The following is a 229,959-nucleotide window of genomic DNA, read 5'->3' as shown; positions in this document are numbered from 1 at the left end:
TGTCCCCAGCTCCAGACGCCTGGTCGCGTCCTGACATCCCGCTGCACGCCCTGGCCATGCTGAAAATGGCCCGTGACGGCATCGTTCCGGACGAGCAAGGCAAGACCGGCCCGATGAAGCAGATCGAAGAAATGCGCGGCCAAGGCTTCCCGATCGCCTACGTCGGTGACGTGGTCGGTACCGGTTCCTCGCGTAAATCGGCGACCAACTCGGTGCTGTGGTTCTTCGGCGACGACATTCCTTATGTGCCGAACAAGCGTGCCGGCGGCTTCTGCTTCGGCAGCAAAATCGCTCCGATCTTCTACAACACCATGGAAGATGCCGGCGCACTGCCAATCGAGTTCGACGTTTCGAACATGAACATGGGCGACGTGATCGACCTGTACCCGCATGCCGGCAAAGTCTGCAAGCACGGTACCGACGAAGTCATCACCACCTTCGAAATGAAGACCCCTGTGCTGTTGGACGAAGTCCGTGCCGGCGGTCGTATTCCGCTGATCATTGGCCGTGGCCTGACCGAGAAGGCTCGCGCCGAGCTGGGTCTGCCGCCGTTCGACCTGTTCAAGAAGCCTGAAGCCCCAGCTGAAAGCACCAAGGGTTTCACCCTGGCGCAGAAGATGGTCGGCAAGGCTTGCGGTCTGGCAGAAGGCCAAGGTGTACGTCCTGGTACCTACTGCGAACCGAAAATGACCACCGTGGGCTCCCAGGACACCACCGGTCCAATGACCCGTGACGAACTGAAGGACCTGGCGTGCCTGGGCTTCTCGGCTGACCTGGTGATGCAGTCCTTCTGCCACACCGCGGCCTATCCAAAGCCGATCGACGTCACCACCCACCACACCCTGCCTGACTTCATCATGACCCGCGGCGGCGTTTCCCTGCGTCCGGGCGACGGCATCATCCACTCGTGGCTGAACCGCATGCTGCTGCCAGACACCGTGGGCACCGGTGGCGACTCGCACACCCGTTTCCCGATGGGCATCTCGTTCCCAGCCGGTTCCGGCCTGGTCGCGTTCGCCGCAGCCACCGGCGTCATGCCGCTGGACATGCCGGAATCGATCCTGGTGCGCTTCAAGGGCAAAATGAAGCCTGGCATCACCCTGCGTGACCTGGTTCATGCCATTCCGTACTTCGCCATCCAGAACGGTCTGCTGACCGTCGAGAAGAAAGGCAAGAAAAACGCCTTCTCCGGCCGCATCCTGGAAATCGAAGGCCTGGAAGGCTTGACCCTGGAACAGGCTTTCGAATTGTCCGACGCCTCGGCCGAACGTTCGGCTGCCGGTTGCACCATCAAGCTGTCGAAAGAGTCGATCACCGAGTACCTGCAATCGAACATCACCCTGCTGCGCTGGATGATCGGTGAAGGCTACGGTGATGCACGTACCCTGGAACGTCGCGCCCAAGCGATGGAAGCCTGGATCGCCAACCCGCAACTGATGGAAGCCGATGCCGACGCCGAATACGCCGAAGTCATCGAAATCGACCTGGCCGACATCAGCGAGCCTGTGCTCTGCGCGCCGAACGATCCGGACGACGCCCGTCTGCTGTCCAGCGTTGCTGGCGAGAAGATCGACGAAGTGTTCATCGGTTCGTGCATGACCAACATCGGTCACTTCCGCGCTGCCGGTAAGCTGCTGGAGCAGGTCAAGGGCCAGCTGCCAACCCGTCTGTGGCTGTCGCCGCCGACCAAGATGGACGCTCACCAGCTCACCGAAGAAGGCTACTACGGCATCTACGGCAAGGCCGGTGCACGGATGGAAATGCCAGGCTGCTCGCTGTGCATGGGTAACCAGGCACGCGTCGAGCCGAACTCCACCGTGGTATCGACTTCGACCCGTAACTTCCCGAACCGTCTGGGTGACGGCGCGAACGTCTACCTGGCTTCGGCCGAACTGGCGTCCGTTGCTTCGATCCTGGGTCGCCTGCCGACCGTCGAGGAGTACATGGAATACGCCGGCAAGATCGACAGCATGGCAGCGGACGTGTACCGCTACCTGAGCTTCGACCAGATCGCCGAGTTCCGTGAAGCGGCTGCAAACGCCAACATCCCGGTCGTTCAAGCCTAAAGCTTAAAACGCCCGACTGAAAACGCCGCCCTTCTTGCGAGGGGCGGCGTTTTTTTATGCCTGTCTATTTGAGGGGAAGTGCCTTTTTTTGGGGACATATCCGTTGCTGCGGTAACGGATATACACACCAACCTCGCCCTCCAATAAAGGCCTACGCCAAGAGGGAGTAAACCAACGCCGTAATCGCCACCAAACCCACCAACGTAACGAAGACATTCGAAGCCTGGCCGCGATAACGGGCCATGGCCGGAACTTTGCGAATGGCATACATCGGCATCAGAAACAGGATAGCCGCGATGACCGGCCCGCCCAAGGTTTCGATCATGCCCAGAATGCTCGGATTGAGGGTCGCGACGACCCAGCACACCATCAGCATGAACGCGGCGGTGAGGCGATCCAGGGTCTTGGGCGCCGGGCGCCGGCCGCTCTTGACGATCAGGCCCTTGAGGCCTTCGCTGGCGCCGATGTAGTGCCCCAGGAACGACTTGGAGATGGCGACAAACGCAATCAACGGCGCGGCAAAGGCGATGGTCGGGTTGCTGAAGTGGTTGGCCAGGTACGACAGGATCGACAAGTTCTGCGCCTTGGCTTCGGCCAGTTGCGCCGGGCTCAGGGTCAGCACGCAGCTGAACACGAAGAACAGCACCATCACCACCATCAGCACATGGGCACGCGACAGGATCTGCGAACTGCGTTCCTCGGCGTTGGCACCGTAGCGACGTTTCTGGTCCACCGCAAAAGCCGAGATGATCGGTGAATGGTTGAACGAGAACACCATCACCGGGATCGCCAGCCACAAGGTATGCAGCAGCGCCGAAGCCTCAGGCGGCGTGGACGCCGTGGTCAGGATACCGCCGCTCCAGTGGGGAATCAGGAACACCGCCAGGAACAGCAGCGCAACGATGAACGGGTAGACCATCAGGCTCATGGCCTTGACGATCGCCTGCTCGCCACAACGGACCACCGCCAGCAGGCCCAGGATCAGCACCAGGGACAGCACCACCCGAGGAGGCGGCTGGATATGCAACTGATGCTCCAGGAAACTGCCCACCGTGTTGGTCAACGCCACGCTGTAGATCAACAGGATCGGGAAAATGGCAAAGAAGTACAAAAGCGTGATCAGCGCACCGGCCTTGAGGCCGAAATGTTCTTCCACCACCTCGGTGATGTCCGCGCCGTCGCGACCGGATAACACGAAACGGGTCAGGCCCCGGTGGGCATAGAACGTCATGGGGAACGCCAGCACCGCCAGGATCAGCAACGGCCAGAAGCCGCCCAGGCCCGCATTGATGGGTAAAAACAGAGTACCTGCACCGATGGCGGTGCCAAACAGGCCCAGCATCCACGTGGTGTCCTGGCGACTCCATTGGCTGAGGGTGGCTGGGACTGTCGTTTCAAAGCGCTCTTCGACGCTATTGGCCTGATCATTCATCCGGGCGGATCTCCGTATTCCGGTCACATGCACCCGGCCGGGACGAGTCGGAAAAACCCGACAGGCAGCGCCCTGGCCGAAACAGGGGCGCGATTGTCCGGGATTAGTGAGCAGAAGCAAAGGCTTAGCTGAGGAGCGGTTATGCGTATCAGATCGCTGCCATAGAATTATCCCTGCATTCCCTGTGGGAGCGAGCTTGCTCGCGATAGCTGTGTGTCCGCTTGCACCAGCACTGAATGTACCGCCGCCTTCGCGAGCAAGCTCGCTCCCACAATTGGATCGGGGTACAACCGGAGAGACAGGCCGGCTGTCAGGCCGCCTCGCGAGCAAGCTTTGCTCCCACAGGTCCTGCTCAAACAGATCTGATGGGTGTACGACCGGGAGAGTCAGGTCGGCTACTAGGCGGCCTCGGCGTGGACGTTGATCTCGGCGCCCCGTTAACCACGATGGCCGAAGTGAGGGCACATCGAGCCTAGGCGAGGTGCCGAGTGGTGGGGCATGAGCGTTTTGCTTACTTTTGACTGGGCCGGCTTCCGGGCTTTTCGAAAGTGACCCGCCGTCAGGGCGGAACCCTAAGCAGCCGTGACCGCAGCAATGGATATGTACCCTGCAAACAAAATCCGAAATGCACATAAAAAGCCAAGCCCCCCTGCCCCCGGCTCCTACAATCAGGTTGAATACTTGAAATCGCCCCAGCACCCACAGGAGCCCAGCATGACCGCAACCGTTCTGGTACTGGTTGAAACCGTCAATGATTACCTGCCGATCCTCGAGAAGCAGGGTTACCACCTGGAATTGGCGCCCACGCCTGCCGAACGCAAGACGGCGATTTTCGAACACGGTGAACGCTTCAGCGCAGTGCTGACCCGCGGCCCCCTGGGCCTGACGGAGGAAGAGATCGCCGCCCTGCCCAACCTGAAAATCATCTGCGTGATCGGTGCCGGTTACGAACAAGTCGACCTGCAGGCCGCGCGCCATCGGGGCATCGTGGTCACCAACGGCGCCGGGGTCAACGCGTCGTCGGTGGCTGACCATGCCATGGCGCTGTTGCTGGCGTTGGTGCGCGACATACCCCATTCCGATGCCGCCCTGCGCCGGGGCGAATGGCCAAGGGTTGCGCGTCCTTCCCTGGCGGGTAAGCGGCTGGGCGTGTTGGGCCTTGGCGCGGTGGGCATGGCGATCGCCAAACGGGCCGCCCTGGGCTTTGACATGAGTATCAGCTATCACAATCGTCGGGTGCGCAATGACGTGCCCTACACCTTCTGCGCCACTCCCACTGAACTGGCACGGGTTTCGGACTTCCTGATCGTCGCCACGCCAGGCGGCCTGGATACCCGGCAATTGATCAACAAGCAGACCCTCGATGCGCTCGGCCCAAAAGGGTTTCTGGTGAACGTCGCCAGGGCCAGCGTGGTTGCCACCGCCGATCTGATCAGCGCCCTGGAGCACCGGCGAATCGCCGGAGCGGCCCTGGATGTGTTCGATCACGAGCCCGAGGTGCCGCAGGCGCTGAAAAACCTGCCCAACGTCGTCCTCACCCCCCACGTGGCCGGCCTGTCGCCGGAAGCGACCCGCGCAATGGTAGAGCTGGTGGGCCAGAACCTGACCGCGTTCTTTTCCGGCAAACCGGTGTTGACGCCAGTGCCGTGGCCCGACGAGGAGCTTTAGAGAACGCCCAATAACGTCCACAAGCGCCGGGACTCGGCATCGGCACTGATCAGTTCCCCCAGCAACTCACTCAACGGCTTGTTGCCCCACTCCACGCCGCGTCGGATCAGGTAGGGCACCGGGCTGTGGGGTTCGGTACGGGCCAGGTAACCGGCGATGACCAGTAGCTGTCGGTAGGCCTCTTCACGATTGGCCGGTTCCTGGAAGACCTGGGCTGGAGCCGCCTGCGGCTGGGACGTCGACGTCGTGGATGCCGGGGACGTTTGCACCGGCGCGACGGTGGGTTGCTGTGGGTGCATCGCGATGAACTCCTCTACCAGTGTCAGCAAGGCCTGCATCACGTCCTGCAGGGATTTGTAGCCCGGGGCCAGGTTGCCCAGGTAAGCGTCGCTCCAGGCTTCGAGCCGTTGCAGGTGTTGCAGGCTCAACATCAGGCTGCCTTGGCGGTGCAACCAGAACGACAAGGGTGTGTTGCGAATCAGTTCGCCGAGTTTCTTTTGATCGTTGCGCGCCGCTTCGGCCGAGGCCTTGGCGTTCTTGCTGTCGTTGACCAACACTTGCTGGCGCTGCAAGCGTTGCCAGTCGTCCAGGGAGAAAGCGGCGAAGGCCTGCTCCCGGCCGTCGAACAACGGCACCCGCGTCAGCAGCACTTCGCTGTAGCGCCGGGCCAGCCACTCCAGCGGGATCACCCGCCACGACTGGTCGCCGTCCTCGGCCTGGGGGTGCAACTGCTCCGGATAGCGCTCACACAGCCCCGCCACCAGCGCCAGGCTACCCGGCAACCCCTCCAGCCCGGCCATATGCAGCCAGGCCTCCCCCAGCCAGGCGCTGATCATCAGGTCCTTGCTGCGCTCAAGCAGCAACGTGGTCGCAAGCCGTTCCAGGTCTGGCCACAGGGCGCGCTTGATCGAAGACTGCCACACGCCGGTGGGCAGGCTGGTGTCGTCTTCCCGGCGCAATTCGCGCAACTGGTCGTATTCCGGTTCGTAGCGCAGGTCCGGGCCACAGGGCGATTCGGCGCTGATCGGCTCGAGCAACTGGCTGACCAGCTCAGGCAAAGGCGATATCGGCAAGCTCACAGGCCCTCCTCACGGGTGGCGATGGCGGGGCTTGATGCGGTCGCCATGAAAGGTGAACGGGGCGCCCGCGTCGGCAGCGGTGGGATCGACAAAGGCAGCTTGGAGCCCTGGCTCATCAACGACAGGCGCATGAACATCAACGTTTGCTGCGCCGTGCTGGCCTGGGTCTGGGCGGTCACCGGCAGTTGCAGGGCCAGGGGAAAATCGGTGTAGTCGACATTTGGCTGGCGCTGGACCGACACCAGCGAGCGCATCAGGCGCAGCAACGACCAGGGCCCCTGGTACTCCCAACCGGCCTCCAGGTCGCGCACCACCAGGTTCGGTTGCAGCGGGTCGTTGGCCGGACGCTGATAACCGTTACGGGCCCAGCGCAAGGTCAGGCGTACGGGCTGGCCGACCATCCAGCGCAGGTTCTGCTGGCCGCCGCCGGGGTAGCTGATCTGTTGGTTGCCGGCGTCCAGGCTCCAGGCGATCACCTGGTCGGCGCCGCGCTCCTCATCGCGATCGGTACGCCAGCGCACGTCCATTTCCACCCCAAGAATGCCACTCTTGTCCCGCACGAACAGCGGCCCGAGCCAAGTACCGGCCTGTTTCAAACGGTTGAGGAAATCCTCGGCCGCCAGCCGCTCCGGCGTCTGGCTCAGCGTCAGTCCGGCCTGGGCCAGGGGCAGGCGTGTGTCAATCAGTTCCAGCAAACGCTGGACCCGCGCCGGGTCGGCATCGCTGGCCCGCACATCCTGAGAAAACGGAAAGCGCCCGGCCAGGTATTGATTGAAATAGTTGGCCACGTCATTCCAGGCCGTCGCCGCCTGGCTCTGTTGCAGGTACAGGCACCGTTGCAGGGCGCCCTGCTGCAACGCGACCGTGCGCAGGGCCAGGTCACCGCGACCACCGGGCAGGCTGGAGGTCTGCAAGATCTGCGCGCAGGAGGTGGTGTCCATGGCGATAAAGTCCCGACTCACCAATTGTTCCAGCTGAGCCGCCGAGCTGGCCGGGTTCTGGTTCTTGTACTTGAGCAATTCATCGTTGAGGGCCATGAAGCGTGCCACCTGGTCGTGCTCCAGGGCCGACAGGTTGTCCTGCTGGACAATCAACCATTCCAGCGCGGGCATTCGCTGCTCGGCGATCTGCAGCATCGCGCCGAATTGCTGGGCCAGGTTCAGCTTCAGGTCTTGTGGATCGCTGGCACCGTAGAGTTGCAAGCCGAAGTTTTTCGAGCCATCCCAACGCTGGACATCGGCCCGCTGGCTGAACAGCGGCTGGGCATCGATTTCGTCCAGGCCACTCTTGAGCTGCGCCAATGCCCGGCGATTGAGCAGACGTTGGAAACGGATCGCCAGGTCGCCACGGTGCACGTCCATAAAGGCCTTTTGCAGCGCAACGGCCTGGGTCGTTTGCACATTGAAGCCCATGCCGGGCAACGCCTCGTCGCTTTCATCCAGGCTCAACCACATGGCCCGGGCCGCGGCACCTTCAGCGGCCTGCATCAGCGCGTCACGGTAATCCGGCGGAATGCGCGGCATTTCTTCATTGGCATAGCTCTTGTAGCTGGCGAAGTAGTTCAGCGCGACGCTGAAATCATCGCTGCCATCGCCCTGGCCCATCGAATCGGGGTTGTTGCCCGACGGATCCTTCTGCATGGCCAGCGCCACGAAATCACGCTTGAACAAAGCCTGCACTGCACCGTCCAGCGCCGTGACATGGTCTTGCAAGACCAGAAGGCCACTGCCCTGTTGCACCAGCAGATTGTCCCGGGAGCCGGTCTGGACGATCCACTGGTCACGAAAGCTCTGCTGCAACTTCGCCGCCTGGCTCTCCAGGTCCTGCTCGATATCCGGCCCCAGCAAAGTACTGTGGCTGACCTTGTCCAGCATCTGGCTGTAGCCGGGGACCAGGTCCTGGCCCTTGCCCCGCCCCCAGGCCGAGTTGGTCAGGCTGACCAGGGTCTGCAAATCGTCGATCAGCGCCATCAGGTCTTCGAGTTCGCTCAAGGAGTTGCCGCCGCCGGCCTCCAGCCGTTGCAGGTGCAGTTTGAGGTAGCCGGCCTGGCGCACGAAGTTGTCCGCCAGGAAGTAATGGTCCAACCAGCGCTGCATCAGGCCGGTGAAGTTATCGGAGATCACCGGGCGCGCGGCGTTCAGGTCCAGCCCTTTCAAATCGCTGTTCTGGGCATCGAACAGCACCCGGTTATAGAACCGGGGCCGGCTCAAGGTGCCGGTGTTGAGCCCCAGGGACAAGGCGGTGTTGCTCAGTTGCACCAGTTCGTCCAGCGGTGCCTTGGGATCGTTCACCACCTGGCTGAACATCTGGTTGTGCTGTTCAAGGCGTACCGCCAGGTCCACCAGCGCCTTGGCCTTCACGTAGCTCTGCCATTGCGCCGGATCTTCGTTTTCCACATTGCCCCGCCGCTCGGTGTTGCGGATGGATTTGAGCTGTTCCAGGTCTGAATTGAGCAGGTCCCGCAGAGGCAATATCCAATGGTGCCGAGCAGTCAGGCGCAACCCATTCTCCAGCTGCGTGTCCACGGAAGAGAACCACGAAGTGGGAAAGACCACCGAGACAAAGCGCCAGCGCGGGGCCTTTTCCAACATGTTCCAATAGTTCTGCACGTTGTGCCGGGTCGGTTCCAGCTGCGGTTCGTCAGGATCGACCACGAGGTGATTCTTATGGGTGCTGAGGATCAACCGCGACAGCCCTTCGGCTTCTTCCACCGAATCGTGCCAGACCCAGACCATGCCACCCAACCAGACCAGGCCCACCACCAACGCCACCGCTCCGACCAGCCGATGCCCGCGCTGGCGCAGGCGCAACAGCCGCGGCACGGGCTGGGCCAGGCCACGCTCGGCCACCAGCCGTCGTGACCACAATTGACGGGCGAACACGGTTTGCCGCTGGGCACTGTCGGCGGCGGTCAAACCATCACCGCTGACAGCCGGCGCCTGGCTGGCAGTGAAATACACCCCGCGACAACGCGGCGCTTCGCCTTGGGCATTGCCCTGGAACACCGGCTCCAACAGGATCTGCAAGGCCCGTCGCAAGCCTTCGAAGCGCTCCGGCAACCCATACAGATCGCTGCCCAATTGCCCCGACAGCGCACCGATCTCGATGATCGATTGCGACAGCGCCGCGTTGACCTGGTCCAGGGCCTGGTCACTCCACTGCGACTGCCAGGCCGCATCCGGCAAATAGGGCGAGGACCAGCCCAGCATCGATTCACGCGCCTCGGCGGGCAGCGCGCTGACCAGTTCCTGGACCCCGGGCAGCTCTTCCATCCCGGTGATCACCACGTACACCGGCAGGCTGAGGCCGAATCGTTGCAACAGGTCGATAAAGCACCGCCGGACCTTGAGGCTCAGTTCGGTGGTGTGCTCGATGTCATCGAGGGTGCTGAACGGCACCGTCCAGATCACCGCATCCAATGGTCGCTTGCTGCGCAAGCGCAACATCAGCCCCAACAGGCGCCACCAATTACCCCGTTGCCGGTTCATGCCTTCATCGGGCAGGAACAACGCCTGGGGCACCACCAGCACCGAGCCCTCGGCATCGGAAAACCAGCGCCCGAACCAGGCGGCCTTGTCGGTCGGTTGCAAGCGCCACTGGGCGCACAGTTGGGCGCCGTCGCTTTCGTTACCGAGCATCATCAGCCAAGGCATCTGATAGCGGTCCCGGGTGCCCTGCTCCTGTTCCATGCGGCGCACCGCCCCATAGAAACTGCGGATCGCCGCTCCGCCTTGGGTCCGCAGCCACCAGATCAGGGCCGCGATCAACAGCACCACGACGATGGCGAGCACCACCAGGGCAACGATACTCAGGGTGCTCATGAGTCCTGCTCCTGAACCACCGACTCGTTCAGTTGCAGCACCGGTTCGAGCTCCAAACGAATGTCACGCCAGAACACCTGCCCCAGCCCGGTCAACAACAACACCATCGCCAGGATCGCCAGCCCCAGGCGAAAGCCGTCCGGCAGTGATTGCTGCACCGGCATGCGCACTGGCGGCGTCGCCGAAGACAGCGCCAGGCGCTGGCTGACATCGACATAATCGGGTTCGTGCTGCCAGGCAAACGTGAACAACGCCAGGCGCCATTTCTCATGCTGAACCTGGCCAGGCTCGCCGCGCAACCGGCCCTGGAACCCGAGGATCAGGCATTGCAGGTAGACATTCGCCAGGTCCCGGGTGCCGGGCATCTGCTCGTCCAGCAGTTTCTTGATCGCCGCCGGCAAGCGCTCGCCGGCCTGGCGACTGGCATACATGCGTGATTCGAGGGGGTGCTGCTGCCAGGCCAGTTGTCCGGGCCAGGGGCTGAACAGCAAGGTTTCGTCCACCAGCGCCACGAAGGCATAGACCAGCGACTTGACCTGCTCGGTAGCGGCATCGCCGACGGTGGCGAAGGCCACCCGCCACAGACGCTGGGCGCTGCGCCCGGAAAACTCCACCACCCGATTGACCAATGCCGCAGGGTCGCTGTCCTTGGGCAAGTCTTGCCATTCCTGGGACCACTTCAGCCAGGCCTGGCGAAAAGCGCTGCTCAGCGGCGCCTCATGCAGACTCCGAACCGCCCCGCCACTTCCATCAGGCATACGACTCCCCTTTTGCGATCAGGCACTTTCACTGGCTTGCGCCACGAACAACACCACTTGCCACGGGCTGCTGGCCTGGGCCGAGGCCGGCGCCACGATGTGCAGCGGCAATTGCGCGTCGAACCATTGCCCGCTGGCCGCCACCACAAACAAACGGGTGTCGTCGCCCACGCTGTAGGCCACCTGTTCGTTGCGGCTCATGGCCTGGTGAGGCAGACCGCTCATGCGCTGTCGGCTCAGCAGCGGGATATGCCGCGCCGACGCGATGATCGCCCCGCGCAACCACTCGCCCGCCGCCTGCTCGCTGGCGCCGTTGGGCATGCGCAGGCCGATCACCAGGCGTTGGTCCGGTTGGTCGTCAGGCAACTGGATCGAGAAGACCTGCTCATTGCGTTCGAAGGCCAGGCTGCGATAGCCGGCACGAACCAGTTCCAGGGTGGTTTCCAGCCAGTCGAGCAACGGCTCGTAGCCGCGCTGCAATTCGAGAAAATCCAGCGGTGCGAAGGCCGGGACGCCCGCCAGTGGATCGAGGGCCGACCAGCTCCCGGCCAACCCCAGCAGCAAACCGTAGAGCGCCTGGGGCGTCGCCACCTGGGTGTTCAGCGCGCCCTCGACTTCCGGCAAGCGCGCCCACAAGGCGGTCAATTGCCGGCGGATCTCCACGGCATCGTCCTGGTTGCCGGCCGCCTGGGCCTGGCGCAAGCGACCGGCGAGAAACATGCACTTCTCCCGGGCCCGGGCGCACACTCCGGCGACCCGTCGACCGAGGGCCGACTCCGGCAACAGGATCGGTGTCGGCGGGGTGTAGGGCACGCGCCAGAAGCCACCGCCCTCCTTGCGGATGCGCAACAGCGGCAGGCAGATCGAATCGGCCTTGCTCAGTTGCGTACACAACCTCGGGTTGGGTCGCCAGACGGTGATCGACTCGGGAAATGAACCGCTGGTGAGGTCCGGCAACGCCTCGCCGACCACCGATTGCAGGCGCCCCTTGAGCGGCACCAATTGCCCGGCGCGCCACAGTGGGCTGACGGCCAGGTACACAGTCACAGTGGCGTCGTCGGTCTTGTCGATCGCCTCGCCGATGTCCAGCTCCAGGGTCGGCCCGACACCGGCCTGCAGGTTGACCGGCAAGCCGTCCGGCAAGGTGCCTTGCAGTTGCAGCAGCCGCACCTGGCCGGCGCTGAGGGCCGAAGGATCGACTTCCAACTGGCTGACACCCCAGAACCAAGGATTGCAGGCCCCGGCAAAATACGCGGCCAGCGCCTCGGCGCGCAGCCCTTGCAATTGAAAATGCTGGGGCAGCAATTGCATCCCCTCATGCCAGCACACCGCGTCAGGTAACAGACTCATACGACTCCCTTCGACATCCCAATGTCGCCGCGCATGGCGGCCCGCGGTCACTCAAGGCTGGCTGTCATCGAGCCCCGTCATTCACGAGGGTCATCTCGCGACTGTCGAACTTCAGCCAGGCCTCGCGCTGATCGTCCAGCCGAAGCCGGTGGGCTCCGGGAGTGTTATAGCTGGCGAAGACCAAAAGTCCAGCGGCGCGCCGCCCCTCCAGCGGGAAGGGTTGGCGGTCGATGAATTGCCCCGGAACCAGCTCCAGCCCCCACACCGACATGAGTTGACGATAGTCGCGCTGAAACTGTTCGCGCTCGGCGAACCACTGGCTGGCGGTGATGCCCGACAGCTGCTTGAGCAGGTCCGGGTCGTTCACCGCGATGAAGTCCACGGCGATCGGCGTGTCGTCATTGGCACGCGGCGCGACGTCCAGGGTCAGGCTGCCCAGGTCGACGCTGGGGGCAAAAAGCGAGCAACCGGTGAGTGCCAGACTCAAAAAAAATCCGAAAAAAAACCCACGCAAAATGAATCTTCCTTTTCTCAGCGGTCAAAAATCGTTTTTGCTTGCTTTTTTATAGACCTGTTCTAGCGTCTTGGGTAGTTCGACCCACACGGTCGAATGCGCCAGGTTCGTCAAGGGAATGACAGGTTTTCTGCCGTCCATTTGCAACCTGTGGATCAGCAAGGGAATGCGATGAGCGGGACTCCCGATGCATTGCGCCCACACATGCATCGGAGTCGGCCGCCATGGCAGAAAGTACCCAGCACAAGCTCGACAGAGTCCGTCCTCCCCGCGTCCAGATCACCTATGACGTGGAGATCGGCAACGCCATCGAGAAAAAAGAATTGCCACTGGTGGTCGGCATTCTGGCCGACCTCTCAGGCAAGCCACTGGACCCGCTGCCCAAGCTCAATGAGCGGCGCTTTACCGAAATCGATCGGGATAATTTCAACGAGGTACTCGCCTCCATCTCCCCCCGCGCCACGCTCCAGGTGAACAACACCCTCAGCGGCGACGACAGCAAGCTCAACATCGAACTCAACTTCCGTCACATCGACGACTTCGACCCGGTCAAGGTCGTGGAGCAGGTCACGCCGCTGCGTCGGTTGTTCGAAGCGCGCCAACGCCTGCGGGACCTGTTGACCAAACTCGATGGCAACGACGACCTGGACAAGCTGCTGCGCGACGTGATCGCCAACACCGAGGGCCTGCAGGAAATCAAGTCGGCGCGACCCCAGGACGTACCGCCGGAGCTGCCCGCCGTGGCCGCCAACGATGACCCTGCCCCGGCCGAACCACAGGCCTGATCGCGCGCATCATTCAAGGGAGATAACGCCATGCCTGCTTCATCCAGCGCTCAAACCAGCGAGAGCACGACCCAGACCCTGTCCCTGCTGGACAAGATCATCGCCGAAGGCCGCATGGCCCACGACGACAGCCAGCAAGATTACGCCCGCGACATGCTGGCCGAATTCGCCACCCAGGTCCTCGACGAAGGCATGGCCATCGACAAGGACACCGTGGCGATGATCAACGACCGCATCAGCCAGATCGACCAGTTGATCAGCGCCCAGCTAAACGAAGTGCTGCACCACCCCGACCTGCAGAAACTCGAAGCCTCCTGGCGCGGCCTGCACCTGCTGGTGCAGAACACCGAGACCAGCACCCGGCTCAAATTGCGCCTGCTCAACGTCACCCAGAAAGAACTGCAGAACGATCTGGAAAAAGCCGTCGAATTCGACCAGAGCGCGCTGTTCAAGAAAATCTACGAGGAAGAATACGGCACCTTCGGCGGGCACCCGTTCAGTCTGCTGGTGGGCGACTACACCTTTGGCCGGCATCCCCAGGACATCGGCCTGCTGGAAAAACTCTCGAACGTCGCCGCCGCCGCACATGCCCCGTTCATTGCCGCGGCCAGCCCGCGGTTGTTCGACATGACCAGCTTCACCGAACTGGCGATCCCCAGGGACCTGTCGAAGATTTTCGAAAGCCAGGAGCTGATCAAGTGGCGCGCCTTCCGTGAAAGCGAAGACTCGCGCTACGTATCCCTGGTGCTGCCGCACTTCCTGCTGCGCCTGCCATACGGCCCGGACACGCTGCCGGTGGAAGGCATCAACTACGTCGAAGACGTCAACGGCACCGACCACAGCAAATACCTGTGGGGCAACGCCGCCTGGACCCTGGCGCAACGCATCACCGAAGCCTTCGCCAAATATGGCTGGTGCGCAGCCATTCGCGGGGCCGAAGGCGGTGGCGCGGTCGAAGGCCTGCCGGCCCATACGTTCCGCACCAGTTCCGGGGATCTGTCGCTCAAATGCCCGACCGAAGTGGCAATCACCGACCGCCGTGAAAAGGAACTCAACGACCTGGGCTTCATCTCCCTGTGCCACAAGAAAAACAGTGACGTGGCGGTGTTCTTCGGCGGCCAGACCACCAACAAGGCCAAGGCCTACAACACCAACGAGGCCAACGCCAACGCGCGGATCTCGGCGATGTTGCCATACGTGCTCGCGGCCTCGCGCTTCGCCCATTACCTGAAGGTGATCATGCGTGACAAGGTCGGCAGTTTCATGACCCGCGACAACGTGCAGACCTACCTCAACAACTGGATCGCCGACTACGTGCTGATCAACGACAACGCGCCGCAAGAGATCAAGGCGCAGTACCCGTTGCGCGAAGCACGGGTGGACGTGACGGAAGTGGCCGGCAAGCCAGGGGCCTACAAGGCCACGGTGTTCCTGCGGCCGCACTTCCAGCTGGAGGAGCTGACCGCCTCGATCCGCCTGGTGGCGACCCTGCCGCCACCGGTAGCTGCCTGACCGCCCTTGGCGAGGGAGCAAGCTCCCACTGCCCACTGCAGGAGCTGACTGTAGGAGCTGACGAGTGCAACGAGGCTGCGATCTTTCCAAGGACGCTTGAGTCCCAAGCGAAAGATCAAAGGATCGCAGCCTTCGGCAGCTCCTACAGGTACCGGGCACTACCTCATTCGTCTTCTTCAGGAGTTCCACACAATGGATGCAATCATTCTCGACCTCGGCGGCGACATCAAGGGCGACAGCCTGCTGGAGGGTTTCACGGACAAGATCGAGGTCATGTCCTACAGCCACAACGTGGCGATGCAAGTCACCAACGACGTCAGCAACTCGGAGCGCACCTCCGGCCGACCCCACATCGGCGAGTTCACCCTGACCAAATTCGTCGACAGCTCCACCCCCACCCTCAATGAGTATTGCTGCGCCGGCAAGCCGATCCCGCAAGCCGTCATCACCGTTGGCCGCAATGCCGCCGAGGGCAGCGGCAAACTCATGCCGTTCATCATCTACACCCTGACCAACGTCGTGCTGTCCAACGTCAGTGTCAGCGGCGGCACCGGCGGCAAACCGGTGGAAACCCTGTCGCTGAACTTCACCAAGATCAAATGGGAGCTCACTGCGCAGAAAGACGACGGCACCAAGGAAGGCACGGCGGGCACGACCTGGGACCTGGCCGCCAACAAAATGACCAAGTAGGGAAACCGCGCCCATGGCTGGCTTCGGGCTGCGCCCGCCCCTGTTCGAACGCCTGGCCAGCCCGGCGAACGATACCGGGCGGGCGTTCGACCGGCAGGCGTTGCAAGACTCGGTGCATGCCGAACTGTCACGCCTGTTCAATACCCGACGCGGCCCACGGGCGCTGACCGAACCGCCGAGCATCCTGGACTACGGCATCGCCGACTGGACCGCGCTGCAACAGCAGCGCAGCGATGACCGGCGTCAACTGACCCGGGAAATCCGCCAGGCCATCACCCACTTCGAACCTCGCCTGCGCCTGGGCGAGGTCGAGGTCTGCCCGGTGCCGGGCCATCCGCAGCAACTGTGCATACGGCTGTTGGGTGAGCTGCGCGGCGACCTGCACGCATGGCCCGTGGCCTTTGTCATCGAGCACGCCGGCGACGGCCTTGAGGTACGACATGAGCGACTCGATTGACCCGCAACTGTTGGACTATTACCAACGCGAACTGACCTGGTTGCGGCATGCCGGGAGTCTGTTCGCCGAGCGCTACCCCAAGGTCGCCCGGCGCCTGGAGTTGTCCCCCGGAGAGTGCCCCGACCCGCATGTCGAGCGCCTGCTCGAAGGTTTCGCGCTGTTGGCCGCCCGCTTGCAACGCCGGCTGGACGACGACTACGCCGAATTCAGCGATGCCCTGCTCGAACAGCTTTACCCGTTGGCCATGCGCCCTTTGCCTTCGTGCGCCATCGTGCAGTTCGAACCCGACCCCAGCAAAGGCAACTTGAACGAGGGCTACCCGCTGCCCCGCGACACACCGTTGTTCGTCACCACGGACACAGGCCAGAGCATTCATTTTCGGACCACCGCCGCCGTGCATTTGTGGCCGGTGGAAATCAGCGAGGCATTGCTGCTGGGCAGCGACGAAGCCCAGGCGCTGACCGGAGTGGTCCGGGCCCGCTCGGCCTTGCGCCTGGAGCTGCGGTGCCTGGGCGAAAGCCAGTGGTCGACGCTGGGAATCGACTCGCTGCGGGTACACCTGGCGGCGTCACCGATCATCAACGCCGGGCTGTATGACCTGCTGGGCGCGCACGCCATTGAGGTCCTGGCCGGTGCGCCGGGCAGCGTGCCGGAGTCGCTGACAGGCTTGCCACAGATCGTCGGCTTCGCCAGTGACCAGGTCTTGCTGCCGGATGAAGACGGTGTGCATCCGGGCATGCGTCTGCTGGCCGAGTACTTTGCCTTCCCGGATAAATTCGGCTTCTTCGATCTGCCACTGGCCGGCGCCACCAGCGACGGCCCGTCCTTGTACCTGTACATCGTTTTCGACCGCCCTCCCACCAGCCGCCTGCCGCTCCAGGCCAGCGACATCGCCCTGGGCTGCACGCCGGTGATCAACCTGTTCCCCAGGACTTCCGAGCCGCTGCGCCCGGATGGCACTCGCAGCGAGTACCGGTTGGTGGCCGACAGTCATCGGGAAAACAGCGTCGAGATCCACAGCATCCGTGGCATGCGCGCCATGTCCAGCCAGGGCGTGCGCAAAGTGCCGGCCTATTACGGCAGCCAGCATGGCAGCGACCAAACCTGTTATTGGCATGCGCGTCGGGTCAGTGGCATGAGCCCGAATCGATTGGGCACCGACTTGATGGTCAGCCTGGTGGACACCCAGTTCGACCCGCTGGCCGATACCCGCGACTACAGCCTCACCGCCGAACTGCTGTGCACCAACCGCCATCTGGCCCAGAGCCTGCCGGCCGGCACCCCGTTGGGTTTCGAGCGCCCGGGGCCGGTGGCCTGGGCACGCCTGCGCAACCCACCCAGCCCGCAAAGCCTGCCGCGCCTGGACGGCGAATCGCGCTGGCGGCTGGTGTCGCAATTGACCCTCAACCATTTGTCGCTGGTCGAAGGCCCCCAGGCATTGGACGCCCTGCGCGAGATTCTCCAACTGCACAACCTGCGGGACGAGGCCAGCGCCCATCGCCAGATCGAAGGGGTATCGGGGCTGGGCTGCGACCGGGTCATCGCCCATGTCGGCGAAGACGCCTGGCGCGGCTGGCGCAACGGGCTGGAGGTGCGCCTGCAACTGGACCCGCAATACTTCGTCGGTAGCAGCGCCGTGCTGTTCTCCGGGGTGCTGGCGCAATTCTTTTCCCTTTACGCCACCGCCAATCGCTTCGTGCGCACCGTGCTGGTCCAGTCCGACAAGGAGGTGAAGACATGGCAACCCCAAGCCGGCAAACCCCTGGTGCTCTGAACCTGAGCCAGCGCCTGCGCCGCGACCCGCAACGCTTCGAATGGCTCCAGGCCTTGCTGCTGCTCGAACGTGAACATCCCCAGGCCGAGCCCTTGGGCAGCGGCACCGCGCCGCACGCCGAAGCCTTGCGTCTGCGCGGGCCCTTGACGCCGTTGTTCGCCGCCAGTGAAGTCGAGAGCCTGAGCCAGGAACCCGGCCTGCCGCCAACCCTGACCACGCCGATCTTCGGCCTCGGCGGCCCCGACGGCCCGTTGCCCTACGCCTACCAGGAATGGCTGCAACAACGGGCACGGGCGAAGGACCACGCCCCAGCGGAATTCCTCGACCTGTTCCAGCATCGCCTGCTCAGCCTGCTTTACAAGGTGATGCGCAAACATCGCATCGCCGTGGGTTTTACCGCCCCAGGCGCGTCCGCCGTAAACGCGCAACTGCGGGCGTTGACCGGCTTGCTGCCCAAGGCCTTGCAGGAACGCCAGGCCGCCCCCGACTCGGCGGTACTGGCCTGCACCGCGCTGTACGCCGATGGCCGGCGCTCCCTGGATGGGTTCGCGGCGATTGTCCGTGAACAGTTCGGGCTGCCCGTGGAGCTGACCGCCTACGAAGGTGGCTGGCGTGAAATCCCGCCAGCCAGCCGCAGCCGCTTGCAACCGGGCGGGCGCAACCTGTGCCTGGGCCGCAACGCGGTGACCGGCACCCACGTCTGGGACGAACATGCCGGCGTGCGCCTGACCCTCGGCCCGCTGACCACGGGCCAGGCCAGCGGACTGCTGCCCAACGGCGAAGCCCATGCGCTGCTCGCCAGTCTCTACGCCCTGTACTTCGGCCCCGACCTGGATTGCACCCTGGTGTTGCTGATCCGTGGCGCCGGCCCACTGCAACTGGACCGCCAGGCAGCGCCACGGCTGAACTGGAACGGCGGCCTGCAACGCCAGCCGACCCTCGCCGTGCAACGGATCGAAACCCGCCTTCGTCAGCCGGAGATAGCCTGAAATGGAACTGGCCAGCCTGATCGGACGCCTCAACCCGGACAACCGCCGCGCCCTGGAACGGGCCGCGCAACGTTGCATGCAGCGCAGCCATCATTACGTGGAAATCGAACACCTGCTGTTGGAGTTGCTCGACATCGAGGGCGGTGATTTTGCCTGCCTGCTGCCACGATTCGGTCTGGAGCGTGACGCGGTGGCGACGGAAACCAACAAGGCCCTGGACCTGTTCAAATCCGGCAGCACCCGCACACCCGCCCTGTCGGCACAAACCATCGGCCTGCTGGAAGACGCCGTGGTCCAGGCCAGCGTGCTGGGCCTGGACAGCATCCGCTCCGGGCTGTTGCTGCTGGCGCTGCTGGACCGCGATGAGCGCCGCAGCCTGCTGCTCAACAGCGCCTCGTCGTTGCTGCGCATTCCTCGCGACGCCCTGCGCGCCCACCTATTGGAATGGACCGAAAGCTCCCGCGAGCATGCCGGTGGCGTGCGCCCGGCCAAACCCGGCGAGGTGCCACAGAAACAGGACCCGGTGCTGGACCAGTACACCCAGGACCTGACCGCCGACGCCCGGGCCGGGCGCATCGACCCCATCGTCGGCCGCGACGGCGAGATCCGCCAGTGCATCGACATTCTGCTCCGGCGCCGGCAGAACAACCCGATCCTGGTGGGCGCACCAGGCGTCGGCAAGACCGCAGTGGTGGAAGGCCTGGCCCTGCGTATCGCCGCCGGGGATGTGCCGCCGTCGTTGCAGGAAGTCACCCTGCGTGTCCTCGACCTGGGCCTGTTGCAGGCCGGTGCCGGTGTCAAAGGTGAATTCGAACAACGCCTCAAAGGCGTGATCGACGCGGTACGCAGTGCCGAAAAACCGATCATCCTGTTCATCGACGAAGCCCATACGCTGATCGGTGCCGGCGGCGCGGAAGGCGGCAGCGACGCGGCCAACCTGCTCAAGCCGGCCCTGGCCCGGGGCGAACTGCGCACCCTGGCCGCCACCACCTGGCTGGAGTACAAAAAATATTTCGAGAAAGACCCGGCCCTGGCCCGCCGCTTCCAACTGGTGCAGGTCGAAGAACCGGACGAACTTACCGCGGTGGAAATGCTCCGCGGCGTGGCGAGCAAACTGGAACAGCACCACGGCGTGCAGGTGCTGGACGCGGCCATCCACGAGGCGGTGAAGCTGTCCCACCGCTACATCTCCGGGCGACAGTTGCCGGACAAAGCCATCAGCGTGCTCGACACCGCCTGCGCCCGGGTCGCCCTCGGCCAGCACGACGTGCCGCCGCCGTTGGAAAGCCTGCGCCATCGGCAGAACAGCCTCAAGGACGAGGTCGAACGCCTGCGCCGGGAACAGGCCACCGGGCTCGATCACCGCGAGCGCATCACTCTGCTCGAAGACGAATCGACCAGCAATGTGCAGGCCATCCGCGAGCTGGAAACTCGCTGGGGCGAAGAGCGCGAAGCCGTGCGCGAACTGCTCGACACCCGGCGCGAACTGCTTGCCCTGAGCGAACGCGCCGACAGTGAAAAAGCCGACACCGAGATCGATAACCGCATCGACCACCTGGCCGCCGAACTGCTGCGCCTGGAAGCTGGCCTGGATGCCATTCGCCAGGACGATCCGCTGGTGCCCGAACAGGTGGACAGCAAGACCGTCGCCGCCGTGATCGCCGGCTGGACCGGCATCCCGGTGGGCAAGATGCTCGCCGACGAAGCCCACGCCGTGCGCACCCTCGGCCAGCGCATGGGCCAGCGGGTCATGGGCCAGAGCACCGCGTTGAACACCATCGCCCAACGCCTGCAAGCCTACCGCGCCGGCCTCACCGACCCACAGAAACCGGTCGGCGTATTCCTGCTGGTGGGCCCCACCGGCGTGGGCAAGACCGAAACCGCCTACGCCCTGGCCGACGCCTTGTACGGAGGTGAACGCAACCTGATCAGCATCAACCTCTCGGAGTACCAGGAAGCCCACACCGTCAGCCAACTCAAAGGCGCCCCACCCGGCTACGTCGGCTACGGCAGCGGCGGCGTGCTCACCGAAGCGGTGCGGCGCAAACCCTATTCGGTGGTGCTGCTGGATGAAATCGAAAAAGCCCACCCGGATGTGCTCGAAGCCTTCTACAACGTCTTCGACAAAGGCCTGATGGAAGATGGCACCGGCCTGGTGGTGGACTTCAAGAACACCGTGATGCTCGCCACCAGCAACGTCGGCGCCGAGCTATTGCTGGATACGCCCGCCGCGCAACTGGGCAGCGACGCCTTCAACGAAGCCTTGCACAAGGTGCTGCTGCAAGCATTCCGCCCGGCGTTTTTGGCGCGCATGACCGTGGTGGCATACCGGCCGCTGGATGAAGCGACACTGGAGGGGATCGTGCTGGCGAAGCTGGAAAAACTGCGCGGGCGCTACAAGGCTGCGACGGGCAAGCAGTTCGAGTTCGATGCCGGAATCGTCAAGGCTGTGTTGGCCAAATGCAGCGCGGCGGGGGCACGGGACGTCGAGAATGTGTTGATGACGCAAGTGACAGGGAAGTTGGCGGAGTGGGTGTTGGAATAAGTCCTTTGCCATTTCCCACTTGGAATGACCAAAGAAAAGGAACTCGCTATGGCGCTGCCTGAAGACTGGAATGGAGTGGACTGGAGGCAGACGTTGATCTCCCTCCCCGTGGTCACGAACGGAATAAAAACAATCGTGATCAACCGAAACAGAGCCCCCCATGCCCACAAAGGTTATTACATGTTCGCGACCACCTACAATCAAGCTGACCCCATGTGCAGCAACGTGCTGGGTGCAACCCCGGGTGAGCCCATCGTCCTTTATATTGCGTCGGACGTTGGCGAAGGTGGCTCACTGGTATCCCAATTTGTTTTCATGCATGAAATCGGACATCTTCGATTGGGGCATATCGCCGGTTTGGCGCCGACCGATACCGTAAATAACCCAGGCACCGCGATACCCACTCAATATCGTAATGAAATCGATGCTGACGTGTACTCGCTCAATCACTGGATCGCTCAGAAAACCGAGCATGGCCTGAGAGTGATACTGGCGGCCATCAATTATCTTAACCGCTTGAACTCCGCAGGTGACACGACGCACCCGGCTTCCAATCAAAGAGCCCAATTCCTGGAACAGACTCTCGACTCGAAGACCTGTGCAATTGTGCTGCTCAATGACAATGCCATCAGCGAAACCTTCGCCAGGACCGCGCTTACCGACTTTGCAAAAAGGGCCAATGGCTGGACGTTGAATATCGAAACCGCACTGACCAATGCAAACAATCTGGGGCGCACCGCAGTGACGCCCGCAATCAAAATAAGCGACGCCAGACAAATGATGAATTATATCGAGGCAAATCCGACCCTCTACAAAGGACTGAAATTTGAAGTCGTGCCTACCTGAGTTCAAGACTGCAGATGCGCAAGATCATGAACCTCTTATGCAACTGAGATCTCTATGCCCCGCGCCACCGACAGCAACACCACCCTCTCCCTCACTGCCACCACGCTGGCGGCGTTGTACCCTGAATCGCTATCGGGCGAAGAAAGCCTCAACGCATTGGGCTCGCACATCCTCAACGGTATCAACGACGGCGCCTCGTTAACCCTCACCACCGCCGTTGCCAGTCACGTCACCACGACCCTGCACAAGGACGCGCTGCTGCGCCCGTTGGACTTGCTGGTCGCGGAAATCCGCCAGCTCCCCGCCGACGCCACCGCCGAGCGCTATCAACTCCTGCTCCGGCCCTGGCTCTGGTGGCTGAGCCTGGCCAGCAACAACCGCGTATTCCAGAACCTCGCCACCTCGGACATCGTCACCACGATTTTCAAGGCCCATGGTTTCACCGACTTCCAGCTCAAGCTCACCGGCAGCTACACCCCGCGCGAATACTGCGTGCAATATGGCGAGACCGACCTGGCCTTCGTCTCGCGCCTGCTGGAAGAAGACGGGATCTTCTGGTTCTTCACCCATGAGGAAGGCACCCACACGCTGGTCCTGGCCGACAGCAACGACGCTTTCGCACCGATTCCCAACGGGCCGACGGTGAACTACCTCGGGCAGATAATCGGCGAGCGGGAACTGCATGGCATCCGCTCCGGGCAAGTGTGCCTGCAAGCGGTGGCCGGGGTTTACCAGGCAACCGACTATGAGTTCACCACGCCGACGACATCGCTCTACAGCCAGGCCGAAGCCGTGGCCGGGCCAAGCTCGATGTACGAACATCCCGGCGGCTACACCGCCAAGGCCCAGGGCGATGCGTTGACCAAGCAGCGGGTGGACGGCCTGCGCAGCCAGGAGAAACGTTTTGTCGGCGAAAGCGATTGCCGCTGGCTGGTGCCAGGGTATTGGTTCACCCTCGCCGGCCACGAAGACACGACGCTGAATATCGATTGGGTCGTGACCTCGGTCAGTCACGAAGCCAGCCACGACAGCTATCGCAACCGCTTCGAAGCGATCCCCAAGGCCACGGCCTATCGACCGCCCCGCGTCACGGCAAAACCGCGCATGCACACCCAGACGGCGCTGGTGGTGGGCAAGGCCGGCGAAGAAATCTGGACCGATGAATATGGCCGGATCAAATTGCAGTTCCCCTGGGACCGCACCGGCAAGAACGACGAGACCTCATCCTGTTGGGTCCGCGTGGTCTTGCCCTGGAGCGGCAAAGGCTTTGGCATGCAGTTCGTACCGCGCATCGGCCAGGAAGTCATCGTGACCTTCATCGACGGCGACCCGGACCGTCCCCTGGTCACCGGCTGCGTCTACAACGGCGACAACGCCCTGCCCTACGCACTGCCGGCGAACCAGACCCAGTCCGGGATCAAGACCAATTCGTCCAAGGGCGGCGGCGGTTTCAACGAGTTGCGTTTCGAAGACAAGAAGGACGCCGAAGAGGTGTTTCTCCAGGCCCAGAAAGACTTCAACATCAACGTGCTCAACGACACCACCGCCACCGTCGGCCACGACGAAACCCTCACGGTGCAGAACGCCCGCACCCGCACGGTGAAGGATGGCGACGAAACCGTGACCCTGGAGAAAGGCAAGCGCAGCGTGACCATCCAGACCGGCAGCGACAGCCTTGATGTGAAGGACACCCGCACCGTCACCGTGGGCTCGGACCAGACCCACAGCACCGGCGGCAACTACGAGCACAAGGTCACCGGCAATTACAGCCTGACGGTGGACGGCAACCTGACCATCAAGGTCAGCGGCACCCTGACCCTGCAAAGCGGCGGCAGCTTCGCGATCAAGAGCGGCGCCGACCTGGCCGCCCAGGCCAGCACGTCCATCAGCCAGAAAGCCGGCACAGCCCTGAGCAACCAGGCCGGTACCTCGCTGGAAAACAAGGCCGGCACCACCCTGACCAACGACGCCGGCATCAGCTTGGTGAACAAGGCCGCGGCCGAACAGACCGTGGACGGCGGCGGCATGCTGACCATCAAGGGCGGCCTGGTGAAGGTCAACTGACAGGAACCTACCAATGGCCTCGAAAAAACTCGACCTGGAACGTGGCGACAGCCAACTGAGCGGGCAACTGGTCGATGGCCAGCTCGACGGCCCGCTGCAAATCGAAGAAGCCCAACGCCCGCAAGCAAAACTCAACTACAGCCAAGGTGAACTGCAAGGCACCAGCACCCTGTACCACCCCAATGGCAAGGTCTCGGCGGTATTGCCGTTCGTGAAGGGCAAGTTGCAGGGTGTGGCGAGTTTCTATGCGGCCGAAGGTGGGTTGCAACGCCAGGCCACGTACCGCCGCGGGTTGCTACACGGTGAGGCGAACAACTACTTCCCCAACGGGCAACTGGCCGAAGCCGAGGTCTATCGCGACGGCGTGCGCGACGGCCGCTATCGCCGCCTGCACCCCAACGGCAACCCGGCGGTCGAAGCCCGCTACCTCAACGGCCAACTGCTGGAGCCAGCCCAGGCCTACGCCGAAGACGGCCGGCCACTGGACGCCGAAGGCAAGCCAATCTCCCGGGTGCGCTGGTGGTTCAGGCGCTGGAATGATCCGGCGCAGGCCTGACTATTGTCTTCCCCCCTGTGCAATGCCTGCAAGATTGCCAATCAGGGGATGAGCATTTGCACCTGCCCCGGCACGACGATCTTGATCACCCCGGCCCAGGTGCACATCAAGGTGCTGTTGGCATCGATGGCCGGCATGTTGCCCAGCAACAGGGTCGGGGCGCCGCCGGGGATCCATGGGGCCGCAGTGGCCGGGATGCATGGCATGGGGGTCAGCACGCCGAGTGCCGCAGCGGTGGCGGCGGCCACGGTCGGGTTCGCCAGGCTCATGCACATGCCGAACGTGGTGATGTTCACCAGCGGGATGTGATCCATGATGTTCGCCGCCGGCATCCCGCCAGTCAGCAGGCGATTGACCGGCAGCACATTGAGCACCGCCGGGGCAGCGCCGAAGCTGCATTGCAAGGTCGCGGTGCCACAGACTTGCGGGCATCCCATCGCGATGACTCCCTGAAAGCGACAGACCTCACAACCATAGCTCGCCCATGGCCGTCGTGCATCAGGCCCGCTGATTATCCTGCAACACGCTAACCTATAAGACCCTGGCGTGCTTGTGACGCCTCCCGCGCGCCATTAGATTAGCCAATGATCGATGGCCTCCAAAATAAGCAGAAGGGATAAGCATGGCGTTTACTGATCAGTCCACCCGCGTGCGCGACGGTGAAGAACTCGATGCCAACCTGATCGACCCGTACCTCAAGGCCCACATTCCCGGCCTGACCGGCGTGCCGCAGATCAGCCAGTTTCCCGGTGGCGCGTCGAACCTGACCTACCTGCTGGAATACCCCGAGCAGGAATTCGTCCTGCGCCGTCCGCCGTTCGGCCACAAGGCCAAGTCCGCCCACGACATGGGCCGTGAGTTCCGCATCCTCAATCAATTGCGCGAAGGTTTCCCGTACTGCCCCAAAGCCTACGTGCACTGCACCGACGAGTCAGTGATGGGCGCCGAGTTCTATGTGATGGAACGGGTCAAGGGCATCATCCTGCGCTCCGACCTGCCGCCGGAACTGGGTTTCGACGCCGCCCGCACCGAAGCGCTGTGCAAGAGCTTCATCGACCGGCTCGTCGAGCTGCACCGTGTCGACTACAACGCTTGCGGCCTGGCCGACCTGGGCAAGCCCGAAGGCTACGTGGCCCGACAGATCCGCGGCTGGAGCGACCGCTACGAAAAAGCCCTGACGCCCGATGCGCCGAAGTGGGAAGCGGTCAAGGCCTGGCTCAACGACAAGATGCCGGCCGACCACCCCACTTCGAGCATCGTCCACAACGACTACCGCTTCGACAACGTGATCCTCGACCCGGAGAACCCGATGCAGATCATCGGCGTACTGGACTGGGAACTGACCACCATCGGCGATCCGTTGATGGATCTGGGCAACAGCCTCGCCTACTGGATCGAAGCCGCAGACCCGGCCCCCGTCCAACTGATGCGCCGTCAGCCAAGCCATGCCCCTGGCATGCTGACCCGCCGCGAGTTCGTCGATTACTACGCCGAGCGCGCCGGGATCCGCATCGACAACTTCGACTTCTATTACACCTACGGGCTGTTCCGCCTGGCCGGCATCGTCCAGCAGATCTACTACCGCTTCTTCCACGGCCAGACCCAGGACAAACGCTTCGCGCAGTTCGTTCAGATGAACAAACTGCTGGAGCAGATGAGCCTGCAGGTCATCAGCAAATCCACGCTCTGAGCGCACCTATAACAAGGAAACAGCATGTCCAAGACCCAGTTGTTCGACCTCGACGGTAAAATCGCTTTCGTTTCCGGCGCCAGCCGCGGCATCGGCGAGGCCATCGCCAAACTGCTGGCCCAGCAAGGCGCCCATGTGATCGTTTCCAGTCGCAAGCTCGACGGTTGCCAGCACGTGGCCGACGCCATCATCGCCGCTGGCGGCAAGGCCACCGCCATCGCCTGCCACATCGGTGAAATGGAGCAGATCAGCCAGGTATTCGCAGGTATCCGCGAACAGTTCGGGCGCTTGGACATCCTGGTCAACAACGCCGCCACCAACCCGCAATTCTGCAACGTCCTGGACACCGACCTGGGTGCGTTCCAGAAAACCGTGGACGTGAACATTCGCGGCTACTTCTTCATGTCGGTGGAAGCCGGCAAGCTGATGCGCGAGAACGGCGGCGGCAGCATCATCAACGTGGCGTCGATCAACGGCATCTCGCCGGGGATCTTCCAGGGCATCTACTCGGTGACCAAGGCTGCGGTGATCAACATGACCAAGGTCTTCGCCAAGGAATGCGCGCAGTTCGGCATCCGCTGCAACGCCCTGCTGCCGGGCCTGACCGACACCAAGTTCGCCTCGGCACTGGTCAAGAACGACGCCATCCTGAAGACCGCCCTGGCGCAGATTCCCCTCAAGCGCGTGGCCGACCCAAGCGAAATGGCCGGCGCGGTGTTGTACCTGGCCAGCGATGCGTCGAGCTACACCACGGGTGTGGCGTTGAATGTGGATGGTGGTTTCCTGTCCTGACAGTGAGCGCCATGGCAGACCTGTGAGAAACCCTGTGGGAGCGAGCTTGCTCGCGATAGCGGTGGGTCAGCCAGTACTTGTGCGACTGATGCGGCGCTATCGCGAGCAAGCTCGCTCCCACAGGGACTATGGTGATCACACAAAAAATGAATATTTATTCCAATATTTGCAATTAGAGAATATTTATTCCATAAATAGCCCTCCTGAAAATAACAATTCAAAGGGCTCTTCATCATGCGTGAACTCGGCATCGGTCTGATTGGCACCGGCTTCATGGGCCGTGCCCATGCCTTGGCGTTCCACAATGCCAAGGCGGTGTTCGACCTTCCCCTGAACCTGAAGCTGGCGGCCCTGGCCGACGCCGATCCGCAGCGTGCCCGGCAATGCGCCCACAGTTGGGGGTTCGAGACGGCCCACAGCGACTGGCAACAACTGATCGACGACCCGAAGGTCAACCTGATCGCCATCACCACGCCCAACCACCTGCACTTCCCCATGGCCATGGCAGCGTTGGCGGCGGGCAAGCCGGTCTATTGTGAAAAGCCCCTGGCGGTGTCCCTGGAGCAGGCCGAGCAGATGCGCCAGGCGGCCAAGGCGGCCGGGGTGGTGACGAGGGTCGGCTACAACTACCAGCACAACCCGATCATTCAACAGGCGCGGGACATGATCCAGCGCGGCGAACTGGGACAGATCATCAGTTTCCAGGGCGAATTCAGCGAAGACTTCATGGCCGACCCCGCCTCGCCGTGGTCATGGCGCTGCGAAGCGGCCCACGCCGGCGGCGCATTGGCGGACCTGGGCAGCCACTTGCTGGCCATGGCCCGGCATTTGTTGGGCGATGTCGAGGCGGTGTGCGCCGACAGCCAGACCGTTCACCACCAACGCCCTGCCAGCGCGGGCAATGCCGAACAACGCGCCATCGCGGTGGATGACCAGGTCCACGGGCTGCTGCGTTTCGCCAACGGCGCCCGGGGCACGGTGAGCAGCAGTTGGCTCAAGCACGGCTACAAGAACCACCTGGGTTTCGAGATCAGCGGCACCCTCGGCACCTTGGCGTTCGATCAGGAACGACTGAATGAACTGCGCCTGTGTCGCGTTGGCCAGCCAGGTTTCCAGCGCCTGCTGGCCGGTCCGGATTTGCCGGGTTATGCCGCGTTCAGCCCGGCGGCCGGGCACCAGTTGGGGTACAACGAATTGAAGACCCTGGAGGTGCATGAACTGGTGATGACCCTAGCAGGCGAAGGCGGCAGCGGGACGGACTTCGAAGAGGCCTGGGAAGTGGAGCGGCTGGCGGCGGCGATTCGTGTGGCGGCGCGGGAGGAGCGTTGGGTCAAGGTCAGCGAGCAATGACCTGCTGAGCAAACCGCTCATAACGATCGTTCCCACCTGTGGGAGCAAGGCTTGCCCACGATGAAGATGACGCGGTCTCCCTGGGAACCGAGGCGCCTGCACCGCGAGCAAGCTTTGCTCCCACGCAGCGGGGATAAATCCCCTCGCCACAGGGAGTGTCCAACTTCAATCTTGGGTTTGCAGTTCAACCAAACGCACGGCCAACGCCTTCGCCTGGCTCGCCACATCGGTCACGGCGGTGCTTTCCCACCACATCCCCCGCAGTGGCGGGCCCATGGCGAACAGGCGCTCGGCAGGCTCGCCTTGGACGTCCAGCACCGCGCCATCGGCACGCGCGGCGATGCCCAGGGCCAGCGGCCCGGGCTGGATCAGCCCCTGGGCCAGCAACTGTTGCGGCAACGGCCGTGCAACCCGGCGCCAGTCATATTCGATGCCGCTGGAGTTGATCAGCGCCGCGCCCTGCACCACCGTCAGCCCGGTCTCGCCCCGGCGGCGGATGGTAATACCCAGCGTGCCCTCGGCAGAGGACGCCAATCCCTTGAACGACGCCGCATGGATCCGCAATCGCCCTTCTTCGTGCAGACGCGCCACCAGTTCGGCGCTCAGCGGTGGCGAACGATGATGATGGCTCTCCCACCACGGCCGTACATGCCGGACGAACTGCCGGCGTTGTACATCGCTGGCCTGGTTCCACAAACGCCCGATGTGAGCACGCACCGTGTCCAGCGGCGCCTGCCAATCGATGCCTTGGACCTGGGCCTGACGGCATTGCTCGCGCAGGGCTCGCATCAATTGGCGTGGTGACCGCAGGCTGTGATCGTCGGCGAGGAAATCCACCCAGGCGGGTGGCTGGCGGCGCACATGGGGCAGCAGGCCATGGCGGGAAAAGACTTCGATAGGCCCACGGTGCCCGGCCTGCTCCAGGGACACGACGGCATCGACCATGGTCAACCCCGAACCGATGATCAGCACTGTGGACTGCTGATCGAGCTGGCGCATCGCAGCCACATCCCAAGGGTCCAGGGCCGCGGCATTCAAGCCGCTGGATTCGGTTTGCGGGGTGCGTGCCGCCGGGAACATGCCGGTGGCCAGCACCGCGAAACGCCCGCGCAACAACTGGCCGTCATCCAGCGTGAGCATTACGGCATCGTCGACAACCCGCAAGTCCACGGCCTCGCCGCGCACGTGCTCGGCGGTCGAACCGTTTTGCGCGCCTATCTCGCGAGCCTCGGCCAGCCGTTGTTGCACATAGAGGCCAAACATCCCCCGAGGCGGGAACAATTCGCTGATCGGCACGTGCTGTTGATCCGCCTCGGGCCAGCCGCCGGCCTCGATGAACGCGGTGAGCCATTGGGTCAGGTCATCGGCGTTGTCCGGGTCGACGCTCATGCGCGCGGCGTTGCCGTTCAAGGTATGGCCAAGTTCCACCGCACTATAGGCCTCGCCCCGGCCCAGTTCGCTGCGCGGCTCGACGATCAGCACTTCGCGACGGCCCGGCAAGCGCAGCAATTGTGCCGCCAGCATGGCACCGCTCAGGCCGCCCCCGATGATCAGGATATCGGCCTCCCGGGTGATGCCCTGCTCATGTCGCTCCAGCGCTGTGTCCATACCGCTCTCCAGGAATCAAATCACCACGTTGCGTACGAATCTCGCCGCCACCGGGCCATCGTTGCGATAGGCATGGGGCTGGTTGCTGGCAAACATGAAAAACTCACCGGCACCAATCCGGCGTTCCTCGCTGCCCAACAGCAGGGTCAGGCAGCCCTCGAATACGTAGAGTTGCTCGCTCCAACCGTCGGCGTCGGGCTCTGAAGGGTAATACTCGCCGGGCTCCAGGCGCCACTCCCAGAGTTCCACCTCGCGGCTGGCGGTGGCCTTGGCGAGCAATACGGCTTTGCTGCCGGCAATGGTCCCGGCCCAGGCCAATTCGTTGATGCGACTCGGGTCGCGGGCGTCGGGGGCCTGGATCAAGTCGCTGAAGGCCACGTCCAGGGCTTCGGCGACCCGGTCCAGGGTGGTCAGGCTAACGTTCTTTTCGCCCGCCTCGATGGCCACCAGCATTCGCCGGCTGACCCCCGACAGCTCGGCGAGCGCCGTCTGGCTGAGCTCGGCGGCATGCCGCAGACGACGGACGTTCTGGCTGACGTGTTGCAGGACGGACGCCCGCTGGCCGGATTCTTTGTGCACTATATTGCTCACATGGCTGGGTTGCGCATTATACTGCCCAACTTCGGGCGCATTGTGCGTCCGCCTCAAGTGGCGCGCAAGGTCATGGCATCGGTGAATTCCCCGCAAGCTTCCCCCCGTTTCTCAAGGTTCAGCAAGGCCGAATGCGTGCTGGTGCTGATTACCATGATCTGGGGTGGGACTTTCCTGCTGGTGCAACACGCCATGACGGTCAGTGGGCCAATGTTTTTCGTCGGCCTGCGCTTTGCCGCTGCGGCCGCGTTTGTCGCGCTGTTCTCCTGGCGGCACCTGCGGGACCTGACGCTGTTCGAACTCAAGGCCGGCTGCTTCATCGGCGTGGCGATCATGCTCGGCTACGGTTTGCAGACCGTCGGGCTGCAAAGCATCCCCAGCAGCCAGTCGGCGTTCATCACCGCGTTATACGTGCCATTCGTGCCCTTGCTGCAATGGCTGGTGCTGGGCCGTCGACCTGGCTTGATGCCCAGCCTCGGCATCATGCTGGCGTTCACCGGGCTGATGCTGGTGTCGGGCCCGGCCGGGGCCTCGCTGAATTTCAGCCCCGGTGAAATCGCCACGTTGATCAGCGCCATCGCAATCGCCGCCGAGATCATCCTGATCAGCGCCTATGCCGGCCAGGTCGATGTGCGCCGGGTGACCGTGGTGCAACTGGCAAGCACCGCCGTGCTGGCCTTCCTGATGGTGGTGCCGACCCAGGAAAAGATCCCGGATTTTTCCATGTTACTGCTGGTCAGCGCCGTGGGCCTGGGCGCCGCGAGCGCAGCGATCCAGGTGGCGATGAACTGGGCACAGAAAAGCGTGTCGCCGACCCGCGCCACGCTGATCTATGCCGGCGAGCCGGTGTGGGCCGGCATCGCCGGGCGCCTGGCGGGCGAGCGGCTGCCGGCGATTGCCTTGTTCGGCGCGGCACTGATCGTGGCGGCGGTGATTGTCAGTGAGCTGAAGACACGGAGCAAAGGTAGCGTCGAGGTGGATGAAGTGCTTGAGCGCGAACAGTGAGGCCGGGGGGCGTTTGAACCTGTGTAGGAGCTGTCGAGTGCAACGAGGCTGCGATCTTTCCCCAGACACTTGAGTCTCAAGCGAAAAATCAAAGATCAACAGATCTCAGCCTTCGACAGTTCCTACACAAGCCCAGCGGGAGCAAGCTCCCTCGCCACGGGTGATGTGTAGGGCGCAAAGTAAGAAAACTCCACCTCCCTTGTAGGATTCTGCGACACCCTCACGGTTGGTGATCGGGAATACGCCACGTATGATCCCTCACAACCTCCCGCCGAATAGAAGCCTATGTCACTGATAGTTCTATTGCTTTTGCCCTTCATCGGCAGCTGTGTCGCGGCGCTGCTGCCGCATAACGCCCGTAACGCCGAATCACTGCTGGCCGGCCTCGTCGCCCTGGCCGGCACGGTTCAGGTGGCCTTGCTGTACCCGCAGATCGCCGACGGCGGCGTGATCCGCGAGCACTACACCTGGTTGCCCAGCCTGGGCCTGGATTTCGTATTGCGCCTGGACGGGTTCGCCTGGCTGTTTTCGTTGCTGGTGCTGGGCATCGGCACGCTGGTGTCGCTGTATGCTCGCTACTACATGTCGCCGGATGATCCGGTGCCGCGCTTCTTCGCGTTTTTCCTGGCATTCATGGGCGCCATGCTCGGGCTGGTGATCTCCGGCAACCTGATCCAGATGGTGTTTTTCTGGGAACTGACCAGCCTGTTCTCGTTCCTGCTGATCGGTTACTGGCACCACCGCGCCGACGCTCGACGCGGTGCCTACATGGCGTTGATGGTGACCGGGGCTGGCGGGCTTTGCCTGTTGGCCGGGGTGATGCTGCTCGGCCATGTGGTGGGCAGCTATGAGCTGGACAAGGTCCTCGCCGCTGGCGACCTGATCCGTGCCCATGCCCTCTACCCCATCCTGTTGCCGCTGATCCTGATCGGCGCCTTGAGCAAAAGCGCTCAGTTTCCGTTCCACTTCTGGCTGCCCCATGCCATGGCAGCCCCCACGCCGGTGTCGGCGTATCTGCACTCGGCGACCATGGTCAAGGCCGGGGTGTTCCTGTTGGCGCGGTTATGGCCGTCGCTGTCGGGCAGTGAAGAATGGTTCTACATCGTCGGCGGCGCGGGGGCCTGTACGTTGCTGCTTGGCGCCTACTGCGCGATGTTCCAGAACGACCTCAAGGGCCTGCTGGCCTACTCCACCATCAGCCACCTCGGGCTGATCACCCTGCTGCTGGGCCTGAACAGTCCACTGGCGGCCGTGGCGGCGGTGTTTCATATCCTCAACCACGCCACCTTCAAGGCGTCGCTGTTCATGGCCGCCGGGATCATCGACCACGAAAGCGGCACCCGCGACATTCGCAAGCTCAGCGGCCTGGTACGGCTGATTCCGTTCACCGCGACCCTGGCCATGGTCGCCAGCGCGGCGATGGCCGGGGTGCCGTTGCTCAACGGTTTCCTGTCCAAGGAAATGTTCTTCGCCGAGACCGTGTTCATTTCCGCCACGGCCTGGGTCGAACTGGCGCTGCCGATCATCGCCACCATCGCCGGGACCTTCAGCGTCGCCTACTCCTTGCGGTTCACCGTGGATGTGTTCTTCGGCCCCACCGCCACCGACCTGCCCCATACCCCTCACGAACCACCGCGCTGGATGCGCGCGCCAGTGGAGTTGCTGGTGTTCACCTGCCTGTTGGTGGGGATTTTTCCGGCCCAGGTGGTCGGCTCGCTGCTCGCGGCCGCCGCGTTGCCGGTGGTGGGCGGCACGCTGCCCGACTACAGCCTGGCGATCTGGCACGGCCTGAATGCACCGATGATCATGAGCCTGGTGGCCATGTCCGGCGGCATCGTCCTGTACCTGCTGCTGCGCAATCAGTTCCGGCAAGGGCACATCAAGCACCCGCCGCTCATTGGCCGACTCAGCGGCAAGCGCCTGTTCGAACGTTGCCTGGTGCTGATGATGCGCCAGGGCCGGCGCCTGGAACGACGGATCAGCACCCGCCGCCTGCAGGCCCAGTTGTTCTGGCTGGTCCTCGCTGCGGTGCTCGCCGGGCTGATCCCGATGCTGCACAGCACGCTGGTCTGGGGCGACCGGCCGAAGATCCCCGGCTCCATCGTCTTCGTCACCCTGTGGCTGCTGGCGATCGCCTGTGCCCTGGGCGCGGCCTGGCAGGCCAAGTACCACCGGCTCGCGGCCCTGACCATGGTCAGCGTCTGCGGCCTGATGACCTGCGTGACCTTCGTCTGGTTCTCCGCCCCCGACCTGGCCTTGACGCAGCTGGTGGTGGAAGTGGTCACCACCGTGCTGATCCTGCTGGGCCTGCGCTGGCTGCCACGGCGGATCGAGGACGTCTCGCCGCTGCCCAACAGCGAGCGGCGCGCGCGCATCCGGCGCCTGCGGGACTTGCTGCTGTCCAGCGCCGTCGGCGGCGGCATGGCGCTGTTGTCCTATGCGATGCTCACGCGCCAGACGCCCAACGACATTTCTTCGTTCTACTTGAGCCGGGCCCTGCCCGAAGGCGGCGGCAGCAATGTGGTGAACGTGATGCTGGTGGACTTCCGCGGCTTCGACACCCTCGGGGAAATCACCGTGCTGGTGGCGGTGGCCCTGGCGGTGTTCGCCCTGCTGCGACGTTTCCGCCCGCCAAAGGAAAGCATGCAGCTGCCGGCACAACAGCGCCTGCTGGCGCCGGACGTGGTCACCGACCTGGTCAACCCGCGCCATGCCAGCGACACCGCATTGGGTTTCATGATGGTGCCGTCGGTGCTGGTGCGCCTGCTGCTGCCGATCGCCCTGGTGGTGTCGTTCTACCTGTTCATGCGTGGCCACAATCAACCCGGTGGCGGCTTCGTGGCCGGGTTGGTGATGTCGGTGGCGTTCATCCTGCAGTACATGGTTGCCGGCACCCAGTGGGTCGAGGCGCAAATGAGCCTGCGACCGCTGCGCTGGATGGGCACCGGGCTGTTGTTCGCCACCGCCACGGGCCTGGGGGCGATGGCCGTGGGTTATCCGTTCCTGACCACCCACACCTGGCATTTTGAATTACCGCTGCTGGGGGATCTCCATGTGGCCAGCGCGCTGTTTTTCGACATCGGCGTGTACGCCGTGGTGGTCGGCTCCACCCTGCTGATCCTCACCGCCCTGGCGCACCAATCGGTTCGGGCCCATAAGCCTGGCCTGCAAGCCAAACCCGTCGCCCCCGTCAAAGGAGCCACCGCCTGATGGAAGAAGTCATCGCAATCGCAATCGGTGTACTGGCCGCCTCCGGTGTCTGGCTGGTATTGCGGCCACGGACCTTCCAGGTGGTCATGGGCCTGTGCCTGCTGTCCTACGGCGTCAACCTGTTCATCTTCAGCATGGGCAGCCTGTTCATCGGCAAGGAGCCGATCATCAAGGACGGCGTGCCCCAGGACCTGCTGCACTACACCGACCCGCTGCCCCAGGCGCTGGTGCTGACCGCCATCGTGATCAGCTTCGCCATGACCGCGCTGTTCCTGGTGGTGCTGCTGGCGTCCCGGGGCCTGACCGGCACCGACCATGTGGACGGTCGGGAGCCCAAGGAATGATATTGACGCCCCATCTGATCGCCGCGCCCATCCTGCTGCCGCTGCTGACCGCTGCGTTGATGCTGATGCTGGGCGAGAAACACCGCCCGCTCAAGGCACGGATCAATCTGCTTTCCAGCCTGCTGGGCCTGGGCATCGCCGTGCTGTTGCTGTACTGGACCCAGGACCAGGCCCTGCCCGCGTCCATTGGTGTGTACCTGCCCGGCAACTGGCAGGCGCCGTTCGGCATTGTCCTGGTGGTCGATCGCCTGTCGGCGCTGATGCTGGTGCTGACCGGCATCATCGGCGTCAGCGCCCTGCTCTTCGCCATGGCCCGCTGGGACCGCGCCGGGGCGAGTTTCCATGCGCTGTTCCAGATCCAGTTGATGGGCCTCTACGGGGCCTTCCTGACGGCGGACCTGTTCAACCTGTTCGTGTTCTTCGAAGTGCTGCTGGCGGCCTCCTACGGTTTGATGCTGCACGGTTCGGGTCGGGCGCGGGTGTCGTCGGGCCTGCATTACATTTCCATCAATCTGCTGGCCTCGTCGTTGTTCCTGATCGGCGCTGCGCTGATCTATGGCGTCACCGGCACGTTGAACATGGCCGACCTGGCCCTGAAAATCCCGCTGGTGCCGGAGGCCGACCGCGGCTTGCTGCACGCCGGCGCAGGCATCCTTGCGGTGGCGTTCCTGGCCAAGGCCGGCATGTGGCCGCTGAACTTCTGGCTGGTGCCGGCCTACAGTGCCGCCAGCGCACCGGTGGCGGCGCTGTTTGCGATCATGACCAAGGTCGGCGTCTACACGATCCTGCGCCTGTGGACGTTGCTGTTCTCCGGCCAGGCCGGCGCCTCGGCGTATTTCGGCGCCGACTGGTTGGTCTACGGCGGCATGGCGACCATCGTCTGCGCCGCCATCGCCATTCTGGCGGCCCAACGCCTGGAGCGCATGGCGAGCCTGAGCATCCTGGTCTCGGCCGGGATCCTGTTGTCGGCCATCGGCTTCGCCCAACCCAACCTGGTGGGCGCGGCGCTGTTTTACCTGGTGAGTTCGACCCTGGCGCTCTGCGCGCTGTTCTTGCTGGCCGAGCTGATCGAACGTTCGCGCTCGGCCAATGAACTGGCCCTGGACGACGACTTCGACACCTTGCCGCGACCGCTGGAATCCTTGCAGCCGCCCAAGGGCATCAACCTCGATGACGAGCAGAAAGCCGTGGTCGGGCAGGTGATTCCCTGGACCATGGCCTTCCTTGGCTTGAGCTTTATCTTCTGTGCGCTGTTGATTATCGGCATGCCGCCGCTGTCGGGGTTCATCGGCAAGCTGAGCCTGCTCAGCGCCCTGCTCAATCCCCAAGGCTTCGGAGCCAGCGGCGGGGAGTCGGTATCAAACCAGGCGTGGGGCCTGTTGGCCTTGCTGATCCTCTCTGGGCTGGCCTCGCTGATTGCCTTTTCACGCCTGGGCATCCAACGTTTCTGGACGCCCCAGGAACGCCCATCGCCGTTGCTGCGGCCGTTCGAATGCCTGCCGATCATCCTTTTGCTGGGCCTGGGCATCGCCCTGACCTTCAAGGCCGAGCCGTTGCTGCGCTACACCCAATCCGCTGCCGATGCGCTGAACAACCCGGAACATTATGTGATGTCGGTACTCGCCACCCGCGCCGTGCCCAACCCAGAGACCCGCGCCGCCTTGTCAGAGGTGCAGCCATGAAGCGCCTGTTTCCCGCCCCGTGGTTGTCCCTGGCGCTGTGGTTGCTGTGGCTGGTGTTGAACGTGTCCGTCAGCGCCGGCCATCTGCTGCTCGGCGCTGCGCTAGGCTTCCTGGCCCCGTTGCTGATGCGCCCGTTGCGCCCACGGCCCATCCGTATCCGCCGACCGTGGGTGGTGTTGCGCTTGTTCCTGCTGGTGGGCCGTGATGTGCTGGTGTCCAACGTGGCGGTGGCCTGGGGTGTGCTCAACGCTGGCCGCCGCCCGCCTCGCTCGCGGTTCATCAAGGTGCCGCTGGACCTGCACGACGCCAACGGCCTGGCCGCGCTGTCGATGATCACCACGGTGATTCCGGGGACGGTCTGGTCGGAACTGGCCCTGGACCGCAGCATCCTGCTGATGCATGTATTCGATCTGCAAGACGAGGCGTCATTCATCGCGCATTTCAAGGCCACCTACGAGCGCCCGTTGATGGAGATTTTCCAATGAGCCCCTTGCTGTCCAATGCGATCCTGTTGAGCCTGTTCCTGTTCTCCCTGGCGATGGTGTTGACCCTGTGGCGGCTGTTCAAGGGCCCTTCGGCCCAGGACCGGGTATTGGCCCTGGACTACCTGTACATCGTGGCGATGCTGATGATGCTGGTGCTGGGCATCCGTTACGCCAGTGACACCTATTTCGAAGCGGCGCTGCTGATCGCCCTGTTCGGCTTTGTCGGCTCGTTTGCCCTGGCCAAGTTCCTGCTGCGTGGCGAGGTGATCGAATGACCGGCGAACTGTCGATGTGGGTGGAAATCCCGGTGGCGATCCTGCTGGTGCTCGGCAGCCTCTTCGCCCTGGCCGGGGCAATCGGCCTGGTGCGGTTGAAGGATTACTTCCAGCGCATGCACCCTCCGGCCCTGGCATCCACACTGGGCGCCTGGTGCGTGGCACTGGCTTCGATCGTGTATTTTTCGGCGCTCAAATCCGGGCCGGTGTTGCACGCCTGGCTGATACCGATCCTGTTGTCCATCACCGTCCCGGTGACCACCCTGCTGCTGGCCCGAGCGGCGTTGTTCCGCAAGCGCATGGCTGGGGATGATGTGCCGGCGGAAGTGAGCAGTCGCCGAAACGACTGACAGATACGTTGATCGTTCCCACGCTCCGCGTGGGAATGCATCCCGTGACGCTCTGCGTCACCTTCCAGAAGCGGAACGCGGAGCGTCCCTGGCGACGTTCCCACGCAGGAGCGTGGGAACGATCGATATGAAACTCAGGTCCACGCCACCGCCAGCAACCCGGCCCCAAGCACCACGCACAATGGCGAATAGACCCAGGTGTCGAGCCTGGCGAAGGTCGAGCCCTTGACCTCCTTGAAGAAACCCACCAGCTCCGACTCGCCAATGGCCCGGGCGAACATCAGCAAGGCGATCGCGCTGATCAGCCACTGCAACGCCCGATGGGTGACCGGCTGCGCCAGCAGGCCGACCCGCAGGCACACCAGCAGCGCCACCATCAGCAGTGCCAGGGCCACCAGCAAGGTCAGCCAGCCCGAAGGATCGAACGCCGGTCGCAACGCCTCCCCCTGCTTCACCGGCACCTGAGGCACCACTGCCTTGGTCGCCCACCGCCCACCCAGGGCCCAATACATATGAATCAAGCTGATGGTCGCAAACACTGCGACCAGCGACCGAGCCAATAAAAGCGTCATTCGCCAGCCTCCTGAAAAAGGTTGAACAATCATCCTAGCTTGAATTTGGCATTTCGCTGGACGGGCGTAGGTTGCCAGTTTCCAGCGAATGACTCATTGCCCAGGATCAAGAGTTCAACCTGCCGGCACGCGCGCTGCCCTACAGACCGGCGGAGACCTTGTCCGCCACCTCCTTGGGCAGCCAGGCCTGCCAGACCTGCGGATGCGCCTTGAGGAACGCCTCGGCGGCTTCGCGGGGTGGCGTGCGCTTCTCGCTCATGTCGGCCAGGGCCTTGTTCAACGGTTCGATGGGCAAATCGACCTTGCTGAAGAACTCGGCAATATCCGGGTATTGCTTCTGGAACGGCGCGGACACGCCAATCGACAGTTTCGAGGCCAGTGAACGGGTGGGCTTCGGGTTGGGGTTATCGGCGTCGGTCAGGGTTTTCCAGGCCTCGGCATCGAACGGCGGCTCTTGCAACTGCACCAGCTTGAAGCGCCCGAGCAGTGGCGTGGGCGACCAGTAATAAAACAGGATCGGCTTGCCCCGGCGGATCGTCGAACTGATTTCCGCATCCAGCGCCGCCCCCGAACCGCTGCGAAAATTCACGTAGCTGTCAGACAAGCCGTACGCCTTGAGCTTCTGTTTGTTGACCACCTCGGAGGTCCAGCCAATGGGGCTGTTGAGGAAGCGGCCCTTGTCGGGGCTCTCCGGATCCTTGAACACATGCTTGTAGCGCGCCAGGTCTTCGACGCTGCGAAGGTCCGGCGCCAGGGGCTTGATGCCCTTGGCCGGGTCGCCCTTGATGACGTACTCGGGCACCCACCAACCTTCCGTCGCGCCTTTGACCGTATCGCCCAAGGCGACCACCTTGCCCTCGGCCTCGGCCTTGACCCACACCGGGCTGCGGCCGGCCCACTCCTCGCCGATCACCTGGATGTCGTTATTGGCCAGGGCGGTTTCCAGGGTAATGGTGGTGCCCGGCAATGTGTCGGTCTGCAACCCGTAGCCTTTTTCGACGATGATCCGCAGGATATCGGTGATCAGGCTGCCACTTTCCCAGTTCAAGTCGGCAAAGTGGATCGGCGCTGTGGCGGCCGACGCCGGAAGGGGTGAAACCAACACCGCGAAGGTGGCCCAGGCAGCCAGCCACTGTCGAACTCGTTTCATGCTTTGCACCTCATGCCAGATACAGCAATAGCTGAACGGCCCTGCGTAACCGAACGCAAGCCCTGAATAGTTCAGTCAATTGACTGTAGCCGAGGTTCCAGCGAGATCTTGCGAAACTGTCAGCGGTTTGGGCGCACAACCCCCCGCAAGCCCGATGCCTACGCGCTTTTCAGCGGTCCGGAAGCGATCACTCGCTGGCCTTGAAGGTCACCAGTTCGCCCTTGCGCCACTTGGCGGCCTTGGCGGTGACCGCCTTCAGGGTCTTGGTCAAGCCTTCTTGCAGTTGTTCGTTGGCCGCAAACACGGTCACCACGCTGTGGCCTTCCTTGAACAGGATGGCCTGACCACCGGGGGTCGTGACGAAGGCGTAATCGCCAAGGCCATAGACCGTCAGCTTGATTTCGCGAAAGCGGATTTCAAACTTGCCACCTTCGCGGCTGGGCAACACCGCTGCGCGAAAATGATCACCGACCTTGAGTTCGAGCCTGGGCTTGTCATCGACCACCAGGGCCGACTCGGTGTCGATTTCGGCGACATAAATACCTTCGGCGGTCTGCTCGGTGATGTAGACGAAACGTGACTGGAAGAGTTTGACCAGTTTTGCCCGCAGGTCACCAAGTACGAATAACGCATGCATGTCGAGATTACTTACTGCCAAGGAAACATCCCCATTTTTGAAAAAGGCCCGCCCTGCACAAAGGACGGACCACGAGAACCCGTGCCGACTGTAGTGTCGTAATGGACCTGTAATTGAAATTCGAAGTGAACGGCGCGCCCTGTCCCGGGCCGAGAGCAGACTAAAGGTTGCCGCTCTCGCCGTCTTTCCCGGGGGGTCGCCAGAGGCTGAAGGAAAAAGCCACTCTGAGCATCGGAAAAGATGGGACTACTAACTTTAGGGAAATTTCTCACTTAAAAAAGCATTTTTCTGACATCAAGCCCAAAAAAAATTGCTTTAGATAGGCGCAGCCGTCCACACGACACTGCCGATTCTAGAGCAGCCGAAGGCGTGGAGACTACTCGAAGTACTCGGCAATTCGTCGGTAAACCATAGAAAAGGAATTCACATGGCCACTTTCACAACCCTGCCCCACCCCTTTCCACCTTGCATTGTCGATACAGCTGACAGCTTCGACGGGGTCGATTGCCTGCCTATTTCGTTGATACAGCCGCGTTATCGGGTGGTTTTGGCCGGTAAGTGTTTTTTTCACATTGAGGAAACATCGACCGGACGTGTAAGAGGCTTCCGAACCGATCATAACGAAGCCTGCTACTTGGCCAGGCGTCTCGAAAGCAGCGCCTGAGCTCATCTATGCCCGTCCATGACTTAACTCAGCCGTCGACGGGCAACTGCTGCCATACTGCCCGCCCAGCGAAGCCGTCGCCCATCGACGGATCGCGCACCCATAGCATGACTTCGAGGAGAAGGCGCGACGTGACGGAATTTGATATCGGCGAATTTTTTATCCGGGGCGAAGCCAGAGAAGTCGAAGGCGAGTTCCAGGCCGTCATCGTTATGCGCGCCAAGCCACCCTTGACTACCGTCAGTTGCCACCAGGTGGAGAAGGATCGCTGGTTCAAGACCGCGGAGATCGCTGCCGAGGCTGCCAGGGAAGCCGCCAAGGCGTTGAAGGCCGCCGTGGATGAAGGGGCCCTGAAAGCCTGAGCCCGATCGAACTCCTGATGACCGCTTGCCTCAGATAAAGGGAAGCACCGAGGCGCCACGACGGCGCCCCGCCAAAAGGAGACTCCCATGGAACAACCTTCCCACGAACTCAAGACCCTGTTCGACCAACTGGGCCTGCCCTCCGACGACAAGGCCATCGACGATTTCATCATCGCCCACCCGCTGGCCCCGGAGATCAAGCTGGTGGAGGCCGATTTCTGGTCGGACCAGCAAAAAGACCTGCTCCGGGAATGGCTGCTCGCCGACGGCGAAGAGGCGGTGCTGGTGGATCAGTTGAACGTGCGTCTGCACGACGGCAAGTAGCCTCAAGAGCCACCACCGCTTTTTGTGGCGAGGGGGATTTACCTGTGGGAGCAAAGCTTGCTCGCGATGCAGACGACGCGGTTTTCCAGGGAACCGAGGCGCCTGCATCGCGAGCAAGCTTTGCTCCCACAGCCTAGCGCGGCTTCTCGGGTTTGTAGCCCAGGCGCAAACCACCCCAATGACGTCCCTTGAGCATGATCGGAACCGAGAGATCGTGCATCAACTCCCCCGTATCGCGGGTGTAGGTCTGGAGCAGTACAGGTTGCTGGTGGCTGCCGCAGCGGATCCCGGTGCGGTCGGAGAACTTGCGCTTGGTGCGGTTATTCACCGTGTCCACCTGGGGATCGCCGGTCAGCGGCTGGCTGAAGACCTTGTTATGGGTCGGCACGTAGCCCTGCTGGGTGCAGGCAATCGCAAACACCAGGCCCTCATGCCGGGCAAGCAAGGGCTCCTGGATCGCTGGCAGTACCTGGTCGGTGTAGCGGTCGAAGCGGGTCTGGAATTTGGCTGGCTGGGTATTGGGGATCGGCTGATAGTTGCGGTCGAACAGGTCCTCCAGGCTGACACGGCCCTGGTCGATATCGGCTTCGAACTGCGCAGCGATCTGGCTCGCCCCTTCCCGTGCCAGGTCGTAGACCCGTTGGTGATAATCGTCGAGGCCCACCTCGGCCAGGCGTTCGCTGATGGTTTCGGCCTGACCTTCCATTTGCACGGCCGCCTCGGCCAGGCGCTGGGTCTGCTGGTCGCTGATGGACAGATCGCCGCGCATCTGCTCGATGGCGTGGAACAGGCTGTCGAGTTGTTCGCGATTGGTGTCGGTGCCTTCGGCGATGGCGCTGACCTGGGTTTCGACGCCGGCGGCGAGCCGGGCGATGTTTTCCAGATGCTGGCCGGTATGCTCGACCTGCTGCACGCCAATGTCCAGGTCAGCGGCCAGTTGACGAATCTGCTCCACCACCTGGGCGGTGCGCTGCTGGATGTCGGCCACCATCACCCCGACCTCGCCGGTCGCCGCAGCCGTGCGCCCGGCCAGGCCACGAACCTCATCGGCCACCACCGCGAACCCACGGCCATGCTCTCCGGCCCGCGCCGCCTCGATGGCCGCGTTCAGCGCCAGCAGGTTGGTCTGGCTGGCGATCGACTGGATCACCAGGCTGACCCGCTGGATTTCATCGCTGCGCACACTCAAGGCCTCGATCAACTCGCGGCTGTCGTTTGCGCGCTGGCTGAGCTGGTGCATGCGGCTGATGGACTCCACCAGCTCGCTGCGCCCGGCCAGGCTGCTGCGATGGGCCTCGCTGGCGGCGCTCAGGGCTTGCTGGCTGAGTTGCGAAGTGGCTTGCTCGGTGGCGATCATCGATTCGGCATTGCTGACGATCTGCGCCGCCGCGTCGAGTTGGGACTGGACCTTGCCGGCCAGTTGCTTGACCGAATAGGCGACACCGGCCGCTGACAGCGCGTTATGGCTGGTGGTGTAGGACAGGTCGCGGGTCAGCTCGGCCAGTGTGTCGGTCGCGAGTGCGGGCGCCGCGGCCACGCGCGAACGCAGGCGCGGCAACCAGACGATGAGCATGACCAGCGGCAGGCCCAGGTACAGCGACCAGCCGCCCAGGGCCATGCCGCACAACAGCAATGCCAGGGCGAGACTCTGCAAGGTCGGCGTCAGCCAGCGCGCCGTGCTTTTTGTCTCAGGTACCGAGGCCGGCACCGCACCCGTCAGCGTTCCGTCTGTCGCCATGTTCGTCACCCACATTCTCGTTGTTATAACCGCATTAAACGCCACTACAGAGCCATTATCCATGGTCCATTAGTCGCGTTCTTGCAGCAGATCAACGGGATTAGACGAACGAGCACGGGCGAAAGCAAAAGATCGCGGCCTTCGTCAAAAGGTCGCGATCTTTTTTTGGAAAACCCGAATCAGGCCTGACGCTGGTGCTTGTCGATCTGTTCGTGACGTTCCTGGGCTTCGATGCAGTACTTGGTGGTCGGGCTGATCAGCAGGCGCTTGAGGCCGATCGGCTCGCCGCTGTCGTCGCACCAGCCGAAGCTGTCGTCGTTGATACGGTCCAGGGCCTGCTCCAACTGTGGCAGCATCCGCTGGTCGCGATCGATGGCGTTGACCAGCCAGGTACGCTCTTCTTCTACGGAAGCAGCGTCCGCCGGGTCAGCCGGGGTATCCAGGCTCTCAATGGCGATTCGGTTCTGTTCGATGCGCTCGTGGGTTTCGACTTTCATGTTCTGCAACAGCTTGGTGAAGAAAGCCAGCTGCTCGGCATTCATGTAGTCATCCGCCGGCATGGCCAGCAACTTTTCCTTTGTCATTGATATCTCTATAAAAAAACGTGCATTAAGGCGAATTATGGAGCGTCCCGCAGCGCAGCTGCCACGCTCATCAGGAAGGCGCCGTCGATTCCAAGCGCCACCCGGCACTCAATTTACGAGGGGCGGCAGTCTAAGGCCGAGTCGAGGCCTCAGCAACTGAAAACATAGGGAAAATGTCCGACAACCCCTTCAAATGTTCTCTGACAGGCTTTTGGCAGTCATCGGAGTGCGTTTATAACAAGAAATTCGGTGCAATAGCTGTATTAAGAAGACAAATGGCAACGCCACGCGGGTCAGGCGTGGCGCTTTGTCACAACTTCCCGGGGCTCAGCGCTTGAGTTTGCGCTTGTTGCGGTACTGGTCGATGACCACCGCCACCACGATGATCAGCCCTTTGATGATGTCCTGGATGTAGGCATCGACACCGACAAAGGTGAAACCGCTGGCCATCACCCCAAGGATCAGCGCCCCGATCACGGTGCCGGTGATGCGCCCCACCCCGCCCGCCAGGCTGGTGCCGCCGATCACGGCCGCGGCAATCGCGTCCAGTTCATAGGACATGCCCATGCCCGCCTGCCCCGTCGCCGCCCGCGCCGAGGCCACCACGCCGGCCAACCCCGCCAGCAACCCGGCAATGCTGTAGACGATCACCAGGTGGCGCTTGACGTTGATGCCTGATGTGCGTGCCGCCTGCATGTTGCCGCCGATGGCGTAGGTGTACTTGCCATACTTGGTGTAGCGCAGGGCGATGTGAAAGATCACCGCCACCACCAGGAAGATGATCACCGGCATCGCCCCATGCCCGATGGCGGTATAGGAATCGGACAGCATGCTCACCGGTTGGCCTTCGGTGTAGTAGCGCGCCAGGCCACGGGCCGAGACCATCATGCCGAGGGTGGCAATGAACGGCGGAATACCGGTAACGGCGATGATGCTGCCGTTGATTGCCCCGGCCAGCAGCCCTACGCCGAGCCCCGCCACCACCGGTATCCACACCGGCAAATCCGTCAAGGAGGGAAACACCGCCCGGGCGAAGTCAGAAGTCTGGGCCAGACTGGCGGCAATCATCGCCGACAGCGCCAGCACCGAGCCGGACGACAGGTCGATACCGGTGGTGATGATCACCTGGGTCACGCCGATGGCCAGCAGGCCGATGATCGACACTTGCAGGATCATCAGCACCAGGCGCTGGGAGTTCATCAGGAAACTCTGGTCGCGCATGATCCAGCCGAACATTTCGAACACCAGGCCGATGCCGATCAGCACCAGGAAGATACTCAGTTCCGTCGGCAGTCGCCGGCGCGCCCTGGCCGGTGCGGCCGCGGGTTTGTTTTCCAGTATCGCGTTCATAACCATTCACCTTTTTTATCTGGACTGACGGGCATCAGGACAGGCCTGAAGCCAATTGCATGACTCGTTCCTGGGTCGCTTCGCTGCGGTCGAGGGTGCCCATCAGGTCGCCTTCGTGCATCACCATGACCCGGTCGCTCATGCCCAGTACTTCCGGCAGCTCCGAGGAAATCATGATCACCGCCATGCCTTCGCTGGCGAGGTAGGAAATCAGCCGGTAGATCTCGGCCTTGGCACCGACATCGATGCCACGGGTCGGCTCGTCGAGGATCAGGATGCGCGGGTTGGTCATCAGCCAGCGGGCCAGCAACGCTTTCTGCTGGTTGCCGCCAGACAAGGTATCGATGCACTGTTCCAGCGACGGGGTCTTGACCCGCAGCTTCTTGCACATGTCCTCACACAAGGCGCGCAGGGCTTTCTGCTGGATGAAGCCGTTGCCCACGTAATGGGGCAGCACGGCCATCTCCATGTTTTCCAGCACCGACAGGCACGGGAACAGGCCACTGAGCTTGCGGTCCTCGGTCAACAGCGCGAAGCCTTTCTCGATGGCCATGTGCGGGTCGCTGATGCGCACCGGTTGGCCGTCCAGCAGGATTTCGCCGCCGGTACTCGGGGTCACGCCGAAAATCGCCTCGGCCACGTTGGTCCGGCCCGAGCCCATCAACCCGGCGATGCCCAGGATCTCCCCGGCATGCAGGTCGAAGGACACGCCTTTGAAGATGCCGTCCAGGCTCAGGTCGCGCACCGACAGCACCAAATCGCCGATGGGTTGCTCCCGTACCGGGAACAACTGGCTCAGTTCGCGCCCGACCATCATCGAAATCAGGCTGTCACCGTCCATGCTGTCGGCCCGTTGCAGGCCGATGTAGGCACCGTCGCGAAACACCGCCACTTCATCGGCGATGGCAAACACCTCGTTCATTTTGTGGGTGATGTAGATGATGCCCTTACCCTGGGACTTGAGGTCGGCAATGATCGAGAACAGGTGGGCGACTTCGGTCTCGGTAATGGCCGAGGTCGGCTCGTCCATGATCAGGATGTCGGAGTCGTAGGACACGGCCTTGGCAATCTCCACCATCTGCCGCTCGGCGATGCTCAGGTTGCCGACCTGCTCCTCGGGGTCGAGCTTGATGCGCAGGCGCTCCAACAGGCGGGCGGTGCAGCGATGCATCTCGCCATGGTCGACCATGTGCAGGCCGTTGAGCTGCTCGCGACCGATCCAGATGTTTTCGGCGATGCTCATGTGGGGCATCAGGTTCAGTTCCTGATGGATCATCGCGATGCCGGCCTGCAAGGCCGCCAGCGGCGTGTCGAACGTCACCGGCTTGCCGCGCAGGCGCAGTTCGCCGGCGTCCGGCTGGTAGATACCGGCGATGATTTTCATCAAGGTGGATTTGCCCGCGCCATTCTCGCCCATCAGGGCCAGCACGGAACCGGGGCGTACCCGCAGTTGTACATCGGACAGGGCCACCACGCCGGGAAAGCCTTTGCTGACATTGACGACTTCCAGCAGATACGGTTCATCAGGTATTGCGTCCGGCCGGAAAGTCATCGCCGGGGCGCTCGAAGCAGTCGCTGAAGCGAACATGATCAGGTACTCCCTCGGCAAGGTCGGCGTTGCAACCTTGCCTGTTTATTGTTGTGGTGGGACCGGTGCGTCAAACGTCACTTGAACTGATCGACGTTTTCCGGCGTGATCAGGCGATACGGCACCCAGACGGACTGCTCGACCGGTTGTTTCTTGACCATTTTCACCGCGGTGTCGATCGAGCCGTCGGCCTGGCCCTTGGCGTCCTGGAACACCGAGACGGCCATCTCGCCTTTCTTGATCGCGTTCAAGCCGTCCGGTGTGCCATCGACCCCGGCAATCAATACGCTGCCCTTCTTGGTGCCCGCTTGCTTGAGGGCCATGGCGGCACCGATGGCCATCTCGTCGTTGTTGGACACCACGGCATTGAAATCGCGGCCCTGGGTCAGCCAGTCGTTGACCAGGGTCATGCCCTTGTCCCGGGACCAGGTGCCAGTCTGCTCCTGCTCGATCTTGATGCCCGGGTACTTGGCCAGCACTTCCTTGACGCCCTTGGTGCGGTTGGTGGTGGAGTTGTTGGCGAGGTCGCCCAGCAGGATCACGATGTCGCCTTTGCCGCCCATCTTGTCGGCCAGGTATTGCATCTGCATGCGGCCGGCTTCCAGGTCATCGGAGGCCACGGTGACCACGCCTTCTGGCAACTTCGGATCATCCGGACGGCGGTTGACATAAACCAGTGGGATACCGGCGGCCACGGCGGCCTTGGTGATGCGCTGGGTCGCGGCGGTGTCCACCGGGTTGACGATGAGCGCGTCGACTTTCTGGCTGATGAAGCTTTCCACCTGGCTCAGTTGCTTGACCACGTCACTGCGCGCGTCTTCGAACTGCAGGGTGACGCCGTCCGGCAGGGACTTGGCTTTCTTGTCCATGGATTCGCGCAGGTAAGTCAACCAGGTGTCATCGAACTGGGACATGCTGACGCCGATCTTCAGGTCCGCCAGGGCAGCGCCGCTGGTGAGCATCAACGACAGGGCCAGCGAGGCGATACGGGTCTTGGTCTTCATGAACGGTCTTTCTCCACTTTTTTGTTGGTTTTATGGATAAGGCGTGACGGATCAGGAACGGGGCAAACGCACGATGGGCGCGCCGGGCATGCAACACACGCCATGGCGCCGTTACGCTGGATACACAGGGATTCGAACAGGGGGAGAACTGCGGACAGGCGCAGCAGATGTGGCAGGTGAAACGCAGAGCGGCTGAAGGTTTTCATCGACGGTACCTAGCTGTGTTTCTTGTTTTTGTTTCGTCTGGCATCCGTTCAAGGCTGGCTTGGCGGGAGACAGACAGGATTGTCGGTAACCTGGAATTGACTTTATTGGAAAATATTTTCCATATCAACTCATTTTAGAATTTTATTCGTTTTTTATTCCATGGCGACAGGCGTCGATAAACGCACCATTTCGCCCTGCTCGGCACTCTGCCTGGCGGCATCAAGAATGCGCGTGGTCGCCAATGCATCACGGGCCTCCACCGGCAGCGGGCCAGCGCCCTGCAACGCGGTTTGCAGGTGTTGGTAGAACGCCAGCCAGCAGCCACGCTCCGAGGTCACCCGCTCGCGCTCGGTGCCGTGTTCGAACCAGCCCCAGCGCCGATGCTCTTCAGCGCCCCAGCGTTCACCCTCGGTCGCCGGGCTCAGGCCCGCCAGCGCCTGGGCTTCCTGGCCGTCCAGGCCTTCAACGGTATAGCAGCCCTGGGTGCCGTTGACCCGAAAGCGCGGGCGCGCTGCGTTTTGCACGCAATTGCCGCTCAAGTGGGAAATCACGCCGCTGGCATGGGTCAAGGACATGAAGAAGCCGTTGTCGAACACCTGGCCGGGCTGGCGGTAGTCCAGCTCGGCGTAGACCCGCTCCACCGGCCCGAACAGTTGCAGCGCCTGGTCCACCAGGTGGCTGCCCAAATCGCGCAGGAACCCGCCTCCGCTGCCTTTGCCGACCGAGGCCGGCGAATAGCGCTCGACGCTGGATTCAAAACGAATGACCTGCCCCAGGGCGCCTGACGCCAGCAGTTTGCGCAAGGTCAGGAAATCCGAATCCCAACGGCGGTTCTGGTACACGCTCAACGGCACGTTGTGTTGTTCGGCGGCCATCACCATCGCCTCGGCCTGTGCTGCATCCCAGGCAAAAGGCTTGTCGCTGACCACCGCCACGCCGAGGTCGATGGCTTGCATCACCACCTCCGGGCGACCGTCCAGCGGCGTGGACACCACCACCGCATCAACGCCCGCTGCGACCAATTCTTCGAGGGAGTCAAAGGCTTGGACGTGCGGATAATCACTCGCCAGCTGCTGGCGCCGCTCGGCAGACCGGGTCACCACGCCGACGAACGTAGCCCCGGGCAGACTGCTGATCAGCGGCGCATGAAAAAACCGCCCGCCCTTGCCGTAGCCCACTAGTCCGATTCGCATGAAAACTCCTTAGATCACGGTTTGAATGCAGTCCCTGTGGGAGCTGAGCCTGCTCGCGAAGACGGCGGCACATTCAGCATCAATGCAAGCTGATCCACCGCCATCGCGAGCAAGCTCGGCTCCCACAATTTGACCGAGTACCTTCAGGGGAAACGCGGTCGACTGTGGGAGCGGGCTTGCTCGCGAAGGCGGCGGATCCAGCAGTAATGTCGACTGACCCACCGCTATCGCGAGCAAGCTCGCTCCCACATTTTTGGACGGTGTTAGCCGTAGAAACGCGGGCGCTCGGGCAGTTCGACCTTGACGATCTGCCCACTCTGCTGCGCTTGGACACAGGCATCCGCCGCCACCGCTGCGGCAAAACCATCCCAGGCCGACGGCCCGCCCACCTGCCCGGCGCGCACGCCGTCGATGAAGGCCTGCAATTCGACGTCGTAGGCCGCGATGAAACGGTCCTTCCAGTCCATCAGGATCGCATTCGACAGTTTCGCGCCACTGCGCAATTGCACCTGGGACGGTTCAGGGAGCTTGGCGATGCCGGTCTCCCCCACCACTTCGCACTGGATGTCGTAGCCGTACTGGCAGTTGACGAACACTTCGACGTCGATGCGCGTGCCCCGGGCGGTTTCCAGCAGGACGATCTGCGGGTCGCGCAAATGGGCCAGGGCCTTGCTGGTCTTGCGCGGAAACACCACCTGCACCGACACGTAGTCATCGGCCAGCAGCCAGCGCAACACATCCAGCTCATGGATCAAGGTGTCGGTGATCGCCATGTCGGTCTTGTAGTTTTCGCCCACGCTCGGGTTGCGGTGGGCGCAATGCAGCATCAGCGGCTCGCCGATCTGGCCGCTATCGATCACCGCCTTCAGCGCGCGATAACCTTCATCGTAAGGGCGCATGAAACCGACCTGCACCAGGCGCTTGCCGTGGGCGATTTCAGCCTCGACGATCTTGCGGCAGCCTTCGGCCGTGACGGCCAGGGGCTTTTCACAGAACACCGGTTTGCCCGCCGCAATCGCCGCCAGCACGAACTCTTCGTGGCTGGGGCCCCAGGAGGTGACGAGGATCGCCTCCACGTCCGGCGCCTTGATCAATGCATGACCGTCGGGGTAGACCTCGGCGGTCAGCTTGAGATCGGCAACGATCTTGGCCGCTTGTTGCAGGTTGATGTCGGTCACCGCCACCACCTGGCTGTTGAGCAAGGTCTGGCTGCAACGACGGATATGGTCCTGGCCGATGGCCCCGGTGCCGATGACGCCCAGCTTCAAAGACATGAAAAACTCCTTTCGTAGTGTTGGGGCAATCAGTATTGACGGGCCTTGGCCAGTCGTTCGTTGAGGGTCTTGGCGACCGCATCGGTGCGGGCGCTGGTGGACACCTGCGCCACGCCGACCCGCCACCACGACAGGTATTTGTGGATCATGGTCTTGGGCAAAACCTTGATATCGATCAGCGTCGAGACGCTCTGGCGCCGCGCATCGGCCAGGGCCGTGTGCAGCTCATCGAGGGTCTTGACCTTGTAGGTCTTGCAGCCATAGGCCGCGGCACTCATGGCGAAGTCCACCGGCACAAAACCGCCGTCGAGCTTGCCCGTCTCGGGGTTGCGAAAGCGGAACTCGGTGCCGAAGCTGTCCATGCCGTGTTCCATTTGCAGGTTGTTGATGCAACCGAAGGTCATGTTGTCCAGCAGCACCACATTGACCTTGCGGCGCTCCTGGATCGAGGTCGCCAGCTCCGAGTGCAGCATCATGTAAGAGCCGTCGCCCACCAGGGCGTAGACCTCTTTGTCGGGCTCGGCGAGCTTCACCCCCAGCGCCGCATTCACCTCGTAGCCCATGCACGAATAACCGTACTCGACGTGATAGGTGTTCACGCCCTTGCTGCGCCAGCTGCGCTGCAAGTCGCCGGGCAGGCTGCCAGCGGCGGCGACAATGATCGCGTCATCCGCCAGGGTCTGGTTGAGGGTGCCGAGCACGCGGCTCTGGGTCAGGCAGGAACCGGTGAGTTCGATGAATTCGCGAAACACCGCCGGGTCCATGTGATCGTTGATTTCCGGGACAAAATCCTCGGCCTGGAAATCCGCCTGATAGATCCGGTCCACTTCCGCGTCCAGCTGGACCTTGGCATCGGCGATCTGCCCGCCCCATTCGGCGCGATAGTCGCCCATCGCAGCGGACAATGCCTCCAGTCCCGAACGGGCGTCCGCCAGCAATTGCACGCCGTCGAGCTTCAACGCATCGCACGGGCTGATGTTGAGGTTGAGGAACTGCACATCCGGGTGCTGGAACAGCCATTTCGATGCCGTGGTGAAATCGCTGTAGCGGGTGCCGATACCGATGATCAGGTCGGCTTTCTTGGCCAGCAGGTTTGCCGCCAGGCAACCGGTTTCGCCGACACCGCCGACGTTCAGTGGGTGACTGGACACCACCGCGCTCTTGCCGGCCTGAGTCTCGGCGAACGGAATGTCGAAGCGTTCGGCAAAGGCCTGCAACGCGGCGTTGGCACCGGCGTAGCGCACGCCGCCGCCACAGATGATCAACGGCTGGCGCTTGCCCTTGAGCAGCGCCAGGGCATCGCCGAGCATCGCTTCAGTGGCCGGGCGACGGTCAATGCGATGGACACGTTTTTGCAGGAAGTAATCCGGGTAATCGTAGGCTTCGGCCTGTACGTCCTGGGGCAAGGCCAAGGTCACCGCGCCGGTTTCGGCCGGGTCGGTCAGCACGCGCATCGCATGGATCGCAGCAGTCATCAGTTGCTCGGGGCGGTTGATGCGATCCCAGTATTTGCTCACGGCCTTGAAGGCATCGTTGGTGCTGATGCTCAGGTCATGGAACTGCTCGATCTGCTGCAGCACCGGGTCTGGCTGGCGACTGGCGTAGACGTCGCCGGGCAATAGCAGCAATGGGATACGGTTGGCCGTCGCGGTGGCCGCGGCGGTCAGCATGTTCGCCGCACCGGGGCCCACCGACGAGCTGCAGGCGTAGATCTTGCGCCGCAGATGCTGCTTGGCAAAACCGATGGCGGCATGGGCCATGCCTTGCTCGTTACGGCCCTGATGGACTACCAGGTCGCCGCTGTCCTGCTCCAGCGCCTGGCCCAGGCCCAGCACGTTGCCGTGGCCAAAAATGGTAAAGATCCCGGCGACAAACTTGCTCTGAACGCCATCGACCTCGATGTACTGGTTATCGAGGAATTTCACCAGGGCCTGGGCCATGGTCAGTCGTGTTGTGGTCATGCTTGCACCTTTTCAAACGCAACTCGGTCAAGTGTGGGAGCGAGCTTGCTCGCGATAGCGGTGTGTCAGGCAGCTCAGATGTTGAGTGTGCCGCCGTCATCGCGAGCAAGCTCGCTCCCACAGGGGGTTCTCCAGCGTTCAGGGAATCGGGTCAGGCCTGGGAGCTCTGCAGGTGGTTCATGCTCGCCCCCAACGCCTGGCGGATGTCGGCCAGGTCATGGACGCTCTCGGCGAACGGCTCGAAGGACAGGTAGCCCTCGTAGCCACCGGCCCGCAGCGCCTCGATCTGCACGGCATTGCCAAGGATGTCGGCCGCGCCCACCAGCACTCGGTGGCCGTCACGGATCGTCGCCAGCGGCGCCTGGGCATCCTCGACGCCGGAGATGTGCACCAGCCCGGTCAGCTCGGGGAAGAACTCCTGTTCACCGGCCAAATGATGGTGAAAGGTGTCATGCACCAGGCGGAACACATCCAGCCCGCCAATGCTCTTGATCGCTTCCACCGCCGTGCGTTTGCGGCGCAGCGAGCACTCTTCGAAACCCAGGGGCTCGATGAAACCGTAGATGCCAAAGGCGCGCAGGATCGGCGCCAGTTCACTGAGGGCCGTACGCAGCCCCGCCGCACGCTCGGCCTCGCTGCGCGGGTCGGCGCGGTCGTTGAGCGGGCACATCACCAGCCCCTCGGCGCCGCATTCGCGGGCGTAGTCGGCCAGCCGCACGGCCTGGGCGCGGCGTTCTTCGTTCCACACGTCAAAGGGGTAAAGGGCGTTGATCGACAGCACCTTGATGCCACGCTCCTCGCACAACTCGCGCACCCGGGCCGGCGGCATGCCGTCTTCGATCTCGACGCCCTTCAGATCGTTGCGGATCTCGATGGCATCGGTTTTCAATGCCAGTGCCAAGTCGATGAAAGCGGGCAGTGACAGGCGTGGCGCAACCATTCGGTTCAAGGCAAAACGCAGGGGCTTGTTCATTGTTGTTCTCCCTCCGGCAGTCATTCAAAAAAGCGTTATTGAGCAGTCGGCATGCTGAACTCAGGACCCTTGGCAATGCTGTCGGGCCAGCGTTGCATCACGCTTTTGTAGCGGCTGTAGAAACGCAGGCCTTCTTCACCGTAGGCATGGTGATCGCCGAACAGCGAACGCTTCCAACCACCAAAGGAGTGCCAGGCCATGGGCACCGGAATCGGCACATTGATGCCGACCATGCCGACCTTGATACTGCGGGCGAACGCCCGGGCAATGCCGCCGTCACGGGTGAAGCACGACACGCCGTTGCCGAATTCATGGGCATTGATCAGCGCCACCGCCGTGGCGAAGTCCGGTACACGGACGATCCCCAGCACCGGGCCGAAGATTTCCTGCTGGTAGATGCTCATCTCGGCGGTGACCTGGTCGAACAGCGTCGCCCCGACAAAGAAGCCCTGCTCGGCGCCAGGCACCTTGAAACCACGCCCATCGACGATCAAGCGAGCGCCCTCGGCCACCCCAGCGTCGATGAAACCTTCCACTTTTGCCTTGTGCTCGGCGGTGACCAGCGGCCCCATGTCGGTGCCGGGTTGCTGGCCGTTGCCGATCTTCAGCTGGTCTATGCGCGGCAACAGCTTGGCAATCAATTCATCGCCCACATCACCCACCGCCACGGCGATGGAAATCGCCATGCAGCGCTCACCCGCCGAGCCGTAGGCGGCGCCGATCAAGGCATCAGCCGCCTGGTCGAGGTCGGCGTCAGGCATGACGATCATATGGTTCTTGGCCCCGCCCAGGGCCTGCACACGTTTGCCGTGCGCCGTGCCCTGCTGGTGGATGTACTCGGCAATCGGCGTGGAGCCGACAAAGGAAATCGCTTCGATGTCCGGGTGCTGCAACAGCGCATCCACCGCCACCTTGTCGCCCTGGACCACGTTGAACACACCGTCCGGCAGGCCGGCTTCGGTCAGTAGACGGGCCATCAGCAAACTGGCGGACGGGTCGCGCTCCGAAGGCTTGAGGATGAAGCAGTTGCCGGCGACCAGCGCCAGGGGAATCATCCACAACGGCACCATCACCGGGAAGTTGAACGGCGTGACCCCGGCGCAAACGCCCAGGGGTTGGCGCAGGTTCCAATTGTCGATGCCGCCGCCGATGTTGTCGCTGAAATCGGTCTTGAGCAGGTTCGGCGCACCGCAGGCGTACTCGACGATCTCGATGCCGCGGGTGACTTCGCCGTGGGCGTCGGACAGCACCTTGCCGTGTTCACGACTGATGATCTGCGCCAGCTCGTCGTGGTGCCGGTCCAGCAGCTCCTTGAACTTGAACATCACCCGCGAACGACGCAATGACGACTGCTCGGACCAGGCCGGGAACGCCGCCAGCGCCGAGGCCACTGCCGCGTCGACAGTGCCCGGCTCGGCCAGGGCCACCCGGGCCTGCACCGCACCGGTGGCCGGGTTGAAGACATTGCTGAACCGCGTGCTGTCGTGGTCCTGCACGTGGCCGTTGAGGTAATGGCCTACTACCGGGGCGTCACTCATTGTTCTTGTTCTCCGTGCGAATGTTGGAAATCAGAGGTCCAGCAGCCAGCTGTGCTGCGGATCGTTATGGAACTGCCAGACCCGCTTCGGGCCGGCCATGACGTTCAGGTAATACGACTCGTACCCGTAGGGCACGCTGACCGGGTGGTACCCCTTGGGCACCACCACCAGGTCGCTGTTCTCCACGGCCATGGCCTGGTCGATGCTGCGGTCGTCGGTGTAGACCCGCTGGAACACGAAGCCTTGGGACGGGTTGACCTGGTGGTAATAGGTTTCTTCCAGGAAGCTCTGGTGCGGCAGGTCGTCGGTGTCGTGCTTGTGCGGCGGGTAGCTCGAGGAGTGCCCCGACGGAGTACGCACTTCCACCACCAACAGCGAATGGGCCGGCTCGCTGTCGGGCAGGATGTCGCAGACATAACGGGTGTTGGCGCCCTTGCCGCGCACACTGCGCTTCATGCTGTCCGGACGGATCAACCGTGGGCCATGACTGTTCTGCGCAGCCCCCGGCGCGGCGCACACGGCAATCTGTACATCGCTCAACGCGGTGACCTGGGCCTGGCTGCCAGGCGGCAGGTAAGCGGCATAGGGTGACTTGTCCTCGAATACCGACTGGCGATCACCGAGGTTGTCCCAATCGAAGGCCCCCTGCCCCGGCGCTTCGCCCTTGAGGCTGATGCGCCCGCTGAGCAGCACCAGGCACAATTCCTTGTCGCCGGCGGCCACCGGCAGGGTTTCGCCCAGGCTCAGGCGGTAGGCGGCGAACCCGACGTATTCCAGCTCACCTGCCGGCAACTGGACCATGGTTCGACCGCTGGAATGGCTCTTGATCAACAGGCTCATGACGGACTCCTTTCTTGCAGCAAGGCACGCAGCGTGTCGTAGCCCTTCTTGGCGTAGGCATAACTCGGTGCTACGGCAGGGTCCTGCTCGGCTTCCACCACCAGCCAGCCTTGGTAATCGGCGGCCAGCAACACGTCGAGCAACGCGGCGAAGTCGATGTCACCGTCCCCCGGCACGGTGAAGGTGCCGTTGATGATGCAATCGGGGAAGCTCCAGAGGTTATTGCGCGCCAGTTGCACCACCGGTTTGCGCACGTCCTTGAAGTGCACATGGCAGACCCGCTCGATGTGTTTGCGCAGCACCTGCAACGGTTCGCCACCGCCCATGTAGCAGTGGCCCGAGTCGAACAGCAGGCCCACTTCGTTACCGGTCAGGGCCATCAACTTGTCGATGTCCGAGGGCGACTCGACATAGGCGCCCATGTGGTGGTGATAGGCCAGGCGCACGCCTCGGGACAAGGTGAAGCGCGCCAGTTCGGTGAGTTTGTCGGCGTAGGCTTGCCAGGCTTCATCCGTATGGAAACGCGGCCGCTCGATCAGCGCAATCCGCTGGCCCTGGATGGAGTCGGCGACTTCCCCGTACACCAGCACTGTCGCGCCGTTCTGTGCCAGCAGTTCGACGTGGCTGGCAATGGCGTCGATTTCCTCGGCCGCCGAACGCCGGGCCAGGCGACTGGAATACCAGCCGGAGACCAACGCCAGGTCATAAGGGCGCAGCACATCGCCGACACCCTTGGCGTCCTTGGGGAACTTGCCGTTGAGTTCAAAACCTTCGTAGCCGATTTCCTTGCCTTCACTCAGCGCCGTGCTCAACGGCGTCTCGCCGCCCAACGATGGCAAGTCGTCGTTGCTCCAGGAAATCGGGTTGATGCCAATTCGAATAGCGGGCATGGCTGCACCTTTTATTGTTTTTCACAAATCAGTAAGAACGACGCTGAACACTTGTGGGAGCGAGCTTGCTCGCGATAACGGTGTACCAGTCAATATTGATGCTGGCTGACCGGACGCCATCGCGAGCAAGCTCGCTCCCACATTAACCCCCCCATCAAGCACGGGCACTGCGCCACGCCTCGATCAATTCCACAAACCTGCCCTGCACCTGCCGGATCAGCGTTTCATCATCGATTTCCCCGGCCAGCCAGGCCCGGCTCGGTTCCTGGAAGATCGTGCGGCCCACGGCGAACCCACGGCAGGTGGTGCTCTGGCTGGCTTGTCGGAAGCCTTCGGCCAGGGCGGCGGCCGGGGCGTTGAGGCCCAGCAGGACCACGCCGCGGCAATACGGGTCGCGTTGCTGGATCAGCTCATCGAGCTGTTTCCATTCCTCCGCGCTCTGGGTCTCGATCTTCCACCACGCCGGGAAAATACCCAGGTTGTAGAGGCGCTTGAGGGCACGATAGAGCACGTCCGGGTGCGGCGATGGATGATCCTTGGGCGGAATGACTTCCAGCAGCAATTCATGGCCGCTGACCTGGGAAGCCTTGTACAGCCCCATCAGTTGCGCTTCCTGCTCCAGGCGCAACAGTGGCTCGTCATCAGGGTGAAATTGCACCAGGCACTTGATGATCTGTTCCTGCGGCCAGGCGATCAGGTTGCTGCCAATGGAGCGCCCGTGTTCGAACGCCAGCGGTCGCGAATTCTGTACCTCCACCGGTCGCGCCACCCACCAGCCACGTCCGGTGGCAGCGTTCAGCGAGTCCTGGCCGAAACGTTGGTCGGCCAGCAGACCGACGTCGGCCTCGACGCCTTGGCGTTGCAGGTCGGCTTCGACCCGCTCCACCGCCTGGATGAACAGTTGCTTGAGGTCACCAATGCAGCTCAGGTCGCGGCCGCCCTTCTGGGCCAGCTCCACCAGTTGCCAGCGATGGTCGAACGCAAAGATGAACAGTTGTCTCCAGGTCTTGCGGGGCACGCTGACCTGATGCAGTCGTTGCAGCACGGCATCCTGGTCCGGGCGGGTAATCGGCACCGGGCTCTTGAATAAATAGTCGAGCTCGGCCCGGGTCGGCATCGCCGGGGCACAGGCATGGCGCGACACCACCAGGCCACCGCAGGCATTGGCCAACTGACAGCAGCGCTCATCGCTGGCGTCCTCCAGCCAACCGGCGAGGAACCCCGACATGAATGCATCACCGGCGCCCAGTACATTCAAGACCTCGACCCGGACACCAGGGTAAAGGGCGCCGTCTTCAAGGTGGGCCGGAATGGCGCCATGAATCACCGTGCAACCTTGTGGGCCAAGCTTGACCACCAGGGTCGCCGCCGTCAGCGAGCGCACGGTGCGCAGTGCGGTCAGCAGGTCTTCGCTGCCGCCGGCGATCAGGAATTCTTCTTCAGTGCCAACGATGAGGTCGAAACGCGGCAGGATGCCTTGCACATGCTGGCTGACCTTCTGGTCGGCCACAAAACGGGTTTCCCCATCGGCCTTGCCCGCCAGGCCCCAGAGCACCGGCCGATAATCGATGTCCAACACGCATTTGACATTGTGCTTCTCAGCGTAATCCAGCGCCTGGGTACTGGCCTTGTAGACGCCATCGGTAGAGAAATGCGTGCCGGTGATCAGCAGCGCCTTGCTGGAGGCAATGAAGGCTTCGTCGATGTCTTCGGCGCGCAACGCCATGTCGGCACAATTTTCCCGGTAGAACACCAGGGGAAAGGTCTCCCGGTCCTTGATACCCAGCAGGACCATGGCCGTCAGGCGTTCGGGATCGACCTTGATGCCACTGACATCGCAGCCTTCACGTGCCAGGGACTCCACCAGGAAGCGGCCCATGTGGTCGTCCCCTACCCGGCTCAGCATCGCCGACCGGAGCCCCAGGCGTGCCGTGCCGAAAGCGATGTTGGCCGACGAACCGCCCAGGTACTTGGCGAAGCTTGCGACATCTTCCAGGCGCGCGCCGACTTGCTGCGCGTAAAGGTCGACGCCCAGGCGTCCCAGGCAGATCACATCCAATTGACGCCCACTGGCAAAACGAGTCTGGCCCATGCTGGCTCCTGTTATTTTTATCAGCCTGCGCTTGACGCCAAAACCGACGCCAGCGCTGTTGGTGAATGCAGACTAAAACGAGCGGCGCGCAATAATCAATAATTATTCTATAAATTTTTTACGTGGAATATTTTTTCCAATACGCTATGACCAAAGCGAACCAGGCGCAGTGCATCGTTTCAGCAGATGCTGCAACATTTGTCAGCCCATGATTTTCCCTGCGCCTACGCTGTAGACTGCGACCAGCCAACCTATTGTCGAGGGCCGGCCTTTTTTTCGGGCCGCCCTATAAGAACAAGCCAGAAGGATTTTCTATGACCCGCCCCGATGATCTGCCGGCGCCGTCCGAGAGCGCGTCCGAACCCGCCCTCTCGAGCCCACCGATCAATGCCGAGCGCCTGCTGCAACTGATCACCGATGAATACGAAAGCCTGCCGCGCCAGCTCAAACGCATCGCCAGCTACATGAGCCAGCAGAGCGACCGGATCATGGTCGACCGCATCAGCGACATCGCCCGGGAATGCGAAGTGCACCCCTCGGCCATCGTCAGGTTTTCCCAGCGTTTCGGCTTCAGCGGGTTCAGCGAAATGCAGGCGTTGTTCCGCGAGGCCTACACCCACAAGACCACCCCGGTGCAGAATTACCAGCAGCGCATCCGCAGCATGATCGCCAACAAGTCGCAGAAGGCCAGCGGCGGCGACCTGGCCCGCGAATGCGTCAACGCGACCCTCTCGGGCATCGAGCGCCTGGGGTTGGAGCTGGACGACCAGGCGTTCGAAAAGGCCGTGGACCTGGTGGTCAACGCCGACAACATCTATGTGGTGGGCGTGCGCCGTTCGTTCGCGGTGGCCGATTATCTGGTCTACAACCTGCAACACACCAATAAGCGCATTCACCTGGTGTCCGGCCTGGGCGGCAGTTACCGTGAGCAGATGCGCAGCGTGCGCGCCAACGACCTGGTCATCGCCATCAGCTTCACGCCCTATGGCAAGGAAACCCAGCACTGCCTGCGCATTGCCCAGCATCACCAGGCCAAGACCCTGATCATCACCGACAGCAACCTGTCGCCCCTGGCCAAACGGGCCAACGCGGTGTTGCTGGTCAACGAAGGCAGTTCGTTCGCCTTCCGTTCGTTGAGTGCCACGTTGTGCCTGTGCCAGGCGTTGTTCATCGCCGTGGCTTACCGACTGGAACTCAAGGTCGATGAAATCCATGAACAGGTCGGGTTCGAGGATTAACGCCGCGCCCACCGATAAAACGCTGAAGGAGAAGCCATGAGATTGATCGGCATGCTGGACTCGCCCTACGTGCGACGCGTCGCCATTTCCGCCAAATGCCTGGGGGTTCCCCTGGAGCACGAGTCCGTTTCGGTGTTCAGGCATTTCGAACAGTTCCAGCACATCAACCCGGTGGTCAAGGCCCCGACCCTGGTGCTGGACGATGGCAACGTACTGATGGACTCCACATTGATCATCGATTACCTGGAGGCCTTGGCCGCGCCGGGGAAAAGCTTGATGCCGGCCGACCTTGGACAACGGGTGCGCTCACTGCGCCTGATTGGATTGGCCTTGGCGGCCTGTGAGAAGTCGGTGCAGATCTACTACGAACGCAACCTGCGGCCAACGGAGATCCAGCACGCGCCTTGGGTTGAACGCGTGGAAGGCCAACTGGCGGCGGCTTATGGAATGCTGGAGCAGGAACTGGAGAAACAGCCGCTGGGCACTGATGGCAACCTCGATCAGGCCGGCATCACCGTGGCAGTGGCCTGGAGCTTCACCAACCTGGTGGTGCCGGACCAGGTGCAAGGCAAGGCTTTCCCGTTGATCAGCGCGTTTACCGCCTATGCCGAAGGGTTGGAGGCGTTTGTCAGTACGCCGATGGAATAACCGGCTGTGAACAAAAAACCCTGGGGGTAACCAGAGTACCTGTGGGAGCAAAGCTTGCTCGCGATAGCGCTGGATCATCCGGCAACAATGTTGACTGGCATACCGCTATCGCGAGCAAGCTTTGCTCCCACAGGCTCGCACACAGTTTGTTTTCGGGTGACTGTGGGATATGTGTTCCCCACTGAATTTCTTCAGGCCAGTTCCATTTCCTGGGGCTTTACTGTCGGCGCCACCTCGAAGCGATCTTCCAGGAACGGCGTGATATCCAGCGGCAACGGTTCGTTGTTCACCAGTTTATCCAGCAGTACCCCGGTGATGGCCGAGGTCAGGATGCCGGTGCGGAAATGCCCGCAGGCATTGAGATAACCCTCCACTCCGCGCATCGGCCCCAGGATCGGCAACTCATCAGGAGACCCCGGGCGCAGGCCGGCCCAGGTTCGCTTCAGGTTGATGTCGACCAACTGCGGGATACAGCGCACCGCGCCTTGCACCAACCCTTCGATCTCCGGATAGGTCGTGGTCACGTCGAAGCCTTTGTCTTCAGTGGTGCTGCCAATAAGGATTTCACCGTTGTCTTTCTGCGCCACATAGCAGTCGCTGGTGGTCAGGCAGCCATTGAGGATCTTCGGCATGCGCTCGGTCAACAGGATCTGCCCCTTGACCGGCTTGACCGGAATCCGCACGCCAGTGGCCTGCTCACTCAGGTCCGCCGCCCAGGCACCGGCCGCGTTGATCAGGGTCCGGCAGTTGAACGTCCCCGCCTCGGCGGTTTTCACGCCTGTCACCCGCGTGCCGCTGCGCAGTACCTCGGTCACGCTGGTGTTGAAGAACAGGTCGACACCGTTCTGCCGGGCGCCTTCGGTGTAGGCGTCGGCCAGACGGAACGGACTGACCTGATGATCGCAGAGAAACTCCAGCGCCCCCAGGGCTTCATGGCTGACATTCGGTTCCGCCTCACGCAGGGCAGCCTGGTCCAGCCAGCGCACCTGGTCTGCCAGGTGGGGAATGCAGGCGACGATGTGCTCGGCGTACAAACGGTCTTCATCGTCGTAGATCACGAACTTTAGCCCGGTCTCCTCGAACTTGAAATCCATGCCGTGGTTGTCGATCAGCTCGCGGTGCAACTGCGGATACATTGCGTTGGACTGCAAGGCGAAATCAAAGAACGACTGGGGCAGGATGTGCGGCGTGCTGGCGTCCACCGCCACTGCGGCGCCCTGGGTCTGGCGCTTGCGGTTGGCCGACATCATGCGAAAGAAGATCACCCCGCAACCCAGGCCCACCGACTCGCCAATGGCCCACAGGCCACCGGCCGACGCACGGGTCGCGTTACCGGGGCGCTTGGCGTCGATCAGGGCGACTTTCAGGTGCTTGCGCTTGGACAGTTGATAGGCACAGGAGGCCCCGATCACACCGCCACCGGCGATGACCACGTCATAATTCTTAATCATGGGAAACGGCCTCCATGCCGACGTTCTGGAACGCTGAAAAGGGAATCGGATCGATGGGGAAACGCGGCCGCAGCCAGCCCACGTCGGCACGCCCGGTGGCCTCGCGCAAGCGGTCGCTGCAGTAGCCGACGCACATCCGCCCCTGGCAATCGCCCATGCTCACGCGGGTGCGCATCTTCAGGCTGGCCATGTCCTGCACGCCTTGCTCCAGCGCCCGGTCGATGTCGGCGCGGGTGGTGTGCTCGCAGCGGCAGATCACCGTATCGGCGGCCGGCAATGCGGTTTGCCCGGCGCCACGCTGGGTGTAGCGATCCACGGCGGCGCGAAAGCGAATGATCCGCTCCAGTTGCGCCTGGTAGCGTTCGCGGTGCGCCAGGGCCGTGGACGGATCCAGCACGTTGCGTTGCATCAGGATCGACAGCGCCGCGATGCGTCCACTCAGCATGGCCGCTTCACCGCCGCGAATCCCGCCCATGTCGCCGGCCAGGTGAATGTGCGCTTCGCTGCTTTGTTGCCAGGCATCGGACACGGCCCGCAAATAGCCGTCGTCGCTGAAACCGTGCTCCAGGCCCATTTGCTGGCTCAATTGAGTCCGCGGGATAAACCCGTAGCCGACCGCCAGCGTCTGCGCCGGTACCTGTTCCGCGCGCTTGAGGTCGGGGTCCCAGGTCGTGGAATAAGGCGCGACGGTAACGACGCTCAACTCACCCTCGCCGTCAGCCTGCACCACGCCCCAGCCATAGCGCACGGGAATGCGATTGAGCTTGAGGTAGGCCAGCATGCTCAGGCCGTCGAGGAACAGTTGCGGCTTGTTCAGCAACGCCAGGCTTTCCTTGGCGATCCGGCCGAACGCACAGGCCTCATACACACCCGCCACCGCCACGCCCGATGCGTGCAACTGGCAAGCCACCAGCGGCAACAACGGACCGGTGCCAGCGATCACCACCGGGCTCGGCGGCTTGACCACACCGCTCTTGATCTGCAATTGCAGGCCGCCAAGCATCATCACGCCTGGCAGGGTCCAGCCAGGAAACGGCACGCTGCGCTCGTGACAACCGGCCGCCAGGACCAGATGGGAATAGGCGACCTCGCCCAGGCGCTCGTCGGCGTCCAGCAGCATCAGCGCCCGGAAGCCTTCGGCACCGATGACCCGGCTGCTCAATCGCACGTCGATCAGGCCGGCGTGTTGCTGGAATTCACCGTGGAGTTTCTCCAGGGCTTCGCTGTAGCGCGGGCCCAGGTAATCCAGGCGCACGCCATCGCGCAACGGTCCGCGATACACCACGCCACCCAGTCGCGGTGCTTCTTCGAGCAAGGTGCAGCGCACGCCGTGGGAGGCCAGTTCAATGGCCGCGGCCATGCCCGCCGGCCCACCGCCGACAATCACCGGATCGAGGCTCATGGCGCCTCCGTTTCGGGGATGCGGTTGACCCGGGTTTCGATCTGCATGCCAGGGCGTACCAGGGTCTGGCAGGCGCGGCGCTTGTGGCGACCGTCGATCCTGACCAGGCAGCATTGGCACACGCCCATGCCGCAGTATGCGCCGCTGATCTGGTCGTGATCGTTGCGGGCCACCTGGCGCTGACCCAGGGCCTGGATGACGGTGAGGACTGTTTCACCGTGGGCAGCGCTGACAGCCTGCCCGTCCAGGCGCACCGTCATGTCGGCCTGTGCCAGCGGCTGGATATCGAATTTTCGGCGTAGAAGGTCTGAAGGTTGCATCATACGGCTCTTCCTTGAAGATTCTGTGGGGGCTCGGCTCCTTGCGGCGCACCATCACCGGTTCGCATCAGTACCCCGCAGCGGCAGCGCGCCAAAACAGGGCAACGGACGCCACATGATAGTGCGCACGAAATTTATGTTAGGGATTATTTGTGACCAAGTGTTGATCCAGGCCAGCGAAACCGCTCGCCGGCTCATGAACTTTTTTTCAGAAAGCCGACAGGTATTTTTTGGCAGAATGCTGCGCAATAGCACCAACTTCCCCACACGGTACCGCCCATGAACCGCATCCTGACCATCGAAGACGACGCCGTGACCGCCCGTGAAATCGTCGCCGAGCTGACCCGCAACGGCCTGGACGTCGATTGGGTCGACAACGGCCGCGAAGGCCTGGAACGGGCGGTGAGCGGCGACTACGACCTGATAACCCTCGACCGCATGCTGCCCGAGCTCGACGGCCTGGTGATCGTCACCACGCTGCGCACCATGGGCGTGGCCACGCCGATCCTGATGATCAGCGCCCTCTCCGACGTGGACGAGCGGGTCCGTGGCCTGCGGGCCGGCGGCGATGATTACCTGACCAAGCCGTTCGCCACCGACGAAATGGCCGCCCGGGTCGAAGTGCTGCTGCGGCGCAACAATGGCGCCCGCGAGCCGGAAACCGTGCTGCGGGTAGCCGATCTGGAGCTGAACCTGATCAGCCGCGAAGCCAGCCGCAACGGGCAACTGCTCAGCCTGCTGCCCACCGAATACAAGCTGCTCGAATTCCTGATGCGCAACAGTGGGCAGATCCTCTCGCGCATGATGATTTTCGAGGAAGTCTGGGGCTATCACTTCGACCCCGGCACCAACCTGATCGATGTCCACATCGGCCGCCTGCGCAAGAAAATCGACCCGCCGGGCCTGGAACCGCTGATTCGCACGGTACGGGGTTCCGGCTATGTCATTGCTGAACCCTGCTAAAGGCTGGCGCTCCTCCAGCAGCCGCCTGCTGGCGCTGTACAGTTCGCTGTTCGTGATCTGGAGCGCGATCCTGATGGGGGTGATGTATTACGAAGTGTTTGGCTACCTCGATAGCCTGGCCAAGCACTCCCTGATGCAGCGCCAGCACCTGTTTGCCCGGATCCATGGCGATCAACTGGAAGATGCGCTCATGGCCAGCCTGACGCTGGACGAGCGCGGCGTCGACGCCTACGGGCTGTTCGATCCGCAACTTCGCCACTTGAGCGGACCGATCATGCGGATCCCGTCGGACCTGCCGTTGGACGGCAAGATCCACATGCTCGGCGGTTGCGTCGATTCCGACGACCCGAGCGTGCCCTCCGACAGTTGTGACGCGGTGGCGACCCGGACCCAGGACGGCCGCTGGCTGGTGCTGGCGCGGGACAATGGCTCGCTGTTCGCCGTGACCCGCATCATCTTGCACGCGCTATTCTGGGGTGTATCGCTGACGGTCCTGCCGGGTATCGCCGGCTGGCATCTGCTGCGTCGGCGCCCGTTGCAGCGGATTCGCAAACTGCAGGCCAGTGCCGAAGCCATCGTTGCCGGCGACCTGACCCATCGCCTGCCGCTGTCGAGCCGGCGCGACGAACTGGACATGCTGGCGGCGATCGTCAATGCCATGCTCGACCGCATCGAACGCTTGATGAATGAGGTCAAGGGCGTGTGCGATAACATCGCCCATGACCTGCGCACCCCATTGACGCGTCTGCGTGCCCAACTTTATCGCATTCAGCAGCAAGCGCCGGACGGCTCGCCCGAGGCCTTGCAAATGGACCAGGTGATCGCCGAGACCGACACCCTGATGGCACGGTTTCGGGGGTTATTGCGGATTTCCGAGCTGGAAGATCAGCAGCGGCGCTCGGGCTTCGTGCGCCTCGACCCGTTGCAGTTATTGCAGGAGCTGCATGACTTTTACCTGCCGCTGGCCGAGGAAGGCGAACTGTCCTTCATCCTCGAGGTGCCTGATGCGCTGCCCCTGCTCAACGGCGACCGGGCATTGTTGTTCGAGGCCGTGTCGAACCTGCTGAGCAACTCCATCAAGTTCACCCCGCCGGGAGGCACGGTGATCCTGCGTGGGGTCGATCAGGGCGACAGCACCCGCATCGAAGTGCTCGATTCGGGCCCGGGCATCCCCGAGGCGGAGCGCAAGGCCGTGTTTCGCCGCTTCTACCGTGCCGAGGGCAGCAGCCAGCACGGCGGATTCGGCCTGGGCCTGTCGATCGTCGCGGCGATCGTCAATCTGCATGGGTTCACGCTGGAGGTGGGCAGCTGCGAACACGGCGGCGCGCGCTTGGTGCTCGATTGCCGGGCGACGTTGTTGTAGCAAGGCCTCTTGTCCCGATCGGCCGTGTAGGAGCTGTCGAGTGCAACGAGGCTGCGATCTTTCCCCAGACAATTGAGTCAAGAGCGAAAGACCAAGATCAAAAGATCGCAGGCTTCGCCAGCTCCTACAGAGGTTGAGGTGCCTGGTCTTTATTTATGCCGGGTCACCGCGATGCAACGGGATGTTCTCAAGCTCATAGCGCAGCTCGTCGATCAGCTTTGCGATGCTCTCTTCCGACCGGACGCTGTCGACACTCATGCCACTCACCACCAGGTCTACCTCCCCGCTTTCACGGTGATACAAACGCACGGTGAGAGTGCCGTCGCCATTGAGGCTGCATTCGCAAGCCAGCGGCGTAAAGCTTTCTTCGAGGCGGGCACGCAAAGGGGCCAGATGGGTCATGCGATGCACCTCAGCCCCGGGGGCGCAAATGAACGGTGGACAGCGCCGACCTCCTGGTCCGCATAGGCATCCTGTCGCGCTCATACTGGGTTGGTTCACTGCACATTGTGGCGTATTCCTTGACTGTTTCGTGGGGACGCGACATCACAGACGATGTCGCACACTGACAGCCTAAGGAACCGAACCCCCATGCAAAACCCGAATTTGCACCAGCATGTCCGGTGCATTTGCACTGGCTATCATGGTGCCTTCATTCGCCATTCGTTAGCGAACAAACCCCGCTCCCGTGCCCAGACAATCGCCTCGCTGCGGCTATGGACATCCAGTTTCGAATACAGCGTAGCGACGTGATTGCGCACGGTATTGGGCGCCAGCTTCAGGCGCGCGGCGATTTCCTTGTCTGCCAGGCCTTCGCAAATCAGCCCCAGCACGTCGCGCTCCCGGGCCGTCAGCTCGGTGAATGACACACTGGGCACCTGGGCGTTGATGCTCTTCACGTTAGCCAATTTTTCAATCAGGGTCCGACTGAACCAGGAAGCGTCTTTCATCACCTCCTCGATCGCCGCCACCAGCTCCAGCTCCGAGCGTTTGCGCTCGGTGATGTTCATCAGCACCAGCAGATAGCAAGGCTTGTCCTGGATGACCACCGTATCGGCAGCGACCTCACAGTCGATGAGTTCGCCGCCCTTCTTGTGCACCTTGACGTCGATACTTGAAACAGCGGCAGCCTTTTCCAACCGGGCAAACAGCGCGGCGCTGGCATCCTTGTCGAGAAAGCCGATTTCCTCCACGGTTTTGCCCAACAGTTCTTCGCTGGCGTAACCGGTGGTCTGGAGAAACGCCTCATTGATTTCCAGCAACTGCTGTTCGGCGCTGCACACCAGGGTGGGTACGGGCGACAGGCGGAACGACTTGGCAAAGCGTTCCTCGCTCTGGCGCAGCGCGGTTTCTGCCTTGCGTCGCGGCTCCATGTCCATGAAGGAAAACAGCATGCAGTCTTCGTCGTGCAGGTCCAGCGGCTGGCCGGCGACGATCACCTGCTTGGTGGTGCCGTCGGGCAATTTCAACTCGGCCTGCATTTGCGGAATGGTCGCGCCCTGCCCCAGGCGCTCAATGGCCAGGTCGCGTCTTTCGGCGGCTTCAAGCACATCAAGCTCATACACCGAACGCCCGATCACCTGCTCGCGGCTGTAGCCGGTCATCTCCAGGAACCCCGGATTGACCTTGATATAACGCAGGTCACTGAGGCGACAGATCACCGCCGGTGCCGGGTTGGCCCCGAAGGTTTTCTCGAAGCGCTGCTCGGCGCTGGCCCATTCGGTGGCATCGCTGAGGATCAGCACGAGAAGCTCCGGTTCGCCGTTGCGGTCGGCCAGCACCATGCTGCGGATCCGATGCACCCAGGTGCGATCCGGGTCGGCCTGGGGCGTGACTTCCACCAGCACATCGCTGAACTCATCGCCACGGGCAACCCGGGCGATGGGGTAGTTGTCGTCGCTCAGCGGGTGGTTGTTGCGATAACGCAGATTGAAACGCCGGGCGTATTGCCTGGCCGTGGTGCCCAGCTCACTGAGGTCCTTGACCCCATGCATCGCCAAGGCCGCCGCGTTGGCCCAGGCAATGGTCTGGTCGACCTCGATCAACATCACCCCGTCGGACAGTCCGGCAATGATCTGCAGCAATTGACGACGGTTGGTATCGGTGGTCGGGACTTGCTGATTCATTGGGTCTCCATGTGGTCGGAAGCACATGGAGATTACGACCACCCGCAGAGACGACACGTTCCCCGCAGAAGCTGCGTAGGAGCCGTGTAGGAGCTATGTAGGAGCTGTCGAGTGCAACGAGGCTGCGATCTTTCCACCGCCAATTGAATCTAGAGCGAAAGATCAAAATCAAAAGATCGCAGGCTTCGCCAGCTCCTACAGAAATCTGCGCATGCTGAAATATTGCGCAATTGCTTTTTCAAGCGTCCTTCATCGCAACGACTAATTTTCGATGATCTACATATTTTTTTGGAGATCACGCAATGCCCAACGCAGCACATGGATGTCGTTTGCGTATAGGTCGAGTAAGTGAGCCCGACCGAATCTATCTACTGACCGCCGTTGTGTACCAGCGCCAGCCTATTTTTAGCGATTGGCGACTGGGCCGGCTGCTCGTCGATCAATTGCGAAATGCCGAAGAAGTCTCAATGGCAACCTCCCTCGCCTGGGTAGTGATGCCGGATCACGTACATTGGCTGGCACAATTGCATAGTAGCAATCTGGCCGAGTTGATGAGCCGCATCAAATCCCGCAGCAGCCGAGCCGTCAATCTTGCCCGTTGCCAACAAGGCCGATTATGGCAGCGGGGCTATCATGATCGGGCGTTACGCAAAGAGGAGGACCTGAAAGACGCTGCAAGGTACATCATCAGCAATCCGTTGCGTGCCGGATTGGTGAGGCGTGTTGGTGACTATCCCCTGTGGGATGCCATTTGGGTTTGAAGATCAAAAGATCGCAGGCTTCGCCAGCTCCTACATAGGCGTTCCCCGTGGGAGCTACGATTTTTTAGCCTTCAAGCCGCCATGCGCCCCTCGGCAATCGCTTGTGAGGCGGCCAGCATCGCTCGCAGCAGCACCGCGCAACCGGCGGCGAGGTCGTCGGGAGCGGCGTTTTCGATTTCGTTGTGGCTGATGCCGCCTTCGCAGGGCACGAAGATCATCCCGGCCGGGCCCAGTTCGGCTAGGAAGATCGCGTCATGGCCAGCGCCGCTGACGATGTCCAGGTGGGACAGGCCCAGCCCTTGGGCAGCGCCGCGTACGGCGTCGACGCAGCCCTTGTCGAAATACAGCGGCGGGAAGTCGGCCGTGGGTTTCAAATCGAAGGTCAGGCCGTGTTGCCGGCAGGTGTCTTCGATCATCTGCTTGACCTCGGCGATCATCGAATCCAGCCGCGCCGGTTCCAGGTGACGAAAGTCCAGGGTCATGCGCACTTCGCCGGGGATGACATTGCGCGATCCCGGATAGGCTTGCAGGCAACCGACCGTGCCGCAGGCATGGGGTTGATGACCCAAGGCGGCGCGGTTGACGGCGCCGACGATGATCGAGGCGCCCACCAGGGCGTCCTTGCGCAGGTGCATCGGGGTCGGGCCGGCGTGGGCTTCGACGCCGCACAACGTCAGGTCGAACCACTTCTGCCCCAGCGCGCCCATTACCACGCCGATGGTCTTGCCTTCGTCTTCGAGGATCGGCCCCTGCTCGATGTGCGCCTCGAAATACGCCCCCACCGGATGCCCACTGACCGGGCGCGAACCGGCATAGCCGATGGCATTGAGCGCCTGACCAACGGTGATGCCTTCGGCGTCGACCTTGGCGAGGGTTTCTTCGAGGGTGAATTTTTCCGCGAACACACCGGAGCCCATCATGCACGGGGCGAAACGCGAGCCCTCTTCGTTGGTCCACACCACCACTTCCAGCGGTGCTTCGGTTTCGATGTTCAGGTCATTGAGGGTGCGCAGCACCTCCAGCCCGGAGAGCACGCCAAAGCAGCCGTCGAACTTGCCACCGGTGGGCTGGGTATCGATGTGGCTACCGGTCATTACCGGCGGCAGGTTCGGATTGCGCCCCGGGCGACGGGCGAAAATATTGCCCACCGCATCGATGCTGACGGTACAGCCCGCCGCCTGGGTCCATTGCACGAACAGGTCGCGGGCCTGGCGGTCGAGGTCGGTCAGGGCCAATCGGCACACCCCGCCCTTGACCGTGGCACCGAGCTGGGCCAGGTCCATGAGCGATTGCCACAGGCGATCGCGGTTGATGTGCTGATGGGTGGATTGCAGAACGTCGATGGCTGCGTTCATGGGGATCTCCATTTTTCCAGGCATGTTTTTGGTGTACTTGAGGCCGCCATCGCGAGCAAGCTCGCTCCCACAGGGGATCTGCATCCACCCAAATCCAGTGTGGGAGCGAGCTTGCTCGCGATGAGGCCCTCCTTCACACCGCTGTTTTGGCAACGGACGGGCTTGCTCGCATACTGCACAACCCGTAATAAATCACCCCGCCCAGCGCCGAGCCGGTGAACCAGCCGTAGCTGTAGAACCAGCTGAACGCATCGCTGCCCAGGGACAGCAGCGTCAGCACCACCGGCACGCCGAAGGCAATGAAGCCGTTCCAGTTCCACGCCGGGTAAACGTCGTCGCGGTACAGCCCGGCCAGGTCCAGTTGCTGTTTCTTGATCAGGAAATAATCCACCACCATGATCCCGGCAATCGGCCCCAGCAGGCTCGAATAACCCAGCAGCCAGTTGGAATAGACCGACTCGAGGCTGACCTCGGACACGATCAGGCCAAGTTTCTTCAGCAGCTCGTGGGCCATCAGCGCCAGCCCCACCAACCCGGTGAGCATCACCGCCTTGGTGCGGCCGATCAGTTTCGGCGCCAGGTTCTGGAAGTCGTTGGTGGGCGAGACAATATTGGCGGCGGTGTTGGTCGAGAGCGTGGCGACGATGATCAGCACCATGGCCAGGGCCACCCACACCGGGCTCTGGATGTGCCCGATCAAGGTCACCGGGTCGGAGACGGTCACCCCCACCAGTTTTTCCGAGGCCGCGGTCATGACCACGCCGAGGGAAGCGAACAGGAACATGGTCAACGGCAGGCCGATGATCTGCCCCACGATCTGGTCTTTCTGGCTCTTGGCGTAACGGCTGAAGTCCGGAATGTTCAACGACAGCGTGGCCCAGAAACCGACCATGGCCGTCAGCCCGGCCAGGAAATAGCTGGTCACGCCGGCGCCTTCTGGGCGTTTGGCCGGGACCGCCATCAGCTCAGTCAACGAGACATTGGGCAACGCCCACACCAACAGCCCCGCCCCCACCAGCACCAGCAGTGGCGCAGACAAGGTTTCCAGCCACTTGATCGACTCGGCACCGCGCAGCACCACCCACAGGTTGATGACCCAGAACACCATGAAGCCGATCACTTCGCCGGTGCCACCCAGACTCTTCCAGCCTTCGAACACCGAACCAAGAAACAGGTGGATCGCCAACCCGCCGAACATGGTCTGGATGCCGAACCAGCCACAGGCCACCAGGGCGCGAATCAGGCACGGCACGTTGGAGCCAATCACGCCGAAGGATGAGCGCAACAGCACTGGAAACGGAATGCCGTACTTGGTTCCGGCAAAGGCATTCAGGGTCAGGGGGATCAGCACGATGATGTTGGCAAACAGAATCGCCAGCAGCGCCTCGCCCACCGTCAAGCCGAAATAGGCGGTGAGCACGCCGCCGAGGGTGTAGGTCGGCACGCAGATCGCCATGCCCACCCACAATGCGGTGATGTGCCATTTGTTCCAGGTTCTCTCGTGCACCTTGGTCGGCGCGATGTCGTGGTTATAACGGGGGCTGTCGAGGACGTCGCTGCCGGCTTCAAGCTCGAACAACCCGTCGCGCTCAGTCACTGTTGATCTGGTCATGTCCGCTCCACTGTTTTCATTATTTTTGCTCATCGACTGGCGATGGCCGGAGTACTTGCACGCGTGCTACCGACCACCCCGCCAGACCACGACAGCACTCAATAACCGTGCCGAATAACGCGCCGAGCTGACCGGACGATCGATATAACCTTCTCAAACATTTGATATCTAAAGATTTAAAGCCATTTAACCGCCCTGCTTCACTTTGTGCTCATCGACTTGAGGCTAGATGACCTGTACGTCCTGTCGAGTTCGAGATTCAAAGTGGTGCACCCCGAATCAAGGCGAGGTGTCTGGGCCGCACTTCAAGCGCTTTCAAGCCGCTGATTTACCATGACAAATCTCGCTCAAATAACGATCCTGTCAAGTGCGTCAAAATGGTGAGCAGGCTCACCATTTTGGTGATTTTAAAATTTAATTATTTAATTTCAATTACTTAACAACTGAATAAGCTTATAAAAAATAATCTTGATCATTTCAATAACTCCAGCTAGCGTCTAATCCTGACAGTCGTGACAAGAATACAAGTCTGCACGACGTCGTCACTTAATAACCGTGATCGATAAAACATAAAGAACCGGCAACAGTCGGTCATGCCTGCGAGGAACTCGGAATGTCTCTGTTGATCCGTGGTGCCACCGTTATTACCCATGATGAAAGTTACCGCGCCGATGTGTTGTGTGCCGACGGCGTGATCAAGGCCATTGGTGAAAACCTGGATGTTCCGGCCGGCGTCGAAGTGCTCGATGGCAGCGGCCAATACCTGATGCCCGGCGGCATCGACCCCCATACGCACATGCAGTTGCCGTTCATGGGCACAGTCGCCAGTGAAGACTTCTTCAGCGGCACGGCGGCGGGCTTGGCCGGGGGCACTACATCGATCATCGATTTCGTGATTCCCAACCCCCAGCAATCGCTGATGGAAGCCTTTCATCAATGGCGTGGCTGGGCCGAGAAAAGCGCCAGCGACTACGGTTTTCACGTGGCCATCACTTGGTGGAGCGAGCAGGTCCGCGAAGAAATGGCCGAGCTGGTCAATCATCACGGCGTGAACAGCTTCAAGCACTTCATGGCCTACAAGAACGCAATCATGGCCGCCGACGACACTTTGGTGGCGAGCTTCGAGCGCTGCCTGGAACTGGGCGCGGTGCCCACCGTGCACGCGGAGAACGGCGAGCTGGTCTATCACCTGCAACGCAAGTTGCTGGCCCAGGGCATCACCGGGCCCGAAGCCCATCCGTTGTCGCGCCCTTCGCAAGTGGAAGGCGAAGCCGCGAGCCGCGCCATCCGCATCGCCGAAACCCTGGGCACGCCGCTGTACCTGGTACACGTGTCCACCAAGGAAGCACTGGATGAAATCACCTACGCCCGCAGCAAGGGCCAACCGGTCTACGGTGAAGTACTCGCCGGGCATCTGTTGCTGGACGACAGCGTCTATCGCGACCCGGACTGGCAGACCGCAGCCGGCTACGTGATGAGCCCGCCCTTCCGCCCGCGCGGGCACCAGGAGGCGCTCTGGCACGGCTTGCAGTCCGGCAACCTGCACACCACCGCCACCGACCACTGCTGTTTCTGCGCCGAACAGAAAGCCGCCGGGCGTGACGACTTCAGCAAGATCCCCAACGGCACCGCCGGTATCGAAGACCGCATGGCGGTGCTCTGGGACGAAGGGGTCAACAGCGGCAAATTGTCGATGCAGGACTTCGTCGCCCTCACCTCCACCAACACCGCGAAGATCTTCAACCTCTACCCACGCAAGGGGGCGATCCGCGTCGGCGCCGATGCCGACCTGGTGCTCTGGGACCCACAAGGCAGTCGCACGATTTCCGCCAAGACCCACCACCAGCAAGTGGACTTCAACATCTTCGAAGGCAAGACCGTGCGCGGCGTGCCCAGCCACACCATCAGCCAGGGTCGGCTGGTCTGGGCCGACGGCGACTTGCGAGCCGAGCGCGGCGCCGGGCGCTACATCGAACGGCCGGCGTATCCGGCGGTGTTCGATTTGCTGAGCAAGCGGGCGGAGTTGAATAAGCCAACCGCCGTGAAACGCTGACCCCAGGATCGTTCCCACGCTCTGCGTGGGAATGCCTCTGGGGACGCTCCGCGTTCCGCTTTGGGACGCAGAGCGTCCCGGGCTGCATTCCCACGCGGAGCGTGGGAACGATCGAGGCACCCGAAAAACCACTGCCCACCAGAGGCAGCACCTCAAACACCGTGAGGCCCACTCCATGATCCAGCCCTTGAGTCACCTCCCCCATTCCCAGGAAGACCCGGCCACCCTCGCCGCTCGCTTCAGCGACCTGGCACCGCCACTCAACGCGCGCCAGGCCCACCTGGAAGCCTCCCGGTGCCTGTACTGCTACGACGCGCCGTGTGTGAATGCTTGCCCAAGCGAAATCGACATTCCTTCGTTCATTCGCAACATCCACCAGGACAACGTCCAAGGCGCGGCGCAGAAGATTCTTTCGGCCAACATCCTCGGCGGCAGTTGCGCTCGGGTCTGTCCCACCGAGGTCCTTTGCCAGCAAGCCTGCGTGCGCAACAACGCCCAGGAATGCGCACCCGTGCTGATCGGCTCGTTGCAGCGCTATGCCGTGGACAACGCCCACTTCAGCGAACACCCCTTCCAGCGGGCCGCCGCCACCGGCAAGCGCATCGCCGTGGTCGGGGCCGGGCCGGCGGGGTTGTCGTGTGCGCATCGCAGCGCAATGCACGGCCATGAGGTGGTGATGTTCGAAGCCCGGGAGAAAGCCGGCGGCCTCAACGAATACGGGATCGCCAAGTACAAACTGGTGGACGATTACGCCCAACGTGAACTGGACTTCCTGTTGGAGATCGGCGGCATCGAAATCCGCCACGGCCAGAAACTCGGCGAGAACCTGAGCCTGAGCGACCTGCACCAGCAGTTCGACGCAGTGTTCCTCGGCCTCGGCCTGGCCGCCAGCAAACAACTGGGCCTGAGTGACGAACAAGCGCCAGGGCTGCTGGCCGCCACCGAGTACATCCGCGAACTGCGCCAGGCCGATGACCTCAGCCAGTTGCCCCTGGCCGACCGTTGCATCGTCCTCGGCGCCGGCAACACCGCCATCGACATGGCCGTGCAAATGGCTCGCCTCGGCGCCCGGGACGTCAATCTGGTCTACCGTCGCGGCCTTGAAGACATGGGGGCCACCTTGCACGAGCAGGACATCGCCAAGGCCAATCAGGTGCGCCTGCTGACCTGGGCCCAACCGCAACAGGTGTTGCTCGATGCCGCCGGGCATGTGTGCGGCATGCGCTTCTCTCGCACGCATCTGGAGAACGGTCGGCTGGTCATTGGCACCGACACCTTCGACCTGCCCGCCGACGCCATTTTCAAAGCCATCGGCCAAGCCTTCGACGACAACGCGCTGGTGGATCCGCTGGCCCGGGAACTCAAGCGCCAGGACGGGCGGATTTTGGTGGACGAAAACCTGCGCACCAGCATTCCCGGCGTCTATGCCGGCGGCGACTGCACCAGCCTGGACCAGGACCTCACTGTGCAGGCCGTGCAGCACGGCAAGCTCGCCGCCGAGGCGATCAACGCTCAACTGATGCTCAATGTGGAGGCTGCGTAAATGGCCGATCTGTCGATTGTCTTCGCCGGCATCAAAGCGCCCAACCCGTTCTGGCTGGCCTCCGCGCCGCCCACCGACAAGGCCTACAACGTGGTCCGTGCCTTCGAGGCCGGCTGGGGTGGCGTGGTCTGGAAAACCCTCGGAGAGGATCCGGCGGCGGTGAACGTGTCCTCGCGTTACTCGGCCCACTACGGTGCCAATCGCGAAGTGCTGGGCATCAATAACATCGAGCTGATCACCGACCGTTCGCTGGAGATCAACCTGCGGGAAATCACCCAGGTGAAAAAGGACTGGCCGGACCGGGCGTTGATCGTGTCGCTGATGGTGCCCTGCGTCGAAGAATCCTGGAAACGCATCCTGCCCTTGGTGGAGGCCACCGGCGCCGACGGCATCGAGCTGAACTTCGGCTGCCCCCACGGCATGCCGGAACGCGGCATGGGCGCGGCGGTCGGCCAGGTGCCGGAGTACGTCGAGCAGGTGACCCGCTGGTGCAAGACTTATTGTTCGCTGCCAGTGATCGTCAAGCTCACGCCGAACATCACCGACATCCGCGTAGCCGCCCGGGCAGCCCATCGCGGTGGGGCGGATGCGGTGTCGTTGATCAACACCATCAACTCCATCACCAGCGTCGATCTGGACCGCATGGTCGCCCTGCCCAGCGTCGGCAGCCAGAGCACCCATGGCGGTTATTGCGGCTCGGCGGTCAAGCCGATCGCGCTGAACATGGTCGCCGAAATCGCCCGTGACCCGCAGACTCAAGGCCTGCCGATCTGCGGCATCGGTGGCATCGGCAGTTGGCGCGACGCCGCCGAATTCATCGCCCTGGGCAGCGGTGCGGTGCAGGTCTGCACGGCGGCGATGCTGCATGGTTTCCGCATCGTCGAAGAGATGAAGGACGGCCTGTCGCGCTGGATGGACAGTCAGGGCCACGCCAACCTGCAAGCGTTCTCCGGTCGCGCGGTGGGCAACACCACCGACTGGAAGTACCTGGACATCAACTATCAGGTCATCGCCAAGATCGATCAGCAGGCCTGCATCGGATGCGGGCGCTGCCACATCGCCTGCGAGGACACCTCACACCAGGCCATCGCCAGCCTCAAGCAGGCTGACGGCACGCATAAATATGAAGTGATCGATGAAGAGTGCGTGGGCTGCAACCTGTGCCAGATCACCTGCCCGGTGCAGGACTGCATCGAGATGGTGACGGTGGATACCGGCAAGCCGTTCCTGGATTGGAACCATGATCCGCGTAATCCCTATCATGTCACTGTCTGAGGGTTAGGGTGCCTGGACTGGCGCCATCGCGAGCAAGCTCGCTCCCACAGGGGACCGGTTGTGAACACAAAATTTATGTTCACCACAAATCCAATGTGGGAGCGAGCTTGCTCGCGATGAGGCCATCAGCCCCACCACAAATCTCAAGGCTCCAACCCAATCCCCCGCAAAATCACACTGGTCACCGTCTGCACCGCCCGCTCGAACTGCATGTCCGACAGCGGCTGGTGGTCGTTGAGGATGTTGATCTGGTGGTCGAAGTCGGCGTAATGCTGGGTCGAGGCCCAGATCATGTAGAGCAGGCTTGAAGGCTCCACCGGGAGGATGCGTTTATCCTCCACCCACTGGCGGATTTTCGCTTCCTTCATCTTCGCCCAGTCATAGAGGCTGGCGTCCAGCGCCTGGCCCAGCGTCGGGGCGCCGTGGATGATTTCGTTGGCCCAGACCTTCGAGCCGTAGGGCCGGCTGCGGGAGTGGTTCATCTTGGCGCGGATGTAGCTGCTGAGCACCACCCGTGGGTCGTCGAACATTTCGAAGCACAAGGCGTCCTGCTTCCAGACCTCCAGCAGATCGAACAGCACGGCGCTGTACAGTTCGCTCTTGGTGCTGAAGTAGTAATGCAGGTTGGAACGAGGCAATTGCACTTCGGCGGCGATGTCGGCCATGGCGGTGCTGCCGAAGCCTTTCTCGGCAAAGACCTTCTCGGCGGCCAACAGGATTTTCTCGACGTTACTGCGACGAATCTCGATCTTGTGATTGCCCATGAGGGCTCCCTGGCAACAGCGTTGACCAAGACTAGCATTCACCCACTTCTGAAAACACTGGGGATCCCTGTGGGAGCTGGCGAAGCCTGCGATCTTTTGATCTTGATTGATCGTTCCCACGCTCCTGCGTGGGAATGCCGCCAGGGACGCTCCGCGTTCCGCTTCTGGAAGGTGACGCAGAGCGTCACGGGATGCATTACCACGCAGAGCGTGGGAACGATCAGGCTGCGGCGGCGGTGGAAGATCGTTCCTCACGCTCCGCGTGGGAACGCCGCCAGGGACGCTCCGCGTTCCGCTTCTGGAAGGTGACGCAGAGCGTCACGGGATGCATTACCACGCAGAGCGTGGGAACGATCACAAGCCTTCTGATCGGGGGATCATTCGACTAATGTCTTAGACCAGTCATCGCACAACCAATCGCCCTCATCGCTATTCTCAAGCCACGGATTCGCCCGACGCCACGGCCTGCGATCTTGACCTCGATCGGTGACGACCATTGAAGTGCCTCATTTTGAAGCACTCCCGAGTTGGATAATTCCGATAATGGCCAGTTGACAACGAGCAGCCGCTTCCAAATAATCCCCAGCACGTTGTACGACGACGTATGACAAATAAAAACAACAAAAAGTAGGGAGCGTCATAGTGAGCACACGTGTCCGTTTTTCGCCCGACAACCGTCCAAACCGCCGTACCCTTCTCAACACCAGCCCCGCCCTGATACTGCTCGGTTGCAGCAGCCTTGCGGCGTTTCTGCCCATGACCGCCAGCGCCGAAGGCTTCGTCGATGATGCCAAGGCCACGCTGAACCTGCGCAACGCTTACTTCAACCGCAACTTCACCAACCCGAACAATGCCCAAGGCAAAGCCGAGGAATGGACCCAGAGTTTCATCCTCGACGCCAAGTCCGGCTTCACCCAGGGCGTGGTCGGTTTCGGCGTGGACGTGCTGGGCCTGTACTCGGTCAAGCTCGACGGCGGTCGTGGCACGGCCGGTACGCAACTGCTGCCGGTGCATGATGACGGGCGCCCCGCCGATGACTTCGGTCGCCTGGGTGTCGCCCTCAAGGCCAAGGTGTCGAAGACCGAACTGAAAGTCGGTGAGTGGATGCCGGTACTGCCGATCCTGCGTTCCGACGATGGCCGTTCCCTGCCGCAAACCTTCCGTGGCGGCCAAGTGACCTCCACCGAAATCAACGGCCTGACTCTCTACGGCGGCCAGTTCCGCGCCAACAGCCCGCGCAACGACGCGAGCATGGAAGACATGTCGATGAACGGCCGCGGTGCGTTCACCTCCGACCGTTTCAACTTCGGCGGCGGTGAATACGCCTTCAACGAAAAACGCACCCAGGTCGGCGTCTGGTACTCGGAACTGTCCGACATCTACCAGCAACAATATTTCAACCTGACCCACAGCCAGCCTATCGGCGATTGGACCCTGGGTGCCAACCTCGGCTACTTCATCGGCAAGGAAGACGGCAGCGCCCTGGCTGGCGACCTGGACAACAAAACCGCGTTTGCCATGCTCTCGGCCAAATACGGCGGCAACACTTTCTACGTCGGCCTGCAGAAAGTCGGCGGCGATGATGCCTGGATGCGCGTCAACGGCACCAGCGGCGGCACCCTGGCCAACGACAGCTACAACTCCAGCTACGACAACGCCAAGGAAAAATCCTGGCAAGTGCGCCACGACTTCAACTTCGCCGCTGTCGGCGTGCCGGGCCTGACCCTGATGAACCGCTACATCAGCGGTGACAACGTGCACACCGCCACCGTTGATGACGGCAAGGAATGGGGCCGTGAAACCGAACTGGCCTACACCGTGCAAAGCGGCGCGCTGAAGAGCCTCAACGTGAAATGGCGTAACGCATCGATTCGTCGGGACTACAGCACCAACGAATTCGACGAGAACCGCATTTTCATCAACTATCCATTCTCGCTTCTGTAATACCAGGATCCATTTGCCATGAGCGCATCCCATGGCAACCTGCGGCAGGGACGCCGATCCAGAGCGGTTCGTCGATCAAACGTTGACAAGGTAACGGAAGGATAAGGATATTCCCTCTCGGTCGTACGACAACTTATAACAACTGTACCTCTCATAGTTTGCTCAGGTAATGCCATGACCACGACACAGATTCGCCACCCCCTCAATCGCCTCCTATTGACCGGTGCCGCCGGCGGCCTTGGCAAAGTTTTGCGCGAGCGCCTCAAGCCTTTCGCCCGCCACATTCGCCTGTCGGACATCGCCAACATGGCCCCGGCAATCGACGAAAGCGAAGAAGTGGTGCCCTGCGACCTGTCGGACAAGCAGGCCGTACATCAACTGGTCGAAGGCGTCGACGCCATCCTGCACTTCGGCGGTGTTTCGGTGGAGCGTCCGTTCGAAGAAATCCTCGGCGCCAACATCAGCGGCGTTTTCCACATTTATGAAGCTGCCCGCAAACACGGCGTCAAGCGGGTGATCTTCGCCAGCTCCAACCACGTCATCGGTTTCTACAAACAAGACCAGACCCTCGACGCCCTCTCCCCTCGCCGCCCGGATGGTTACTACGGCCTGTCCAAGTCCTACGGCGAAGACGTCGCCAGTTTCTACTTCGATCGCTACGGCATCGAGACGGTCAGCATCCGCATTGGCTCGTCGTTCGCCGAACCGCAGAACCGCCGGATGATGAGCACCTGGCTGAGCTTCGACGACCTCACTCAACTGATCGAATGCTCGCTCTACACCCCGAAAGTCGGCCACACCGTGGTCTACGGCGTGTCCGCCAACCGCGACGTCTGGTGGGACAACAGCCAGGCCGCACACCTGGGTTACCAGCCCAAGGACACCTCGGAAATTTTCCGCGCCAAGGTCGAAGCGCAGCCGATGCCGGCCGCCGATGATCCGGCCATGGTTTATCAGGGCGGCGCCTTTGTGGCGGCCGGCCCATTCGACGACTGATTCGCTGTTTTTCATGGGATACGCACGCACAAAGGAATCACCATGCAAGCCGAATTGATTGTCGATGCACGCAACGCCGTCGGGGAAAGCCCGGTTTGGGTCCCCGAGGAAAATGCCCTGTATTGGGTGGACATTCCCAGCGGTGGCCTGCAACGCTGGAATGCCAGCAGCGGAAAAATCCAGGGCTGGGAAGCCCCTGAAATGCTCGCCTGCCTCGCCCGTCACCAGGACGGTGGTTGGGTAGCGGGCATGGAAAGCGGTTTCTTTCGCCTGCACCCAAATGATGACGGCAGCCTGGACAGCGAACTGTGCGCAAGCGTCGAGCACAGCCGTACCGACATGCGCCTCAACGATGGCCGTTGCGACCGCCAGGGCCGCTTCTGGGCCGGCAGCATGGTGCTGAACATGGGCGCCAACGCGGACGCGGGCCGGATGTATCGCTTCGAGGCAGGCCAGCGCAGCCCGGTCGAGGCGCAACTGAGCGGTTTCATCGTGCCCAACGGCCTGGGCTTCAGCCCGGACGGACGCACGATGTACCTCTCCGATTCACACCCGCTGGTGCAGCAGATCTGGGCTTTCGACTACGACATCGACAGCGGCACGCCGTCCAACCGGCGGCTGCTCGTCGACATGATGCCGTTGCCCGGTCGCCCGGATGGCGCCGCGGTGGATGCCGACGGTTGCTATTGGATCTGCGCCAATGATGCCGGGCTGATTCACCGTTTCACCCCGGACGGACGTCTCGACTGTTCGCTGCAAGTGCCGGTGAAAAAACCGACCATGTGCGCCTTTGGCGGCAGTCGCCTCGACACCCTCTTCGTCACCTCGATCCGCCCCGGTGACGACAACGACCCGCAGTCCCTGGCCGGTGGCGTGTTCGCCCTCAACCCCGGCGTCAAGGGCCTGGCTGAACCTGCTTTCGGAGGACGGGAGTACTCCGCGAACTGATCTGCTTCACCGATTCACTGGATGAGCCATAAAAAAACAACAAGACTGGAGATTGACCATGAATTTCAAACGTACGCTTCTGATCGCAGCCCTCCCCTTGGCCTTTCTGGCCCAGGCGGCCCATGCCCTCGATATCAAGATCGCCGACATCCACCCCAAGGGCTACCCAACTGTAGTCGCCGAGGAATCCATGGGTAAAACCTTGGAAAAGGAGAGTAACGGCGAGCTGAAGTTCAAGTATTTCCCAGGCGGTGTACTGGGTTCTGAAAAAGAAGTCATCGAGCAGATGCAAGCCGGCGCGATCCAGATGTCCCGGGTCAGCCTGGGTATCGTCGGCCCCGTCGTGCCGGACGTGAACGTCTTCAACATGCCATTCATTTTCCGCGACCAGGCCCACATGCGCGCTGTCATCGATGGTGAAGTCGGCGATGCGATCCTCGATCGGATCACCAATTCCGAATTCGGCCTGGTGGCCCTGGCCTGGATGGACGGCGGCACGCGCAACCTCTACACCAAGAAACCGGTGCGCAAGCTCGAAGACATGAAGGGCATGAAGATTCGCGTACAGGGCAACCCTATGTTCATTGAGACCATCAACGCCATGGGCGGCAATGGTATCGCGATGGACACCGGCGAGATCTTCAGCGCCTTGCAGACCGGCGTGATCGACGGCGCGGAAAACAACCCACCGACCATGCTCGAGCACAACCACTACCAGAACGCCAAGTACTACAGCCTGACCGGTCACCTGATCCTGCCTGAGCCGATCGTGATGTCGAAAATCACCTGGAACAAACTCACCCCGGAGCAGCAGGACATGGTGAAGAAAGCCGCCAAGGCCGCCCAGGCTGAAGAGCGCGTGCTGTGGGACAAGAAGTCCACCGCCAGTGAAGAAAAACTCAAGGCCGCCGGCGTCGAGTTCATCACCGTGGACAAGAAACCTTTCTACGACGCCACCGCACCGATCCGGGCCAAATACGGCGCGCCGTATGCCGACCTGATCAAGCGTATCGAAGCCGTTCAGTAAGCCCTCTCAATCCGTACTCATGAAAAGGCTGGGCGCGCCTGCGGTTAAAAGGTGCGCCCGGTTACGGTGGAACCCGATGAAGAATTTGCTGCTGCGTATCAACGACACGATTTACATGACGTGCATCTGGGTAGCCGGCCTATCTGTCCTGGCAGTTGCCCTGATGATTCCGTGGGGGGTGTTCGCCCGCTATGTACTCGGTACCGGCTCAAGCTGGCCAGAGCCCACCGCCATCTTGCTGATGATCGTGTTTACCTTCATCGGTGCCGCCGCCAGCTATCGCTCCGGCTCGCACATGGCCGTGGATATGGTCACTAGCCGCCTGCACCCGCACTGGCAAACCGCGGCGTCGATTTTCACCCAGCTATTGATGGCGGCGGTCTGCATCTTCATGACCATTTGGGGCACCAAGCTGTGCATGACCACTTGGAATCAATTCATGAGCGCCATCCCTACCCTGCGCGTCGGCATCACCTACATGCCGATTCCGGTCGGAGGTTTCCTGACCTTGATTTTTGTCCTGGAAAAACTCTTCCTGGGTGATCAAAGCCAACGTCGGGTCGTGCAGTTCGACCTGATCGAAGAAAGCGAAGGTGCCGTTTAATGGACGCTCTGATTCTGCTGGGCAGTTTTTTACTGTTGATCCTGATCGGCATGCCGGTCGCCTACGCGTTGGGCGCCGCCGCCCTGATCGGGGCGTGGTGGATCGATATTCCGTTCCAGGCCATGATGATCCAGGTAACAGGCGGGGTGAACAAATTCTCGTTGCTGGCCATTCCGTTCTTCGTGCTGGCCGGTGCGATCATGGCCGAAGGCGGCATGTCCCGCCGACTGGTGGCATTCGCCAGTGTGCTGGTGGGGTTCGTGCGTGGTGGCCTGTCATTGGTCAACCTGGTGGCCTCGAGTTTTTTTGGCGCGATCTCCGGCTCCTCGGTGGCCGACACCGCCTCGGTCGGTTCGGTGTTGATCCCGGAAATGGAACGCCGCGGCTATCCGCGTGATTACGCCACCGCCGTCACCGTCAGTGGTTCGGTGCAAGCGTTGCTGACACCGCCCAGCCACAACGCGGTGTTGTACTCCCTCGCCGCTGGCGGCACCGTCTCCATCGGTTCGTTGTTCATGGCCGGCATCGTCCCCGGCATCATGATGAACCTGTGCCTGATGGCGCTGTGCCTGGTCTTCGCGAAAAAACGCAATTACCCCAAGGGCGAAGTAATTCCCCTCAAGCAAGCGTTGAAGATCTGCAAGGAAGCCATGTGGGGCATGATGACCCTGTTCATCATCCTTGGCGGCATTCTCTCGGGTGTTTTCACCGCCACCGAATCGGCCGCCATCGCCGTGGTGTGGGCATTCTTCGTGACCATGTGCATCTATCGCGACTACAAGTGGAGCGAGTTGCCGAAACTGATGCACCGTACGGTACGCACCATCTCCATCGTGATGATCCTGATCGGCTTCGCCGCCAGCTTCGGCTACATCATGACGCTGATGGAGATCCCGGCGAAGATCACCACCGCGTTCCTGACACTGTCGGACAACCGCTACGTGATCCTGATGTGCATCAACGTGATGCTGCTGCTGTTGGGCACCGTGATGGACATGGCGCCATTGATCCTGATCCTGACACCGATCCTGATGCCGGTGATCGTGGGCATCGGCGTGGACCCGGTGCAGTTCGGCATGATCATGCTGGTGAACCTGGGTATCGGGCTGATCACGCCACCAGTGGGCGCGGTGTTGTTCGTCGGTTCCGCCATCGGCAAGGTCAGCATCGAAAGCACCGTCAAGGCGCTGCTGCCGTTCTACGCCATGCTGTTCGTGGTGCTGCTGCTCGTGACTTATGTTCCCGCCATTTCCCTGTGGTTGCCGCACCTGGTGTTGTAACAAACGACAAAATCCCCTTGTGGGAGCAAGGCTTGCCCGCGATGAAGATGATGCAGTCTCCAAGGAAACCGAGGAGCCTGCATCGCGAGCAAGCTTTGCTCCCACAGTGCGGTGCGACGTTTCTCTATATCCCCTCGCCACATCAGGGTTCGCACACAAGAATCCGGCTTTTCCCACATCAGTTTTTTCAACCTTGCAGAACAAGGCCAACATGACGCTGCCCCTTCTCCATCTCGAAGACGAACTCACCCGCCTCACCCTCGCCCCTCACCTGGGCGCCAGCCTCGTCGACTGGACGTTGCGCAGCAGCGGCGCGCAGCTGTTACGCCCTCCCGCTCCGCAAGCGCTGGAAAACCGTTTGCCCGGCAAGCTCGGCGGCTTCCCGTTGATCCCCTGGTCGAACCGGATCGCCAACGGCGGTTTCGACTGCCCCGGCGGCTGGCTGGCCCTGGAGGCCAATAGCCCCAACGATCCGTTTCCGATCCATGGCAGTGCCTGGCAACAACCGTGGCAAGTGATAGAGCAAAGTGCCCAGGACGTGTTGCTGCAACTCGACAGCCAATACCCGTTCGCCTATTGCGCCAGCCTGCGGATTCGCTTGAGCGGCGGTCAGTTGCAGATCGCCATGCACGTCACCCACATGGCCGAACAGGCCGCCTGGCACGGGCTGGGGTTGCATCCGTATTTTCCGCGCACCGCCAGTACTCGCCTGCAAACCCGCGCCAGCGAAGTCTGGCTGTGCGACGCATCGAAACTGCCAACGGAACTGAGGGACATCCCCGCAGAGTGGGATTTCCAGCACGCCCGGTTACTGCCAGACACGCTGGTCGACAACGGCTTCGGCGGTTGGGACGGGCACTGTCTGATCCAGCAACCGGACTTGGGTTATGAGCTGGAGTGCCGCGCCAGTGGCAGCGACTATTTCCTGCTGTACTGCCCCGTGGGCCTGGACTTCTTCTGCATCGAACCGGTCAGTCATCCGGTCAACGCCCATCACCTGCCGGGGCGACCGGGGTTGCGTTTGCTGGAGCAAGGGCAGTCGGTGGCGCTGGGGTTTTCGATGCAGTGTCGGATGCTCTAAGGCCCACTTCCCTGTGGGAGCAAGGCTTGCCCGCGATGAAGTGAAGGCGGTCTCCTGGGAAACCGAGGCGCCTGCATCGCGAGCAAGCTTTGCTCCCACAGGGTTTTGGGTTGCCAATGAATCCGCAGCCAAACGCAGGTCCCATTGTGGGAGCGAGCTTGCTCGCGATAGCGGTGGGTCTGCTGGCATCAATGTTGAAGTGCCGCCGCCTTCGCGAACAGGCTCGCTCCCACAGGGGGTCAGGTGCCCAGGGTCAACCCATTGGCCGGCAACGGCAGCGCGGTCTTGTAGCGCACCTGCTTGAGGGCAAAGCTGGAGCGGATGTTCGCCACGCCCGGGACCTTGGTCAGGAAGTCCATCATGAACCGCTCCAGCGACTGGATGGTCGGCACCAGCACGCGGATCAGGTAATCCGGGTCGCCGGCCATCAGGTAGCACTCCATCACCTCCGGTCGGTCGGAGATCGCCTCTTCAAAGTGCTGCAGCGCCTCTTCCACCTGTTTCTCCAAACTCACATGGATGAACACGTTGACGTGCAGGCCCAGCAGGTCGGCGTCCAGCAGCGTGACTTGCTCGCGGATCACCCCCAGCTCCTCCATGGCCCGGACACGGTTGAAGCACGGCGTGGGCGACAGATTGACCGAACGGGCGAGATCGGCGTTGGTGATGCGGGCGTTTTCCTGAAGGCTGTTCAGAATGCCGATGTCGGTGCGATCCAATTTACGCATGAGACAAATAATCCTGTTTTTTATCGTTGTGCAGATTTTTTATCTGCAAATGATCTGAACAGCAAGCTAACAGAGAAAAATATTCTTCTGCGTCGAGCCTATGATTGTTGTAGGACAATTTCCCGTACCCGGGGAAATTCGTCAGCTAGCGCGCCCACTACAAGAAATTCACAAGATCGAGCGTAGAAAGCCATGAACCCAGCGTATGAACCGCTACGCCTGCACGTCCCCGAACCCTCGGGCCGTCCCGGCTGCCAGACCGACTTCTCCTACCTGCATCTGTCCGATGCCGGCACGGTGCGCAAACCTCCCATCGACGTCGAACCCGCCGACACCGCCGACCTGGCCCGTGGCCTGATTCGCGTGCTCGACGACCAGGGCAATGCCTTGGGCGACTGGGCCGCGGACATTCCCGTCGAGATCCTGCGCAAGGGCATGCGTGCCATGCTCAAGACTCGCATCTACGACAACCGCATGGTCGTCGCCCAGCGTCAGAAAAAGATGTCGTTCTACATGCAAAGCCTTGGCGAAGAAGCCATCGGCAGCGCCCAGGCCCTGGCGTTGAACATCGACGACATGTGCTTCCCCACCTACCGCCAGCAAAGCATCCTGATGGCCCGCGAAGTGCCGCTGGTGGACCTGATCTGCCAACTGCTGTCCAACGAGCGCGATCCGCTCAAGGGCCGCCAGTTGCCGATCATGTACTCGGTCAAGAACGCTGGTTTCTTCACCATTTCCGGCAACCTCGCCACGCAATTCGTCCAGGGCGTGGGCTGGGGCATGGCCTCGGCGATCAAGGGTGATACCAAGATCGCCTCGGCCTGGATCGGTGACGGCGCCACCGCCGAATCGGACTTCCACACTGCCCTCACCTTCGCTCACGTCTACCGGGCGCCGGTGATCCTCAACGTGGTCAACAACCAGTGGGCAATCTCCACCTTCCAGGCCATTGCCGGTGGTGAAGCCACGACCTTCGCCGGACGCGGCGTCGGTTGCGGCATCGCCTCCCTGCGCGTGGATGGCAACGATTTCATGGCGGTCTACGCCGCCTCGCGCTGGGCCGCCGAACGTGCCCGCCGCAACCTCGGCCCGGCGCTGATCGAATGGGTCACCTACCGCGCCGGCCCGCACTCCACCTCCGACGATCCGTCGAAGTACCGCCCCGCCGACGACTGGAGCCACTTCCCGCTGGGCGATCCGATTGCGCGCCTCAAGCAGCACATGGTGAAGATCGGCCAGTGGTCCGAAGAGGAACATGCGGCAGTTACCGCCGAACTCGAAGCCGAAGTGATCGCCGCGCAGAAGGAGGCCGAACAGTACGGCACCCTCGCCGGCGGGCAGATTCCAAGCGCCGCGACCATGTTCGAAGACGTCTACAAAGAGATGCCGGAGCACTTGAAGCGCCAGCGTCAGCAGTTGGGGATCTGACATGAACGATCACAACAACAATATTGCGTTGGACACCGCCATGACCACTACCACCATGACCATGATCCAGGCCCTGCGCTCGGCCATGGACGTGATGCTCGAACGCGACGACAACGTCGTGGTGTTCGGCCAGGACGTGGGTTACTTCGGCGGCGTGTTCCGCTGCACCGAAGGCCTGCAGAACAAGTACGGCACCTCGCGGGTGTTCGACGCACCGATTTCCGAAAGCGGCATCGTCGGCGTGGCGGTGGGCATGGGCGCCTACGGTCTGCGCCCAGTAGCCGAGATCCAGTTCGCCGACTATGTCTACCCAGCCTCGGACCAGATCATTTCCGAAGCGGCGCGCCTGCGCTATCGCTCGGCCGGCGAGTTCACCGCGCCAATGACCCTGCGCATGCCCTGCGGCGGCGGTATCTATGGCGGCCAGACCCACAGTCAGAGCATCGAAGCGATGTTCACCCAGGTCTGCGGCCTGCGCACCGTCATGCCATCCAACCCCTACGACGCCAAGGGCTTGCTGATCGCCTCCATCGAAAACGATGACCCGGTGATCTTCCTCGAACCCAAGCGCCTGTATAACGGCCCGTTCGACGGCCACCACGACCGCCCGGTAACACCGTGGTCGAAACACCCCTCGGCGCAAGTGCCGGACGGCTACTACACGGTGCCGCTGGACGTCGCCGCCATTACCCGTCCGGGCAAGGACGTGACCATCCTCACCTACGGCACCACGGTCTATGTGTCCCAGGTCGCCGCCGAGGAAACCGGTATCGACGCTGAAGTCATCGACCTGCGCAGCCTGTGGCCGCTGGACCTGGAAACCATCGTCAAGTCGGTGAAGAAAACCGGCCGCTGTGTGGTCGTCCACGAAGCCACCCGCACCTGCGGTTTCGGCGCCGAACTGGTGGCGTTGGTGCAAGAACACTGCTTCCACCACCTGGAAGCGCCTATCGAGCGTGTCACCGGTTGGGACACCCCCTACCCGCACGCGCAGGAGTGGGCGTATTTCCCAGGGCCGTCCCGTGTGGGCGCGGCGTTGAAACGGGTCATGGAGGTCTGAATGGGCACGCACGTTATCAAGATGCCGGACATCGGCGAAGGCATCGCGGAAGTTGAACTGTCGGTGTGGCACGTCAAGGTCGGCGACATGGTGGTCGAAGATCAGGTGCTGGCCGATGTCATGACCGACAAGGCCATGGTGGATATCCCCTCGCCAGTGCATGGCCGGGTCATCGCCCTGGGTGGCGAGCCCGGTGAAGTCATGGCGGTGGGCAGCGAATTGATCCGCATTGAAGTCGAAGGTGCGGGTAACCTGAAAGAATCGGCCCAACAGACGCCAGCGCCAGCCCCGGCTGCGCAAGCAGCGAAGCCGGCACCCGTGGCAACACCTGAACCGATGCTGGAAAAAACCACCGCGCCACGCTGCGCCCCGCAAGCACCTGTGGCCCGCGACCCCGACGAGCGTCCACTGGCGTCGCCGGCCGTGCGCAAACACGCGCTGGACCTGGGCATTCAATTGCGCCTGGTCCAGGGCAGCGGCCCCGCCGGACGGGTCCTGCACGAGGACCTGGAAGCCTATCTGGCCCAAGGTCCGTCGACCCAGGCCAAGGGCGGTTCGGGTTATGCCGAGCGCCACGACGAGCAGCAGATCCCGGTGATCGGCATGCGGCGCAAGATCGCCCAGCGCATGCAGGAAGCGACCCAGCGCGCCGCCCATTTCAGCTACGTCGAAGAAATCGACGTCACCGCCCTGGAAGAGCTGCGGGTTCACTTGAATGAAAAACACGGCGCCAGTCGCGGCAAGCTGACCTTGCTGCCGTTCCTGGTCCGCGCCTTGGTCGTGGCCCTGCGCGACTTTCCGCAGATGAACGCGCGCTACGACGATGACGCCCAGGTCATCCACCGCTCAGGCGCGGTGCATGTGGGCGTCGCCACCCAGAGCGATGTTGGCCTGATGGTGCCGGTGGTGCGTCACGCCGAAGCCCGTAGCCTGTGGGACAGCGCGACGGAAATCTCCCGCCTGGCAACGGCGGCCCGCACGGGCAAGGCCAGCCGCGATGAGCTGTCCGGTTCGACCATCACCCTGACCAGCCTCGGTGCGCTCGGCGGCATCGTCAGCACGCCGGTGCTGAACCTGCCGGAAGTGGCGATTGTCGGCGTGAACAAAATCGTCGAGCGGCCCGTGGTGATCAAGGGCCAGATCGTGATCCGCAAGATGATGAACCTCTCCAGCTCCTTCGATCATCGGGTGGTCGACGGCATGGACGCGGCGCAATTCATCCAGGCCCTGCGTGGCTTGCTCGAACAACCCGCCACCCTGTTTGTGGACTAATCATCAATGGAGCAGGCGATGCAAACTTTGAACACCACGCTGCTGATCATCGGCGGCGGTCCTGGCGGCTATGTGGCGGCGATCCGTGCCGGGCAACTGGGCATCTCGACCATCCTGGTGGAAGGCCAGGCGCTGGGCGGGACCTGCCTGAATATCGGCTGTATCCCGTCCAAGGCATTGATCCATGTGGCCGAGCAGTTCCACCAGACGCGGCACCACAGCCAGGCTTCAGCCTTGGGCATCACGGTGGCGGCGCCGAGCCTGGACATCGGCAAGAGCGTGGAATGGAAGGACGGCATCGTCGACCGCCTGACCACCGGCGTCGCGGCGCTGCTGAAGAAGCACAAGGTCCAGGTCATTCACGGCTGGGCCAAAGTGATCGATGGCAAGACGGTCGAGGTCGGTGACACGCGCATCCAGTGCGAACACCTGCTGCTGGCCACCGGCTCGAAAAGCGTCAATCTGCCGATGCTGCCGGTGGGCGGGCCGATCATTTCCTCCACCGAAGCCCTCGCCCCCACCTCGGTGCCCAAGCATCTGGTGGTGGTCGGCGGTGGCTACATCGGCCTGGAGCTGGGCATTGCCTACCGCAAGCTCGGCGCCGAGGTCAGCGTGGTCGAGGCCCAGGAACGGATCCTGCCAGCCTATGACGGCGAGCTGACCCAACCAGTGCACGAGGCGCTCAAGCAGTTGGGCGTGAAGCTGTACCTCAAGCACAGCGTCGAAGGTTTCGATGCCCAGGCCAGCACCTTGCAAGTGCGTGATCCCGATGGCGAGACGCTGAACCTGGACACCGACCGGGTGCTGGTGGCCGTTGGTCGCAAACCCAACACCCAGGGCTGGAACCTCGAAGCGCTGGACTTGGCGATGAACGGTTCGGCGCTGAAAATCGACAACCGTTGCCAGACCAGCATGCGCAACGTCTGGGCCATCGGCGACCTGAGCGGCGAACCGATGCTCGCCCACCGGGCCATGGCCCAGGGTGAAATGGTCGCCGAGCTGATCGCCGGCCAGCACAGGGAATTCAACCCAACGGCCATCGCCGCGGTGTGCTTCACCGATCCGGAACTGGTGGTGGTCGGCAAGACACCGGACGAGGCCAAGGCGGCCGGGCTCGATTGCATTGTGTCGAGCTTCCCGTTCGCCGCCAACGGTCGGGCCATGACCCTGGAATCGAAAAGCGGTTTCGTCCGGGTCGTGGCCCGCCGGGACAATCACCTGATCGTTGGCTGGCAAGCGGTCGGCGTCGGCGTGTCGGAGCTGTCCACCGCGTTCGGCCAATCCCTGGAGATGGGCGCGCGCCTGGAGGACATCGCCGGCACCATCCACGCCCACCCGACGCTGGGCGAGGCCGTGCAGGAAGCGGCGTTGCGGGCGCTGGGGCATGCGTTGCATCTGTAACAGCTGTGGGTGAGTAACTTGTGGGAGCAAGATTTGCTGTGGGAGCAAAGCTTGCTCGCGATGCAGGCGCCTCGGTTCACCAAGGACCGCGTCGGCTGTATCGCGGGCAAGCCTTGCTCCCACAATCCCTCACAACGACCGCAGGGCTGTTTTCAGCTGCAGGATTCGTGTAACAGGCTGCGAAACAGCCCCGGAATGAAGTATTGTTGTCCCCATCCAAAAAACGTCAGAAGCCTTGAACCGTTTCGACGGTTGTTAAGAAATAGAGGGTGTCATGGGTAACGAGAGCATCAATTGGGACAAACTGGGCTTTGACTACATCAAGACCGACAAGCGCTACCTGTCGCACTGGCGCGATGGTGCCTGGGACGCGGGCACCCTGACCGAAGACAACGTGCTGCACATCAGCGAGGGCTCCACCGCCCTGCACTATGGTCAGCAGTGCTTCGAAGGCCTGAAGGCCTATCGCTGCAAGGACGGTTCGATCAACCTGTTCCGCCCAGACCAGAACGCCGCCCGCATGCAGCGCAGTTGCGCCCGCCTGCTGATGCCGCACGTCGAGACCGAGCAGTTCGTCGAAGCCTGCAAGCAAGTGGTCCGCGCCAACGAGCGCTTCATCCCGCCTTACGGCACCGGCGGCGCGCTGTACCTGCGCCCGTTCGTGATCGGCGTGGGTGACAACATCGGCGTGCGCACCGCACCCGAGTTCATCTTCTCGATTTTCTGCATCCCGGTCGGCGCCTATTTCAAGGGCGGCCTGACCCCGCACAACTTCCTGATCTCCAGCTTCGACCGCGCCGCCCCACAAGGCACCGGCGCGGCCAAGGTCGGTGGCAACTACGCCGCCAGCCTGATGCCCGGCTCCCAGGCCAAGAAGGCCAGTTTCGCCGACTGCATCTACCTGGACCCGATGACCCACTCGAAAATCGAGGAAGTCGGCTCGGCCAACTTCTTCGGCATCACCCACGACAACAAATTCGTCACCCCGAAATCCCCTTCGGTCCTGCCGGGCATCACTCGCCTGTCGCTGATCGAACTGGCCAAATCGCGCCTGGGCCTGGAAGTTATCGAAGGTGACGTGTTCATCGACAAGCTGTCGGACTTCAAGGAAGCCGGCGCCTGCGGTACCGCTGCGGTGATCACCCCGATTGGCGGCATCAGCTACAAGGACAAGCTGCACGTGTTCCACAGCGAAACCGAAGTCGGCCCGATCACCCAGAAGCTCTACAAAGAGCTGACCGGCGTGCAGACCGGCGACGTGGAAGCGCCAGCGGGTTGGATCGTCAAGGTTTGATCCAAGCCTTTGCGGGCACCTGAAGGCTTTTTGGCCTCAATAAAAAGCCCACCCCGGCTTCAGCAGGGGTGGGCTTTTTTATTCCTTCGCTCAGTTACCCTCGACGCAAAACCGGCCATCGCCCCCAACGCTGGCGAAACCATCCGTAACCGCTGACCAGCAAGATCCCGCCCAGCACCAGAACCGCGCCAACGATGAAGTTCGGCTCCAGCGGCTCATCCAGCAACCAGACGCCAAAACCGATGCCAAACAGCGGCGTCATGAACGACAGCACCCCCAGTTGCGAAGCGAGGTAGTGGCGCAGCAGGGAGAACCAGATCAGGAAGCTGGCGAAGGACACCAGCAACACCTGGAACGCCATGCTGGCGATGAGTTGCGGCGTGGGGTTGATCGTCGTTTGCCCTAGCGCTATCGACAGTCCAATCAACAACACCCCGGCGCCAACCAGTTGGTAAAGCAGCGTCTGGCTGGCCGGCAGATTCGTTAAACGCGAACAGCGTACCGTCACCGTGGTTGCGCCCCACAGCGCACCGGCCAGCAAGCCCATGCCGTCACCGAGCAACGAGCTGCCGTTCGCTGCGCCCGAGCCCCCGCTGAAAGCCACCACGATCCCGCCGAAGGCAACGGCGATGCCCAGCCATTGCGCCGGCTTGAGGCGTTCGCTCGGCAGTTTCCAGTGCAAGCCGAGGGCGGCGAACATCGGTGCGGTATAGAGGAAAATCACCATATGCGAAGCCGTCGTATGCCGCAGGCCTTCGCCCACCATCACGAACTCCAAGGCAAACAACAACCCCACCAGCAGGCCCGGGCGCCAACTGCCATCGGCCAGGGACAGGCGTTCACCGCGCACCAGCACCAACAACCAGACCAGTGCCGCAGCGATGGCCGAGCGCACGCCCAGTTGCAGCATCGGCGCCATGTCGGCGGCGCCGGCCTTGATCGCGACTTGCTGGAAACCCCAAATGGCACAGAGGCCGGTCATCAGGGCGCAGACCTGGCCATCCAGGGCGCGGCGGGTGGTCATGGGAACGGTCCTTGGGCAGAAAGAGATGAAAGGATTGTCTGCCTGACACCTTTGCTGGATATAGTGATTACCCGACAAGCCATCCCGGTAATCCGCCATTGCGGTCGATATGCAGCCTCCAGCCCAACATCTGAAGATTCCTCCGTTCGAAGCCGCCCTGCCCTCGTCGATTTTCTTTCGCAGCGCCTGCATGCCGGCCCATGCCACTTACCCCCGGCACCGGCATGCCTGGGGTGAGTTCGTCTACTCCTACAGTGGCGTGATGGAAATCGAGATCGCCCAGCACCACTACCTGGCGCCACCGCAGTACGGCATCTGGCTGCCACCGGACATGGAACACGTTGGCTTCAATCGCCATGAGGCCTGCCATTGTTCGTTGTACCTCGCCGCCGAACTGTGCGACGCGTTGCCGGCCGTACCCTGTGCGCTGACCTTGAGCCCGCTGATCCGCGCCCTGCTGGAAGAGCTGCGCAGCGATCCACCGAGCCAACCGCAGACGCCCGAGCAGCAGCGCTTGCTGCAGGTATTGGTGGACAAGCTGGCGCAGGCACCCCATGTCGGCAGCTACCTGCCCTCCTCGGATGATCCACTGCTGGGCCCCGTGCTGCGTGCCTTGGAAGCGAACCCCAGCGACCCGCGCTCCTTGCCGCAACTGGCCCGCGCCGCCAACACCACCGAGCGCACGCTGATGCGCCGGGCCCAGCGGGACCTGGGCATGTCATTGGTGGAATGGCGCCAGCGTCTCAGAGTCATCGAAGCCCTGGCCCTGCTCGAACGTGGTCAGAGCGTGGAAACCATCGGCCTGGACCTGGGCTACAGCAGCGCCTCGGCGTTCATCAGCATGTTCCGCAAGATGATGGGCACCACGCCGGATGAGTATCGGCGCCGGCATATGGCTGGATGACGCGGGTGGTGCTGAAACTGCTATAGCGAGCAAGCTCGCTCCCACAGGGGGGCTTGGGTGTTCATGAGTATTGTGTTCACCGCAGGCTCACTGTGGGAGCGAGCTTGCTCGCGATGACGGCGGTGGGTTTGACATCGATTTCGGCACTGACCCCAAACCGCCCCGCCATCTCCCGGCGACCAATGGCCGTCACCCCCAGCGCCCGGCTGTCCAGGTCCTGGATCACCCACTTGCGCTTGATCGCCACTTGCAGCAACGCCGCCCCCAAGGCACCGCCCAGGTGCGGACGGCGCATGCTCCAGTCCAGGCACGGACAGGCGAATCGGCGGCGTTGCGTGGCAAGGTGCTGGACATCGATGCCCAAGCCCTCGAACACCGCCTCGCCGGACTCACTCAGCCGATAGCCATCACCTTCCACCTCTATCAGCCATCCAGCCTCGATCATCCGATCATGCAGGCGCACCGCAAGGGTGCCGGCCATGTGGTCGTAACAGGTGCGGGCAAATTGCAGGCGATCCGGTGTGCGCGGGGTGAAGGTCGGTGCGGCGCTCTGGCCGATCACCATCAGCGCCTCGAGAGCCTGGGCGACGCGCGGATCGGCCAGGCTGTAATAACGATGACGGCCCTGGACATGCAGGCGCACCAGGGCCATTTGCTTGAGTTTTGCCAGATGGGCGCTGGCGGTCGAGGCGCTGACCTCGGCGATACTCGCCAATTCGGTGCTGGTGCGGGCATGGCCGTCCATCAACGCGCACAGCATCCGGGTGCGCGCCGGTTCGGCAATGGCCGCGGCCACTTGGGACACGCCCAGGTCATGGTGCTCTGCGTTCATATTTCGCTCCCCGACGAATCAAGCCATGCATCGACTGGAGATAGTAGCAACACTTTCTCCATCACGAACAAGGCAGCGCTTCATGGACCCGATCACCGCCGCGACGCATTCCGACCCTTACCCTTTTTACGCCGCCCTGCGCGCTGCCGGCGGGCTGGCGTTCGATCCCGGGCTGAACCTGTGGATCGCCAGCAGCGCCGAGGCCGTGTGCGCGGTGCTGCACCATCCCGATTGCCATGTGCGCCCAGCCCACGAGCCGGTGCCAAAGGCCATCGCCGAAGGGCCGACCGGACGGGTGTTCGGGCACCTGATGCGCATGAACGAAGGGGAGCGGCAGCATTGCCCAAGGGCGGCGATTGCGCCGCGGTTGCAGGACATCAATCCCCGGCAGGTCGAGGCACTGGTCAGGGCGCGCTTTCTCCGAGAGGGCGCCGAAGGCCTGCACCAGGCCCAGTTCATCGGGCCGGCCAGCGTGGTCGCGGCGTTGCTGGGTTTCAACCCGACGGACTGTCAGCGGGTCAGCGAATTGACCGGGGATTTCGTCGCCGGCCTGTCGCCCTTGAGCCAAGCACCACACCTGGACGCGGCGCACCAGGCCAGCGAGCAACTGACCGGCTTATTCCAGGCGCGGATCGAGGCGCAGGACAACCCTTTGTTGCTGGGCATTGGCCAAGGCTTCGAAGGCGCTGATCCAAACAGTAAAATCGCCAACCTGATCGGTCTGCTCTCGCAAACCTATGAAGCCACCGCTGGCCTGATCGGCAACGCGTTGCTGGCGCTGATCGGCGATCCAGCGCTGCGCCGGACGCTGCGGGAGGCCCCCACACAGATCGGCTCATTGCTGGCCGAGATCCAGCGCTTCGACCCGCCGGTGCAAAACACTCGCCGCTTCATCGCCGCACCCTGCAAAATCCTCGGCACTGCGCTGAACCCTGGAGAGGTGGTCCTGGTGCTGCTGGCCTCAGCCAACCGCGACCCGCAGCTCAACCCCCGACCAGACACCCTGCTGCTCGACCGCCCGAACCGCCGCAGTTTCAGCTTCGGCAGCGGCCGCCATGAATGCCCGGGCCAAACCCTGGCCATGGACATCGCTTGCGCCACGCTGGCGGCAATTCTGGAGCGCGAACCGCCATTGGATCAGTTGACCTGGTGCTACCGCCCCTCCGTCAACGGCCGCATCCCGCTGTTCTGCGAGCGGTCACGTACCGACAGGCCATGACTCGCTCAGCCCATCAATCGTCCCGAGTCAGGACTTCCAGCAACTCGATTTCAAAGATCAGGTTGGCGTTGGGCTTGATGTGGGCACCCATGGACCGCTCACCGTAGGCCAGGTGGGCCGGCACCCACAACTTGCGCTTGCCACCGACTTGCATGCCCATCAGGCCCAGATCCCAGCCCTTGATGACGCGACCGGTGCCGATCACGCATTGGAAGGGTTTGCCGCGACTGTAGGACGAATCGAATTCGGTGCCGTCTTCAAGGGTGCCGCGGTATTGGGTGGTGATCAGCGCACCTTTGACTACGCTTTTGCCGTCGCCCTGTTCCAGGTCGATGATTTGCAGCTCTTCATTCATGGCGGTATCCCTCGTGTGATCCAGGCGCGGGGTTTTCGCAGAAATCCGCGCGCATGGCAAACGTTGTATGCCATGCGCCAGGGAACCGCGACGGTCTCTTCGGTTCACATGGGTATCGACCCTGCTTTTCAGATAAGGATTTTCTGATGATCGACTCTCGCCCGCTCCACGGCTTCATTCCGCCGTACATCCTCAATCGCATCATCGCCCACGGCTCCGAACAGCAACGCTCCAGCGCCCTCGGCACCTTGACCCACGTGCGCAGCCTGCGGCACAACCCCGGCCCGCCCGGCAACCTTCCCGCCGCCGCGAAGCTGCCCAAGCCCGGCAAGGCCGGACAGCCGCAACGCAGCGTGCATGACGCCCAGAACACCATGGAACTGCCCGGCCAGCCGGTCCGCCTGGAAGGCCAGCGGGCCAGTGGCGACCCAGCCGTGGACGAAGCCTACGATGCCCTCGGCGCCACCTACGATTTTTTCTGGAAGGTCCTGGGGCGCGACTCCATCGACAACAAAGGCTTCGCCCTGGTGGGCAGCGTGCATTATGGCCAGGGTTATGAAAACGCCTTCTGGAACGGCGCGCAGATGGTGTTCGGCGACGGCGATGGCGAAATCTTCCAGCGCTTCACTCGCTCCCTGGATGTGGTGGCCCACGAGCTGGCCCATGGCGTCACCGAAAGCGAGGCAGGCTTGGTCTACGCCAACCAATCCGGTGCGCTGAACGAGTCCATCTCCGATGTGTTCGGTGTGCTGGTCAAGCAGTTCGTACTTGAACAGACCGCCGACCAGGCCGACTGGCTGATCGGCGCCGACCTGCTCACCGACAAGATCAACGGCAACGGCCTGCGCAGCATGTCCAACCCCGGCAGCGCCTACGATGACCCGTTGCTGGGCAAGGACCCGCAACCGGCGCACATGCGCGAATTCGTCATTACCCGTGAAGACAACGGCGGCGTGCACATCAACTCCGGCATCCCCAACCGGGCCTTTTATCTGGTGGCGACCACGCTGGGCGGATTTGCCTGGGAAAAGGCCGGCCGGATCTGGTATGAAACCTTGTGCGACCGAAGATTGGCCAATGACGCGTCCTTCAGCGACTTCGCCCGCCTGACCGTCGAGCACGCCCGCCAGCGCTTCGGCACGCGGGAAGTGCAAGCGGTGCAGAACGGCTGGGCCCAGGTCGGCGTCGACCTGACACAGGAGAGCTGATGAAAACCCTTCCAGACCTAGACGACAAGGCGGTGATACGGCTGTCGCGCCAGGGCGGCGTGGCCGCCATCCATGCGCTGACCCGACCACGGGAAATCGAATTCGCCCAGTGCGACCTCGACCAGCGCACACGCATCAGTTCGGTCCTGGAGGGCTGCCTGCCACTGACCTCCTCCACGCCCGGGCGCGGCGACCAGCGTTTTTTCCAGATCGAGGTGCACTATCGCGCCAACGACCAGGACGACGAGATGGTGCTGCAGGTGCCTGAGGACCAGGCACCCGGCGAGCTGGTTCACCTGTGGGACAAAGGCGAAGTGCTCTGACCTAACGCGTGGCTGGCACGATCTTGACGATTGCGCCGGACACGGTTTCGATCAGCAAGTACTTGTCGTCGATCTGCACCCATTGCTGCTCGTTTGTCGGTTGCTCGAGTTTCTTCTGTTTCCAATCTTTCATGGCCCTGTCTGCGCGCTGATAGTCCGCCGGCACCCGGTCGTTCTCCACCAGCCTGCGGCCATTGCTCGGCGAATGCTCCAGGGCGTCTGCGGTTTTCTCGACCGCTTGCGCAACAGGCCCAAGGGCTCCGAGGCCGGCGATCAGGACCAGGCTGGCGATCAGGGATGGTTTGCGCATAGAAAAAAACTCCAGTTATTCGAGGGACTGAATCTGGGACTTCGCGGGCGGCGAATCATTCCTTAATTTCTGGAAACTGTACCCCCTGCTTGCTCCCTCGCCACGGGATGTGCCTGGCATGGCATAGTGGCAAGTCTTGGCCCAACACCCGCCGGACGGACCCATCATGAGCACCAACGCCTCTTCCCCTGCCCTCAAGGAAATCTTCAACAGCGCCCGCCTGGAGCACATCGCTGACGAAATGCGCGCGGTTTATCCAGCGTTCGATGCCCCGGCGTTTTTGCACATGGCCAACGACGGGCTGGCCGAGTTATCGGTGATGCAACGCATGGCCCGAGTCAGTGAGTGCCTGCATGCGGTGCTGCCCCTCGGTTATGAAGCGTCGCTGGAGGTGCTGCGCGCCCTGGCCCCGCGCCTGAACAGCATGTTCGTCAGCATGTTCCTGCCACACTACGTGGCGTCTTATGGCCGGCATCGCTTCGACGTGTCGTTGGACGCGCTCAAGTATTTCACCCGGTTCGGCTCGTCGGAGTTCGCCGTGCGGCACTTCCTGCGCGACGACCTGGAACGCACCCTCAAGGTCATGCACGACTGGTCGCTGGACGCCAACGAGCACGTACGCCGCCTGGCCAGCGAAGGCAGCCGGCCGCGCTTGCCGTGGTCGTTTCACCTGGAGCCGATCCAGGCCAACCCTGACCTCGCCGCGGCGATCCTCGACACGCTCAAGGCCGACGATAGCCTTTATGTGCGCAAATCCGTGGCCAACCACCTCAACGACGTCACCAAGCAACATCCCGACTGGGTGCTGGACCAGATCGAAGGTTGGCCCCTGCAGAACCGCCACACGGCGTGGATCGCCCGGCATGCGCTGCGCAGCCTGATCAAACAAGGCAACCCCAGGGCGTTGGGCGTCATCGGGGTCGGCGGCAAGGCACAGGTCCAAGTGCTGGATTTGCAGGTGACGCCTGCGGTGATTCGCCTGGGGGAACAGGTCACGCTGTCCTTCACGGTGCAATCAACCCTTGAGCAGAGCCAACGCCTGGTGATCGACTACGCGGTCGACTACGTGAAAGCCTCGGGCGGCACCTCGGCCAAAGTCTTCAAGCTCAAGACCTTCGACCTGCCCGCCCAGGGTTGCGTCAATCTCAGCCGCTCCCAGCACATTCGCGAGCTGACCACCCGCAAACATTACGCGGGCCGGCATGCCGTGCACCTGCTGGTCAACGGCGAACGGCTGGGCAGCACGGCGTTCGATATCGTGCCTTGAAGTGGTTCAGCCCACCGCCACCCGTTGTGCCTGGCGAATGTCGTGGATGAACCGCTCAGCCGGCAGTGGATGCCCCAGCAGATAGCCCTGCAGCGAGTCGCAGCCCAACTGGGTCAGGAAGTCTTGTTGCATATCGGTCTCCACGCCTTCGGCGACGATCCGCAGGCCCAGGGCCTGGCCGAGGGCGACGATGGCCGAGACGATCGCCGCGTCATCGCTGTCGTGTTCCAGGTCACGCACGAAGCCGCGATCGATCTTCAACTCGTTGGCCGGCAGGCGCTTGAGGTACATCAGGCTCGAATAGCCAGTGCCGAAGTCGTCGATGGACAGGTCCACGCCCATGTCCGAGAGCTGTTGCAGCACCGTCATGCTCGCGTCCGCATCGCTCATGGCGGTGGTTTCGGTGATTTCCAGGGTCAGGCTGTTGGCCGGCAGCTGATGCGTCTCCAGGGCCTTGGCCACGCTCTGCACCAAACCGGTATGGCAGAACTGCAAGGCCGACAGGTTCACCGCAATGCGCCAATCGGTATAACCGAGCACGTACCATTCGCGCATCTGCCGACAGGCTTCGTTCAACACCCATTCGCCGATGGGGATGATCAAGCCGGTCTTTTCCGCCAGGTCGATGAAGGTGTCGGGCATCAACAGGCCCTGGGTCGGATGGCTCCAGCGCAACAAGGCCTCGGCGCCGACCGGCCGGCCGTTGGCGGCGTCGAACTTGGGCTGGTAGTACAGGCTGAACTGCCGCTGTTCGACAGCGATGCGCAGGTCTTGCAGCAATTGCAATTGCTTGCGGGCGTTGCTGTTCATCGACGCGTCGAAAAAGCTGTAGCCGTTTTTGCCGGCGCCCTTGGCGTGGTACATCGCCGCGTCGGCATTCATCAACAGTTCTTCGGCACTCTGGCCGTTGCCAGGGTAAAGGGCGATACCGACGCTGGCGGAGATCTGCAAGTCATGGTCGGCCACCCGGAACGTGCGTGCGATCAAGCCGACCTGACGTGCCGCCAGTCGCAAGGCATCATCGGGTTCGGCCAGTTGCACCAGCAGCACGAACTCATCACCGCCGATCCGCGCCAGGGTGTCCTGGCTGCGCAGGTCTTCGCGCAGGCGCAAGGCCACGTCCCGCAGCAACAAATCGCCCATGTGGTGACCAAAGGCGTCGTTGACCGGCTTGAAACCATCCAGGTCGATGAACATCAGGGCGAAGCAGCCGCCCTGCTCTTGCACCCGGTGCATGGCCTGGTCGATACGATCAGCCAGCAATACCCGGTTGGGCAGTCCGGTGAGGGGGTCGTGCAGGGCCAACTGGGTCAGTTCCCGGTTGGCCAGGGTCAGGGACTGGGCCAGCTCGGCGGTGCGGGCTTCCAGACGCGCATCGAGAATCGACGTCAGCAAGGCAATGGCCAGCACCGCCAGGGTGGTGATCAACACCAGATTGTCCAGGCCCTTGCCGCTCAAGCCATCCAGGGAGCCACAAAAGCTGCCGTCGCTGAACCGCGCCCCCGCCATGCCGGTGTAGTGCATGCCGACGATGGCGATGCCCATGACCACCGCAGCGCCTGCACGAGCCAGACGCACGTGGGGGGTGTTCTGGCGCAGGCGAAAGGCAATCCACAGCGCCGCCGCCGAAGCGCCGACGGCAATCACCAGCGAAGCCCCGAACAGCGTCGGGTCATAGTCGATGCCTGGCTGCATTCGCAGCGCGGCCATGCCGGTGTAGTGCATGGTGCTGATCCCGGCACCCATGATCAGCGCACCGAACGCCAGTTGCCACGCCGGTAATCGTGGCTGGCTGACCAGCCATAGGGCAAAACCGCTGGAAAGAATCGCGACCAGCAGCGACAGCGCGGTGATCGATATGTCGTAGCCAAGCTCCACCGGCAAGCTGAACGCGAGCATGCCGATGAAGTGCATGGACCAGATGCCCACCCCCATCGCCAGCGCGCCCCCGGTCATCCACAAATGCGCGGCGCGCCCCTGGGCGGTCGCGATCCGCCCGGCCAGGTCCAGGGCGGTATAGGAAGCCAGCACAGCAACAAACAAGGAAATCGAAACAAGGGCGGGGGAATAACTGCCGATGAGCATGGTTTTTTCTCGTAACTGGAGACCGGACTGCTTCCATGCCCGGTTGAAGGCCGGCGATTGTACTTAATCGTGACAGGGACGCACGAACCAAATGTCAAAAAGCCATCAAAGCTGGAATATTTTCGACGAAAGACACCATCCTTCGCAGGGTGAATATTTTTGTAAACCATCAATCCTGTGTTCACCGCAGATCCATTGTGGGAGCGAGCTTGCTCGCGATGGCGGAGTGTCAGTCTACGCACCTGGCCCAAGCCGTTCAGCTACTATCGAAGAACCACTTCAAGGAGGATTCATTCATGGGCCTTGCCGCCAATCGGGCTTTGACCACCGCGCTGGTAGTCATCGATGTACAGAACGACTTCATCCCCGGCGGCCAACTGGCCGTGCCAGGCGGCGATGAGATCGTGCCGCTGATCAACCAGCTTGGCCATTCATTCAGGCACGTCGTCCTTGCCCAGGACTGGCACCCGGCCGGGCACGCCTCGTTTGCGTCCAGTCATCCGGGCAAGCAACCATTCGATATCGTCCAATTACCCTACGGCGAACAGAAACTCTGGCCCGACCACTGCATACAGGGCAGCAACGGCGCCGCGCTGCACCCGGCACTCGACCTCGCCCATGCCAAGCTGATCATTCGCAAGGGCTGCAACCCGGACATCGACAGCTATTCAGCCTTCATGGAAGCGGATCACCTGACCCCTACCGGCTTGACCGGCTATCTCAAGGAGCGCGGCATCGACACGGTTTACCTGGTGGGGCTGGCCCTGGATTTCTGCGTGATGTTCTCGGCGCTGGATGCCCGGTTGGCGGGGTTCAATGCGGTGGTGATACTGGATGCCTGCCGGGGCATCGATATCGACGGCTCGATGGAGGCGGCAATCCGACGGATGCAGGAAGCGGGCGTGCAATTGATCGAGTCCACTGCGATAGCCGATCGGCCCTTCGCTTGATGGCTCATACTAAGTCTCCTTTGCGCACAGTGAGTCTCCATGCCCTTCCTCGCCCGCACCCACCCGCGTCTGTCCAGCGCCACGGTCCTTGGCCTGGCGGTAGGTATCCTGGTTCCCGTGGACTCGATCATCAGCAAAATCCTGATCGGCTGGAATGTCGGCGTCTGGACCTACCTGGTGCTGATGTCCTGGCTGACCGTGCGAGCCAAGGCGCCCGACGTCCGGCGCATCGCCGAAATCGAAGATGAAAATGCCGGGCTGGTCCTGCTGGTGGTCTGCATCGCGGCATTGGCCAGCCTGGCCACCATCACCCTAGAACTGGCCGGCAGCCGCGACCTGAATGCCGCCGGCAAGCTGTTGCATTACGGTTTCACGGCAATGACCGTGATCGGTTCCTGGTTGCTGATCGGGGTGATCTTCAGCGTGCACTACGCGCGCTTGTATTACACCTGGGAGGGCAAGGAGCCGGCGCTGCGGTTTGCCGAAGGGCTGACCACGCCCAACTATTGGGACTTCCTGTATTTCTCTTTCACCATCGGCGTGGCGGTACAGACCGCGGACGTGGGCGTCGCCACGCGGCAACTGCGCAAGATCGTCCTGGCGCAATCGCTGATCGGTTTTGTGTTCAACACGGCGATCCTGGGGTTTTCGATCAATATTGCGGCGGGGTTGTTTGGGTGAGGCGTATGGGGGCCGCTTCGCGGCCCAGCGGGAGCAAGCTCCTCGCCACAGAGACGGTGTCAGGTATCAGGCGTTGGCAGCCACAGCCTGAAGCGCGCCCCACCCAGCGGCGAGGCTTCGACGGTCAGCGTGCCGCCCTGGGCTTCCAGGGCTCGGCGGCTTATGGCCAGGCCAAGACCGAAGCCGCCAGTGGCGCGGTCGCGGCTGCGGTCCAGGCGGTAGAACGGCTCGAACACGCGCTCGCGTTCGCTGTCGGGAATGCCGATGCCGTCGTCATCGACCCAGATCTCACAGCCTTGATCACCCACCAGCACACCGATCTGAATGCGCTTTTCGCAATAACGCATGGCATTGCGCAGCAGGTTCTGCAAGGTCCGTGCGGTCAGGCGCGGGTCCAGTACGAAACGCTCCAGTGCCCCGTGCAACAGCACGTCGATCACCACGTCCGGCGCCGCCAGGTCCTCGTCGACGCTGCCCAGGATGCTGTCGATGAACTCGTCCAGCGCCACCTCGACCCGTTCGGGCAGGCGTTGCGGGTTCTGCAAACGGCTGTAGGACAGCAGTTCCAGCACCAACTCATCAAGCTCGCGAATGTGCGCCACCAACCCTTGCAGGCGCTCACGACTGGCCGCCGGCAGGTCATCGGACAGCGCCAGGGCCAGGCCGAAGTCGAGCCGCGTCAGTGGCGTGCGCAGTTCGTGGGACACGGCGTTGAGCAGGTCCCGTTGTTGGTTGAGCAGGTTCTCGATGTCACCCGCCATCGTGTCGAACACGTGGGCCAGGCTGCCGATGTTCGAACTGGAGGCAATGTGCGTACGCTCGCCCAAATGACCTTTGCCGAAGCGTTCGGCGGTGCGCCTGAGGCGTTCCAGGTCGCGCCAGTGAGGCCGCAACCAGAGCAACAGGCACGCCAGCATCGTCGCGCCGATCAACACGTTGATGCTCCAGTACAACCAACTGACGTCAGCCGGGTCCGGCGGCACGACCATCTTCACCGCCGTGCGCCCGTCCAGCGGCGCCGCCGCCAAGGTGCGCCAGGCCCAGTCGCCAATACGCACCACGTTCTCGCCGCGCTTGAGACGCGCCTGCTCTTCGGCACTGAAGCCGCCGTCATCGAACGCAGCCAGCTCGATTCGCAGTGGCTCGAACTCCTTGTCCATCTGCGCCGCCAGCGCCGGCCACTGCTCGCTGGGCACGGCGCGGAACTGCTTGACCATCAAGGTTTGCAGGCCACGGGAATAATCGAGGTTGTAGGTCAGGAAACGGTCGTGAAACAGGCGGACCACCAGTTCCGGCATCAGGTAGATCGCCGCGCTGTAGGACACGATGGTGACCAGGTAAAGGCGAATCAGCAGCTTCCACATCGGCTCAGCATTCCCACTCGGAACGACTGAACAGATAACCCTTGCCCCACACGGTCTTGATTTTGCGGGCTTCGTCGGCGTTGTCGTCGAACTTGCGCCGCAATTTGGAAATCGCCACGTCCACCGAACGGTCGGTGCCGTTGAACTCAATGCCGCGCAGGCGCTGCAGGATCTGGTCGCGGCTCAGCACTTCGCCGGAATGCCGGGCCAGCACCACCAGCAAGTTGTACTCGCCGCTGGACAGCTCCACCGCTTGTCCGCGCCAGGTTACGGTACGCTCGGACAGGTCGATGCAGAGGTTGCCCATGACAATGCGGTCGTTGACTGTCTGCGGCTCGGTAAGGCTGCTGCGCCGCAGCAAGGTACGCACCCGCGCCAGCAACACCCGGGGCTCGCAAGGCTTGGTGACGTAGTCGTCGGCGCCCATCTCCAGGCCCAGCACCTGGTCGTGGCTGTCGTCCCGGGCGGTGAGCATCAGGATCGGCAAGGTCGCCGAGTCGGCCCGCAGCAGGCGGCAGACCTGCAAACCGTCCAGCCCCGGCAGCATCAGGTCGAGGATCACAAGGTCCGGCGGATCGACGCGCGCCCGCTCACGTACATGGTCGCCACGGCTGAGCACGCTGACCTGATAGCCGTTGCGCTCCAGGTAACTGGCGATCAGCTCGGAGAGTGCGGTGTCGTCTTCGACCAGGAGGATGTTGGGCATGGGTGTTTCCAGAAAAGTGCTGTGGCGCCTGGTGGGGCCACAATCGCGAGCAAGCTCGCTCCCACAGGGATGTTCGGTACGACACAAAACCAGTGTGGGAGCGAGCTTGCTCGCGATGGCGGCATGCCAGGCGCAGAGAATCTCAAGCTGCCAAGGATATACGCCCTCATCTACCGCCGAGCAAAACCCTTACATAATTTCACACAACCTCTACGAATTATTACCCCGAATACAAAAATGCCCCGACATTGTCGGGGCATCACAGCGCTCAAGGCAGAACTCTTCAATCAGAAGAAATAACTCAACCGCAAGCTACCACTCCAATCCTGACTGACGGTTGTCCCTTTGCTGCCTCCAACCTGACCCGAGACCTGCCAGTTACGTTGGGCCGGCGTCCACTTCAGGCCCGCACCGTACTCAAGCGCTGTGCTGGCGCGGTCGTCATCGAAGCTGTCGTCGTTGATCCTGACCTCGTTGGTCTTTATGAACTCATGATTAATGCCCGCCGACAAACTCGGCTCCAACAGGCCGCCATTTTCGAGACTGATCACGCGTCCGCCCCTGAGGCCCACGTTCCCTTGCACAGAACGCATAGTGTCGGCTTTGACTTCAAGGCCGTTGTCCAGTCGGTAGCTATCGCTCTGGGTCACGCCCGTCGAGACTCGCACCTGTGGCTCGATGAAATAGTTATCTTGCAAGCGAATATGCTTGCCCACCGCGACCGAACCGCTTGCGCCCAATGCCTTGTATTCACCCTTGGAGCGTGTACCGTCACTCATGGTGACCCTGGCTTTATTGTTGAACTGGTTGACCTTGGCCATGACGTTGACGAATACACCGCTCTGGACATCATAGGTACTGCCGTAGACACCGAGGTTTACGCTGTCGACCGTTGCGCTGGATCCGTACCGCAAATCCATGTTGGTGTGGCTGGTGCCTACGAAACCACCGAGTACCCATGGGCGATTGCCAATATCCACCAATGTATCGGCACCGCCGGTGATCCCGTTCTGGTTCTGCGAGTAACCATCGCCATAGGCGTTGTCGACGCTGTATTGATTACCGTAAGTACGTACCCAGACGCTGTTGCTCAACTTGATGTCGTTATCGCTGGCCGAACGCATTGACGCATCGGGCCGTGCGCTTAATCCCCGATCACCGATCTGATCGTTGAGCATGTTCATCTCTGCGTTCAATACGCTACGAGCACTGCCGGCCAAAGCCAATGCGGTATTGGTGGACGGGCTGACGGTGTCCCGGTCGGGATCAAGGTACAAACCCTCCCCATCCTTCTTCAAGCGGTAGACGAAGGTACCGGCATCGACCGTTTCTCGACCACCCAGCGAGAAACTCGCATCGCCAGCGGCAATGTTGCCGATTTTGACGGCGTCGGCACTGGTTGGCGTAGTCCCGGTCGCGGAGACCAGCAACTGATGTTGCCCGCTGGCAGTACCGGTAACATTCAGGAAGTCCGTATTGCCGTTACCCAGGTCGGTGCCCATTACAAAAGTACCGTTACCGGAAAGCTCACCTATGTTCAGTTGCTGGAACTGCTCATTGGTGCCCATACGGACCACACCACTGCTCAAGCCCAGACGCTGTACTGTATTGTCGCCAGTCATCACCCATTGCGCGGCATTGTCAATGTTCAGGTTGCTCGAGTCGGTAATCTGGCCCGTCAGCACGGAGCCGTTGTTGAGCAATACAGTGCCATTGGCATCCGAGAGCACATCGCCGGTCATCTGGCTGTTGTTGTCGAGCTTGAGATCAAACACGTTCTCCACGTTGCCATTAATCACTGAACCGTTATTCAGGCTGACCGCCGTCCCTGTCCCCGCAACGGCCATTACGTTACCGTTCAGGGTGCTATTGTTGTTGAGGTTGACGTTGGTAACGTTCTGCAGATTACCTTCAAGCGAGGAGCCATTCTGCATCAGCCAGGACACCGTACTGCCGGTATCGGCTATGACGTCGCCGCGTAGAGCGCTTGCATCGACGTTGACGTTGGCTGTGGAAGTATTGCTGGCTTGAAGCAGTGTCCCGTTGCCGCCGTTCAACTGCGAGCCATTGAGTACGTTGATGGTCGCGACAGCACCAGGACCACCGAAGGCGCCAACGACAATTGCCGACCCCGTGTCCCCCGTTACGACTGTATTATTCAAGGTCACCGTGCTGGCAGTCACACCGGTATTGTCCACGCCGATTCGCAGGCCATCCTGACCACCGGAGATCGTGCTTCCGGTCGCCGAAAGCGTTGCCCCTTCCAGTTGAACGCCGTAACTGGTCGCACCAGTGCCACGCAAGGTCGAATCGTTGACCGTCAGGACGCTGAAGCCCGTGGCGTTTGCGCCGCCGACGAGTCCGGTAATTGTGCTTCCACCTGTGACCGTGGCGCTGGAGGCGGTTGGGGTGTTGATGTTACGCCCCAATAGCAGACCCATGCTGTTGGTACTGGTAATAGTGCTACCTTGGATCGTGGCGGAGCTATCGCTGAGCGCAAACGCTCCTCTCCCCGTCGAGCTTTCTACAGTTGCGCCGGTCATCGCGATATCGGAGCCATCGCGAGCGTCAATCCGCGCACTCTGACCACCATTGAATATGACATTGGCATTTTGCGAGCTGATCGTGAGTGCGCTCGCATTGTTTATTGTCAATGTTCCACCTTGAGACACAGCCCACACCTCTGGTGCTGGAGGATTAGTAACGGTCTCACTTTCCCCAGGAGCAAGAATTCTGGCATGAACCGCAGGAGTGCCGAGGAACAATACGGCAAGCAGATAGCCCGTACTCTTGCGATTTATGAGCGTTGGAAATTGAGGCATGGGGACTCCGCATAATCAATTTAACAACCTCTCTTCGAGCAGAGAAGTCATCGAAAAAAACGTTCGCAAGACTAAACAGCAATCCAAACGAAAGATGTCGGAAATCTCTTCACCAAAAGTAGGAAAAATCCCTTAATCTCTGAAACATACAACTCATAGACAGCAGCCAAACAGTATCGCGAGAGGGTCAGCCCCTCTCGCGATACTTACTTCATGGTGAAGGTACAGGCAGCCTGTCGCAGTACTCGCCGCTGGAGGTGATTGTATCAAGCGGCTTAATGACCGGTATCGAGGTCTGTAAACCACCAATATCGGCAGTGTACCAATACTTACCAAATGCACGAGAACCGAGCACCGGTTGTGCTGCTTTGAACACCGCAGCACTTCCGACAGTAGCGACATCCACTGTCGTTGCGTCTTGGATAGTATAGAGCTGTGAATCTTCCGTACCGGGGATCAAATTAGCTCCAGCAGCATCCGTATAAGCCGCAAAATGTGCAGTAATGACTAAACCTTGCGGCAGAATGGTCGATTTCGGAATAGTAAGAGCCAAACGCCAGTTGGTAGTTGCGTCGTTCATTGCAAAACAGTCGATTTGATCCTTGGTGGCAGGGTTGCGAATTCTGATAGTTGGCTCTGGCAGATCAATTCTTCTGCCTCGGACAATGACCGTCTGGGATTCAGATTTGATTACGTTCTTGTCGATCCCGGTTTTTTGTCGTGTCCAGTGCGCAAGCACGCTGGGCGTCGGAAGCGCGGCTATGGCATTCGCCGCAATAGGCACCTCGAATTCAATCGCGTTACTAAAGGGTGAATAATCGCCCACCAACAGATTATTCACATAACATTTAACCGTCTCTGCCGAAGAAATCGGTGGATGCGTAAGGGGGAGCACAACTTTGAATTTACCCGCCTTATCGCGATCGCCTGGCAGCAACTCGTTAGTTGTCAGCGACTGCCCCGTTACTACAGGCAAAGCAAATGCGGGATTGGTCAGATCCGGCAACTCCGGATATAGCCCTCCTGGCGGATACAGATCCATCCAGAAAAACAATGGAGGGGAAGGAAATGGCGCTGCTGCACCGCGCTCCAGTTCAAAATAGGCTTTGACTTCCAAGGCATCTGTTGACGCGCCAAAAATACCCTTTAGCCCAACGTCATAAGGAAGCGTAAAGTTCAAATCCACATCGGCAAGAGGTTGGGGGCCAAACGCCTTGAAATTAGTTGGGTCATTTGCCTCTTCGACGTAAAACGTTATCTGGTCGCCTGGCTCAGCATTATCGATGGGCAAACGCTCGACAATGCCCAACACCCCGCCGCCGGAAAAATCATCAAGGTATAAGGTTGTCGTCCCATTCGGATCAGTGACCGGGACTAAAGGATGCTTGTTCAGGACCGGATCCAGCGCAAGCCCCAGCGTCAACAGCGCGGAGGGCAATGAGCTTGCGCTTCTATTTCCAGGAAGGTCCGTCCAAAAATAATGGATGTTGATGCGCCCATTCGGCAACCCTCGCAAGACACTGCTCGCCACCGTAAACACACCCGTTGCGGGAACTGTCGCGTTGTAGACCTCAATATCCGTACCGCCGGTGGCAAAATGCACCTCCAGCACATCGTCGAGACGACGTAGTGGATAGGTCACGTCAACCGTAAATTGCAGTTCCGTGTTGGCGGCCAGCCAGGCTTCGTCCACCGTTCTCAAGGGATCCACGGGCGCATTGGTAAAGGCCGGGGTAGGCGCAGGCGGATTTTTTTTACGTGATGGATACTTGACTTCAAACGGTGCCGTTCGGTCTATGTTGAATTCTACAATATTGGTGAAGTCATAGTTGCCTGCACCGTCCTTAAAAAAAATCAACTGGACCTGCCAACGGGTGGGCGTTGCGGGTTGGGCGTCTTCAATAAAGTCAGCCGCTGGAAGAGGAATAGGTATGACGCCAGCAGGTCGGTCAACGATCGCGCCAAGTAGTACAGTATTTTTAGCGTCGCCTAACGCTTCTCCTACCCGTGCATAATGTATGTCAACCTCGTCGTCCTCCCCCTCTTCCGTCGGTACAGGCCGCTCCATATTTGCAATAATTTCACCGGACTCCAGAACAGCAATTGAGATTGACTCGTCCGCCAACTTGTCAATATCCAAATCTAGGTCCAGCACTCCGGATTGCGTGGACGCAGGACGAGTTTTTGGGGGAACAATTTTGATAGCCATGGTTGTCTCTCCAATTACATTCATGCTGAGGGATTACTTTCACCGGGTGTCACTCTGTCTATTCTCACCAACCCTTTATTTGACTCGGCAACGAGCTTTCCCCCTTGAAATAGTTGATACACCACCACTGCAGAATCGTTATCAATCAGCGGCCTGATATTGGGCTGAAACGGAACCACCAAATCAAAACCAGCTGATATGTCTGGGGCTTGAAGTGTTCGTTCCCAGACGCCGTATGTCTCCGTCACTGGCGGTCCGCTACCATTCAAGCTCGAATAGCCTTGCCATTGAACTTTTACCCGATCCCCTGGCACGGCGATATTGGCCAAACTCGGTACAGCAATCGTAGCGCCACTCGTTAACGGCGGAACGGTATTGTTATTCAAATACCCCCAAAGAGTCGCGTGTGGAAATGTTGGCGCGGCTAATATTATGAGCGGTGTGTGATTGATGGTGAGTTGTCTGGGAGGGGATGGATCATCATTGCCACCTGCCCCCTTCCATACCTTGTAATAAACATACGCCACACCATCCTTGGCTAAATGTTGAGGCGTCAAGTCGAAATATAAAAAATTCACCGTCAGGGGCACTGGATAAAACATGGTATAAAGCCGACTTTCCAGCCCATCTTGAAGCCAGGTGATCCAGAGTTCATCATTGGGACGCGGATCAATCCAATACGGGATAACAATTCGTGTCCCCCGCTGCAATATTTCGCGAGGCACATGACCTTCCAGATCATTATCATTTATGCCTTCCACCGAGAGGGGTTTCGCCTGAACTTCGCTATTCGTACTCTGTTCCCGACTTTCTTCTTGCGAAGCCATCGCGATCACCCTATCAAAGACTTCAATCGAAATTTCCCCAGTCCGTAAGGGCATTTAGCGCGGGGTGATGATAATTTCCAACTGTCAGATCTGACAGGTAGCAACGCCGTTCATCGGATAAACGAAAAGAACCGAGGCTTGGACAAACGGATAGAGGGATCAAACAGATAACGAGGGGGGCGCCCCCCTCTCACTGCAGACGAGTGCCTTCCCCCATTACAAATGGGCTCAGAAGGGGATTTGCGCTTACTTAGTTGTCAGGTAGGCGGGTTTACTAATTGCGCGGCGCAATCTGCAATTCGTCCACAGGCGATAGCCAGCTCTCCCCGTCCCACCACCAACCCAACCCGAATATGCCCCGCCGCACTCGGCCCAAACGCCTCCCCCGCCAGCACCGACACGCCATATCCGCCCAGCAGCCGCTCGGCAAACACCTGGGCCGCCAGGCCGGTCTGGCGCACATCGATCATCACGAACATGCCGCCATCGGGCCGCACGGGTTTGAGACCCGGGCAGTCGTCAAGCAAGGCACACACCAGGTCCCGGCGTTGGCGATATTCCTCGCGCATCCGCGTCACTTCAGGCAAATCCTGCTCCAGCGCAACCTGGGCGGCGCGCTGGACGAAATCCGGCAAGCCGAACAACATGCACAGCGACAGGTTCGCCAAATGTCCAGCGAGAATTTCGGGGCCGATGGCCCAGCCGACGCGCCAACCGGTCATGGCGTGGGATTTGGACAAGCTGTTAATTGTGACCGTGCGTTCGGCCATGCCCGGCAGTCCGGCCGGGCTGATGTGTTCGCCTTCGTACAGCAAGTCACTGTAGACCTCGTCGCTGATCAGCCACAGGTCATGGTCGATGCACAGGTGCGCCAGTGCTTGCCAGGTCGGCAGTGGCAGGCTGGCGCCGGAGGGATTGTTGGGGCTGTTGAGCAGCATGGCGCGGGTGCGCGGGGTGATCAGCCGAGCGACGTCGGCCGGTTGGACCCGGAAAGCGTTTTCCGGGCTCACCGGCACCGGCACCACTTTCGCCCCGCAGGCGCCGAACACCGCTTCGTAGGTGACGTACATGGGTTCGGCGACGATCACTTCGTCGCCAGGGTCAAGCAGGCATTGCGCGACCGCGTAGACAGCACATTGCGCTCCGGGCAGCACCGTGACATGCCCGGCGCCTACCGGTTGGCCGCTACGTGCTTGATGGCGTCGGGCAATGCTGGCCCGCAGGGAGTGCAGGCCACGAGTATCCGAGTAGTGAGTGTCGCCGGCCCGCAAGCTGGTGACAGCGGCCTCGACGATGGCGCGCGGTGTGTCAAAATCCGGGTCGCCCACCGACAGCAACAACACATCCATGCCCTGTTCGCGCATGGCCAGCGCCCGGTCGTGAATCTGCCAGGCGGCGGCACCATCGCCGGTGATGCGTTGGGTCAAGACTGAGAAGCGCATGTATCTCTCCTGATTGCGCGATATCCAGCCTCAACCCTATCTCAAATCACAAACCGCGCCACCATCGCATTCAACCCCACCGCCAGGCGCGACAGTTCGTGGGTCGCGTCGCTGGTCTGTTTCGCACCGCTGGCCGATTGAGTCGCCAGGTCGCGAATGTTCACCAGGTTGCGGTCCACCTCACGGGACACCTGGGCCTGCTCCTCCGACGCACTGGCGATGACGAGGTTGCGTTCGTTGATCTGATGGATCGACTGAGTGATCTGCTCCAGGGCCACTCCGGCGGCGCGGGCCATTTCCAGAGTGCTTTGGGTACGCTGGTTGCTTTGCTGCATCGACTGCACGGCCTGGCCGGTGCCGTTCTGGATGCCGGCGACCATTTTTTCGATTTCCTGGGTCGATTGCGCAGTGCGATGGGCCAGGGCCCGGACTTCGTCGGCCACCACCGCGAAACCGCGTCCGGCCTCCCCGGCGCGGGCGGCTTCGATGGCGGCGTTGAGGGCCAGCAGGTTGGTCTGTTCGGCGATGGCGCGGATCACGTCCAGCACCTTGCCGATGTCGCGGCCCTGGACCGCCAGGCCTTCGATCATCGAGGCGGTCGCCTGCACATCGTGGGTCATGGTCTGGATCGCGTCGACGGTTTCGACCACACGCGTGCGGCCTTCCTGGGCGGCCTGGGTCGACTGGTTCGAGGCTTCGGAGGTGGACACCGCGTTACGGGCAACCTCTTCGACCGCAGCGGTCATTTCGTTGACTGCCGTGGCCGCCTGTTCGATCTCGTTGTGCTGCTGTTGCAGACCGCGGGAGGATTCCTGGGTGACTGCACTCAGTTCTTCGGCCGCGGCGCCCAATTGGGTGGCGGAACCGGCGATCTGCTCGATGGTTTTGCGCAAGCTGTCTTGCATCACGGCCAAGGCTTGAAGCAAACGCGCCGGCTCATCCTTGCCATCGTCCGCAATGACCTGGACCAGGTTGCCACCGGCGATGGTCCGGGCCGCCTCCAATGCCCGGTTGAGCGGCGCGACGATGCTGCGGGTCAGCAGCAAGGCCAGCAGGACAGTGGCCAGTGCGGCAATGATCGAGACAACGATGATGCCGGTGATGGCGCTGCTGTAGTTTTCACCGGCCTTGGCCGATGCTTCGCTGGCGCCGGCCACGTTGATCGCGATGAGCTTGTTGAGCTGCTCGCCCATCAGGTCGGTACCTTCCTTGATTCGCGTATTGATGAGGCTGCGCAACTGGTCGGCCTTGTCCTGTCGCGACAGTTCAAGCATTTCCTGCTGGGCTTGCAGGTATTTTTCCAGGGTCGCCGAAAAGGCCTTGTACAGCTCGGTCTCTTCCGGAGTGGCCGGCAGCGCGGCGTAGCTGTTATTGGCCTTGTGCAGCTTTTCCACCAGCACGTTGATGCGGGTCTCGGCCTCTTTCAGGCTGGCCGGGTCCCGGTTGACCAAGATGCGAAACGAGAGGATGCGCATGCGCAGCACGTTTTCCATCACATTGCCCAGGTAGCCGACACTGGGCAGTTGATTCTGCTCCATGTCCAGCGAGGCCTGGCGGATGATCGACATGCGACTACCGGCAAACACGCCGAGCACAACGACGAGCAAGGCAATGACGGTGAAGCCGAGAAAGGCTCGGGGGGCGATATTCAGGCTGCGTAGGGACATGGAAAGACCTCGAAATGTTGGGTCGAGCATCCATGCCGGCAAGCGCACTGATTGGAGTTATGGGGGTATACGCTTAACCCGTTATCGGCTGGGCTTTAGGGTTTGTGCAGGGTTATGTAAAAAAATATTTCCTGCAGGGGCTGGCGAAGCCTGCGATCTTTTGATCTTTCACTTTTGACTCGACTGCCTGAAACAAGATCGCAGCCTCGTTGCACTCGACAGCTCCTACAGGCCTCCTACAGGCCTCCTACATGGCTACTACAGGTCCACGCGTCCGTTGGGTCTACCGCGCCGCCACCCGCCAAAGCCGTGCAATGTCCCGGGCACGCTCGCTCAGCAGGCGCGGGGCGTCGGTGCAGGCTTGCTGCAAGGTCATCGGCCCGCTGGCCAGGGCGAAGGCGGCGTCGATGCCGTGTTCATACAGCGCTTGGTAGCCCTCCCCCAGCGTGCCGGCAATGACCACCACCGGTACGCCGTGCTGGCGGGCGATGCGGGCCACGCCGAAGGGGGTCTTGCCGCGCAGGGTCTGGGCGTCGAAACGGCCTTCGCCGGTGATCACCAGGTCGGCGCCGTTGACCGCCTCGGCAAGCCCGGTCAACTGGGCTACGACGTCCACGCCGGTACGAAACTGCGCCCCCAGGAACGCCTTGGCCGCGAACCCCAGGCCGCCGGCTGCGCCACTGCCCGGCTCGTCGCGCACATCCTTTTTCAACGCCCGCGCGCAATGTTCGGCGAAATGCCCCAGGGCCCGGTCCAGCGCCTGCACTTGAGAAGCCGAGGCGCCCTTCTGCGGACCAAAAACCACGGACGCGCCATGGGGGCCGCAAAGCGGGTTATCGACATCGGCGGCGATCTCGAAGCTGACCCGGGCCAGGCGTGGGTCCAGATCGCTCAGGTCGATACGCGCCAGGTTCGCCAAGGCCAGGCCGCCGGGAGGAAGGGGACGGCCCTGGTCATCCAGCAACACCACGCCCAGAGCCTGCATCGCACCGGCTCCGGCGTCGTTGGTGGCACTGCCACCGATCGCCAGGATCACCCGCCCGGCGCCTTCATCGAGGGCTGCGCGAATCAGCTCGCCGGTGCCGTAGGTGCTGCTGGAACAGGCATCGCGTTGCCCCGGCGGCACCAGTTGCAAACCACTGGCCTCGGCCATTTCAATGATTGCGGTGCGACTCTCGGCCAACCAGCCCCAGCGCGCCTCGACGGCAACACCCAACGGACCACGAACCCGGGTGTGGCGCCACTCACCGTTGCAGGCCGCCAACACCGACTCCACCGTCCCCTCCCCGCCGTCGGCCATCGGGCATTTGATCAACTGCGCATCCGGCCAGACCTCGGCCAGCCCCTGGGCGATGGCATCGGCGACGCCCTGGGCGCTGAGGCTGTCCTTGAACGAGTCGGGGGCGATGACTATTTTCATATTATTCTCCGGTTCCGATGCACAGCATGCTGCCAGCTGACCACAGCCGTGACGCCGGTCCGCTGCACAAAAGACACCGGGTATTATTGTTCAAATTCACAAATACCGGTTTTCCAGGAAGATTCAGGTTGAAGCTGCCGGCCTCATCGCGAGCAGGCTCGTTCCCACAGGGTTATGTGGGTGTATCGGCGGTCTGCGGCAATAGCTGCACCCCCAGGTACAACGCCAGCATCCCGTCCAGGCGCAACGGGTCCACGCCGCTGAGTTCGGCGATGCGTTCCATGCGGTAGCGCAGGCTGTTGCGGTGGATGCCCAGGGCGTCGGCGCAGGCCTGGCTCTGGCCGTCGTGCTCGCACCAACTGCGCAGGGTGGCGAGCAGTTGGCCGTTGCTGTCCTTGGCGATGACCTTGCGCAACGGGGTCAGCAGTTCGTCCAGGGCATCGTCGCTGCGATGGCGCCAGAGCAGCACCGGCAGGCGATAGCGGTTGAGGGCCAGCAGGCGCGATTGCGGCAACACATCACGCCCATAGGCCAGCAGATCAGCCACCCGCCGATAGCAACGCCGCAAGCCCGCCAACCCTTCAGCCTGCCCGCCCACTGCGATCCGCAGGATGTTCCAGCCCAGCCCATCGAGCTTGCCCAGCAACCGCTCGTTCTCCACCGAGGCGGTGACCGGCCGGCACCAGAGCAAGGAAGATTTGGACGAGGTCAGGCACCAACTGTCCGGGTAGCGCGACATCAACCACGCGCTCAACGTCTCGACGGTCTGCCCGGGCCCATGTTCCAGGCCCAGTTCGAACAGATACGGCACCCGCGACAATTGCGGCTTGAGGCCCATTTGCCGGGCTTCGTCCAACAATCGCGGCGAATCCCCCGCATCGCCCAACAGCAGCGCCAGCAAGTCATCACACCGCTGGCGGCGCCATTGCTGCTCGGCCTGCTGGTTACGCTGTCCCACCAACATCTCGGCGGTCATGCGCACCAGCTCGGCGTAAGTGCGCAGTTGCGCAGGCTCACCCGTGATGCCCAGGACGCCGATCAGCCGTTGATCGAGCATCAGCGGCAGGTTGATCCCAGGCTGCACACCCTTGAGGTGCATCGCGGTGTGCTCGTCGATTTCCACCACCCGACCGTTAGCCAGGACCAGTTGCGCGCCCTCGTGACGGGTGTTGACCCGCTCGCGCTCGCCGCTGCCGAGGATCAAGCCCTGGTTGTCCATGACATTGACGTTGTACGGCAGGATCGCCATCGCCCGGTCGACGATGTCCTGCGCCAGGTCGTGATCGAGTTCGAACATGGGCGGTGTTCCTTGCAAGCGGCGTGAGTTGTTGTTTCCAGGCATGGGTTTGGTCAGGCGCACAGGGTCTGCATTCAAACCCTGTGCTCTGGCACAAAGACACGGCCCCCTGGGCTGGCCGAGACTCAAGGGGCGGTCAACGTTACCCCTTGGCTCGCAAAAATCATAATAATGAGAGACCCGCCATGTCCCAGAGCGCAATAGCCCTCCTGGCTACCCCCGACGAAAAAAATACCGTCTACAAGCGCATCACCCTGCGCTTGATCCCCTTCATTTTCATCTGCTACCTGTTCAACTACCTCGACCGGGTCAACGTTGGCTTCGCCAAGTTGCAGATGCTCGACGCCCTGAAATTCAGCGAAACCGTGTACGGCCTCGGTGCCGGGATCTTCTTCATCGGCTACGTACTGTGCGGCGTGCCAAGCAACCTGGCCCTGACCAAGTTCGGTCCACGGCGCTGGATCGCGCTGATGATGATCACCTGGGGCACCTTGTCGACGTGCCTGCTGTTCGTCACTACCCCCACCGAGTTCTATACCTTGCGGCTGTTCACCGGCGCCGCCGAGGCCGGGTTCTTCCCTGGCGTGGTGCTGTATCTCTCGCAATGGTTCCCGACGTTCCGACGGGGCCGGATCATGGCGTTGTTCATGTCGGCCATCCCGGTGTCCGGCCTGCTGGGCAGTCCGTTTTCCGGGTGGATCCTCAACCACTTCGCCGCCGGCCAGGGCGGCCTGGCGGGTTGGCAGTGGATGTTTTTGCTGCAAGGCATTCCGACGGTGATCCTCGGGGCGCTGGCGTTCTTCCTGCTCAGCGACACCTTCGCCAACGCCAAATGGCTGACCGACCAGGAACGCGACGTGCTCACCGCCGACCACGCCGAAGACCTGGCCAACAAACCAAAGACCGCCACCGACTCGCTGTTGGCGGTGTTCAAGAACCCGGCGATCTGGGCCTTCGGCCTGGTGTACTTTTGCATCCAGAGCGGCGTGTACGCGATCAACTTCTGGCTGCCGTCGATCATCAAGAGCCTGGGTTTTGGCGATAACCTGGTGATCGGTTGGCTGAGTGCAATCCCGTACCTGTTGGCGGCCGTGTTCATGTTGCTGGTGGGCCGCTCGGCGGACCTGCACAAGGAGCGCCGCTGGCATCTTGTCGTGCCGATGCTGATGGGCGCCGTCGGGCTGCTGATCGCCGTCAACTTCGCCACCACCCCGGCCATCGCCATCATCGGCCTGTCCATCGCCACCATGGGCGCCCTCACCGGCCTGCCGATGTTCTGGCCGGTGCCCACGGCCCTGCTCAGCGCGGGCGCGGCGGCCGGTGGGTTGGCGTTGATCAACTCCATGGGGCAGATGGCGGGATTCCTGAGCCCGTACCTGGTGGGTTGGGTCAAGGACGCCACCGGCTCGACCGACGCGGCGCTGTACCTGTTGGCGGGCGTGATTGTCTGCGGCAGCCTGCTGGCGTTGCGCATGACCCGTACCCTAAGGGCCTGACACCCTTTTTTCCCACAGAGGTAGTTCCACAGTTGATTGGGGTGTTTGAGAATTCTGTTTGATCCGTGCGGTGGTTCTGGGGTTTGATTGAATCTTTCCCCATGGATAAAAGGATCTTGTCATGAGCTACCGCACGCTAGGCCATTCCGGGTTGCAAGTCTCGACGCTGACCCTGGGCACGATGATGTTCGGCGAACAGACCAGCACCGAGGATTCGCTGCGGATCATCGACAAGGCCTGGGACCAGGGCATCAATTTCATCGATACCGCGGACGTCTACACCAACGGCCGTTCCGAGGAAATCGTCGGCGAGGCAATCGCCCGTCACCGCCAGGAATGGGTGCTGGCCACCAAGGTCGGCTTCGGCCCGCCGGACGGCATGCCCAACCGCAGCGGTCTGAGCCGCAAGCACATCTTCAATGGCATCGAAGCGAGCCTGACGCGCCTGGGCACCGATTACCTGGACATCTATTACCTGCACCGCGAAGACCACAACACGCCGTTGCACGTCACCGTGTCGGCCATCGGCGACTTGATTCGCCAAGGCAAGATCCGCTACTGGGGCCTGTCGAACTACCGTGGCTGGCGCATCGCCGAGGTGATCCGCATCGCCGACAGCCTGGGCATCGACCGGCCGGTGATCAGCCAACCGCTGTACAACATCGTCAACCGCCAGGCGGAAACCGAGCAGATCACCGCGGCACAGAACTACGGCCTCGGCGTGGTGCCGTTCAGCCCCCTGGCCCGAGGCGTGCTCAGCGGCAAGTACGCGCCGGACGTGGCGCCGGACGCCAACAGCCGTGCCGGACGCCAGGACAAACGCATCCTGGAAACCGAATGGCGGGTCGAATCCCTGCGCATTGCCCAGCAGATCCTGCAATACACCCAGGGCCGCGGCGTGGGCATCGTCGAGTTCGCCATCGCCTGGGTGCTGAACAACAGCGCCGTGACCTCGGCCATCGTCGGGCCGCGCACCGAGGAGCAGTGGGATTCGTATACCAAGGCGCAATCGGTGAAGATCAGCGCAGAAGATGAAGCGTTCATCGATTCGCTCGTGACGCCGGGGCATGCTTCGACGCCGGGGTTCAATGATGTGAGCCATTTCGTGCCGGGACGAGTGCCTGTGGGAGCAAGGCTTGCCCGCGATGAACGATAACGCGGTTCACTGTTAAACCGTGGCGTGGCTATCGCGGGCAAGCCTTGCTCCCACAAGCCTTGCTCCCACAGGCCTTGCTCCCACCATCAACACCCTCGCCACAGGCAGGGTGTTGATTGATCGCCCTCAAGAGAATCACCGTGTCCAAAGGCATCGTTCTATCGGTCTCGGCCTCCGCGCTGTTCGCCGTCATGTACTACTACACCTCGCTGCTCTCACCGCTGACAGGCGTGGAAATCTTCGGCTGGCGCATGCTGCTGACGATGCCGTGCATGACCGCATTCCTGCTGGTGACGCGGGAGTGGAAACTGGTCACGGCGCTGATCCAACGCCTGATCGCCACGCCACGGCTGTTGATCGCGGCGATAGCCTCGTCGGCACTGATGGGCGCGCAACTGTGGCTGTTCATGTGGGCGCCGCTCAATGGCTACAGCCTGGACGTGTCGCTGGGGTACTTCCTGTTGCCGCTGTCGATGGTGCTGACCGGACGCATCGTCTACGGCGAACGCCTTTCCTACCTGCAGAAAGTCGCCGTGTTCTTCGCCACCCTTGGCGTGTTCAACGAGTTGTACCAGGTGGGTGGTTTTTCCTGGGCAACCTTGCTGGTGGTGATCGGCTACCCGATCTATTTCATCCTGCGCAAACGCATCAAGACCGACAACCTGGGTGGGCTCTGGCTGGACATGACCCTGATGCTGCCCGTGGCGCTGTGGTTCGTGCAAAGCGGTGAACAGGGCCTCGACGTTTTCGATCAATACCCGTGGCTGTCGCTGCTGATCCCGGTGCTCGGGGTGATCAGTGCCAGCGCGCTGGTATCCTACATCGTCGCCAGTCGGTTGCTGCCGTTCAGCCTGTTCGGGTTGTTGAGTTATGTAGAGCCGGTGTTGCTGCTGGGCGTTGCGCTGCTGTTGGGCGAAAGCATCAAGGCCGGTGAATGGCTGACCTACATCCCCATCTGGATGGCGGTGGCGGTGCTGGTGTTCGAAGGGTTCAAGCACTTGGTGCGGCAGCAGCGCAGGGCCTGAGCCTTACACCGCTCCCACATTTGGAACTGTGTCGGGCAATAAAAAGCCCGCCCGGCATCACTGCCGGGCGGGCTTTTTCATGGCTCAGGCCTTACTCGGTCGCCAGCACACCTCGACGCACCTGGTCGCGCTCGATGGATTCGAACAGCGCCTTGAAGTTGCCTTCGCCGAAACCATCGTCGCCCTTGCGCTGGATGAATTCGAAGAACACCGGCCCCATCAGGGTTTCCGAGAAGATCTGCAGCAGCAGGCGCTTGTCGCCCTGCTCGGAAGCACCGTCCAGCAGAATGCCCCGCGATTGCAGTTCATCCACCGGTTCGCCGTGGTTCGGCAGGCGGCCTTCGAGCATTTCGTAATAGGTGTCCGGCGGCGCGGTCATGAAGCGCATGCCGATGCTTTTCAGGTGATCCCAGGTCTTGACCAGGTCATCGGTGAGGAAGGCCACGTGCTGGATGCCTTCGCCGTTGAACTGCATCAGGAACTCTTCGATCTGCCCGGCGCCCTTGGACGATTCTTCGTTCAACGGGATACGGATCATGCCATCCGGGGCGGTCATGGCCTTGGAGGTCAGGCCGGTGTATTCGCCCTTGATGTCGAAGTAGCGGATCTCGCGGAAGTTGAACAGCTTCTCGTAGAAGCCGGCCCAGTAGGCCATGCGTCCGCGATAGACGTTGTGGGTCAGGTGGTCGATGATTTTCAGGCCCGCGCCCACCGGGTTGCGGTCAACGCCCTCGAGGAACACGAAGTCGATGTCATAGATCGAGCTGCCTTCGCCAAAACGGTCGATCAGGTACAGCGGCGCACCGCCGATGCCTTTGATCGCTGGCAGGTTCAGCTCCATCGGGCCGGTCTCGATGTGGATCGGCTGGGCGCCGAGTTCCAGGGCACGCTTGTAGGCCTTTTGCGAATCCTTGACCCGGAACGCCATGCCGCACACCGACGGACCGTGCTCGGCGGCAAAGTATGACGCCACGCTGTGGGGTTCGTTGTTGAGGATCAGGTTGATCGCGCCCTGGCGATACAGGTGCACGTCCTTGGAGCGGTGGGTGGCCACTTTGGTGAAACCCATGATCTCGAAGATCGGCTCCAGGGTGTTGGGGGTCGGGGATGCGAATTCGATGAATTCAAAGCCCATCAGGCCCATGGGGTTTTCGTATAGATCTGCCATGTCGGCGCCTCATCAGTCGGGTCAATTAACAAAAAACGTTAGTTGCTGGCGATGCTGAGGACACGGGGCGGCGCGCAGGAAATGCCACGAACGCTGCGGGCGAGGAAATCGCCATAGATCAGTTGAAACCCAAGTATCTTCATTGTCGACCCAAGGCTCTTGCGGGCGAGGCTTCTGCTGCCAGAAGACGTTATTCTTATATGCGTAACTCAATTCTACACAGCGTAACCAGGTTTGTCCGCCTTCTGTATCAAATCGCCTTTTCCTTCGACCGCGCAAGGGGTTTGTTGCACAGGAAAATGCCCACCAGGATCACGCCCCCGCCGACACACATCAAGGCCGTGAGCCGTTCGTCCAGCAGCAGCGCCCCCAGCAGCACCGCCGTCAACGGATTGAGCGCGATGAACACCCCGGAACGGGTCGCACCGATCCGACGAATGCCGTCATACCAGGCGATATAGGCCAGGGCCGAGCCCAGCACGCCGAGGTACAACAGGCTCAGCCATTGCTCAACGTCCAGGCCGCGCAGGGCTTCGACACGAATCTCGCCCGCCGCCGCGCAGGCCAGCCACAACATCAGCGTGCCCAGCAGAATCGACCAGGTCACGGTCTGCAAGGGGCCGAGGCTGTCATTGAGTTTTTTCGAAAACAGCGAATAGATACCCCAGCCCAGCACGCAGCCAAAAATCAGCAGATCGCCGATCCAGCCCTGCGCGGCGCCTTGCAACAAGGACGGATCACGACTGACGATCACCAATCCCGCCCCACCGATACAGAGCACGATGCCCGCCACTTTCAACCGGCTCAGCCGCTCCTTGAACAACCACCAGGACGCCAGCCCGATCACCGCCGGGTTCAAGGCCACGATCAGCGAGGCCCGCGACGCATTGATGTACTGCAAGCCATAGAAGAAGCACAGGTTGTAGAAAAAGATGCCAAAGAACCCCAGCGCGGCCAATTGCAGCCCCTGTTTCACACTGGGCCTGGCCAGCGGGATCCCGGCCAGGGCGAGAAACGACAGCAGCGCGATACTCGCCAGCAGGAAACGCAGGCTGGCGGCAAACATCGGCGCCAAGGCATCGGCAAGGATCCGGCCGGCCACGAAGGTCCCGCCCCAGATCATGGTGACCATGGCGAGCTTCAAGTAGACCGGCAGGTCCGACGAGGCTGGGAGGGTTTGTTCGAGGGTTTTCATGGTTTCACCACCGCACGCTAATGAGAACAACGCAGAACCTGTGGCGAGGGTGGTTAATTGTGGGAGCAAAGCTTGCTCCCACAGGGTGGAACCTTGCCAAAAGGTGTTGTGCTGCTTCCTGATTCAAGTCAGATACCTCATTATCTGGCTCATGCCTTGTCATCGTAAAATGAGCAATTCCTCATGACCCTCACCCAACTCGAAATCTTCTCCCTGGTCGCCGAGCTGCGGGGGTTCACGGCGGCGGCAACGCGCCTGGGCATCGGCCAGTCAGCGGTATCCCACGCCATCAAATCCCTGGAACAAGAATTGGGCGTTGAATTGCTCAGGCGTCATCAGTCCCAAGTGGAACTCAGCGACATTGGTCAGCAATTGCTTCTGCGGGCCCGGGCCATGCTCGGGCTGGCCAACACCTTGCGCCAGGAAGCCGCCGATGCCCGGGGCATGCGCCGAGGCACCTTGCGCATCGGCTCGTTCGGGCCCACGTCATCGATGAAACTGTTGCCCGGTATCCTGCAGCGCTATCGAGACTTGCACCCGGGCATCGAAGTGCACATCGACGAAGGACCCGACAGGCAGGTCCTCCAGTGGCTGGACGAACGGCGGATCGACGTCGGCTTCGTGGTGTTGCCCGAGGAGCGTTTCGATACGTTCATGCTGATGGAAGATCAGATGGTCGCCCTGCTGCCCACTAACCATCCCCTCGCCGCCCGGGCCAGCCTGAGCCTCAAGGACCTGTGCAACGACCCCTTCGTGCACACCGAGGCCGGATCATCGGAGCTGGTTTCGCGCCTGTTCAATGCCGCCCGGCTGACCCCGAATGTGCGTTTTCGGTGTTCGCAACTGCTCAGCACCCTGGATATCGTCAGGCGCGGTGAGGCGGTGAGCGTGGTGTCCGAAGGTTCGTTGCCGGAGGGCGAAAGCCTGGGCTTCGTCGTGCGCCCCTTGTCGCCGCGGGTGCCGCGCCAGATTGGCCTGGCAGTCCTGGACAGCCGCCAGGCCTCGCCCGCCACCCTGGCGTTTATCGAGCTGGCCCGGCAGTCATGAGCCCGACATCAAACCTGTGGGAGCCTGGCACTGAACCTGTGGGAGCAAAGCTTGCTCGCGATGAAGGCACCTCGGCTCTCCAGGTGGACCGCATGATCGTTCATCGCGGGCAAGCCTTGCTCCCACAGACCTCGCTCCCACAGCCACCCTGTGGTCAGCAAGCACCCGGCAAGCCATCTATCATGGTCGGCATCCGACGATTCCCCCTCATCCCTTTTCTTCTCAGGTTGTGCCGATGCCCTTGACCGCCACACGCGCGCACACCCGCCCCCGTCGCTATCTCGTCACCCTGCTTTGCGGCCTGGTACCGATGCTGTCAGGGCTGGCCATTTTGTACATGCAGGCCGAACGGACGCTGGCGCAACAGACCCGGCAGACCGCCGAGGAACTGGTCAGGCAGATCGAGCTGATGCTCGACAACACGGCCTTGGCGGCCCATGAACTATTACCCCTGGCCGGCCAGCCCTGCGAAGCGGTGAAGCTGGCATTACGCGAACAAGTGACGCGCCGGCCCTTTGTCCGTTCGACCAACCTTATCTGGGACAACAACCTGTATTGCAGCTCGCTGTTCGGTGCCTTCGAGGAACGCGTCAACCCGAGCGACTACCATCAAGGCAGCTTGTGGCTCATGGACGGCAACCCGGTCACGCCGGATACCGCGCTACTGATTTACCGGATCAACGAGGGCCATCAAGGCGCCTTGGCCACGCTTGACGGGTACCACCTGACGAACGTCTTGCGCTTGATCGGCCGCCAGACCCGGCTACGACTGCAAGTCGGGCCGAACTGGCTGGCGGCGGACGGCAAGGTCCGACCGGCGCCCATACCCGGGCTGCCGGTCGCCCAAAGCGAGCTGGGTTCATCGCGCTACGCCTTCAACGTAGAAGCCGGCTTCGATGAGGGTGAAACCTGGCGCTACATGGCCAGGGAATATCCGCCGCTGTTCAGCTTGCTGATCTTCTTCGGCGTCGTGGCCGGGACCCTCGGGCACTGGCTGCAAAAACGCGCCTCCTCGCCCAGCCGTGAACTGCAACGGGCCCTGGAAGCCCGCGAGTTCGTGCCCTATCTGCAACCGGTCGTGCACAGCGACAGCAAACGCTGGGCCGGCGTCGAAGTGCTGATGCGCTGGAATCACCCCAAGGAAGGCCTCGTTCGCCCGGACCTGTTCATCCCGTTCGCCGAACACAGCGGCCTGATCGTACCGATGACCCGGGCGCTGATGCAGCAGACCATGCACCTGCTGGCACCGCTGGCGCCTCAACTCGAAGCACCGTTTCATGTCGGCATCAACATCACCGCCCGCCACTGCCAGGATCTGGCGCTGGTGGACGATTGTCGCGAATTTCTCGCCGCCTTCGCGCCGGGTGCGACTGCCCTGGTGCTGGAGTTGACCGAGCGCGAACTGATCGAACCTACGCCCGTTACCCGGCAACTGTTCGACCAGCTGCGGGAACTGGGCGTCAAGATTGCCCTCGACGATTTCGGCACGGGTCATTCCAGCCTGGCGTACTTGCGCCAGTTCAACGTGGATTTCTTGAAGATCGACCAGAGTTTTGTCGCGATGATCGGTGCCGATACGCTGTCACGGCACCTGCTCGACAGCATCATCGAACTGTCGGGCAAGCTGGGCCTGGACATGGTGGCCGAGGGCGTCGAAACCGTCGAGCAAAGCGACTACCTGAGCGCCCATGGGGTGAACTTTCTACAGGGTTATCTATTTGGTCGACCGATTAGCGGGCAGGCGTTCATTGAGACCTTGACCGACCTTAATGGCAGTTAACCGCCGCCGATCTATTGACGACGATGCCCAACTGATAAAAGCTTTTGCTGTTGTTACATAACGAAAAAGTTACGATTTACACTTTCCGGATTAACTACTACAATTTTTCTACCTGTGCCAGATAGCAGGAGAGTCATTAACACCAAGGCGCTCGGCTTATAGCTTTGTTTGCGGTTGGTATCAGCCAAATATTTTGATTGGAGTAACGATTTTGTCCAGACTCGCTGAATTTCGTGCAGCCGAAAAGGCCCTTCAAGAACAGCTCAAGCAGTTGGAATCGCTGAAGAACGATGCCGGGCTCAAGAAGGAAATCGAATTCGAGGAAAAGCTCCAGGGACTGATGAAAACCTATGGCAAGAGCCTGCGCGACATCGTCGCGATCCTCGACCCGAACCCGTCCAAGGCGAGCCTGCAATCGAGCAAACCCATCAAGACCCGCCGTGCGCGAGTGGTAAAGGTTTACCAGAACCCGCACACCGGCGAGTTGATCGAGACCAAAGGCGGTAATCACCGCGGTCTGAAAGCCTGGAAAGAACAGTACGGTGCAGCTACCGTCGATTCCTGGTTGCGTGGTTGACAGCGTCCATGATCAAAAAAAGCCCTGAATACACTCAGGGCTTTTTTATGGGCTAAACTTTTTGGATTAAATTCCGAGCGTATTACACTGACGGCCTTATAGTTTCAAACTGTTTCGCACCGACTGTATTTCATCCTGGCTTTCAACAAACACCTGCGCCTGCCCTGCATAGGACAGCACATAAGCCTTGCCCCCATTTAGTGCCGCGACGAGTGCCTGAGACAATACATGGCGTCCGTTTTGCGTGATCGTGCAAGTGGTTTCCAATGCAGTTACGCCACCCAACATGGAAGCATGGATCTTATTGCACACACTTTGGTAACCGCCCTGGAAGAAATCCTTCTGGATCGACTTGCGCATTTCCAGCAACACGCCTTGCAAGTTGACCTGGTGATCGGGCTCGACGGTAGTCGTGGTCAATTCCATGACCATCACGGCATTGCCTGCCGAATCGCTCTTGGTTGCACGTTGTCGCAAGGGGCCCGACGCCGCCGCATCGGCGGGCAGTGGCTCGACAACCCAGCCTTGGGGCCAGGCGATCTGCGGTTCGTCCGCCTGGACGCCGCCGACACTCGCAATGCAGGCAAACAGCAGGACAAACAGCGAAAGGAACGGTCGAATCATTGCGTTGGCACTCAAGGGCGAATCGTAAAGTCTGAAGCCCGAGGCAGAAGCAGGCAATAGCCACACGCGGTTTGGCGACACCGCGTCCCTTGCGTATCATGGGCGCACCTGCAAGGAAGCCGTCTGACGCAAGCCCAGGAACCGTCGCAACCAAGCTTGCGACGCCGTTTGCCCCACTTATTTTCCGGAGGGCCCATGAGCCTGCACGAACTCAATACTTTCCCTGGCGTCACCGCACAACCTGATGCCGCCACGGCCAAGTTCGTCTTCAACCACACCATGCTGCGAGTCAAGGACATCACCCGGTCCCTGGACTTCTACACCCGCGTGCTGGGTTTCTCGCTGGTGGAGAAACGCGACTTCCCGGAAGCCGAGTTCAGCCTGTACTTCCTGGCACTGGTGGACAAGAACCAGATCCCGGCGGACGCGGCGGCGCGGACCGAATGGATGAAGTCGATCCCTGGCATCCTGGAACTGACCCACAACCATGGCACCGAAAGCGACCCGGCCTTCGCCTACCATAACGGCAACACCGACCCACGCGGCTTCGGCCACATCTGCATCTCGGTACCGGACATCGTCGCCGCCTGCGAGCGCTTCGAAGCACTGGGCTGCGATTTCCAGAAACGCCTGAACGACGGCCGCATGAAAAGCCTGGCCTTCATCAAGGACCCGGATGGCTACTGGGTTGAAATCATCCAGCCTGCGCCGCTGTAAACCTCTCCACCGTCCCCCTGTGGGAGCGAGCTTGCTCGCGATGACGGCGGCACATTCAACCTGGATCCAGGCTGACCCACCGCTATCGCGAGCAAGCTCGCTCCCACAGGGGGATGCGTGATCCAAAACAAAACCCCATGAGCCAGGCTCATGGGGTTTTGTTTTTTCCGCTATCGGTTGTTCAGGCCGGCGCAGAGGTACGGATCAGGTGGTCGAAAGCACTCAGCGAAGCCTTGGCGCCCTCGCCTACGGCAATCACGATCTGCTTGTACGGCACGGTGGTCACGTCACCGGCGGCGAACACGCCAGGGATCGAGGTTTCACCCCGGGCATCGACGATAATCTCACCCCGCGGTGACAGCTCGACAGTGCCTTTGAGCCAATCGGTGTTGGGCAACAGACCAATCTGCACGAAGATCCCCTCCAACTCCACATCCCGCACGTCACCGCTCGGACGGTCCTTGTAGCGCAAGCCATTGACCTTCTGACCGTCTCCAGTCACTTCGGTGGTCTGGGCGTTGGTAATCACCGTCACGTTCGGCAGGCTGTGCAGTTTGCGCTGCAATACCGCGTCGGCACGCAATTGCACATCGAACTCCAGCAACGTGACGTGGGCAACGATACCGGCCAGGTCGATGGCCGCCTCGACGCCGGAGTTACCACCGCCGATCACCGCCACGCGCTTGCCCTTGAACAGCGGACCGTCGCAGTGCGGGCAGTACGCCACGCCCTTGTTGCGATACTGCTGCTCGCCCGGCACGTTCATTTCGCGCCAGCGGGCACCGGTCGCCAGGATCACGGTCTTGGCCTTGAGGCTCGCACCGCTGGCGAACTTGATTTCATGCAGCCCGCCGTCTTTGCCAGGCACCAAGGCGTCGGCACGTTGCAGGTTCATGATGTCCACATCGTACTGCTTGACGTGTTCTTCCAGGGCGACGGCCAGTTTCGGCCCTTCGGTTTCCTGGACCGAGATGAAGTTCTCGATGGCCATGGTGTCGAGCACCTGGCCGCCGAAACGTTCGGCCGCCACGCCAGTGCGGATGCCTTTACGGGCCGCGTAGATCGCCGCCGAAGCACCGGCCGGGCCACCGCCGACTACCAGCACATCAAAGGCGTCCTTGGCGCTGATTTTCTCGGCCTGGCGTTCGATGCCGCTGGTGTCGATCTTGGCGAGAATCTCTTCCAGGCCCATGCGACCCTGGCCGAAGTTCACACCGTTGAGGTACACACTCGGCACGGCCATGATCTGGCGTTCATCGACTTCGGCCTGGAACAGCGCGCCGTCGATGGCAACGTGGCGAATGTCTGGATTCAGTACGGCCATCAGGTTCAGCGCCTGGACCACGTCCGGGCAGTTCTGGCACGACAGCGAGAAATAGGTCTCGAAGTTGAACTCGCCCTTGAGGGAGCGGACCTGTTCGATGACGTCGACACTGGCCTTCGAAGGGTGACCGCCAACTTGCAGCAAGGCCAACACCAGCGAAGTGAATTCGTGGCCCATGGGAATGCCAGCAAAACGCAGGCTGATATCGGCTCCCGGGCGATTCAACGAAAACGAAGGCTTGCGCGCATCGCTGCCGTTGTCGAGCAAGGTAATCTGGTGGGAAAGACTGGCAACGTCTTGGAGTAACGCGAGCATTTCCTGGGATTTCGCACCGTCGTCGAGGGAGGCGACGATCTCGATCGGCTGGGTGACCCGTTCCAGGTATGACTTCAACTGAGCTTTAAGATTGGCGTCCAACATACGGGCGATTTCCATTTTTTGAATTCAGAAAAAACAACGCCCGAGCGAATCTCGCCCGGGCGTTTTTTGGGGCGAAGCGGCTTACTTGATTAAGAGCGGATCGCCCTCGGATGACTCACAGACTTAGATCTTGCCGACCAGGTCCAGGGACGGAGCCAGGGTGGCCTCGCCTTCTTTCCACTTGGCTGGGCAGACTTCGCCCGGGTGAGCAGCAACGTATTGAGCGGCCTTGATCTTGCGCAGCAGCTCGGAAGCGTCACGGCCTACACCGCCGTCGTTGATTTCAACGATCTTGATCTGGCCTTCAGGGTTGATCACGAAAGTACCGCGGTCAGCCAGGCCGACTTCTTCGATCAGCACGTCGAAGTTGCGCGAGATGACGTGGGTCGGGTCGCCGATCATGGTGTACTGGATCTTGCCGATGGCTGGCGAAGTGTTGTGCCAGGCAGCGTGGGCAAAGTGAGTGTCGGTGGAAACGCTGTAGATCTCGACGCCCAGCTTCTGGAACTCGGCGTAGTTGTCGGCCAGGTCTTCCAGCTCGGTTGGGCAAACGAAGGTGAAGTCAGCCGGGTAGAAGAACACGACAGACCATTTGCCTTTCAGGTTGGCGTCCGATACTTCGACGAATTCGCCGTTTTTGAAAGCGGTAGCGTTGAACGGTTTAACTTGGCTGTTGATGATAGGCATCGATGTTTCTCCGTCAGGGTTGAAAGTTGATGGAGAGGATCTTAACCACTCATCCCCAGGCTGGCTCATTGGCAAACCTGATGCGAATGATTGGTTTTGGCTATCAGCAGCTAAATAGATAGAAGAAAACTTAATATGGCGAGCCGGCTCGCTCGCCATATGTTCGTCGGGTGGTCAGGAGGCGACGGGCGTACGCATCGTCACGAATTCTTCGGCAGCCGTCGGGTGCACGCCGATGGTTTCGTCGAAGTCGCGCTTGGTGGCGCCGGCCTTGAGTGCGATGGCCAGCCCTTGGACGATTTCACCGGCGTCCGGCCCGACCATGTGGCATCCCAACACCTTGTCGGTCCGGGCATCCACCACCAGTTTCATCAGGGTGCGTTCCTGGCATTCGGTCAGGCTCAGCTTCATCGGCCGGAAGCGGCTTTCGAAAATCTCTACCTCATGCCCCTCCTCCCTGGCCTGCTCTTCGGTCAGGCCAACTGTGCCGATGTTTGGCAAGCTGAACACGGCGGTGGGAATCATCCGGTAATCCACCAATCGATACTGCTCGGGCTTGAACAGACGCCGCGCCACCGCCATGCCTTCGGCCAGGGCAACGGGGGTGAGCTGGACGCGACCGATCACGTCGCCAATGGCCAGGATCGACGGTTCAGCGGTCTCGTATTTTTCGTTGACCTGGACAAAGCCCTTCTCATCCAGCGTGACACCGGTGGTTTCAAGGCCCAGGTTGTCGAGCATCGGCCGCCGGCCGGTGGCGTAGAACACGCAATCGGTGAGCAACGTCTTGCCGTCCTTGAGCTCGACCCTGAGGCTGCCATCGTCCAGCTTTTCGATGGACTTGATGTCTGCGTTGAACTGCAGGTCCAGGCCACGGCGGGTCAGCTCTTCTGCCAGGTGCTTGCGCACCGCACCGTCAAAGCCGCGCAGGAACAGCTCACCGCGATAGAGCAAGGACGTCTGCGCACCCATGCCGTGGAAGATCCCGGCGAACTCCACCGCAATGTAGCCACCGCCCACCACAATCACACGCTTGGGCAGTTCCTTGAGAAAGAACGCCTCGTTGGAGCTGATGGCGTGCTCGCGCCCCGGAATGTCCGGGATCACCGGCCAACCGCCCGTGGCGATCAGGATGTGCCTGGCGGTGTAGCGCTGGCCGTTGATCTCGACCTCATTGGGCCCGGTCAGCCTGGCGTGACCTTCGTGCAGCACGACGCCGCTGTTGACCAGCAGGTTGCGGTAGATGCCGTTGAGGCGATTGATTTCCCGGTCCTTGTTGGCGATCAACGTTGCCCAGTCGAAACTCGCCTCGCCCGCCGTCCAGCCATAGGCCGACGCCTGTTCGAAGTCCTCGGCGTAGTGCGCGCCGTAGACCAGCAGTTTTTTCGGCACGCAGCCCACGTTCACGCAGGTCCCGCCCAGGTAACGGCTCTCCGCCACGGCCACCTTGGCCCCGAAACCGGCGGCAAACCGCGCAGCCCGCACACCACCGGAACCGGCGCCAACCACATACAAGTCAAAATCGTAGGCCATTTTCTATCTCCTTCGGCAGGTCATCAGCATACCTGCTGTTTTCACCTGAGGCAGCGTTGCGATGGTTATGGGGGCGGAAAATGGAAAAGCCAGTTGGGCCGCTCAAGTTACGCCGATCCATGTGGGAGCGAGCTTGCTCGCGATGGCGGCGGCACATTCAACATGGGTGTAGGCTGGCCCACCGCTATCGCGAGCAAGCTCGCTCCCACAGTTGTTTTGGGGTGGTCTCAGGATTTTTCATATCCCACAGGGTTTTGTTTGTGTGATTGATGATTGGCGAGAGACTTTTCCCCAAGCCAAAAAAAACGCCCCGAACCAGTCGGGGCGTTTTTTTCAAGGCGTGGCGCAGGCTATCAGTAAGCCTTGCCCGTCTTGTAGAAGTTCTCGAAGCAGAAGTTGGTCGCGTCGATGTAGCCTTCGGCGCCACCGCAGTCGAAACGCTTGCCCTTGAACTTGTAGGCCATGACGCAGCCGTTCTGGGCCTGTTTCATCAGGGCGTCGGTGATCTGGATCTCGCCGCCCTTGCCTGGCTCGGTCTGTTCGATCAGGTCGAAGATATCCGGGGTCAGGATGTAGCGACCGATGATCGCCAGGTTCGACGGTGCGTCTTCAGGTTTTGGTTTTTCAACCATGCTGTGGACGCGGTAGATGTCGTCGCGGATCATTTCGCCGGCAATCACGCCGTACTTGTTGGTTTCCTGCGGATCGACTTCCTGGATCGCCACGATGGAGCAGCGGAACTGCTTGTACAGCTTGACCATCTGGGTCAATACGCCGTCGCCTTCGAGGTTGACGCACAGGTCATCCGCCAGGACCACGGCGAACGGTTCGTCACCGATCAGTGGGCGGCCGGTCAGGATCGCGTGGCCCAGGCCTTTCATTTCGGTCTGGCGAGTGTAGGAGAACGAGCACTCATCCAGCAGTTTGCGGATACCGACCAGGTATTTTTCCTTGTCGGTGCCCTTGATCTGGTTTTCCAGCTCGTAGCTGATGTCGAAATGGTCTTCCAGGGCGCGTTTGCCGCGACCGGTGACGATGGAGATTTCCGTCAGGCCCGCATCGAGGGCTTCTTCGACGCCGTACTGGATCAGTGGCTTGTTCACCACCGGCAGCATTTCTTTGGGCATGGCTTTAGTCGCTGGCAGGAAGCGAGTACCGTAACCGGCTGCTGGGAACAAGCATTTCTTGATCATATAAGTCCTTGAAAAGGCGGTGTGTACGAGTTTCGGCGCAGTCTAATCAGGCAACAGGCACCTTACAATGCCCGCGCTGGCCAACCGGTGCCATCATAGAGAAATAAAAAACGGCGGATAGTTCAATCGCCTTTCGTTTCGATGGCTCCAGCGGACCCACTGTACGCCAGTGAGCGCTGTTTGCGAGCATTTGACGTATCATGACGCCCTTGATCCCGCCAATTGAGGCAGCTAGATGTCGGCAACAAGAAACGCAAACGGTTATTCGGTCAGCCAGGGCAAGGACGGCCAGTGGTGGATTATCAACTACCACGGCGAGCAGGTCGCCGGTCCCTTGCCCAGCAAGGCCATGGCGGTGGAAGTGGCTGCGGTATTCCAGGATGAGCGCGCTGCCCCCGCAGTGAAAGAACGCGACACCGCCCCCGCCCGCAGCCCCCGTCGCAAGAAGTAACCAGACGAGCCTCGTAAAAATGCCGCGCGGGCATTGAACGAGGCTTGTTTAGCTGTACCGGAGTGGCCATTCGCTATAATCTCGCGCTTGCCCTTCCCTCCTTGATGACGACCCCATGAAGACACTTCTGGCACTGTTTGCAGTCCTGGCCCTGGCGGGCTGTGCCTCAGCCGAAAAAACCTACCTGGACAACGGCGAACAAGGCCTGGCCATCGACTGCTCGGGTGAGGCCAACTCCTGGGCGACGTGCTACGAAAAGGCCGATGCGTCCTGTGCCGGCACCGGCTACCGCATCGTCGGTACCGACGGCACGCCCCAGGCCAAGGAAAGCGAGAAGACCCTGGGCGTCGACGTCGGTAACTTCACCAGCCGCAGTGTCGTGGTGGTCTGCAAGTAATCAAATGTGAATCTCGGCAAACTTGATGCCCAGCCCGCGTAGGGTTTCGATCAGTTCGTCGAGACGGGCAAAGGACTCGACTTCGTCCTGGTCATCCACCAGGAAAAAACTGCGTCCGGCGCTTTTCTTGAAGAACACGATCCATTCGCCCGGGCTCGCCGGATTCTGAATCACGTGGGTGGCACAGATAAGACCTTCTGCATGGCGCTCGCGCACCTGCTCGCGTTTCATCGACTGACTCCATGAATGACAATGCCGCCAACGTGAACCGTGGCGGCATTTTTTGTCGAAGGCAGTAGTTTATCCGATGCCCGGTCCGCTCGTCAGGCGCGCAATGGGATCAGCCGGAAATGCAGGCGTTGGCGGCATCCTGCACGTCGCCCGGACGCACCGGGACATTGGACATGCTTTCGTGCAGCTTGATGCTGCTGCCGCTGGAGCGCTCGTCAATGTCGAACACCGCCGCCGGCAGGGTCGACAGTTTGCCCGGGACGATCAATCGAACGCCATTCTTGTGTGGCTCCACTTGCAGCGGACCACGGCTTTTGGCCAGTTTGTCGGAAACACACTTGGCATATTCGTGAGGTTTCTTTCCGGAGATGACGCTCATGGTGGGGGGCGTCTGGTTGATGTCCGATACCGATGCACATCCACTCATGGCCAATGCCAACACCCACACGCTGCGCTTCATATGATTCCTCCGATAAAGATCCTCCGACAGTGCAGACGCCGTTTTTCTCCGGTGCCGCACCGCTTTATTTTTCCCGCAACCTGCAATAAATGAACAAAGCCTGGAGCGCGGGCCGGATATTAACACTCGGGGCTGATAAACTGCGCATCATTGCCCCTTGCTATCGTTTTGATTTTGTAGAAAAAGCCCTTCTGGAGGCGCCCATGAAATTCATCCACCAGCGCGAGCACCTGAACGAAGACGACATTGTCGTCATCGAATGCTCCCAAATGTGCAACATCCGTTTGATGAACGACGCCAACTTCCGTAGCTTCAAGAACGGCGGCCGGCACACGTATCACGGCGGCGCGTTCGACACCTTCCCGGCCCGGATCACTGCCCCTAGCACCGGTTTCTGGAACATCACCATCGACACCGTCAACCGCCGTGCAATCAGCGTCACGCGCAAACCGACCCTGACCCACAAGATCAAAATCATCCGGCGTTCCAGCTCGAAACTGAGCTGAGCCTCGCCCACTTTCAAGACAGGCAAAACCGTGTCCCAGACGACCAAATACGTCATCAAGTACAAGCTCAACGACGAACGCCGCTTCGAATTCGCGCAACTGGAAACCGGGACCGAGGAAGAAGCCAGGGCCGCATTGCAAAAGCTGCATGGCCAGACCGACGACGTGATCAGCGACGTCAAGGTCAGCAAAGCGCTGTAACAACTCATCCGACTGTTTTTGTGGGAGGGTTATCCCCATTGTGGGAGCAAGGCTTGCCCGCGATGCAGGCGCCTCGTTCACCCCGACAGAACGCGTTGCCTTCATCGCGGGCAACCCTTGCTCCCACAGATAATCCTCTCGCCACAGGGTGACGGGTGTGTCAGCTCAGGGTAGGTGAGCGCTCGGCCGTTGACACACCGCAAGATCCGGAGTGTCAGCCGTCAAAGCACTCCCCAGACTGACCAGTCCTTTCTACCAAGGATTGTCATCATGTCCCTACCCTCGCTAATCCAATGCATACACGACCTGGACTGGCCAGCCCTGGAGAACAGCCTCGACCAGGACGGCTGTGCAATCATTCGCAACCTGCTACCGACAACACAATGCCGGCTGCTGAGTGGTCTGTACGCCGAACCCGGGCTTTTTCGTTCGCGGGTGATCATGGCCCGCCATGGATTCGGGCGCGGCGAGTATCAGTATTTTCGCTATCCGCTGCCCGACCTCATCCAGCAGTTGCGCCAGTCGTTGTATCCAGCGTTGGTACCGCTGGCGAACCGCTGGAATGAACACATGGGTATTGAAGTGCGCTACCCCCACGAACACCCTGACTTCATCCGGCGCTGTCACGCCGCCGGGCAATCGCGGCCTACGCCGTTGTTGCTGCAATACGGTCCGCAGGACTACAACTGTCTGCACCAGGATCTGTACGGCGAGCAGGTGTTCCCACTGCAGGTGGCGATCCTGCTGTCGGAACCGGGTCGGGATTTTACCGGCGGCGAGTTTGTCCTCACCGAACAGCGCCCGCGCATGCAATCGCGGCCCCAGGTCATCGATCTGAAACAGGGCGATGCCGTGGTGTTTGCCGTGCACCAGCGGCCCGTCAAAGGCGTTCGCGGTTATTATCGGGTGAACATGCGCCATGGCGTCAGCTGCGTGCACAGCGGCAGGCGGCACACCTTGGGAATCATTTTTCATGATGCGCAGTAATGACACACCGCTCACATTGGACCTGTTCGCCGACCAGGCGCCCACCACGCCTGGCCAGGTCGAGCAGATCGGCCAGCAAGCGTTCGTGCTGCGCGGGTTCGCCCTGCCCTGGCTCGAGCGCTTGCTGCCGGCGCTGGAAAGCGTCTTGCAGGCGGCGCCTTTCCGGCAGATGGTCACGCCCGGTGGCTTTACCATGTCGGTGGCCTTGAGCAGTTGCGGTGCGCTGGGCTGGACCACCGACCGCAGCGGCTATCGCTACACCGCCCACGATCCGCAGACCGGCCACCCCTGGCCCGACATGCCGGCGGTGTTTCGCGAACTGGCCCAGGCCGCCGCCCGGCAGGCGCACTTCGAGCATTTCGAACCCGACGCCTGCCTGATCAACCGCTACGTGCCCGGCGCGCGGATGTCGCTGCACCAGGACAAGAACGAACGCTCCCTCGCCGCCCCCATCGTCTCGATGTCCCTGGGCTTGCCGGCGGTGTTCCAGTTCGGCGGCTTCGAGCGCAGTGACAAAAGCCTGCGCATCCCGTTGTTCCATGGCGACATCGTGGTCTGGGGCGGCGTGGACCGGTTGCGCTACCACGGCGTGTTGCCGCTCAAGGAAGGCCAGCACCCGCGCCTGGGTACCCAGCGGATCAACCTGACGTTTCGCACCGCCGGGTGAAGGTGCAGAATTCAACCGCAAGACCCGGAGTGTCGCCACTGGAATGGCTCGCTACTGTAGGCAAAACGGGCCAATGGACATAACGACCATGAACAGCACTTCGAACAATCTCGCCCCTGAACTGGATCCGCGCTGGGCCGCCGTGCTCGCCCGGGATCCACGCGCCGACGGCACCTTCGTCTATGGCGTGAAAACCACCGGCATCTATTGCCACCCAAGCAGCCTGTCGCGCCTGCCCAACCCGCGCAACATCGAGTTCTTCGACACGCCGGAACAGGCCCAGGCCGCCGGTTACCGGCCCAGCAAGCGCGTGGCTCGGGACCAGACCCAGATCGCCGCCCAACAAGCGGCACGGGTTGCCGCCGCCTGCCGGCAGATCGAGGCGGCCGAGGAACTGCCTGGCCTGAATGAACTGGCAGAGAGCGCGGGCTTGAGTCCCTTTCATTTTCATCGGGTCTTCAAGGCAGTCACTGGCCTGACCCCCAAGGGTTATGCCGCCGCCCACCGCTCACGCAAGGTACGCGAACGCCTGGCCGATGGCGGCACGATCACCGAGGCGCTGTACGACGCCGGCTTCAACTCCAACAGCCGCTTTTATGAGGCAGCCGACAAGGTGTTGGGCATGAAACCCGCCGACTATCGCGCCGCCGGGCAGAACACCGACATCCGTTTCGCCGTCGGCCAATGCTCCCTCGGGGCGATCCTGGTGGCGCAAAGCGAGCGTGGCGTGTGCGCGATCCTGCTGGGGGACGACCCGGACGCGTTGGTGCGGGACCTGCAAGACAAGTTCCGCCGGGCCAACCTGATCGGCGCCGACCGCGAGTTCGAGCAGTTGATCGCCCAGGTGGTTGGCTTCATCGAAGCACCGGCCCTGGGCCTGGACCTGCCCTTGGACCTGCGCGGCACCGCCTTCCAGGAGCGGGTCTGGCAAGCCTTGCGGGATATTCCCGCCGGCAGCACCGCCAGCTACGCCGAGATCGCCCAGCGCATCGGCATGCCCAAGGCCGTGCGCGCCGTGGCCCAGGCCTGCGGCGCCAACAGCCTGGCGGTGGCGATCCCTTGCCACCGAGTGGTACGCAGCGACGGCAACCTGTCGGGCTATCGCTGGGGTGTGGAGCGCAAGCGTCAGTTGCTGGCGCTGGAGCGCTCGTCCGGGGATTGAATGCCGATGTAGATCGCCACCGAATCGGGGCCGCTGTAGACCTCGAAATCGGTGGTAAAGCGGCGCAGCGTCTGCGGATTATCCGCGAAGTACGCCCAGATCAGGCCCCAGGTCTGAATCACGCAGTCGGGCATCGGCCCCTTGGCCGCAAACATCAGGTAATCCCCGCCCTCGATGTCCACGGCGGGGTAGCCTGCGCTGGTCGCATCCACTTGCACCCCGGCCGTCACATCGAAGTGGCCGGTGGCGTCGGACTCGTAATTGGAATACACCCCGTAGACGAACGACTCCGACTGCCGGGCCGGGATCGTGTCAAACAGCCCTTCGTTGAAGAACTGCTGCCACATCGGGCCGATCCGGGCGGTGTCGGGCTGCTGCTCGTCGGTGTTGCGGGTGCGCACCTGCAAACCGGCCACGATGAAGGGTTCGACGGTCTTGAGTTTCACGTCCATGGGTCGGGCTCCTTGATGTATGAAGCCCGCATGGTAACCCTCCCGTCGTCGGGATCAAGTTGCAACGCTCGATTGAAAAACTCGACTGGCCCTCGCCGGCCCACACCTGCTAAAACCGCTGTTTCCTTCTGCCGTCGGAGACCCGCACATGAGCCAGTGGCCAGACACTCGCATTCTTGACCTGCTCGGTATCGAGCTGCCCATCATCCAGGGGCCGCTGGCCGGGGTGACCGGGCCGGCCATGGTGGTCGCGACGTGCAATGCCGGCGGGCTGGGTTCAATGCCGGCGGCGATGCTCGATGTCGAGCAACTGCGCCAGGCGCTGACGACCATCGGCGAGCAGACCGACAAACCGTTCAATGTGAATTTTTTCTGTCACCAGCCGCCGGCCTTTGACGAACAGCGAGCCGAGGCCTGGAAGCAACGGCTCAAGCCGTATTATCAGGAACTGGGCGTCGACTTCGGCGCGCCGACCCCGGTGTCCAACCGCACGCCGTTCGACGATGCCGCCTGCCGGGTGCTGGAAGAGATGCGTCCCAAAGTTGTCAGTTTCCATTTCGGCCTGCCGGAAAAATCCTTGCTGGATCGGGTGAAGGCCACTGGCGCGAAAATCCTTTCCTCGGCCACCACCGTCGAGGAAGCCATCTGGCTTGAACAGCATGGTTGCGACGCGATCATTGCCATGGGTTACGAAGCCGGTGGTCATCGCGGAATGTTCCTCAGCGACGACCTCAACACCCAAGTCGGGCTGTTTGCCTTGCTGCCGCAGGTGGTGGATGCAGTGAAGGTGCCGGTGATCGCTGCCGGCGGCATTGGCGATGCGCGGGGAATCGTCGCGGCATTCGCCCTGGGTGCCTCGGCGGTGCAACTGGGCAGCGCCTACCTGTTCACCCCCGAGGCGAAGATCAGCGCGTCGCATCACCGGGCGTTGCGCACGGCCAAGGAAAGCCAGACGGCTGTTACCAACCTGTTCACTGGTCGCCCGGCCCGAGGCATCGTCAACCGGGTGATGCGCGAAGTGGGCCCGATGAGCCCACTGGCCCCGGCTTTTCCCTTGGCGGGTGGTGCATTGATGCCGTTGCGCGCCAAGGGTGAAGCAGACTTCAGTAACCTCTGGGCCGGCCAGGCCTTCCCTCTGGGCCGCGAGCTGTCGACGGCCGAGCTGACTCGGCGGCTGGCCGAGGAGGCGTTGGCCCGGCTCCACAGGGCGGATGCCTGATCGAACGCCATCGCGAGCAAGCTTGGCTCCCACAGGGGATTGGGGGCAACCGGCACATCCGGGTACACCACCGGACCTGTGGGAGCCGAGCTTGCTCGCGATAGCAGTAGCACATTCAAAATGGATGCAAGCTGACCCACCGTCTTCGCGAGCAAGCCCGCTCCCACAGGGGATTGGGGGCAACCGGCACATCCGGGTACACCACCGGACCTGTGGGAGCCGAGCTTGCTCGCGATAGCAGTAGCACATTCAAAATGGACGCAAGCTGACCCACCGTCTTCGCGAGCAAGCTTGGCTCCCACAGGGGATTGGGGGCAACCGGCACATCCGGGTACACCACCGGACCTGTGGGAGCCGAGCTTGCTCGCGATGGCGGTAGCACATTCAAAATGGATGCTAGCTGACCCACCGTCATCGCGAGCAGGCTCGCTCCCACAGGGGGATGGGGGCAACCGGCACATCCGGGTACACCACCGGACCTGTGGGAGCCGAGCTTGCTCGCGATGGCGGTAGCACATTCAAAATGGATGCAAGCTGACCCACCGTCTTCGCGAGCAGGCTCGCTCCCACAGGGGATTGGGGGCAACCGGCACATCCAGGCACACCACCGGACCTGTGGGAGCCGAGCTTGCTCGCGATGGCGGTAGCACATTCAAAATGGATGCACGCTGATCCACCGTCTTCGCGAGCAGGCTCGCTCCCACAGGGGATTGGGGGCAACCGGCACATCCGGGTACACCACCGGACCTGTGGGAGCCGAGCTTGCTCGCGATGGCGGTAGCACATTCAAAATGGACGCAAGCTGACCCACCGTCTTCGCGAGCAAGCCCGCTCCCACAGGGGATTGGGGGACAACCGGCACATCCGGGTACACCACCGGACCTGTGGGAGCTGAGCTTGCTCGCGATGGCGGTAGCACATTCAAAATGGATGCTAGCTGACCCACCGTCTTCGCGAGCAAGCTTGGCTCCCACAGGGGATTGGGGGCAACCGGCACATCCAGGCACATCATCGGACCTGTGGGAGCTGAGCTTGCTCGCGATGGCGGTAGCACATTCAAAATGGATGCTAGCTGACCCACCGACTTCGCGAGCAAGCTTGGCTCCCACAGGGGATTGGGGGCAACCGGCACATCCGGGTACACCAACGGACCTGTGGGAGCCGAGCTTGCTCGCGATAGCAGTAGCACATTCAAAATGGATGCTAGCTGACCCACCGTCTTCGCGAGCAAGCTTGGCTCCCACACCCTTGCACCTCACTCCCCGGGCGAAATGCCGCGTTCCGTTTGTCGGTCATTCGCTATATATTCCGGTATATAGCGAACCTGACCCCACGGAGCCTCACCCATGCCTCTCACCCGCTTCGCGCCGTTGCTGCTGACCACGTTCTTTGCCATTGGCGCCGCCCAGGCCGCTGAGGTGCAGGTGGCAGTCGCTTCCAATTTCACCGCGCCGATCCAGGCCATCGCCGCCGACTTCGAAAAAGACACCGGACACAAACTGGTGGCGGCTTACGGGGCCACCGGGCAGTTCTACACCCAGATCAAGAACGGCGCGCCATTCGAAGTCTTCCTCGCCGCCGACGACACCACCCCGGCCAAGCTCGAAAGCGAAGGTGACACCGTCAAGGGCTCGCGCTTCACCTACGCGGTCGGTACCCTGGCGCTGTGGTCGGCCAAGGACGGTTATGTCGACAGCCAGGGCCAGGTGCTCAAGCACAACGATTTCCAACACCTGTCCATCGCCAACCCGAAAGCCGCGCCCTACGGCCTGGCCGCGACCCAGGTGCTGGACAAGCTCGGCTTGACCGCGCAGGTGAAAAGCAAACTCGTCGAAGGCCAGAACATCACCCAGGCCTATCAGTTCGTCTCCACCGGTAACGCCGAACTCGGTTTCGTCGCCTTGTCTCAGGTGTACAAGGACGGCAAAGTGACGGGCGGCTCGGCATGGATCGTCCCGGCCGAACTGCACGACCCGATCAAACAGGACGCGGTGATCCTCAACAAGGGCCGGGACAACCCCGCTGCCGTGGCCCTGGTGGATTACCTCAAGGGCCCGAAAGCCGCCGCCATCATCCAAACCTACGGTTACCAACGCTAAATGCCACTGACCAGCGCCGACTATGCCGCCATCTGGCTGACCCTGAAACTGGCGTCATTGACCACGGTGATCCTGCTGCTCATCGGCACGCCCATCGCATTGTGGCTGTCGCGCACCCGCTCCTGGCTGCGCGGGCCGGTGGGTGCGGTGGTCGCGTTGCCGTTGGTGCTGCCGCCCACGGTGATCGGCTTCTACCTGTTGCTGGCGTTGGGGCCGAACGGCTGGATCGGCCAGCTCACCCAAGCTCTCGGGCTAGGCACCCTCACCTTCAGTTTCACCGGGTTGGTAATCGGCTCGGTGATCTATTCCATGCCGTTTGTGGTGCAGCCGTTGCAGAACGCCTTTGCCGCCATCGGCAGTCGCCCGCTGGAAGTCGCCGCCACCCTGCGGGCCGGGCCTTGGGATACGTTTTTCAGCGTCATCCTGCCCCTGGCCCGCCCCGGCTTCATCACTGCGGCGATTCTTGGCTTTGCCCACACCGTCGGCGAATTCGGCGTGGTGCTGATGATCGGCGGCAACATCCCGGAGAAAACCCGGGTGGTGTCAGTGCAGATCTACGACCATGTCGAAGCCTTGGAATACGCCCAGGCCCACTGGCTCGCGGCGGCAATGCTGGTGTTTTCATTCCTGGTGCTGCTGGCGCTGTACTCCAGCCGCCGAACCCGTGCCGGTTGGAGCTGATCGATGATTCACGCGCGTTTGCAGCTCGACCACGGGGCTTTTTCCCTGGACCTGGATGTGCAACTGCCCGGCCGTGGCGTGACCGCTCTGTATGGGCCGTCCGGTTCCGGCAAAACCACCTGCCTGCGTTGCATCGCCGGGTTGGAGCGGCCGGCCCGGGGTTTTATCGAGGTCAACGGCCAAGTCTGGCAAAACAGTGAGCACGCTGTGTTCGTGCCGCCCCATAAACGGTCGGTGGGGTATGTGTTCCAGGAGGCGAGCCTGTTCGCCCATTTGTCGGTGCGGGCCAACCTGGCGTTCGGCCTCAAGCGCATCGCGCCGGCACAACGGCGGGTGGACATGCAACAGGCGACCGAACTGCTGGGCATCGGGCACTTGCTCGATCGGCAGCCGCACAACCTGTCCGGCGGCGAGCGCCAGCGGGTGGGCATCGCCCGCGCCTTGCTGACCAGCCCGCAACTGCTGTTGATGGATGAGCCGCTGGCGGCCCTCGATAGCCGACGCAAAAACGAAATCCTGCCGTACCTGCAACGGCTCCACGATGAGCTGGACATCCCGGTGCTGTATGTCAGCCATTCCCAGGATGAAGTGGCGCGCCTGGCCGATCACATCGTGCTGCTCGACGGCGGTCGCGCGCTGGCCAGTGGGCCGATCGGCGAAACCCTGGCCCGGCTCGACCTGCCATTGGCCCTGGGGGATGATGCAGGCGTGGTGATCGAGGGCAAGGTCAGCGGGTACGACCCGGCTTATCAATTGCTGACCCTGAATCTGCCCGACAGCCAACTGAACGTACGCGTGGCCCACACCTCACTGGCCCTCGGCCAGCCGCTGCGCTTCAAGGTCCAGGCCCGGGACGTCAGCCTCAGCCTGGCGAACGATGCCCAGACCAGCATCCTCAATCGCCTGCCAGTCACCGTGGTCAGCGAACAGGCCGCCGACAACGCCGCCCACGTGCTGATCCGCCTGGAAGCCGCCGGCACCCCGCTGCTGGCGCGTATCACCCGCTATTCGCGCGATCAGCTGAAATTGCATCCAGGGCAGGTGTTGTGGGCGCAGATCAAGGCGGTGGCGGTGTTGGCGTAGGGTCCGAAACCAGCGGATCACACTGTGGGAGCTTGTGGGAGCAAGGCTTGCCCGCGATGCAAGCACCTCGGTGTAGCTGATAGACCGAGGCGATGCTATCGCGGGCAAGCCTTGCTCCCACAGGTTTGCTCCCACAGGTTTGCTCCTGCTGGTTTGCTCCTGCTGGTTTACTCCTGCTGGTTTGCTCCCACAGGTTTTGCGGCAACCTTAGAATCTTGGCACGACGGCAACAGCCTGCGGTCAATGAATTCACAGGCCACCGGATTCGCTGCCAAGGACTCTTTTCATGCCCGATACCCTGCCGCCGGATTCACTGCCGGCCGACCTGCATTATGTCGATGACACGGCCCCGGGCATCACCCGCAAAAAGCAGCGGGGCAAATTCTGTTATTTCGACCCGCAGGGCCAGCGCATCACCGACGCAGCCGAGATTCAGCGCATCAATGCCCTGGCGGTGCCGCCGGCCTACACCGATGTCTGGATCTGCACCGACCCGCGCGGCCATCTCCAGGCCACCGGGCGCGATGCCCGCGGGCGCAAGCAGTACCGCTACCATGCGCGCTGGCGTGAGGTCCGTGATGCGGACAAGTATTCGCGGATGCTGGAATTCGGACGGGCCCTGCCGCGCTTGCGCAAACGCCTGGAGGAGATCCTCGCCACGCCCGGGTTCAGCCGCGACAAAGTCATGGCCACGGTCATCACCCTGCTGGACGTGACCCTGATCCGCGTCGGCAACAGCCAATACGCCCGGGACAATCGCTCCTACGGCCTGACGACCCTGCGCGACAAACATGTCGAGATCAACGGCAGCGCCATCGCCTTCCAGTTCCGTGGCAAGAGCGGCATCGAGCACCAGATCACCGTAAAGGATCGGCGCCTGGCGCGGATCATCAAGCGTTGCCAGGAGATCCCCGGGCAGAACCTGTTCCAGTACCTGGACGAACACGGCGAGCGCCACGCCATCAGTTCTTCGGACATCAACGCCTACCTCAAGACCCTCACTGGCGCTGACTTCACCGCCAAGGACTACCGCACCTGGGCCGGCAGCGCAGCCGCTCTGGCCGGGTTGCGGACGCTGCGCTGGGAAACCGAGAGCGAGGCCAAAAGACACGTCGCCGAGATGGTCAGGCAAGTCGCCCGACAGCTGGGCAACACGCCGACCGTCTGTCGCAAGTGCTACATTCATCCTGCGGTGGTGGAAGGTTTCCTGCTCGGTGCCCTGACCCAGTTGCCCAAACCCCGGGCACGCAAAGGCCTCAGCGAAGAAGAAGCCGGGCTGACGCTGTTTCTGCAGCGCATGACGCAAGCCGCCCAGAAATGCGAACAGCAGCAACCGGCTTGATGCGCTCACCAGCAGCCAGCCACGGATGAGGAACATCCGCAGACCGCTGGACTCCCAACTGTACGGCACAGCCGATCCGCAGGCACTTCAAAAAGGGTGAAGTCGACAGGAGTTTCAGATGTCCGAACACATTGTCCATTTTCATTGCCAGATCGATCAGGGAACCACCGAACGCTTTCGCGATAACTGCCTGGAGGCCATTGAGAAAGGCGCCGACTCGCTGATGCTCAATCTCTCCACAGTCGGTGGCAGTACCAACTTCGGTTTCACCCTCTACACCTTCATCAAGTCCCTTCCGGTACCGGTACGTGCGGTGAACGCCGGCAACATCGAGTCGATGGGCATCGTCATGTACCTGGCCGCCAGCGACCGCACCACCACCCCGCATTCGCGTTTCCTGATTCATCCGATGAACTGGTATTTCGGCCAGAAATCCGTGGACCACTCACGCTTGCGCGAGTACCTGTCCAGCCTGGACAACGACGTGGCGCGCTACGTGGAAATCTACGTCAAGGAAACCGCTGGCGCGGCGACGCAGTTGGATATCTTCAAATGCCTGTGCGCCGAAGAGCGGGTGATCCCGGCGGAAAACTCCCTGGCTTTCGGCATTGCCCATCGGGTCGAGCAAGTGATTTTCCCCACGGATGCCAAGCATTGGAAAGTCAGCGGTGGCGAGGATTAGAAGTGAAGACTGAGGGCTGACCATTCGTCGCCAGCAAGCGGTTTTTTTTAAACTTCCCTCAGCCATTTTCTTTCCCAACTAATGCGAGGCACGTTGCTCGCTCAACCAAAATGAGGATTCTCGAAATGGCCAGTAGCGGAAACAAAAACCCAGGCAACTTCGCCAATGATCGTGAAAAAGCATCGGAAGCCGGCAAGAAAGGCGGACAAGCGTCGGGCGGCAACGTTGCCAACGATCGGCAAAAAGGCACTGGAGCCGGTAACAAAGGTAGCGAACGCAACCAAGGCGGCGGCAGAAAATCGTAACCACCCAAATCGTTGGGGCGCAGACGTACTGCGCCCCGGCGCTATCCGCTCTTCCCCTCGCCACAAATACGAAATTCCATATATTCGATTGTCCGCATATACTCCGGCGCAGCCCAACCTTGCGCTTATCGGAGCCGATCGATGAAAGTCCTCTTCATGTGCACAGCCAACAGTTGCCGCAGCATTCTCAGCGAAGCGATGTTCAACCATCTGGCCCCAGCCGGGTTCGAGGCCGTCAGCGCCGGCAGTTTCCCCAAGGGCCACGTGCTCCCGCGCAGCCTGAGCACCTTGCAAGAAGCCGGTATCAGCGTCCAAGGCTTGCGCAGCAAGGGTTACGACGCGCTCGAGGGCAGCCCGCCGGACATCGTCATCACCGTGTGCGACAGCGCCGCTCGCGATGCTTGCCCGGTGTACTTCGGCCCCGCCATCAAGGCCCACTGGGGCCTGGTCGATCCATCGACCGTCAGAGGCAACGACGATCAGATCGGCCAAGCCTTCCATTCCACCCTGGATCGTATCGAAACCCGCTGCCGGGCGTTTTTCGCCCTGCCCTTCGACCAGCTCGATGCCCAGGCCCTGAAAGCCGAGCTCGACCGCATCGGCACCCTCTGACCGATCAACCTGCGCGATAGGCCTGCTTCACCGTCTCGATCCAGCTCGGGTCCAGGCGCGATTGTTCGGGGTCCAGGCCCAGCGCCTGCATCTTCGCCAGGTGCGCCTCGGCCTCTCGCGCCAGGGAGCCCTGGGCGCTGGAGTTGGCGTCCAGCTGATGCATCTGGGCCAGTCCCAGGTGATAGAAGCGCAGCAGTTTCATGGCGGTGGGGTCCTGGGCCTGCACCCCGGCGGTCACCTGGTGCATCACGTTGGTGATTTTCATCAGACTGCGCTTGAGCTGCCAACCGTACACGGCGGCGGCCATCCACGGCTGCGACCAGAAATACAGGCGCATCAGCGCAGCCATCGCCAGCACCGCGACAATCACCCCGCCGAGATTGAAACGAAAGTTATCGCCTCCGGGCGTGCCCAGCAGCATCACGGCCAGGCTGGATAGCAGCATCGCCAGGGCCAGGAACACCACCGCGATGATCAGGGTGCTGCGGCGAGTCTGCTTGCGGTACGTGTCGCCATCCCACGGTTTGATCTCGAACATCGCGGTGCAATTTCCTTGTACGGCATCAAAAGAGTCACGCATTATCGCCTGCCCGGTCGATTTAGCTATGCTGGAGCTCATTTTGTAGCGCAACCGACTCGCCGGGTCCGGACCAAAGTCCATGGCGATAGCGCAAGGATCGTGCGATCTTTCTGCGTGGACGTTTTTTTCAAGATGCCGTCGTTGTGTGCATGGCATCGTTTTCAAGGAAAGCTGAATGACTCAAAGACATGTAATCAACGCCTCGGTAAGCCCCAAGGGCAGCCTGGAGACCTTGTCCCAGCGCGAAGTCCAGCAACTGAGCGAAGCCGGTTCCGGCAGTATCTATACCCTCTTCCGCCAGTGCGCCCTGGCCATCCTCAACACCGGCGCCCATGTTGATAACGCCAAGACCATCCTGGAAGCCTACAAGGACTTCGAGATCCGTATTCACCAGCAGGACCGGGGCGTGCGCCTGGAGCTGCTGAACGCGCCGGCCGACGCCTTCGTCGACGGCGAAATGATCGCCAGCACCCGGGAAATGCTGTTCAGCGCCCTGCGCGACATCGTCTACACCGAGAACGAGCTGGACAGCCAGCGCATCGACCTCAGCTCGTCCCAGGGCATCAGCGACTACGTGTTCCATCTGCTGCGCAACGCCCGCACCTTGCGTCCAGGCGTGGAGCCGAAAATCGTCGTGTGCTGGGGCGGTCACTCGATCAACACCGAAGAATACAAATACACCAAGAAGGTCGGCCACGAACTGGGCCTGCGCAGCCTGGACATCTGCACCGGTTGCGGCCCTGGCGTGATGAAAGGCCCGATGAAAGGCGCCACCATTGCCCATGCCAAGCAGCGTATCCATGGCGGTCGCTACCTGGGCCTGACGGAACCGGGCATCATCGCCGCCGAGGCGCCGAACCCGATCGTCAATGAGCTGGTGATCCTGCCGGACATCGAGAAACGCCTCGAGGCTTTCGTGCGTGTCGGTCACGGCATCATCATCTTCCCGGGCGGCGCCGGTACGGCGGAAGAGTTCCTGTACCTGCTGGGCATCCTTATGCACCCGGCCAACCAGGACCTGCCGTTCCCGGTGGTTCTCACCGGGCCGAAAAGCGCCGCGCCGTACCTCGATCAGTTGCATGCGTTTGTCGGTGCAACCCTGGGTGAGGAGGCGCAGAAGCACTATCAGATCATCATCGACGACCCGGCCGAAGTGGCGCGGCAGATGACCCAGGGGCTCAAGGAGGTCAAGCAGTTCCGCCGCGAGCGCAACGACGCCTTCCACTTCAACTGGCTGCTGAAGATCGACGAGGGCTTCCAGCGCCCGTTCGACCCGACCCACGCCAACATGGCTAGCCTGGGCCTGAGCCGCGACCTGCCCGCCCACGAACTGGCCGCCAATCTGCGCCGGGCGTTCTCGGGGATCGTGGCCGGTAACGTCAAGGACAAGGGCATCCGCCTGATCGAAGAACACGGCCCGTACGAAATCCACGGCGACGCCGCCATCATGGAACCCCTCGACCGCCTGCTCCAGGCCTTCGTCGCCCAGCACCGCATGAAACTGCCAGGCGGCGCGGCGTATGTGCCGTGCTATCGCGTGGTGACCTGACCGGTTCAAAGACCACAGCAGATCCAATGTGGGAGCAAAGCTTGCTCGCGATAGCGGTTTAAAGGCCCAACAGAGATATTGCCTGTGATGAGGCTATCGCGAGCAAGCTTTGCTCCCACAGGCGCGCTCCCACAGGGGATTGTGTGATTACTGAATCCGCATCAGCCCGGCTTCATCCACTTCAATACCAAGCCCAAGGTAATCCTTGATCTGCGGATGAAGGGTGACCACCGGGTGCGTATGCGTCGCCGTTACCACCAGCACATCCGCCTCGGCCGCCTCGCCTGCCCGGATGCCCGCCTCGGCGTCTTCAAAGACCAGGCATTCTTGCGGTGCCACTTGCAAGCGTTCGGCCGCCAGGCGATAGCAGGCGGGGTTGGGCTTGCCATCGCTGACGTCTTCGGCCGTGACCATGACCAAAGGGCGTGGAATTCCGGCGGCTTCCATACGGCGCAAGGCCAATGCCATCGGCGCTGAGGTGACGATTGCCCAGCGCTCTGGCGGCAGGCTTTTCAGAAAGGCCTGCGCACCGGGCACCTGCACCACCCCTTCGACGTCTTCGATTTCCTCCCGGGTAATCTGCTCGGCCCCGGCCTGGGCATCCACCCCTGGCAGGTGCTGGCGGGCGATGGTGTCGATGGCGCGCACGCCATGGATCGTCGGCAGGAACGTCGCCACGTCCACGCCATGACGCACGGCCCAGCGCGTCCAGATCCGCTCGGCGGCGGCGATGGAGTTGAGCAATGTGCCGTCCATGTCGAACAGGAAGGCGCGATAGGCAATGTGGGTGGGGAGACTGGCAGACATCGGATCCTCGGTGGCGGCGTGGCGGGTGATGGCCACTGTAACATCGCCAGAACCCAATCCTCTGTGGAAGCGAGCCTGTGGGAGCAAAGCTTGCTCGCGATAGCGGTTTTAAAGCCAACAGGGGCGTTGTATGTGATGAGGTCATCGCGAGCAAGCTTTGCTCCCACAGGCTGACCCACTGCTGACCCAAAGGGGATTTGTGTTGTGTCAGAAAGCTCTGTTCTACACCAGCCGCTCGATCGGCTGATGCTGCCACACCCGTTTGTAGTACAGCGTCTGCAACAGCAGCATACTCAAGTAGGCCACCGGGAACGCCATCCACACCCCTTGCAGCCCGAAGCGAGCGTCCAGCAGATACGCCGCTGGCACTTGCACGGCGACGATGCAGAAGATCGAGATGGCGACCGGCACCAGCACCGTGCCGCTGGCGCGCATGATGCCGCCGACGATCGCCTGGAAGCCGAACACCAACAGGCTCCAGAGCATGATGTGCAGCAGGTGTTCGGCCTGGACCCGTGCCGCCGGGTCGGTGATGAACAACCCCAGCAGCCAGTGGGACAACAGATAGCCCAGGACCACCAGCCCCCCCGTAAGCCAGAGGTTGATCAACAGCCCCGTGCGCAGGATCGGCCCCAGGCGCTCCAGGCGTCCGGCACCGATGGCCTGGGCGCCGAGGATCGAGGCGGTGATGGCGATCGACAGCGCCGGAAACTGCACGTAGTTGACGATCTGCGTCACCGCGCCATAGGCCGCCGTGGCCTGGGAACCATGGCTATTGACCAGCGTCAGGATGACCAACTCCGACAACGAGATCACCACCATCTGCAACCCTGTGGGCAAGCCAATGCGCAGCACTTTGCCAAGGATCTCCGTGTCCAGGCGCATCGCCGCGAACAACGCCCGGTCCGGTGCCAGGGCATGCTCGCGACGGTTCAGGCGCCATGCCAGCATGGCCATGGCCGAGGCCGTCCCCACCAACCCCGCCAGCGCCGCGCTCTGGATGCCCATCGGCGGCAACCCCAGCCAACCACGAATCAATACGGGCGTAAGCAGCAGCCCGACACTGGTGGAGATCAGCAGCGCCAGCATCGGTGAGACCGTATCGCTCACCCCGCGCAGCAGTTGAGTGAACAGCACAAATACCAGCAACATCGGCAGGATCCACATCATGACTCGGGCATAGGAAACGGCATCCTCCAGCACATCGGCCGGCGTGCCGAGCCCCTGCAACGCCTGACGCGCAAAAACACTGCCGAGCACCGCCGCCGTCAGGCCGATGATCGCCCCCAGCAACAACGTCGAACCGGCAATCGCCTTCACCGTGCCGGTTTCTCCGGCACCGTAGGCCTGCCCGATCAACACCCCCGCCCCCGCCCCGAGGCCAATTACCAATGCGATAAAGAAAAACACGATGGGAAACATGCCCGACACCGCCGCCAAGGCCTGGGTACCGAGCATCTGGCCGATGTAGATGCTATTGAACGTGCCAGACATGGACTGCAGGAAGTTGGACAGGACCATGGGGGCCAGGAACAGAAGATAGGTTTTCCAGAGGGGCTGGGTGGGCATGGGGGCTCTGATGGCAGGTTCGAAATCCAATGCGGGGTAATTTAGCGCAATCCATTCAGTCTGTTTCAGAAGAATCAACCGGAGAGCACTCTTGAGGGTTCTATGTTGCGGCTTATACCTTCGTCGGGTGCATTCGACATTTCACAGACAGCGTCTAATCTGAAGTAGCACAGTGCCACGTACTGTGTAGGCCAATGCCTATGCAATACCGGTATCGGACAGCCGGTCTTAAAGTCCGAGTAGAGGTCGCAGATAACCAGTTATTCGCAAATAACCTGTTAGAAACTCTGTTCAAGGACCGAACCATGACGTCGTACCCACACGGTCATTCCTTCGCCCAACCACCTCGCATCCTCTGGAACACAGTGCTCGTCGCTTTTGTTGCTGCCGTTGGCGTCGTACTGCTCAACGGTCCAAGTGTTCAAAACATCATCCTGGCTGTTGCCCTCCTGGCCGTTGGCGTCGGTGCTGGCGTATGGGGTGCGCGTTCGCAACGTCAGCAGTTCGACCGCGCCATCGCCGCCGCCATGGCCCGCCACGACCTGCAAGCCAGCGAGCACCTGGCCCATAAAACCAGCGAGCAACTCAACGAAGTCATTCTCGGTGCGATGCCGATCTGGGCCAAGCAGGTCGAAAGCTCCAGGCAGCAGACCGAAACCGCAATCGTCTCGCTGACCAGCCGCTTTACCGGCATTTCTTCGCGCCTGGAAGAGACCGTGCAAGCCTCGCAACTGGCCGCCGGTGAGTTGGCCGGCAGCAGCAGTGGCGGTGCCGTACAGGTGCTGGCCCAGAGCGAAAGTGAACTGGTCAAGGTCATCGATTCCCTGAAGGCCACCCAGGCCAGCCGCGATGAAACCCTGGCCCAGGTGCGTAACCTGACCGCCTATACCGGCGAGCTGCGGACCATGGCCGCCGATGTCGCGGCGATTGCCGCACAGACCAACCTGCTGGCCCTCAACGCCGCCATCGAAGCCGCCCGTGCCGGCGAGGCCGGGCGTGGGTTTGCCGTGGTGGCCGACGCCGTGCGCAGTCTCTCGAGCAAATCCAGCGAGACCGGCCAGCAGATGTCGGCCAAGGTCGACATCATCAACAACGCCATCACCCAACTGGTGCATGCCGCGTCCAGCGGCGCGGACCAGGACAGCCATTCGGTCAGTGCCTCCGAGCAAAGCATCCAGCAGGTGCTGGAGCGCTTCAAGAGTGTCACCGGCAGCTTGGCCGACTCGGCCGACATGCTGCAGCGCGAGAGCTTCGGCATCCGCGATGAACTCACCGAGGTGCTGGTCAGCCTGCAATTCCAGGATCGGGTCAGCCAGATCCTCAGCCACGTGCGCGACAACATCGAGGACCTGCATGTGCACATGCAGCAGGCCAGCCAGTCGCCCGAACAGGCTGTTTCCATCGACGCCCGCCAATGGCTGGCGCGCATGGAAACCACTTACGCCACCGACGAGCAACGCCGTAATCACCACGGCGACTCGGGCGCGCAACAGACTTCACAGGAAATTACCTTCTTTTAGGAGCGCCGTTCATGGCTAAAAGTGTATTGGTTGTCGACGACTCCGCGAGCGTTCGACAGGTGGTCGGCATCGCGTTGAAAAGTGCCGGCTATGACGTGATCGAAGCCAGCGATGGCAAGGACGCGCTGGGCAAGCTCAATGGCCAGAAAGTGCACCTGATCATCAGTGACGTGAACATGCCCAACATGGACGGCATCACCTTCGTCAAGGAGGTCAAGAAGCTGGCCAGCTACAAGTTCACGCCGATCATCATGCTCACCACCGAATCCCAGGAATCGAAGAAGCAGGAAGGCCAGGCCGCCGGAGCCAAGGCCTGGGTGGTCAAGCCGTTCCAGCCGGCGCAGATGCTGGCGGCGGTATCCAAGCTGATTCTTCCTTGATAGCCGGAGGCTCCCATGCCGTGGCAATACGAGACACACGATGACACCGCCCAGGTGCACATCGACGGCGAGCTGACGATCTACACCGCCGCCGACCTGGCCGCGCAATGGTTGCCGCACCTGGGCGCAACACCGCGAATGGCCCTCGATCTGTCGCAGATCACCGAGATGGACGGCGCCGGCCTGCAACTGCTGCTGATGGTACAGCGCGAGGCCGCCAAGGCCGGCACCCAACTGACATTGACGGGCCAAAGCAAGGCCGTCACGGAAACACTTGCCCTGTGCAACCTGGTTGCCTAGGGCTGTTGCAATACGTCGGACACGACAAAGGATATGAGCGTGAGCATCAATCTCGATCAGGCACAACAGACCTTCATCGTCGAGGCACGGGAACAGTTGCAGGCGATGGAAGAGTCGCTGCTGCAACTGGAAACCGACCCCGGCGACGATGACGCCATTGGCGCGATCTTCCGGGCGGCGCACACGATCAAGGGCTCGGCCGGGCTGTTCGGCCTGGAACCGATCGTCAGCTTCACCCATATCGTCGAAGACGTGCTCGATCGCCTGCGCAATGGCAGCGTCGAGGTGGACGCCGGCCTGATCGCGGTGCTGCTCAAGTCCAGCGATCACATGCTGGAACTGATCAACGTGGCCGCCAACCAGGGCGGAGCGCTGCCGCCACCGGCCCTGCAGCGGGAAGTGGAGCTGTGCCAGATCCTGCAGGAGTACCAGGCGCCCTCGCCCGCTGCGGCCCCGACATCTACCCCTGAAATCAACACCAGCGAACCCGGCGAAACGCGCCTCTGGCACATCTCCCTGCGCTTCGGCCAGGACGTGTTCCGCAACGGCATGGACCCGCTGTCGTTCCTGCGCTATCTGCAAACCCTGGGTGAAATCGTCGACCTCACCACCTTGACCGACGCCCTGCCCGCCGCCGATGCCTGGGACGCCGAATCCTGCTACCTGGGCTTCGACATCGAGTTTCGCTCGGCCGCCAGCCACGGCGCGATCAACGAAGTATTCGACTTCGTCCGGGAAGACTGCGTGATCGAGATCGTTGCCCTGGATAACGACATCGCCCCCCAGGCCAACACCGGCCTGGTTGCCACGTCGCCGGAACAGGTCGAGGAAAACACCGCCCTGGTCACCACCGGCGAGTTGTTGTCCGACCAACGCAAGACGCCGCGCGTGCCTGCCCAGATCGCCAGCGACAAACAAGCGGTGACCAGCGACAGCAAGGCCAAGGACGGCACCTACGTGCGGGTCAATGCCGACAAGCTCGACGAACTGATCAACCTGGTGGGCGAACTGGTCATCGCCAGCGCCGGGGCCAGCCTGCTGGCCCGCACCTGCAACAACGATCCGTTGCAGGAGTCCACCTCGACGGTGTCGTCACTGGTGGAGGAAATCCTCGACGGCGCCCTGCGCCTGCGCATGATCCCCATCGGCGAAACCTTCAACCGCTTCCGTCGGGTGGTGCGCGATGTCAGCCAGGAACTGGGCAAGGAGATCGACCTGATCATCAGCGGTGCGGAGACCGAGCTGGACAAGACCGTGGTGGAAAAAATCGGCGACCCGCTCATGCACTTGCTGCGCAACGCCATGGACCACGGCATTGAAACCGCCGAGGCGCGCCTGGCCGCCGGTAAACCGGCCAAGGGGCACCTGCACCTCAACGCCTATCACGACTCGGGCAGCATCGTGCTGGAAATCGCCGACGACGGCGCCGGCCTGAACCGCGACCGGATCCTGGAAAAAGCCCAGGAACGTGGCCTGGTAACACCGGGCGCGAGCCCGACCGACCAGGAAATCTACAACCTGATTTTCGAACCTGGCTTCTCCACCGCCCAGGCCGTGACCAACCTTTCGGGGCGTGGCGTGGGCATGGACGTGGTCAAGCGCAACATCACCCTGCTGCGCGGCACCGTCGACCTGGACAGCCAGCCTGGCAAGGGCACCGTGGTCCGTATCCGCCTGCCGCTGACCCTGGCAATCATCAATGGTTTTCTGGTGGGCATCGGTCAATCGACCTATGTCATTCCGCTGGATATGGTCCAGGAATGCATCGAGCTGAGCGAAGACGATGGGCTCGCCAGCCGCGAACAAGGCTACCTCGACCTGCGCGGCGAGGTGCTGCCGCTGGTCTACCTGCGCGATCACTTCAGCCACGAAGGCCCGGCCGCGCGCCGGCAGAACGTGGTGGTGGTGCGCTACGCCGAACTCAAGGCCGGGCTGGTGGTGGATGACTTGCTGGGTGAATTCCAGACCGTGATCAAGCCGCTGGGCAAGCTGTTTGGTGCCCTTCGCGGCATCAGTGGCTCGACCATCCTGGGCAGTGGCGCCGTGGCGTTGATTCTCGACGTACCGGCGCTGCTCACCCAGATCGCCCAAGTGGAAAACCGCTACACACCGACTCAATTCCAACAAGCCAACGCTCGCTGATGCTTTAGCAATTCCATGGAGAGGTACTTCCCAATGAAATGGTTCTACGATCTTAGAATCGCCACCAAACTGATCACTTCATTTCTTGTGGTGCTGGCACTGACAGCCGTCATGGGTGTGTTCGCGATCATCCAACTGGGCGAAGTAAACAGCACCACGGTCGAGATCCGGGAAAACTGGATGCCGTCCATGCGTGCCGCCTCGGGCATGCGTTTCTACGGAGCGAACTATCGCCTCAAGGAAAACCGTCACATTACCGCCGACTCCGAACAGGAACGCGTGACTGTCGAGCAAGAAGCGGAAGAAGCCAGGAAGGGTTTTGAAACGCGCCTGGCGACCTATGAAAAATTGCTCTCCAATGCAGAAGACCGTCAACTGTTCGAAACCACCCGCAATGACTGGACCGCTTACCTCGCCGTGAGCAAGGACCTGTTTGCACTGTCCCGGCAAAACCTGACCGAGCAAGCCCACGCACTGCTCAAGGGCGAGTCCAAACGTCAATTCGATCTGGTGACCACTGATCTGCAAAAAATGGTGGAGCTCAATGATGTCGGAGCCGGCAAGGCCAGCGAGCGTGGCGCAGCGCTGTTTGAAAAATCGCGCCTGTCGATCATTGCCGTGCTGATTGCCGCCCTGCTGGTGGGCCTGGGCCTGGCGCTGTTCATCTCGCGCATCATCTCCCGCCCATTGAAACAGGCCGCGGCCGTCGCCGAACAATTGGCCGAAGGCAACTTGAACGCAAAAATCGAGGGCGGGTCCAAGGACGAAACCGGCATGGTGCTCAACGCCATGCAGAACATGGTGGGCAAGCTCTCGCACATCATCGGTGAAGTGCGTAACGCGGCGGACAACCTGGCCAGCGCCTCCGAAGAAGTCAGCGCCACCGCGCAATCGATGAGCCAGGCCACCAGCGAGCAAGCGGCCAGCGTCGAAGAAACCAGTGCCTCCATCGAACAGATGAGCGCCAGCATCAACCAGAACACCGAGAACGCCAAGGTCACCGATGGCATGGCCAGCAAGGCTGCCAAGGAAGCCACCGACGGCGGCGAATCGGTGCAGCAGACCGTGGTGGCGATGAAGAAAATCGCCCAGCGCATCAGCATCATCGACGACATCGCCTACCAGACCAACCTGCTGGCGCTCAACGCCGCCATCGAGGCTGCCCGCGCCGGTGAACACGGCAAAGGCTTCGCGGTGGTCGCCGCCGAAGTGCGCAAGCTGGCCGAACGCAGCCAGGTGGCCGCCCAGGAAATCGGCGAGCTGTCGTCCAGCAGCGTCGACATGGCGGAAAAGGCCGGGAACCTGCTCAACGAGATGGTCCCTTCGATCAACAAGACCTCGGACCTGGTGCAGGAAATCAGCGCCGCCTCCGAAGAACAGGCCGCCGGTGTGGCGCAGATCAACACCGCCATGACCCAGCTCAACCAGGTGACCCAGCAAAACGCCTCCAGCAGCGAAGAGCTGGCCGCCACCGCCGAGGAAATGAGCAGCCAGGCCGAGCAGCTGCAACAGGCCATGAGCTTCTTCACTTTGGACACGCCGCCCAAGTCTGCCGTGCAAGTTGCCCGGGTCGATAACACCCCAGGTTCCTCCGGCCGTAAACCGGCCCGGACTCCGGCACCGGTCATGCCCAAGGCGTTTGCCTACAACATGGCCAGCGCCCCGGACGAATCGGAATTCACCCGGTTCTGATGGCCCGGTTCCACTGGCTTGCTTAAAGGAGAAAAAGCAATGGGCGCCATCGCGACCACACGTCAAACCGCCATCGCGGTCGAGGAAGAAGCGCAATACCTGACGTTTATGCTCGGCACGGAGATGTTTGCCATCGGCATCCTGTGCATCAAGGAAATCATCGAGTACGGCAACCTGACCGTGGTGCCGATGATGCCGGCCTTCGTGCGCGGGGTGATCAACCTGCGTGGCGCGGTCGTGCCGGTGGTGGACCTGTCGGCCCGTTTCGGCCGGCCGAATTCGGCGATCAGTCGCCGCAGCTGCGTGGTGATCATCGAGGCGGCCAGCGCCGACGGCCAGGCCCAGGACATTGGCCTGTTGGTGGACACGGTATCGGCGGTGCTGGAAATCCCGGCCTCGCAGATCGAGCCGCCACCGAGCTTCGGCGCGAAGATCCGTGCCGATTTCATCAGCGGCATGGCCAAGGTCGATGGCAAGTTCGTCATCGTGCTGGAGGTGGACCGTGTGCTGTCCATCGACGAGATGTCCCTACTCGCAGAAGCCAGCCCGAGCGCGCTGGAAGTGGATGCCCCGTGAACGCCGATACCTGCAAGGAACGCACGCTGAACGCACAGGCGCTCACTGACCGAGAGTTCGGCCAGTTCCAGTCCTGGCTGTACCAGGCCGCCGGCATCAGCCTGTCCGAGGCCAAGAAAGCCCTGGTGGCCGGGCGTTTGTTCAAGCGCCTCAAGCACTATGGCTTGGACAGTTACGGCGAGTATTTCAAGCTGATCATGAACGGCCAGCGCACCGATGAGCTGCAGGTGGCGCTGGATCTGTTGACGACCAACGAGACCTACTTTTTCCGCGAGCCCAAGCATTTCGACTTCCTGCGCCAGCACGTGCTGCCCCATGCGACACCGGGCAAGACCTTCCGCCTGTGGAGCGCGGCCAGTTCATCGGGGGAAGAGCCCTACAGCCTGGCCATGACCCTGGCCGAAGGATTGGGCACCACACCCTGGGAAGTCATCGGTTCGGACATCAGCAGCCAGGTGCTGGCCAAGGCGCGCGCCGGGCATTACCCGATGGAACGTGCCCGCACCCTGCCCCATCCGCTGCTGGTGAAATATTGCCTCAAGGGCACCGGCAGCCAGCAAGGCACGTTCCTCATCGACCGGGCATTGCGCAACCGGGTCAACTTTATCCAGGTCAACCTCAACGACACCTTGCCGGATCTGGGGGAGTTCGATGTGATCTTCCTGCGCAACGTCATGATCTATTTCGACCAACCCACCAAAAGCAAAGTGGTTGCCCGCTTGTTCCCCCGGCTCAAGCCCGGCGGGTATTTCATCATCAGCCACTCGGAAAGCCTCAACGGTGTGTCCGATGCATTGAAACTGGTGGCGCCATCGATTTACCGCAAACCATGAACGCCGCCATCAGGGAAGTGGCCGAGGTGTACCTGGCGCCCGGGGAGTTTCGCTTCGCCACCTGCCCGACCCGCCTGCGCACGATCCTCGGTTCTTGCGTGGCAATCACGCTGTGGCATCCGGAACGCAGGATCGGCGCCATGTGCCACTTCATGCTGCCCAGTCGGGTGCGCTGCTCCACCGCACTGAACGGCCTCTATGCCGACGAAGCCATCGAACTGTTCATCCACCAGGCCCGGGCCCACCACACCGAACCCGAGGACTACCAACTCAAGCTGTTCGGCGGCGGCGAGATGTTCCCCGAGCTGCAACGCCACGTGCCCTACGGCGATGTGGCGCGGCTGAACGTCAACGCCGCGCTGGAAATGGCCGCCCTCTATCGCCTCGACCTGATCGCCCAGGACATGGGCAGCACTGGCCACCGCAGCATCATCTTCGACCTTTGCAGCGGCGATGTGTGGGTCAGGCACCAACCTATAAGGACCCGGCACTGACTATGTCAAAAAAGATCAATGTACTGCTGGTGGATGACTCTGCCGTGGTTCGCCAGGTGTTGCTGGCGATCCTCAGCGACACACCGGACATCCACGTCATGGGCGCGGCGTCCGACCCGATTTTCGCCATGGACAAACTGGCCAAGGAATGGCCCGACGTAATCGTGCTGGACGTGGAAATGCCGCGCATGGACGGCATCACGTTCCTGAAGAAAATCATGAGCGAGCGCCCCACTCCGGTGGTGATCTGCTCGTCCCTGACACCCCGGGGCGCGGAAACCACCTTGCAGGCGATGGCCGCTGGTGCGGTGGAAATCATCACCAAGCCCACCACCGGCCTGAAGAACTTTCTGTTGGAGTCGGCGCCGGAACTGGTGTCGGCGATCCGTGCCGCCGCCCAGGTCAACGTGCGCAACCTGGGCAAGCGTCCCGCCCCGATCGCGCTGACGCCCGCGACCAAACTCACCGCCGACGCCATGCTGCCCGCCGCCAACGGCCACGCCATGGCGCAGACCACCGAACGCATCGTCGCCCTGGGCACATCCACCGGCGGCACGCAGGCCCTGGAAGCGGTGCTCACTGCCCTGCCGCGAGTGTGCCCGGGCATCGTCATCGTCCAGCACATGCCGGAAAAATTCACCGCCTCGTTTGCCGCCCGGCTCAACAGCCTGTGCCAGATCGAAGTGCGCGAGGCCCGCAACAACGACCGTATCCACCCGGGCCTGGCGCTCATCGCACCAGGCGGCAAACACATGATGGTGACCCGCAGCGGCGCGTTCTATCACGTGCAGGTGGTGGACGGCCCGCTGGTCAACCGCCACCGCCCTTCGGTGGATGTGCTGTTCCGCTCCGTGGCCAAATTCGCCGGCCGCAACGCCACCGGCATCATCATGACCGGCATGGGCGACGACGGCGCCCGCGGCCTGAAGGAAATGCTCGACGCCGGCAGCACCACCGTGGCCCAGGACGAAGCCAGCTGCGTAGTCTTCGGCATGCCCAAGGAAGCGATCAAACTCAACGCCGCACAACGAGTGATGGGGTTGCAGGAGATTGCGCAGGTGATTCTGCATCGGTAACAACGACCGTCCCTACAGCGGAGCTTGATCTGGTGAACGATCGTTCCTCACGCTCCGCGTGGGAATGCCGCCAGGGACGCTCCGCGTTCCGCTTCTGGAAGGTGACGCAGAGCGTCACGGGATGCATGCCCACGCAGAGCGTGGGAACGATCAGGTGGCGGGGCGGTGAACGATCGTTCCTCACGCTCCGCGTGGGAATGCCGCCAGGGACGCTCCGCGTTCCGCTTCTGGAAGGTGACGCAGAGCGTCACGGGATGCATGCCCACGCAGAGCGTGGGAACGATCAGGTGGCGGGGCGGTGAACGATCGTTCCTCACGCTCCGCGTGGGAACGCCGCCAGGGACGCTCTGCGTTCCGCTTCTGGAAGGTGACGCAGAGCGTCACGGGATGCATGCCCACGCAGAGCGTGGGAACGATCAGGTGGCGGGGCGGTGAACGATCGTTCCTCACGCTCCGCGTGGGAACGCCGCCAGGGACGCTCCGCGTTCCGCTTCTGGAAGGTGACGCAGAGCGTCACGGGATGCATGCCCACGCAGAGCGTGGGAACGATCAGGTTGCGGTGGCGGTGAACGATCGTTCCTCACGCTCCGCGTGGGAACGCCGCCAGGGACGCTCTGCGTTCCGCTTCTGGAAGGTGACGCAGAGCGTCACGGGATGCATGCCCACGCAGAGCGTGGGAACGATCAGGTGGCGGTGGCGGTGAACGATCGTTCCTCACGCTCCGCGTGGGAATGCCGCCAGGGACGCTCCGCGTTCCGCTTCTGGAAGGTGACGCAGAGCGTCACGGGATACATGCCCACGCAGAGCGTGGGAACGATCAGGTGGCGGGGCGGTGAACGATCGTTCCTCACGCTCCGCGTGGGAACGCCGCCAGGGACGCTCCGCGTTCCGCTTCTGGAAGGTGACGCAGAGCGTCACGGGATGCATGCCCACGCAGAGCGTGGGAACGATCAGGTGGCGGGGCGGTGAACGATCGTTCCTCACGCTCCGCGTGGGAACGCCGCCAGGGACGCTCTGCGTTCCGCTTCTGGAAGGTGACGCAGAGCGTCACGGGATGCATGCCCACGCAGAGCGTGGGAACGATCAGGTGGCGGGGCGGTGAACGATCGTTCCTCACGCTCCGCGTGGGAACGCCGCCAGGGACGCTCCGCGTTCCGCTTCTGGCGGAGGGCAGTGAGCGCCGCGGTCAATACCATCGCTGAATCTCAATCAACCCTTCCATCCCCGCATAATTGCGTGCACTGGAGTAGCGCCAATGCTCCGGTAACTCCACGTACCCACGCTTCACTGGGTTGAAATGGATGTAATCCAGTTTCTGGCGCATGACCGCTTCGCTATGGATTTGCTCCGCATGTGAGCCTTCTTGCCAGAGCTGATAGACCCTGTCCTGCTTATGTGCTCGCTTGCTGAACCGCAGGCGTTGCAATGCCCGCGCAGCGCCCTTGCTCTGTAGGTCGTTGATGATCTGGCGCGCCGTAAAGGATTTGAACTGACGCAAGCACTTGCCCAGATTCGGCGCTTGGGCAACGAAATGCAGATGGTTTTCAAGAACGACATAACCGAACAACTGCAAGTTTTGATGGGTTTGCTGATAGCGCCAGCACCCAAGCAGGTGATCAACGAGATAGGGCCGTATGAACAGCGGCAACCACTCCATCAATGTGCAGGTGAGAAAGTGGGGTTTTTCGGGTTCGGTAATGACGTAGCGGCTCCGGCCCATGGGATGCCTTCCTTTGCGGCGTGAGGAACAACTATGTTGCCGGCTTGGAGCCATTTGCGGATAGACGAACAGGGCTCGGAGCATGTGGGAATGGTCGGAAAAAACTCGATGATCGTTCCCGCGCTCTGCGTGGGAATGCAGCCTGGGATGCTCTGCGTCCCTTCAAGAGCCGAACGCGGAGCGTCCGTGGAGGCATTCCCACGCAGAGCGTGGGAACGATCAATGAAATCGCTCTCCGCAGGCTTTCCAGCAGCCGTTGCCTACACGGGCGAAATCGTCGCCAGCACACCAATCAAAATAGTCAGCGCCAAAAACCCACCTAAAAAAATCGCCATCTTCGCCATGAGCACTCCTGGACCAAAAAATTGCAGTACACGGGCCGTCCGATAGGCAAACCGCGTGGTTATTCTGGGGTGGGGGCCGGGTTCATTACAGAGGCACCTGACGCAGGAAAATACGGATCAGACGAACGCCCTCCCGCCCCCCTCGCGCAACTTTCAATAGGCGACAAATTGGCGAAGTTCTTTCACCGAAGGGGAACGGATATACCAAAGTATATTTTCATGTCCCAAGTCAGCGTGGTCTTCAGCCCAGGCAGCCCTTAATCTTGCCGGGCATTTAACGCACCCGTTCAAGTGCGCTTCAACTTCATGACATCCAATGATCGCAAGTGTGGTCGCAGCCCTGGTTTTCAAAGAGTAATAGAGGTGATCCATGCGCCCTTCTTTCCTTGCACCTGTATTGACGCCCTTCAAAAACCGGGAGCAACTTCCTGCTAATTCCTGGCGGGCCGATATCGCGCTGCTGGGCCTCCTGGTGCTCTTGGCTGCCTTTGTCTTCCATGGCCTGGATCAAATGAACCAGCCCCTCGGCGTGCTTGACTCTTCGCCGCTGTCCCTTGATCTGGTGCATCTGCCGGAATATACCTTGCGCACCACTTTGCGCATGTTCATCGCCTTGTTCGCTTCGTTTGTATTTTCCTTGGTCGTCGCCACGTTGGCCGCCAAAAGCCGCAAGGCTGCAATCGTTATCCTGCCCGCCTTGGATATTCTCCAATCCGTGCCAGTCCTTGGCTTTCTTACGTTTACCGTTGTGTTCTTCATGGGACTGTTCCCGGGCAAGGAAACCGGCGTGGAGTGCGCGGCCATCTTCGCCATCTTCACCAGTCAAGTCTGGAACATGACCTTCAGTTTCTATCAATCGCTGAGAACCGTGCCCAACGATCTTTACGAGGTCAGCCGACAGTTCGCGTTTTCGCCATGGCAACGCTTCATCAGGCTGGAGTTGCCCTTCGCCACGCCGGGCCTGGTGTGGAACATGATGATGTCGATGTCCGGCGGCTGGTTTTTCGTGGTCGCTTCCGAGGCCATCACCGTCGGCGACACCACCGTCAGCCTGCCGGGGATCGGTTCATGGCTGGCGCTGGCAATCGAGCAGCAAAACATCGCCGCGATTGCATGGGCGGTACTGGCCATGGTCGCGGTGATCATTGCCTATGACCTGCTGTTTTTCCGGCCCATCGTCGCCTGGGCGGACAAATTCCGCTTCGAGCAGACCGCCTCCCAGAAACGCCCACGGTCCAGGGTCTACGACCTGCTGCGCTCGACTCGCCTGGTGCCCTTGGTGCTGCTGGCGCTGGGCAGCATCAAGGCCTCGTTATTCCTGGAGAAGCTCCCCCGGCTGCCGTCCATCCGCTTCAAGACCAGCGCCCGCGTCAGCCGCACAGCCGACCGGGCCTGGCTTGCCCTGGTCGCCGCTGCCTGCATCGCCGGCATCCTGCAGTTGTCGCGGTTCATCGGCAGCACGTTAGGTTGGGAGGACGTGGCCAGTACGTTTGGCCTGGGCCTGATCACCCTGGTGCGCGTCAGCGTGCTCATCGTGCTGGCCAGCGTGGTGTGGGTGCCCATCGGCGTCTGGATCGGCTTGAACCCGCGCTGGGCCGAGCGCCTGCAACCCATCGCGCAGTTACTGGCAGCCTTCCCGGCCAACGTGCTATTTCCGTTCGCGGTGATCGCCATCGTCGCCCTGAAACTCAACCCCGATGTCTGGCTTTCGCCGCTGATGATCCTGGGCACCCAGTGGTACATCCTGTTCAACGTGATTGCCGGCGCCAGCGCCCTGCCGACTGATTTGCGCGAGGCGGCGCGCAGCTTCCACATACGCGGCTGGCAGTGGTGGCGCCAAGTCGCGCTGCCGGGCGTTTTCCCTTACTACGTCACCGGCGCCCTCACGGCAGCGGGTGGCTCATGGAACGCCAGCATCGTCGCCGAGGCGGTGTCCTGGGGCGACCACCATTTGTACGCGTCCGGCTTGGGCGCCTTCATTGCCCAGGCGACCACGGCCGGGGATCTGCAACGAGTGGCGCTGGGCGTTGTGGTCATGTCGATTTTCGTGGTGGGTTTCAACCGGTTGCTGTGGCGCCCGCTGTACGGTTTCGCCGAGCGTCGGCTTCGAATTGATTGAGGGGTGATCCAATGCAAGTGATGGACAAACGCTGCCTCGTGGATGTGCAGCAAGTCGGCCACGTCTACGGCACCGCTGGCGGCGCCGAGCGCCGGGTTCTGGACAACGTCTGCATGCGCCTGGACGAGGGTGAAATCGTTGGCCTGCTCGGGCGCTCGGGCTCCGGCAAATCGACCTTGCTACGCTCCATAGCCGGCCTGATTTCGCCCACCACCGGCGTGGTGGATTTTCCAAGCAATGCCCAAGGGCTGGCGAGCTCGGTGCGCATGGTATTCCAGAGCTTCGCCCTGTTCCCCTGGCTGACGGTGCTGCAAAACGTCGAGGTCGGCCTCGAGGCCCTCGGCGTGGCGGCACCTGAGCGGCGTCGGCGAGCGCTGGCCGCCATCGACATGATCGGCCTCGACGGCTTCGAAAGCGCTTTCCCCAAAGAGCTGTCAGGCGGTATGCGCCAGCGCGTCGGCCTGGCCCGTGCGTTGGTGGTCAACCCGGACGTGTTGTTGATGGACGAGCCATTCTCCGCATTGGACGTGCTGACCGCCGAAACGCTGCGCACGGACCTGCTGGATTTGTGGCGTGAGGGGCGCATGCCGATCAGGTCGATCCTGATGGTCACCCACAACATCGAAGAAGCCGTGCTGATGTGTGACCGGATTCTGATTTTCTCCTCCAACCCGGGGCGGGTCATGAGTGAGATCAGCGTGGACCTCAGCCAGCCGCGCAATCGTGCCGACCCGGCGTTCCAAGCCCTGGTCGAACACATTTACGTGCAGATGGCCGGTGGCGCGAATGCCGGCTCCCCACGCCAGGAAACCTTTGCCGGCAGCGGCGTGGGCATGGTCCTGCCGTCGATTTCCAGCAATGCCCTGGCCGGGCTGATCGAAGCGGTGCAGGACCAGCCGTTTGCCGGCCAAGCGGATTTGCGCGAACTCGCCAGTGCATTGCGCTACACCGCCAGTGACCTTTTACCGGTCGCCGAGGTGCTGCAACTCATGCGCCTGGCCGACCTGCAGGACGGCCACATTACCCTCCTGCCGGCCGGGCAGCGCTATGCCGAGTCGGCGGTGGATGAGCGCAAGCAACTGTTTGCCCAGCACCTGCTCAAATATGTCCCGTTGGTGGGGCATGTGCGCCGGGTGCTGGACGACCGCCCTACCCGCACCGCACCGGCCAGGCGTTTCCGTGACCAACTGGAAGATTTCATGTCCGAGCACGACGCCGCCATTACGCTGGACTGTGTCACGCAATGGGGTCGCTACGCCGAGTTGTTCGCCTACGACGAAGTGGCCGATCAGTTCAGCCTGGACAATCCATCCTGAGACGCTGCGGTATAAACTGCGTGGATCAGGCCTGGTCGTTGGAGCAATGCGCGATGGACACTCAATGAGAAGAACGGCGTTGACCCTGCGTCTACTGCTCCTGCTGGGATTGGCCCTGGGCATCGCGGCGATCGATACCGTCACCGACCTGGAAATCGCGGTCGGGGTCTTCCAGATCGTGGTGGTGCTGATCGCCGTGAGAATCCTGCCGGCACGCGCCGTGGCCGGGGTCTCGGTCATCTGCATGGTCCTGACGATCCTCAGCTATCGCTTCACTCGTTTTGGCGACACAGAGGCCGGGCTGATCAACGTGCTGATCAGCCTCGCGGCCATCGCCGGCACCACGTACCTGGCGCTGCGTCTCTCGGCCGCCGTGCGCACGGTGCATCAGACCCGCGCCCACCTGGCGCACATCGCCCGCATCAACATGCTCGGCGAACTCGCCGCCTCGATTGCCCACGAAGTCAACCAGCCCCTGGCCGCCGTTGCCGCCAGCGGCAGTGCCAGCCTGCGCTGGATGGCCACCGAGCCGCCCAACCTGCCCAAGGCCCGGCAAGCGGTGGAGCGGATCATCGCCGACACCCATCGGGCCAGCGACATCATTGCCCGGCTGCGCGGCATGGCCCGGCACCAAGCGCCGACGAAGCAATGGCTGAACGTGGCCGACACGGTCCATGCCGCGCTGCGATTGTTGGCCGGCGAACTGAACGAGCAGAACATCACCTTGCGCGTACAGGTCCAGGAAGGCCTGCCGCCGATGCTGGCGGATGAAGTACAAATCCAACAAGTGCTCCTGAACCTGGCGATGAACGCGCTCGACGCCATGCGCCAGGTTGACGTCGACCAGCGGATTCTGCAGTTTCAGGTGACGCTTGAATCGCCCCAGCAACTGCTCTTTTCGGTGTCCGACCAAGGCAACGGCTTGTCGGCAAGCAACCGGGAACGGGTGTTCGACGCCTTCTACAGCACCAAGCAGGACGGCATGGGGATGGGCTTGGCCATCAGCCGCTCGATCATCGAGGCCCATGACGGGCGGATCTGGGCCGCCAGCAACCCACCGTCCGGCTCGACGTTTCACTTCACCCTGCCAGCCGTTACAAGGGAATCCGATGAGCCAAACTGACGTTCATGACCAGGTCGATTCGATGATCTACATCGTCGACGATGACCACTCGGTGCGTGCCTCACTGCAAGACCTGCTGGCCTCCGTGGGCCTGGCAAGCATGGCATTCGGCTCGGCCCGTGAGTTCATCGACGCCCAACGGCCGGACGTGCCGGCGTGCCTGATTCTGGATGTGCGCATGCCGGGCTTGAATGGGCTGGACTTCCAGCAGGAAATGGCCCGCTTGAACATCCTGGTCCCGGTGGTGTTCATCACCGCCCATGGCGACATTCCCATGTCCGTCAAAGCCATGAAGGCCGGCGCGCTGGAGTTCCTGACCAAGCCATTTCGCGAACAGGACCTGCTCGATGCCATCACCCAGGGCCTGAACCGCGATCAGGAACGGCGCAAGGCCGCAGCGAGCATGGACGCGTTGAAACGCCGGCATGACACCCTGACTGACGGCGAACGCGAGGTGATGGAACTGGTCGTGTCAGGGCTGCTGAACAAGCAGGTGGCCGGCCAACTGGGTTTGAGCGAAGTGACCGTGAAAGTGCGCCGCGGGTCGTTGATGCGCAAGATGAATGCGGACTCGTTGGCAACGCTGGTGAAGATGTCGGAAAAACTCAAGGAAGCAGATCGCTAGCGGCCCATGATCACGGCTATCATTGCCGCTCGCCCTGTTGACGGGCGATGTCGCAGCCCCTCAAGGACTCAGGTATGAACCTTCTGCCGTCACGCTCCACCCTCTTCGTCTCCAGCCTTTTGCTCAGCTCGCTGTGCTTCGCCGAAGGCGAGCCAACCGACGGCAGCCTCATCAAGGACTCAACCAAAGCAGCCGTCTCAACGTTCATTACCGCCGGCAAGAACCTGCTCGGCGGCGTCAGTGAAGGCGTGCTCGATGGCCGCGAATCGGCCCAAGGCACCGATGGCGCCGCGATCATTTCCTCCAGCGAGCAAATGAAAGACCGCGTCGCCGTTGAAGTGTTGAAGCTCGAACCCAGCGACGACAACGTCAGCATCACCCTCGGCTTCAAGAACAGCACCGACACCCAACTGCGCGTGGTCAACCTCGGCCAGACCGGCGTACTGCTGGCCATTGACCAGGCGGGCTACTCCAACCGCCTCACCGGCCTGGACAACCCGGATGAAGTCACCATTCCGCCGAAGACTGCCGTGCGGCAGAAGTTTGTTTTTGAAGGCATGAACGAGGCGGTCAGCACGGTACGGGTGTGGGGGCAGGATTATCCGGTCAAGAAATAATGCACCCGCTCGTTCGGACGATCGTTCCCACGCTCCCGCGTGGGCATGCATCCCGTGACGCTCTGCGTCACCCTCCAGAAGCGGAACGCGGAGCGTCCCTGGCGACATTCCCACGCGGAGCGTGAGGAACGATCGTTCAAAGTTGTAGGCATAACGCAACCTGTGGCGAGGGGATTTATCCCCGCTGGGCTGCGCAGCAGCCCCAAAAAACCGCGTAGCAGAACACAGGATTCATTGATAAACCCCAAGCTCAACCCGGGTCAGGTAATCCTCTACTAACTTGAAACCCTGCGCATTATCGATCAGCTCCAATGGCACCTGACCGTCCAGGTACGTACAGGGCTTCCTCAACCAGTCTTCAGCCAACCGCTGGCTGCCGAAAACATTGGCGGCGTGTTCCAAGGCCTTGGCGTATGGGGCTCCAGGCATCGATCTGTCCTCACAATATAAAACCAAGCTGAGCGCGCCAGATGCCACGCTGAGCACTGAGACAATCCAGATCGTAAGGCTGGTACTTCCGAAGGCCAACCCTAAAAAGTTGTCAGAGACTTCTGTGATTTATCCCAAAGCGATCGCCTGTCTGTAGGACGGGGGTTCCATGGCACTCCGTGTGGCGACAACATCCAACGTCATTGCCGACACCCACAACAGAATCAACCGACTTTTGCCCCACTCCCCGGCTCAAACCTCAACGCCAGCACGCTCACCAACACAATCACCGCCCCCACAATAACCATCGCTGACGGTCGCTCGGCCAACACCAAAGAAGCCATCAACATCGCCGTGGGCGGTATCAGGTAAAGCGCCATGGAAGCGCGGCTCACGTTGCTGTGCGCCAGCACGTAAGCCCAAGCCAGGTACGCCAACGCACTGGGAAAAATACCGAGAACCAACACCGCCAGATTCACCGAAGCCGAAGCCTGTCGCGCCGCACTCAACATCCCCGGCGCAAAAATGAATAACAGGACTGTGCCCGACCAAACGGTGTAGCAAACCACGGTCAAACCGTCATAACGATGGGCATGGCGCTTTTGCAAAACGAAATACAAACTCCAGGACAGCGCCGCCAACAGGATCAATAGCCCATGGGCGTCCATATCACCCAAGCCACGATCCCCCGCGACCACCACGCCTGCGCCAAGCAAGCCGCATAGCACACAACCCCACTGCCACCCGCTGAATCTGTCCTTGAAGACAAAATGCGCCAGTAGCGTGCTGAACAACGGTGTGGACTGGGCCAGCACACTGGCCGCCCCAGCGCTGACGCCCCGCTGGCCGTAATTGAGGGCGATGTGGTGCAGGCTAACGGCAAAGAAACCCAACACCGCCAGCAACGGCAAATCCCTGAGACGCGGCGAGGAAATACCCTTCACCATCGCAACGAAGCCCATGAACACTGACGCGATGAGAAACCGCACCAACGCCAACTGACCCGGCTCATAAGCCTGCAAGCCAATGCGGATACCAATCGGCGAATAGGCCCAGCAAACGATCACCAACAGCGTCGCCAGGATAACCTTCACACCGGTTTTGCCGGAGCAACCTTCAACCCGCGCAAAACGCATTTCCATCTAAAGTTCCTGCTCATTGGCCGATTTGCCTCGAAGTATCGAAACCACCCCACCTCAGCACAAGTGACTTAAACTCAGCCCATCATTCACCTTTGGTGAGCTATGGAACTGTCCCAACTGCGCATGCTCAAGACGGTCTGCGACACCGGCAGCATCGCCCGCGCCGCCGAAGTGCTGCACTGCGTGCCGTCCAACATCACCGCGCGCCTCAAGTCCCTGGAACGGGAACTCGGCACGCCGCTGTTTTTCCGCGAAGGTCGCGGGCTGCGGGTCAGCCCAGCGGGCGAAGTGTTTCTGGAGTACGCGACAAAAATACTGAGCCTGACGGAAGAAGCCCGCCGCGCAGTCGCCCCCACCCGCACCCCGAGTGGCCCACTGCGCATAGGCGCCATCGAGTCCAGCGCCACCGGGCGTCTGCCGCAGTTGCTCGCCAAATACCACGCGCAGTATCCGCAGGTGTCGCTGGAACTGAGCACCGGAACCTGGGCGCAGTTGCTGGACGATATCCAACATCACCGGCTCGATGGCGTGATCGTAGCGGTGGACATCCAACGGCCTGGACTCAAGCGAGCCGTGATGTACCGCGAAGACCTGGTGCTCATCGCCTCCGAGTCCCACGGCCCGCTGCGCAGCGCCGCCGATTTGCAAGGCAAGGCAATTTTCATGTGGCCCACGGGCTGTCCGTACCGCTTGGCGCTGGAACAGTGGCTGCTGCGTCATGACCAAGTGCAACCGATCACCAGCATCGCCAGTTATGGCGCCATTGTTGGCTGTGTCAGCGCGGGTGCCGGCGTCTCGCTGGTGCCCCGGGGGATCTATGAGCAATATCGCCAGGGCGCTGGTTGGACAGGGTATGAGTTTCCCGAGCTGACGGGGATCGATAACCTTTTTTACTGGCATGAAAACGCTGGGAAACATCCTGCCAGAGAGGCGTTTTTGGCGATGTTGCAGACGGAGTTCGAAGGCTAATTGTGGCACTCTCCCCTGTGGCGAGGGAGCTTGCTCCCGCTGGGCTGCGCAGCAGACCTGAAGCTGACACCTATGTCTTTTGATGGTTTTGAATCAGCCGAACCGTCCATGTCAGATCCCTCCCGCAAAAAACGATCGCAACTCCTACGAAGCTTTAGGAACCCATCACCTTCCCCGCCCAATCCGACAAAACCTATAGTAATGCCCATCGCTCAATGGCGATCAGGTTTGGCGACCTGAGGATCGGATCAGCCCATTAACCTGATCGGAGCAATCCCATGGAAAGATACATCCCCATCACCGGCATCGACTGCACTCCCGCTTCCCTGCTAATCGACACCCAAGCGCCGCTTGACGTCCTGCATGCAACCGCTGATCACCGAATACGTGTGGTGACCCAGGTACTGGAAAACATTGCGTTTCGCTCTGAAATCACCAGCGATACGGTGGTGCTTTCGGACTTCGCACAGCTTCTGGTGATTCCGTTGCGTGATGGCTGTGATTTGCTGGAGGTGATTGGTCGGCGGCTTCAGGCGCAGGCTGAAAGCTGATAAAACGACGGGCGCCTGAAAGCGCCCGTTTTACGTAATCAAAGATCTGCATCACGCACCAGATCTGACCATCTAGTTTAAAGATCCCGACTTGCAAAAAACGGCAAAAACTGGTCCATCGAATTTCTACAAAGCAGGGGTAGATTCATTCGATCAATCACGACTCTGCACGTCGCACAACCTACTAACACTCGACCAGAGGTCGTATAAATCGTCAGCCATGCGTTCCGCCATGCGAGCTCTCTTTTCAGGGTTGGTCAGTACCATCAAATGCTCATCGCTGGGATTTTTCATGTTGAGCTCAGTGGTGTAGCGCCATAGCAAACCGTTGCTACTCACTCCGTTGTTTTCTAACAGCGCCGTCAGTGCATCCAGGCGGCTGTAATCATGCGGATGGAACTCGGCATCACAGTAATAACCGCAGTAAAAGCGGTGATTGAGTTCGATGTAAACCGCGCCTGATACAGAGCCGAGCTCGTAAAAAAGGCCAAAATGGCGGTTATCCCGGACCGCGCTGTAGTAGCGGTCGATTATCGCCGCCGTCGGCGCTTTAAAGGGTTTTGGCAAATCGGGATATTTAACCTCTATACACTGCGCAACCGCTTGCCAGAGTTCCAGTTGCAGGTCTTTCAAGGTCTCGATGTAGGCTTTTTGCAAGTCCCGAACCACGAGCAGATTGTTGCCCTGACGTAACGTCTGCTTGATAGCGTCCATGTAAGCATGTCCTTGGTTCTGGAAGGTCAATTTTGCGATGAGATCGATGTATTGCAGCAGGCTTTCACGCACGGCAGCTTCGCGGATCACCCACGGTTGGCATTGCTCCAGCCATGGCAGGATGTCGGCGGCGTAGCTGATACGTTGGTAATCGATGCCCAGACAACTGCGGGGATCAGCATCGCGGCCATCCAAGGTAAGGTAGACCGGCGGATAGGTCTGGTAGCCCTCGCCCTGAAGCGTCTCCAGATAGCGAAATAACTGAGCCTCCTGGTCCTCGGCGTAGAGCTTGTTTTCGATGATGATCGCTTGCCGTTTGGCGTTACGGATCAGGATATCGACGTTCCGGTATTCGACCTCCACCGTGACGCCGCGGCAGTCGAAACCCTCGATATTCAATGCGTCTAGCAGCAATTGCAGCAGTTTGCCACCGGCCGCATGAGCGCCTTGGGGGTTGAGCAAGAAGGCCAAGTAGCGAGAGTGCAGGCGCACTTCATCCGAGCCACTGCGCAGTAAGGTGAACAGGTTGAAAGACGGGGGGCGATGCAGTTCGGCCCGGAGTAAAGCGGCGCGGTTGATCAAAATGTGCAAGGCTCATCTCCTTGTGCTTGCAATGCTTATGGTGATTGTATTGCGCCATTACAGAATCCGCATTCGGTATATGCAGTTCGCTCAAATTTAGGATTTTTTGAATATCAGGCTTTGGCGGGACGTAAGCCCAGCAAGCGTTCGCTTTTGGCCGATTTCAGCCGGTCGCCACAGGCAGAAAACGGCCAGAAGAGGTCACTCGCTCGCTTTCCACCACCGCCGACCATCTCTGTTGAAGTCAGGACTATGGTAATGTCCACGAGCGTTCTATCGCAATGGCTGGAGCGCGCTGTGGGTCAAGGATAACAAGCTGACTAGTCAGGCGCCCAATTGCCCTTACGGCTTATTGGCACTGCGGTTGAGTAGTCAAGGGAATTGAGCCTAGAGGTTTACAATGGAACAGCAAGTTGCGCTCCGAATGATCGCGGAAAAGGCGTATGACGTCGGGTACTCCGCCAAGCTTCATTCCTCCACTCATGACATCGTAGAGCAAGCCCCTGGGTGGATTGGCATGATCTCACTCATATTGGTGTCCTTTCGCTCTAGACTGACGTTTTGGGCGCCAAGCAATTTTCGGAACTCATACTGACATGACGCAGACGGTACTCTCCCCAAGCCAACGCCCTACGACGCAATGAGCTCGCAGAAATGTACATAAGACTTTCATTATTTCGCACAGCCCGTGCTGGTTTCTTACAGATTATTTGAGCTGCCATTCGTGCGCTTGCATGCACTAAACGGTTTATATGTAGAGTGCTCGGCTATAGATAATCATGCGGCGCACGAGCCATTAAGGAATGTTAAGAAATGACAAAAACCTTTGAGTTCGATAGTAATTATGAAGAAGATTTTAAGTTCTCCTCCGAAGAGGCTTTCTCAAAGATCTCATCATACTCCATTTCATATAGTGTAGCCACGCTCATTGACCTAATTGAGCGCCAGGAACTTGAATTAGAGCCAGAATTTCAAAGGAATTTTGTATGGGACAAGCGTACTGCGAGTCTTTTTATTGACTCGTTACTAATTGGCTTTCCGACTCCAAACTTATTTTTTGGACGAAACTCATCCAGGGATGACTTCATAGTTATTGATGGACTGCAGCGACTAAAAACAATTTATTTCTTTATAACAGAGCAATTTTCAAATAGCGATAGATTCAGGCTTGTCGGCTTAGACGGTCGCTCTTGGAATGGCTGCAGCTATAACGAACTACCTCTAAATTTACAGCGCAGACTAAAAAATTCAATCCAAAACTCGACCATCATTGATGATATAGATTTCAACCCTGAAATTGTGCATGAGTTATTCTATAGAATAAATACCGGGGGCGTGCCGCTAACAGATCAAGAAGTTAGGAATTGTGTATATACGGGTGAATTCAATCGTACCCTGCATAGACTCAACAACTATCCCGCATGGAGAGAGTTGCTCGGGACATCTGAGCCACACCTTAGGCTCGCTGACATTGAGCTGATCTTGCGAATCATGTCGCTAATCGATGAGTATGAAGACTACCGACCTCCAATGAGTAGATTCCTCAGCCATTTTCAGTCTAGTCATCGTGACGAACGAATGGAAAACCATGCCAAGTTATTTGAGAATGTATGCGACTTGCTTTGTACTGAATTAGATGTTGATACATTCAGAAATAGAGGAGTTATAAAAAGAAATCTGCTTGAAACGATTTTTGTGGCTTTGGGAATTTGCATCAAAAAAAGTTATAAACTTCCCAACATCAAATCAGGAGTGACAACGTTTTCAGAAATTATCGAGAAAAATAACGCCTTGCGCTCAGCAACAACATCTACTGCCGTCATACGCGAGAGAATCAACACAGCCGTTAATTTGCTAAGGGGGTGAGCATGAATTTTAACTCGCCTGAAATTCAAACTTTGAAAAGCAGTTTAGATGGCAGTATTCACTCCGCCATTCGGCACGAGCCAAATTCATATGCGGCAATAAAAGTACAAGCGCTGCTGGATATTACCGTATATGTAATGGCTTGTAGATTTCTTGAAGCGTCGGTAAAACATATTGTCTATAATTGCATGGTAATCAGAGGGACTAGTCAGCAGGACTTAGAGTCGCTATCAAGTCGCCTCAAAAAATTCAACAATCCCGAGTTTTCAAACATTAAAAAATTGCTTTTAGAAGAGCTTGGCTACGACATTACAAATGATATTAATTCGGGTTACCTTCCAAGGGACATCACATTTTTAAATGAACTGTGCTTAAATAGGCACAGGAACGTTCATGCAAATGAGGATCCGAGAGATTGGTATAGTGCCAATCGAAAAACAATGGATAATTTTAGGCAAGAATATGAGGGATTGCTCAACATTGTTAAGTATCTAGATGGGCTTGTTTTTGATAGGTCAATCAATAGCTACGTTCTGCGCCTGGCTATGTAACAAGAGACTACTGCCGGCTCGTAAAGTCTGGGCTTCCTTTACTCACTGTCGGTGGTAGCGCTCGCCATAAGTTGCACTCAACAGCATCTTCAGAACTTTGGTAAGGCGTTTGGCCTGATCCCCATAGCGCCGACAGAAGTCACGAACTAATACAGGAGCACTTGTCGGCTCAAAAGCGGTAGATCAACCCCGCATACTCTTGATCAACTAGCTTTGGTCTTCTGCCTTGGAGTAATCAACCTCCGCGATCTAGTTCAATAGAGGCCTCAATCGGTGCTGGCCGATGCGAGCGGTAGCTTATGACCACAGCAGCCTGTCGCGACCGTCCGCATTGGGTGGTTTTCTGCTTCTCGCGACAGGCAGAAATCGGCTGATTCTGTTGAAAAAGTCGGCCATGGTTTCCACGGTAGAAAAGTACGCACTTGAGATTGAAATCTTTACATCGAGCAGAGGAATCCGGGCTCAGATTTCGCATAGCGGCGCGCAAAAAAGGCGTTTTCAGCAATCAGTATGCGGGCAGTCTGGAAGAACCGACTTTTTCAACAGAATCGGCCATAAGCAGTACTTCGAGGAGCTGCGGCCTGTACCGGTCGGCATCAGCTACGTCCGAACCCCATTCTTCGTTCCCCTTCCGTGGTGAGCATTCGACCAGTTTTTATGCTATGAGTGATGGCACATTGACCCAGGCCGGCTCAGGGAGACGCCATGCTTACCGTCCGTTACCCCCACCTACTGCAACATGTGGTTGACCTTCACCAAGGCATTTGCACCATTGCGAACGATGCAGATGGGACATTTCTCCTAATTATCAAAGCGCCTAAGGAAAATGTTTTAGCAGCGAAGATGAGGCAACGAATTGGGTTCTATCTGGCGCCTTGTCTCCTGGATGGTGTCACTTACCACAGCCTAGTAACCACCTATGAAGATGATGAGTTTAATCCCCTCTTTATTAATACCCCTCTTCTCGATGATGAGATGGGGCACTCAATTCTCCACATGCTGTCAGTGGAGAGCTTCAATGTTCACTTCTTTGATGATAACAATCGAGAGCTACTTGGATACAAAGCTCAGAACCCTAACTACTCAAATTTTGACAAAAAAAGCTACAAGCTTGCACCATCATCTCTGGAAACAGCATATAGGATTCGCGACATCAGCCACAATTGGTTTATGCGAAGAACTCTGAAAGATGACAGCGAAGCTATTAGGGCCACCTTTACCGAATCGCTGATGTTAGATGACTTATTTATCCTTGACACCATTCCGATGAATAACCTCTATCGTAAAGGCTCGCAAGTCAGCCATAGCACATTAGATAGAGAGGAGCCAGGCAGCTACCAGGAAATGGATATTGTTCGACTTCTCCAAAAGGTTTTCGTGGACGCCTCTATCTTCTTAAATCCGTTGAGAACAGACAACGATGAAGAATTTGTAGACATCTTGGTAGCAACTGACGACTATTTGCTTTTGATTCAGGCAAAAGATAGTCCGAACACTGAAAAGTCTTTAAGCAGAACGATAGAGCGAAAGAAGGCTACTGTTTCCAAGGCACTGAACAAAGCAATAGATCAAACGCGTGGAGCCATAAAATACCTGAGACGACAAGAAGATTTGTACTTTCATTTTGGCGATGATGTTTTCGAGATTGAAACGCATGACAAAGCGATTCGAAATCTGATTGTCGTTCAGGAAACATTCGAAAGCGATTGGGAAAGCTATTCAAGTCGCGTGTTAAAACTTAGTGACGAAATGGAGAGCCCATGTTATGTGATGGGATATCCTGAGCTTGTCACTTGGACTGCCAAGCTAAGCACGCCAGAAAAAATCTTTGAGCTTTTCGATAGCATCATAGAAGATGGGCAGCAGACTGGAGTATTCCCTAGGATTACTTTCTACAACTAACACACCAGTCTACTCGCACCCTGAAATAGCGAATTCACACTCCAATAGAGCAAAACCGATCCTGGATAGTTCTGAACTCACCATATAGCTAGACTAAAGGAGTCAGTTGGAAATGAACACCGAGCAACGCAAGAGGCAGATGCTCGGCAATCTAGGTTTATGAGGCTGTAATGCTATCTGACACCACCTTCAGTTTTTGGTAGTCGTCAATGAAATTTCCTAGCTGATTGGGGACAGCCTCCTCAATCTTGAACTTGGCCTTTCTATATTGGTCAATAGCGTCAATCCTAGCAGCATCCGAAGCTTTGAATACTGTGATATTTTTCTTGATTTCTACAAGCGCCTTTGCAGCATCTTTATAGAGTGGTGCCAGCTCAATAAGCTTGTGCATTTTTCCAGGTAAAACCTTCATGCGCCTGTAGCCACCGTAGCACTCATCCTCTTGCTCTGAGTTAAAAAGGTCGTTAAATGATGTAAAGTGACGATATAGCTCAACTTGCTCTTCCAGAAGCGGAGCAAGTTGCTCAGTGCAATATTTAACAATATCCATGTAAAGGAGGTCGATTTCAGTGTTGCTTGGGTTATCCAAAAGATACCCTACCTTACTGTGAAGCTCTGAGATCTTCTCATGAATTAGCTCGGCGGCCTGTTTTCTTAAGTAAAACGTTCTAATGGGAAGGTTGAACTTCACCACCAAGGGGTTATACTTCTCCTCAAGAAACTCGAAGAAGTCCAGAGCCTTGTAGTCGATGGATTCAACAGAGGCTGCCAACTTCTCATAGGCCCGACCACAAGCCTCGATCTTAGCTTTTCGATTAGCAGATATGGGTGCAAGCTTTGCAGCTGCATCTCTAATAATATCTTTGTCAATTGTGGCTGCAAGGTAAGATATCGCATCCGAGCGCTTTGGATCTGAAGTCGAACAGGCTTGATTCTTTAACATATTGTAAACAGCTTCGATTCCATGCCTACCAATCTCTTCGGCAACGTGAAACGGAAGAAAAGAATATTCGTTTGAGTTCCAGTCCACAAACATCAACTCCACTAATTTTGCGTATTCTATCAGCAGGGGCGTTTACTGGCAAAAAAGGGAAAAGAGACGGATTTATTTGCCAAGAAGTCTTCGGCCCGACCACCGTCGAGGTCAAGGACAACGAGCAACCGCGCGCTCCCCGCGTGGCCTGCGGGACAAAAAGGGGGACGAATATATTTAACTTTCTCGTTGTGACCGTCATTACTGACATCCAAGAATAATCAATCCTGAGACGCGCGACCCGACTACCTACGCCCTTGGCCTCAAGCCTCCAGCTACGCGCCAAGTCGCGCGCTAGGCCACTTTCTCCAATACGCGTTTCACCTCAAACCCAATCACCGTCACTGATATGAATACCAAGATCGCAACGACCAGATGCAAGATGCGATTTAAGCGTCAACGCCGGAATTTCATAATCGCCATGATTCTGGCGACGAAATGGCAGAGGTTGATCACTGAAGAGCCTATCCAAGCGAGCGGCATAAGCCGTGCAAATGGATTGGAACCGGGCGGCGTCCATCTTGCTGGTCTTATAGATTGGGAAGGCCGGCATGACCGTGAAGCCAGGATAGAAAAGCACCCCATGCTGGATAGGAAATAGCAGGTCATCCAACGCGCCGTTCACCCCTCGGCCACTGTAGTGGGATTCCCAACCGCCCATCGTGACCACCAACATGGCGCGCTTGCCTGTCATGCTGCCTTCGCCGTAGCGATCGCCCCAGTGGTTTTCGCTATGTTCGCCGACCCCATAGGCAAAACCGTAAGCGTAGACGCGTTCGATCCAGCCCTTGAGAATCGCGGGCATCGAGAACCACCACAGCGGAAATTGAAAGATGACGGCATCGGCCCAGCGCAATTTGGCCTGCTCTGCCTGGATGTCCGCCGGTTGGCTGTCAGCGGCAAATACACGCTGGGATTCAAGCGCCGGGTTGAAAGGCGTTTCTGCGTCATAACCTGGGGCGTCGTCCGGATCGAGGGATGCTTTCCACCGCATGCTGTAGAGATCTGAGACTTCGACCTCGTGGCCTGCTGCTTCCAGGTGAGTGATTGCAAAATCCTTGAGCGCGCCATTGAGCGAACGAGGTTCGGGGTGGGCGTAGATCAGCAGTATTTTCATGAGGGGCTCCGCGTTGAATGTGTCCCTCAGCGTAAGCATGCATCCGCTATGATAGAAATGAATTCCCGAAACATATGGTATTTGCATGCACAATAGCTTGCGCCGTCTGGATCTTAATTTGCTGGTCACATTGGATGCCTTGCTGGCCGAGCAGAATGTGACGCGGGCAGCGCGCTTGCTCAATCTCGCGCAACCGACCGTCAGCCTGCAACTGGGCAGGCTGAGGGATCTTCTTGATGATCCGCTTTTACTGCCTGGCCCCCGAGGGATGTCGCCCACCGAGCGTGCTCGCGAATTGCAGGGGCCCCTGCGTGACGCGTTGGCCGCGCTGGAAAGCGCACTGAGTCCTGTTGCCGCTTTTGAACCCGGACGGTCCCATCAAACGTGGAAGATCGCTGCCAGTGATTATGCGACGACTGCCTTGATCTGGCCGTCGCTCTCGCGGCTCAGGCGCCTGGCCCCGTACACGCGGTTGGCGCTTATGAATAAACCGACTGGCGACTATGCCAAGGATCTGGAGAACGGCCTTATCGATCTGGCGCTGCACACCCGCGATGAAGCGCCGTCCAAGTTGCGTCAGCGTTCCTTGATTCACGAACGCTATGTGCTGGCGGCGCGGCGCGACCATCCGGCTCTGGCAACCAGGTTGTCGCTCAAAGCGTTCTGCGCGCTTGAACATGCCGTCATGTCACCTGATGGCGCCGGCTTCGTTGGCAGTACCGACCACGCGCTGGCAGCCGAAGGTCTGGAGCGGCGAGTGGTATTGTCCGTGTCCAATTTCAACTCGCTGGTCTCAGCATTGGTGCACAGCGATTTGGTTGCGGTGGTGCCGGAAAGGCTGGTGAAACATGAGCCGGCGCTTCACGTCCAGGCACCTCCGCTGGCCATTCCCGGGTTTGAAATGCTGATGTTATGGCCCGAGCGACTGCATCGCGATCCTGCCCATATGTGGCTACGCGACCTTATCGCTTCGACGTTGGAAACAACCGGCGCGCAGAAATAAATGGACCGGACCATGAAACGATGACGACGCCCCCCTGCCCCCGTGTCCCGTTAATAATGTCCAATTCACTCCAAGGAAGAAGCTAATGTCCTCCGATCCCCTATGCCTGGTTTTCGTACCCGCCCTTGCAGCTGTACTCACAGCAGCCGAGTCAAAAAAAGGCGCTCCACTCACCGAACTCGAAGTCTGCAACATCCGAGACCAGGCCACCTGCATTGCGGTAACCTTTGCCACCGCGCTGGCGATGGAACAAGAGCGGGGCTATGCGGATATCGTTGCTGAGGATTGCTGGAATGAGTGGCTACGGTTACGTCGCTCGATTCAACCAAGCCCACGTTGAGGGGCTGACACCTCAGCCATTGAACACCCCGCCTGGAGCCTTTTATGCCACCCACCTCACGTGACGACGCCCGTATTGAGCGTCGTCTCATCGCCACCCTGACCGAAGCCTGTGAAACCGCCAAAACTGAAATCCCGGGCTTCGCCTGGCTGACCCACACCGTCGACTATCGCGCCTTTCCCCAAAGCCTGCGCGTGATCTGGATTTTCGACAGCCGCGCCAGCCAGGAACACGCCCTATCAACGGGGGCCGACAACCGCATGCGTGAGCTGACCGCCGCCGCCCTGAACGACGCCGACGTACACGTCACCCACATGGCCCGCTGCGTCAGTTTCGACTCCGAAGAAGAATGCCGCCTCCGGCATGGCGGCGACTGGCGCCTGCGCCTAGCCAAGGTACACACGACCAACGCGCCTGCGAGCCATCGATGACCCACTGCTGCGGGCCCATTCTCGACGGCACGCGAGAAGACATCTGGACAGATCATCTTGCGAACTGAAAGTCAGCTGCGCCCGGAGTAACGGGTTGCTTTAGGCCAAAAGCTGACACCGCTGTAATGGTTCGTTTAGCTAAGTTAACGTGCGTATATGTTGAGCTGCTCAGGAAACAACTTCTCGGAAAGAGGATGTGGACCGCCAAGAATGTCTATCTCGATGCAATCAACCCTAGTGCCGGACAAAACCAGTTTTGGCCTCGTCGTCGACGCAGGTGCGTACCCATCCAGGATGAGCCCCGTTGTTTGAATGCCAAGGGGTGAACCGCGACAGTCGGAAACTGCCGCGGTCGGTTTACGTTTTAGCGATTAGCGTCGGCCAGGCCAACCTCAATGAAGCGCACGGAACTCTCCATTGCCTGCTGACCTTCTGGCAGCATGGTGGCGTAGAAGTGCCAGGCATGGAACATCGCAGGCCATACTTCCAGGTTGACGCGAACGCGGTTATCAGCCAAATGAGTTGCAAGATGCATCGCGTCACTCAACATCAGCTCGTTCTCGCCGATCTGCACCAGAATTGGCGGAAGTCCAGTGACGTCCGCGAACACAGGAGAGGCCAGAGGATGATTGGCCAATGTGTCGCCCAAGAACGCCCTGGCCAGAATATCCAGGACAGGCTTGGAGTTCAGAGGATCCAAACCTTCACGATTGCTCATGGAAGCACCGGTGTGTTCAAGGTTTGCCCATGGCGAAATGGAAGCGCCAACCGCAGGCAATGGAAGTCCTTTGGATTTGGCCGCCACCATCACGCTGACAACCATCGCGCCGCCAGCTGACTCGCCAGAGAATGCAATCTTGTTAGCCGGGATCTTCTGCTCAAGCAACCACTCGTAGGCGCGCAATGTGTCGTCAATAGAGGCTGGGAACTTGTGTTCAGGGGCAAGGCGGTAGTCCGGCATGTACACACGAGCACCAAGCATCTTTGCGTAGTTGCCGCCGATGCCGTGATAGCCGTCTGGACGCCCAACAATGTAAGCCCCTCCGTGGATGTACATCACTACTGCGTCGCTTTTGATCTCGTCCGGAGTGACCAGTGTGCCTGGCACTCCACCCATGTCGACTGCTTCAAATTTGACGCCAGCAGGCGCTGGATTTAGCGCGAGCATTTTTGCGTAGGAGTCGCGGATGTCGCTCATCTTTGTGGTGGTATCGATTCCCTTAAGAACGGGTACCAGATCGCTAAGGCTGTTAGCCCAGGTTTGGACGGCTGCTTGTACTTGAATGTTCATAATGACCTCAATTGATCGCTGGGCAACGGAATGGCTAATTGAGATATTATTCTCATAATTGGGGAATAGGGTTCCCCATAGCCGGGTGCTAAGCCACCCGAACGTTGACGTCCAGAGGTCCCATGGAACTCCATAACCTGAACGATATTGCAGCGTTTGTAAGCTCGGTAAACGCTGGGAGCTTCACTGCGGCGGCCAAGCAACTTGGCCTTACTCGCTCGGCAGTGGGGAAGTCCATAGTCAGGCTTGAGGCTCGATTACAAGTACGTTTGCTGAATCGCACCACTCGTAGTTTGAGCATGACGGATGACGGCCAGGTTCTTTATGAGCGCTGCGTGGGCGTTCTTCAGGATCTGGACGATGTGGAGGATGCCCTTGCGTTTCGTCGTTCGACACCCAGTGGACGACTGCGGATGAGCCTGCCAGTTGCGTTGGGCAGACTTCATGTCCTTCAGCACATTGAGTGCTGTCTGAAGGATTGGCCATCCTTGAGCGTGGATATCACCTTTTCCGACAGGCTGGTCGACCTGATTGATGAGGGATTTGACTTGGCCATGCGCATCGGGCCTCCCAAGGAAGACTCTCGGTTGCTCACGCGCACCGTGGCCTACCAACGAATGATTACCTGCGCTTCACCCAAGTATCTGGCTGAGCATGCCCCCCCAAAAACGCCCGAAGATCTCTTCGAGCATCAGTGCCTGCATTTCGTGAGCGGCGGGAGACTGCTTCCCTGGAATTTTCGAGTGAACGGTCGCTCTTTGCCAGTTACTCATGGTGGAAGGCTACAGATGGACAGTGCTGAGTCATTGCACCAGTCAGCTGTCGCAGGCCTGGGTATCGCGACTCTTCCTTCCTATGTGGTTAACGACGATTTGAGAAGCGGCAAGCTCGTTCAATTGCTCGCAGGATATGCAGAGGCCGCAGAGCCTATTCGGGTGATCTACCCTAGCAAGCGGCACCTCTCTCCAAAAATTCGACTCTTCATCGATAAACTTGTGGAGGCTTGGTCGCCTTTTCCACCATGGGAGCATAATCCGGCGAAAGGTACTCCTCTGTCTGCCCCCTGAGCGAAGCGCATGTATCTGGTCGGTCCGCGGTTTATACGCCGTAAATTCATCTCATACCGGCTTCGATTTCAGACTTTGGGCACGGCGCCCGTATTCACAATAATGTACTAACTCGAAGACTTGAGAGACCGCTTCTGGCCGATAGCCGCCTGTAGTGAGCGGCTATCGGCCGTCATCCTTCGATGGCGGGTTCCGCTACTGCAGCAGCGGCGCTGGGCTGACGGCAATTATCTGGGCAGCAGTGCATCAACTGCTTTACCGCCAATTTGCTACTAAAGATTCAATGAGATTCCTGATTTGCTTTTTTAACGCGGAAGTTGTATTGAGCTCAAGATGAGATAATTATTAAGTTATTATTTACATGAATCGCTCTGCATAACCTTCCGAAATCATAGCAGCCCCATCAAAGATACATTCTTCTTCCAAGTTAAATTTAAACCAGTCATCAATGCGCATGTCGCTAGTTGCTTTAGTGCTAGTAATTTCCAGCATATCCAAAATATTATGGTAGTCCATTAGCTCTAAATTGATTTTTCCTAACTCATTAATGCTCAGCTGCGAGATACTCTTTGCTTCCTGCTTTGCCGGTTCTGAGTACTTTTCCCTGTTCGACACAAGAATCCCTTGCGGCACGTGCCTAGCCAACAATGTTCCTGCAACCTCTCGAACAACCTTGACACTTTCAGCTTTATTGGTTGACTCATGCCATTTCACTTGAATGATAGTGCCAACCTTATTGCCTTTGAGAATGTATCCGTCGACTCCTCCATCCTTAGTGCCACCAAGAGACTTAACTTCGCAACCCAGATAATCACTCAAAAGGTCCATCACAAATGTTTCTGAACGCTTAGGAGAGATGTTGGTTAGCTCCTTGGGGTAGCGTCTAAGATGTGTTGCTAAGTAATCAGTTGACTGAGCATCAATTGGTTCGATGGCCTTGTATCTCCCTATCACGCCTCTTCGAGGGTGGGAGTGTAAGTGGCTATTCCACTCTCTAAATCCAATGCCTCCCCAATAGCCACATTTCAAGCAAAGCTGAATATCTTCATCTTCAACTAATGACTCGACCTGAAAAGTTGGGCTCCTGCAAATGGAGCATGTTTTAAATTTTGTTAATCTATGTAATTCTTTTTGAAGGCGTTCATCGTCAACTCGGCAATACCTTTCCCCTCTAGGACCTTCAAATGCGGGGGAAAAGTTCAACCCGCCCAACGATGCAGCCCAATCACTCGGTTCGTCTGCAGTCATTTCAGGTTGGTTGTAATCGTATTGTGTTGGCATGAATTGATCGAAAATAGCAACCCTAATCTCTTTCATGGTGAGTCCTCAAGTCCCAAAAATTTATATTGCTATAAGTAGCCAATGCTATTCATTTTTACGCCACCTCTGTGAGGTGGGGAGGCCGGCCAGATGATTCTCAGATTTGTTTTCTCTACTCTGTACGGCCGCTGCTGGCCGATTGTGCCCGTTGCGAATACCTGCAATAGGGCTGTTGAACCTTTTAGAAAGCCGCCGCATCATTGATAACTGCCTCATATGCATGCTTCTCAAATGTGAAGGGACCAACACCGTTTAGGATTTGAGGCTCTTCATAGCCGTTCTCGTAAGCAAAGGAGTCCCACATGTAACAGTCATCGTTTTGGCGAACAAATACTGAGTAGGCGCCACACCCGATGTCGCCGCACTCGGGGCAGATGTAAAGGAGGATACGACCACTTTCTGTTTCAGCGTGTTCGCGTAAAAGTAGGCGAGAGTTAGATAGCCTGTTTGGCTCCGGGAAACCCTTAACGAAACAGCCCATGAAATCTGAATGACCACCATCAGCTAAGACGAGAGCATTGAGCAACGAACGTCCGTTAATCAGAAAATCGATGGAGATTCGTTCGGCCACGGTGCAGCCATTTGAGGAGCTTCCCGGGCGAAACAACTGTTGAAATGTGAGGGAATTGGTGTCCATTCCTGCGAACCATTTTATGCACTGAATGTGCGTGGGATTACATACAACATTGAAGGGGGGCAAGGCAAATTTCATCAGGTGATTGACCGCTTTTGGCCGATGGTTGCCTGTCGCGGAGGGCAGAGAACGACCCAAAGCGCCCGATCAGCATTGGCTGAAATGAGCCGATTGTGGTCTGCTATGAAGCAGCTATCGGACCAAAATCAAAACGTTGTCAGCACAACAGCTTCTGGTAATAGAGCCGGGTATGTCCCGGAGGATAGTCTGCCAGGCGTCCGAATTCGGAGTAGCCAAGTTTTTGATAGAAGCCGGGGGCCTGAAAGCTGAAGGTCTCCAGCCAGATACCGGTGCAGTGCTTTTTCTGCGCGACTTCTTCGGCCATGGGCATTAGCCGTTCACCAATACCCTGACCACGCATCGACTCGGGAACACTGACAAGATCGATGAGCAGCCATCGATAAGAGACCTTGCCGTACAGTCCGCCAATGACTTAGTTACTGTCAGGGTCTCGTAGCAACAGAGCAAATGTTTCATGGGCGTCGTCTCCACCGTTGGCCAGGTTATGGGCCAGCAACGGGGTCAAAATTCCTAGTCGTTCTGCTTCAGTCGCATTTTCCGAAAGCTGGATTTCTACAGGCAACCCATTCGAGATATCCATATGAAACCCGATCCGACGATCGATAACGTATTACGCGTCGCGTTGGTTACAGGATCCACTTCCGGTATCGGCGCAGCCATTGCGCGTGTACTAAGCCGGGCAGGCTATGCGGTGGTGCTCCATTCGCGAAATTCTGCTGATACGGGACGCGCTATGGTTGCCGAAATGAAGCAGGCTATTTACGTGCAAGCCGATCTTGCTTTCGAAGCTGACAGGGTCAGGCTTATTAACGAGGCGATCGCTGCGTGGGGGCAGCTCGACGTACTGGTCAATAATGCCGGTATTAGCAGAGTCATTCCGCACAGCGACCTTGCCGCGGCCAACTCGACGGTGTGGCACGAACTTAACGAGGTTAATGTCGTGGCGCCGTTCCACCTGGTTGCATTGGCCGAGTCGGCATTGCGCGATGCCGCCCGTTACCGTCGAGCCGGTTGCGTCGTAAACATCAGTTCCCATGCCGGCATCCGTCCTAAGGGCGCATCGATTCCCTATGCGGTAAGCAAAGCTGCGCTTAATCACATGACCCGCTTGCTCGCGGTATCGCTGGGGCCAGAAATTCGCGTAAACGCTGTGGCGCCTGGCTTGGTCGACACGCCTCTGACCGCAGAATGGACAGATGCCCAAGAGTTGTGGCGAACTCGCGCACCCATGCGCAGGGCCGCTAGCCCAGACGACATCGCAAAAGCTGTTGTAATGCTGGTCGAGTCGGACTACTTGACCGGCGAGATACTCCTCTCGGACGGCGGGTTGAATCTGACCTAGGCGAGCGTGCTCCGGTGTAGCAGGTGAGAAGACGGGTCACTCTGTAATCAAGTTAGCCAATGCATCGTGATCGCTGGGAGGGAACTTGGCACCGAAAGCTATTCTGTTCGATCTGGACAACACACTCACCCATCGCGCGCTCAGCATTGACCGCTACGCTGAGCGATTTCTGCATGAGTTCAAGATTGAAATCGCTGAGGCAGACAGCCGTCAGATCTCTCATCTGATCGCGCGCATCGACAACGGTGGATATCTACAACCGGGATCGGAATATTCTTCCATCCGCGAGGCGATTGGGTACACGCTAGCCCAGGAGCTGAAGTGGACTGGGCCAGTCGATCCCAAGCGATTAATTACACACTGGATGAATCACTTCCCGAGCGCTGCGGTTGAAATGCCAGGCGCTAGCGCGATGGTTCAAGCGCTTCATCGCAAGGGTATTGGCATGGGCGTCATCTCCAACGGCGCCGAGCATTCGCGACGGCAGACCTTGGAGGCACTACCTTTCGGCGAAACAATTGAAACGATGATTTGCTCCGAGGCGTGCGGCATTGCGAAACCGACGCCTGAGATATTCCATCTGGGAGCGCAGGCGTTGGGAGTTCGTCCTGAGCATTGCTGGTTTGTCGGTGATCACCCACAGAACGATTACCTGGGTGCTACAGCAGCCGGAATGCTTGCCGTCTGGTTGAGTGGATTCCATCCATGGCCAGCGAGCATAACGCCAGCGGAGCGTTCCATTAAAACATTGGAAGGACTCCTGGACATGCTTACAACCTAGCAACGGTCCACCGCTTACATCCGATGATGCTCCACCAAGAAATCCACAAACAACCGCACCCGCGCCGGCATTGCCGAGCCCCCTACGAACACCGCATGAATCGGTTCCCGGTCGCCGGGGTTCCAGGCTTCCAGCAGCGGTATCAGGTCGCCGCGCTGCAGGTCCTCGCTCACGGTGAACTCGCCGATACGCGCAATGCCGGCACCTACTCGCGCAAGTTGTGCCAGCGCTTCACCACTGCTGCATTCGATGTTGCCGCTGACCTTCAGGGAGAACTCTCGTCCGTCGCGGATGAACGGCCAGTTGGGTTCGGCACGTCGGAAGTTGAAGCGTAGGCAGTTGTGCCGGAGCAGGTCTTCCGGTTCCTCGGGGGTGCCGTGGCGCCGCAGATAGTCGGGCGATGCCACCACTACCTGGCCGGTGTCGCCGATCCTGCGCGCGGTCAGCGGGCTGTCGGGCAGATGGCCAAAGCGTACCGCTACGTCGGCCTGGCCGCCGAGAATGTCGACCACTTCGTCGCCGAGGGTGAGGTCGACGACGATGTTCGGGTAGCGGGCGCTGAACGCTGCCACCAAGGGAACGATGGCCAGCCGCCCATGGCCAAGGGCGGCGCTGACCCGCAAACGGCCCTTGGGTACGCCCTGGTCGGCGATAGCTTCTTCGACCTCGGCCATGTCGGCCAGGATACGCCGTGCGCCGCGCAGGAACGCCTCACCCTCGGCGGTGAAGGTGATCGCTCGGGTGGTGCGCAGCAGCAGGCGGGTGCCAAGGCGTTGTTCGGTACGCGCGATGATCCGACTGACCGCCGAGGGTGTCAGTCCCAATGCACGCGCGGCGGCTGAAAGGCTGCCTTCTTGCGCCACGGTGGCGAACACGCTCATTTCACCGGACCTGCCGTTAAAGTCCATTTGTGCCTCTTACGCAAAGGTGATTGCCAAAAATGCTATCTACCGCCTGGAAAAGTTGGATCGTAGCATTGGCGGCATAGATAAGGAGCCTTCCATGCGTATCAATCCACCACTTGTCGCACTCGCCATTGGTGCCTTTGGCATCGGCGTTACCGAGTTCGCCCCCATGGGCATGTTGCCGGGCATCGCTGCGGATCTCGGCGTTTCCATTCCCGCTGCGGGTCTGTTGGTCAGTGCTTACGCCCTGGGCGTGCTGCTTGGCGCGCCGCTGATGACCCTGACCACCGGCAGGATTCCCCGGCGCTATCTGCTGATCGGGCTCATGGCGATTTTCACCCTGGGTAATCTGATGTCAGCCTTGGCTACCGATTACTACAGCCTCATGGTCGCCAGAGTGGTGACCTCACTGAACCACGGTGCGTTCTTTGGCGTTGGTTCCATCGTCGCCGCCAGCGTGGTCGCCCCGCAGAAGCGTGCCGGAGCGGTCGCGGCCATGTTCATGGGCCTGACCCTGGCGACCATCGGCGGCGTGCCGCTGGCCGCCTGGTTTGGCGAACTGTTCGGCTGGCGCACCGCTTTCTGGGGTATTACCGGCCTCGGCGTGGCGACCATGGCCGCGTTGTGGTTCGCCCTGCCCAACCTGCCAGCACCGCAAAGCGCCGGTGTACTGGCCGAAATTCGGGTACTGGGCCGTGGACCGGTGCTGGGGGCGTTGGCCCTGACCGTCGTCGGCTCGGGTGCCATGTTTACCGTCTTCACCTATATCGCGCCGATCCTCAGCAGCGAGACCCACGCGTCCACCGCCTACATCACGGCCATGCTGGTGCTGTTCGGTGTGGGGTTGACGCTGGGCAACATGTGGGGCGGCAAGGCCGCCGACCGCTCGATCGATCGCACCCTGATCGTTTCACTGAGCGTGCTGATTCTTGTCTTGCTGGCGTTCACCGTACTGATGCGTTGGCCGCTGCCGGCCGCCGTGGCCATCCTGATATGGGGTATCGCCAGCTTCGCCCTGGTGCCGCCGCTGCAGATGCGCGTCATGGAAGCAGCCAAGGACGCGCCCAACCTGGCCTCGGCGGTGAACATCGGCGCCTTCAACCTCGGTAACGCGATTGGTGCGGCGCTCGGGGGTGCGGTGATCAATGCCGGGCTGGGTTATCCGGCGATCTCCCTGGCCGGGGCGGCAATGGCGGGGTTGGGTTTGCTGATGGTGTTGGCTTTTGCCTGGCGATCCAGAGCGATTGCGGCTGCGGTGGTGTGAGGATGATGTGAGGGGGGGTGTTAGTCGCCATTGAGGCGCTCAAGCAGCCCCTTTGAAATGACAATCAAGCCCTGCGCTTGGCGCAATACTCCAGCATGAGCTGAGTGACCGCTGCCACAATCGTCTGATCCGCATCGGGCGAGGTGAACAGCCGACATTGGGCATCCGGCAAATTCGGCAACCCATGTTCTACCCCAATGACCGCCAATCCTTGCCCCAACTGACTCAGTGGCATGGGCGCTACCGCGAAGCCTGCCAAGGCCGACGCTCGCAACCCGGCCGTGCTGCTGCACAACATCACTGTGCGTTGGGCGATCCCCGCCTGCGCCAGCCTTGTCAGCGCGGCCTCGCGATAAGGGCACGGCTCGGGGAACAGGGCCAGCGGCAACGGCGTGGGTAACCGCGCAACGGGTTGCGCCGACCAGGCCCACACCAGCGGCTCTTGCCATAGCAACAGCCCTGCTTCGCTGGTTTCGCACAGCGAACCAATGACCACCTCCAGATGCCCTTGCTTCATCAGCGCCAGTAACGTCCCCGGAATGTTCACCTGCACCTCGATCTCCATCCCGGGGTACTGCGCTGCAAAATCCTGAACAGTGCGCAGTAATCGAGCCTCGACAAAATCTTCGGACACTCCGATCCGCAGCCGTCCATGAAACGGCGTGCGTGTCAGGTCTGTCCAGGCATCACGGTTCAACGCAAGGATCGTGCGCGCGTAAGAGACCAGGCGCTCGCCATCGGCCGTCAGTTGCTGGGAACGGGTGGTGCGCGTCAACAGGGGTTTACCAATCTGTTCTTCCAATCGCCGCACGTGGCCACTGACGGCAGATTGAGTCAGGTGCAGCTTCTGGGCGGCGCGGCTGAAGCCGTCTTCATCGACGACCGTGACCAATGTCTTGAGCAGCAGAGCATCGAACATAGTTTTATACGTGATCAATTGAGCTTTAATTCACGATTTATATTTCAATTACAACTATGTTGCAATGCTCCCACCTGCCCTGCCTTCCCCTCATTCAAGGTGTGTCATGACGACTCTTCTCCATATTCAGTGTTCTCCACGCAAGCACCGCTCGGCTTCCCTTGAAGTCGCGCGCAGCTTCATTGCGCGTTATCAAGCAAACACCCCGGACACCGAAATCATCACCCTCGACCTCTGGAACATGGCCCTGCCGGAATTCGATGATCTGGCCATGGAGGCTAAATACGCCGGGCTCAATGGCACGCCGTTGACCACCGCACAACAAGAGGCCTGGAACACGTTAGAAGCGTTGGCAAGTCACCTGCACCGCGCGGATGTACTCGTGATGTCCGTACCGCTGTGGAATTTCAGCATCCCGTACAAACTCAAGCACTTCATCGATCTGGTATCGCAGAAAGACATCCTGTTCAGCGTTGACCCGCAACGCGGTCTGGAAGGCATGCTGCACAATAAACTCGCCGTGGTGATGTACGCCCGCGGCCTGGATTTTTCGGCGCAGTCGATCACACCGGCGGAGCGCTTCGACTTCCAGAAACCCTACGTGGAAGCCTGGCTGAAATTTATCGGCATCACGGATGTGCATTCGGTGATTGTGGAGAAAACCATCCTGGGAGAAGACGTCGATCGGCACGCACGTGAGGCCGCGACTCAGCAAGCCAGGAACCTGGCAGACAGCTTTATCAGCACCTGATGATCGATGAGAAGAAGGCAGAAGATCCGGCGTGTGGGCGTTTGAAGGATTGGCTGGTTGCTCAGTTCAAGTAAAGTCAACGAACTTAACCTTGCCTGACAATATCGACCGATATCTCCACCGCCGCAATCGTGCCTCTGTTCTCAAGCCAGTGCGTGGTGTTCCTGTCCTCGGGCCAGCCCACTCCCGGCCCGTAATCCGTGGCGACGCCATTTCGATGGTCAGTGATCGTTCCTTGCAGAATGTAGACGGTGCCTGGTCTGTCGACATGGTTGTGAATCGGCCCGAAGACGCCTCCAGGCTCGATGGTCACCCTGCGCATCCTGAGTTGGCGCCCGGCCATACCCTCGATCTCAGGCCCCAGGTCAATCGTTGACAGTAACGTCACCGTTACCCCTTTCGTCTCAGGCGCCACCTGTTCGTTGCTCATCGCGCGCTCCCAACTTTACTTACAGGGCCTAACTGGAAGTAAAGACCCTGAAAGGTGTGATCCGTTGGAAGGCGACAAAGGGTCGATTGCCGGCCTTCGCGACAGGCCGTTGTAGACCCAGGCTGTGTAAAAACGTATCCCTGCTTTTTGACCTATGTATCAAAATCCCAATCTGACACCTCCCACTACTGCGCAACCGCAAAACCGAACGTGTGCTCTTGCAGGCTCGTTTTGATCAACGCGGCCAGTTGCCGGATGGCGGGCGTCGGGTCTTCTCCACTGCTGTGAAGCACATAGCCAAGGCTTGGTACGGCCGGCAAGCCGGAAACGACAGCGAGATGACTCGGCAGCCCAATGCGAGTTCGCAGCGTCAAGCCCAAACCGGCGGCGACGGCCGCCCAGATACTCGCGACGCTGGGGCTGGTCAGGGCGATTCGCCAGGGAATTTTCGCGGCATCCAGTGCCTGTGTGGCAGCGCTACGCAATACGCAAGGCGCGTCGAACATGATCAATGGCAGCGGTGAGTCAGCAAGGCGGGTAAGTGACGGCATGTCACGAGCCCCGATCCAGTGCATCTGCGTTTCGCCCAGCCGCGTGGCATAGGGCGACATATGCCCTGTGTCCCATGTCAGGGCCAAGTCCAGGCCAGCACTTTCGACCAACGCAAGCAGTTCGGCGTTACGCGCGATCCTGACCTCGAGAATCACCATCGGGTAAGTCTGGACGAAGCGTCGAAGGATCTCGCTCAGTAAATGTTCCCCAAAGTCTTCTTGAAGCCCGAGGCGAATTGTCCCCGCGGTTTGGCTTTCATGCAGGGTCTGGAAAATGCCGTCGTTCAGTTCCAGCAACCGACGGGCATGACTGAGCAGTGATTCACCTGCGGGCGTCAAGACTAACCCTCGACCGGATTTGGCCAGTACCGGAGTACCGATCTGCTCCTCAAGTTTCTTCAATTGAGCGCTCACGGCAGAAGTCGATCGACCGAGACGATCCGCCGCTTTGGCAAAGCTGTTGAACTCCACGCCGGTGACGAAAGTACGCAATACATCAAGATCGAAGGTCGGACGGCGCATTGAATAGTCCACTAATTTGGGATGATCTCCTCTATTAAATCTGATATTCGGAACTATCGCGACTTGATAGTTTTCCCCCCTGTCGCTTTAGCCATGGGAATAACTGTTATGCCGTTTTCACGTATTTCACTGCACCGGGGGAAGTCGGCCGAGTATCTACAAGCATTGTCCCAAGGGCTGCACGATGCCTTGGTTGATAGCTTCGAGGTGCCGAAGACCGATCGCTTCCAGGTCATCCACCAACATGAAGTGGGCGAGTTGATATTTGATCCCGACTACCTGGGTGGGCCGCGTAGCCATGACTTTGTGCTGATCACTATTACCGCTGGCCGCCCTCGAAGCGTCGAGGCGAAACAGCGTTTCTACCGCGACCTGGTCGAGAAACTGAGGCGAGCTCCAGGTCTCGACGCGGAGGATGTAATGGTGGTGATCACCACTACGGCCAGCGATGAATGGTCGTTTGGTGGTGGCCGGGGCAACTAGCCTTCAAGTTTGTGCGGGGTACGACGGCCATCGTGGATGACTGTACGGTGGCGGTGCACCCTGCGCACCGCCTACTCCAACCGCAACAAACTTTATCGCTTAGATGAATCCTGTGATACTTAATGCGAATTACTCTCACAAGCATTAGCATCTAAGGATCTATCCATGTCGACTTGTGCCACCCCGCCACGTCACTTCACCCCTGCCCGCAATCTTCTGGCCATGGCAATTTGCATGGCCACCCTCGCCCCAGCCTTTGCCGATGACAACAGCACCACCCCACCCGCCACCCTGGAACTAGACGCAACCGAGGTCTCCGGGAGCGGCCAACTGGGGAGTACCACGGAAGGCACCGAGTCCTACACCACCGGCGCGATGTCGACCGCGACCAAACTCCCGCTGACGATGCGTGAAACCCCACAAGCCGTCACCGTCATTACGCGCCAGCGCATGGATGACCAGGTGATGACCGACATCAACGACGTGGTCAAGGCGACGCCCGGTTTGTTCCTGGACTTTTCCTCTGGTCCTGGTCGGCAGATCTACAAGGCACGCGGTTTTGAAATCGACAACTTGATGTATGACGGCATCCCGAGTGGCTACAACGGCGTTAACGTTGGCGCCCAGCCTAACTTGGCCATGTTCGATCGAGTCGAGGTGGTGCGCGGTGCCACCGGCCTGGTGACAGGTGCAGGCAACCCTTCGGCCTCCATCAACCTGATCCGCAAGCGACCATTGGCCGAGCAGAAAGTCACCCTGACCGGTGCGGCCGGCAGCTGGGACGACTACCGTGGCGAAGTCGACGCCTCCAGCCCCCTCAACGACAGTGGCACGCTGCGCGGCCGGGTCGTGACCTCTTACCAGGACGCCAACAGCTTCATCGACAATGTCGAGGAGGACCACGGCCTGTTCTATGCCGTCACCGAAGCGGACCTGAGCGAAGACACCACCCTGACCCTGGGATTTTCCCATCAGAAGGACAAGACCAATTACTTCTGGGGCTCTTCGATGATCGGCCAGGACGGCCATCATCTGGACCTGCCACGTTCCTACAATCCGGGGACGGATTGGGAGAACAAGGATCAGGAGATCAACACCGTATTCGCCGAAGTCCGTCATCGCCTGGCCAATGACTGGAACCTTCAGGTCAACGCCAACTACTCCGAACAGAACGCGTTGTTCTCCGGCTCTTACCAATCGCGCTGGGTCAACAACACACTGGCCCGCACGGTCTACCAGGCCGACTTCGATGAAAACCAGGCCGGAGTAGACGCATTCGCCAGCGGGCCCTTCGAGGCGTTCGGACGCAGCCATGAACTGGTGGTGGGCGCCAGCAAGCGCATCTACGACATGACCACCCACAACTACAGCCCGTACGACACCAACTGGCCGTTCAATGCGGGTAAACCGGACTTCGTCCACACCAACAACCAGCGCGAAGTGACCACTCAGGATGGCGTCTACCTCACCACACGCCTGAGCCTGGCCGACCCGTTGAAGCTGATCCTCGGCGGGCGCCTGGACTGGTACGACTACGATAACCGGGATGGCGATGGCGACTACAAGGTCACCCGTAACCTCACCCGTTACGCCGGCTTGATCTACGACCTGGACGAGCATCACTCAGTCTACGTCAGCTACAGCGATATCTTCACGCCGCAGAGCTCCAAGGATACTTCCGGTAGCCCGGTCAAGCCGATCGTCGGCAAGAACTACGAGGTCGGCATCAAGGGCGAATATTTTGATGGCGCGCTGAATGCGAGCGTGGCGCTGTTCCGCGTCGACCAGGAAAACCGCGCCGTGCAACTGTTTACAGCAAACTGCCCACAGGCAACCTGCTATGAAGCCTCCGGCGAGATTCGCAGCCAGGGTATCGACTTCGAACTGCAAGGCGCCTTGACCGAAAACTGGCAAGTCGGCGGTGGCTACACCTACGCACGAACACACACTATCAAGGACGCCGCCAACCCACAGAACGTAAACAAGCAGTTCGACACCGACACGCCGGAGCATCTGTTCAAGCTGACCACCAGCTACCACTTCCAGGGCCCGCTGGAAAAACTGCGCGTGGGCGGCAACGTCTCCTGGCAGAGCCGCATGTACAACGACATCCTGCTGGCTGATGGCAGCAAATACCGCCTCGAACAGGGCAGCTACGCGATCACCGACCTGATGGCCGGCTACCGGGTCAGCCAGAACCTGGACTTGCAGGTCAACGCCAACAACATCTTCGACCGCAGGTACTACTCGACCATCGCCAACTCCGTGAGCTATGGCGGTGACTCCTACGGCAACCCTCGCAATATGATGCTGACCGCCAAGTACAGCTTCTAGAAAGCAGAAAAAGGGGACGTAACTTGGAGCGTCCCCTTTTCAACCCATAGCAATGCACTTGCGACCATCCTCATGGTCTACCGGAAGCCGCAAATTTCACCTCCCGCACACATCTGCGCTAGAGAGACAAGTACATGAAAATGGCTGCCATTTTTGCACTCACCTGGATTGGCTTCACCTCAGCGGGTGCATTTGCCGGTGATCGGAACCAGGACTATCGAGAGGCAAACAGGCGCCACTGGGAGCAGCAGCGGGAAATGGATCGAGCCGCAGACAGGAAACACCGCGAGCGCCATCAAGAGAGGGAGCGGGAAGAACGCAAGCATTATGAGGAAATGGAGCGGGAAGAGGCCAGGCGTAGAGCGCAGTACTATCAAGAGCGGTAGAACGTCTGCCGCGATTGGCTTCATCAGGCGCCTGATTCTGTCACTGCCTATATATCCGGAATTGAACTGGCCTGTAGCATGCAGAGACCTATGCCTCAGCAGAAAATCCGGATCAGACTATAACTTGACAGCCGTGGTCTGACCCGACTCTGCGATTTTGGCGCGATCTAGTTACCTTTACAAATATCTGGAAAAACCAAGCTTGAAAGTTCCTTGAAATTATTAGCATCAAGAAAACTCATGTCCTGCTTCGCGATCACGCGTCCAGGATAGCTTTTTTTCTTTCTGTCAAAAGTTGTGGAAACGAAGCCATGGTTACCGACCATTCTAAGCGCCTTTGAAATACGCTCAGGATAGCTCTTGCCTGCCCACTTCCGCAGGGTATCTTCTGGCGCACCACGCAAGTTCAGCTCCTCGCAAACGGCCTCTTGAACAAATCTACCAAGATCACAGGATGCGATTAGCCGAGCATCAATTGCGGCTAGATACCGCATGAGTATGGAGACGAGTGTAGAAATATCCTTAAGAGATGGCTCGCTCTTAGAACTGTATCGCTCAAGGGTTTTTTCGAAGTCTATACCGGCATGCTCGGCAGCCAGATACTCCTTATCCGCGATCAAATCCGAAACGACCTTGGGATCTAGCGGATCCGTATCCAGGTCGTGTACGAGTACATTGCGCCATGCAACCAATAGGACCACAGCCGAGTGATAGGACGGTCTTAGAGGAATGGCGGAAATGGCAGGTCCGTTCAAGGTTTGAGCGTGGGAAAAAAGCCCACCACAACGAGCATTCAACGATAGCGTTTTCTGTTTGCCACAGAACTTTTCCGAAAAATCACGCAGGACAGACTTGATCTCGGATGGGCGATCGATGACTTCATTCAGTCGCGTCTCGAGCATTGATATGCCGCTTGGCGTGAGCGCCTGGCCCCTTTGGATAATCTGAGGCTCTTTTCTCAGCACTGAACGTAAGGTCATATCAGCCAATGGGCTCGGACCAACGCCTAAGTCTTCAAGGTAATGATCCAAGGCATCACAGGCCGTTACCATCAAAGACTTTATTGCAAACCCTCTTGCCTCACGCTCAGCCTGGATGAGATCACCAGGAGCCCAGCTAACAGCAAGATCCTTGGGTTTCAACGCGATTCCTGCACCGACCCCGCATAAACCGATCACGACACTGTTCAGGTTTCGCACCGGATTGCCAAGCTTGGTACGGAACAGCTTCAAGGCTCGCGTACGTAAAATTATAGTGCTCGTCATATTGCTGCTTAACGTGAAGTAGGCCGGATTCGAACCGGCATGGAGAAAACTTCTTCTCCCCCGCGGATAATGTAAAGCCGAAGCTTAAGTAAAGGGCGGGTGAGCTTACCGATGCTCAACTACTCCGCCGCGGATAGTACCAACGCAACTGAGTGATATCAACTCAACATCACTCAGAATGAGCCCGCTTCGGCCTCCGGGAACGTTCGTTTGAGTGCCTCCATGCCGCCAAGCACAGTACTATCTGTAATCAGCCAATGAAAAAGGACCTTTCCTTGAACAAGAAACAACGTGACGACATCAGCAAGCTCCTCAGCTACGTACTACGCCATGCCCCCGAATCCATGGGGCTCGTCCTGGACCGCGACGGTTGGGCCGACATTGATAATCTGATTTCGAACGCCAACCAACATGGCCGTACCTTCGACTACCAGATGCTGCACGAGGTGGTCGAGACCAACGAAAAGAAGCGTTTCACGCTCTCTGAAGATGGTCAACGCATCCGAGCCGCACAAGGTCACAGCACCGGGCAGGTCCAGGTGCAACACGTCGAAAAAAAACCACCTGCCCAGCTCTATCACGGAACCGCCAGCCGCTTCATGGCCTCCATCGAGGTGCAGGGCTTGATCCCAGGCAGTCGGCACCATGTCCATCTGACTGAAAGTCCCGAAACAGCAATGGCCGTTGGCAAGCGCTATGGACAACCTGTACTACTCGCTGTTGATGTACAGGGTATGAGAGAGGCAGGGGTTCGGTTCTTTCAGGCGGACAATGGCGTTTGGCTTGTGGAGTCGGTACCTGCGGCCCACTTGAAGACGGTAGAGGACAAAACTCACACATGAATGGGTCCGTTTTTTACCGTGGTCTGACCCCGATGTCCCGCTATGACCCCGATTTCTCATGCCCGGACGAACGTCTTTCCAGCGGGTTATGAAAGAAGCGCTCTCAGCTGCGCGGGAACGGCTACAACTTCTTTGGTTTCCGGCGAGACACATACATGAGTGACATTCGCCACAAAAGATAAGGGCCCATTAACAATGAACCCTTCGACCAAAAACGTGAACGAATGAACGCCCAACTTCGCCACGCTGACTTTGATAGACAACTCATCATCCCACGTCAAAGGCATCAGAAACTCCATTGACATGGCGCGTACGGGCGGCAGTATCTCAAAGCCCATCAGGGTTCTAAGACCGGGCGTGCCCAGCCATTCATCGAGTGCCACATGGATAGCCTCTACTGAAAAATATGAAAATCGCGGTGTGTAAACCACTCCTGCCGGATCACAGTCGCCAAACAAAACAGTTCTACTGACGAAAACCGCCTTGGGCATTGGTCTATTTCCCTTTAGTTTTCAGATCCTTGGTACATATTTGTCACTCAAGGATGATAACCATAATGAGCGTAGAAAGCCGTATTAATACCTGGGACCGGCTTTCGCCGGTTCCGTGAGTTCATTGTCCAACCGCCCCCTCATACCGCCGCTGAATCCGCTCCAACTCCCCGGAACGCCGCAACTGCTCTAACGCACTGGCCCACGCCGCCACCACTTCATCGTCACTGTCAGGGCTGAAGGCGATGTACAGCGACGAGCGATACAGTTCGATAGGAATTCGCCGCAGCGTGCCCGGCGCGATGTTCAACTGACGGCTGTAGTAAGCCACGCCCGCATCGGTGTCGCCGATGATGATGTTGGTGCGTCCGGCAAGCAGCATGCGGTAAAGCAGCTTGCTCTCGGTGGCGCTTTTATCCAGATTGTTGAAGCCCAGCGACTGCAACATCTGCGGCACCAGGCCGGCGTGGCGGGTGGTGATCTGCGGGGCACGCAGCAGTTGTTCCAGGGAGTTCACCGGCGGCGTACTGGCCAGTTGATAGGGATGGATGGACTCTTCCACGATCGGTCCGACCCATTTGTACAATGGCTCGCGCTCCGGTGTGCGGAACAGTGAGTACATGATGGTCTTGGGTCGCGTCTTCAGTACCTGGGTGGCTCGCATACTCGGCTGCAACAGCACCTCGAAGTCATTCCCGGTGAGCGCCATGATGGCCCGGACGATCTCGGTGGTCATGCCGGTCAGCTGATTGTTTTCCTGATAGTTGTACGGTGCCCACTCTTCGGTGATGACTTGATACTCCTCGGCCCCGGCATCAACCGTGCCGAGCAACAGGCAGAGCAGCGCTGCAGCCGGTGTCGAATGTCTCACGTGTTCTCCCGCCGGATTGTTCGGTGTTTGTACATGGATGAAGCCTGATTCAAGGGGGCAAGGTAAGCATAGACCCAAACACACGCCCAACAGTTGACGCAGTCCACATTCCGCCCCTTAGCAACCCCCAGGCCTTGGTGTACGATCAGCGCGATCCGGATATCGGCCAGCGTACGCGGCGCTCCCCTTTCGCCCTTCTCCCTGTGACCCCGCCCACATGAATCCAATCGACCCACTGTCGTTTCAACGCATCATCACCGCCCATGGCAACGTCGAAGGCGCGGCGTATTTCGACGCTGAGGAAAGCCTCGTCCATGACGTGTTTGCTGACCGCATCGTTTTCCAGACCAACTACCTGGATTACCGCAGTTATGAGGTCGATCTCGCCGAGGGCAGCGTACGCGTGCGCAAGACGCGGCTGGATAACTACTCGCGCGGCCATAAGGCACAGGTGATCGATGACGACATGGACGACGAGGACTGGGCCGAGCTCGGTAGCCTGTGGCAGCGCTTGAGCCACGACCTGGACACCCAGGAGCAAGGGCCTCAGCCCGATTTGGCCGAGACCCTGGCCGATCTGTTTGATTGCCTGTTCGACGAGGCGCGCGCGCAGGCGCTCATTCAAAACATCCCGGTGCCTACCGGGCAGTGGGATTGGGCTTGGACGCAGGTTGAGTCAGCGCTCACCGAGGCCAATCAGTTGGCGGGGTTCGAATGGAAGGAGTGGTCGTCCTACGGGGTCGATGCCGTCAATGCCCTCGCCCCGCTGCGGCAACTGGGCATTGAAATCCCTGCGCCTGAGCGTAAAGCCATCGATGCTATCAACCGCGCCAACGATTGGGAGCGTGCGCTCCTGCAGTATTTCAACGCCCAGCTGGAGGCCCATGACTTGAAGTTGTTGGCCATCGGCACGCACTTCGATGAATACCAGGCCTTTGCCTGCCTGCCCATGAACGGTCTGGGCCTGATCAACGCCCTGGAGATCATGGGCAGGCTGGGCATCGTCTACAAATATTAAGCGACTGACGCCACGCGCTTTCGGTCCGTTTTAACAAGCCCATAAAGGGCTACCCCTCCTTTGAGCCTCGAAGTGACGACATGACAAACTGTGATCAATGCGGGTTCCTCCTCCCTTACGACACTGCTGCTTGCCCGCGATGCGCCGGGGAAATTCAGTACATGGTAGAGGCACACGCGCCAAGGTCCCAGCCGTCGAAAGGGCAGAAAATCCTGAAATGGGTGCTGATCGGTATTGTGGTCGCAGTGCTGGCAGCGGTGGCGGCGGTCATGTGGATCTTGCACTCGCTGGGGCCGATGCCTTCTTTTGGTTGATGGCGACAGATACTTCCCAACCCACGGATGGATGAACACATGAAAACCACCATCGATCACCTCGTCATCGTGGCAACGGACCTCGATACCGGCTGCGCGTTCGTGACTGACGCATTGGGCGTCGCCCTTCAACCTGGCGGCGTCCATTCACGCATGGGCACCCATAACAGGCTGCTGCACCTTGGCCCCGGGCTCTACCTCGAAGTGATTGCCGTGGACCCGTCCGCCATACGTCCGGACCGGGCACGCTGGTTCGGCCTTGATCAATTGGCCCCCCATTCGCCGGCACGCCTGGCGACCTGGGTGGCACGCACCGATGATATCCATACCGCTCGTGATGCTTGCCCTGGCCTTGCCGGGGATGTCGAACCCATGACGAGAGGAACATTGAATTGGCAAATAACCGTACCGGCTGATGGAAACCTCCCTATGGCCGGATCAGTCCCCACCCTCATTCAATGGGCGCCTGGGCCTCATCCGGCGGACACGCTCCAGGACAAGGGCTGCACGCTATTGGCACTGGATGTCTTTCATACGGATCCGGAAAAAATCAAAGCGATCCTGACGGCCATGAACTTTTCTGGCCCGGTCCATCTTCATGCACTGCAAGCGCCTTCGGCACCCTACCTGGTTGCGCATATTCAAACGCCAAATGGCCTGAAGACATTGCCGCTTTTACACGTGTGACCGTTTGGGGCGGCTTCGCCACCCAGCGGGAGCAAGCTCCCTCGCCACGAAGACTCACCTCGCAACCGAAGCGAAACGCAGCTATTGGAATTTTCCAATAGTTGCTATCGATACCGGCGCCGTTCTCGTCCACGGCCTCTCTCTCTAATCTGCCCACCAACGCGATCGACGACGATCGCCGCAGATCAAACCGACCTTTATGGAGAGAGAAACGATGAACACATTCAACCGCACCCTCGCTGTCGCCACCCTGGCATTGGCCACCCTCAGCGCCGAGGCCGCGTCGCCTGTCCAGGCCGCTGCCAGTGCGTCTGCTGTCGGCAGCGTGGTCCAGTCCGCCAGCTACATCACCACCAAGGATGGCGTCCAGCTGTATTACAAGGACTGGGGCCCGCGCGATGGTCAGGTCGTGACCTTCAGCCACGGCTGGCCACTGGACTCCGACAGCTGGGAAGGCCAGATGATGTTCCTCGCCTCGAAGGGTTATCGCGTGGTGGCTCACGATCGTCGCGGCCACGGTCGCTCCAGCCAGCCTTGGGAAGGCAACGACATGGATCACTACGCCGATGACCTGGCGGCGGTGATTGAAGCGCTGGACCTGAAGGACGTCACCCTGGTGGGCTTCTCGACAGGGGGCGGTGAAGTGGCTCGCTACATCGGCCGTCACGGCACCGCTCGAGTGAAGAAAGCCGTGCTGGTGTCCTCTGTCCCGCCGTTGATGCTCAAGACAGACACCAACCCTGGTGGCTTGCCTATCGAGGTGTTCGATGGCCTGCGCAAGGCGTCCCTGGAGAACCGCTCGCAGCTGTACCTGGACATCGCCTCGGGCCCGTTCTACGGCTACAACCGCAAGGGCGCCAAGCCATCCCAAGGGCTGATCCAGTCGTTCTGGGTGCAAGGCATGCAGGGTGGCAGCAAGAATACCTATGACTCGATCGCGGCATTCTCGGCGACCGACTTCCGCGGCGATCTGAAGAAGTTCGATGTGCCGACGCTGGTGATTCATGGCGATGACGACCAGATCGTGCCTATCGACGCTTCAGGCCGGGCCTCGGCGGCGCTGATCAAGGGCGCTCGACTGATCGTCTACCCTGGCGCGCCGCACGGCTTGACCGAGACGCACAAGGATCGCCTCAATCAGGATCTGCTGACCTTCCTCAAGGAATAAAAGCCCAGATCCCTTGTGGGAGAGAGCTTGCTCGCGATGGCGGTAGATCAGCTTGCCTCAATGCTGAATCTGCCTACGCCTTCGCGAGCAAGCTCGCTCCCACAGTTGCTCCAGGATGGATCTCGGGTTCAATGCCGCAACAACTTACGCAATGGAATCTCATCCTTGCGCACCGGTGACTTGATGACGATGTAGCTGAAGTACTTGGAGATGCCGATGTTTTTGTCCAGCAGGCTTTCCATCACGTCCTGGTAGTCCTGGATGCTGCGGGTCATGAAGCGCACCAGGTAGTCGTAGCCGCCGCTGATGAGGTGGCATTCGAGTACTTCATCCACCAGGCGGATGTTGGATTCGAACTTGGCGAAGTCCTCACGCTTGTGGTCGCTCAGGGTGACTTCGGTGAAGACCGTTACCGAATCGGTAATCTTGGCCAGGTTCAGATGGGCCTTGTAGCTGGAAATGTACCCCAACGACTCCAGTCGTTTGACCCGCTGCAGGCACGGGCTGGCGGACAAGCCCACGGCATCGGCCAGGCTGACGTTGGTCATGCGGCCATCTTTTTGAAGCTCTACCAAAATGCTGATGTCGATCCGGTCCAGTTTCGCTAAACCTTCCATCGCATACCTCTTGCCTGCCGTTTGTAAGACAATCTTCTAACAAAATCAGCGTCGTAAGGACAGCTGATGCTGAGCGACCAGATCAGCCATGCTGTTGATGCAGTAGTCCGCCGCACAGGGCGCGGGAGACATATCGGCGTTGCGGCAGATCAGGCAGACAGCCCCAACCGACCGTGGGTGGGCGCCGGGACGGGTCACCTGGAGAATCGTCTCGGCGCTCAGGCCATTGGCCGCCAACCAATCGTGATCCTGCAACGGGTCGCTCGCCAGCGAAATAAAATCATCAGGCTCGATGCCCAGGCGCTCGCACAACACGCCCCGGTCCTCGGCATCGCGATCCCCCTGCACCAACAACCGATAGAACTTGCGCAGGTAGAGCATCGCACCCGGCGCATCCTCGAACAGCGTCCAACCGGCAGCCGAGCGGGCGAAGCTCATGCCCTCCTCCCAACTGACCTTGAGCTTCCAGCGCTCGGCCAATTGACGGTGGGCGAAACACAGCAAGCCGCTGAAGCCCAATTCGCCGAAACGCGGGTACAAGGCTTGCAGCACCTCGTCAAAATCGGCGAGCACCTGTGCTTTGTCCAACGGCTCGCCATGGTTTTCCAGCAACGGTTGCAACGCCGTCCAGACGCCGGAGTCCCGATCCACCAGGACCTCATCGCAGTCGATCAACAACGCCCGATATTCAGTCAGCCTCATCTGTAAAGCCTCCGATGATGTCCCATCGATCAACGCTCCATTAACAACCGCCACTGACGCTCGCCCAGGCAAACGTCATGAACGCGGGCGTCAGCCCAGGACGCGTGCCAAGGCGCCGTCGAGAATCTGCAACGCTTCGTCGATCTGCGCCTCGCTGGTCACCAGCGGCGCCAGGAAGCGCAAGACGTTGCGGTACACCCCGCACTTGATCACCAGCAAACCACCGGCCCGGGCTTCGTCGATCAGGCGTTGGTTCAGGTCGGCGTCCGGGGTGCGCGCGTCGTCATGCTTGATCAGTTCGATCGCCAGCATGAAGCCGCTGCCGCGCACGTCGCCGATCTGCGGGTAACGGGTTTGCAGATGCAACAGGCCCTGGCGCAAGCGCTCACCCAGGACTTCACCACGGGCCAGCAGCTGTTCCTGCTCGTACGCCTCGATCACCGCCAGCGCCGCCGCGCACGACAGCGCATTACCGCCGTAAGTACCGCCCAGGCCACCCGGCAGTGGAGCGTCCATGATCTCGGCCTTGCCAACCACGCCCGACAGCGGCAAGCCACCGGCGAGGCTCTTGGCGACCGTGACCAGGTCCGGCTGGATGCCGGCGTGCTGGAAGCCGAACCATTTACCGGTGCGACCGAAACCGGTCTGGATTTCATCGAGAATCAACACAATGCCATGCTTTTGCGTCAATGCGCGCAGGCCCTGCAAAAACTCGACGGGGGCCGACAGGAAACCGCCATCGCCCTGCACCGGCTCGATGATGATCGCTGCGACCCGTTCAGGTGCCACTTGAGTGGCCAGCAGCTCGTCCAGTGCCTGGAGCGCCATCGCGCTGGTGACGCCGCGATAGGCATTCGGATACGGCGTGTGGAAGACCTCCGGGGCGAACGGACCGAAGTTCTGTTTATACGGCTGGCTCATGCCGGTCAGCGTAGTGCCGAGCAAGGTCCGGCCATGGAACCCGCCGCGAAAGGCAATCACGGCCGAGCGGTTGGTGTGGGCCCGGGCGATCTTCACCGCGTTTTCCACCGCTTCGGCACCCGAGGTGAAAAATGCGGCTTTATAGGCATGCTGGCCGCCGATCATTTCGCACAGGCGCTGGGCCAGGTCCAGGTAAGGCTTGTAGGCCACGACCTGGAAGCAGGCATGGGAGATCTTCTGCAGCTGGGCCTGCACGGCCGCGACGACCTTGGGGTGATTGTGGCCGATGTTCAACACACCGATGCCGCCGACGAAGTCCAGGTAGCGCTTGCCGTCCACGTCCCATAATTCCGAGCCCTGGGCCCGATCGATCACCAACGGGTGCGCGGTGACCAGGCCACGTGGCACGAATTGATCACGCTGACGGAGCAAACTTGGGGTTTCTTCGACTTTACTGTTCATTGGCATTTCCCATCGTGAGCCTCGCAGCCAGGAAGCGGCTGCGGTGTGTTCACAGGTTAAGCGTTCGACGCGATTGTCTAAGCCGAACTTGGTCGTTGAGAAATTCGGATCGACTGTTTACACCCCGGCAAACAGCAGAATCCTCCAGAGGCATTCCAGCCCCATGGAATCTGCCGCAAGAGGCACCTTGCAACGCAGCGTGATGCTGCTACACCGGCCCTTTCGACAGATCCTGCTCTGGCATTGAGGCATGCTAGGGGCTCCTTGATTTCAGGCGAGAAGTGACCCATGGCCCTGCTCTATAAAGCTGACCCGTTACGCGGCGAACACTGGCGGCGCCTGTTCGCCGAACACGCGCCGGACATCGAATGGCGTGCCTGGCCAGACATCGGCGACCCGCGGGATATCCAGTACCTGGCGGCCTGGCAGGCACCGGACGACATCGAAACGCTGTTGCCGAATCTGCGAGTGCTATTCGCCTTGTCAGCCGGCGTGGATCAACTCGACCTAAGCCGCTTGCCGATAACGCTGCCGGTGGTGCGCTTGCTCGACCCCGGCATCAGCCAAGGCATGTGCGAGTACGCCAGTTTCGCCGTGCTCAGCCTGCACCGGGACATGTTGCGCTATCGCCAGCAACAGGCCGAACGGTGCTGGCAAGCACACCGGCTGGTGCCCGCCGGGCAACGCCGGGTGGGCGTCATGGGCCTGGGTTTGCAGGCACGGCAGATACTCGCCACCTTGAAGACCTTTGGCTTTGCCTTATCCGGTTGGGCCCGCAGCGAACATCACATCGACGGGGTGGCGTGCTTTGCTGGCGACGAGCAATTGCCGGCCTTTCTCGGCCAATGCGAGATTGTGCTGTGCGTCCTGCCGTTGACCGAACAGACCCGAGGGATCCTCAACCGCCAGCTGTTCCAACACCTGCCCAAGGGCGCAGCGTTGGTCAACATGGGCCGAGGTGGGCACCTGGTGGAAGAGGACCTGCTTGAAGCCCTTGCCGACGGCCAACTCAGCGCCGCGGTGCTGGATGTCCTCGAGCAGGAGCCGGCGCCAGCGGACCATCCCTTCTGGCACCATCCCCACATACTGTTGACCCCGCACATCGCGGCGATGACTCAGCCTGAAAGTGCCTTTGGCGTGTTGCTGGAGAACATCCGCCGGCATCAACGGGGTGAATCGATGCTGGGCCTGGTTGATCGTGAGCGCAGCTATTGAGCCCTGACGGCCTCTGGTTTCGATCTGAACAGCGAAAAAACGACCCGGTATTTACTGCTGGCCAGGCGTCTGATTTGAGCAAGAAATGTGGCCGGCAGGGCCGTTGCTTACGCAAGATACCGAATCGATGTGCCGCCCTTGCCAGGCCCGGTGGCAGGTGAGATACAAAGACTTTCAGCGCACATATCCATCCGATTTCGTCCCTTATTTTATGGTGATCAGCCATGTCCATTTCGCAACGCCCTACTTATTTCTATCGTGCCATGACCACCACCGACGTGCCTTCGGCCCATGCCTTGTCCGTGCAGTTGAAATGGCCCCATCGCCTGGAAGACTGGGCGATGTTGCAGCGCGTCGCCCAGGGGTTTGTCGTGGAAGACCAGGGTCGTTTGATCGGAACGGCGTTCACCTGCGCCCAAGGGGACTACGCCACCATCGGCCTGGTGATTGTCGACGATGAGTACCAGGGCCAGGGAATCGGTCGCAAGCTGATGGAACTGGCAATCGAAGCTTGCGGCTCGCGAACCGCCATCCTCAACGCGACCCTGGCCGGTGCCCCGCTGTATGCCAGTCAGGGGTTCGTTGATTTTGGGCATATCCAGCAGCACCAAGGGCAAGCGCTGGTTCCGGCCCCACTGGAACTGGCCGCCGGCGAGCGCTGCCGCGAGCTGAGCGCAGCCGATCACGCCGAGCTGATCAAACTGGCCAATGCCGGGAGCGGGCTGGAGCGGAGCGTTGTGCTCAATGACCTGTTCGAGGTCGTTGAACATTCAGCGGGTATCGAGCGCGACGGTCACTTGTGCGCCTTCGCCCTGCTGCGCCCCTTCGGCCGTGGCCGCTGCATTGGCCCGGTCATCGCCCAGAACCTGGAACAGGCCCAACACTTGATCGCCGTGCTGCTGGCTCAGGTGCCGGACGCATTCGTTCGCATCGACATCCCTTCAAGCAGCGGCCTGGCCCCTTGGCTGGAAGAGGCCGGGCTCAAGCAGGTCGACACCGTCGCCCAAATGGCACGGGGCACGCCCCCGCAGGCGAGCGGTGCGGTTCGACAATTTGCGCCGGTGACCCAGGCCATTGGCTGAAACCCACACTCCCCTCAACGCTTCCCTGGAGAATCATCTTCATGCTCGAACCCACTGCAGTGCTGTTGGCACACGCCGATGGCAGTCTTGCCTCAACCCCGTTCACCCCGGGCTCGCTGGGCGCCAACGATCCGTTCGACCGACTCATCGCCTATGCCGGGGCGGATGGCATGGCTGCCGGCGTGGTCCGGGCGAATGGGCTGTTCAGCGTCGATGAATACCCCTTCAGTGAGACGCTCGTGGTGCATGCCGGCGCAGTGACGCTGCGCAGCCAGGGGCAGACGCTGCAGCTCAAGCCGGGTGAAAGCGCGGTGATCGGTCGGGGCACGGCACTTGAGGTCGAGGCGCAGCCCGGCTCGCTCTGGGCCTTCTGTGCCGAGACCCAACGCATCGAAGCGCACCTTGCCGGGCTGACGGCACTCCCCGCCCACACCCTGCTCTCGCCTTCTGCTGCCCCGGATGACGAGATCCTGCTCAGCCCGCCGCCGCAATGTCGCTCGCACAATCTGTTTGTCGAAGAAGCGAGCAACCTGCGCATCGGTATCTGGGACTCGACGCCCTACACCCGCAAGTCACGACCGCACAAACTGCATGAGCTGATGCACCTGCTCGAAGGCAGCGTCACCTTGCAGGCGGCCGATGGCAGCGACTTGACGGTCAAGACCGGCGACACCGTTTTCGTCCCGCTGAATGCACCGTGTGCCTGGAAAAGCAGCGTCTATGTGCGCAAGGTATACGTCGTCAAGTAATCCGGTGTATGGCAGCACTTGCTCGCGATGGCGGCGGCACAGCCAACATCACCACTAGCTGATCCACCGCTATCGCGAGCAAGCTTTGCTCCCACAACGGGTTGCGGGTGGAGGTGAAATCTGCGGCCAACCGAGAACCCAATGTGGGAGCGAGCAAGGTTTTTTGGCGGGTGGCGGCGGATCAGCAAAAAAAAGCCCGCAGTGTGAGCGGGCAAAAGGTGTCGCAGGTTAGATCGAGCCTCAGAGCACGGCGGCGATGGCCCGGCCAACATCCTGGGTCGAGCCTTGTCCACCCAGGTCGGGGGTGATGGGGCCTTCGGCGATTACTTGTTCGATGGCCTTGAGAATCCCATCATGGGCCGCGCGGTAGCGTTCATCGCCGTTACCCAGGAAATCGAGCATCAAGGCGCCGGACCAGATCATCGCGATCGGGTTGGCGATGTTCTGCCCATAGATATCGGGGGCCGAGCCATGCACCGGTTCGAACAGCGATGGGTAGCGGCGCTCCGGATCGAGGTTGGCCGACGGTGCGATGCCAATGGTGCCGGCACAGGCCGGGCCCAGGTCGGAGAGGATGTCGCCGAACAGGTTCGACGCCACCACCACATCAAACCGGTCCGGCTGCAAAACAAAGCGAGCGCACAGGATGTCGATGTGTTGCTTGTCCCACTTCACATCCGGGTACTGCTCGGCCATCAATGCCGTGCGCTCGTCCCAATACGGCATGCTGATGGAGATGCCGTTGGACTTGGTGGCCGCTGTCAGGCGTTTGCGCGGTCGGGTCTGGGCCAGGTCGAAGGCGAACTTCAGGATGCGGTCGACGCCTCGGCGGGTGAACACCGACTCCTGCAGCACGAACTCATGCTCGGTGCCTTCGAACATCTTGCCGCCGATGGAGGAGTATTCGCCCTCGGTGTTTTCACGGATCACCACGAAGTCGATGTCCCCCGCCTTGCGCCCGGCCAGGGGACACGGCACGCCCGGAAACAGCCGCACCGGGCGGATGTTCACGTACTGGTCGAAGTCGCGGCGGAACTTGAGCAACGAGCCCCACAGGGAAATATGATCCGGCACCTTGTCCGGCCAACCCACGGCGCCGAAGTAGATCGCGTCGAAGCCCTTGAGTTGTTCGAACCAGTCGGAGGGCATCATCTGCCCGTGCTCCAGGTAGTAATCGCAATGGGCCCAATCGAGCACTTCGATGTCCAGCGACAACTGCCACTTTTTCGCGGCTTGCTCCAGTACCCGCAGCCCTTCCGGCAGGACTTCCTTACCGATGCCATCGCCGGCAATCGCAGCGATTCGAAATGGTTTGCTCATCAATCGTGGCTCCCTGGTGTCTGTTCAAATGACGGTCGCATCACAACCCACCGATGTGGAAGGCTTTGACTTCAAGGTACTCGTCCAGGCCGTACTTGCTGCCTTCGCGCCCCAGGCCCGACTGCTTGATGCCGCCGAAGGGTGCGACTTCCATGGAGATAAGCCCGGTATTGAGCCCGACCATGCCGAACTCCAGCGCCTCGCCGAAACGCCATGAGCGGCGCAGGTCCTGGGTGAAGTAATAAGCGCCCAGGCCATAAGGCGTGGCATTGGCCAGGGCCAGGGCCTGCTCTTCAGTAGTAAAGCGCATCAGCGGAGCCACCGGGCCGAAGGTTTCTTCGTTGGCCAGCAACATCCCGGCGTGGGCCTCCCCCAATACCGTTGGCTGGACAAACTGACTGTCGCCCTCGGGAACACCGCCACAGAGCAGACGCGCGCCCTGGCTCAACGCATCGTCGATGTGCCGGGCGACTTTGTTCACCGCAGCGAGGTTGATCAGCGGGCCGATCATCACGTCAGCCTCCAACCCGTTTCCGACCTTGAGCTTGCCCACCTCCTCTACCAGGCGCGCGGCGAAGCGTTCGTAGATACCGTCCTGCACCAGGATGCGGTTGGCGCAGACGCAGGTCTGGCCGGCGTTGCGAAACTTGCTGAGCATGATGCCGGCCACCGCCTGCTCCAGGTCTGCATCGTCAAACACGATGAACGGCGCGTTGCCGCCCAGCTCCAGGCTCAAGCGCTTGATGTGCTCGGCGCTCTGGCGCATCAGCAAGCGCCCGACCGCCGTAGAGCCGGTAAAGGAAATCTTGCGTACCGTCGGGTTGCCGGTCAGCTCTTCGCCGATACCGGCCGGCATGCCCGTCACGACATTGAACACGCCGGCCGGAATCCCGACCCGCTCGGCCAACACCGCCAGGGCCAAGGCCGACAAGGGGGTCAGGTCCGAGGGTTTGACGATGACCGGGCAGCCGGCCGCCAAGGCCGGTGCGCACTTGCGGGTGATCATCGCATTGGGGAAATTCCATGGGGTGATCGCGGCACAGACACCCACCGGCTGCTTGAGCGTAAGCAGGCGTCGGTCGCCGCTGGGCGCCGGGATGGTCTCGCCATAGACCCGACGGGCCTCTTCGGCAAACCATTTGGCGAAACCGGCCCCGTAGCGGATTTCACCTTTGGCTTCGTTCAACGGCTTGCCCTGTTCACAGGTCATGATCAGCGCGAGGTCGTCGAGGTTGTCCATCATGGCTTGATACCAGCGCTCCAACAGCGCTGCACGCTCCGCCGCCGGACGCGCGCGCCACGCTGGCCAGGCGCGCTCGGCGGCCTCGATGGCACGCCGGGTTTCCACGCCTTGCATCGCCGGTACACGGGCGAGCACCTGACCGGTGGCCGGGTCAATGACGTCAAGGGTGGCGGCGTTGTCGGCGCCGATCCACTGACCGTCGATGTAAGCGAGTTCTGCCAACAGGCTGGGGTCTTTCAATCGATTCTTGAGCATGGTCGCGTCCTGTTCCGAGGTGATTCCAGTCTAAGGAGATGCCACGGGGCAGGATGCTGAAAGCGGGGTTTGGGCAGTGTTGGATGCTGAAGTTTCGAGGTGGGACGGCAGGCTCTACCGAGGCCCCAGGCTAAGCACCGAACACTGAACACTGAACACTGAACACTGAATACTGTGGGAGCAAAGCTTGCTCGCGATGGCGGTGGATCAGGCGACATCGATCAAGACCGTGTCATCGTTCATCGCGAGCAAGCTTTGCTCCCACAGGTGTGCTCCCACAGGTGTGCTCCCACAGGTGTGTTCCCACAGGTGTGTTCCCATAGGTGTGTTCCCACAGGTGTGTTCCCATAGGTGTGTTCCCACAGGTGTGTTCCCATAGGTGTGTTCCCACAGGTGTGCTCCCACCTTTTGTTTTGTGCAGGGCTTAGATTTTCAGCGAGCCGAGCAACCCTTCCAGAAACCGCTCCCCGGCCTCCATCTGGCTGATCTCGATGAACTCGTCGGGCTTGTGCGCCTGTTCGATCGAGCCTGGGCCACAGACCACCACGGGCACGTCCAGGCGCTGCTTGAACAGGCCGCCTTCGGTGCCGAAGGAGACCTTGGCGGTGCCGGTGTCCGGGGTGGCGAAGTTTTTCAGGAAGCGCACGGCTTCGACGCTCGGGTGGGTGTCGAGCCCCGGATAGACGTTGAGGGTTTCGATCTCGATGTCCGCGACGCTGGAGAGCTTTTTCGCCTCGCGCACGATCACCTCGGCGCGCTCGCGCAGTTGCTCCAGGAACAGGTCCAGATCGTCGTCCGGCAAATTGCGCACTTCGAAATCCAGGGTGCACAGGTTCGGCACGATGTTCAGTGCCTTGCCGCCGACAATCTGCCCGACATGCACGGTGCTGTAGGGCACATCGTAATCCGCGTCCTGGGCGCCTTGTTCCTGCAATTGCTGCTGGCTCTGGCGCAACGCCGCGATGAAATCGCAGGCCACGTGAATCGCATTGACCGAGCGCGGTGCCAGCGATGAGTGCGTTTCCAGGCCGCGACAGTAGGTGCGATAGGAGCCCTTGCCCTTGTGGCCGAGCACGAACTGCATGTTGGTCGGCTCGCCAATCACACACAGAAACGGTCGCACCGGCGCCAGGTGCAGCACATCGAGCAAGCGCCGCACCCCCACGCAACCGATCTCTTCGTCATGGGAAAGCGCCAGTTGCAATGGCCGGTTCAAGGAGTGGTCAGCGGCATCGAGCATGGCGTCGATGGCCAGCGCAATGAAACCTTTCATGTCACAACTGCCACGCCCGTACACCCGTCCATCGCGCACGGTCGCCTGGAACGCCGGAACGGTCCAGGCCTGCCCCGCCGCCGGCACCACGTCGGTGTGGCCGGACAGCAGGACCCCGGGCAACTCACGCGGACCGGTGCTGGCGAACAGGTTGGCCTTCTTGCCGCTCTCATCCTTGACGATCAGCGACTCGATACCCTTGCTCAGCAACAGCTCGCGCACGTACTCGATCAGGGCCAGGTTCGATTCTGAAGAGACCGTTTCAAACGCCAGCAGGCGTTCGAAAATGGCTAACACGCGGGGTTTCATGAGGCCTTGCTCCGTTGCTCGGCGGAAAGGGCGAACCGGCGGATGGAGAACGGCTCGATGAAGGTTCGAGTGCTGCCGGTGCTGATCAGTTCAGCCATGACATCGCCAACGCCCGGACCGAGCTGGAAGCCATGGCCGCTGAAGCCGAACGCATAGTACAAGCCATCGACGTTGCCACTGGGCCCCATCACCGGCAGGGAATCGGGCAGGTAGCCTTCGATGCCGCTCCACACGCGGATGATGTTGAGATTGCCGACACCCGGCAGCAGGCGACGCATCTGGTCCAGTTGGTTGAGGATGCTGCGCGGCTCGACATAGGCCCGGCGGTTGAGCATGTCCGGCTTGCAACGATAGCCGCCGCCGATGACGATATTGCCCCGGGGAATCTGGCGAAAATAGATCACTTCTTCAGGAATCTTGGTGTACACGCCGATCACCGTCGGCAAGGCATAAGGCACCGGTTCGGTGACGGCCATCTGCGGTCCGTTGGGCTCCAGCGGCACTGGCTCGCCGAACTGCGCCGAGAGCTTCTGGCCCCAGGCGCCCGCAGTAATCAACAGTTGCGCGGCGCTGAACTGACGACCATCGGTGGTGCTGATGCTGAACCCGTCACCGACCTTCTGCACCTCGGCCACCTCGGTGCGTTCCTCGATGCGCGCACCGAGTCGCCGCGCCGCCCGGGCAAACGCCGGGGCGGCCAGACGCGGATTGGCGTGACCGTCGTGGGGCGCATAGGAGCCGCCCTTGACGTCCTTGCCGAGAAACGGAAAACGCGCATGCAGCTCGCTGCCGCGATAGATCTGCAAGTCCAGTTGCGCCGCTTCCGGTGCCGCTGCGTAAGCCTCAAGCTCGGGTATTTCATCCTCGCGATAACACACGCGCATGTGCCCGCTGGCGACGAACTCCAGGTCGTCGTCGATCAGCTCCGGCAAGCGTTTCCACAGCGCCCAGGACCGGTTCGCCAGTTCCAGTTGCCCGAGAAAACGCCCCTGGCGCCGCACGTTGCCGAAGTTCACGCCGCTGGCGTACTGCCCGATCTGGTCACGCTCCAGCAGGATCACCGACTGCCCCCGTTGGCGCAGGAAAAACGCTGCCGCCGAACCCATCAGGCCGCCGCCGACAATCACCACATCGGCTTTATTCAGCGTCATGGCGTCACCTCCCGAGTGAGCATCGAAAGTGGTTTCACGGGGGCCTGACCACGCTGGCGCCCCACCTCCTGCACCTGGACACCCGCTGCTGCCGCAATCACTTCGGCCCCGGCCTGGGAGCAATAACGCCCCTGGCAGCGGCCCATGCCGACCCGGCTGAACGCCTTGGCCCGGTTGACTTCACAGGCGCCCTTTTCGCTGACCGTGCGGCGCAGTTCGCCGGCGCTGATCATCTCGCAGCGGCAAACGATGGCCTCGTCCGGCAAGGCCTTGGCTTGTGCCGCTGGCCAGGGAAACGCCTGGGCCAGGCCGAGGCGAAACGCATCCATTACCTTGAGCGCCTGGCGCTGTTCGGCGACGAGTGCGGCGTCCACCGGCTGCTGCAGATCGCTCAACAACGCCAAGGCGACCAGGCGCCCGGCATGCTCGGCTGCATCGGCGCCACGGATCTTCGAACCATCACCGGCGGCGTAGACACCGCTGACCGAGGTCCGCCCCTCCTCGTCCGTGTCCAGCAGCCATTGGCTGGAGGCCTCGTCAAAGCGCAGGCGGCAGCCCGCCAGGTCGGCCAGTTGGGTTTCCGGGCGCAAGTGATAACCCAGCGCCACCGCGTCGCACGCCACCGTCAAGGTTTCCCCGCTCGCGCTACGAACCCGCACGCCGCTGACACCGGTGGTCGCCTCACCCAGAATTTGCAGCGGCGAAATACCCAAGTGCACAGCAATCTTCGCCCGGTACAACTGCGCCAACAGTTTCATGCCGGTGAACAGCAAGCTCGGGCGCGCCATGAGTTTGGGCAAGGCTTTGATGCGCTGGCCCAGCGGCGATGTGTCCAGCACTGCCGCGACGTTGGCGCCGGCCTTGAGGTATTGGCTGGCGACCAGATACAGCAACGGTCCGCTGCCCATGAACACCACGCGGTGGCCGATGGAAACCGCCTGGGCCTTCAAGGCGATCTGCGCGCCGCCGAGGCTGTAGGTACCGCCCAACTGCCAGCCCTCGATGGGCATCAGGCGGTCGGTGGCGCCGGTGCAGAGGATCAGCGCGTCGTAATCCACCGTCGTGTGCTGGCCCTGGCTGACGCAGCACAATTGCCCGGGTGTCAGGTTCCACACCAGGGTGTCCGGACGGTAGTCGATCTGCGGGCGCAAGCGGTCGAAGCTTTCGTGCAGGTCACGGGCCTTGTCCGCCTCGGTGCCGTACAGCGTGGCGTAGCTGCGGGTGAACCCTTCGGGCTGGCGCCGGCAGATCTGCCCGCCATCGCGACGGTTTTCGTCGAGCAGGATCGGCTTGAAGCCCGCAGCGACCAGGGTCTGGGCGCAACGGATGCCGGCCGGTCCGGCGCCGACAATGACGACTCGATGCGTGTTCAGCCGCGCAGTGGCCATATCGCCTCCGGTTGTTGAGTAATGATGTCCAGCCCTTCGCGCACTTCATTGGAGCAAGCTCGCAGGCGCTCGCCGCCGCGGGTCCAGACCCAGCAATCCTGGCAGGCGCCCATCAGGCAGAAACCGGCCCGGCTGCCCGGATCGAATTCCGACTGGCGCAACGCCGGGCCGTGGGTCAGCAATGCGACCATCAGGGTGTCGCCCTGCAACGCCTCGACCGAGACGCCATCCACTTTCAATTTGACGACGGGCCGGCCCTTTTCGGCCAACCTCACGAAACGCGCGTTCATGCGTAGGCTCCCACGATCATGCTGTTTGAATCCTGTTGGCGCTTGAGCAACTCGGCACTGTCGTGATGACAGAGCACCTCGCTGCCGCCGTCGATAATCCGCCGGGGCGGCGCGGTGTGGTTGCACAGGCCATCGACCCGCGCCGGGCAGCGATTGAGGAAGGTGCACAGCTCCGGCACCTCCGCGCGCGCGCCCAACGCCGGCAGCGTGCCGCAGGTGGTGGCGCCACAACTTTCCAGCCAACCCTGACGCATCTCCGGTACCGAGTGGATCAGCAGGTCGGTGTAGGGATGGAACGGCGCCTGGGCGAACGATTGCCGGCTACCCTCTTGAACCTTATGGCCGCTGTACATCACCACAATGTCGTCGCACAGCGCCCGCACCGTGGAGATGTCATGGCTGATGAACAAGTAGGACACCCCCAGTTGCTGGCGCAGGTCGCGCAGCAGTTCGAGAATCGCCGCGCCGACCACGGTGTCGAGGGCCGAGGTCACTTCATCGCACAGGATCAGGTCTGGTTTGGCCGCCAGCGCCCGGGCCAGGTTGACCCGCTGTTTCTGTCCGCCGGAGAGTTCGCTCGGGCGGCGCTCGGCCATGTCCCGTGGCAGACGCACCAGGTCGAGCAATTCGCCGATACGCTCACGCAGCGCCGCGCCCTTGAGGCCGAAATACATCTTCAACGGCCGGCTCAGGATGGTGCTGATGCTGTGCATCGGGTTGAGCGCGGTGTCGGCGTTCTGGAACACCATTTGGATGCGCCGGAACTGTTCATCCGTGCGCTCGGACAGGCTGCCGCCCAGCGGCTGACCGTCAAACGTCAGCCCGCCCAGGGCCGGGGTCAACAGCCCGGCCACCACTCGCGCCAGAGTCGATTTTCCAGAGCCTGATTCACCGATCACACCGATGGCCTGGCCCCTGCGCACGGTCAGGTCGATGTCTTCGAGCACCCGGATCGCCGGCATGCCGTGCTGGTTCTTGTTGCCGTAGCCAGCGGTCAAGCCCTTGATGGTCAGCAGTGGCGTGTCTTCGGCCACACCGCATGGCGGGCGAATCGTCGTGTCCGGCCGTGCCGCCGCCAGCAGGCTGCGGGTGTAGGCGTGAGCCGGGCCCTTGAGCAGCGGCGCGGTGGCGCTCTGCTCGAAGATCTGCCCGCCGTTGAGCACCACGATCTGGTCGGCCATCTGCGCCACGACGGCCAGGTCGTGGGACACGTAGACTGCCGTCGCGCCACGTTCGCGCACCACCCGCTTGAACGCACGCAGCACGTCGATCTGGGTGGTCACATCGAGGGCCGTGGTCGGCTCATCGAGCACCACCAGCAGCGGATCGCTGATCAGCGCCATGGCCGCCATCACCCGCTGCAGTTGCCCGCCGGACACTTGATGGGGATAACGCTGGCCGATGCGTTCGGGATCCGGCAGCGCCAGGTCGCGGAACAGTTCGATGGCCTTGGCTTCGAGCACGGCACGGCTGCCCAGGCCATGGATCAACGCACCTTCCACCACTTGGTCGATGAGTTTCTTGGCCGGGTTGAACGCCGCCGCGGCGCTTTGGGCGATGTACGACACCCGATTGCCGCGCAGGCCTTGCAGCTCGCGCTCACTCAAGGCGAGCATGTCGTGCTCGCCAATCTGCACCACCCCACCCGCCAGGCGACAACCGCGCCGGGCATAACCGAGCAGCGCCAGGGCGATGGTGGTCTTGCCCGAACCGGACTCGCCGATCAGCGCCAGCACTTCACCTTTCTCCAGGGAGAAACTCACGCCCTTGACGATCTCCACCTCGCTGCGCTCGCCACAGGCGACCACGCGCAGGTTCTCGACTCGGATCAACTGGCTCATATCAATGGCCTCCCGTACGTCGGTTGCGCCGCGAAGACAAGCGGTCGATAAACAGATTGACGCCGATGGTCAGGGTGCCGATGGCCAGGGCTGGAATCACGATGGCCGGCGCGCCCTGGTTGAGGCCGCCGATGTTTTCCCGCACCAGCGAACCCAGGTCGGCATCCGGCGGTTGCACGCCCAGGCCGAGGAAGCTCATGCCGCTGAGCAGCAGGACGATGAAGCCAAAACGCAGGCCCAGGTCGGTCAGCACCGGGTTGAGCATGTTCGGCAGAATTTCCACACAGGCGATGTACAGCCGGCGTTCGCCACGGGTGCGGGCCACTTGCACGTATTCCAGGGCCTCGATGTTCACCGCCATGCTGCGGGCGATACGAAACGCCCCCGGCATGAAGCTGAGCACCGCCGTGCAGACCAGCAGGGTCACTGACGAGCCGAACGCCGAGACCATGATCAGCGCGAGCATCTTGCTCGGGATCGAAATGAAGGCATCCATCAGGCGGCTGATCAGCTCATCCAGCCACTTCGGCGAAACCACCGACAGCAACGCGCAACTGGTGCCCAGCCCACTGGCCAGCACCGCCGCCACCAACGCCAGGCCAACGGTAAACTGCGCGCCCACCAGAATGCGGCTGAGCATGTCGCGGCCCAGGTAATCGGTGCCCAGCGGATAAGCGGCACTGAGGTTGTCGAAGACATTGTCGGAGACCACTTCCCCCACCGGGTGCGGCGCCAGCCATGGCCCGAAGATAGCCACCAGCAACCAGATCACACACATCGCGGCGCCGATCAGGCCGAGCCAGGGGGTTTTGCGCGACACCTTGCCCAAGGCCAGTTCGGGCGCCGCAGGCGGGGATTTCACAATGAGATTGTTCATTGGTTTCTCAGCCTCGGATTGGACAGGATCGCGCACAGGTCAGCCACCAGCACCAACACCAGGTACGCCGTACAAAACAGCATGGTGCAGGCCTGGACCAACGCCATGTCGCGGTTGGTCACGGCATCGACCATCAAGCTGGCGATGCCGGGATAGTTGAAAATCGTCTCGACGATCACCACCCCACCCAGCAGGTAGGACAGGCTCAGGGCGATGGCATTGGCGATCGGCCCGATGGCATTGGGCAAGGCATGGCGCAGCACCACCCGCACCGGGCTCACGCCTTTGAGGCGGGCCATTTCCACGTAGGGGCTGTCGAGTTGATCGATCACCGCCGCCCGGGTCATGCGCGCCATTTGCGCGACGATGACGCAGCACAGGGTCATCACCGGCAAGGCATAGGTGCGCATGAATTGCAGCGGCGAAGTGATCTCGCTGGAATAGGACAGCGCCGAAAGCCAGCCCAGGTTCACCGCGAAAATCAGCACGGCGAGGGTGGCGACCAGGAACTCCGGCACCGCCACCATCGTCAGGGTGAAGAAGCTCAGGAAGCCGTCGATGCGCCCTCCTCGCCCCATCGCCGAGCCGATGCCCAGGATCAACGCTACCGGCACCGACACCAGCGCCGTGGCCGCCGCCAGCATCAGCGTGTTGGGCACCCGGCCAGCCATCAACTCGCTGACCGGCGTGGCGTTGGAGATCGACACGCCCATGTCGCCGCTGAGCAGGCTCATCAACCAGTGCAGGTAGCGCAACACACCCGGTTGGTCCAGGCCCATCTTCACCCGCAGCGCCGCCACTTGCTCAGGCGTGGCGAACTGTCCAAGGGACTGTTGCGCCGCGTCTCCCGGCAACACCGCCGTAATGGCGAACACCACCATCGATACGATCAACAGGGTCACGACCGCAGCGCCCAGGCGCCGGCCGATCAACCAAAGTGTGTTGCTATTCATCTCCCTACCCCTTGTGCCATGTCACGCCGCAAGACAACACGCATCAAGCGTCAAGCCAGACTTGCTCAGCGAACATATAGCCCATGAAACCGCCCAGCGGGTTGGTGCCATAACCCTTGACGCGTTGGTCGACGCCATCGATGTTGCTGATGAACACCGGGATGCCGATGCCGCTGTGGTCATGCACCAGGGTCTGCATGTCGGCATACATCTGCCCGCGCTTGGCCTCATCGGTTTCACCGCGAGCCTGGATCAGCAACTGGTCGAACTGCGGGTTTTTCCAGCCGGATTCGTTCCACGGTGCCGTGGACTGGAAGAACTGCGAGAACAACATGTCGGCGTTAGGCCGCGGGTTGATGTTGCCGAAGCTCAGCGGGTGCTTGGCCCAGTGGTTGGACCAATAGCCGTCGCTCGGCAGCCGATTGACGTTGAGCTTGAGCCCGGCCTCCTTGGCCGATTGCTGCAGCAGCACGGCAACGTCGACCGAACCGGTGGCGGCCGGCGAGCACATCACCGGCATGCTGATGTTTTCCATGCCGGCCTTCTTCAGCAGGAAACGGGCCTTCTCCGGATCGTAGGTCCGTTGCGGCAGGTCGGCGTTGTAGAAACGAGAGCCGGGCGCAATCGGATGGTCGTTACCGACCCTGGCGAACCCACGGAAGATCGCCGACTTGACCTGTTCGCGGTCCAGCAGCAGTTTCATCGCCTCGGTAAACTCCGGGCTCTGGCCGGGCATCTGGTCTTGGCGAATGATCAGGTCGGTGTAGTTACCCGACGGCGAATCCACCACGCGATGGGTGGTGCTGTCCTTGATGCGCGTGGTCGAGCGCGGGTTGACCTCATTGATGATCTGCACGTCGCCCGACAGCAACGCGTTGACCCGTGACGGTTCGTCACCGATGCCGATGAATTCGATTTCGTCGAGGTACGGCAGGCCAGGCTTCCAGTAGTTGGTGTTGCGCGCACCGATGGAACGCACCCCAGGCTTGAATTCCTTGACCTTGAACGGGCCGGTGCCGATGCCCTGGTTGAAGTCGCTGGTGCCCTCGGGGACGATCAACAGGTGGGATACGGCAAGGATCGACGGCAGCTCGGCATTCGGGCCGCTCAGGCGTATCTGCACTTCATGGGTGCCGGTAGCCTTGACCTCGGCAAACTGCTCGGCCAGCGGCAAGACCTTGGAACCGGTGATCGGGTCCTTGTGACGCATCAGGGAAAACACCACGTCGGCGGCGGTGAGGCCCTTGCCGTTGTGGAAGGTCACTTCCTTGCGCAGGGTAATCACCCAGAGCGTGGCGTCGGTGGTGTCCATGCGTTCGGCCAGTTCCAGTTGCGGCACCATGTGGCTGTCGAAACGCGTCAGGCCGTTGTAGAACATGTAATGACGCACGTAGTCCGTGGACGATGAGCCTTTGGCCGGGTCCAGGGTATCGGCGGTGGAACTGGAGATACCGGCGACGCGGATACGCCCGCCGGGCTTGCCTTTGCCGGGGCTTGCCTGCTCATCGGCAAGCAGCTTGCCGGCGGCACCGAACAGACTGCCGGCACCCGCCGCGGCCACACCGGCCAGCCCGAGCATCTGCAATGCATGGCGGCGCGACATGCCGCGGTTGAGCCCTTCGAAAACACGCAGACTTTCTGTACCGGTGATCAACTGGTCTTTGATGCCGTTTTTATTGTCACTCATGTCAGTTCTACCTTTCGGAAAATGATAGGGCTCGATTACGTGCGTTAACGCAACGTGGTTGAAACGCCAAACAACGCGGTGAAACTCAGTGCAGGTAGTCCTGCAAGCGGTAATACGCGCCGACCAGCGGCAAAAACCAAGGCTTGCCGAAGTGCCCGGGAATGGCCGGCCAATCCAGTTCGCGCCAAGGGTTGGCCTCGACCTTGCCGGCCATGACCTCGGCCATCACCTGCCCCATGTGCACCGACATCTGCACACCGTGGCCGCTGTAGCCCATGGAGTGATAAACCCCGCCATGCTGGCCGGCCCGGGGCAGGCGATCGGAGGTCATGTCCACCAGGCCGCCCCAGCAATAGTCGATCCGGGTGTTCGCCAACTGCGGGAACATCTGCACCATCGCCGCTTGCAGCACCTTGCCGCTCTTGGCGTCGGACACGCTGTCGGACATGGCAAACCGCGCACGACCGCCAAACAGCAAACGGTTGTCCGGGGTCAGGCGAAAGTAGTTACCGATCATGCGGCTGGTGACATAGGAGCGCCGGGCCGGCAGCAGGCTGTCGATCAGCGCCTGGGGCAGGACCTCGGTAGCGACGACGAAGCTGCCCACCGGCACGATTCGCCGCCGATACCAGCCCAGGCCGCCCTGCTGACTGGCGCCGGTCGCCAGCAGGATCTGCGAGGCCTGCAGCGTCCCTTTGCTGGTGTTGACTCGATAACCGCCGGCACTGGTCTTCCAGTCCTGCACCGCCACCCCCTGGAAGATCAACGCACCGTGACGGGCGGCCGCTTCCGCCAGGCCGACGCCGAAACGCCCGACATGCATCTGCACGCCATTGCGCTGCAACAGGCCGCCGTGAAACTGCGCCGAATTGACTTCCTCCCGCGTCTCCTGGGCCGACAGCAGCTCGACCTCGGCATCGACTTCCTTGCGGATCAATTCACAGGTGCGCGCCAACCCTTCGTAGTGCATCGGCTTGGCGGCCAGCTTGAGCTTGCCGTTGCGCTTGAGGTCGCAAGCAATCTGCTCTTGCTCCACCAGCGTCACGACGCTCTGCACGGCGCTTTCATAGGCTTGGTAATACGCCCGAGCCTTGTCGGCGCCGAGGCTGGCGGTGAGTGCCGCGTAATCCTGGGCCACGCCGGTACTGCAATGCCCGCCGTTGCGCCCTGACGCCTCGCCAATCACCCTGCCCGCTTCCAGCACCGCCACGCTGGCCCCCTTCAAGGCCAGGGCCCGCGCCGCCGCCAGGCCGGTGAAGCCGCCACCGACGATGGCGACATCGACCTGCCCGGGCAATCCGCCGAGTTGAGCACCGGTGAACGCCGGTGCGGTGTCGAGCCAATAGGACTCACTGCCCATGTCTAACCCCTTTCGCCTTCAAGCGTGCGTCGAGACTCAGAGCCCGACCAGCGCGGGCAACCCGCCGATGTCCGGGATCTGGTGGTAGCCAAAGGCAGCGTTGGCCGGGTGTTCATGACCGCGGGCGACGAAGGCTTTGTGCTTGATCTTCATGTCGTGGGCCGACATCAGGTCGTAACGGAAGCTCGACGACACATGCAGGACGTCTTCCGGTCCGCAGCCAAGGTTATCGAGCATGAACTCGAAGGCGGCCAGGCGCGGCTTGTAGGCCTGGGCCTGCTGGGCCGTGAAGACTTTATGGAAAGGTGCGCCGAGCTTGTCGACGTTGGACATGATCTGCTCGTCCATCGCGTTGGAAAAAATCACCAGGGGGATCTTGTCGGCGATTTTCGACAGGCCCGCCGGTACATCGGCGTGGGGGCCCCAGGTTGGCACGGCGTCGTAATAGAGCTGGCCTTCGCCACGATATTCGACGCCCCAACGCTTGCAGACCCGCATCAGGGAGGTCTTGATGATTTCATCATAGGGCCGCCAGTCACCCATCACCTGGTCCAGGCGATAAGCGGAGAAGTCCTTGACGAACTGGTCCATCTGCCCGGCGTCGACACGGTCGGCGAACAGCTCGCGGGTCATGGTGCCCATCTGGAAATTGGTCAACGTGCCGTAGCAGTCGAAGGTGATGTACTTGGGTCGAAGAAAGCTCATGAGTGCGGTCCTGGATTGTTGTTGAAGGCTCGACGAGGCGAACGATGGCGCCTTTCGTGAGGCATCGGTGCAACGCTGCATCACGTTTTCATTACAACACCATGAGACCGTGGATAAATCGTTAAAAATACCGGCCGCTTGGTACAAACCACCGTTTTGCGGGGCTCGCTCAGCAGACTTTGCGGGATGCTCCAGGCGTGGGCGTCGTGCCCGTGTTTCTGTGGGTTTGGGGGCATTTATGGTGCGCCAAACGGCTCTGCAAAGAGTTGTTTTCGGCAGAATCTACGCTTGGCGCAGCAGCTTCAGCATCCGCGGTGAATGGGCCGGCGTCATCGCGAGCAGGCTCGCTCCCACAGGGGGATGGTGGTGGACACCGGTTCAAGGAACGCCGCAGATCCATTGTGGGAGCGAGCTTGCTCGCGATGGCGGTGGTCGGTAGGAGCAGTGTCCTATTCAGACCTTCAGTTCGGCCTCCAGGAAGCTCACCAACGCCTGCACCCGCGCGCTGCGCAGTTTGCGCGAGGGCACCAGCAGGTTGATTGGGGCGCTGTCGAATTGCCAATCGGCGAGCACCCGTACCAGGCGGCCGTCGGCGATGGCTTTGCTGACGTCCCATTGCGAACGCAGCACCAGCCCCAGGCCCTGTTCGGCCCAGCGTCGGGCCACGCTGCCGTCGTTGCTCAACAAGGCAGGCTTGATCCGCAGGGTCTTGCGCCCGTGCGCATTGCGCAAGTGCCACAGGGTGACATCTTCATCGTTCTCACGAATACAGATGCAGCGATGCTCGGCGAGTTGCTCCGGCGCTAGCGGTGTGCCGTTCTGCTCCAGGTAAGCGGGACTGGCGCACAGCCATCGGTCATTTTGCGTGAGGGGTCGGGCGACCCACTGGCTGTCGCTCAGGTGACCGATGTGAATCACCGCATCGCTGTCATGACGGTCAGGCCAGGGCGTTTCCCGAAGATCCAGATGCAGGCATAGCTGCGGGTGCAACCTGGCAAAACGGGCCAGCAGCGGCGCGAGGCGTTGGCGTCCATAGCCGAACGGTGCCGCCAGCCTGAGAGTGCCGGCCAGTTGATCGTCTTGCTGCCTGAACGATTCGGGAAGCGCCTCCAGCTGTTCCAGCAATAGCGCACTCTGGCGCGAGAAACGCTCGCCGTCGGCGGTCAGGCTCAGCCGCCGGGCGTCGCGATTGGCCAGGGTCATGCCCAGGAGCGTCTCCAGTTTGCGTAGGCGCATGGACAGCGCCGGCGGCGAAACATTGAGGGCCCTGGCAGCGGCGCTCAACGATTCGCAGCGTGCCAGCGTCACGGCCATGCGCAGGTCTTCGAGGCTGATCATTCAGTTCAACTTAATGATTGATGACAGCGCATTGAACCACGGCTTTACGATGACTGAGTAGAGTCGAGCCTGTCTTTCACCCGCGAGTCTCGTTCATGCCAGTCTCAATTGCTTCCCTCGATACCCCGGTCGCGCTCATCGATGTGCCGCGAATGCAGCGCAATATCCAGCGCATGCAACAACGCATGGACGCCTTGGGCGTGCGTTTGCGCCCGCACATCAAGACCAGCAAATGCCTGCCGGTGGTTCGGGCGCAGCTTGCAGCAGGCGCCAGCGCCATCACCGTGTCGACCCTTAAAGAAGCCGAGCATTGCTTCGCCGAAGGCATCCGCGACATCTTTTATGCCGTGTCCATGGCACCCGGCAAACTGGCCCAGGCCCTGACGCTGCGGCGCAAGGGCTGTCGATTGAGCATCTTGACCGACAGCCTGGCGGCGACGCAGGCCATCGTCGAGTTCGGCAGGCAGCACGACGAACGTTTCGAGGTCTGGATCGAGATCGATTGCGACGGTCATCGGTCCGGCGTGCGCGTTGAAGACGATGCACTTGTCGACATCGCGCGGCGACTCAGCGAAGGCGGCATGCAGCTTTGCGGCGTCATGACCCACGCCGGGTCCAGCTACGAGCTCGATACGCCCCAAGCGCTGCAAGCCTTGGCCGAACAAGAACGCCACCTCTGCGTCAGCGCCGCCCAACGCATCCGCGCAGCCGGGCTGGCCTGCCCCGAGGTCAGCATCGGCTCCACACCCACGGCACTTTCGGCGCAAAGCCTGGAAGGCGTTACTGAAGTGCGCGCCGGCGTCTATGTATTCTTCGACCTGGTGATGCACAACATCGGTGTTTGCCAGGCGGATGAGCTGGCCCTGAGCGTACTGACCACAGTCATCGGTCACCAGCCGGACAAAGGCTGGATCATCACCGATGCCGGCTGGATGGCCATGAGTCGTGATCGGGGTACGCAGCGCCAGCAACGGGATTTCGGGTATGGGCAAGTGTGCAGCGAAGCTGGCGACTGGATCGAAGGCGCCCTGCTCACCAGCGCCAACCAGGAGCACGGCATCGTCACCCTTTCCAGTCCCGCGGACATCGATATCACCGAGCGGTTTCCCATCGGCAGTCGCCTGCGCATCCTGCCCAACCACGCCTGCGCCACCGGTGCGCAATTCCCTGATTACCGCGCCTGCGATGCCTCGGGCGCGGTGCACACCTGGAGTCGTCTGCATGGCTGGTGAAATCGAGTTGATTCACACAACCCAGGCGGCCGCTGCGGGCGGACATTACGCCCAAGCGGTCTTGCACCAGGGCGTCTTGTACGTGTCCGGGCAACTGCCGATACGCACCGATGGCAGCCACAGCGTCGACCAACCGTTCGAAGTGCAAGCCGCCATCGCCCTGGACAACCTGATGGCGATTCTCGGCGCAGCAGGCCGCAGCCCCAGCGACCTGCTGAAAGTGACGGTCTATGTCGCCGGCATCGAACACTGGCCGGCTTTCGACCGGATCTACGCCCGCTATCTCGGCGAACACCGGCCTGCGCGCGCGGTGGTGCCCGTCCCCGCCTTGCACCATGGGTACCTGATCGAAATCGAAGCGCTGGCTGGGAATGAGAGAACATCATGAAGCCAGAAAAAAGCGATGTACTGATTATCGGCGGCGGCATCATGGGGTCGGCGTCGGCGTTTTTCCTGCGCCAGCGTGGGCACTCGGTGACCCTGCTGGAACGCGACCTGATCGGCCAATACGCCAGTGGCGTGAATTTCGGCAACGTGCGACGCCAAGGGCGATTCCTCGGCCAGCTGGAACTGTCGAATCGCTCGTACGGGTTGTGGAAACGGCTCCCCGAGTTGATTGGCGATGACCTGGAGTTCATCCCCAGCGGCCATATGCGCGTCTGTTATCGCGAGGACGAAATCGCCGAGCTTGAAGCCTACGCCGCCGCCCCCGAAGCCCGCGAACTGGACTTGCAGATCATCACCGGCAAGGCCTTGCACGCACGTTTCCCGTTCCTCGGCGCGCAGGTCAAGGGCGGCTCGTACGCCCCTCACGACGGCCACGCCAACCCGCGCCTGGCCGCCCCGGCATTTGCCCGCGCGGCGACACGGGCCGGGGCCAGCATCCGCGAGCGAACAGAAGTCGCCACGGTGCAAAAGGTGAATGACCAATTCCACGTGACCACCACCGACGGCCAGCTATTCATCGCCGAGCAACTGCTGATCACGGCGGGCGCGTGGGGGGCGAAGCTGTCCGAACAATTCGGCGAAGCGGTGCCGTTGGAAGCCAATGGCCCACAGATGTCGGTCACCGAGCCGGTGCCCTATGCCTTGCCGACCGTGATCGGCGTGTTCACCAAGATAAAGGAGGAGGTGATTTATTTCCGGCAGATCCCCCGAGGCAACCTCATCATCGGCGGCGGTAACCGCTGCAAACCGGACATGATCAACCGTCGCGCCTACTTCAAGCCCGAGAGCCTGCTCAACCAGATGCATCAGATGAGCCGCCTGCTGCCCGGGGTGGCGAACCTCAACATTATCCGGGTGTGGAGCGGCATCGAAAGCTATACGCCAGACTCGCTGCCGATCATGGGGCCAAGCGGCAAGGTCAAGGGGTTGTTCTATGCCTTTGGGTTCTGCGGGCATGGCTTCCAGCTCGGCCCCGGCGTCGGCGACGTCATGGCCGAGCTGATCAGCACCGGCAGCACCCGCACCCTGATCAGCCCCTTTGATATTCGCCGGTTCACCGAACCGACCGCCCTGACAATGCCTCAGATGAGCACGCCTGGCACCGGCAGACTCATATGACACAAGCGACTGGGCGCCCTTTTTGCCCCGGACGGACACTGCCACTTTTTTTGCCAAGTTAGCCCGGCAGATACAGCAGATTCTTCTTTGCCAGGCTTGAGAACGGCATATCCCATCCGGGCCGCTTTGTTAGTTTATCGAGAAGAAAACGGCCTCAGGATCTGTCGCCGGCAGTGCTATCACCGCTCTATGGGAGCCCGTTGGATGACCACCCCCTTTTTGAACACCCCGCCTACGTCCCAGCAGTTCTATATCAATGGTGACTGGCAGTCTCCGGCATACCCGGCCACGCTGCCCGTGGTCAATCCCGCTACCGAGCAAGTCATTGCCGAGGTCGCCCGAGGGTCCGGCGAAGACGTTGACCGCGCCGTAGCGGCGGCTCGCGCAGCATTTCCCGACTGGTCCGCCACTTCGGTGCAAGCGCGCGTGGCGATCCTGGGAAAGATCCATGCGCTGATCCTTGAACGCAAAGAAGAACTGGCCCAGGTGCTCTCGCTGGAAATGGGCGCGGCCATCGGCTTCGCACGGGCCATGCAAGTGCCGCTGGCCGCCGAACACGTTCGGGTGGCCCGCAATGTGCTGTCCACTTACAACTTCCAGAAGATTGAGCATGGCACGGCCATTCAACGCGAACCCATCGGCGTCTGCGGCCTCATTACGCCGTGGAACTGGCCGCTGTATCAAATCACCGCCAAAGTCGCCCCGGCGATTGCCGCCGGTTGCACGGTGGTGTTGAAACCCAGCGAACTGTCGCCCCTGAGTGCCCTTCTCTTCGCACAATTGGTGCATGACGCTGGCCTGCCTGCCGGCGTCTTCAACCTGGTGAACGGTAGCGGTGCCGAGGTCGGCGCGGCCATGGCGGCGCATCCCGACATCGACCTGATCTCAATCACCGGCTCGAACCGCGCCGGCGCACTGGTGGCCCAGGCCGCCGCCCCTACAGTCAAGCGCGTTACCCAAGAGTTGGGCGGCAAGTCACCGAACGTGCTGTTGCCCGACGCCGACTTCGCCAAGGCCGTGCCGCCGGGCGTGATGTCGGCATTTCGCAACGTCGGCCAATCGTGCAGCGCACCGACCCGAATGATCGTGCCAAGGAACCGCCTGGCGGAAGTCGAGGCGTTGGCTGCTGCCACCGCCAACGCGATCATCGTGGGCGATCCACAATTGGAAGCAACCGTGCTCGGTCCCATCGCCAACGAGGCCCAGTTCAATCGCGTGCAAGCCATGATCGAAGTGGGCATGAATGAAGGTGCCAAGCTTGTCTGCGGTGGCCCAGGACGCCCGGAGGGTCTCGAACAAGGCTTCTACACCCGCCCCACGGTTTTCTCGCAGGTCGACAGCGCCATGCGCATCGCCCAGGAAGAAATCTTCGGCCCGGTGCTGTGCATCATTGCCTATGACACGTTGGATGAAGCCGTCGCCATCGCCAACGACACCGTCTATGGGCTGGGCGCGCATGTCCAGGGCCAGGACCTTGATCTTGCCCGCGCCGTTGCGTCGCGTATTCGCGCAGGGCAAGTGCTGTTGAACTACCCGGCGTGGAACCCGATGGCACCGTTCGGTGGGTACAAGCGTTCGGGCAATGGTCGTGAGTATGGGGTTCACGGGTTCGAGGAGTATTTGGAGATCAAGGCGATTGTCGGCTTCGAATGACCGCCCTACTCCTCGGCCCGCCCTGTCCACTCGCGATCATGCTCGTAGTGTCGGGTGAGCAGAAACGCCGGCAGCCAGGACTCACGGCGCACGGTCCAGCTTTCGTAGGTGGGCATCAGTTGATCGGGGGCGTCCAGCGTCCCAAGGTGCACTTCTATTTCGTCACCCGAGCGGGCGAACAGCGACGAGCCGCAGCGAGGGCAGAAAAGCGTCCGGCATAATCCCGTGTTTCACCTTCGATCGTCACGGCATCCTGGGGAAAAACGGCGGCAGCGTAGAAGAGCGCGCCGTGATGCTTGCGACAGTCGAGGCAGTGACAGAGGCCAACCCGATACGGACGGCCCGAGGCTTGGATGCGAACGTTGCCGCACAGGCAACCACCGGTGAATCGGTCCATGGTGGGTCTCCTCTACACACTGGGCAGTCGGCTTTCAAGATACATGTCGATCAATGATAGGCGCATGTTGCGCCATCAGCTCCACGA

211 protein-coding genes, 1 tRNA gene and 3 pseudogenes (2 of these 215 only partly in view) are annotated in these 229,959 nt (G+C 60.9%); 118 read left to right on the top strand and 97 right to left on the bottom strand.

Annotated elements, in window-relative coordinates:
- Positions 1–2,066 carry the 3' portion of a bifunctional aconitate hydratase 2/2-methylisocitrate dehydratase gene (acnB, locus tag AB4O09_RS13565; RefSeq protein WP_003202783.1) on the top strand. The gene continues 544 nt to the left of window position 1, outside the view, so 2,066 of the gene's 2,610 nt are visible here — the last part of the coding sequence; its start codon lies beyond the left edge, outside the window; the stop codon is at positions 2,064–2,066.
- A gap of 151 nt (positions 2,067–2,217) precedes the next feature.
- On the opposite strand, the gene AB4O09_RS13560 is transcribed toward acnB, so the two are convergent.
- The gene (locus tag AB4O09_RS13560) at positions 2,218–3,498 is read right to left on the bottom strand and encodes a serine/threonine transporter (RefSeq protein ID WP_003202785.1); all 1,281 of its coding nucleotides are present in this window, start codon (positions 3,496–3,498) and stop codon (positions 2,218–2,220) included.
- Positions 3,499–4,212: 714 nt separating this feature from the next.
- On the opposite strand from AB4O09_RS13560, the gene AB4O09_RS13555 reads away from it, so the two are divergent.
- Positions 4,213–5,166: a 2-hydroxyacid dehydrogenase gene (locus AB4O09_RS13555; RefSeq protein WP_460108328.1), complete on the top strand. Its 954-nt coding sequence runs from the start codon at positions 4,213–4,215 to the stop codon at positions 5,164–5,166.
- Here AB4O09_RS13555 and tssA read toward each other — a convergent pair.
- The 5 genes from tssA to AB4O09_RS13530 form a co-directional block, all read right to left on the bottom strand.
- Positions 5,163–6,245: a type VI secretion system protein TssA gene (gene tssA / locus AB4O09_RS13550; protein ID WP_003202788.1), complete on the bottom strand. Its 1,083-nt coding sequence runs from the start codon at positions 6,243–6,245 to the stop codon at positions 5,163–5,165. The genes AB4O09_RS13555 and tssA overlap by 4 nt on opposite strands.
- Positions 6,242–10,066, bottom strand: a complete 3,825-nt coding sequence (locus AB4O09_RS13545) for a type VI secretion system protein (protein ID WP_003202790.1) — start codon at positions 10,064–10,066, stop codon at positions 6,242–6,244. The genes tssA and AB4O09_RS13545 overlap by 4 nt, the downstream gene beginning before the upstream one ends.
- Positions 10,063–10,824, bottom strand: a complete 762-nt coding sequence (locus AB4O09_RS13540; RefSeq protein ID WP_003202792.1) for a DotU family type IV/VI secretion system protein — start codon at positions 10,822–10,824, stop codon at positions 10,063–10,065. The genes AB4O09_RS13545 and AB4O09_RS13540 overlap by 4 nt, the downstream gene beginning before the upstream one ends.
- Positions 10,825–10,842: 18 nt before the next feature.
- Positions 10,843–12,174 carry a type VI secretion system baseplate subunit TssK gene (tssK, locus tag AB4O09_RS13535; protein ID WP_003202794.1) on the bottom strand — a complete coding sequence of 444 codons (1,332 nt, stop codon included), beginning with the start codon at positions 12,172–12,174 and terminating at the stop codon, positions 10,843–10,845.
- Positions 12,175–12,238: 64 nt separating this feature from the next.
- Positions 12,239–12,688 (bottom strand): hypothetical protein, encoded by a 450-nt coding sequence (locus AB4O09_RS13530; RefSeq protein ID WP_013693577.1) that lies wholly within the window; start codon positions 12,686–12,688, stop codon positions 12,239–12,241.
- A gap of 224 nt (positions 12,689–12,912) precedes the next feature.
- On the opposite strand from AB4O09_RS13530, the gene tssB reads away from it, so the two are divergent.
- The 10 genes from tssB to AB4O09_RS13480 all read left to right on the top strand — a co-directional run bounded on the left by tssB (position 12,913) and on the right by AB4O09_RS13480 (position 24,906).
- Positions 12,913–13,473 carry a type VI secretion system contractile sheath small subunit gene (gene tssB, locus AB4O09_RS13525; protein ID WP_003202799.1) on the top strand — a complete coding sequence of 187 codons (561 nt, stop codon included), beginning with the start codon at positions 12,913–12,915 and terminating at the stop codon, positions 13,471–13,473.
- A 30-nt stretch (positions 13,474–13,503) separates the two neighbouring features.
- Positions 13,504–14,985, top strand: coding sequence for a type VI secretion system contractile sheath large subunit (tssC, locus tag AB4O09_RS13520; protein ID WP_003202801.1), 1,482 nt, complete (start codon positions 13,504–13,506; stop codon positions 14,983–14,985).
- Positions 14,986–15,177: 192 nt separating this feature from the next.
- Positions 15,178–15,675 carry an Hcp family type VI secretion system effector gene (locus tag AB4O09_RS13515; protein ID WP_003202803.1) on the top strand — a complete coding sequence of 166 codons (498 nt, stop codon included), beginning with the start codon at positions 15,178–15,180 and terminating at the stop codon, positions 15,673–15,675.
- A 13-nt stretch (positions 15,676–15,688) separates the two neighbouring features.
- Entirely contained in the window at positions 15,689–16,132 is a 444-nt protein-coding gene (gene tssE, locus AB4O09_RS13510) for a type VI secretion system baseplate subunit TssE (protein WP_003202805.1), read from the top strand.
- The gene (tssF, locus tag AB4O09_RS13505) at positions 16,116–17,906 is read left to right on the top strand and encodes a type VI secretion system baseplate subunit TssF (RefSeq protein WP_003202807.1); all 1,791 of its coding nucleotides are present in this window, start codon (positions 16,116–16,118) and stop codon (positions 17,904–17,906) included. The genes tssE and tssF overlap by 17 nt, the downstream gene beginning before the upstream one ends.
- A complete protein-coding gene (tssG, locus tag AB4O09_RS13500) occupies positions 17,870–18,895 on the top strand; it encodes a type VI secretion system baseplate subunit TssG (RefSeq protein WP_460108325.1) in 1,026 nt (341 codons plus the stop codon). The genes tssF and tssG overlap by 37 nt, the downstream gene beginning before the upstream one ends.
- Position 18,896: 1 nt before the next feature.
- The gene (gene tssH, locus AB4O09_RS13495) at positions 18,897–21,440 is read left to right on the top strand and encodes a type VI secretion system ATPase TssH (protein WP_013693579.1); all 2,544 of its coding nucleotides are present in this window, start codon (positions 18,897–18,899) and stop codon (positions 21,438–21,440) included.
- Between the two features lie 48 nt (positions 21,441–21,488).
- Positions 21,489–22,286 (top strand): hypothetical protein, encoded by a 798-nt coding sequence (locus AB4O09_RS13490; protein WP_053162876.1) that lies wholly within the window; start codon positions 21,489–21,491, stop codon positions 22,284–22,286.
- Positions 22,287–22,340: 54 nt separating this feature from the next.
- On the top strand, positions 22,341–24,350 hold the full coding sequence (tssI, locus tag AB4O09_RS13485) for a type VI secretion system tip protein TssI/VgrG (RefSeq protein WP_038856366.1): 2,010 nt from the start codon (positions 22,341–22,343) through the stop codon (positions 24,348–24,350).
- A 13-nt stretch (positions 24,351–24,363) separates the two neighbouring features.
- Entirely contained in the window at positions 24,364–24,906 is a 543-nt protein-coding gene (locus AB4O09_RS13480) for a toxin-antitoxin system YwqK family antitoxin (RefSeq protein ID WP_003202816.1), read from the top strand.
- 41 nt (positions 24,907–24,947) lie between these two features.
- On the opposite strand, the gene AB4O09_RS13475 is transcribed toward AB4O09_RS13480, so the two are convergent.
- Positions 24,948–25,343 (bottom strand): DUF4280 domain-containing protein, encoded by a 396-nt coding sequence (locus AB4O09_RS13475; RefSeq protein WP_003202818.1) that lies wholly within the window; start codon positions 25,341–25,343, stop codon positions 24,948–24,950.
- 185 nt (positions 25,344–25,528) lie between these two features.
- Here AB4O09_RS13475 and AB4O09_RS13470 point away from each other — a divergent pair, with 185 nt between their 5' ends.
- From AB4O09_RS13470 to AB4O09_RS13460, 3 genes are all read left to right on the top strand, one after another.
- Positions 25,529–26,596, top strand: coding sequence for a phosphotransferase family protein (locus tag AB4O09_RS13470; RefSeq protein WP_003202820.1), 1,068 nt, complete (start codon positions 25,529–25,531; stop codon positions 26,594–26,596).
- Positions 26,597–26,620: 24 nt separating this feature from the next.
- A complete protein-coding gene (locus AB4O09_RS13465) occupies positions 26,621–27,388 on the top strand; it encodes an SDR family oxidoreductase (protein WP_003180553.1) in 768 nt (255 codons plus the stop codon).
- 234 nt (positions 27,389–27,622) lie between these two features.
- The gene (locus AB4O09_RS13460; RefSeq protein ID WP_003202822.1) at positions 27,623–28,738 is read left to right on the top strand and encodes a Gfo/Idh/MocA family protein; all 1,116 of its coding nucleotides are present in this window, start codon (positions 27,623–27,625) and stop codon (positions 28,736–28,738) included.
- 165 nt (positions 28,739–28,903) lie between these two features.
- Here the strand turns inward: AB4O09_RS13460 and AB4O09_RS13455 are convergent, their stop codons facing one another.
- A complete protein-coding gene (locus tag AB4O09_RS13455; RefSeq protein WP_460108323.1) occupies positions 28,904–30,346 on the bottom strand; it encodes an FAD/NAD(P)-binding protein in 1,443 nt (480 codons plus the stop codon).
- 15 nt (positions 30,347–30,361) lie between these two features.
- The gene (locus AB4O09_RS13450; RefSeq protein WP_003202826.1) at positions 30,362–30,925 is read right to left on the bottom strand and encodes a helix-turn-helix domain-containing protein; all 564 of its coding nucleotides are present in this window, start codon (positions 30,923–30,925) and stop codon (positions 30,362–30,364) included.
- A gap of 12 nt (positions 30,926–30,937) precedes the next feature.
- Between AB4O09_RS13450 and AB4O09_RS13445 the strand changes: the two genes are divergently transcribed.
- From AB4O09_RS13445 to AB4O09_RS13415, 7 genes are all read left to right on the top strand, one after another.
- Positions 30,938–31,942 carry a DMT family transporter gene (locus AB4O09_RS13445; protein ID WP_209311686.1) on the top strand — a complete coding sequence of 335 codons (1,005 nt, stop codon included), beginning with the start codon at positions 30,938–30,940 and terminating at the stop codon, positions 31,940–31,942.
- Between the two features lie 285 nt (positions 31,943–32,227).
- Positions 32,228–35,152 carry a monovalent cation/H+ antiporter subunit A gene (locus AB4O09_RS13440; protein ID WP_003202830.1) on the top strand — a complete coding sequence of 975 codons (2,925 nt, stop codon included), beginning with the start codon at positions 32,228–32,230 and terminating at the stop codon, positions 35,150–35,152.
- A complete protein-coding gene (locus tag AB4O09_RS13435; RefSeq protein ID WP_003202835.1) occupies positions 35,152–35,496 on the top strand; it encodes a Na+/H+ antiporter subunit C in 345 nt (114 codons plus the stop codon). The genes AB4O09_RS13440 and AB4O09_RS13435 overlap by 1 nt, the downstream gene beginning before the upstream one ends.
- Positions 35,493–37,178, top strand: coding sequence for a monovalent cation/H+ antiporter subunit D (locus tag AB4O09_RS13430; protein WP_028237599.1), 1,686 nt, complete (start codon positions 35,493–35,495; stop codon positions 37,176–37,178). The genes AB4O09_RS13435 and AB4O09_RS13430 overlap by 4 nt, the downstream gene beginning before the upstream one ends.
- Positions 37,175–37,663, top strand: coding sequence for a Na+/H+ antiporter subunit E (locus tag AB4O09_RS13425; RefSeq protein WP_013693584.1), 489 nt, complete (start codon positions 37,175–37,177; stop codon positions 37,661–37,663). The genes AB4O09_RS13430 and AB4O09_RS13425 overlap by 4 nt, the downstream gene beginning before the upstream one ends.
- Positions 37,660–37,938, top strand: a complete 279-nt coding sequence (locus AB4O09_RS13420) for a K+/H+ antiporter subunit F (protein ID WP_003202841.1) — start codon at positions 37,660–37,662, stop codon at positions 37,936–37,938. The genes AB4O09_RS13425 and AB4O09_RS13420 overlap by 4 nt, the downstream gene beginning before the upstream one ends.
- Positions 37,935–38,288 carry a Na+/H+ antiporter subunit G gene (locus tag AB4O09_RS13415; RefSeq protein WP_003202843.1) on the top strand — a complete coding sequence of 118 codons (354 nt, stop codon included), beginning with the start codon at positions 37,935–37,937 and terminating at the stop codon, positions 38,286–38,288. Before AB4O09_RS13420 ends, AB4O09_RS13415 begins: the two co-directional genes overlap by 4 nt.
- Before the next feature lie 134 nt (positions 38,289–38,422).
- On the opposite strand, the gene AB4O09_RS13410 is transcribed toward AB4O09_RS13415, so the two are convergent.
- The 3 genes from AB4O09_RS13410 to AB4O09_RS13400 form a co-directional block, all read right to left on the bottom strand.
- Positions 38,423–38,860, bottom strand: coding sequence for a DUF3995 domain-containing protein (locus tag AB4O09_RS13410; RefSeq protein ID WP_013693585.1), 438 nt, complete (start codon positions 38,858–38,860; stop codon positions 38,423–38,425).
- Between the two features lie 139 nt (positions 38,861–38,999).
- Positions 39,000–40,010, bottom strand: coding sequence for an ABC transporter substrate-binding protein (locus AB4O09_RS13405; RefSeq protein ID WP_003202848.1), 1,011 nt, complete (start codon positions 40,008–40,010; stop codon positions 39,000–39,002).
- Positions 40,011–40,197: 187 nt separating this feature from the next.
- Positions 40,198–40,647, bottom strand: a complete 450-nt coding sequence (locus tag AB4O09_RS13400) for a hypothetical protein (protein WP_003202850.1) — start codon at positions 40,645–40,647, stop codon at positions 40,198–40,200.
- Between the two features lie 427 nt (positions 40,648–41,074).
- Here AB4O09_RS13400 and AB4O09_RS13395 point away from each other — a divergent pair, with 427 nt between their 5' ends.
- The 3 genes from AB4O09_RS13395 (at position 41,075) to AB4O09_RS13385 (ending at position 41,997) form a co-directional block, all read left to right on the top strand.
- A complete protein-coding gene (locus AB4O09_RS13395; protein WP_087945352.1) occupies positions 41,075–41,311 on the top strand; it encodes a hypothetical protein in 237 nt (78 codons plus the stop codon).
- 131 nt (positions 41,312–41,442) lie between these two features.
- A complete protein-coding gene (locus AB4O09_RS13390; protein WP_003202853.1) occupies positions 41,443–41,673 on the top strand; it encodes a hypothetical protein in 231 nt (76 codons plus the stop codon).
- 87 nt (positions 41,674–41,760) lie between these two features.
- Positions 41,761–41,997 (top strand): DUF2789 family protein, encoded by a 237-nt coding sequence (locus AB4O09_RS13385; RefSeq protein ID WP_003202855.1) that lies wholly within the window; start codon positions 41,761–41,763, stop codon positions 41,995–41,997.
- Between the two features lie 133 nt (positions 41,998–42,130).
- Here AB4O09_RS13385 and AB4O09_RS13380 read toward each other — a convergent pair whose 3' ends face one another.
- The 13 genes and pseudogenes from AB4O09_RS13380 to AB4O09_RS13320 form a co-directional block, all read right to left on the bottom strand.
- Positions 42,131–43,735 carry a methyl-accepting chemotaxis protein gene (locus AB4O09_RS13380; RefSeq protein ID WP_003202857.1) on the bottom strand — a complete coding sequence of 535 codons (1,605 nt, stop codon included), beginning with the start codon at positions 43,733–43,735 and terminating at the stop codon, positions 42,131–42,133.
- 179 nt (positions 43,736–43,914) lie between these two features.
- Positions 43,915–44,319: a TraR/DksA family transcriptional regulator gene (locus AB4O09_RS13375; protein ID WP_003202859.1), complete on the bottom strand. Its 405-nt coding sequence runs from the start codon at positions 44,317–44,319 to the stop codon at positions 43,915–43,917.
- Between the two features lie 327 nt (positions 44,320–44,646).
- A complete protein-coding gene (locus tag AB4O09_RS13370) occupies positions 44,647–45,669 on the bottom strand; it encodes an ABC transporter permease (protein WP_003202861.1) in 1,023 nt (340 codons plus the stop codon).
- A 34-nt stretch (positions 45,670–45,703) separates the two neighbouring features.
- The gene (locus tag AB4O09_RS13365; RefSeq protein ID WP_003202863.1) at positions 45,704–47,257 is read right to left on the bottom strand and encodes a sugar ABC transporter ATP-binding protein; all 1,554 of its coding nucleotides are present in this window, start codon (positions 47,255–47,257) and stop codon (positions 45,704–45,706) included.
- A gap of 77 nt (positions 47,258–47,334) precedes the next feature.
- A complete protein-coding gene (locus AB4O09_RS13360; RefSeq protein ID WP_003202865.1) occupies positions 47,335–48,261 on the bottom strand; it encodes a sugar ABC transporter substrate-binding protein in 927 nt (308 codons plus the stop codon).
- A gap of 348 nt (positions 48,262–48,609) precedes the next feature.
- A pseudogene (locus AB4O09_RS13355) lies at positions 48,610–49,661 on the bottom strand (Gfo/Idh/MocA family protein).
- Between the two features lie 263 nt (positions 49,662–49,924).
- Positions 49,925–50,935: a bifunctional inositol 2-dehydrogenase/D-chiro-inositol 1-dehydrogenase gene (locus AB4O09_RS13350; RefSeq protein ID WP_003202870.1), complete on the bottom strand. Its 1,011-nt coding sequence runs from the start codon at positions 50,933–50,935 to the stop codon at positions 49,925–49,927.
- Positions 50,936–50,964: 29 nt separating this feature from the next.
- Positions 50,965–52,896, bottom strand: coding sequence for a 3D-(3,5/4)-trihydroxycyclohexane-1,2-dione acylhydrolase (decyclizing) (gene iolD / locus AB4O09_RS13345; RefSeq protein WP_460108321.1), 1,932 nt, complete (start codon positions 52,894–52,896; stop codon positions 50,965–50,967).
- Between the two features lie 151 nt (positions 52,897–53,047).
- Positions 53,048–53,869: a TIM barrel protein gene (locus AB4O09_RS13340; protein WP_003202873.1), complete on the bottom strand. Its 822-nt coding sequence runs from the start codon at positions 53,867–53,869 to the stop codon at positions 53,048–53,050.
- A 35-nt stretch (positions 53,870–53,904) separates the two neighbouring features.
- The gene (locus AB4O09_RS13335) at positions 53,905–55,407 is read right to left on the bottom strand and encodes a CoA-acylating methylmalonate-semialdehyde dehydrogenase (RefSeq protein ID WP_003202875.1); all 1,503 of its coding nucleotides are present in this window, start codon (positions 55,405–55,407) and stop codon (positions 53,905–53,907) included.
- A 30-nt stretch (positions 55,408–55,437) separates the two neighbouring features.
- The gene (iolB, locus tag AB4O09_RS13330) at positions 55,438–56,247 is read right to left on the bottom strand and encodes a 5-deoxy-glucuronate isomerase (RefSeq protein ID WP_013693594.1); all 810 of its coding nucleotides are present in this window, start codon (positions 56,245–56,247) and stop codon (positions 55,438–55,440) included.
- A complete protein-coding gene (iolE, locus tag AB4O09_RS13325) occupies positions 56,244–57,137 on the bottom strand; it encodes a myo-inosose-2 dehydratase (protein ID WP_003202881.1) in 894 nt (297 codons plus the stop codon). Before iolE ends, iolB begins: the two co-directional genes overlap by 4 nt.
- Before the next feature lie 154 nt (positions 57,138–57,291).
- Positions 57,292–59,229 (bottom strand): bifunctional 5-dehydro-2-deoxygluconokinase/5-dehydro-2-deoxyphosphogluconate aldolase, encoded by a 1,938-nt coding sequence (locus AB4O09_RS13320; RefSeq protein ID WP_003202883.1) that lies wholly within the window; start codon positions 59,227–59,229, stop codon positions 57,292–57,294.
- 314 nt (positions 59,230–59,543) lie between these two features.
- Between AB4O09_RS13320 and AB4O09_RS13315 the strand changes: the two genes are divergently transcribed.
- Together AB4O09_RS13315 and AB4O09_RS13310 are read left to right on the top strand one after the other, a co-directional pair.
- Positions 59,544–60,467 (top strand): MurR/RpiR family transcriptional regulator, encoded by a 924-nt coding sequence (locus tag AB4O09_RS13315; RefSeq protein WP_014337867.1) that lies wholly within the window; start codon positions 59,544–59,546, stop codon positions 60,465–60,467.
- 36 nt (positions 60,468–60,503) lie between these two features.
- A complete protein-coding gene (locus tag AB4O09_RS13310) occupies positions 60,504–61,115 on the top strand; it encodes a glutathione S-transferase (RefSeq protein ID WP_003202887.1) in 612 nt (203 codons plus the stop codon).
- 191 nt (positions 61,116–61,306) lie between these two features.
- Here AB4O09_RS13310 and hcnC read toward each other — a convergent pair whose 3' ends face one another.
- The 3 genes from hcnC to hcnA are packed head-to-tail and all read right to left on the bottom strand — an operon-like array spanning position 61,307 to position 64,291.
- Positions 61,307–62,566 carry a cyanide-forming glycine dehydrogenase subunit HcnC gene (hcnC, locus tag AB4O09_RS13305; RefSeq protein ID WP_003202889.1) on the bottom strand — a complete coding sequence of 420 codons (1,260 nt, stop codon included), beginning with the start codon at positions 62,564–62,566 and terminating at the stop codon, positions 61,307–61,309.
- Positions 62,559–63,968 (bottom strand): cyanide-forming glycine dehydrogenase subunit HcnB, encoded by a 1,410-nt coding sequence (gene hcnB / locus AB4O09_RS13300; protein WP_028237593.1) that lies wholly within the window; start codon positions 63,966–63,968, stop codon positions 62,559–62,561. The genes hcnC and hcnB overlap by 8 nt, the downstream gene beginning before the upstream one ends.
- Complete coding sequence (gene hcnA / locus AB4O09_RS13295; protein ID WP_003202893.1) at positions 63,965–64,291, bottom strand: cyanide-forming glycine dehydrogenase subunit HcnA; 327 nt, start codon at positions 64,289–64,291, stop codon at positions 63,965–63,967. The genes hcnB and hcnA overlap by 4 nt, the downstream gene beginning before the upstream one ends.
- A 276-nt stretch (positions 64,292–64,567) precedes the next feature.
- On the opposite strand from hcnA, the gene AB4O09_RS13290 reads away from it, so the two are divergent.
- Together AB4O09_RS13290 and AB4O09_RS13285 are read left to right on the top strand one after the other, a co-directional pair.
- Entirely contained in the window at positions 64,568–65,251 is a 684-nt protein-coding gene (locus AB4O09_RS13290; RefSeq protein WP_003202897.1) for a response regulator transcription factor, read from the top strand.
- Positions 65,229–66,614, top strand: a complete 1,386-nt coding sequence (locus AB4O09_RS13285; protein ID WP_053162882.1) for a sensor histidine kinase — start codon at positions 65,229–65,231, stop codon at positions 66,612–66,614. Before AB4O09_RS13290 ends, AB4O09_RS13285 begins: the two co-directional genes overlap by 23 nt.
- A 153-nt stretch (positions 66,615–66,767) precedes the next feature.
- Here the strand turns inward: AB4O09_RS13285 and AB4O09_RS13280 are convergent, their stop codons facing one another.
- Together AB4O09_RS13280 and AB4O09_RS13275 are read right to left on the bottom strand one after the other, a co-directional pair.
- On the bottom strand, positions 66,768–67,016 hold the full coding sequence (locus AB4O09_RS13280) for a DUF1652 domain-containing protein (protein WP_003202901.1): 249 nt from the start codon (positions 67,014–67,016) through the stop codon (positions 66,768–66,770).
- 239 nt (positions 67,017–67,255) lie between these two features.
- A complete protein-coding gene (locus AB4O09_RS13275; RefSeq protein ID WP_003202904.1) occupies positions 67,256–68,740 on the bottom strand; it encodes a helix-turn-helix transcriptional regulator in 1,485 nt (494 codons plus the stop codon).
- Positions 68,741–69,042: 302 nt separating this feature from the next.
- Here AB4O09_RS13275 and AB4O09_RS13270 point away from each other — a divergent pair, with 302 nt between their 5' ends.
- On the top strand, positions 69,043–69,501 hold the full coding sequence (locus AB4O09_RS13270; RefSeq protein ID WP_027911828.1) for an REP-associated tyrosine transposase: 459 nt from the start codon (positions 69,043–69,045) through the stop codon (positions 69,499–69,501).
- 71 nt (positions 69,502–69,572) lie between these two features.
- Here the strand turns inward: AB4O09_RS13270 and AB4O09_RS13265 are convergent, their stop codons facing one another.
- Together AB4O09_RS13265 and AB4O09_RS13260 are read right to left on the bottom strand one after the other, a co-directional pair.
- A complete protein-coding gene (locus AB4O09_RS13265; RefSeq protein ID WP_223524100.1) occupies positions 69,573–70,856 on the bottom strand; it encodes a Zn-dependent hydrolase in 1,284 nt (427 codons plus the stop codon).
- Between the two features lie 133 nt (positions 70,857–70,989).
- Positions 70,990–72,468: an NCS1 family nucleobase:cation symporter-1 gene (locus AB4O09_RS13260; RefSeq protein WP_003202908.1), complete on the bottom strand. Its 1,479-nt coding sequence runs from the start codon at positions 72,466–72,468 to the stop codon at positions 70,990–70,992.
- Between the two features lie 613 nt (positions 72,469–73,081).
- Between AB4O09_RS13260 and hydA the strand changes: the two genes are divergently transcribed.
- The 3 genes from hydA to preA all read left to right on the top strand — a co-directional run bounded on the left by hydA (position 73,082) and on the right by preA (position 77,339).
- Entirely contained in the window at positions 73,082–74,521 is a 1,440-nt protein-coding gene (gene hydA, locus AB4O09_RS13255) for a dihydropyrimidinase (RefSeq protein ID WP_013693597.1), read from the top strand.
- A gap of 175 nt (positions 74,522–74,696) precedes the next feature.
- Positions 74,697–76,064: an NAD(P)-dependent oxidoreductase gene (locus AB4O09_RS13250; protein WP_003202910.1), complete on the top strand. Its 1,368-nt coding sequence runs from the start codon at positions 74,697–74,699 to the stop codon at positions 76,062–76,064.
- On the top strand, positions 76,065–77,339 hold the full coding sequence (gene preA / locus AB4O09_RS13245; protein ID WP_003202911.1) for an NAD-dependent dihydropyrimidine dehydrogenase subunit PreA: 1,275 nt from the start codon (positions 76,065–76,067) through the stop codon (positions 77,337–77,339).
- Between the two features lie 143 nt (positions 77,340–77,482).
- Here preA and AB4O09_RS13240 read toward each other — a convergent pair whose 3' ends face one another.
- A complete protein-coding gene (locus tag AB4O09_RS13240) occupies positions 77,483–78,103 on the bottom strand; it encodes a TetR/AcrR family transcriptional regulator (protein ID WP_003202912.1) in 621 nt (206 codons plus the stop codon).
- 756 nt (positions 78,104–78,859) lie between these two features.
- On the opposite strand from AB4O09_RS13240, the gene AB4O09_RS13235 reads away from it, so the two are divergent.
- From AB4O09_RS13235 to AB4O09_RS13205, 7 genes are all read left to right on the top strand, one after another.
- Positions 78,860–80,047: an OprD family porin gene (locus AB4O09_RS13235; protein ID WP_375538867.1), complete on the top strand. Its 1,188-nt coding sequence runs from the start codon at positions 78,860–78,862 to the stop codon at positions 80,045–80,047.
- Positions 80,048–80,221: 174 nt separating this feature from the next.
- A complete protein-coding gene (locus AB4O09_RS13230) occupies positions 80,222–81,043 on the top strand; it encodes an NAD-dependent epimerase/dehydratase family protein (protein ID WP_003202917.1) in 822 nt (273 codons plus the stop codon).
- A 42-nt stretch (positions 81,044–81,085) separates the two neighbouring features.
- Complete coding sequence (locus AB4O09_RS13225) at positions 81,086–81,991, top strand: SMP-30/gluconolactonase/LRE family protein (RefSeq protein WP_460108318.1); 906 nt, start codon at positions 81,086–81,088, stop codon at positions 81,989–81,991.
- 58 nt (positions 81,992–82,049) lie between these two features.
- Positions 82,050–83,018 (top strand): TRAP transporter substrate-binding protein, encoded by a 969-nt coding sequence (locus tag AB4O09_RS13220; RefSeq protein WP_003202921.1) that lies wholly within the window; start codon positions 82,050–82,052, stop codon positions 83,016–83,018.
- A 76-nt stretch (positions 83,019–83,094) separates the two neighbouring features.
- Positions 83,095–83,622: a TRAP transporter small permease gene (locus AB4O09_RS13215; protein WP_223471873.1), complete on the top strand. Its 528-nt coding sequence runs from the start codon at positions 83,095–83,097 to the stop codon at positions 83,620–83,622.
- Complete coding sequence (locus tag AB4O09_RS13210) at positions 83,622–84,902, top strand: TRAP transporter large permease (protein ID WP_003202926.1); 1,281 nt, start codon at positions 83,622–83,624, stop codon at positions 84,900–84,902. The genes AB4O09_RS13215 and AB4O09_RS13210 overlap by 1 nt, the downstream gene beginning before the upstream one ends.
- Positions 84,903–85,113: 211 nt before the next feature.
- A complete protein-coding gene (locus AB4O09_RS13205) occupies positions 85,114–85,983 on the top strand; it encodes an aldose 1-epimerase (protein ID WP_460108314.1) in 870 nt (289 codons plus the stop codon).
- 239 nt (positions 85,984–86,222) lie between these two features.
- On the opposite strand, the gene bkdR is transcribed toward AB4O09_RS13205, so the two are convergent.
- Entirely contained in the window at positions 86,223–86,711 is a 489-nt protein-coding gene (bkdR, locus tag AB4O09_RS13200) for a Bkd operon transcriptional regulator BkdR (protein WP_003202929.1), read from the bottom strand.
- 192 nt (positions 86,712–86,903) lie between these two features.
- Here bkdR and AB4O09_RS13195 point away from each other — a divergent pair, with 192 nt between their 5' ends.
- The 5 genes from AB4O09_RS13195 (at position 86,904) to AB4O09_RS13175 (ending at position 93,166) form a co-directional block, all read left to right on the top strand.
- A complete protein-coding gene (locus tag AB4O09_RS13195) occupies positions 86,904–88,139 on the top strand; it encodes a 3-methyl-2-oxobutanoate dehydrogenase (2-methylpropanoyl-transferring) subunit alpha (RefSeq protein ID WP_003202930.1) in 1,236 nt (411 codons plus the stop codon).
- A gap of 1 nt (position 88,140) precedes the next feature.
- Entirely contained in the window at positions 88,141–89,199 is a 1,059-nt protein-coding gene (locus AB4O09_RS13190) for an alpha-ketoacid dehydrogenase subunit beta (RefSeq protein WP_013693602.1), read from the top strand.
- The gene (locus AB4O09_RS13185) at positions 89,200–90,471 is read left to right on the top strand and encodes a dihydrolipoamide acetyltransferase family protein (protein ID WP_060613939.1); all 1,272 of its coding nucleotides are present in this window, start codon (positions 89,200–89,202) and stop codon (positions 90,469–90,471) included.
- A gap of 18 nt (positions 90,472–90,489) precedes the next feature.
- Positions 90,490–91,872, top strand: a complete 1,383-nt coding sequence (gene lpdA, locus AB4O09_RS13180; protein WP_460108310.1) for a dihydrolipoyl dehydrogenase — start codon at positions 90,490–90,492, stop codon at positions 91,870–91,872.
- 274 nt (positions 91,873–92,146) lie between these two features.
- Positions 92,147–93,166 carry a branched-chain amino acid aminotransferase gene (locus tag AB4O09_RS13175; RefSeq protein WP_003202935.1) on the top strand — a complete coding sequence of 340 codons (1,020 nt, stop codon included), beginning with the start codon at positions 92,147–92,149 and terminating at the stop codon, positions 93,164–93,166.
- Between the two features lie 94 nt (positions 93,167–93,260).
- On the opposite strand, the gene AB4O09_RS13170 is transcribed toward AB4O09_RS13175, so the two are convergent.
- Positions 93,261–94,190 (bottom strand): DMT family transporter, encoded by a 930-nt coding sequence (locus AB4O09_RS13170; protein WP_003202937.1) that lies wholly within the window; start codon positions 94,188–94,190, stop codon positions 93,261–93,263.
- Positions 94,191–94,299: 109 nt separating this feature from the next.
- Here AB4O09_RS13170 and AB4O09_RS13165 point away from each other — a divergent pair, with 109 nt between their 5' ends.
- A complete protein-coding gene (locus tag AB4O09_RS13165) occupies positions 94,300–95,094 on the top strand; it encodes an AraC family transcriptional regulator (RefSeq protein ID WP_003202939.1) in 795 nt (264 codons plus the stop codon).
- 76 nt (positions 95,095–95,170) lie between these two features.
- Here the strand turns inward: AB4O09_RS13165 and AB4O09_RS13160 are convergent, their stop codons facing one another.
- A complete protein-coding gene (locus tag AB4O09_RS13160) occupies positions 95,171–95,926 on the bottom strand; it encodes an ArsR/SmtB family transcription factor (RefSeq protein ID WP_013693605.1) in 756 nt (251 codons plus the stop codon).
- Between the two features lie 82 nt (positions 95,927–96,008).
- Here AB4O09_RS13160 and AB4O09_RS13155 point away from each other — a divergent pair, with 82 nt between their 5' ends.
- Positions 96,009–97,145: a cytochrome P450 gene (locus tag AB4O09_RS13155; RefSeq protein ID WP_363808497.1), complete on the top strand. Its 1,137-nt coding sequence runs from the start codon at positions 96,009–96,011 to the stop codon at positions 97,143–97,145.
- A gap of 13 nt (positions 97,146–97,158) precedes the next feature.
- On the opposite strand, the gene AB4O09_RS13150 is transcribed toward AB4O09_RS13155, so the two are convergent.
- A complete protein-coding gene (locus tag AB4O09_RS13150) occupies positions 97,159–97,500 on the bottom strand; it encodes an FKBP-type peptidyl-prolyl cis-trans isomerase (protein ID WP_003202944.1) in 342 nt (113 codons plus the stop codon).
- A gap of 146 nt (positions 97,501–97,646) precedes the next feature.
- Here AB4O09_RS13150 and AB4O09_RS13145 point away from each other — a divergent pair, with 146 nt between their 5' ends.
- Positions 97,647–98,708 (top strand): M4 family metallopeptidase, encoded by a 1,062-nt coding sequence (locus AB4O09_RS13145; RefSeq protein ID WP_003202946.1) that lies wholly within the window; start codon positions 97,647–97,649, stop codon positions 98,706–98,708.
- On the top strand, positions 98,708–99,031 hold the full coding sequence (locus AB4O09_RS13140) for a protealysin inhibitor emfourin (protein ID WP_003202948.1): 324 nt from the start codon (positions 98,708–98,710) through the stop codon (positions 99,029–99,031). The genes AB4O09_RS13145 and AB4O09_RS13140 overlap by 1 nt, the downstream gene beginning before the upstream one ends.
- Before the next feature lies 1 nt (position 99,032).
- On the opposite strand, the gene AB4O09_RS13135 is transcribed toward AB4O09_RS13140, so the two are convergent.
- Positions 99,033–99,341 carry an RcnB family protein gene (locus tag AB4O09_RS13135; protein WP_003202950.1) on the bottom strand — a complete coding sequence of 103 codons (309 nt, stop codon included), beginning with the start codon at positions 99,339–99,341 and terminating at the stop codon, positions 99,033–99,035.
- 166 nt (positions 99,342–99,507) lie between these two features.
- Between AB4O09_RS13135 and AB4O09_RS13130 the strand changes: the two genes are divergently transcribed.
- On the top strand, positions 99,508–100,608 hold the full coding sequence (locus AB4O09_RS13130; protein ID WP_028237635.1) for a DNA alkylation repair protein: 1,101 nt from the start codon (positions 99,508–99,510) through the stop codon (positions 100,606–100,608).
- Between the two features lie 6 nt (positions 100,609–100,614).
- Here AB4O09_RS13130 and AB4O09_RS13125 read toward each other — a convergent pair whose 3' ends face one another.
- Positions 100,615–102,693 (bottom strand): putative bifunctional diguanylate cyclase/phosphodiesterase, encoded by a 2,079-nt coding sequence (locus AB4O09_RS13125; protein ID WP_003202954.1) that lies wholly within the window; start codon positions 102,691–102,693, stop codon positions 100,615–100,617.
- Positions 102,694–102,989: 296 nt separating this feature from the next.
- Between AB4O09_RS13125 and pncA the strand changes: the two genes are divergently transcribed.
- Positions 102,990–103,643: a bifunctional nicotinamidase/pyrazinamidase gene (pncA, locus tag AB4O09_RS13120; protein WP_223528741.1), complete on the top strand. Its 654-nt coding sequence runs from the start codon at positions 102,990–102,992 to the stop codon at positions 103,641–103,643.
- A 39-nt stretch (positions 103,644–103,682) separates the two neighbouring features.
- Positions 103,683–104,324: a DUF1345 domain-containing protein gene (locus AB4O09_RS13115; RefSeq protein ID WP_003202958.1), complete on the top strand. Its 642-nt coding sequence runs from the start codon at positions 103,683–103,685 to the stop codon at positions 104,322–104,324.
- 59 nt (positions 104,325–104,383) lie between these two features.
- On the opposite strand, the gene AB4O09_RS13110 is transcribed toward AB4O09_RS13115, so the two are convergent.
- The 9 genes from AB4O09_RS13110 to AB4O09_RS13070 all read right to left on the bottom strand — a co-directional run bounded on the left by AB4O09_RS13110 (position 104,384) and on the right by AB4O09_RS13070 (position 118,078).
- A complete protein-coding gene (locus AB4O09_RS13110; RefSeq protein WP_100264036.1) occupies positions 104,384–105,688 on the bottom strand; it encodes an ATP-binding protein in 1,305 nt (434 codons plus the stop codon).
- A 4-nt stretch (positions 105,689–105,692) separates the two neighbouring features.
- Positions 105,693–106,394, bottom strand: coding sequence for a response regulator (locus tag AB4O09_RS13105; protein WP_003202964.1), 702 nt, complete (start codon positions 106,392–106,394; stop codon positions 105,693–105,695).
- Between the two features lie 287 nt (positions 106,395–106,681).
- Positions 106,682–109,216: an autotransporter outer membrane beta-barrel domain-containing protein gene (locus AB4O09_RS13100; protein WP_003202965.1), complete on the bottom strand. Its 2,535-nt coding sequence runs from the start codon at positions 109,214–109,216 to the stop codon at positions 106,682–106,684.
- A gap of 211 nt (positions 109,217–109,427) precedes the next feature.
- The gene (locus AB4O09_RS13095) at positions 109,428–111,425 is read right to left on the bottom strand and encodes a hypothetical protein (RefSeq protein WP_013693608.1); all 1,998 of its coding nucleotides are present in this window, start codon (positions 111,423–111,425) and stop codon (positions 109,428–109,430) included.
- A gap of 20 nt (positions 111,426–111,445) precedes the next feature.
- Positions 111,446–112,252, bottom strand: coding sequence for a hypothetical protein (locus AB4O09_RS13090; protein WP_013693609.1), 807 nt, complete (start codon positions 112,250–112,252; stop codon positions 111,446–111,448).
- Positions 112,253–112,509: 257 nt separating this feature from the next.
- The gene (locus AB4O09_RS13085) at positions 112,510–113,694 is read right to left on the bottom strand and encodes a pyridoxal phosphate-dependent aminotransferase (protein ID WP_460108306.1); all 1,185 of its coding nucleotides are present in this window, start codon (positions 113,692–113,694) and stop codon (positions 112,510–112,512) included.
- 41 nt (positions 113,695–113,735) lie between these two features.
- Positions 113,736–115,361 (bottom strand): methyl-accepting chemotaxis protein, encoded by a 1,626-nt coding sequence (locus AB4O09_RS13080; protein WP_003202971.1) that lies wholly within the window; start codon positions 115,359–115,361, stop codon positions 113,736–113,738.
- 283 nt (positions 115,362–115,644) lie between these two features.
- The gene (locus AB4O09_RS13075) at positions 115,645–116,781 is read right to left on the bottom strand and encodes a glycerate kinase (protein WP_027913199.1); all 1,137 of its coding nucleotides are present in this window, start codon (positions 116,779–116,781) and stop codon (positions 115,645–115,647) included.
- A 172-nt stretch (positions 116,782–116,953) separates the two neighbouring features.
- Positions 116,954–118,078, bottom strand: a complete 1,125-nt coding sequence (locus AB4O09_RS13070) for a sugar diacid recognition domain-containing protein (RefSeq protein WP_003202976.1) — start codon at positions 118,076–118,078, stop codon at positions 116,954–116,956.
- Between the two features lie 185 nt (positions 118,079–118,263).
- Between AB4O09_RS13070 and AB4O09_RS13065 the strand changes: the two genes are divergently transcribed.
- From AB4O09_RS13065 to rarD, 3 genes are all read left to right on the top strand, one after another.
- Positions 118,264–119,574 carry an MFS transporter gene (locus AB4O09_RS13065; RefSeq protein WP_003202977.1) on the top strand — a complete coding sequence of 437 codons (1,311 nt, stop codon included), beginning with the start codon at positions 118,264–118,266 and terminating at the stop codon, positions 119,572–119,574.
- A 121-nt stretch (positions 119,575–119,695) separates the two neighbouring features.
- Positions 119,696–120,730 carry an aldo/keto reductase gene (locus AB4O09_RS13060; RefSeq protein WP_003202978.1) on the top strand — a complete coding sequence of 345 codons (1,035 nt, stop codon included), beginning with the start codon at positions 119,696–119,698 and terminating at the stop codon, positions 120,728–120,730.
- A 140-nt stretch (positions 120,731–120,870) separates the two neighbouring features.
- On the top strand, positions 120,871–121,755 hold the full coding sequence (rarD, locus tag AB4O09_RS13055) for an EamA family transporter RarD (RefSeq protein WP_003202980.1): 885 nt from the start codon (positions 120,871–120,873) through the stop codon (positions 121,753–121,755).
- A 91-nt stretch (positions 121,756–121,846) separates the two neighbouring features.
- Here the strand turns inward: rarD and hppD are convergent, their stop codons facing one another.
- Both hppD and AB4O09_RS13045 read right to left on the bottom strand, forming a co-directional pair.
- On the bottom strand, positions 121,847–122,923 hold the full coding sequence (gene hppD, locus AB4O09_RS13050) for a 4-hydroxyphenylpyruvate dioxygenase (RefSeq protein ID WP_013693613.1): 1,077 nt from the start codon (positions 122,921–122,923) through the stop codon (positions 121,847–121,849).
- Positions 122,924–123,173: 250 nt separating this feature from the next.
- A complete protein-coding gene (locus AB4O09_RS13045) occupies positions 123,174–124,118 on the bottom strand; it encodes a DMT family transporter (protein ID WP_053162899.1) in 945 nt (314 codons plus the stop codon).
- Positions 124,119–124,301: 183 nt separating this feature from the next.
- Here AB4O09_RS13045 and AB4O09_RS13040 point away from each other — a divergent pair, with 183 nt between their 5' ends.
- From AB4O09_RS13040 to AB4O09_RS13030, 3 genes are all read left to right on the top strand, one after another.
- Positions 124,302–125,165 carry a LysR family transcriptional regulator gene (locus AB4O09_RS13040; protein ID WP_003202987.1) on the top strand — a complete coding sequence of 288 codons (864 nt, stop codon included), beginning with the start codon at positions 124,302–124,304 and terminating at the stop codon, positions 125,163–125,165.
- A gap of 235 nt (positions 125,166–125,400) precedes the next feature.
- Positions 125,401–126,945: an EAL domain-containing protein gene (locus AB4O09_RS13035; RefSeq protein ID WP_123350746.1), complete on the top strand. Its 1,545-nt coding sequence runs from the start codon at positions 125,401–125,403 to the stop codon at positions 126,943–126,945.
- A gap of 211 nt (positions 126,946–127,156) precedes the next feature.
- Positions 127,157–127,522, top strand: a complete 366-nt coding sequence (locus tag AB4O09_RS13030) for a histone-like nucleoid-structuring protein, MvaT/MvaU family (RefSeq protein ID WP_013693615.1) — start codon at positions 127,157–127,159, stop codon at positions 127,520–127,522.
- A 96-nt stretch (positions 127,523–127,618) separates the two neighbouring features.
- Here the strand turns inward: AB4O09_RS13030 and AB4O09_RS13025 are convergent, their stop codons facing one another.
- Positions 127,619–128,146 (bottom strand): DUF4946 domain-containing protein, encoded by a 528-nt coding sequence (locus AB4O09_RS13025; protein ID WP_003202993.1) that lies wholly within the window; start codon positions 128,144–128,146, stop codon positions 127,619–127,621.
- A gap of 195 nt (positions 128,147–128,341) precedes the next feature.
- Between AB4O09_RS13025 and gloA the strand changes: the two genes are divergently transcribed.
- Positions 128,342–128,863, top strand: a complete 522-nt coding sequence (gene gloA, locus AB4O09_RS13020; protein ID WP_013693616.1) for a lactoylglutathione lyase — start codon at positions 128,342–128,344, stop codon at positions 128,861–128,863.
- A 181-nt stretch (positions 128,864–129,044) separates the two neighbouring features.
- On the opposite strand, the gene ahpF is transcribed toward gloA, so the two are convergent.
- The 4 genes from ahpF to galU form a co-directional block, all read right to left on the bottom strand.
- Entirely contained in the window at positions 129,045–130,607 is a 1,563-nt protein-coding gene (gene ahpF, locus AB4O09_RS13015) for an alkyl hydroperoxide reductase subunit F (RefSeq protein ID WP_003202997.1), read from the bottom strand.
- A 123-nt stretch (positions 130,608–130,730) separates the two neighbouring features.
- Positions 130,731–131,294: an alkyl hydroperoxide reductase subunit C gene (gene ahpC / locus AB4O09_RS13010; protein ID WP_003202998.1), complete on the bottom strand. Its 564-nt coding sequence runs from the start codon at positions 131,292–131,294 to the stop codon at positions 130,731–130,733.
- A gap of 174 nt (positions 131,295–131,468) precedes the next feature.
- Positions 131,469–132,827: a glutathione-disulfide reductase gene (gorA, locus tag AB4O09_RS13005; RefSeq protein ID WP_003203000.1), complete on the bottom strand. Its 1,359-nt coding sequence runs from the start codon at positions 132,825–132,827 to the stop codon at positions 131,469–131,471.
- 353 nt (positions 132,828–133,180) lie between these two features.
- Positions 133,181–134,020, bottom strand: a complete 840-nt coding sequence (gene galU, locus AB4O09_RS13000) for a UTP--glucose-1-phosphate uridylyltransferase GalU (protein ID WP_003182953.1) — start codon at positions 134,018–134,020, stop codon at positions 133,181–133,183.
- 235 nt (positions 134,021–134,255) lie between these two features.
- On the opposite strand from galU, the gene AB4O09_RS12995 reads away from it, so the two are divergent.
- Positions 134,256–134,471 (top strand): hypothetical protein, encoded by a 216-nt coding sequence (locus AB4O09_RS12995; protein WP_003203002.1) that lies wholly within the window; start codon positions 134,256–134,258, stop codon positions 134,469–134,471.
- A gap of 115 nt (positions 134,472–134,586) precedes the next feature.
- Complete coding sequence (locus AB4O09_RS12990) at positions 134,587–134,868, top strand: hypothetical protein (RefSeq protein ID WP_003203004.1); 282 nt, start codon at positions 134,587–134,589, stop codon at positions 134,866–134,868.
- On the opposite strand, the gene AB4O09_RS12985 is transcribed toward AB4O09_RS12990, so the two are convergent.
- Together AB4O09_RS12985 and AB4O09_RS12980 are read right to left on the bottom strand one after the other, a co-directional pair.
- Complete coding sequence (locus AB4O09_RS12985; RefSeq protein WP_003203005.1) at positions 134,869–135,099, bottom strand: hypothetical protein; 231 nt, start codon at positions 135,097–135,099, stop codon at positions 134,869–134,871.
- A 109-nt stretch (positions 135,100–135,208) separates the two neighbouring features.
- A complete protein-coding gene (locus AB4O09_RS12980) occupies positions 135,209–135,559 on the bottom strand; it encodes a hypothetical protein (RefSeq protein ID WP_003203007.1) in 351 nt (116 codons plus the stop codon).
- A 203-nt stretch (positions 135,560–135,762) separates the two neighbouring features.
- Here AB4O09_RS12980 and AB4O09_RS12975 point away from each other — a divergent pair, with 203 nt between their 5' ends.
- The 5 genes from AB4O09_RS12975 (at position 135,763) to ada (ending at position 139,082) form a co-directional block, all read left to right on the top strand.
- Entirely contained in the window at positions 135,763–136,065 is a 303-nt protein-coding gene (locus AB4O09_RS12975) for a DUF1883 domain-containing protein (RefSeq protein WP_003182962.1), read from the top strand.
- Positions 136,066–136,095: 30 nt separating this feature from the next.
- Complete coding sequence (locus tag AB4O09_RS12970; RefSeq protein WP_003203009.1) at positions 136,096–136,266, top strand: hypothetical protein; 171 nt, start codon at positions 136,096–136,098, stop codon at positions 136,264–136,266.
- A gap of 270 nt (positions 136,267–136,536) precedes the next feature.
- Positions 136,537–137,253: a 2OG-Fe(II) oxygenase gene (locus AB4O09_RS12965; RefSeq protein ID WP_003203010.1), complete on the top strand. Its 717-nt coding sequence runs from the start codon at positions 136,537–136,539 to the stop codon at positions 137,251–137,253.
- Positions 137,240–137,920, top strand: coding sequence for a DNA oxidative demethylase AlkB (gene alkB / locus AB4O09_RS12960; RefSeq protein ID WP_013693618.1), 681 nt, complete (start codon positions 137,240–137,242; stop codon positions 137,918–137,920). Before AB4O09_RS12965 ends, alkB begins: the two co-directional genes overlap by 14 nt.
- An 88-nt stretch (positions 137,921–138,008) precedes the next feature.
- Positions 138,009–139,082 carry a bifunctional DNA-binding transcriptional regulator/O6-methylguanine-DNA methyltransferase Ada gene (gene ada, locus AB4O09_RS12955; RefSeq protein WP_027913197.1) on the top strand — a complete coding sequence of 358 codons (1,074 nt, stop codon included), beginning with the start codon at positions 138,009–138,011 and terminating at the stop codon, positions 139,080–139,082.
- On the opposite strand, the gene AB4O09_RS12950 is transcribed toward ada, so the two are convergent.
- On the bottom strand, positions 139,046–139,534 hold the full coding sequence (locus tag AB4O09_RS12950) for a GyrI-like domain-containing protein (protein ID WP_013693620.1): 489 nt from the start codon (positions 139,532–139,534) through the stop codon (positions 139,046–139,048). The genes ada and AB4O09_RS12950 overlap by 37 nt on opposite strands.
- Positions 139,535–139,682: 148 nt before the next feature.
- On the opposite strand from AB4O09_RS12950, the gene AB4O09_RS12945 reads away from it, so the two are divergent.
- From AB4O09_RS12945 to AB4O09_RS12910, 8 genes are all read left to right on the top strand, one after another.
- On the top strand, positions 139,683–140,753 hold the full coding sequence (locus AB4O09_RS12945; protein WP_027913196.1) for an NAD(P)H-dependent flavin oxidoreductase: 1,071 nt from the start codon (positions 139,683–139,685) through the stop codon (positions 140,751–140,753).
- A gap of 1,346 nt (positions 140,754–142,099) precedes the next feature.
- Positions 142,100–142,852 (top strand): molybdate ABC transporter substrate-binding protein, encoded by a 753-nt coding sequence (modA, locus tag AB4O09_RS12940; RefSeq protein ID WP_003203021.1) that lies wholly within the window; start codon positions 142,100–142,102, stop codon positions 142,850–142,852.
- Positions 142,853–143,533, top strand: coding sequence for a molybdate ABC transporter permease subunit (gene modB / locus AB4O09_RS12935; protein WP_003203023.1), 681 nt, complete (start codon positions 142,853–142,855; stop codon positions 143,531–143,533).
- A 3-nt stretch (positions 143,534–143,536) separates the two neighbouring features.
- Positions 143,537–144,616, top strand: a complete 1,080-nt coding sequence (gene modC, locus AB4O09_RS12930; protein WP_436263389.1) for a molybdenum ABC transporter ATP-binding protein — start codon at positions 143,537–143,539, stop codon at positions 144,614–144,616.
- Positions 144,617–144,902: 286 nt separating this feature from the next.
- Positions 144,903–145,958, top strand: a complete 1,056-nt coding sequence (locus AB4O09_RS12925) for a DNA topoisomerase IB (RefSeq protein ID WP_305440827.1) — start codon at positions 144,903–144,905, stop codon at positions 145,956–145,958.
- A gap of 118 nt (positions 145,959–146,076) precedes the next feature.
- Positions 146,077–146,640 (top strand): ATP-dependent Clp protease proteolytic subunit, encoded by a 564-nt coding sequence (locus AB4O09_RS12920; protein WP_003203029.1) that lies wholly within the window; start codon positions 146,077–146,079, stop codon positions 146,638–146,640.
- A 125-nt stretch (positions 146,641–146,765) separates the two neighbouring features.
- The gene (locus AB4O09_RS12915; protein WP_053162905.1) at positions 146,766–146,945 is read left to right on the top strand and encodes a con-10 family general stress protein; all 180 of its coding nucleotides are present in this window, start codon (positions 146,766–146,768) and stop codon (positions 146,943–146,945) included.
- A 141-nt stretch (positions 146,946–147,086) separates the two neighbouring features.
- Entirely contained in the window at positions 147,087–147,557 is a 471-nt protein-coding gene (locus tag AB4O09_RS12910; protein ID WP_013693623.1) for an arsenate reductase ArsC, read from the top strand.
- Positions 147,558–147,561: 4 nt separating this feature from the next.
- Here the strand turns inward: AB4O09_RS12910 and AB4O09_RS12905 are convergent, their stop codons facing one another.
- The gene (locus AB4O09_RS12905) at positions 147,562–148,095 is read right to left on the bottom strand and encodes a DUF3087 family protein (protein ID WP_003203035.1); all 534 of its coding nucleotides are present in this window, start codon (positions 148,093–148,095) and stop codon (positions 147,562–147,564) included.
- A 217-nt stretch (positions 148,096–148,312) separates the two neighbouring features.
- Here AB4O09_RS12905 and ppnN point away from each other — a divergent pair, with 217 nt between their 5' ends.
- Positions 148,313–149,686, top strand: coding sequence for a nucleotide 5'-monophosphate nucleosidase PpnN (gene ppnN / locus AB4O09_RS12900; RefSeq protein WP_003203037.1), 1,374 nt, complete (start codon positions 148,313–148,315; stop codon positions 149,684–149,686).
- Between the two features lie 147 nt (positions 149,687–149,833).
- Here the strand turns inward: ppnN and AB4O09_RS12895 are convergent, their stop codons facing one another.
- On the bottom strand, positions 149,834–150,493 hold the full coding sequence (locus AB4O09_RS12895; RefSeq protein WP_060614280.1) for an HAD-IA family hydrolase: 660 nt from the start codon (positions 150,491–150,493) through the stop codon (positions 149,834–149,836).
- A 222-nt stretch (positions 150,494–150,715) separates the two neighbouring features.
- Positions 150,716–152,062, bottom strand: coding sequence for an MATE family efflux transporter (locus tag AB4O09_RS12890; RefSeq protein WP_152644396.1), 1,347 nt, complete (start codon positions 152,060–152,062; stop codon positions 150,716–150,718).
- A gap of 194 nt (positions 152,063–152,256) precedes the next feature.
- Here AB4O09_RS12890 and AB4O09_RS12885 point away from each other — a divergent pair, with 194 nt between their 5' ends.
- Genes AB4O09_RS12885 through AB4O09_RS12845 form a run of 9 tightly spaced genes read left to right on the top strand, consistent with a single transcriptional unit; the run spans position 152,257 to position 161,075 of the window.
- Positions 152,257–153,582, top strand: a complete 1,326-nt coding sequence (locus AB4O09_RS12885; protein ID WP_373557727.1) for a methyl-accepting chemotaxis protein — start codon at positions 152,257–152,259, stop codon at positions 153,580–153,582.
- Positions 153,583–153,593: 11 nt separating this feature from the next.
- Positions 153,594–153,962: a response regulator gene (locus tag AB4O09_RS12880; RefSeq protein WP_003203044.1), complete on the top strand. Its 369-nt coding sequence runs from the start codon at positions 153,594–153,596 to the stop codon at positions 153,960–153,962.
- A 15-nt stretch (positions 153,963–153,977) separates the two neighbouring features.
- Positions 153,978–154,262 carry an STAS domain-containing protein gene (locus tag AB4O09_RS12875; RefSeq protein WP_003203046.1) on the top strand — a complete coding sequence of 95 codons (285 nt, stop codon included), beginning with the start codon at positions 153,978–153,980 and terminating at the stop codon, positions 154,260–154,262.
- Between the two features lie 39 nt (positions 154,263–154,301).
- A complete protein-coding gene (locus AB4O09_RS12870; protein ID WP_013693626.1) occupies positions 154,302–156,404 on the top strand; it encodes a chemotaxis protein CheA in 2,103 nt (700 codons plus the stop codon).
- 33 nt (positions 156,405–156,437) lie between these two features.
- On the top strand, positions 156,438–158,096 hold the full coding sequence (locus AB4O09_RS12865; protein WP_060613948.1) for a methyl-accepting chemotaxis protein: 1,659 nt from the start codon (positions 156,438–156,440) through the stop codon (positions 158,094–158,096).
- A gap of 39 nt (positions 158,097–158,135) precedes the next feature.
- Positions 158,136–158,672 (top strand): chemotaxis protein CheW, encoded by a 537-nt coding sequence (locus AB4O09_RS12860; RefSeq protein WP_003203051.1) that lies wholly within the window; start codon positions 158,136–158,138, stop codon positions 158,670–158,672.
- Positions 158,669–159,505 (top strand): CheR family methyltransferase, encoded by an 837-nt coding sequence (locus AB4O09_RS12855; protein ID WP_003203053.1) that lies wholly within the window; start codon positions 158,669–158,671, stop codon positions 159,503–159,505. The genes AB4O09_RS12860 and AB4O09_RS12855 overlap by 4 nt, the downstream gene beginning before the upstream one ends.
- Positions 159,502–159,999 carry a chemoreceptor glutamine deamidase CheD gene (cheD, locus tag AB4O09_RS12850; protein WP_003203055.1) on the top strand — a complete coding sequence of 166 codons (498 nt, stop codon included), beginning with the start codon at positions 159,502–159,504 and terminating at the stop codon, positions 159,997–159,999. The genes AB4O09_RS12855 and cheD overlap by 4 nt, the downstream gene beginning before the upstream one ends.
- Before the next feature lie 2 nt (positions 160,000–160,001).
- Positions 160,002–161,075 carry a protein-glutamate methylesterase/protein-glutamine glutaminase gene (locus tag AB4O09_RS12845; protein WP_003203057.1) on the top strand — a complete coding sequence of 358 codons (1,074 nt, stop codon included), beginning with the start codon at positions 160,002–160,004 and terminating at the stop codon, positions 161,073–161,075.
- A 1,186-nt stretch (positions 161,076–162,261) separates the two neighbouring features.
- Here the strand turns inward: AB4O09_RS12845 and AB4O09_RS12840 are convergent.
- The gene (locus AB4O09_RS12840; protein ID WP_003203062.1) at positions 162,262–162,795 is read right to left on the bottom strand and encodes an REP-associated tyrosine transposase; all 534 of its coding nucleotides are present in this window, start codon (positions 162,793–162,795) and stop codon (positions 162,262–162,264) included.
- Positions 162,796–163,509: 714 nt separating this feature from the next.
- On the opposite strand from AB4O09_RS12840, the gene AB4O09_RS12835 reads away from it, so the two are divergent.
- From AB4O09_RS12835 to AB4O09_RS12815, 5 genes are all read left to right on the top strand, one after another.
- The gene (locus AB4O09_RS12835) at positions 163,510–165,258 is read left to right on the top strand and encodes an ABC transporter permease (protein ID WP_460108302.1); all 1,749 of its coding nucleotides are present in this window, start codon (positions 163,510–163,512) and stop codon (positions 165,256–165,258) included.
- A gap of 11 nt (positions 165,259–165,269) precedes the next feature.
- A complete protein-coding gene (locus AB4O09_RS12830; protein WP_460108300.1) occupies positions 165,270–166,574 on the top strand; it encodes an ABC transporter ATP-binding protein in 1,305 nt (434 codons plus the stop codon).
- Between the two features lie 64 nt (positions 166,575–166,638).
- Positions 166,639–167,697 carry a sensor histidine kinase gene (locus AB4O09_RS12825; protein WP_415239412.1) on the top strand — a complete coding sequence of 353 codons (1,059 nt, stop codon included), beginning with the start codon at positions 166,639–166,641 and terminating at the stop codon, positions 167,695–167,697.
- Complete coding sequence (locus AB4O09_RS12820) at positions 167,684–168,322, top strand: response regulator transcription factor (RefSeq protein ID WP_415239413.1); 639 nt, start codon at positions 167,684–167,686, stop codon at positions 168,320–168,322. Before AB4O09_RS12825 ends, AB4O09_RS12820 begins: the two co-directional genes overlap by 14 nt.
- A 74-nt stretch (positions 168,323–168,396) precedes the next feature.
- A complete protein-coding gene (locus AB4O09_RS12815; RefSeq protein WP_027913188.1) occupies positions 168,397–168,939 on the top strand; it encodes a hypothetical protein in 543 nt (180 codons plus the stop codon).
- 231 nt (positions 168,940–169,170) lie between these two features.
- Here AB4O09_RS12815 and AB4O09_RS12810 read toward each other — a convergent pair whose 3' ends face one another.
- Positions 169,171–169,368, bottom strand: coding sequence for an MbcA/ParS/Xre antitoxin family protein (locus tag AB4O09_RS12810; RefSeq protein WP_003203078.1), 198 nt, complete (start codon positions 169,366–169,368; stop codon positions 169,171–169,173).
- Between the two features lie 224 nt (positions 169,369–169,592).
- Positions 169,593–170,510, bottom strand: coding sequence for a DMT family transporter (locus AB4O09_RS12805; RefSeq protein WP_460087869.1), 918 nt, complete (start codon positions 170,508–170,510; stop codon positions 169,593–169,595).
- Positions 170,511–170,612: 102 nt separating this feature from the next.
- Between AB4O09_RS12805 and AB4O09_RS12800 the strand changes: the two genes are divergently transcribed.
- Together AB4O09_RS12800 and AB4O09_RS12795 are read left to right on the top strand one after the other, a co-directional pair.
- Positions 170,613–171,479 (top strand): LysR family transcriptional regulator, encoded by an 867-nt coding sequence (locus AB4O09_RS12800; protein WP_460087872.1) that lies wholly within the window; start codon positions 170,613–170,615, stop codon positions 171,477–171,479.
- Between the two features lie 278 nt (positions 171,480–171,757).
- The gene (locus AB4O09_RS12795; protein WP_046064208.1) at positions 171,758–172,030 is read left to right on the top strand and encodes a hypothetical protein; all 273 of its coding nucleotides are present in this window, start codon (positions 171,758–171,760) and stop codon (positions 172,028–172,030) included.
- 153 nt (positions 172,031–172,183) lie between these two features.
- On the opposite strand, the gene AB4O09_RS12790 is transcribed toward AB4O09_RS12795, so the two are convergent.
- Positions 172,184–173,335 carry a PDDEXK-like family protein gene (locus tag AB4O09_RS12790; protein WP_460087875.1) on the bottom strand — a complete coding sequence of 384 codons (1,152 nt, stop codon included), beginning with the start codon at positions 173,333–173,335 and terminating at the stop codon, positions 172,184–172,186.
- Between the two features lie 391 nt (positions 173,336–173,726).
- Between AB4O09_RS12790 and AB4O09_RS12785 the strand changes: the two genes are divergently transcribed.
- The 4 genes from AB4O09_RS12785 (at position 173,727) to AB4O09_RS12770 (ending at position 177,645) form a co-directional block, all read left to right on the top strand.
- Positions 173,727–173,921, top strand: coding sequence for a hypothetical protein (locus tag AB4O09_RS12785; RefSeq protein WP_460108298.1), 195 nt, complete (start codon positions 173,727–173,729; stop codon positions 173,919–173,921).
- A gap of 218 nt (positions 173,922–174,139) precedes the next feature.
- Entirely contained in the window at positions 174,140–175,192 is a 1,053-nt protein-coding gene (locus tag AB4O09_RS12780) for a DUF262 domain-containing protein (protein ID WP_321849981.1), read from the top strand.
- Positions 175,193–175,194: 2 nt separating this feature from the next.
- A complete protein-coding gene (locus AB4O09_RS12775; RefSeq protein WP_321849982.1) occupies positions 175,195–175,743 on the top strand; it encodes a hypothetical protein in 549 nt (182 codons plus the stop codon).
- Positions 175,744–176,448: 705 nt separating this feature from the next.
- Complete coding sequence (locus AB4O09_RS12770; protein WP_460087878.1) at positions 176,449–177,645, top strand: hypothetical protein; 1,197 nt, start codon at positions 176,449–176,451, stop codon at positions 177,643–177,645.
- Between the two features lie 157 nt (positions 177,646–177,802).
- Here the strand turns inward: AB4O09_RS12770 and AB4O09_RS12765 are convergent, their stop codons facing one another.
- Together AB4O09_RS12765 and AB4O09_RS12760 are read right to left on the bottom strand one after the other, a co-directional pair.
- Entirely contained in the window at positions 177,803–178,675 is an 873-nt protein-coding gene (locus tag AB4O09_RS12765; protein ID WP_460087881.1) for a hypothetical protein, read from the bottom strand.
- 328 nt (positions 178,676–179,003) lie between these two features.
- On the bottom strand, positions 179,004–179,795 hold the full coding sequence (locus tag AB4O09_RS12760; protein ID WP_460108295.1) for an NAD(P)H-dependent oxidoreductase: 792 nt from the start codon (positions 179,793–179,795) through the stop codon (positions 179,004–179,006).
- Between the two features lie 85 nt (positions 179,796–179,880).
- Between AB4O09_RS12760 and AB4O09_RS12755 the strand changes: the two genes are divergently transcribed.
- The 3 genes from AB4O09_RS12755 (at position 179,881) to AB4O09_RS12745 (ending at position 181,569) form a co-directional block, all read left to right on the top strand.
- The gene (locus AB4O09_RS12755) at positions 179,881–180,798 is read left to right on the top strand and encodes a LysR family transcriptional regulator (RefSeq protein WP_460108292.1); all 918 of its coding nucleotides are present in this window, start codon (positions 179,881–179,883) and stop codon (positions 180,796–180,798) included.
- 85 nt (positions 180,799–180,883) lie between these two features.
- On the top strand, positions 180,884–181,138 hold the full coding sequence (locus AB4O09_RS12750; RefSeq protein ID WP_038857379.1) for a hypothetical protein: 255 nt from the start codon (positions 180,884–180,886) through the stop codon (positions 181,136–181,138).
- Between the two features lie 44 nt (positions 181,139–181,182).
- Entirely contained in the window at positions 181,183–181,569 is a 387-nt protein-coding gene (locus tag AB4O09_RS12745; RefSeq protein ID WP_038857382.1) for a hypothetical protein, read from the top strand.
- A 364-nt stretch (positions 181,570–181,933) separates the two neighbouring features.
- On the opposite strand, the gene AB4O09_RS12740 is transcribed toward AB4O09_RS12745, so the two are convergent.
- Positions 181,934–182,860, bottom strand: coding sequence for an alpha/beta hydrolase (locus tag AB4O09_RS12740; protein WP_027913173.1), 927 nt, complete (start codon positions 182,858–182,860; stop codon positions 181,934–181,936).
- Between the two features lie 122 nt (positions 182,861–182,982).
- Here AB4O09_RS12740 and AB4O09_RS12735 point away from each other — a divergent pair, with 122 nt between their 5' ends.
- Positions 182,983–183,927, top strand: coding sequence for a LysR family transcriptional regulator (locus AB4O09_RS12735; protein WP_060613961.1), 945 nt, complete (start codon positions 182,983–182,985; stop codon positions 183,925–183,927).
- A gap of 357 nt (positions 183,928–184,284) precedes the next feature.
- Here the strand turns inward: AB4O09_RS12735 and AB4O09_RS12730 are convergent, their stop codons facing one another.
- The 3 genes and pseudogenes from AB4O09_RS12730 to AB4O09_RS12720 all read right to left on the bottom strand — a co-directional run bounded on the left by AB4O09_RS12730 (position 184,285) and on the right by AB4O09_RS12720 (position 186,524).
- The gene (locus AB4O09_RS12730; protein WP_081042427.1) at positions 184,285–185,244 is read right to left on the bottom strand and encodes a restriction endonuclease; all 960 of its coding nucleotides are present in this window, start codon (positions 185,242–185,244) and stop codon (positions 184,285–184,287) included.
- A gap of 184 nt (positions 185,245–185,428) precedes the next feature.
- Entirely contained in the window at positions 185,429–185,884 is a 456-nt protein-coding gene (locus tag AB4O09_RS12725) for a hypothetical protein (RefSeq protein WP_060613963.1), read from the bottom strand.
- 214 nt (positions 185,885–186,098) lie between these two features.
- Positions 186,099–186,524 (bottom strand): annotated as a pseudogene (locus AB4O09_RS12720) (GNAT family N-acetyltransferase).
- A gap of 18 nt (positions 186,525–186,542) precedes the next feature.
- On the opposite strand from AB4O09_RS12720, the gene AB4O09_RS12715 reads away from it, so the two are divergent.
- Both AB4O09_RS12715 and AB4O09_RS12710 read left to right on the top strand, forming a co-directional pair.
- Positions 186,543–187,304 (top strand): SDR family NAD(P)-dependent oxidoreductase, encoded by a 762-nt coding sequence (locus AB4O09_RS12715; RefSeq protein ID WP_003203124.1) that lies wholly within the window; start codon positions 186,543–186,545, stop codon positions 187,302–187,304.
- A gap of 85 nt (positions 187,305–187,389) precedes the next feature.
- Positions 187,390–188,085, top strand: a complete 696-nt coding sequence (locus AB4O09_RS12710) for an HAD family hydrolase (RefSeq protein ID WP_003203137.1) — start codon at positions 187,390–187,392, stop codon at positions 188,083–188,085.
- Between the two features lie 14 nt (positions 188,086–188,099).
- Here AB4O09_RS12710 and AB4O09_RS12705 read toward each other — a convergent pair whose 3' ends face one another.
- A complete protein-coding gene (locus tag AB4O09_RS12705; protein ID WP_013693655.1) occupies positions 188,100–188,993 on the bottom strand; it encodes a LysR family transcriptional regulator in 894 nt (297 codons plus the stop codon).
- A gap of 94 nt (positions 188,994–189,087) precedes the next feature.
- Here AB4O09_RS12705 and AB4O09_RS12700 point away from each other — a divergent pair, with 94 nt between their 5' ends.
- Positions 189,088–190,254, top strand: a complete 1,167-nt coding sequence (locus AB4O09_RS12700) for an MFS transporter (protein WP_027913168.1) — start codon at positions 189,088–189,090, stop codon at positions 190,252–190,254.
- Between the two features lie 64 nt (positions 190,255–190,318).
- Here the strand turns inward: AB4O09_RS12700 and AB4O09_RS12695 are convergent, their stop codons facing one another.
- Positions 190,319–191,173 carry a LysR substrate-binding domain-containing protein gene (locus tag AB4O09_RS12695; protein WP_013693657.1) on the bottom strand — a complete coding sequence of 285 codons (855 nt, stop codon included), beginning with the start codon at positions 191,171–191,173 and terminating at the stop codon, positions 190,319–190,321.
- Between the two features lie 106 nt (positions 191,174–191,279).
- Here AB4O09_RS12695 and AB4O09_RS12690 point away from each other — a divergent pair, with 106 nt between their 5' ends.
- A complete protein-coding gene (locus tag AB4O09_RS12690) occupies positions 191,280–191,924 on the top strand; it encodes an FMN-dependent NADH-azoreductase (protein WP_013693658.1) in 645 nt (214 codons plus the stop codon).
- A gap of 85 nt (positions 191,925–192,009) precedes the next feature.
- On the opposite strand, the gene AB4O09_RS12685 is transcribed toward AB4O09_RS12690, so the two are convergent.
- Both AB4O09_RS12685 and AB4O09_RS12680 read right to left on the bottom strand, forming a co-directional pair.
- Positions 192,010–192,354, bottom strand: coding sequence for a cupin domain-containing protein (locus tag AB4O09_RS12685; RefSeq protein WP_013693659.1), 345 nt, complete (start codon positions 192,352–192,354; stop codon positions 192,010–192,012).
- 185 nt (positions 192,355–192,539) lie between these two features.
- Positions 192,540–193,427 (bottom strand): LysR substrate-binding domain-containing protein, encoded by an 888-nt coding sequence (locus AB4O09_RS12680; protein ID WP_003203147.1) that lies wholly within the window; start codon positions 193,425–193,427, stop codon positions 192,540–192,542.
- A gap of 108 nt (positions 193,428–193,535) precedes the next feature.
- Between AB4O09_RS12680 and AB4O09_RS12675 the strand changes: the two genes are divergently transcribed.
- From AB4O09_RS12675 to AB4O09_RS12665, 3 genes are all read left to right on the top strand, one after another.
- A complete protein-coding gene (locus tag AB4O09_RS12675; protein WP_444758653.1) occupies positions 193,536–193,910 on the top strand; it encodes a tautomerase family protein in 375 nt (124 codons plus the stop codon).
- A 165-nt stretch (positions 193,911–194,075) separates the two neighbouring features.
- A complete protein-coding gene (locus AB4O09_RS12670) occupies positions 194,076–196,244 on the top strand; it encodes a TonB-dependent siderophore receptor (RefSeq protein WP_460108286.1) in 2,169 nt (722 codons plus the stop codon).
- A 134-nt stretch (positions 196,245–196,378) separates the two neighbouring features.
- Entirely contained in the window at positions 196,379–196,630 is a 252-nt protein-coding gene (locus AB4O09_RS12665; RefSeq protein ID WP_028237312.1) for a hypothetical protein, read from the top strand.
- Positions 196,631–196,797: 167 nt separating this feature from the next.
- Here the strand turns inward: AB4O09_RS12665 and AB4O09_RS12660 are convergent, their stop codons facing one another.
- Both AB4O09_RS12660 and AB4O09_RS12655 read right to left on the bottom strand, forming a co-directional pair.
- The gene (locus AB4O09_RS12660) at positions 196,798–197,862 is read right to left on the bottom strand and encodes a hypothetical protein (protein WP_177429522.1); all 1,065 of its coding nucleotides are present in this window, start codon (positions 197,860–197,862) and stop codon (positions 196,798–196,800) included.
- 47 nt (positions 197,863–197,909) lie between these two features.
- Positions 197,910–198,021: transfer RNA gene (locus tag AB4O09_RS12655), tRNA-OTHER, on the bottom strand.
- 149 nt (positions 198,022–198,170) lie between these two features.
- Between AB4O09_RS12655 and AB4O09_RS12650 the strand changes: the two genes are divergently transcribed.
- On the top strand, positions 198,171–198,737 hold the full coding sequence (locus AB4O09_RS12650; RefSeq protein WP_100264093.1) for an RNA 2'-phosphotransferase: 567 nt from the start codon (positions 198,171–198,173) through the stop codon (positions 198,735–198,737).
- Between the two features lie 86 nt (positions 198,738–198,823).
- Here AB4O09_RS12650 and AB4O09_RS12645 read toward each other — a convergent pair whose 3' ends face one another.
- Both AB4O09_RS12645 and AB4O09_RS12640 read right to left on the bottom strand, forming a co-directional pair.
- Positions 198,824–199,228 carry an acyl-CoA thioesterase gene (locus tag AB4O09_RS12645; RefSeq protein ID WP_100264061.1) on the bottom strand — a complete coding sequence of 135 codons (405 nt, stop codon included), beginning with the start codon at positions 199,226–199,228 and terminating at the stop codon, positions 198,824–198,826.
- A gap of 121 nt (positions 199,229–199,349) precedes the next feature.
- Positions 199,350–200,099 (bottom strand): substrate-binding periplasmic protein, encoded by a 750-nt coding sequence (locus tag AB4O09_RS12640; RefSeq protein WP_003203157.1) that lies wholly within the window; start codon positions 200,097–200,099, stop codon positions 199,350–199,352.
- A 217-nt stretch (positions 200,100–200,316) separates the two neighbouring features.
- Between AB4O09_RS12640 and AB4O09_RS12635 the strand changes: the two genes are divergently transcribed.
- From AB4O09_RS12635 to AB4O09_RS12620, 4 genes are all read left to right on the top strand, one after another.
- Positions 200,317–201,117 carry a DUF6630 family protein gene (locus AB4O09_RS12635; RefSeq protein WP_003203159.1) on the top strand — a complete coding sequence of 267 codons (801 nt, stop codon included), beginning with the start codon at positions 200,317–200,319 and terminating at the stop codon, positions 201,115–201,117.
- 161 nt (positions 201,118–201,278) lie between these two features.
- Entirely contained in the window at positions 201,279–201,431 is a 153-nt protein-coding gene (locus AB4O09_RS12630; RefSeq protein WP_003203160.1) for a hypothetical protein, read from the top strand.
- Between the two features lie 39 nt (positions 201,432–201,470).
- Entirely contained in the window at positions 201,471–202,118 is a 648-nt protein-coding gene (locus AB4O09_RS12625) for a VOC family protein (protein ID WP_038857543.1), read from the top strand.
- Between the two features lie 214 nt (positions 202,119–202,332).
- Positions 202,333–203,286 (top strand): alpha/beta fold hydrolase, encoded by a 954-nt coding sequence (locus AB4O09_RS12620; protein WP_003203164.1) that lies wholly within the window; start codon positions 202,333–202,335, stop codon positions 203,284–203,286.
- A 128-nt stretch (positions 203,287–203,414) separates the two neighbouring features.
- Here AB4O09_RS12620 and AB4O09_RS12615 read toward each other — a convergent pair whose 3' ends face one another.
- The 3 genes from AB4O09_RS12615 to gabT form a co-directional block, all read right to left on the bottom strand.
- Entirely contained in the window at positions 203,415–203,903 is a 489-nt protein-coding gene (locus AB4O09_RS12615; protein ID WP_003203167.1) for an Lrp/AsnC family transcriptional regulator, read from the bottom strand.
- A 45-nt stretch (positions 203,904–203,948) separates the two neighbouring features.
- Positions 203,949–204,605, bottom strand: a complete 657-nt coding sequence (locus tag AB4O09_RS12610) for an HAD family hydrolase (RefSeq protein WP_003203169.1) — start codon at positions 204,603–204,605, stop codon at positions 203,949–203,951.
- A gap of 90 nt (positions 204,606–204,695) precedes the next feature.
- Positions 204,696–205,988, bottom strand: coding sequence for a 4-aminobutyrate--2-oxoglutarate transaminase (gabT, locus tag AB4O09_RS12605; RefSeq protein ID WP_003203170.1), 1,293 nt, complete (start codon positions 205,986–205,988; stop codon positions 204,696–204,698).
- A 288-nt stretch (positions 205,989–206,276) separates the two neighbouring features.
- On the opposite strand from gabT, the gene AB4O09_RS12600 reads away from it, so the two are divergent.
- The 3 genes from AB4O09_RS12600 to AB4O09_RS12590 all read left to right on the top strand — a co-directional run bounded on the left by AB4O09_RS12600 (position 206,277) and on the right by AB4O09_RS12590 (position 209,034).
- Positions 206,277–207,203, top strand: coding sequence for a 2-hydroxyacid dehydrogenase (locus AB4O09_RS12600; RefSeq protein ID WP_460108284.1), 927 nt, complete (start codon positions 206,277–206,279; stop codon positions 207,201–207,203).
- A gap of 224 nt (positions 207,204–207,427) precedes the next feature.
- Entirely contained in the window at positions 207,428–208,285 is an 858-nt protein-coding gene (locus AB4O09_RS12595; protein ID WP_003203175.1) for a GNAT family N-acetyltransferase, read from the top strand.
- Between the two features lie 41 nt (positions 208,286–208,326).
- Complete coding sequence (locus AB4O09_RS12590) at positions 208,327–209,034, top strand: cupin domain-containing protein (RefSeq protein WP_460108282.1); 708 nt, start codon at positions 208,327–208,329, stop codon at positions 209,032–209,034.
- A 240-nt stretch (positions 209,035–209,274) separates the two neighbouring features.
- On the opposite strand, the gene AB4O09_RS12585 is transcribed toward AB4O09_RS12590, so the two are convergent.
- The 13 genes from AB4O09_RS12585 to AB4O09_RS12525 all read right to left on the bottom strand — a co-directional run bounded on the left by AB4O09_RS12585 (position 209,275) and on the right by AB4O09_RS12525 (position 225,024).
- Positions 209,275–210,354: a tartrate dehydrogenase gene (locus AB4O09_RS12585; protein WP_038856293.1), complete on the bottom strand. Its 1,080-nt coding sequence runs from the start codon at positions 210,352–210,354 to the stop codon at positions 209,275–209,277.
- Between the two features lie 40 nt (positions 210,355–210,394).
- A complete protein-coding gene (locus AB4O09_RS12580) occupies positions 210,395–211,852 on the bottom strand; it encodes an NAD-dependent succinate-semialdehyde dehydrogenase (RefSeq protein WP_003203184.1) in 1,458 nt (485 codons plus the stop codon).
- 424 nt (positions 211,853–212,276) lie between these two features.
- Complete coding sequence (gene argE, locus AB4O09_RS12575) at positions 212,277–213,434, bottom strand: acetylornithine deacetylase (RefSeq protein ID WP_460108279.1); 1,158 nt, start codon at positions 213,432–213,434, stop codon at positions 212,277–212,279.
- Positions 213,431–214,585: an NAD(P)/FAD-dependent oxidoreductase gene (locus AB4O09_RS12570; protein ID WP_027912021.1), complete on the bottom strand. Its 1,155-nt coding sequence runs from the start codon at positions 214,583–214,585 to the stop codon at positions 213,431–213,433. The genes argE and AB4O09_RS12570 overlap by 4 nt, the downstream gene beginning before the upstream one ends.
- The gene (locus tag AB4O09_RS12565) at positions 214,582–215,973 is read right to left on the bottom strand and encodes an FAD/NAD(P)-dependent oxidoreductase (protein ID WP_460108277.1); all 1,392 of its coding nucleotides are present in this window, start codon (positions 215,971–215,973) and stop codon (positions 214,582–214,584) included. Before AB4O09_RS12565 ends, AB4O09_RS12570 begins: the two co-directional genes overlap by 4 nt.
- Positions 215,955–216,263: a (2Fe-2S)-binding protein gene (locus AB4O09_RS12560; protein ID WP_003203193.1), complete on the bottom strand. Its 309-nt coding sequence runs from the start codon at positions 216,261–216,263 to the stop codon at positions 215,955–215,957. The genes AB4O09_RS12565 and AB4O09_RS12560 overlap by 19 nt, the downstream gene beginning before the upstream one ends.
- Positions 216,260–218,104, bottom strand: coding sequence for an ABC transporter ATP-binding protein (locus tag AB4O09_RS12555; protein WP_003203195.1), 1,845 nt, complete (start codon positions 218,102–218,104; stop codon positions 216,260–216,262). The genes AB4O09_RS12560 and AB4O09_RS12555 overlap by 4 nt, the downstream gene beginning before the upstream one ends.
- Before the next feature lies 1 nt (position 218,105).
- Positions 218,106–218,981, bottom strand: a complete 876-nt coding sequence (locus AB4O09_RS12550; protein ID WP_027912020.1) for an ABC transporter permease — start codon at positions 218,979–218,981, stop codon at positions 218,106–218,108.
- Entirely contained in the window at positions 218,978–219,934 is a 957-nt protein-coding gene (locus AB4O09_RS12545) for an ABC transporter permease (RefSeq protein WP_003203201.1), read from the bottom strand. Before AB4O09_RS12545 ends, AB4O09_RS12550 begins: the two co-directional genes overlap by 4 nt.
- A gap of 43 nt (positions 219,935–219,977) precedes the next feature.
- Entirely contained in the window at positions 219,978–221,621 is a 1,644-nt protein-coding gene (locus AB4O09_RS12540; RefSeq protein ID WP_003203203.1) for an ABC transporter substrate-binding protein, read from the bottom strand.
- An 85-nt stretch (positions 221,622–221,706) separates the two neighbouring features.
- A complete protein-coding gene (locus tag AB4O09_RS12535) occupies positions 221,707–222,981 on the bottom strand; it encodes an NAD(P)/FAD-dependent oxidoreductase (RefSeq protein ID WP_013693673.1) in 1,275 nt (424 codons plus the stop codon).
- A 36-nt stretch (positions 222,982–223,017) separates the two neighbouring features.
- Positions 223,018–223,686: a haloacid dehalogenase type II gene (locus AB4O09_RS12530; protein ID WP_003203206.1), complete on the bottom strand. Its 669-nt coding sequence runs from the start codon at positions 223,684–223,686 to the stop codon at positions 223,018–223,020.
- 453 nt (positions 223,687–224,139) lie between these two features.
- Positions 224,140–225,024, bottom strand: a complete 885-nt coding sequence (locus AB4O09_RS12525; protein WP_060613970.1) for a LysR family transcriptional regulator — start codon at positions 225,022–225,024, stop codon at positions 224,140–224,142.
- A gap of 95 nt (positions 225,025–225,119) precedes the next feature.
- Between AB4O09_RS12525 and AB4O09_RS12520 the strand changes: the two genes are divergently transcribed.
- The 4 genes from AB4O09_RS12520 (at position 225,120) to AB4O09_RS12505 (ending at position 229,475) form a co-directional block, all read left to right on the top strand.
- Positions 225,120–226,256, top strand: coding sequence for a DSD1 family PLP-dependent enzyme (locus AB4O09_RS12520; protein WP_003203210.1), 1,137 nt, complete (start codon positions 225,120–225,122; stop codon positions 226,254–226,256).
- Positions 226,246–226,644 (top strand): RidA family protein, encoded by a 399-nt coding sequence (locus tag AB4O09_RS12515; RefSeq protein ID WP_013693677.1) that lies wholly within the window; start codon positions 226,246–226,248, stop codon positions 226,642–226,644. Before AB4O09_RS12520 ends, AB4O09_RS12515 begins: the two co-directional genes overlap by 11 nt.
- Entirely contained in the window at positions 226,641–227,822 is a 1,182-nt protein-coding gene (locus AB4O09_RS12510; protein WP_003203213.1) for an NAD(P)/FAD-dependent oxidoreductase, read from the top strand. Before AB4O09_RS12515 ends, AB4O09_RS12510 begins: the two co-directional genes overlap by 4 nt.
- A 204-nt stretch (positions 227,823–228,026) precedes the next feature.
- Entirely contained in the window at positions 228,027–229,475 is a 1,449-nt protein-coding gene (locus AB4O09_RS12505; RefSeq protein ID WP_460108275.1) for an aldehyde dehydrogenase family protein, read from the top strand.
- A gap of 5 nt (positions 229,476–229,480) precedes the next feature.
- Here AB4O09_RS12505 and AB4O09_RS12500 read toward each other — a convergent pair.
- Positions 229,481–229,872: pseudogene (locus AB4O09_RS12500) on the bottom strand (GFA family protein).
- Between the two features lie 34 nt (positions 229,873–229,906).
- Positions 229,907–229,959, bottom strand: the final stretch of a protein-coding gene (locus AB4O09_RS12495; protein ID WP_003203219.1) for a LysR family transcriptional regulator. Its footprint extends 874 nt past the window's final position; 53 of the gene's 927 nt are visible here — the last part of the coding sequence; its start codon lies off the right edge, out of view — the gene reads right to left on this strand; its stop codon occupies positions 229,907–229,909.

Source organism: Pseudomonas sp. H1_F01, assembly GCF_054681425.1.
Note: the sequence above shows the minus strand (reverse complement) of the source record. Positions and strands in the feature narration are given on the sequence as shown.

Coding starts and splice junctions, on each gene's coding strand:
- AB4O09_RS13370 (WP_003202861.1), bottom strand. CDS start 45,669: ATGAACGCGATACTGGAAAACAAACCCGCGGCCGCACCGGCCAGGGCG.
- iolB (WP_013693594.1), bottom strand. CDS start 56,247: ATGAGCCTGTTGATCAAGAGCCATTCCAGCGGTCGAACCATGGTCCAG.
- AB4O09_RS12945 (WP_027913196.1), top strand. CDS start 139,683: ATGAGCCAGTGGCCAGACACTCGCATTCTTGACCTGCTCGGTATCGAG.
- AB4O09_RS13395 (WP_087945352.1), top strand. CDS start 41,075: ATGGCCACTTTCACAACCCTGCCCCACCCCTTTCCACCTTGCATTGTC.
- tssF (WP_003202807.1), top strand. CDS start 16,116: ATGAGCGACTCGATTGACCCGCAACTGTTGGACTATTACCAACGCGAA.
- AB4O09_RS13340 (WP_003202873.1), bottom strand. CDS start 53,869: ATGAACAAGCCCCTGCGTTTTGCCTTGAACCGAATGGTTGCGCCACGC.
- AB4O09_RS12570 (WP_027912021.1), bottom strand. CDS start 214,585: ATGACGCTGAATAAAGCCGATGTGGTGATTGTCGGCGGCGGCCTGATG.
- AB4O09_RS12840 (WP_003203062.1), bottom strand. CDS start 162,795: ATGGGCCGGAGCCGCTACGTCATTACCGAACCCGAAAAACCCCACTTT.
- AB4O09_RS12920 (WP_003203029.1), top strand. CDS start 146,077: ATGTCCGAACACATTGTCCATTTTCATTGCCAGATCGATCAGGGAACC.
- AB4O09_RS13125 (WP_003202954.1), bottom strand. CDS start 102,693: ATGCTCATCGGCAGTTATTCCCCCGCCCTTGTTTCGATTTCCTTGTTT.
- AB4O09_RS13065 (WP_003202977.1), top strand. CDS start 118,264: ATGTCCCAGAGCGCAATAGCCCTCCTGGCTACCCCCGACGAAAAAAAT.
- AB4O09_RS13480 (WP_003202816.1), top strand. CDS start 24,364: ATGGCCTCGAAAAAACTCGACCTGGAACGTGGCGACAGCCAACTGAGC.
- AB4O09_RS13270 (WP_027911828.1), top strand. CDS start 69,043: ATGCCCAACGCAGCACATGGATGTCGTTTGCGTATAGGTCGAGTAAGT.
- AB4O09_RS13555 (WP_460108328.1), top strand. CDS start 4,213: ATGACCGCAACCGTTCTGGTACTGGTTGAAACCGTCAATGATTACCTG.
- ahpC (WP_003202998.1), bottom strand. CDS start 131,294: ATGCCTATCATCAACAGCCAAGTTAAACCGTTCAACGCTACCGCTTTC.
- AB4O09_RS13190 (WP_013693602.1), top strand. CDS start 88,141: ATGAACGATCACAACAACAATATTGCGTTGGACACCGCCATGACCACT.
- AB4O09_RS13170 (WP_003202937.1), bottom strand. CDS start 94,190: ATGACCACCCGCCGCGCCCTGGATGGCCAGGTCTGCGCCCTGATGACC.
- AB4O09_RS13150 (WP_003202944.1), bottom strand. CDS start 97,500: ATGAATGAAGAGCTGCAAATCATCGACCTGGAACAGGGCGACGGCAAA.
- AB4O09_RS13320 (WP_003202883.1), bottom strand. CDS start 59,229: ATGGGCCAGACTCGTTTTGCCAGTGGGCGTCAATTGGATGTGATCTGC.
- tssC (WP_003202801.1), top strand. CDS start 13,504: ATGCCTGCTTCATCCAGCGCTCAAACCAGCGAGAGCACGACCCAGACC.
- AB4O09_RS12750 (WP_038857379.1), top strand. CDS start 180,884: ATGTCCTCCGATCCCCTATGCCTGGTTTTCGTACCCGCCCTTGCAGCT.
- AB4O09_RS12505 (WP_460108275.1), top strand. CDS start 228,027: ATGACCACCCCCTTTTTGAACACCCCGCCTACGTCCCAGCAGTTCTAT.
- AB4O09_RS12760 (WP_460108295.1), bottom strand. CDS start 179,795: ATGAAAATACTGCTGATCTACGCCCACCCCGAACCTCGTTCGCTCAAT.
- hppD (WP_013693613.1), bottom strand. CDS start 122,923: ATGGCAGATCTATACGAAAACCCCATGGGCCTGATGGGCTTTGAATTC.
- AB4O09_RS13385 (WP_003202855.1), top strand. CDS start 41,761: ATGGAACAACCTTCCCACGAACTCAAGACCCTGTTCGACCAACTGGGC.
- AB4O09_RS12735 (WP_060613961.1), top strand. CDS start 182,983: ATGGAACTCCATAACCTGAACGATATTGCAGCGTTTGTAAGCTCGGTA.
- AB4O09_RS12695 (WP_013693657.1), bottom strand. CDS start 191,173: ATGTTCGATGCTCTGCTGCTCAAGACATTGGTCACGGTCGTCGATGAA.
- AB4O09_RS13215 (WP_223471873.1), top strand. CDS start 83,095: ATGAAGAATTTGCTGCTGCGTATCAACGACACGATTTACATGACGTGC.
- bkdR (WP_003202929.1), bottom strand. CDS start 86,711: ATGCGTAAATTGGATCGCACCGACATCGGCATTCTGAACAGCCTTCAG.
- hcnB (WP_028237593.1), bottom strand. CDS start 63,968: ATGAGCCTCGATCCGGTGATTGTCGGCGGTGGGCCGGCGGGCATGGCC.
- AB4O09_RS12730 (WP_081042427.1), bottom strand. CDS start 185,244: ATGAAAGAGATTAGGGTTGCTATTTTCGATCAATTCATGCCAACACAA.
- AB4O09_RS13220 (WP_003202921.1), top strand. CDS start 82,050: ATGAATTTCAAACGTACGCTTCTGATCGCAGCCCTCCCCTTGGCCTTT.
- AB4O09_RS12635 (WP_003203159.1), top strand. CDS start 200,317: ATGAATCCAATCGACCCACTGTCGTTTCAACGCATCATCACCGCCCAT.
- AB4O09_RS13360 (WP_003202865.1), bottom strand. CDS start 48,261: ATGAAGACCAAGACCCGTATCGCCTCGCTGGCCCTGTCGTTGATGCTC.
- AB4O09_RS13250 (WP_003202910.1), top strand. CDS start 74,697: ATGATCCAGCCCTTGAGTCACCTCCCCCATTCCCAGGAAGACCCGGCC.
- AB4O09_RS13380 (WP_003202857.1), bottom strand. CDS start 43,735: ATGGCGACAGACGGAACGCTGACGGGTGCGGTGCCGGCCTCGGTACCT.
- tssH (WP_013693579.1), top strand. CDS start 18,897: ATGGAACTGGCCAGCCTGATCGGACGCCTCAACCCGGACAACCGCCGC.
- AB4O09_RS12540 (WP_003203203.1), bottom strand. CDS start 221,621: ATGAGTGACAATAAAAACGGCATCAAAGACCAGTTGATCACCGGTACA.
- AB4O09_RS12585 (WP_038856293.1), bottom strand. CDS start 210,354: ATGAGCAAACCATTTCGAATCGCTGCGATTGCCGGCGATGGCATCGGT.
- AB4O09_RS13285 (WP_053162882.1), top strand. CDS start 65,229: ATGTCATTGCTGAACCCTGCTAAAGGCTGGCGCTCCTCCAGCAGCCGC.
- AB4O09_RS12860 (WP_003203051.1), top strand. CDS start 158,136: ATGGGCGCCATCGCGACCACACGTCAAACCGCCATCGCGGTCGAGGAA.
- AB4O09_RS13035 (WP_123350746.1), top strand. CDS start 125,401: ATGCCCTTGACCGCCACACGCGCGCACACCCGCCCCCGTCGCTATCTC.
- AB4O09_RS13445 (WP_209311686.1), top strand. CDS start 30,938: ATGGCTGGGTTGCGCATTATACTGCCCAACTTCGGGCGCATTGTGCGT.
- AB4O09_RS13225 (WP_460108318.1), top strand. CDS start 81,086: ATGCAAGCCGAATTGATTGTCGATGCACGCAACGCCGTCGGGGAAAGC.
- tssB (WP_003202799.1), top strand. CDS start 12,913: ATGGCAGAAAGTACCCAGCACAAGCTCGACAGAGTCCGTCCTCCCCGC.
- AB4O09_RS13430 (WP_028237599.1), top strand. CDS start 35,493: ATGATATTGACGCCCCATCTGATCGCCGCGCCCATCCTGCTGCCGCTG.
- ada (WP_027913197.1), top strand. CDS start 138,009: ATGAACAGCACTTCGAACAATCTCGCCCCTGAACTGGATCCGCGCTGG.
- AB4O09_RS12590 (WP_460108282.1), top strand. CDS start 208,327: ATGCTCGAACCCACTGCAGTGCTGTTGGCACACGCCGATGGCAGTCTT.
- AB4O09_RS13365 (WP_003202863.1), bottom strand. CDS start 47,257: ATGTTCGCTTCAGCGACTGCTTCGAGCGCCCCGGCGATGACTTTCCGG.
- AB4O09_RS12600 (WP_460108284.1), top strand. CDS start 206,277: ATGGCCCTGCTCTATAAAGCTGACCCGTTACGCGGCGAACACTGGCGG.
- AB4O09_RS12890 (WP_152644396.1), bottom strand. CDS start 152,062: ATGCCCACCCAGCCCCTCTGGAAAACCTATCTTCTGTTCCTGGCCCCC.
- AB4O09_RS13075 (WP_027913199.1), bottom strand. CDS start 116,781: ATGAAAATAGTCATCGCCCCCGACTCGTTCAAGGACAGCCTCAGCGCC.
- AB4O09_RS13410 (WP_013693585.1), bottom strand. CDS start 38,860: ATGACGCTTTTATTGGCTCGGTCGCTGGTCGCAGTGTTTGCGACCATC.
- AB4O09_RS12510 (WP_003203213.1), top strand. CDS start 226,641: ATGAAGCCAGAAAAAAGCGATGTACTGATTATCGGCGGCGGCATCATG.
- AB4O09_RS13060 (WP_003202978.1), top strand. CDS start 119,696: ATGAGCTACCGCACGCTAGGCCATTCCGGGTTGCAAGTCTCGACGCTG.
- AB4O09_RS13095 (WP_013693608.1), bottom strand. CDS start 111,425: ATGGCTATCAAAATTGTTCCCCCAAAAACTCGTCCTGCGTCCACGCAA.
- iolD (WP_460108321.1), bottom strand. CDS start 52,896: ATGACCACAACACGACTGACCATGGCCCAGGCCCTGGTGAAATTCCTC.
- AB4O09_RS13130 (WP_028237635.1), top strand. CDS start 99,508: ATGAGCACCAACGCCTCTTCCCCTGCCCTCAAGGAAATCTTCAACAGC.
- AB4O09_RS13110 (WP_100264036.1), bottom strand. CDS start 105,688: ATGTGGAAGCTGCTGATTCGCCTTTACCTGGTCACCATCGTGTCCTAC.
- AB4O09_RS12815 (WP_027913188.1), top strand. CDS start 168,397: ATGAACCTTCTGCCGTCACGCTCCACCCTCTTCGTCTCCAGCCTTTTG.
- hcnC (WP_003202889.1), bottom strand. CDS start 62,566: ATGATTAAGAATTATGACGTGGTCATCGCCGGTGGCGGTGTGATCGGG.
- ppnN (WP_003203037.1), top strand. CDS start 148,313: ATGACTCAAAGACATGTAATCAACGCCTCGGTAAGCCCCAAGGGCAGC.
- AB4O09_RS13490 (WP_053162876.1), top strand. CDS start 21,489: ATGGCGCTGCCTGAAGACTGGAATGGAGTGGACTGGAGGCAGACGTTG.
- AB4O09_RS12925 (WP_305440827.1), top strand. CDS start 144,903: ATGCCCGATACCCTGCCGCCGGATTCACTGCCGGCCGACCTGCATTAT.
- AB4O09_RS12795 (WP_046064208.1), top strand. CDS start 171,758: ATGGAAAGATACATCCCCATCACCGGCATCGACTGCACTCCCGCTTCC.
- AB4O09_RS12515 (WP_013693677.1), top strand. CDS start 226,246: ATGGCTGGTGAAATCGAGTTGATTCACACAACCCAGGCGGCCGCTGCG.
- argE (WP_460108279.1), bottom strand. CDS start 213,434: ATGAAACCCCGCGTGTTAGCCATTTTCGAACGCCTGCTGGCGTTTGAA.
- AB4O09_RS12530 (WP_003203206.1), bottom strand. CDS start 223,686: ATGAGCTTTCTTCGACCCAAGTACATCACCTTCGACTGCTACGGCACG.
- AB4O09_RS12620 (WP_003203164.1), top strand. CDS start 202,333: ATGAACACATTCAACCGCACCCTCGCTGTCGCCACCCTGGCATTGGCC.
- AB4O09_RS12705 (WP_013693655.1), bottom strand. CDS start 188,993: ATGGACTTTAACGGCAGGTCCGGTGAAATGAGCGTGTTCGCCACCGTG.
- AB4O09_RS12980 (WP_003203007.1), bottom strand. CDS start 135,559: ATGAAGCGCAGCGTGTGGGTGTTGGCATTGGCCATGAGTGGATGTGCA.
- AB4O09_RS12690 (WP_013693658.1), top strand. CDS start 191,280: ATGACGACTCTTCTCCATATTCAGTGTTCTCCACGCAAGCACCGCTCG.
- AB4O09_RS13315 (WP_014337867.1), top strand. CDS start 59,544: ATGACCCGCCCCGATGATCTGCCGGCGCCGTCCGAGAGCGCGTCCGAA.
- AB4O09_RS12825 (WP_415239412.1), top strand. CDS start 166,639: ATGAGAAGAACGGCGTTGACCCTGCGTCTACTGCTCCTGCTGGGATTG.
- AB4O09_RS13275 (WP_003202904.1), bottom strand. CDS start 68,740: ATGAATCAGCAAGTCCCGACCACCGATACCAACCGTCGTCAATTGCTG.
- AB4O09_RS13230 (WP_003202917.1), top strand. CDS start 80,222: ATGACCACGACACAGATTCGCCACCCCCTCAATCGCCTCCTATTGACC.
- AB4O09_RS12995 (WP_003203002.1), top strand. CDS start 134,256: ATGTCGGCAACAAGAAACGCAAACGGTTATTCGGTCAGCCAGGGCAAG.
- AB4O09_RS12670 (WP_460108286.1), top strand. CDS start 194,076: ATGTCGACTTGTGCCACCCCGCCACGTCACTTCACCCCTGCCCGCAAT.
- AB4O09_RS13100 (WP_003202965.1), bottom strand. CDS start 109,216: ATGCCTCAATTTCCAACGCTCATAAATCGCAAGAGTACGGGCTATCTG.
- alkB (WP_013693618.1), top strand. CDS start 137,240: ATGATGCGCAGTAATGACACACCGCTCACATTGGACCTGTTCGCCGAC.
- gorA (WP_003203000.1), bottom strand. CDS start 132,827: ATGGCCTACGATTTTGACTTGTATGTGGTTGGCGCCGGTTCCGGTGGT.
- AB4O09_RS13435 (WP_003202835.1), top strand. CDS start 35,152: ATGGAAGAAGTCATCGCAATCGCAATCGGTGTACTGGCCGCCTCCGGT.
- AB4O09_RS12560 (WP_003203193.1), bottom strand. CDS start 216,263: ATGAACGCGCGTTTCGTGAGGTTGGCCGAAAAGGGCCGGCCCGTCGTC.
- AB4O09_RS12615 (WP_003203167.1), bottom strand. CDS start 203,903: ATGGAAGGTTTAGCGAAACTGGACCGGATCGACATCAGCATTTTGGTA.
- AB4O09_RS13185 (WP_060613939.1), top strand. CDS start 89,200: ATGGGCACGCACGTTATCAAGATGCCGGACATCGGCGAAGGCATCGCG.
- AB4O09_RS12875 (WP_003203046.1), top strand. CDS start 153,978: ATGCCGTGGCAATACGAGACACACGATGACACCGCCCAGGTGCACATC.
- AB4O09_RS12545 (WP_003203201.1), bottom strand. CDS start 219,934: ATGAATAGCAACACACTTTGGTTGATCGGCCGGCGCCTGGGCGCTGCG.
- AB4O09_RS12700 (WP_027913168.1), top strand. CDS start 189,088: ATGCGTATCAATCCACCACTTGTCGCACTCGCCATTGGTGCCTTTGGC.
- modB (WP_003203023.1), top strand. CDS start 142,853: ATGCCACTGACCAGCGCCGACTATGCCGCCATCTGGCTGACCCTGAAA.
- AB4O09_RS13175 (WP_003202935.1), top strand. CDS start 92,147: ATGGGTAACGAGAGCATCAATTGGGACAAACTGGGCTTTGACTACATC.
- tssE (WP_003202805.1), top strand. CDS start 15,689: ATGGCTGGCTTCGGGCTGCGCCCGCCCCTGTTCGAACGCCTGGCCAGC.
- AB4O09_RS12845 (WP_003203057.1), top strand. CDS start 160,002: ATGTCAAAAAAGATCAATGTACTGCTGGTGGATGACTCTGCCGTGGTT.
- AB4O09_RS13025 (WP_003202993.1), bottom strand. CDS start 128,146: ATGATTCGACCGTTCCTTTCGCTGTTTGTCCTGCTGTTTGCCTGCATT.
- AB4O09_RS12580 (WP_003203184.1), bottom strand. CDS start 211,852: ATGCTCAAGAATCGATTGAAAGACCCCAGCCTGTTGGCAGAACTCGCT.
- AB4O09_RS13515 (WP_003202803.1), top strand. CDS start 15,178: ATGGATGCAATCATTCTCGACCTCGGCGGCGACATCAAGGGCGACAGC.
- AB4O09_RS12820 (WP_415239413.1), top strand. CDS start 167,684: ATGAGCCAAACTGACGTTCATGACCAGGTCGATTCGATGATCTACATC.
- AB4O09_RS12865 (WP_060613948.1), top strand. CDS start 156,438: ATGAAATGGTTCTACGATCTTAGAATCGCCACCAAACTGATCACTTCA.
- AB4O09_RS12550 (WP_027912020.1), bottom strand. CDS start 218,981: ATGAACAATCTCATTGTGAAATCCCCGCCTGCGGCGCCCGAACTGGCC.
- AB4O09_RS12810 (WP_003203078.1), bottom strand. CDS start 169,368: ATGCCTGGAGCCCCATACGCCAAGGCCTTGGAACACGCCGCCAATGTT.
- AB4O09_RS12915 (WP_053162905.1), top strand. CDS start 146,766: ATGGCCAGTAGCGGAAACAAAAACCCAGGCAACTTCGCCAATGATCGT.
- AB4O09_RS12775 (WP_321849982.1), top strand. CDS start 175,195: ATGAATTTTAACTCGCCTGAAATTCAAACTTTGAAAAGCAGTTTAGAT.
- AB4O09_RS12950 (WP_013693620.1), bottom strand. CDS start 139,534: ATGGACGTGAAACTCAAGACCGTCGAACCCTTCATCGTGGCCGGTTTG.
- AB4O09_RS12610 (WP_003203169.1), bottom strand. CDS start 204,605: ATGAGGCTGACTGAATATCGGGCGTTGTTGATCGACTGCGATGAGGTC.
- AB4O09_RS13140 (WP_003202948.1), top strand. CDS start 98,708: ATGAAAACCCTTCCAGACCTAGACGACAAGGCGGTGATACGGCTGTCG.
- AB4O09_RS12990 (WP_003203004.1), top strand. CDS start 134,587: ATGAAGACACTTCTGGCACTGTTTGCAGTCCTGGCCCTGGCGGGCTGT.
- AB4O09_RS13560 (WP_003202785.1), bottom strand. CDS start 3,498: ATGAATGATCAGGCCAATAGCGTCGAAGAGCGCTTTGAAACGACAGTC.
- AB4O09_RS13235 (WP_375538867.1), top strand. CDS start 78,860: ATGACCGCCAGCGCCGAAGGCTTCGTCGATGATGCCAAGGCCACGCTG.
- AB4O09_RS13165 (WP_003202939.1), top strand. CDS start 94,300: ATGCAGCCTCCAGCCCAACATCTGAAGATTCCTCCGTTCGAAGCCGCC.
- AB4O09_RS12805 (WP_460087869.1), bottom strand. CDS start 170,510: ATGGAAATGCGTTTTGCGCGGGTTGAAGGTTGCTCCGGCAAAACCGGT.
- AB4O09_RS13195 (WP_003202930.1), top strand. CDS start 86,904: ATGAACCCAGCGTATGAACCGCTACGCCTGCACGTCCCCGAACCCTCG.
- iolE (WP_003202881.1), bottom strand. CDS start 57,137: ATGCCCGCTATTCGAATTGGCATCAACCCGATTTCCTGGAGCAACGAC.
- galU (WP_003182953.1), bottom strand. CDS start 134,020: ATGATCAAGAAATGCTTGTTCCCAGCAGCCGGTTACGGTACTCGCTTC.
- AB4O09_RS12905 (WP_003203035.1), bottom strand. CDS start 148,095: ATGTTCGAGATCAAACCGTGGGATGGCGACACGTACCGCAAGCAGACT.
- AB4O09_RS13465 (WP_003180553.1), top strand. CDS start 26,621: ATGTCCAAGACCCAGTTGTTCGACCTCGACGGTAAAATCGCTTTCGTT.
- AB4O09_RS12565 (WP_460108277.1), bottom strand. CDS start 215,973: ATGGCCACTGCGCGGCTGAACACGCATCGAGTCGTCATTGTCGGCGCC.
- AB4O09_RS13350 (WP_003202870.1), bottom strand. CDS start 50,935: ATGTCTTTGAAGCTGGGCGTCATCGGCACCGGGGCCATCGGCCAGGAC.
- tssK (WP_003202794.1), bottom strand. CDS start 12,174: ATGAGTCTGTTACCTGACGCGGTGTGCTGGCATGAGGGGATGCAATTG.
- AB4O09_RS13070 (WP_003202976.1), bottom strand. CDS start 118,078: ATGTTCGAACTCGATCACGACCTGGCGCAGGACATCGTCGACCGGGCG.
- AB4O09_RS12685 (WP_013693659.1), bottom strand. CDS start 192,354: ATGAGCAACGAACAGGTGGCGCCTGAGACGAAAGGGGTAACGGTGACG.
- AB4O09_RS13310 (WP_003202887.1), top strand. CDS start 60,504: ATGAGATTGATCGGCATGCTGGACTCGCCCTACGTGCGACGCGTCGCC.
- AB4O09_RS13145 (WP_003202946.1), top strand. CDS start 97,647: ATGATCGACTCTCGCCCGCTCCACGGCTTCATTCCGCCGTACATCCTC.
- AB4O09_RS13420 (WP_003202841.1), top strand. CDS start 37,660: ATGAGCCCCTTGCTGTCCAATGCGATCCTGTTGAGCCTGTTCCTGTTC.
- AB4O09_RS13470 (WP_003202820.1), top strand. CDS start 25,529: ATGGCGTTTACTGATCAGTCCACCCGCGTGCGCGACGGTGAAGAACTC.
- AB4O09_RS13160 (WP_013693605.1), bottom strand. CDS start 95,926: ATGAACGCAGAGCACCATGACCTGGGCGTGTCCCAAGTGGCCGCGGCC.
- AB4O09_RS13155 (WP_363808497.1), top strand. CDS start 96,009: ATGGACCCGATCACCGCCGCGACGCATTCCGACCCTTACCCTTTTTAC.
- AB4O09_RS12800 (WP_460087872.1), top strand. CDS start 170,613: ATGGAACTGTCCCAACTGCGCATGCTCAAGACGGTCTGCGACACCGGC.
- AB4O09_RS13400 (WP_003202850.1), bottom strand. CDS start 40,647: ATGCATGCGTTATTCGTACTTGGTGACCTGCGGGCAAAACTGGTCAAA.
- AB4O09_RS12535 (WP_013693673.1), bottom strand. CDS start 222,981: ATGGGCAGTGAGTCCTATTGGCTCGACACCGCACCGGCGTTCACCGGT.
- AB4O09_RS13260 (WP_003202908.1), bottom strand. CDS start 72,468: ATGACCAGATCAACAGTGACTGAGCGCGACGGGTTGTTCGAGCTTGAA.
- AB4O09_RS13280 (WP_003202901.1), bottom strand. CDS start 67,016: ATGACCCATCTGGCCCCTTTGCGTGCCCGCCTCGAAGAAAGCTTTACG.
- AB4O09_RS13210 (WP_003202926.1), top strand. CDS start 83,622: ATGGACGCTCTGATTCTGCTGGGCAGTTTTTTACTGTTGATCCTGATC.
- modC (WP_436263389.1), top strand. CDS start 143,537: ATGATTCACGCGCGTTTGCAGCTCGACCACGGGGCTTTTTCCCTGGAC.
- tssI (WP_038856366.1), top strand. CDS start 22,341: ATGCCCCGCGCCACCGACAGCAACACCACCCTCTCCCTCACTGCCACC.
- AB4O09_RS13115 (WP_003202958.1), top strand. CDS start 103,683: ATGCCCTTCCTCGCCCGCACCCACCCGCGTCTGTCCAGCGCCACGGTC.
- AB4O09_RS12525 (WP_060613970.1), bottom strand. CDS start 225,024: ATGATCAGCCTCGAAGACCTGCGCATGGCCGTGACGCTGGCACGCTGC.
- AB4O09_RS12555 (WP_003203195.1), bottom strand. CDS start 218,104: ATGAGCCAGTTGATCCGAGTCGAGAACCTGCGCGTGGTCGCCTGTGGC.
- ahpF (WP_003202997.1), bottom strand. CDS start 130,607: ATGTTGGACGCCAATCTTAAAGCTCAGTTGAAGTCATACCTGGAACGG.
- AB4O09_RS13135 (WP_003202950.1), bottom strand. CDS start 99,341: ATGCGCAAACCATCCCTGATCGCCAGCCTGGTCCTGATCGCCGGCCTC.
- AB4O09_RS12745 (WP_038857382.1), top strand. CDS start 181,183: ATGCCACCCACCTCACGTGACGACGCCCGTATTGAGCGTCGTCTCATC.
- AB4O09_RS12595 (WP_003203175.1), top strand. CDS start 207,428: ATGTCCATTTCGCAACGCCCTACTTATTTCTATCGTGCCATGACCACC.
- hydA (WP_013693597.1), top strand. CDS start 73,082: ATGTCTCTGTTGATCCGTGGTGCCACCGTTATTACCCATGATGAAAGT.
- AB4O09_RS13415 (WP_003202843.1), top strand. CDS start 37,935: ATGACCGGCGAACTGTCGATGTGGGTGGAAATCCCGGTGGCGATCCTG.
- AB4O09_RS13475 (WP_003202818.1), bottom strand. CDS start 25,343: ATGGGATGCCCGCAAGTCTGTGGCACCGCGACCTTGCAATGCAGCTTC.
- AB4O09_RS13440 (WP_003202830.1), top strand. CDS start 32,228: ATGTCACTGATAGTTCTATTGCTTTTGCCCTTCATCGGCAGCTGTGTC.
- AB4O09_RS12785 (WP_460108298.1), top strand. CDS start 173,727: ATGGAACAGCAAGTTGCGCTCCGAATGATCGCGGAAAAGGCGTATGAC.
- gloA (WP_013693616.1), top strand. CDS start 128,342: ATGAGCCTGCACGAACTCAATACTTTCCCTGGCGTCACCGCACAACCT.
- AB4O09_RS12625 (WP_038857543.1), top strand. CDS start 201,471: ATGAAAACCACCATCGATCACCTCGTCATCGTGGCAACGGACCTCGAT.
- AB4O09_RS13425 (WP_013693584.1), top strand. CDS start 37,175: ATGAAGCGCCTGTTTCCCGCCCCGTGGTTGTCCCTGGCGCTGTGGTTG.
- AB4O09_RS12755 (WP_460108292.1), top strand. CDS start 179,881: ATGCACAATAGCTTGCGCCGTCTGGATCTTAATTTGCTGGTCACATTG.
- AB4O09_RS12770 (WP_460087878.1), top strand. CDS start 176,449: ATGCTTACCGTCCGTTACCCCCACCTACTGCAACATGTGGTTGACCTT.
- pncA (WP_223528741.1), top strand. CDS start 102,990: ATGGGCCTTGCCGCCAATCGGGCTTTGACCACCGCGCTGGTAGTCATC.
- AB4O09_RS13455 (WP_460108323.1), bottom strand. CDS start 30,346: ATGGACACAGCGCTGGAGCGACATGAGCAGGGCATCACCCGGGAGGCC.
- AB4O09_RS13545 (WP_003202790.1), bottom strand. CDS start 10,066: ATGAGCACCCTGAGTATCGTTGCCCTGGTGGTGCTCGCCATCGTCGTG.
- AB4O09_RS12645 (WP_100264061.1), bottom strand. CDS start 199,228: ATGCCCAAGGCGGTTTTCGTCAGTAGAACTGTTTTGTTTGGCGACTGT.
- AB4O09_RS12675 (WP_444758653.1), top strand. CDS start 193,536: ATGCCGTTTTCACGTATTTCACTGCACCGGGGGAAGTCGGCCGAGTAT.
- AB4O09_RS13460 (WP_003202822.1), top strand. CDS start 27,623: ATGCGTGAACTCGGCATCGGTCTGATTGGCACCGGCTTCATGGGCCGT.
- AB4O09_RS13405 (WP_003202848.1), bottom strand. CDS start 40,010: ATGAAACGAGTTCGACAGTGGCTGGCTGCCTGGGCCACCTTCGCGGTG.
- AB4O09_RS12665 (WP_028237312.1), top strand. CDS start 196,379: ATGAAAATGGCTGCCATTTTTGCACTCACCTGGATTGGCTTCACCTCA.
- AB4O09_RS12910 (WP_013693623.1), top strand. CDS start 147,087: ATGAAAGTCCTCTTCATGTGCACAGCCAACAGTTGCCGCAGCATTCTC.
- AB4O09_RS12520 (WP_003203210.1), top strand. CDS start 225,120: ATGCCAGTCTCAATTGCTTCCCTCGATACCCCGGTCGCGCTCATCGAT.
- lpdA (WP_460108310.1), top strand. CDS start 90,490: ATGCAAACTTTGAACACCACGCTGCTGATCATCGGCGGCGGTCCTGGC.
- AB4O09_RS13240 (WP_003202912.1), bottom strand. CDS start 78,103: ATGGGCAATCACAAGATCGAGATTCGTCGCAGTAACGTCGAGAAAATC.
- tssG (WP_460108325.1), top strand. CDS start 17,870: ATGGCAACCCCAAGCCGGCAAACCCCTGGTGCTCTGAACCTGAGCCAG.
- AB4O09_RS13205 (WP_460108314.1), top strand. CDS start 85,114: ATGACGCTGCCCCTTCTCCATCTCGAAGACGAACTCACCCGCCTCACC.
- AB4O09_RS12630 (WP_003203160.1), top strand. CDS start 201,279: ATGGTAGAGGCACACGCGCCAAGGTCCCAGCCGTCGAAAGGGCAGAAA.
- AB4O09_RS13265 (WP_223524100.1), bottom strand. CDS start 70,856: ATGAACGCAGCCATCGACGTTCTGCAATCCACCCATCAGCACATCAAC.
- AB4O09_RS12780 (WP_321849981.1), top strand. CDS start 174,140: ATGACAAAAACCTTTGAGTTCGATAGTAATTATGAAGAAGATTTTAAG.
- AB4O09_RS12895 (WP_060614280.1), bottom strand. CDS start 150,493: ATGTCTGCCAGTCTCCCCACCCACATTGCCTATCGCGCCTTCCTGTTC.
- AB4O09_RS13105 (WP_003202964.1), bottom strand. CDS start 106,394: ATGCCCAACATCCTCCTGGTCGAAGACGACACCGCACTCTCCGAGCTG.
- AB4O09_RS13085 (WP_460108306.1), bottom strand. CDS start 113,694: ATGCGCTTCTCAGTCTTGACCCAACGCATCACCGGCGATGGTGCCGCC.
- AB4O09_RS13540 (WP_003202792.1), bottom strand. CDS start 10,824: ATGCCTGATGGAAGTGGCGGGGCGGTTCGGAGTCTGCATGAGGCGCCG.
- AB4O09_RS12880 (WP_003203044.1), top strand. CDS start 153,594: ATGGCTAAAAGTGTATTGGTTGTCGACGACTCCGCGAGCGTTCGACAG.
- preA (WP_003202911.1), top strand. CDS start 76,065: ATGGCCGATCTGTCGATTGTCTTCGCCGGCATCAAAGCGCCCAACCCG.
- gabT (WP_003203170.1), bottom strand. CDS start 205,988: ATGAACAGTAAAGTCGAAGAAACCCCAAGTTTGCTCCGTCAGCGTGAT.
- AB4O09_RS13375 (WP_003202859.1), bottom strand. CDS start 44,319: ATGACAAAGGAAAAGTTGCTGGCCATGCCGGCGGATGACTACATGAAT.
- AB4O09_RS12740 (WP_027913173.1), bottom strand. CDS start 182,860: ATGAACATTCAAGTACAAGCAGCCGTCCAAACCTGGGCTAACAGCCTT.
- AB4O09_RS13080 (WP_003202971.1), bottom strand. CDS start 115,361: ATGTCCCTACGCAGCCTGAATATCGCCCCCCGAGCCTTTCTCGGCTTC.
- AB4O09_RS13090 (WP_013693609.1), bottom strand. CDS start 112,252: ATGGCTTCGCAAGAAGAAAGTCGGGAACAGAGTACGAATAGCGAAGTT.
- AB4O09_RS12965 (WP_003203010.1), top strand. CDS start 136,537: ATGTCCCTACCCTCGCTAATCCAATGCATACACGACCTGGACTGGCCA.
- AB4O09_RS13040 (WP_003202987.1), top strand. CDS start 124,302: ATGACCCTCACCCAACTCGAAATCTTCTCCCTGGTCGCCGAGCTGCGG.
- AB4O09_RS12680 (WP_003203147.1), bottom strand. CDS start 193,427: ATGCGCCGTCCGACCTTCGATCTTGATGTATTGCGTACTTTCGTCACC.
- AB4O09_RS12975 (WP_003182962.1), top strand. CDS start 135,763: ATGAAATTCATCCACCAGCGCGAGCACCTGAACGAAGACGACATTGTC.
- AB4O09_RS12985 (WP_003203005.1), bottom strand. CDS start 135,099: ATGAAACGCGAGCAGGTGCGCGAGCGCCATGCAGAAGGTCTTATCTGT.
- AB4O09_RS13045 (WP_053162899.1), bottom strand. CDS start 124,118: ATGAAAACCCTCGAACAAACCCTCCCAGCCTCGTCGGACCTGCCGGTC.
- AB4O09_RS13335 (WP_003202875.1), bottom strand. CDS start 55,407: ATGAGTGACGCCCCGGTAGTAGGCCATTACCTCAACGGCCACGTGCAG.
- AB4O09_RS12885 (WP_373557727.1), top strand. CDS start 152,257: ATGCCTATGCAATACCGGTATCGGACAGCCGGTCTTAAAGTCCGAGTA.
- AB4O09_RS12725 (WP_060613963.1), bottom strand. CDS start 185,884: ATGGACACCAATTCCCTCACATTTCAACAGTTGTTTCGCCCGGGAAGC.
- AB4O09_RS12835 (WP_460108302.1), top strand. CDS start 163,510: ATGCGCCCTTCTTTCCTTGCACCTGTATTGACGCCCTTCAAAAACCGG.
- modA (WP_003203021.1), top strand. CDS start 142,100: ATGCCTCTCACCCGCTTCGCGCCGTTGCTGCTGACCACGTTCTTTGCC.
- AB4O09_RS12715 (WP_003203124.1), top strand. CDS start 186,543: ATGAAACCCGATCCGACGATCGATAACGTATTACGCGTCGCGTTGGTT.
- hcnA (WP_003202893.1), bottom strand. CDS start 64,291: ATGATGCAACCTTCAGACCTTCTACGCCGAAAATTCGATATCCAGCCG.
- cheD (WP_003203055.1), top strand. CDS start 159,502: ATGAACGCCGCCATCAGGGAAGTGGCCGAGGTGTACCTGGCGCCCGGG.
- AB4O09_RS13290 (WP_003202897.1), top strand. CDS start 64,568: ATGAACCGCATCCTGACCATCGAAGACGACGCCGTGACCGCCCGTGAA.
- AB4O09_RS12830 (WP_460108300.1), top strand. CDS start 165,270: ATGCAAGTGATGGACAAACGCTGCCTCGTGGATGTGCAGCAAGTCGGC.